This is a genomic window from Arthrobacter sp. PAMC 25486 (genome assembly GCF_000785535.1).
GTDB lineage: Bacteria > Actinomycetota > Actinomycetes > Actinomycetales > Micrococcaceae > Specibacter.
Genome location: NZ_CP007595.1, coordinates 4,431,069 through 4,593,579, shown reverse-complemented (window position 1 = coordinate 4,593,579; position 162,511 = coordinate 4,431,069). Strand labels below are relative to the sequence as shown.

The 162,511-nt window shown below is 63.7% G+C and carries 151 protein-coding genes, 1 tRNA gene, 2 rRNA genes and 2 pseudogenes (1 of these 156 running past the window's edge); 41 read left to right on the top strand and 115 right to left on the bottom strand.

Translation table 11 applies throughout. The annotated features are described in order from the left end of the window. The 5 genes from art_RS00005 to art_RS20605 form a co-directional block, all read right to left on the bottom strand. Nucleotides 1-2,969, bottom strand: a 23S ribosomal RNA gene (locus art_RS00005). Nucleotides 2,970-3,543: 574 nt separating this feature from the next. Further along, a 16S ribosomal RNA gene (locus art_RS20620) occupies nucleotides 3,544-5,079 on the bottom strand. Together the 16S and 23S rRNA genes form the textbook arrangement of a ribosomal RNA operon. Before the next feature lie 527 nt (nucleotides 5,080-5,606). Then, on the bottom strand, nucleotides 5,607-6,917 hold the full coding sequence (gene tyrS / locus art_RS20615; protein ID WP_038467976.1) for a tyrosine--tRNA ligase: 1,311 nt from the start codon (nucleotides 6,915-6,917) through the stop codon (nucleotides 5,607-5,609). Between the two features lie 97 nt (nucleotides 6,918-7,014). Beyond that, complete coding sequence (locus art_RS20610; RefSeq protein WP_038467974.1) at nucleotides 7,015-9,255, bottom strand: UvrD-helicase domain-containing protein; 2,241 nt, start codon at nucleotides 9,253-9,255, stop codon at nucleotides 7,015-7,017. Between the two features lie 98 nt (nucleotides 9,256-9,353). Next, nucleotides 9,354-9,938, bottom strand: a complete 585-nt coding sequence (locus art_RS20605) for an adenine phosphoribosyltransferase (protein ID WP_267957877.1) — start codon at nucleotides 9,936-9,938, stop codon at nucleotides 9,354-9,356. On the opposite strand from art_RS20605, the gene art_RS20600 reads away from it, so the two are divergent. After that, the gene (locus art_RS20600) at nucleotides 9,908-10,684 is read left to right on the top strand and encodes a GNAT family N-acetyltransferase (protein ID WP_082000483.1); all 777 of its coding nucleotides are present in this window, start codon (nucleotides 9,908-9,910) and stop codon (nucleotides 10,682-10,684) included. The genes art_RS20605 and art_RS20600 overlap by 31 nt on opposite strands. Here the strand turns inward: art_RS20600 and art_RS21945 are convergent. Next, a complete protein-coding gene (locus tag art_RS21945; RefSeq protein WP_038467970.1) occupies nucleotides 10,623-11,288 on the bottom strand; it encodes a DNA-3-methyladenine glycosylase in 666 nt (221 codons plus the stop codon). The two genes, art_RS20600 and art_RS21945, sit on opposite strands and share 62 nt — an antisense overlap. Nucleotides 11,289-11,367: 79 nt before the next feature. Here art_RS21945 and art_RS20590 point away from each other — a divergent pair, with 79 nt between their 5' ends. The 3 genes from art_RS20590 (at nucleotide 11,368) to art_RS20580 (ending at nucleotide 13,911) form a co-directional block, all read left to right on the top strand. Then, nucleotides 11,368-12,381: an NADPH:quinone reductase gene (locus tag art_RS20590; RefSeq protein WP_216699567.1), complete on the top strand. Its 1,014-nt coding sequence runs from the start codon at nucleotides 11,368-11,370 to the stop codon at nucleotides 12,379-12,381. A gap of 63 nt (nucleotides 12,382-12,444) precedes the next feature. Next, complete coding sequence (locus art_RS20585; RefSeq protein WP_052136845.1) at nucleotides 12,445-13,320, top strand: DNA-3-methyladenine glycosylase; 876 nt, start codon at nucleotides 12,445-12,447, stop codon at nucleotides 13,318-13,320. Between the two features lie 207 nt (nucleotides 13,321-13,527). Then, on the top strand, nucleotides 13,528-13,911 hold the full coding sequence (locus art_RS20580; RefSeq protein WP_038467964.1) for a hypothetical protein: 384 nt from the start codon (nucleotides 13,528-13,530) through the stop codon (nucleotides 13,909-13,911). 20 nt (nucleotides 13,912-13,931) lie between these two features. On the opposite strand, the pseudogene art_RS20575 reads toward art_RS20580, so the two are convergent. From art_RS20575 to art_RS20555, 5 genes and pseudogenes are all read right to left on the bottom strand, one after another. Beyond that, nucleotides 13,932-14,435, bottom strand: a pseudogene (locus art_RS20575) (ABC transporter ATP-binding protein); the annotation flags it as partial. A gap of 333 nt (nucleotides 14,436-14,768) precedes the next feature. Continuing rightward, nucleotides 14,769-17,201, bottom strand: coding sequence for an HNH endonuclease signature motif containing protein (locus tag art_RS21375; protein ID WP_052136844.1), 2,433 nt, complete (start codon nucleotides 17,199-17,201; stop codon nucleotides 14,769-14,771). A gap of 204 nt (nucleotides 17,202-17,405) precedes the next feature. After that, nucleotides 17,406-18,140, bottom strand: a complete 735-nt coding sequence (locus tag art_RS20565; RefSeq protein WP_038467961.1) for a maleylpyruvate isomerase family mycothiol-dependent enzyme — start codon at nucleotides 18,138-18,140, stop codon at nucleotides 17,406-17,408. A gap of 263 nt (nucleotides 18,141-18,403) precedes the next feature. Next, nucleotides 18,404-19,819: an argininosuccinate lyase gene (gene argH, locus art_RS20560; RefSeq protein ID WP_038467958.1), complete on the bottom strand. Its 1,416-nt coding sequence runs from the start codon at nucleotides 19,817-19,819 to the stop codon at nucleotides 18,404-18,406. 2 nt (nucleotides 19,820-19,821) lie between these two features. Further along, on the bottom strand, nucleotides 19,822-21,027 hold the full coding sequence (locus tag art_RS20555; RefSeq protein WP_038467955.1) for an argininosuccinate synthase: 1,206 nt from the start codon (nucleotides 21,025-21,027) through the stop codon (nucleotides 19,822-19,824). A gap of 272 nt (nucleotides 21,028-21,299) precedes the next feature. On the opposite strand from art_RS20555, the gene art_RS20550 reads away from it, so the two are divergent. Next, on the top strand, nucleotides 21,300-22,766 hold the full coding sequence (locus tag art_RS20550) for an aminopeptidase P family protein (RefSeq protein ID WP_052136843.1): 1,467 nt from the start codon (nucleotides 21,300-21,302) through the stop codon (nucleotides 22,764-22,766). Between the two features lie 346 nt (nucleotides 22,767-23,112). Here art_RS20550 and art_RS20545 read toward each other — a convergent pair whose 3' ends face one another. From art_RS20545 to argC, 6 genes are all read right to left on the bottom strand, one after another. Further along, nucleotides 23,113-23,646 carry an arginine repressor gene (locus tag art_RS20545; RefSeq protein WP_038467953.1) on the bottom strand — a complete coding sequence of 178 codons (534 nt, stop codon included), beginning with the start codon at nucleotides 23,644-23,646 and terminating at the stop codon, nucleotides 23,113-23,115. Between the two features lie 2 nt (nucleotides 23,647-23,648). Then, a complete protein-coding gene (gene argF / locus art_RS20540) occupies nucleotides 23,649-24,689 on the bottom strand; it encodes an ornithine carbamoyltransferase (protein ID WP_082000481.1) in 1,041 nt (346 codons plus the stop codon). Next, nucleotides 24,690-26,009 (bottom strand): acetylornithine transaminase, encoded by a 1,320-nt coding sequence (locus art_RS20535; protein ID WP_082000480.1) that lies wholly within the window; start codon nucleotides 26,007-26,009, stop codon nucleotides 24,690-24,692. It lies immediately after the preceding gene. Further along, nucleotides 26,009-26,905 (bottom strand): acetylglutamate kinase, encoded by an 897-nt coding sequence (gene argB, locus art_RS20530; protein ID WP_038467951.1) that lies wholly within the window; start codon nucleotides 26,903-26,905, stop codon nucleotides 26,009-26,011. Before argB ends, art_RS20535 begins: the two co-directional genes overlap by 1 nt. A gap of 218 nt (nucleotides 26,906-27,123) precedes the next feature. Then, nucleotides 27,124-28,293 carry a bifunctional glutamate N-acetyltransferase/amino-acid acetyltransferase ArgJ gene (gene argJ / locus art_RS20525; RefSeq protein WP_038467948.1) on the bottom strand — a complete coding sequence of 390 codons (1,170 nt, stop codon included), beginning with the start codon at nucleotides 28,291-28,293 and terminating at the stop codon, nucleotides 27,124-27,126. Continuing rightward, nucleotides 28,290-29,336, bottom strand: a complete 1,047-nt coding sequence (gene argC, locus art_RS20520; RefSeq protein ID WP_038467946.1) for an N-acetyl-gamma-glutamyl-phosphate reductase — start codon at nucleotides 29,334-29,336, stop codon at nucleotides 28,290-28,292. Before argC ends, argJ begins: the two co-directional genes overlap by 4 nt. A 138-nt stretch (nucleotides 29,337-29,474) precedes the next feature. On the opposite strand from argC, the gene art_RS20515 reads away from it, so the two are divergent. The 6 genes from art_RS20515 to art_RS20485 all read left to right on the top strand — a co-directional run bounded on the left by art_RS20515 (nucleotide 29,475) and on the right by art_RS20485 (nucleotide 34,938). Further along, nucleotides 29,475-30,449 (top strand): quinone oxidoreductase, encoded by a 975-nt coding sequence (locus art_RS20515; RefSeq protein WP_038471239.1) that lies wholly within the window; start codon nucleotides 29,475-29,477, stop codon nucleotides 30,447-30,449. A gap of 116 nt (nucleotides 30,450-30,565) precedes the next feature. Then, entirely contained in the window at nucleotides 30,566-31,786 is a 1,221-nt protein-coding gene (locus tag art_RS20510; RefSeq protein ID WP_082000479.1) for a YihY/virulence factor BrkB family protein, read from the top strand. Nucleotides 31,787-31,899: 113 nt separating this feature from the next. After that, complete coding sequence (locus tag art_RS20505; protein WP_038467944.1) at nucleotides 31,900-32,697, top strand: hypothetical protein; 798 nt, start codon at nucleotides 31,900-31,902, stop codon at nucleotides 32,695-32,697. Nucleotides 32,698-32,712: 15 nt separating this feature from the next. After that, nucleotides 32,713-33,453: a class F sortase gene (locus tag art_RS21940; RefSeq protein WP_038467942.1), complete on the top strand. Its 741-nt coding sequence runs from the start codon at nucleotides 32,713-32,715 to the stop codon at nucleotides 33,451-33,453. A gap of 51 nt (nucleotides 33,454-33,504) precedes the next feature. Next, complete coding sequence (locus art_RS21365) at nucleotides 33,505-34,359, top strand: cupredoxin domain-containing protein (protein WP_052136841.1); 855 nt, start codon at nucleotides 33,505-33,507, stop codon at nucleotides 34,357-34,359. 324 nt (nucleotides 34,360-34,683) lie between these two features. Continuing rightward, nucleotides 34,684-34,938 carry a hypothetical protein gene (locus tag art_RS20485; protein ID WP_162182081.1) on the top strand — a complete coding sequence of 85 codons (255 nt, stop codon included), beginning with the start codon at nucleotides 34,684-34,686 and terminating at the stop codon, nucleotides 34,936-34,938. Here art_RS20485 and art_RS20480 read toward each other — a convergent pair. The 7 genes from art_RS20480 to pheS all read right to left on the bottom strand — a co-directional run bounded on the left by art_RS20480 (nucleotide 34,935) and on the right by pheS (nucleotide 42,686). Further along, the gene (locus art_RS20480) at nucleotides 34,935-35,882 is read right to left on the bottom strand and encodes an alpha/beta fold hydrolase (protein WP_038467938.1); all 948 of its coding nucleotides are present in this window, start codon (nucleotides 35,880-35,882) and stop codon (nucleotides 34,935-34,937) included. The two genes, art_RS20485 and art_RS20480, sit on opposite strands and share 4 nt — an antisense overlap. Nucleotides 35,883-36,022: 140 nt before the next feature. Continuing rightward, the gene (locus art_RS20475; RefSeq protein WP_038467936.1) at nucleotides 36,023-37,027 is read right to left on the bottom strand and encodes a hypothetical protein; all 1,005 of its coding nucleotides are present in this window, start codon (nucleotides 37,025-37,027) and stop codon (nucleotides 36,023-36,025) included. Next, nucleotides 37,024-37,380 carry a GntR family transcriptional regulator gene (locus tag art_RS20470; RefSeq protein WP_038467934.1) on the bottom strand — a complete coding sequence of 119 codons (357 nt, stop codon included), beginning with the start codon at nucleotides 37,378-37,380 and terminating at the stop codon, nucleotides 37,024-37,026. Before art_RS20470 ends, art_RS20475 begins: the two co-directional genes overlap by 4 nt. 200 nt (nucleotides 37,381-37,580) lie before the next feature. Then, nucleotides 37,581-38,117, bottom strand: coding sequence for a CGNR zinc finger domain-containing protein (locus art_RS20465; protein ID WP_038467932.1), 537 nt, complete (start codon nucleotides 38,115-38,117; stop codon nucleotides 37,581-37,583). Nucleotides 38,118-38,445: 328 nt separating this feature from the next. After that, nucleotides 38,446-38,886 (bottom strand): hypothetical protein, encoded by a 441-nt coding sequence (locus tag art_RS20460; RefSeq protein WP_038467930.1) that lies wholly within the window; start codon nucleotides 38,884-38,886, stop codon nucleotides 38,446-38,448. A gap of 166 nt (nucleotides 38,887-39,052) precedes the next feature. Beyond that, entirely contained in the window at nucleotides 39,053-41,596 is a 2,544-nt protein-coding gene (pheT, locus tag art_RS20455) for a phenylalanine--tRNA ligase subunit beta (protein WP_038467928.1), read from the bottom strand. A 4-nt stretch (nucleotides 41,597-41,600) separates the two neighbouring features. Continuing rightward, on the bottom strand, nucleotides 41,601-42,686 hold the full coding sequence (pheS, locus tag art_RS20450; protein ID WP_225437408.1) for a phenylalanine--tRNA ligase subunit alpha: 1,086 nt from the start codon (nucleotides 42,684-42,686) through the stop codon (nucleotides 41,601-41,603). A gap of 160 nt (nucleotides 42,687-42,846) precedes the next feature. Here pheS and art_RS20445 point away from each other — a divergent pair, with 160 nt between their 5' ends. The 5 genes from art_RS20445 to art_RS20430 all read left to right on the top strand — a co-directional run bounded on the left by art_RS20445 (nucleotide 42,847) and on the right by art_RS20430 (nucleotide 45,685). Next, on the top strand, nucleotides 42,847-43,455 hold the full coding sequence (locus tag art_RS20445) for a hypothetical protein (protein WP_038467926.1): 609 nt from the start codon (nucleotides 42,847-42,849) through the stop codon (nucleotides 43,453-43,455). A 411-nt stretch (nucleotides 43,456-43,866) separates the two neighbouring features. Then, entirely contained in the window at nucleotides 43,867-44,040 is a 174-nt protein-coding gene (locus tag art_RS22450) for a hypothetical protein (RefSeq protein ID WP_157875388.1), read from the top strand. Continuing rightward, nucleotides 44,037-44,552, top strand: coding sequence for a hypothetical protein (locus art_RS20440; protein ID WP_038467924.1), 516 nt, complete (start codon nucleotides 44,037-44,039; stop codon nucleotides 44,550-44,552). Before art_RS22450 ends, art_RS20440 begins: the two co-directional genes overlap by 4 nt. Next, on the top strand, nucleotides 44,549-45,043 hold the full coding sequence (locus art_RS20435) for a hypothetical protein (protein WP_325169867.1): 495 nt from the start codon (nucleotides 44,549-44,551) through the stop codon (nucleotides 45,041-45,043). Before art_RS20440 ends, art_RS20435 begins: the two co-directional genes overlap by 4 nt. 3 nt (nucleotides 45,044-45,046) lie before the next feature. Continuing rightward, nucleotides 45,047-45,685 carry an SIMPL domain-containing protein gene (locus art_RS20430; RefSeq protein ID WP_038467922.1) on the top strand — a complete coding sequence of 213 codons (639 nt, stop codon included), beginning with the start codon at nucleotides 45,047-45,049 and terminating at the stop codon, nucleotides 45,683-45,685. Nucleotides 45,686-45,930: 245 nt separating this feature from the next. On the opposite strand, the gene art_RS20425 is transcribed toward art_RS20430, so the two are convergent. Beyond that, the gene (locus art_RS20425) at nucleotides 45,931-47,430 is read right to left on the bottom strand and encodes a long-chain fatty acid--CoA ligase (RefSeq protein WP_038467920.1); all 1,500 of its coding nucleotides are present in this window, start codon (nucleotides 47,428-47,430) and stop codon (nucleotides 45,931-45,933) included. 154 nt (nucleotides 47,431-47,584) lie between these two features. Here art_RS20425 and art_RS20420 point away from each other — a divergent pair, with 154 nt between their 5' ends. After that, complete coding sequence (locus tag art_RS20420; protein ID WP_052136840.1) at nucleotides 47,585-48,715, top strand: Rv2578c family radical SAM protein; 1,131 nt, start codon at nucleotides 47,585-47,587, stop codon at nucleotides 48,713-48,715. 18 nt (nucleotides 48,716-48,733) lie between these two features. On the opposite strand, the gene art_RS20415 is transcribed toward art_RS20420, so the two are convergent. Continuing rightward, entirely contained in the window at nucleotides 48,734-48,925 is a 192-nt protein-coding gene (locus tag art_RS20415) for a DUF5302 domain-containing protein (RefSeq protein ID WP_038467918.1), read from the bottom strand. Nucleotides 48,926-48,998: 73 nt separating this feature from the next. Then, on the bottom strand, nucleotides 48,999-49,442 hold the full coding sequence (locus art_RS20410) for a (deoxy)nucleoside triphosphate pyrophosphohydrolase (RefSeq protein ID WP_038467916.1): 444 nt from the start codon (nucleotides 49,440-49,442) through the stop codon (nucleotides 48,999-49,001). A gap of 177 nt (nucleotides 49,443-49,619) precedes the next feature. Between art_RS20410 and art_RS20405 the strand changes: the two genes are divergently transcribed. Then, nucleotides 49,620-50,828, top strand: a complete 1,209-nt coding sequence (locus art_RS20405; protein WP_038467914.1) for an MFS transporter — start codon at nucleotides 49,620-49,622, stop codon at nucleotides 50,826-50,828. A 570-nt stretch (nucleotides 50,829-51,398) separates the two neighbouring features. On the opposite strand, the gene art_RS20400 is transcribed toward art_RS20405, so the two are convergent. The 5 genes from art_RS20400 to infC form a co-directional block, all read right to left on the bottom strand. After that, nucleotides 51,399-52,385 carry a cation diffusion facilitator family transporter gene (locus tag art_RS20400; RefSeq protein WP_038467912.1) on the bottom strand — a complete coding sequence of 329 codons (987 nt, stop codon included), beginning with the start codon at nucleotides 52,383-52,385 and terminating at the stop codon, nucleotides 51,399-51,401. A gap of 200 nt (nucleotides 52,386-52,585) precedes the next feature. Continuing rightward, nucleotides 52,586-53,497, bottom strand: coding sequence for an RNA methyltransferase (locus tag art_RS20395; RefSeq protein ID WP_038467910.1), 912 nt, complete (start codon nucleotides 53,495-53,497; stop codon nucleotides 52,586-52,588). Nucleotides 53,498-53,563: 66 nt separating this feature from the next. Further along, nucleotides 53,564-53,947: a 50S ribosomal protein L20 gene (rplT, locus tag art_RS20390; RefSeq protein ID WP_038467908.1), complete on the bottom strand. Its 384-nt coding sequence runs from the start codon at nucleotides 53,945-53,947 to the stop codon at nucleotides 53,564-53,566. Nucleotides 53,948-54,054: 107 nt separating this feature from the next. After that, entirely contained in the window at nucleotides 54,055-54,249 is a 195-nt protein-coding gene (gene rpmI, locus art_RS20385) for a 50S ribosomal protein L35 (RefSeq protein WP_038467906.1), read from the bottom strand. A gap of 103 nt (nucleotides 54,250-54,352) precedes the next feature. Next, nucleotides 54,353-55,486 (bottom strand): translation initiation factor IF-3, encoded by a 1,134-nt coding sequence (gene infC / locus art_RS20380; RefSeq protein WP_082000478.1) that lies wholly within the window; start codon nucleotides 55,484-55,486, stop codon nucleotides 54,353-54,355. Nucleotides 55,487-55,761: 275 nt separating this feature from the next. On the opposite strand from infC, the gene art_RS20375 reads away from it, so the two are divergent. Next, nucleotides 55,762-56,169, top strand: coding sequence for a DUF1844 domain-containing protein (locus art_RS20375; RefSeq protein ID WP_052136839.1), 408 nt, complete (start codon nucleotides 55,762-55,764; stop codon nucleotides 56,167-56,169). 124 nt (nucleotides 56,170-56,293) lie between these two features. Here the strand turns inward: art_RS20375 and art_RS20370 are convergent, their stop codons facing one another. The 8 genes from art_RS20370 to art_RS20340 all read right to left on the bottom strand — a co-directional run bounded on the left by art_RS20370 (nucleotide 56,294) and on the right by art_RS20340 (nucleotide 62,684). Continuing rightward, nucleotides 56,294-57,670 (bottom strand): MFS transporter, encoded by a 1,377-nt coding sequence (locus tag art_RS20370; protein WP_082000477.1) that lies wholly within the window; start codon nucleotides 57,668-57,670, stop codon nucleotides 56,294-56,296. Nucleotides 57,671-57,731: 61 nt separating this feature from the next. After that, nucleotides 57,732-58,616, bottom strand: a complete 885-nt coding sequence (locus tag art_RS20365) for an SseB family protein (protein WP_038467901.1) — start codon at nucleotides 58,614-58,616, stop codon at nucleotides 57,732-57,734. Nucleotides 58,617-58,619: 3 nt separating this feature from the next. Continuing rightward, complete coding sequence (gene priA, locus art_RS20360) at nucleotides 58,620-59,354, bottom strand: bifunctional 1-(5-phosphoribosyl)-5-((5-phosphoribosylamino)methylideneamino)imidazole-4-carboxamide isomerase/phosphoribosylanthranilate isomerase PriA (protein WP_038467900.1); 735 nt, start codon at nucleotides 59,352-59,354, stop codon at nucleotides 58,620-58,622. Nucleotides 59,355-59,418: 64 nt separating this feature from the next. Then, a complete protein-coding gene (locus tag art_RS22630) occupies nucleotides 59,419-59,568 on the bottom strand; it encodes a hypothetical protein (RefSeq protein ID WP_167133800.1) in 150 nt (49 codons plus the stop codon). Beyond that, complete coding sequence (hisH, locus tag art_RS20355) at nucleotides 59,568-60,239, bottom strand: imidazole glycerol phosphate synthase subunit HisH (RefSeq protein ID WP_038467899.1); 672 nt, start codon at nucleotides 60,237-60,239, stop codon at nucleotides 59,568-59,570. The genes art_RS22630 and hisH overlap by 1 nt, the downstream gene beginning before the upstream one ends. Further along, nucleotides 60,236-60,856, bottom strand: coding sequence for an imidazoleglycerol-phosphate dehydratase HisB (gene hisB / locus art_RS20350; protein ID WP_038467898.1), 621 nt, complete (start codon nucleotides 60,854-60,856; stop codon nucleotides 60,236-60,238). Before hisB ends, hisH begins: the two co-directional genes overlap by 4 nt. 170 nt (nucleotides 60,857-61,026) lie before the next feature. After that, complete coding sequence (locus tag art_RS20345; protein ID WP_038467896.1) at nucleotides 61,027-62,124, bottom strand: histidinol-phosphate transaminase; 1,098 nt, start codon at nucleotides 62,122-62,124, stop codon at nucleotides 61,027-61,029. 131 nt (nucleotides 62,125-62,255) lie between these two features. Continuing rightward, nucleotides 62,256-62,684: a LysM peptidoglycan-binding domain-containing protein gene (locus art_RS20340; RefSeq protein ID WP_225437400.1), complete on the bottom strand. Its 429-nt coding sequence runs from the start codon at nucleotides 62,682-62,684 to the stop codon at nucleotides 62,256-62,258. A gap of 331 nt (nucleotides 62,685-63,015) precedes the next feature. Between art_RS20340 and lexA the strand changes: the two genes are divergently transcribed. Continuing rightward, nucleotides 63,016-63,705, top strand: coding sequence for a transcriptional repressor LexA (gene lexA, locus art_RS20335; protein WP_157875466.1), 690 nt, complete (start codon nucleotides 63,016-63,018; stop codon nucleotides 63,703-63,705). 128 nt (nucleotides 63,706-63,833) lie between these two features. Here the strand turns inward: lexA and art_RS20330 are convergent, their stop codons facing one another. From art_RS20330 to hflX, 3 genes are read right to left on the bottom strand one after another with little or no spacing between them, the layout of a single operon-like run. After that, nucleotides 63,834-64,061 carry a DUF2283 domain-containing protein gene (locus tag art_RS20330; protein ID WP_038467894.1) on the bottom strand — a complete coding sequence of 76 codons (228 nt, stop codon included), beginning with the start codon at nucleotides 64,059-64,061 and terminating at the stop codon, nucleotides 63,834-63,836. A 10-nt stretch (nucleotides 64,062-64,071) separates the two neighbouring features. Beyond that, on the bottom strand, nucleotides 64,072-66,099 hold the full coding sequence (locus art_RS20325) for an ATP-dependent DNA helicase (RefSeq protein WP_038467893.1): 2,028 nt from the start codon (nucleotides 66,097-66,099) through the stop codon (nucleotides 64,072-64,074). Beyond that, nucleotides 66,092-67,747: a GTPase HflX gene (gene hflX / locus art_RS20320; protein ID WP_082000476.1), complete on the bottom strand. Its 1,656-nt coding sequence runs from the start codon at nucleotides 67,745-67,747 to the stop codon at nucleotides 66,092-66,094. Before hflX ends, art_RS20325 begins: the two co-directional genes overlap by 8 nt. Nucleotides 67,748-67,944: 197 nt before the next feature. On the opposite strand from hflX, the gene art_RS20315 reads away from it, so the two are divergent. Then, complete coding sequence (locus art_RS20315) at nucleotides 67,945-68,532, top strand: class I SAM-dependent methyltransferase (RefSeq protein WP_325169866.1); 588 nt, start codon at nucleotides 67,945-67,947, stop codon at nucleotides 68,530-68,532. Here art_RS20315 and dapF read toward each other — a convergent pair. The 7 genes from dapF to art_RS20280 form a co-directional block, all read right to left on the bottom strand. Then, nucleotides 68,529-69,464 carry a diaminopimelate epimerase gene (gene dapF, locus art_RS20310; RefSeq protein WP_038467889.1) on the bottom strand — a complete coding sequence of 312 codons (936 nt, stop codon included), beginning with the start codon at nucleotides 69,462-69,464 and terminating at the stop codon, nucleotides 68,529-68,531. The genes art_RS20315 and dapF overlap by 4 nt on opposite strands. 9 nt (nucleotides 69,465-69,473) lie before the next feature. Continuing rightward, entirely contained in the window at nucleotides 69,474-70,415 is a 942-nt protein-coding gene (gene miaA / locus art_RS20305; protein WP_052136838.1) for a tRNA (adenosine(37)-N6)-dimethylallyltransferase MiaA, read from the bottom strand. Next, complete coding sequence (gene miaB, locus art_RS20300) at nucleotides 70,412-71,959, bottom strand: tRNA (N6-isopentenyl adenosine(37)-C2)-methylthiotransferase MiaB (protein WP_052137041.1); 1,548 nt, start codon at nucleotides 71,957-71,959, stop codon at nucleotides 70,412-70,414. Before miaB ends, miaA begins: the two co-directional genes overlap by 4 nt. Nucleotides 71,960-72,185: 226 nt before the next feature. Further along, complete coding sequence (locus art_RS20295; protein WP_162182080.1) at nucleotides 72,186-73,541, bottom strand: lytic transglycosylase domain-containing protein; 1,356 nt, start codon at nucleotides 73,539-73,541, stop codon at nucleotides 72,186-72,188. Beyond that, nucleotides 73,534-74,061, bottom strand: coding sequence for a regulatory protein RecX (locus art_RS20290; RefSeq protein WP_038467883.1), 528 nt, complete (start codon nucleotides 74,059-74,061; stop codon nucleotides 73,534-73,536). Before art_RS20290 ends, art_RS20295 begins: the two co-directional genes overlap by 8 nt. A 9-nt stretch (nucleotides 74,062-74,070) precedes the next feature. Beyond that, complete coding sequence (recA, locus tag art_RS20285; protein ID WP_038467881.1) at nucleotides 74,071-75,123, bottom strand: recombinase RecA; 1,053 nt, start codon at nucleotides 75,121-75,123, stop codon at nucleotides 74,071-74,073. 338 nt (nucleotides 75,124-75,461) lie between these two features. Then, complete coding sequence (locus art_RS20280; protein WP_038467879.1) at nucleotides 75,462-75,683, bottom strand: DUF3046 domain-containing protein; 222 nt, start codon at nucleotides 75,681-75,683, stop codon at nucleotides 75,462-75,464. 70 nt (nucleotides 75,684-75,753) lie between these two features. Here art_RS20280 and art_RS20275 point away from each other — a divergent pair, with 70 nt between their 5' ends. Beyond that, nucleotides 75,754-76,227: a MarR family winged helix-turn-helix transcriptional regulator gene (locus art_RS20275; RefSeq protein WP_038467877.1), complete on the top strand. Its 474-nt coding sequence runs from the start codon at nucleotides 75,754-75,756 to the stop codon at nucleotides 76,225-76,227. Nucleotides 76,228-76,407: 180 nt separating this feature from the next. Here art_RS20275 and art_RS20270 read toward each other — a convergent pair whose 3' ends face one another. The 13 genes and pseudogenes from art_RS20270 to glp all read right to left on the bottom strand — a co-directional run bounded on the left by art_RS20270 (nucleotide 76,408) and on the right by glp (nucleotide 89,223). Next, nucleotides 76,408-76,848 carry a helix-turn-helix domain-containing protein gene (locus tag art_RS20270; protein ID WP_038467875.1) on the bottom strand — a complete coding sequence of 147 codons (441 nt, stop codon included), beginning with the start codon at nucleotides 76,846-76,848 and terminating at the stop codon, nucleotides 76,408-76,410. Between the two features lie 146 nt (nucleotides 76,849-76,994). After that, a complete protein-coding gene (locus art_RS20265; protein WP_325169865.1) occupies nucleotides 76,995-77,483 on the bottom strand; it encodes a CinA family protein in 489 nt (162 codons plus the stop codon). Nucleotides 77,484-77,486: 3 nt separating this feature from the next. Continuing rightward, nucleotides 77,487-78,077, bottom strand: a complete 591-nt coding sequence (gene pgsA / locus art_RS20260) for a CDP-diacylglycerol--glycerol-3-phosphate 3-phosphatidyltransferase (protein WP_038467873.1) — start codon at nucleotides 78,075-78,077, stop codon at nucleotides 77,487-77,489. Between the two features lie 55 nt (nucleotides 78,078-78,132). Continuing rightward, nucleotides 78,133-81,030, bottom strand: coding sequence for a DNA translocase FtsK (locus art_RS20255; RefSeq protein WP_038467871.1), 2,898 nt, complete (start codon nucleotides 81,028-81,030; stop codon nucleotides 78,133-78,135). Nucleotides 81,031-81,246: 216 nt separating this feature from the next. Beyond that, nucleotides 81,247-82,938 carry a ribonuclease J gene (locus tag art_RS20250; protein WP_038467869.1) on the bottom strand — a complete coding sequence of 564 codons (1,692 nt, stop codon included), beginning with the start codon at nucleotides 82,936-82,938 and terminating at the stop codon, nucleotides 81,247-81,249. A gap of 2 nt (nucleotides 82,939-82,940) precedes the next feature. Then, nucleotides 82,941-83,846, bottom strand: coding sequence for a 4-hydroxy-tetrahydrodipicolinate synthase (gene dapA / locus art_RS20245; RefSeq protein WP_038467868.1), 906 nt, complete (start codon nucleotides 83,844-83,846; stop codon nucleotides 82,941-82,943). A gap of 305 nt (nucleotides 83,847-84,151) precedes the next feature. Beyond that, nucleotides 84,152-84,958: an alpha/beta fold hydrolase gene (locus art_RS20240; protein WP_038467866.1), complete on the bottom strand. Its 807-nt coding sequence runs from the start codon at nucleotides 84,956-84,958 to the stop codon at nucleotides 84,152-84,154. Between the two features lie 105 nt (nucleotides 84,959-85,063). Next, the gene (locus tag art_RS20235; RefSeq protein WP_038471209.1) at nucleotides 85,064-85,516 is read right to left on the bottom strand and encodes a hypothetical protein; all 453 of its coding nucleotides are present in this window, start codon (nucleotides 85,514-85,516) and stop codon (nucleotides 85,064-85,066) included. 43 nt (nucleotides 85,517-85,559) lie between these two features. Then, nucleotides 85,560-86,318 (bottom strand): 4-hydroxy-tetrahydrodipicolinate reductase, encoded by a 759-nt coding sequence (gene dapB, locus art_RS20230; protein ID WP_038467863.1) that lies wholly within the window; start codon nucleotides 86,316-86,318, stop codon nucleotides 85,560-85,562. Nucleotides 86,319-86,419: 101 nt separating this feature from the next. Then, a pseudogene (locus tag art_RS20225) lies at nucleotides 86,420-86,863 on the bottom strand (molybdenum cofactor biosynthesis protein MoaE); the annotation flags it as partial. After that, nucleotides 86,853-87,353, bottom strand: a complete 501-nt coding sequence (locus art_RS20220; protein ID WP_038467860.1) for a molybdenum cofactor biosynthesis protein B — start codon at nucleotides 87,351-87,353, stop codon at nucleotides 86,853-86,855. The pseudogene art_RS20225 and the gene art_RS20220, both read right to left, overlap by 11 nt. Next, nucleotides 87,350-87,892, bottom strand: coding sequence for a cyclic pyranopterin monophosphate synthase MoaC (gene moaC / locus art_RS20215; protein ID WP_052136836.1), 543 nt, complete (start codon nucleotides 87,890-87,892; stop codon nucleotides 87,350-87,352). Before moaC ends, art_RS20220 begins: the two co-directional genes overlap by 4 nt. Then, nucleotides 87,880-89,223 (bottom strand): gephyrin-like molybdotransferase Glp, encoded by a 1,344-nt coding sequence (gene glp, locus art_RS20210; RefSeq protein WP_038471203.1) that lies wholly within the window; start codon nucleotides 89,221-89,223, stop codon nucleotides 87,880-87,882. Before glp ends, moaC begins: the two co-directional genes overlap by 13 nt. 134 nt (nucleotides 89,224-89,357) lie before the next feature. Between glp and art_RS20205 the strand changes: the two genes are divergently transcribed. The 3 genes from art_RS20205 (at nucleotide 89,358) to art_RS20195 (ending at nucleotide 91,433) form a co-directional block, all read left to right on the top strand. After that, the gene (locus art_RS20205; RefSeq protein ID WP_038467857.1) at nucleotides 89,358-89,888 is read left to right on the top strand and encodes a hypothetical protein; all 531 of its coding nucleotides are present in this window, start codon (nucleotides 89,358-89,360) and stop codon (nucleotides 89,886-89,888) included. Nucleotides 89,889-90,060: 172 nt separating this feature from the next. Continuing rightward, nucleotides 90,061-91,149, top strand: a complete 1,089-nt coding sequence (gene moaA, locus art_RS20200; protein ID WP_225437406.1) for a GTP 3',8-cyclase MoaA — start codon at nucleotides 90,061-90,063, stop codon at nucleotides 91,147-91,149. A gap of 2 nt (nucleotides 91,150-91,151) precedes the next feature. Continuing rightward, the gene (locus tag art_RS20195; protein ID WP_038467852.1) at nucleotides 91,152-91,433 is read left to right on the top strand and encodes a MoaD/ThiS family protein; all 282 of its coding nucleotides are present in this window, start codon (nucleotides 91,152-91,154) and stop codon (nucleotides 91,431-91,433) included. A gap of 17 nt (nucleotides 91,434-91,450) precedes the next feature. Here art_RS20195 and art_RS20190 read toward each other — a convergent pair whose 3' ends face one another. Continuing rightward, entirely contained in the window at nucleotides 91,451-92,539 is a 1,089-nt protein-coding gene (locus tag art_RS20190; protein ID WP_038467850.1) for a LuxR C-terminal-related transcriptional regulator, read from the bottom strand. A 120-nt stretch (nucleotides 92,540-92,659) separates the two neighbouring features. On the opposite strand from art_RS20190, the gene art_RS20185 reads away from it, so the two are divergent. Next, nucleotides 92,660-92,971 carry a hypothetical protein gene (locus art_RS20185; RefSeq protein WP_038467846.1) on the top strand — a complete coding sequence of 104 codons (312 nt, stop codon included), beginning with the start codon at nucleotides 92,660-92,662 and terminating at the stop codon, nucleotides 92,969-92,971. A gap of 165 nt (nucleotides 92,972-93,136) precedes the next feature. Here art_RS20185 and art_RS20180 read toward each other — a convergent pair whose 3' ends face one another. From art_RS20180 to truB, 8 genes are all read right to left on the bottom strand, one after another. Further along, nucleotides 93,137-94,495 carry a pitrilysin family protein gene (locus art_RS20180; RefSeq protein ID WP_082000474.1) on the bottom strand — a complete coding sequence of 453 codons (1,359 nt, stop codon included), beginning with the start codon at nucleotides 94,493-94,495 and terminating at the stop codon, nucleotides 93,137-93,139. 3 nt (nucleotides 94,496-94,498) lie between these two features. Beyond that, a complete protein-coding gene (locus tag art_RS20175; protein WP_038467844.1) occupies nucleotides 94,499-96,739 on the bottom strand; it encodes a polyribonucleotide nucleotidyltransferase in 2,241 nt (746 codons plus the stop codon). Nucleotides 96,740-97,101: 362 nt separating this feature from the next. Then, complete coding sequence (rpsO, locus tag art_RS20170; protein ID WP_038467841.1) at nucleotides 97,102-97,371, bottom strand: 30S ribosomal protein S15; 270 nt, start codon at nucleotides 97,369-97,371, stop codon at nucleotides 97,102-97,104. 195 nt (nucleotides 97,372-97,566) lie between these two features. Further along, nucleotides 97,567-98,508, bottom strand: a complete 942-nt coding sequence (locus tag art_RS20165) for a bifunctional riboflavin kinase/FAD synthetase (protein WP_038467838.1) — start codon at nucleotides 98,506-98,508, stop codon at nucleotides 97,567-97,569. Nucleotides 98,509-98,590: 82 nt separating this feature from the next. Beyond that, nucleotides 98,591-99,787 (bottom strand): GNAT family N-acetyltransferase, encoded by a 1,197-nt coding sequence (locus art_RS21935; protein ID WP_082000473.1) that lies wholly within the window; start codon nucleotides 99,785-99,787, stop codon nucleotides 98,591-98,593. Continuing rightward, nucleotides 99,784-100,227 (bottom strand): hypothetical protein, encoded by a 444-nt coding sequence (locus art_RS20155; RefSeq protein ID WP_052136834.1) that lies wholly within the window; start codon nucleotides 100,225-100,227, stop codon nucleotides 99,784-99,786. The genes art_RS21935 and art_RS20155 overlap by 4 nt, the downstream gene beginning before the upstream one ends. Then, on the bottom strand, nucleotides 100,224-100,628 hold the full coding sequence (locus art_RS20150; RefSeq protein ID WP_038467835.1) for a hypothetical protein: 405 nt from the start codon (nucleotides 100,626-100,628) through the stop codon (nucleotides 100,224-100,226). Before art_RS20150 ends, art_RS20155 begins: the two co-directional genes overlap by 4 nt. Beyond that, nucleotides 100,625-101,593: a tRNA pseudouridine(55) synthase TruB gene (gene truB / locus art_RS20145; RefSeq protein WP_038467832.1), complete on the bottom strand. Its 969-nt coding sequence runs from the start codon at nucleotides 101,591-101,593 to the stop codon at nucleotides 100,625-100,627. The genes art_RS20150 and truB overlap by 4 nt, the downstream gene beginning before the upstream one ends. A 343-nt stretch (nucleotides 101,594-101,936) precedes the next feature. On the opposite strand from truB, the gene art_RS20140 reads away from it, so the two are divergent. Beyond that, nucleotides 101,937-103,094 (top strand): ScyD/ScyE family protein, encoded by a 1,158-nt coding sequence (locus art_RS20140; RefSeq protein WP_038467829.1) that lies wholly within the window; start codon nucleotides 101,937-101,939, stop codon nucleotides 103,092-103,094. 168 nt (nucleotides 103,095-103,262) lie between these two features. On the opposite strand, the gene art_RS20135 is transcribed toward art_RS20140, so the two are convergent. From art_RS20135 to rimP, 6 genes are all read right to left on the bottom strand, one after another. Further along, a complete protein-coding gene (locus art_RS20135; RefSeq protein WP_052136833.1) occupies nucleotides 103,263-104,420 on the bottom strand; it encodes an acyl-CoA dehydrogenase family protein in 1,158 nt (385 codons plus the stop codon). Nucleotides 104,421-104,628: 208 nt separating this feature from the next. Then, on the bottom strand, nucleotides 104,629-105,066 hold the full coding sequence (gene rbfA / locus art_RS20130; protein ID WP_038467826.1) for a 30S ribosome-binding factor RbfA: 438 nt from the start codon (nucleotides 105,064-105,066) through the stop codon (nucleotides 104,629-104,631). A gap of 114 nt (nucleotides 105,067-105,180) precedes the next feature. Continuing rightward, nucleotides 105,181-108,129 carry a translation initiation factor IF-2 gene (infB, locus tag art_RS20125; protein WP_038467823.1) on the bottom strand — a complete coding sequence of 983 codons (2,949 nt, stop codon included), beginning with the start codon at nucleotides 108,127-108,129 and terminating at the stop codon, nucleotides 105,181-105,183. Between the two features lie 190 nt (nucleotides 108,130-108,319). Further along, complete coding sequence (locus tag art_RS20120) at nucleotides 108,320-108,637, bottom strand: YlxR family protein (protein ID WP_052136832.1); 318 nt, start codon at nucleotides 108,635-108,637, stop codon at nucleotides 108,320-108,322. Nucleotides 108,638-108,735: 98 nt separating this feature from the next. Continuing rightward, a complete protein-coding gene (gene nusA / locus art_RS20115) occupies nucleotides 108,736-109,707 on the bottom strand; it encodes a transcription termination factor NusA (protein WP_038467820.1) in 972 nt (323 codons plus the stop codon). Nucleotides 109,708-109,709: 2 nt separating this feature from the next. Then, entirely contained in the window at nucleotides 109,710-110,282 is a 573-nt protein-coding gene (gene rimP, locus art_RS20110; RefSeq protein ID WP_225437399.1) for a ribosome maturation factor RimP, read from the bottom strand. Nucleotides 110,283-110,497: 215 nt separating this feature from the next. Here rimP and art_RS20105 point away from each other — a divergent pair, with 215 nt between their 5' ends. From art_RS20105 to art_RS20095, 3 genes are all read left to right on the top strand, one after another. Next, nucleotides 110,498-112,570, top strand: a complete 2,073-nt coding sequence (locus art_RS20105) for a DUF4439 domain-containing protein (protein WP_038467817.1) — start codon at nucleotides 110,498-110,500, stop codon at nucleotides 112,568-112,570. Nucleotides 112,571-112,671: 101 nt separating this feature from the next. After that, the gene (locus art_RS20100; protein ID WP_052136830.1) at nucleotides 112,672-113,403 is read left to right on the top strand and encodes a VIT family protein; all 732 of its coding nucleotides are present in this window, start codon (nucleotides 112,672-112,674) and stop codon (nucleotides 113,401-113,403) included. A 10-nt stretch (nucleotides 113,404-113,413) separates the two neighbouring features. After that, nucleotides 113,414-114,493, top strand: a complete 1,080-nt coding sequence (locus art_RS20095; RefSeq protein ID WP_225437398.1) for an aminoglycoside phosphotransferase family protein — start codon at nucleotides 113,414-113,416, stop codon at nucleotides 114,491-114,493. A gap of 27 nt (nucleotides 114,494-114,520) precedes the next feature. On the opposite strand, the gene art_RS20090 is transcribed toward art_RS20095, so the two are convergent. Further along, entirely contained in the window at nucleotides 114,521-115,324 is an 804-nt protein-coding gene (locus art_RS20090) for a TSUP family transporter (RefSeq protein WP_038467814.1), read from the bottom strand. Between the two features lie 179 nt (nucleotides 115,325-115,503). After that, nucleotides 115,504-117,297: a proline--tRNA ligase gene (locus tag art_RS20085; protein ID WP_038471188.1), complete on the bottom strand. Its 1,794-nt coding sequence runs from the start codon at nucleotides 117,295-117,297 to the stop codon at nucleotides 115,504-115,506. A 303-nt stretch (nucleotides 117,298-117,600) separates the two neighbouring features. Between art_RS20085 and art_RS20080 the strand changes: the two genes are divergently transcribed. Next, nucleotides 117,601-118,311: an ABC transporter ATP-binding protein gene (locus art_RS20080; protein WP_225437405.1), complete on the top strand. Its 711-nt coding sequence runs from the start codon at nucleotides 117,601-117,603 to the stop codon at nucleotides 118,309-118,311. After that, nucleotides 118,308-119,063, top strand: coding sequence for an ABC transporter permease (locus art_RS20075; protein WP_167133798.1), 756 nt, complete (start codon nucleotides 118,308-118,310; stop codon nucleotides 119,061-119,063). The genes art_RS20080 and art_RS20075 overlap by 4 nt, the downstream gene beginning before the upstream one ends. 9 nt (nucleotides 119,064-119,072) lie before the next feature. Here the strand turns inward: art_RS20075 and art_RS20070 are convergent, their stop codons facing one another. The 10 genes from art_RS20070 to art_RS20025 all read right to left on the bottom strand — a co-directional run bounded on the left by art_RS20070 (nucleotide 119,073) and on the right by art_RS20025 (nucleotide 129,196). Next, on the bottom strand, nucleotides 119,073-119,651 hold the full coding sequence (locus art_RS20070) for a PadR family transcriptional regulator (protein WP_038467808.1): 579 nt from the start codon (nucleotides 119,649-119,651) through the stop codon (nucleotides 119,073-119,075). Next, nucleotides 119,652-121,679, bottom strand: coding sequence for an FAD-dependent oxidoreductase (locus art_RS20065; RefSeq protein WP_038467805.1), 2,028 nt, complete (start codon nucleotides 121,677-121,679; stop codon nucleotides 119,652-119,654). It abuts the gene before it with no gap. 456 nt (nucleotides 121,680-122,135) lie between these two features. Next, entirely contained in the window at nucleotides 122,136-123,029 is an 894-nt protein-coding gene (locus art_RS20060) for a DUF4081 domain-containing GNAT family N-acetyltransferase (protein WP_038467802.1), read from the bottom strand. Next, nucleotides 122,986-124,152 (bottom strand): flavodoxin-dependent (E)-4-hydroxy-3-methylbut-2-enyl-diphosphate synthase, encoded by a 1,167-nt coding sequence (gene ispG, locus art_RS20055; protein ID WP_038467799.1) that lies wholly within the window; start codon nucleotides 124,150-124,152, stop codon nucleotides 122,986-122,988. Before ispG ends, art_RS20060 begins: the two co-directional genes overlap by 44 nt. A gap of 130 nt (nucleotides 124,153-124,282) precedes the next feature. Beyond that, nucleotides 124,283-124,576: a YciI family protein gene (locus art_RS20050; RefSeq protein WP_038467796.1), complete on the bottom strand. Its 294-nt coding sequence runs from the start codon at nucleotides 124,574-124,576 to the stop codon at nucleotides 124,283-124,285. Between the two features lie 9 nt (nucleotides 124,577-124,585). After that, entirely contained in the window at nucleotides 124,586-125,188 is a 603-nt protein-coding gene (locus art_RS20045; RefSeq protein ID WP_038467793.1) for a hypothetical protein, read from the bottom strand. A 136-nt stretch (nucleotides 125,189-125,324) separates the two neighbouring features. Beyond that, nucleotides 125,325-125,945 carry a MarR family transcriptional regulator gene (locus art_RS20040; protein WP_038467790.1) on the bottom strand — a complete coding sequence of 207 codons (621 nt, stop codon included), beginning with the start codon at nucleotides 125,943-125,945 and terminating at the stop codon, nucleotides 125,325-125,327. Between the two features lie 70 nt (nucleotides 125,946-126,015). Then, a complete protein-coding gene (locus art_RS20035; RefSeq protein ID WP_038467787.1) occupies nucleotides 126,016-127,347 on the bottom strand; it encodes an RIP metalloprotease in 1,332 nt (443 codons plus the stop codon). Nucleotides 127,348-127,384: 37 nt separating this feature from the next. Beyond that, nucleotides 127,385-128,599, bottom strand: a complete 1,215-nt coding sequence (dxr, locus tag art_RS20030) for a 1-deoxy-D-xylulose-5-phosphate reductoisomerase (protein WP_038467784.1) — start codon at nucleotides 128,597-128,599, stop codon at nucleotides 127,385-127,387. Nucleotides 128,600-128,632: 33 nt separating this feature from the next. After that, nucleotides 128,633-129,196: a MarR family winged helix-turn-helix transcriptional regulator gene (locus tag art_RS20025; protein WP_082000470.1), complete on the bottom strand. Its 564-nt coding sequence runs from the start codon at nucleotides 129,194-129,196 to the stop codon at nucleotides 128,633-128,635. A gap of 129 nt (nucleotides 129,197-129,325) precedes the next feature. Here art_RS20025 and art_RS20020 point away from each other — a divergent pair, with 129 nt between their 5' ends. Further along, nucleotides 129,326-129,901 carry an NADPH-dependent FMN reductase gene (locus tag art_RS20020; protein WP_038467781.1) on the top strand — a complete coding sequence of 192 codons (576 nt, stop codon included), beginning with the start codon at nucleotides 129,326-129,328 and terminating at the stop codon, nucleotides 129,899-129,901. 194 nt (nucleotides 129,902-130,095) lie between these two features. Here art_RS20020 and art_RS20015 read toward each other — a convergent pair whose 3' ends face one another. The 8 genes from art_RS20015 to art_RS19980 all read right to left on the bottom strand — a co-directional run bounded on the left by art_RS20015 (nucleotide 130,096) and on the right by art_RS19980 (nucleotide 138,628). Then, the gene (locus art_RS20015) at nucleotides 130,096-130,479 is read right to left on the bottom strand and encodes a hypothetical protein (protein WP_157875387.1); all 384 of its coding nucleotides are present in this window, start codon (nucleotides 130,477-130,479) and stop codon (nucleotides 130,096-130,098) included. A gap of 228 nt (nucleotides 130,480-130,707) precedes the next feature. Then, on the bottom strand, nucleotides 130,708-131,568 hold the full coding sequence (locus art_RS20010) for a CoA ester lyase (protein ID WP_052136828.1): 861 nt from the start codon (nucleotides 131,566-131,568) through the stop codon (nucleotides 130,708-130,710). A 48-nt stretch (nucleotides 131,569-131,616) separates the two neighbouring features. Further along, entirely contained in the window at nucleotides 131,617-132,162 is a 546-nt protein-coding gene (locus art_RS20005; RefSeq protein ID WP_082000469.1) for a MaoC family dehydratase, read from the bottom strand. Next, nucleotides 132,159-132,812: a CoA transferase subunit B gene (locus art_RS20000; RefSeq protein ID WP_038471178.1), complete on the bottom strand. Its 654-nt coding sequence runs from the start codon at nucleotides 132,810-132,812 to the stop codon at nucleotides 132,159-132,161. The genes art_RS20005 and art_RS20000 overlap by 4 nt, the downstream gene beginning before the upstream one ends. Nucleotides 132,813-132,814: 2 nt before the next feature. Beyond that, complete coding sequence (locus art_RS19995; RefSeq protein WP_038467775.1) at nucleotides 132,815-133,657, bottom strand: CoA transferase subunit A; 843 nt, start codon at nucleotides 133,655-133,657, stop codon at nucleotides 132,815-132,817. A gap of 20 nt (nucleotides 133,658-133,677) precedes the next feature. Then, a complete protein-coding gene (locus art_RS19990) occupies nucleotides 133,678-134,841 on the bottom strand; it encodes an acyl-CoA dehydrogenase family protein (protein ID WP_157875386.1) in 1,164 nt (387 codons plus the stop codon). A 2-nt stretch (nucleotides 134,842-134,843) separates the two neighbouring features. After that, entirely contained in the window at nucleotides 134,844-137,012 is a 2,169-nt protein-coding gene (locus tag art_RS19985; RefSeq protein WP_038467769.1) for a biotin carboxylase N-terminal domain-containing protein, read from the bottom strand. Nucleotides 137,013-137,020: 8 nt separating this feature from the next. Beyond that, nucleotides 137,021-138,628 (bottom strand): carboxyl transferase domain-containing protein, encoded by a 1,608-nt coding sequence (locus art_RS19980; RefSeq protein ID WP_038467766.1) that lies wholly within the window; start codon nucleotides 138,626-138,628, stop codon nucleotides 137,021-137,023. 121 nt (nucleotides 138,629-138,749) lie between these two features. On the opposite strand from art_RS19980, the gene art_RS19975 reads away from it, so the two are divergent. Continuing rightward, the gene (locus tag art_RS19975; RefSeq protein ID WP_038467763.1) at nucleotides 138,750-139,367 is read left to right on the top strand and encodes a TetR/AcrR family transcriptional regulator; all 618 of its coding nucleotides are present in this window, start codon (nucleotides 138,750-138,752) and stop codon (nucleotides 139,365-139,367) included. A 126-nt stretch (nucleotides 139,368-139,493) separates the two neighbouring features. Then, nucleotides 139,494-139,982 (top strand): GNAT family N-acetyltransferase, encoded by a 489-nt coding sequence (locus art_RS19970; protein ID WP_038467760.1) that lies wholly within the window; start codon nucleotides 139,494-139,496, stop codon nucleotides 139,980-139,982. Nucleotides 139,983-140,323: 341 nt separating this feature from the next. Here art_RS19970 and art_RS19965 read toward each other — a convergent pair whose 3' ends face one another. From art_RS19965 to pdhA, 4 genes are all read right to left on the bottom strand, one after another. Next, nucleotides 140,324-140,692, bottom strand: coding sequence for an SPW repeat protein (locus art_RS19965; RefSeq protein ID WP_038467757.1), 369 nt, complete (start codon nucleotides 140,690-140,692; stop codon nucleotides 140,324-140,326). A gap of 118 nt (nucleotides 140,693-140,810) precedes the next feature. Continuing rightward, on the bottom strand, nucleotides 140,811-142,166 hold the full coding sequence (locus tag art_RS19960; protein ID WP_038467754.1) for a dihydrolipoamide acetyltransferase family protein: 1,356 nt from the start codon (nucleotides 142,164-142,166) through the stop codon (nucleotides 140,811-140,813). 1 nt (nucleotide 142,167) lies between these two features. Then, on the bottom strand, nucleotides 142,168-143,178 hold the full coding sequence (locus art_RS19955; protein WP_038467751.1) for an alpha-ketoacid dehydrogenase subunit beta: 1,011 nt from the start codon (nucleotides 143,176-143,178) through the stop codon (nucleotides 142,168-142,170). Next, nucleotides 143,175-144,317: a pyruvate dehydrogenase (acetyl-transferring) E1 component subunit alpha gene (pdhA, locus tag art_RS19950; protein ID WP_052136827.1), complete on the bottom strand. Its 1,143-nt coding sequence runs from the start codon at nucleotides 144,315-144,317 to the stop codon at nucleotides 143,175-143,177. The genes art_RS19955 and pdhA overlap by 4 nt, the downstream gene beginning before the upstream one ends. A gap of 143 nt (nucleotides 144,318-144,460) precedes the next feature. Here pdhA and art_RS19945 point away from each other — a divergent pair, with 143 nt between their 5' ends. Further along, nucleotides 144,461-144,931, top strand: a complete 471-nt coding sequence (locus art_RS19945) for an Lrp/AsnC family transcriptional regulator (RefSeq protein WP_038467748.1) — start codon at nucleotides 144,461-144,463, stop codon at nucleotides 144,929-144,931. Nucleotides 144,932-145,139: 208 nt separating this feature from the next. On the opposite strand, the gene art_RS19940 is transcribed toward art_RS19945, so the two are convergent. Continuing rightward, a complete protein-coding gene (locus art_RS19940) occupies nucleotides 145,140-146,756 on the bottom strand; it encodes a cation acetate symporter (protein ID WP_038471174.1) in 1,617 nt (538 codons plus the stop codon). Nucleotides 146,757-146,795: 39 nt separating this feature from the next. After that, nucleotides 146,796-147,164, bottom strand: a complete 369-nt coding sequence (locus art_RS19935; protein WP_038471172.1) for a DUF485 domain-containing protein — start codon at nucleotides 147,162-147,164, stop codon at nucleotides 146,796-146,798. A 160-nt stretch (nucleotides 147,165-147,324) separates the two neighbouring features. Between art_RS19935 and art_RS19930 the strand changes: the two genes are divergently transcribed. The 4 genes from art_RS19930 to art_RS19915 all read left to right on the top strand — a co-directional run bounded on the left by art_RS19930 (nucleotide 147,325) and on the right by art_RS19915 (nucleotide 151,228). After that, complete coding sequence (locus tag art_RS19930) at nucleotides 147,325-148,557, top strand: sensor histidine kinase (RefSeq protein WP_157875385.1); 1,233 nt, start codon at nucleotides 147,325-147,327, stop codon at nucleotides 148,555-148,557. Nucleotides 148,558-148,620: 63 nt separating this feature from the next. Next, nucleotides 148,621-149,346, top strand: a complete 726-nt coding sequence (locus art_RS19925; RefSeq protein WP_038467745.1) for a LytTR family DNA-binding domain-containing protein — start codon at nucleotides 148,621-148,623, stop codon at nucleotides 149,344-149,346. Next, complete coding sequence (locus art_RS19920; protein WP_052136826.1) at nucleotides 149,343-149,735, top strand: hypothetical protein; 393 nt, start codon at nucleotides 149,343-149,345, stop codon at nucleotides 149,733-149,735. Before art_RS19925 ends, art_RS19920 begins: the two co-directional genes overlap by 4 nt. After that, nucleotides 149,732-151,228 (top strand): cation acetate symporter, encoded by a 1,497-nt coding sequence (locus art_RS19915; RefSeq protein ID WP_038467742.1) that lies wholly within the window; start codon nucleotides 149,732-149,734, stop codon nucleotides 151,226-151,228. Before art_RS19920 ends, art_RS19915 begins: the two co-directional genes overlap by 4 nt. A gap of 454 nt (nucleotides 151,229-151,682) precedes the next feature. Here the strand turns inward: art_RS19915 and art_RS19910 are convergent, their stop codons facing one another. From art_RS19910 to rpsB, 6 genes are all read right to left on the bottom strand, one after another. Next, the gene (locus art_RS19910) at nucleotides 151,683-152,276 is read right to left on the bottom strand and encodes a DivIVA domain-containing protein (protein WP_157875463.1); all 594 of its coding nucleotides are present in this window, start codon (nucleotides 152,274-152,276) and stop codon (nucleotides 151,683-151,685) included. 63 nt (nucleotides 152,277-152,339) lie between these two features. Continuing rightward, on the bottom strand, nucleotides 152,340-153,239 hold the full coding sequence (locus art_RS19905; protein WP_038471165.1) for a phosphatidate cytidylyltransferase: 900 nt from the start codon (nucleotides 153,237-153,239) through the stop codon (nucleotides 152,340-152,342). A gap of 731 nt (nucleotides 153,240-153,970) precedes the next feature. Further along, nucleotides 153,971-154,528 (bottom strand): ribosome recycling factor, encoded by a 558-nt coding sequence (frr, locus tag art_RS19900; RefSeq protein ID WP_038467735.1) that lies wholly within the window; start codon nucleotides 154,526-154,528, stop codon nucleotides 153,971-153,973. Between the two features lie 114 nt (nucleotides 154,529-154,642). After that, a complete protein-coding gene (gene pyrH / locus art_RS19895) occupies nucleotides 154,643-155,422 on the bottom strand; it encodes a UMP kinase (protein WP_038467732.1) in 780 nt (259 codons plus the stop codon). A 195-nt stretch (nucleotides 155,423-155,617) separates the two neighbouring features. Beyond that, the gene (gene tsf / locus art_RS19890; RefSeq protein ID WP_038467728.1) at nucleotides 155,618-156,445 is read right to left on the bottom strand and encodes a translation elongation factor Ts; all 828 of its coding nucleotides are present in this window, start codon (nucleotides 156,443-156,445) and stop codon (nucleotides 155,618-155,620) included. A 167-nt stretch (nucleotides 156,446-156,612) separates the two neighbouring features. Next, nucleotides 156,613-157,539, bottom strand: coding sequence for a 30S ribosomal protein S2 (gene rpsB / locus art_RS19885; protein ID WP_038467725.1), 927 nt, complete (start codon nucleotides 157,537-157,539; stop codon nucleotides 156,613-156,615). A 348-nt stretch (nucleotides 157,540-157,887) separates the two neighbouring features. Here rpsB and art_RS19880 point away from each other — a divergent pair, with 348 nt between their 5' ends. Beyond that, nucleotides 157,888-158,427, top strand: coding sequence for a peptidoglycan DD-metalloendopeptidase family protein (locus art_RS19880; RefSeq protein ID WP_225437396.1), 540 nt, complete (start codon nucleotides 157,888-157,890; stop codon nucleotides 158,425-158,427). On the opposite strand, the gene art_RS19875 is transcribed toward art_RS19880, so the two are convergent. The 5 genes from art_RS19875 to art_RS19855 form a co-directional block, all read right to left on the bottom strand. Beyond that, nucleotides 158,428-159,624, bottom strand: a complete 1,197-nt coding sequence (locus art_RS19875; protein WP_225437404.1) for an acyl-CoA dehydrogenase family protein — start codon at nucleotides 159,622-159,624, stop codon at nucleotides 158,428-158,430. It lies immediately after the preceding gene. 423 nt (nucleotides 159,625-160,047) lie between these two features. Then, nucleotides 160,048-160,121: transfer RNA gene (locus art_RS19870), tRNA-Ile, on the bottom strand. A gap of 71 nt (nucleotides 160,122-160,192) precedes the next feature. Next, nucleotides 160,193-161,398, bottom strand: a complete 1,206-nt coding sequence (locus art_RS19865; protein WP_038467719.1) for a glycosyltransferase — start codon at nucleotides 161,396-161,398, stop codon at nucleotides 160,193-160,195. A 41-nt stretch (nucleotides 161,399-161,439) separates the two neighbouring features. Next, a complete protein-coding gene (locus art_RS19860) occupies nucleotides 161,440-162,342 on the bottom strand; it encodes a DMT family transporter (RefSeq protein WP_038467716.1) in 903 nt (300 codons plus the stop codon). Beyond that, on the bottom strand, nucleotides 162,339-162,511 hold the 3' portion of the coding sequence (locus art_RS19855) for a CDP-alcohol phosphatidyltransferase family protein (protein WP_038467713.1). It continues 439 nt past the right edge of the window; the window shows 173 of its 612 coding nt (coding positions 440-612); its start codon lies off the right edge, out of view — the gene reads right to left on this strand; it ends in the stop codon at nucleotides 162,339-162,341. The genes art_RS19860 and art_RS19855 overlap by 4 nt, the downstream gene beginning before the upstream one ends.

Genomic DNA, 162,511 nt, shown 5'->3' with positions numbered 1-162,511 from the left:
TTGGCAGTACAACTGACACACCAGAGGTTCGTCCGTCCCGGTCCTCTCGTACTAAGGACAGCCCTTCTCAAATTTCCTGCGCGCGCAGCGGATAGGGACCGAACTGTCTCACGACGTTCTAAACCCAGCTCGCGTACCGCTTTAATGGGCGAACAGCCCAACCCTTGGGACCTACTCCAGCCCCAGGATGCGACGAGCCGACATCGAGGTGCCAAACCATGCCGTCGATATGGACTCTTGGGCAAGATCAGCCTGTTATCCCCGAGGTACCTTTTATCCGTTGAGCGACGGCCATTCCACAATGTGCCGCCGGATCACTAGTCCCGACTTTCGTCCCTGCTCGAGGTGTCCCTCTCACAGTCAAGCTCCCTTGTGCACTTACACTCGAAACCTGATTGCCAACCAGGCTGAGGGAACCTTTGGGCGCCTCCGTTACTTTTTAGGAGGCAACCGCCCCAGTTAAACTACCCATCAGGCACTGTCCCTGACCCGGATTACGGGCCGAAGTTAGATGTCCAAAGTGACCAGAGTGGTATTTCAACGATGACTCCACCACAACTAGCGTTGCGGTTTCACAGTCTCCCACCTATCCTACACAAGCCACTCCGAACACCAATACCAAACTATAGTAAAGGTCTCGGGGTCTTTCCGTCCTGCTGCGCGTAACGAGCATCTTTACTCGTACTGCAATTTCGCCGAGTTTATGGTTGAGACAGCGGGGAAGTCGTTACTCCATTCGTGCAGGTCGGAACTTACCCGACAAGGAATTTCGCTACCTTAGGATGGTTATAGTTACCACCGCCGTTTACTGGGGCTTAAATTCTCAGCTTCGCACACAAGTGTGCTAACCGGTCCTCTTAACCTTCCAGCACCGGGCAGGAGTCAGTCCGTATACATCGTCTTGCGACTTCGCACGGACCTGTGTTTTTAGTAAACAGTCGCTTCCCCCTGGTCTCTGCGGCCCACACCCGCTCACGGAACGCTAGGTTCCTTCACGGGGCAGGCCCCCCTTCTCCCGAAGTTACGGGGGCATTTTGCCGAGTTCCTTAACCATAATTCTCTCGATCGCCTTAGTATTCTCTACCTGATCACCTGTGTCGGTTTGGGGTACGGGCGGTTGGAACCTCACGTCGATGCTTTTCTAGGCAGCATAGGATCACCGAATTCCCCCGTACGGGGGTCCCATCAGATCTCAGAATCGTCATCAAAGACAACACAACGGATTTGCCTATCGTGTTTCCTACATCCTTAGACCGGGACTACCATCGCCCGGCTCGGCTACCTTCCTGCGTCACACCTGTTAATACGTTTACCTCCCCGGTTCAGGTCCCACGCTCCCCACACACCCTGGTCCCGAAGGACACGCAGTGGTGGTTTGGGTGGTTAGTATCACCGGTTCAATAGGGGCGGTTCTTCACCGGTACGGGAATATCAACCCGTTGTCCATCGACTACGCCTGTCGGCCTCGCCTTAGGTCCCGACTTACCCAGGGCAGATTAGCTTGACCCTGGAACCCTTGATCATTCGGCGGACGGGTTTCTCACCCGTCTTTCGCTACTCATGCCTGCATTCTCACTCGTGTGGGCTCCACTGCTAGTTCACACTGCAGCTTCAATGCCCACACGACGCTCCCCTACCACTCCAAACCCCTGAACCAAAGCAAGCTTTGGCTAGGGCAATGTTTGAAATCCACAACTTCGGCGGTGTACTTGAGCCCCGCTACATTGTCGGCGCGGAATCACTTGACCAGTGAGCTATTACGCACTCTTTTAAGGATGGCTGCTTCTAAGCCAACCTCCTGGTTGTCTAAGCAATCCCACATCCTTTCCCACTTAGCACACGCTTAGGGGCCTTAGTTGGTGGTCTGGGCTGTTTCCCTCTCGACTATGAAGCTTATCCCCCACAGTCTCACTGCTACGCTCTGACTTACCGGCATTCGGAGTTTGGCTGACGTCAGTAACCTTGTAGGGCCCATTAGCCATCCAGTAGCTCTACCTCCAGTAAGAAACACGCAACGCTGCACCTAAATGCATTTCGGGGAGAACCAGCTATCACGAAGTTTGATTGGCCTTTCACCCCTACCCACAGCTCATCCCCTCCATTTTCAACTGAAGTGGGTTCGGTCCTCCACGCGCTCTTACACGCGCTTCAACCTGGCCATGGGTAGATCACTTCGCTTCGGGTCTAGATCACGCCACTACACTCGCCCTATTCAGACTCGCTTTCGCTACGGCTTCCCCACACGGGTTAACCTCGCGACGTAACACTAACTCGCAGGCTCATTCTTCAAAAGGCACGCCATCACAAGAACAACTACACCCCAAAGGATGCACGCTTGCTCTGACGGATTGTAAGCACACGGTTTCAGGTACTATTTCACTCCCCTCCCGGGGTACTTTTCACCTTTCCCTCACGGTACTTGTCCGCTATCGGTCATTAGGTAGTATTTAGGCTTATCAGGTGGTCCTGACAGATTCACACGGGATTTCTCGGGCCCCGTGCTACTTGGGATACTCACCAGGGAGTGCACTGCATTTCAGTTACGGGACTCTCACCCTCTACGGTCGGCCATTCAAAACCGTTCACCTATACATGCACCATTCCCCTTCCTAGTCCGGCAGAACTAGATCGGTAAGTCCCACAACCCCGCACCATGCAACGCCCGCCGGCTATCACACATGACACGGTTTAGCCTGATCCGCGTTCGCTCGCCACTACTAACGGAATCACTATTGTTTTCTCTTCCTGTGGGTACTGAGATGTTTCACTTCCCCACGTTCCCTCCACACATCCTATATATTCAGATGCGGGTCACCACCTGGTCTTGCAACCGGTGGCGGGGTTCCCCCATTCGGACACCCTCGGATCAAAGTTTGGTTATCAACTCCCCGAGGCTTATCGCAGATTCCTACGTCCTTCTTCGGCTCCTAATGCCAAGGCATCCACCGTGCGCCCTTAAAAACTTGACCACACACATGCAGTCAAACACAACACACCACACCAAAGCGGGTGCATCATGATTTTTGATTATCGAGAAAACCATGGAAACCAGCACCACCCCAAAAGGTGGTGTCAGATCCAGGTTTTATTTCATATTCTCAAAGAAATTGCTTTCTTATAAAAGATGCTCGCGTTCACTATGTAGTTCTCAAACAACAACCCCTTCACACACGTTCCCCAACCACCAGACACACAAAAATGTGTGTCACCCAGTGACCGGTTCAGTTATGTGAGGGAAACCAGAAATCAACAACGATCGACGATCCCCACGAAGGAAATCGATGACCCGTTGTTGTTTCAGGACCCAACAGTGTGCCAAACACCACCCACCAGAACACACCAATCCTTGATGAACTTTTCCCCACAACCCCAAAAGGTTGTTGTACTCGATTCAGATTGGCCCGTGCCGGCAGGCACCTATTTTATTGATATTCCACCCTTGAGCAGCACGCCGGGAAACTTTCGTTCCCGCTACGTACTATTCTCCTACCACGCAACGCTCAACACCCATGCGGGGTTGTGTTGGTGATTGGTGCTCCTTAGAAAGGAGGTGATCCAGCCGCACCTTCCGGTACGGCTACCTTGTTACGACTTAGTCCCAATCGCCAGTCCCACCTTCGACAGCTCCCTCCCCACAAGGGGGTTAGGCCACCGGCTTCGGGTGTTACCAACTTTCGTGACTTGACGGGCGGTGTGTACAAGGCCCGGGAACGTATTCACCGCAGCGTTGCTGATCTGCGATTACTAGCGACTCCGACTTCATGGGGTCGAGTTGCAGACCCCAATCCGAACTGAGACCGGCTTTTTGGGATTAGCTCCACCTCACAGTATCGCAACCCATTGTACCGGCCATTGTAGCATGCGTGAAGCCCAAGACATAAGGGGCATGATGATTTGACGTCGTCCTCACCTTCCTCCGAGTTGACCCCGGCAGTCTCCTATGAGTCCCCACCATCACGTGCTGGCAACATAGAACGAGGGTTGCGCTCGTTGCGGGACTTAACCCAACATCTCACGACACGAGCTGACGACAACCATGCACCACCTGTAAACCGACCGCAAGCGGGGCACCTGTTTCCAGGTATTTCCGGTTCATGTCAAGCCTTGGTAAGGTTCTTCGCGTTGCATCGAATTAATCCGCATGCTCCGCCGCTTGTGCGGGCCCCCGTCAATTCCTTTGAGTTTTAGCCTTGCGGCCGTACTCCCCAGGCGGGGCACTTAATGCGTTAGCTACGGCGCGGAAAACGTGGAATGTCCCCCACACCTAGTGCCCAACGTTTACGGCATGGACTACCAGGGTATCTAATCCTGTTCGCTCCCCATGCTTTCGCTCCTCAGCGTCAGTTAATGCCCAGAGACCTGCCTTCGCCATCGGTGTTCCTCCTGATATCTGCGCATTTCACCGCTACACCAGGAATTCCAGTCTCCCCTACATCACTCTAGTCTGCCCGTACCCACCGCAGATCCGGGGTTGAGCCCCGGACTTTCACGGCAGACGCGACAAACCGCCTACGAGCTCTTTACGCCCAATAATTCCGGATAACGCTTGCGCCCTACGTATTACCGCGGCTGCTGGCACGTAGTTAGCCGGCGCTTCTTCTGCAAGTACCCTCAACCAGACAACGTCTGGCCTTGTTCCCTACTGAAAGAGGTTTACAACCCGAAGGCCGTCATCCCTCACGCGGCGTCGCTGCATCAGGCTTTCGCCCATTGTGCAATATTCCCCACTGCTGCCTCCCGTAGGAGTCTGGGCCGTGTCTCAGTCCCAGTGTGGCCGGTCACCCTCTCAGGCCGGCTACCCGTCGTCGCCTTGGTGAGCCATTACCTCACCAACAAGCTGATAGGCCGCGAGTCCATCCAAAACCAATAAATCTTTCAACCAATCCCCATGCGAGGAAAAGTCAATATCCAGTATTAGACCCCGTTTCCAAGGCTTATCCCAGAGTTAAGGGCAGGTTACTCACGTGTTACTCACCCGTTCGCCACTAATCCCCCCGCAAGCGGGGTTCATCGTTCGACTTGCATGTGTTAAGCACGCCGCCAGCGTTCATCCTGAGCCAGGATCAAACTCTCCGTTAATAACTAAACAGACACACACGAAACCACCGGAAAATGGTGAGCAACGCATGCACTAAATTCGAAACCAGCTAAACGATCATGCATCACCACAGGGGCGGCAACACACAACCAAATAACCAATTCAATATAAATAAATTGGTATCAATAAAACTTGGCACACTATTGAGTTCTCAAACAACAACTGCATTCGAGTAATTGCTAATCAGTAATTCATAATTAGTTTTCGTCGTTGCGATGATCTAACTGTATTTCATTGGAATTCATTTTGTCCAATCCGCAGCATGTGCGGCTCGTCACTCCATGTTTTCCATAAACCCTTATTTCATTTCAATATATTCGAATCGAAGAGACGATTATATTCGGTGAAATATTTGTAAGGTTTAGTTTGGTTTCTTGCGAGGTGGTGAGCGCTGCTTCCGATTTCTCGGTAGTGGCCCAGCGTTGCGCAAGCAACAGATAGAACAATACACAGCTGCCCGCCCCCAATGCAAATCGGGGGCGGGCAGCTGTGAAACTTCAGGTAAACGCTAGGCGGACAGTTCCACCATGGCCAAGGTGCGCTTGCCTCGACGTACCAGCAAGTACTTGCCGTGCAGCGCCTCGGAAGCACCCAGAACAGCATCAAGATCGGTGATCTTTGCGTTGTTCACGTAGGCACCGCCCTCCCCCACTGTGCGGCGTGCATCGGAATTGCTCTTGGACAGTCCGGCAGCAACAAGAAGTTCCACAATGCCCAGGCCGGCAGCCGGGGCGGTTGCACGCGGCAGTTCGCGGGTGGCCGACTCCAGGGTCGCCACATCCAGTGCCGCCAAATCACCCTGGCCGAACAATGCGCCAGATGCGGCGATGACCTTCAGTGCCGCATCCACACCATGCACTAGGGATGTCACCTGGAAGGCGAGGGTGCGTTGGCCTTCGCGCGCCTGCGGGTTTTGCGCAACGGCGGCCTCAACGGCAGCGATCTCTTCCCGGGACAGGAAGGTGAACACCTTGAGGCGGTCAACCACATCGGCGTCCGAGGTGTTGAGCCAGAACTGGTACATGTCAAAGGGGCTGCACATGGTGGGATCGAGCCAGATGGCGTTGCCCTCGCTCTTGCCGAACTTGGTACCGTCGGAGTTGGTGATCAGCGGCGTGCCCAGTGCATGGACGGAGGCGCCCTCCACCTTGCGGATCAAATCGGTGCCGCTGGTCAGGTTGCCCCACTGGTCGGATCCGCCCTGCTGCAACACGCAGCCGTACTGGCGGAACAGCTCCAGGTAGTCCATGCCCTGCAGGATCTGGTAGCTGAATTCGGCGTAGCTGATGCCCTCGTCGGAGTTCAGGCGGGAGGCAACAATGTCCTTCTTGACCATGGTGCCAACCCGGAAGTGCTTGCCAATGTCGCGCAGGAAATCCAGGACGGACATGGGCTCGGTCCAGTCAAGGTTGTTGACCATGCGCGCGGCGTTCTCGCCCTCGAAGGACAGGAAACGCTGCACCTGGCCCTGCAGGTAGCCAACCCACTCGGTGACCGTTTCCTTCGAGTTCATGGTGCGCTCGGCGGTGGGGCGCGGGTCCCCCACCAGGCCGGTCGACCCGCCCACCAGGCCCAGCGGCTTGTGGCCGGCAAGCTGCATGCGGCGCATGGTCAGCAACTGGACCAGGTTGCCAAGGTGCAGGCTGGGCGCTGTGGGGTCAAAGCCGCAATAGTACGTGATCGGCTCGCCGGCGAGCAGCTCTTCAAGGGCCGCCTCGTCGGTGGAGACCTTGACCAGGCCTCGCCACTTGAGCTCCTGCCAAACATTGGCGAAGCTGGGATCGTTCTCGGGGACGCGGAGTTTAGTTTGCAAAGACACACCCCAAAAATACCAGAACGACGGCGTTTCTTCGGCATTCCTGCCCCGCACCGCCACCCGCCGCGGCCGACAATGTGAGGGCTGCGGCGACGGGACTTTACTTGGCTATGCCGGCAGGCAGCGGTTCCGAGGTGATCAGGCGCAACCTCTGGGTGGGACGGGTCATCGACACATACAGGTCGCCAACCCGGCCATGGGCGCCGGCCAGCAGGGCAGCCGGCTCGACGATGATGACCCCGTCAAATTCCAGGCCCTTTGCCTCGTGCGGGTCAATGACCACAATGTCCTGCTCCAGCGAGCCGGCGCCATGCCCAATCCGTGCGCCATAGACGGAACGCAAGGCGGCTGCGGTTTCCGCAACCATGGCTGGGGGTGCAATAACAGCCACCAGCCCACCACCCACGGCGGCAGTCTCCTCGGCCATGACGGCGACAACCTGCCTGATGACCTGCTCAACGGCAACGTGGTCAACCAACGGTTCCCATTCGCCGTCGCGCACGGCCTTGGGGGCCGAAACAACCTGCCCGGCCGCATTGGCCATGCGCACCGCGGCCTCCGCAATCTGCGAGGGCGTACGGTAATTGACGGTTAATTCTTCAATGGTCCAGCGCTCCCCCATGACCGGCATGAGCGCCTTCTGCCACGACATGGCACCGGCGGCAGAGCTTGTCTGGGCGATGTCGCCGACAATCGTGAACGACTTCACTGGGCAGCGGCGCACCAGCAGGCGCCACTGCATGGGCGAAAGTTCCTGGGCTTCGTCAACCACCACGTGGCCGTAAGCCCAGGTCCGGTCGGTGAGGGCCCGCTCGGCACTTGTCTGAGATTCGGCTTCGACAATGTTGTAATCAGCCAGCTGCTCAGCCGTCAACATGCCGTCGACGCCGGAATCTTCCAGTTGCTGGTTCACATTGGAGATGGCCTTCTCGGCGTTGACTAAATCACGCTTGCGCTGGGATTCCACAGTGGCCTGGGCACGGCCGCCTGTCGCATCCATGTCGCCCAACAGTTCAGCTGCTTCATCCAGCAGCGGCACATCGGACTCGCTCCAGGGGGTTCCGGGGCTGCGCAGGAGAAGCTCGCGTTCCACCTGGCTGAAGCCTGGAGTCACCGCGGCCAGGATTTCCGGCTTGCTGAACATGTCATCCACGAGCTTCTGCGCCGTCATGGGCATCCAGCAAAGGTTGAGCATGACACGCACATCCCTGGCCGAGCGAACATCCTCCGCCAGATATGACCTGTCGGCGTTGTTGCCGGCACCCGCGGATTCGATGTGTTCGCGCAGCTGCTCGGTGAGTTCACGCAGCAACGTCTTAACAAAGGTGATGCGTGCTTCATTGTGCGGCAGACCCGTGGCGCGCGCCTTGTCCCTGGCACGGCGCACCTGACGGACGGTAAGAATCAGACGGGTGCCCTCGACATCGAGCCTGACGTCTTCCCGCGGCAACCGCTGCCGGTTCGCGACCGCGTTGGCCACCACCTGCGCCATGCTTATGCGCCCCTTGAGTTCCGCAGTTTCGGCAGATTCAGGGGCTGTGGCCCACACGCCAGGGAACAAGTTTCCCACGCTTGCCATGACCACGCCGGTCTCTCCCAGCGAGGGCAGCACCCGCTCAATGTATTTCATGAACGCGTTGGATGGGCCCACAAGGAGCACTCCGGCGGACTGCAGCCGCTCCCGGTGCGTGTACAACAGGTAGGCGGCGCGGTGCAGGGCCACGGCGGTTTTTCCGGTGCCCGGACCGCCCTGGACCACGAGCGCACCACTCAGGGGTGAGCGGATAATGCGGTCCTGCTCCGCCTGGATGGTGCCGACAATGTCATTCATGCGGCCCGTGCGCTTGGAGTTCAAGGCAGCCAGCAGCGCGCCTTCGCCCTGCAGGTGTTCGCCCTCTACCAGCATGGTGTGGTCAAGGACGTCGTCCTCAATGGCCTTGACGGTGCGTCCCTGCAGCAGCAAATGACGACGACGGCGCACGCCCATGCGTTCAAAGGCTGTGGCCTGGTAGAAGGTCCCGGCCTCGGGCGCGCGCCAGTCGACCATGAGTTGGCGCTGGTCCTCCGAGGACAGTCCGATGCGGCCAATGTAGCGGTCCTGGCCGTTGTCAAGATCCAGCCTGCCAAAAACGAGCTTGTCGTCAACGGCGTTGAGCTGAGCCAAACGGTTCTCGTAGAGTGTGGCAAAGGCGTCACGCTCCGAGCGATTCTGGTGCGTCCCCATGGACTTTTCGCGGCGCACCCCGCCGAGCTGCTCCACCTTTTCAGCGCGCAGCTCATCTAGGCGTGAATAAAGACCGTCAACATAAGTGCGTTCTTTGGCCAACTCGTCGTCATACATGCAAGGCTCCTGATACGTAAGGCTTCCACCAAAAGGCGGACCGTCTATTCTATCCCTCTTGCGGGTCGGGCAATTGCCGCCTTAAACGTGCAGCAGTTTTAAACGTGCAGCAGCGAGACCACGTCGCGGCCAGCCAGGTTGTCCCGGCCCGGCAGCGCATCAATTTCAAGTACGACGCCGATGCCTGCCACCACTGCCCCGGTGCGTTCCAGCAGGGTTGCGGCAGCGCCGAGCGTGCCGCCGGTGGCGAGCACATCGTCGAGAATTAGCACACGCGTACCAACTGGGACGTCATCCTGGTGCAGTTCCAGGGTTGCCTCGCCGTATTCCAGCGCATAGCTTTCCGCATACACGTCACGGGGCAGTTTTCCTGCCTTACGGATGGTGATTACGCCGGTTCCGGTGGCGTATGCAGCGGCCGCAGCCAAGAGGAAGCCGCGGGCTTCAACTCCGGCAACGGCGTCGAACTTTCCGGCAAAATTGCTGACGATGGAATCCACCACCAGTTTCAGGGCGGCGCCATCGGCAAAAACGGGGGTTAAATCTTTGAAAACAATGCCCGGGGACGGGTAGTCCGGGACGGTGGCGCACAACTGCTCAATAACCGCGGAAACATGCCGAACATTGGCAGTTTCGGGATTGCGGGCGAAGGGTGTTTCGGGGGCAATTAAGGTCTCATTCACCCCTCCACGGTACAGGGTCTCAAAATGGGGCTTTTCCGTTGCCCAAAAAGGTGCTCATATATTCTCCGTGCAACACACCATTTCACTCCCCGGACAGAGTGTTTGCGCTTCGCGCAACCTCCCGGCCTGTGCCACTACGGCGTCGTCACGCGGCAGATTTGTGCCCCTACATCGATGTGGACAGGTGGTCCGGGATGGCCACGGAACGGACCACGTCCAAACGTGCCCTGGAACGGATTTTTGCCGCCCGGATTGGCGATCCCCCCGTCATGGTCTTCGCCGTGATGGATGAGGAGACCGGAACCGTGGCCGGCACCACCAGCCTCTACGACCTGGTCCCGGAGCGGTCACGGGTTGAAGTGGGCATGACGTTTTTTGGCCGGAATTACTGGGGGCGCAACGTCAATGCCACCTCAAAACTGGCCTTGCTGACCTTTGCCTTCGAGGAACATGCCGTGCAGCGCGTCACGCTGCGCTGCGATGTGCGCAACACCCGCAGCGCCGCCGCCATCGTAAAACTGGGCGCCACCCTGGAAGGCGTGCTGCGCAGCTACCGGCGCGGCCACGATGGAACCCGCGTGGACAGCTGCGTCTACTCGCTGCTGGAGTACGGGTGGCCGGCATCCCGTGCGTGCCTGGTGCAGCGACTCACACCAGTGGACCTGCTGCCCGAGGTCACCGAGCTTATTGGGTTTTCCGAGCAGTTGGTCCGGGCCGACGCGGAGCACGCACCGCTCCCGGCTTAAATTTGGAGACCGTCGGTTCGCCGGGGAGCCAGAACCGCCATGGGTATTCCGCTGTGCCTCCGGGCCCGCTGATGCCCACGCGCGGGCCCATCATGACGTTCGAGGCGGGCGTGTCCGGCAGCGTCACCGTGACTTCCCCGACCAACGCAGCGATCCCGTTGTGCGCCAGAGTCAATCCCATGGCCTTGGTCAGTCTGGCCGGCCCCCGGGCCAGCTCATAATCATGCTTGGCGGTGGGCCGTCGCAGTCGCGCCAAGTCCACGCCCTCCACGATCTCTCCTGCCCGCATCAGGCAGCCCGACGACAACCCCTCCGGCCGGCAGACCAGGTTCGCGCAGTAGTGCATGCCATAAGTGAAATAGACATAGAGGTGCCCGGGGTCCCCAAACATGACCGAATTGCGGTTCGTCTTTCCCCGGTAGCTGTGCGCTCCGGGGTCCGGATGTTCAGAATCCCTAGGGCCCAGGTAGGCTTCCACCTCCGTCAAACGTACGACGACGGGTCCTTCAGGACTCTCATGCCTCACCAATGCGCCCAGTAAGTACGGTGCCACCTCCGTGGCGGGCTTTTGCAGCAGCTCAAGGATGTCGATCGAGGCGGTCATATTCTCAACTTAGCAGGGCACACGTTCCGTCCTCCTTCGCATCTGTCCTGCGTGCTTCCTTGGGGAATAGACTCCACCCATGGAGCCAGCAGTCATGAAGGCCGCGTATTTCACCGGAAGGGGCGGCCTCGACGTCATCGAATACGGCAACGTGCCGCTGCCCCGGCCAGCGCCCGGCACCATTCTGGTGCGGGTGGCCGCCTCCGCTGTGGACAACGTGGACACCTTTGTCCGCAGCGGCGCCTATGCCACGGAACTTGTTTTTCCACAGGTGCTGGGCCGGGACCTGGTGGGCACGGTCGAACGGCTCGGATCTGGCACGCCGGAGGAGTACGCCGGCTTCGCACCAGGGGATCCGGTATGGTCCAATTCGATGGGATTTGCAGGCCGGCCAGGGGCGGCCGCCGAGTTCGCGGCCGTTCCCGTCGAGCGGCTGTACCGGCTGCATGCCGGGACGAACCCGGTGGCGGCGGCAGCTGTGCTCCACTCCGGCGCCACCGCCTATTTGGCGCTGCACCGGCATGGCCAAGTGCAGCCGGGGGAAACCGTGTTCATCGGCGGTGCGGGCGGGGGCGTCGGTTCTGCCGCCCTCAGCCAGGCAGTCAGTGCCGGTGCCATGGTCGTCGCCTCCTCCAGCGCAGCCGACCTCGAGTACTGCCGCGGGCTGGGCGCCGGCGCCGTGCTTGACTACCGGTCCCCGGACTTCGCCGATGAACTGCGCGACACCGTGGACCGGGTCTCCGGCGGTCGTGGGGTGGATGTGCATCTGGAGACGTCCGGACGGCACCAGCTTGATCTTGCCCTGGACGTGTTGGGGCTGCGTGGACGCATCGTGCTCATGTCGGGCATGTCAGCGAAGGCCACCATCCCGCTGGGCAGGCTGTACCCGCACGACATAAGCATCCGTGGATTTGCGATTAGCAACGCAACGGAAACCGACCTTGCGGAGGCTTCGACAACAGTGAACAAGCTCCTGGCTGGCGGGGCACTTGCGGCACGCAGCATCACCACACTGCCGCTGCAGGATGCGGCCCGCGCGCACTCCGCGATGGAGGCGGGCACCGTCCACGGCAAAATCGTGTTGCTGCCCTGACTCGGGTGCTGCCAGTTTCCGGCTGCGGCCCTCACCCGTGGCTCCGCGTGGCAGAATGCAGGCATGGCAGTTTACCTTGATTTCCATCCCCCTTTTGAGCCCGGCATCTTTGATTTTCTGGCGGCTCGCGCGGTGCCCGGCGTTGAGGAGGCGACGGCCACTAGCTATGCCCGAACGCTGCAACTCTCCGGCGGGCATGCGTGGTTCCACCTCGGGTGGGATGGTATTACCCTCCGGCTGGAACATGACGTCGAGGACCCTGCAGACACTGGCGAACTCATCACCACGGTGCGCCATCTATTCAATCTAGACCACGATCCCAGCCAGGCTGATGCCGCACTGGGCGCCCTGCCGATGCTGTCAGCGCGTGTTGCAAGGCTGCCGGGCATCCGTCTGCCGGGCTGTGTTGATCCTGCGGAAATTCTCATACGCGCCATGGTTGGCCAGCAAATCACCGTGGCTGCTGCCCGCACGGCGCTGACCCAACTGCTGGCGCTGGCCACCCCCACCCGGCTGCCGTACGGTTCCATGACGCATTTCTTCCCGCAGCCGGCTGAGATCGCGGTCGGCGGCCGGGACATCCTTCGCGGACCCCAACGACGCATCGATTCCATAGTTTCTGTCGCCGCCATGCTGGCCGGCGGATCCCTGCAAATAGGGCCCGCCGACAGCCACGACACCCTTGCCTCCAAGCTGTTGCCCATCCCCGGCATCGGTCCCTGGACAGTGGGCTACGTAGCCATGCGCGTGCTGGGCGACAATGACATTTTTCTGCCCGGCGATGCTGCCGTCCGCAATGGCTACGGCCTCCTGCGCGGCGACTCGTTGGCCCAGGCCCGCACCATCAAGGCGCCCGAACTGAGCCACATGGCAGAGACCCTGCGGCCTTGGCGCTCGTATGCCACGCTGCATCTGTGGCGGGTTACAGGGGAGAAATAGCTGTTGGCCCTTGTTGGCCACCATGTCGCGAGGCGCGGATTGCCAGCTACTGCCAGTTGCCACCCCTTCGAGGGACAAAACAGGACCTGTGGCCAGAATCTTGGCAACAGGCACCGGATGGCGCTTATTGTTCAACTGTCCGGGTGTCAAGTGTCCGGGTCCAACACGTATTCCTGACAAAACGCATGACCGAGCATGGGGAGGGCCATGAATGACGCACCAGCACGCGACCCCGATGCCCTGGCCGCAGAACCGGATCTGTTCCGACTCGCCACCCGGTGCATCGAAGCTGCGGGCCCCGGATACGAGGCGGATCCAGTCAGCGTCGAAGCCGGTCTGCTCAACATGGCGGGCACCCAGGTGCGCAACTGGTTTCTGGAACTGCAGCGACCGGTGGAAGCCTCCGGCGTTGCCCGCATGATGCTTGGAAAGGATTTCACGGGCCCCATGCTGTGGACACTGCTCCCAGTCGACGCCGACGGGAGTGCCGTCCGCCACAGGCTCGCCCGGCTGCTCAACTCCGAGTTGGTCGAGCAAATTGTCGTTGGATCCATTCGTCAGGGCTTCCACACGCCTCCATCAGCCACCTGATCCATCGTAGCCTTGCCCTGCTCGTCCAGGAAGAGCAGAGGCGGTTGCGCAATAGGACTCGCGGCCAGGTCGAGCCGGCGGCGCATGCCCCCGGAGAAGTTCTTAAGCGGTCGTTTGGCCGCCTCGGTCAGGCCAAACTCTTCCAGTAGCTCGGCCATCTTCCGTTTGGGAGCCGATCCGCGCAGGCCCAGCAGCTTGGAGAACAAGACAAGATTTTCGGTGGCGCTGAGGTTTTCATCAACTGAGGCGTACTGGCCGGTGACGCCAATGAGCTGGCGGACGATCTGTGCCTCGGTACGGACGTCGAAGCCGAAGATCTTGGCTTCCCCCGCATCAGGGCGCAGCAGCGTGGCCAACATGGAGATGGTGGTGGTCTTGCCGGCGCCGTTGGGGCCCAGAACGCCGTAGACGGTGCCGGTTTGGACAGCGAGGTCCACGCCGTCGACGGCACGATTGCTGCCAAAGAGTTTGACCAAGCCGTGGGCCTCAATGGCCAGATCGGTGGGTCGGGATGCAGATACCATGATCGGTTCCTTTTGCTTTACAAGGTTTCCGTGCTTCGTGATATCAAGTTTTCACTCCGCCGCTTACCGCCGGCTTACCCGCGCTTCACAGGCATACCCACGGGTTCTCGTTTACGGGTAAGAAGCAGTGTTACGGGTGCCGCCGGAGGTATTGGATGATGCGCTCCCCAATGGGCGGCCGGGGCCTTACCTTATGGTTGATAGCTGCGGCATCCACTTCGTATTGGGAACCGAGCCGGAGCGCTTCTAGTGGGCGGGATCCTGCCGGAGTCGTTCGGTTCGGAGCGGCCCGGGTCGGCGTGCTTGTGGCCGTGGGCCCATGGTAAGGGACGGCTATGCTGCGAGTCCTAGCCAAGGGTGGCTGAGTGCGTGTTCGATGGCGAGCCTGGTCAGGATTTCGTTGTCCTCTGCGTCGTACGGTGATGCCTCGGGCGGCTCCGGCAGGTTGTTGAAGTCCCAGATCTCCTCGTCGACAGGATCCCGGGCCGTATCCTGGGCCAAGGCTTCCAGTGCCTCCGTATCGGTGGGAGACAGGCCGGTGGGGTTCGCATCGGTGGGAGCCGGGGTGGTGGGGTTCGCATCGGCGGGAGCCGGGGCGGTGGGGTTCGCATCGGCGGGAGCCGGGGTGGTGCAATCCTGGTCTGTGGGAGCCGAGTCGGCACGGCAGGCACTGCTGCCTTGTTCCGTGTGGGCCCGGCTGATGAGTTTCTTCAACCATTTCGGGTAGGCCGGTGCCTGTGGCTCCTCAAGGTCGGGCGGGCAGTACCTGCCTGACGGTGATGTCCAGGAGATCCGTCCGCCATCTTCGATGCGCGGCGTCCAGCCCCTGAGGTGCAGTCCTTGCCGTTCAGGCTCGTCGATGCACCTGAGTTTGCCGTGCCTGTCCTTGTCGTCCTTGAAGTGTTTGACGAGGTGGTGGTGTGCGCACAGGTGTTCAAGGTTGTTGTAAATGGACCGCCCGCCGCTTTCGAAGCTCTTGACATGGTCGACCTCGCAGTTGACGGCCTTGGTGTTGCAGCCGGGGAACTGGCAGTATTCGTCCCTGATGCGCAGCTGCGTTCGCATGGCCTCGCTGATCCGGTAACGGTCCGGGGCGATGTCAAGGGGTTGGTTGCTGATGGGATCTACCAGCAACCGAAGCATGCTGCCGGCCTGGGAAGCCAGGCGCTGGGCAACTTCCATGCTGATGGGACCTGCCCCTTCCAGCCACGCGGGTTCGTTCGTCACCCCGAGCATCGACAGCACGGGAATCAACACCACCGGCGTAACCTGCGGCAGTGGCGGCCACTGCTCGCTACCACCAGGACTGGGCACAGTTCTCCCCCGGGGACCGTCCGCGACTGCCCTCGTTGGGTCACCCCCGGTGCCGTTCACCATTTCGGGGCCGCCTGTTCCCGCAGGAGTCAACACGGGCAGTTGCGCCGTGGAGTGCCACTGCGGGGAGTTGCGGGGATCCGGTTCCCTAAAGGCCGGGTCGGTGTAGTCAGGATCGTCAAATCGCGGGACCTGCCACGGGTAGAAGACACCGCCGTACCGGTTCGGGTCAGGAAATGCGCCTTCACCGCAGGGGTCCGGTTCGGACTGCAGGCACCAGGGCCAAGACTCAGTGGTGCCCGACTCGGCGGCCCCGGTAAAGTACGTGCCCACTGGGCCTGAGGGAGAGTTTAGACCGCAGTGGCCGTCGGGCCCAAGGTCGGAGGTGAAGGTGCTGTTGTTCATATCAGTGCCGGGTCCGTTGTGCAGGGAGCTGCCCGCGCTGGTGCCGGAGGCATTGCCCTGGGCGCTGCCCTCGCTGGTGCCGTTGCGGCCCCACCCGGCAGCGTCATCCGATAGTCGAACGTCTTGGAGGGCTGGGCTGTGGATGCTGTTTTCGTCCATGCTCTGGCGTAATAACAGGGCGGCCGCGATGTCTGCCCGCAGTTGGGTCATGGTGCGGTCCTCGTGGGAGCCCTGGGCGGCTTGGGCTGTGTAGGTGCACTGGTCCCAGATGGCCTCGATGGTGGGCGACGGGGCATAGAGGCTTAGCCAGGACATGCCGTCAAAGCCGCGGCTGACCCGCAGGTTCCTGTCGGCATAGGCGCGGCGGGTGCGTGCTGTGATGGTTTCCGGGTACTGGCGTTCGCGCAGCCGCCGCGCGGTGGAGCGGAAGCTGGGTAGTGTCTTGTTGGCCGCGTGCCCCAACAGGCACTGCTCGAAGGCGTCGATGGTCTCTTGGGCAATGCCGGCCGCCCGCAGCAGGGAGGTCTCCTCGGCAATGACCACCGCATGGTCCCAGCCCAGCTCCCCCACTGTCAGCTGTTCCATGGACGCCGGCAGCGTGCGCACCAACGTGAGCGACTGTTCTATCAACCGCCCCGCCACACCTTCAGAGACGTGGAGAATGGTGGCCAGCTCCGCGCAGATCTGGTCAAGGGAGCAACCCTTCTGCCACCAGTCGAGCGAGAGCAGGCCACCTTCAAGCACGGCGGTGGATTCCAGGCGTTCCACCATGACGGCCACGAGCGCGGCACACCGGTTTTGCTGCCTTCTCAGCGCGGCAATGGCCTCCCCGCACCCGTCCATCAACGCCCTCACACCATCGAGCTGGGACAAGGAGGCAGGGCCGGATTCTCCGGGCACCGGCAGGGGCGGGCGTTCTGAGAGGGCACCCATGTCGGTGGCGAGTGGTTCAATGACAGGAAAGGCGAGAGCATCGATCAGCTCCGCCACACTTACTGTGGTGGATGCCTCTTCCCGATCCGTCGGGAATTCCAGTGAATCGCCCATACCACAATTATAGATCCCATTAACCCGTAAAGCAATGGATTCGTCGATCTTCCCAAACAAATATTCTAGACATCCGCGGCAGCGCCCCTGGGTACCCCGGCGGCAGCTGGGGAACAGGGAAAAGGCGAGTCCCGCCGTCGTACATCAACGAAGTACGACGGCGAAACCCGCCTTCCAGAGGCAGCGGCGGCTACCAGCGGTAGGCTACTTCGCGGCGAACGCCGACGGCCACGGCAGCAACGTGGGCAGCTCCACGGAATCGGCGGCGGCCTCGGCCCGCAGGGAGCCCATGGTGGGCGTGCGGCCGGACAGCCACGCGGTGATGTCGGTCAGCATGCCGGAGACCGAAACCGTGGTCTCCCCCGCACCCACCGTCATGGGCGGCAACGCCAGCGGCAACAGCTTCAACTGCAGGTCCCCGGGCACGCGCGCCGTGAGAAATTCGATCAGGTAGAGGCAGAATTCCTTGGACCAGGTCTCCGGTCCGCGTCCCAACTGCAGATCGGCCAGGTGAATGACGAGCTCACGCCAATACGCCAACGACACATCCCGCACATCACCGCTGCGATAGCTGACAGGCAACCCCCATTGTTCCTCAGACAGCCCGCCCAAAACAGCCAGGGCCCGGGTGAACGCCGCTGAAATATACTCTCGGTGCTCCTGCGCCGAATGACCGGCATTCATCTCGATTGCTTGCGTGCGCCCACCCGGCCCGCCGTCGTAAAACTCAATCAGCTCCCCGCGCAGGGCGTATTCGACCTGCCGCGCCACGGCGTTCGAAACGTGCGCAATATGCGCCAAAACGTGTCCCCGCGTCCAGCCGGGCAGATCGGTGAGGACCAGGACATCGGCGTCGCTGAGGCCCCCCAATTTTGCGCTCACATTGTCCGCAGCAGCCGTGAGCCGCTCCATCAGCTGCGCATTAGAAATATCAGTCATGCACCCCAGCCTAGCGGTCGAGGGACCCGGCGCGAGCGTGCGAGCAGTGGGAGACCGATAGGCGCTAGCGGTCGAGGGACCCGGCGCGAGCGTGCGAGCAGTGGGAGACCGATAGGCGCTAGCGGTCGAGGGGCCCGGCGCGAGCGTGCGAGCAGTGGGAGACCGATAGTTACTGGAGCAGGAAGTCGGCATAGCGCAGGAAATGCCCGCACCCATGTCGGATGCGGGCATTTGCCGTTGTTGCGAGAGAAGTACGACGCCGGTCAGGCCAGGAAGGCGCGAACCTCACCCAGCTGCCCCTCAAGGGCAGCCAGCTGCGCCAGCACTGCCGACGGAGCGGTGCCGCCCTGTGCGTTGCGGCTACTGAGCGAGCCTTCCGTGCTTAGAACCGTGCGAACCTCGGGCGTGAGGTGCGCCGAAATGCCGGCGTACTCCTCGTCCGTGAGGTCCCACAGCTCCACGCCGCGACCCTCGGCGACCTTGACGGCGGCACCTGAGAGCTCGTGCGCGTCGCGGAACGGCACGCCCTGGCGGACCAGCCATTCTGCAATGTCGGTGGCCAGTGCGAAGCCCTGCGGTGCCAGAGATTCCATGCGTTCGGTGTTGAACACCAACGTGGCCATCATGCCGGAGACGGCCGGGAGCAGCAGTTCAAGGGTGTCGGCCGCATCAAAGACGGGCTCCTTGTCCTCCTGCAGGTCCCTGTTGTACGCCAGCGGCAGGCCTTTCAGGGTGGCCAGCAGCCCGGTCAGGTCGCCGATGAGGCGCCCGGCCTTGCCGCGGGCCAGTTCCGCCACGTCGGGATTCTTCTTCTGCGGCATGATCGAGGATCCCGTGGAGTAGGAATCGTGCAGGGTGATGAAGGAGAATTCCTTCGTGGCCCACAGGATGACTTCCTCGGAGATCCTTGACAGGTCCACGCCGATCATGGCGCACACCCAGGCGAACTCGGCGAAAACATCACGGGAAGCGGTGCCATCGATCGAGTTCCAGGCGGCCGAATCGAAGCCAAGGTCCGCCGCGACGGCGTTGGGGTCCAGGCCCAGCGAGGATCCGGCAAGCGCACCGGAGCCGTAGGGCGACACCGCTGCGCGCTTGTCCCAGTCGACCAGGCGCTGCACATCGCGCAACAGTGCCCAGGCGTGGGCCAGCAGGTGGTGGCTGAGCAGGATCGGCTGGGCGTGCTGGAGGTGCGTGCGGCCGGGCATGGCCACACCGTGGTGCGCCTTGGCCTGCGCCACGAGCGCATCAACGACGGAGAGGACTCCTGCGGCGATGATCTTTGCGTGGTCGCGCAGGTACATGCGCCCGAGCGTGGCGATCTGGTCGTTGCGTGAGCGCCCGGCGCGGAGCTTGCCACCCAGGGCCGTACCGGCACGCTCGATGAGGCCGCGCTCCAGGGAGCCGTGCACGTCCTCATCGGACTCGGACGGGCCGTAGGCCCCGGACTTCACATCGGCTTCCAGCTCGTCAAGGGCCCTCAGCATCCCTGCAAGTTCGACGGCGTCGAGCAGGCCGGCCGTGTTCAGGACACGGGCGTGCGCCTTGGAGCCGGCGATGTCATACAGCGCCAGCCGCCAGTCAAAGTGCGTTGACTTGCTCAGTGCCGCCAGGGCATCTGCGGGGCCGCCCTGAAAGCGGCCACCCCACAGCGCACCCTCATTAGTACCGTGAGCCATGGTTACAGTCCCTGGACGCGCTGGTCGCGCTGCGAGGCAACCTTGGAGGACATGCCCCACAGCTCGATGAAGCCCTTGGCCTGCGACTGGTCGAACGTGTCGCCGGTGTCGTAGGTGGCCAGGTCGAAGTCGTAGAGCGAGGTCTCGGAGCGGCGGCCGTTCACGATGGCCTGGCCACCGTGCAGGGTCATGCGAATGTCGCCGTTGACGTGCTGCTGAGTGTCCTCAATGAACGCGTCCAGTGAGCGCTTCAGCGGGGAGAACCACTGGCCGTCGTAGACCAGCTCGGCCCAGCGCTGGCTGACTGTCGCCTTGAAGCGGGCCTGCTCGCGTTCGATCGTGATGTCTTCGAGGTGCTTGTGCGCGGTCATCAGGGCCATGGCGCCGGGTGCTTCGTAGATTTCGCGGCTCTTAATGCCAACGAGACGGTCTTCCACGACGTCGATGCGGCCAACACCCTGGGCGCCTGCGCGGCGGTTCAGTTCCTGGATGGCCTGCAGCGGGGAAACCTTAACCCCGTCAATCGCGACGGGTACGCCCTTGCTGAAGGAGATGACGACCTCGTCCGGTGCCGGCGGGAATTCCGGGGTGGCCGTGTAGTCGTAGATGTCCTTGGTGGGGGCGTTCCAGATGTCTTCGAGGTAGCCGGTTTCGACGGCGCGTCCCCAGACGTTCTGGTCGATCGAGTACGGGTTCTTCTTCGTGGTCTCGATCGGCAGGTTGTGGGACTCGGCGTAGACGATCGCCTTGTCGCGGGTCAGGGCCAGGTCACGGACCGGTGCAATGCACTTCAGGTCCGGGCCAAGGGTCTGGATGCCGACTTCAAAGCGGACCTGGTCATTGCCCTTGCCGGTGCAGCCGTGCGCAACGGTGGTGGCGCCGAATTCGCGGGCGGCCTTGACCAGGTGCTTGACGATCACGGGGCGGGAGATGGCGGACACCAGCGGGTAGTGGCCCTGGTACAGCGCGTTGGCCTTCAGGGTGGGCATGGCGTATTCGTTGGCGAATTCGTCGCGGGCGTCGGCAACGTAGGCCTCGACAGCGCCGCAGCCAAGGGCACGCTGGCGGATGTCCTCAAGGGACTCACCGCCCTGTCCTACGTCGACCGCTACGGCGATAACTTCCGCGCCGGTGGCTTCGCCGATCCAGCCGATGGCAACCGAGGTGTCAAGGCCGCCGGAGTAGGCCAATACAATGCGTTCAGTCACGTTCGTGTCTCCCTATGTTCAGATCTTGTTGGTGTGTGTATCCACGTTACTTCACAGCATAATGCATGATTATGCATTCACGCTAAAAGATATTCAGCCATCCTCAGTGTGTCGCCGGGAACCTGTCCTGCGGCCCGCCCCGTGCCCTGTCTTCCGCCGGCCCCGGAGTTGGCCTTGCCTTGCACCGGTGGGGAACAATGGGAGGAACGAAGGGGGCGCTGCAAGGCCGCAGCCAACCCCGGCCAGGCCTCGAAGACGAAGGATGTTCCACCATGCCCGCCAGTGAAACAGTGACCAACCCGCCCACGCCTGCCTTGACAACGGGCGGCAGGCGCCTGCCGCGGCTGGCCGACGTGCCCGCATTCAGCGAGTACATGGCGCAGAGGTGGGGCACGCCGGACCGGACCCCGCCTGTGGTTGCCGGTGCTGCCGGCGCCGCCAGCCGCCACCGCGCCCGCCTCTCCGCTGAGTTTCCCGGCCAGACGCTGATCATTGGCGCCGGCACCGCCCCGGTGCGCAGCAACGACACGTACTACGATTTCCGCCCCGACTCGGATTTCTACTGGCTCACGGGTGCTTCCATCGAAGCCGCCGTGCTGGTCATGGCGCCCTCCGGCACCAGCCATGACGCCACCTTGTACATCCCGGCACCTTTCTACGCCGGGGATCCGCAGTTCTTCGCCAATGCCGCGCACGGTGAGATGTGGGTTGGCTCTGCCCCCGACTTTTCAGACTGGTCCCAGGCGCTGTCCCTGCAGGTCTTGCCCTTGACCGAGCTCGACGCCGGAATCGCTGCGGCCATGCGGGCCGGCGTAGGCACGCTCGGGACAGGGAAGATTGCCGCTGACCTGAGCAGCCGCTTTGGGCTTCCTGCCGGCGGCGAGCTGGGCCGCGTCATGGCGACCCTGCGGATGGTCAAGGACGACTGGGAAATCGCCCAGTTGCGCGAAGCCGTCGGCCACACGATTGACGGCTTTGCCGCCGTCGTGCGTGAAATCCCGCAAGCCGTGCGCGGCGGCGGGGAACGGTGGCTGCAGGGAACGTTTGACCGGCACGCCCGAACCTACGGCAACGGGGTTGGCTATGCCACGATTGTTGGCAGCGGCAAGCATGCACCCACCCTGCACTGGGTGCGCAGCGACGGGCCTGTCCTGGAGGACAGGGTGCTGCTGCTGGACATGGGCGTGGAAGCCAACAGCTTCTACACGGCCGATGTGACGCGTTCGTTCCCTGGCGGCGGCACATTCAGCCCCATCCAGCGCCAGGTCCACGACCTCGTGGAGAAATCACACCGGGCCGGCCTGGCCGCCGTGGGGCCCGGCCGGCCGTGGACGGACTTCCACCATGCCTCCATGGAGGTCATTGCCAACGGCCTGTTCGACTGGGGCCTGCTGCCGGTGTCGGTGGACGAGGCGCTGTCCCCCGCCGGCCAGCACCACCGACGCTACCTGGTGTGCGGGGTGGGCCACCACCTGGGCCTGGACGTGCACGACTGCGGACAGTCAAGCCACGAGGACTATCAGGCGGCCACCATGGCGCCCGGCATGGTGCTTGCCGTGGAGCCCGGGCTGTACTTCCACGAACACGATCTGACGCTGCCGCCGGAACTGCGCGGCATCGGCGTCCGGCTCGAGGACAACGTGCTCATCACGGACACTGGTTCGGAGGTCATCTCGGATGCGCTGCCGATTACGGCCACGGGGATTGAAGACTGGGTGGCGCAGGTCCAACAGGGCTAATATTCTGGCAGTTTCCGGCTGCGTTGTGGGTCGCCCGGCTTCCACAGCGGAGTTGCTGCGACGAAATGAGTGGACTTGGGTGCGTGAGCGGCGACGACGTGGCCGGCGTTCGGCGGCACTGGGCGGGGTCACAGCGACGATGCGCCCATTCCGGGCGGCAGTTGTACCCATTCCGGGCGGCAGTTTTGCCGAAAATGGGTCCACTCCGTGACATGCCGCCAAAGTTGCACCCACGTCGCGAGTCGCAACCATTTTCGAGGATGGCGGCACGCTGCGGTACGGTTTGGGGCATTCTCGACGCGCGTTGCGGCCGCTGAAATGGCGGCGAAACCCACCGCCGCCCCGGCTACGCCCCGGCGCTGGACTCGGCGGCAAATTGCAGGAACCGTTCGGCCACGTCCGCCCCACCCAAGGGCTCACGGGTGATCACCATGACGGTGTCGTCCCCAGCGATGGTGCCCAAGATGGCGGGCATGACGGAATGGTCGATCGCCAGGGCCAGGAAGTTGGCAGCTCCTGGCGGGGTGCGCAGCACGGCAATGTTGGCCGACCCCTCTGCCGTGACCAGCAACTCCCCACACAGCCGGATCAGCCGGGTGTCGAGCAGTTCCTGGGACGAGGCGGCGTGCACGCTGCGGTCCCCGCCTTCGCGGGGCAGCGCATAGATCAGCCCGCCGTCGTTGCCACGGACCCGTACTGCCCGCAATTCCACCAGGTCACGTGAGAGCGTCGCCTGCCCCACCATCAGGCCGTCGTCGGCCAGCAATGAGGCCAGCTCGGCCTGGGAGCGCACGGCCCGGCTGTTCAGCAGGGCCTGCACCCGGGCCTGCCGTGCCGTTTTGGTGGCCGGCATGCCGGCCGGAATGGTGGGCTTGCCCATGGCTAGGCTCCGGCCAGTCGGCCCGTGGCGGAGGCACCGGCACCTGAGGCACCGGCAGCTGAGGCACCGGCAGCGGAAGCCGCGGCAGCACCGGCGTCGGACTTCTGCGCAGAGTTCTCCACGAGCCAGACCATGAGCGCCTTCTGGGCGTGCAGGCGGTTCTCGGCCTCGTCCCACACCACCGACTGCGGGCCGTCAATGACGGAGGCGGAGATCTCGTAGCCGCGGTAGGCGGGCAGGCAGTGCAGCACGATGGCGTTGGGTGCGGCCTGGGCGAGTGCGGCGTCGTCGAGCGCGTATTCGGTGAAGAGCTCCAGGCGCGCAGCCTTTTCCTCTTCCTGGCCCATGGAGACCCAGGTGTCGGTGACGAGGACGTCAGCCCCGGCAACGGCTTCGGCGACGTCGGTGGTGATGAGGACGGAGCCGCCGGTCTGGGCTGCGCGTTCCTGCGCGGCGGCCACGACGGCGTCAGCCGGCAGATGTCCGGCGGGTCCGGTGATGCGCACGTGCATGCCGGCCGTGACGCCGGCGAGCAGGTAGGAGTTGGCCATGTTGTTGGCCGAATCCCCCATGTACGTCATGGTCAGCCCGGCCAGCTCACCCTTGTGCTCCTTGATGGTGAGCAGGTCCGCAAGCAGCTGGCAGGGGTGGTAGTCATCGGAGAGTGCGTTGATGACAGGCACCTTGGAGTTGGCGGCCATCTCCTGAAGCCCGGCCTGGCTGTAGGTGCGCCACACAATGGTGGAGACCATGCGTTCGAGCACCTTGGCGGTGTCGGCCACGGATTCCTTGTGGCCGATCTGGGCCTCGCCCGGGTTGATGATCAGCGGGTTGCCACCCAGCGCCGCCACGCCTGCTGCAAAGGAAACGCGGGTCCGGGTGGAAGTCTTGTCAAAGATCACCGCCACGGTCTGGGCGCCCGAGCCGTCGCCCGCGAAAGTGTTCTTGGAGTAGGGCGCCTTTTTGAGCTCGGCGGCAAGGTCCAGGACCTCCGCCTGCTCGGCCGGGCTGAGGTCGGTGTCTACGAGAAAGTGGCGTGTCATCTAGGAGCTCTTTTCCAACTGGTGGGCGGCCGTGGCCGTGGCGATCAAGGCGGGCAATGCTGCAAGGAACGATTGGGCCTGCTCCACTGTGAGGTTCAGTGGCGGTGCGAGCCGGATGGTGTTGGGGCGCGGCGCATTGACGATGAAGCCTGCGTCGAGGGCGGCACTCACAACTCCGGCGGCGATGTCTTCGGCGAGGTCAAAGCCGATCAGGAGGCCGAAGGCGCGAACGTCACTCACACCGTCGACCCTGGCCAGGCCGTCGGCAAAGATGTCACTGACGGCTTTGACGTTGGCCAGCACATGCTGGGATTCCAGCACATGCAGGGTGGCCAGTGCCGCGGCCGTGGCGACGGGGTTGCCGCCGAACGTGGTGCCGTGTTGGCCAGCGCTGAGCAGCAGGGAAGGTTCCTCGCCGAAGGTGATGATGGCGCCGATGGGGAAGCCGCCGCCGAGACCCTTGGCCAGGGTCATGGCGTCGGGGGTGATGCCTGCCTCGATGCCGGCGAACCAGGTGCCGGTGCGGCCGATGCCGGTCTGGACCTCGTCCAGGATCAGGAGGGCTCCGTACTCGCGGGTCAACTCGCGGGCGGCCGCCAGGTATTCGGTGGAGAGCGGGCGCACGCCGGCCTCGCCCTGGATGGGCTCGATGACCAGGGCCGCAACGGAGCTGTCCATGGCGGCGCGCAGGGCGTCAATGTCGTTGAAGGGAATGTGGCGCACGCCGGCCGGCATGGGTTCAAACGGTTCACGGTAGGCGGCCTTGGCCGTCATGGCCAGGGCGCCCATGGTGCGGCCGTGAAAGCCGCCTTCCAGGGCCAGGATAGTGGGGCGTTCCTTGCCGCCGTGGGCGCGGGCCAGCTTGAACGCGACCTCGTTGGCCTCGGTGCCGGAGTTGGCGAAGAACACCTTGGAGCCCTGGGGTGCTTCGGCCAGTTCCAGCAGTTTCTCGGCCAGGGCAATCTGTGTGGGGCTCGTGAAGAAGTTGGAGACGTGGCCCAGGGTGGAGAGCTGGCTGGCGATCACGGAGGTGACGAAGGGGTGGGCATGGCCCAGCGCGTTCACGGCGATCCCACCCAGCAGGTCCAGGTATTCCTTGCCGTCTGCATCCCAGACCAGGGCGCCGGCCCCGCGGACCAGGACGCGCTGCGGGCTGCCGAAGACACCCATGAGGGAATCCTTGTAGCGGGCCAGCCATTGTTCGCCCGTTCCGGTGCCGGTGACGGCTGCGGCGTTGGCGTTGGTCAGGTCTGCTTGGGAACCTGCGTTGGACGGCTCGGCGCCCGGGGTTGTGTTGGCGCCTGGGGCTTGCTCAGTCATTACTTCTCATCCTCATCCGGGAAAATTTGGGTTCCATTGCCCTCAAAAGTCATCAATTCCAGCAGCACCGAGTGCGCACTTCGCCCATCCACGACGGCGGCACGGGCCACACCGCCGTCGACCGCTGCCAGGCAGGCACCCATCTTGGGGATCATGCCCGCTTCCAGGCGCGGCAGCATCTCGCGCAGGGCGCCGGCACCGAGCTCGCTCAGCAGGGAGGACTTGTCCGGCCAGTTGGCGTAGAGGCCCTCGACGTCGGTCAGGATCACCAGGCGCGACGCCTCCAAGGCCACGGCCAGGGCCGCAGCGGCGGTGTCGGCGTTCACGTTCAGCACGGTGGAGGCGTCGCCGACCTCGGGTGCCACGGTGGAGATGACGGGGATCCGGCCGGCCTCGAGCAGGTCGAGGATGGCGCCGGGGTTCACGCCCACCACTTCGCCCACAAGACCCAGGTCCACGGGCAGCCCGTCCACGATGGTGCCGGTGCGCTCGGCCTGCAGCAGGGCGCCGTCCTCACCGGAAAGTCCGACGGCGTACGGCCCGTGTTCGTTGATCAGACCCACCAGTTCGCGGCCTACCTGGCCGGTCAGGACCATGCGGACAACATCCATGGCTTCCGGCGTGGTCACGCGCAGCCCACCCTTGAACTCGCTCTTGATGTCCAGGCGCTTGAGCATCGCATTGATCTGCGGCCCGCCGCCGTGCACCACGACGGGCTTGATGCCCACATGGTGCATGAACACGATGTCCTCGGCGAAGGCGCGTCGAAGTTCGTCATTGATCATGGCGTTGCCGCCGTACTTGACCACCACCACCGTGCCCGCAAACTGCTGAATCCACGGCAGCGCCTCAATCAGCGTGCCGGCCTTGTCCTGCGCGGTTTCCACCGAAGTCATCATGTTTTCCTTAGTCCTGTTAAGTACTGCCTATGCCGCCGCCTCCCGACGACGGCGCAGCCGGTCACCGGTCCCGGAGCGGGGATGGCGTGATTTCCTTCCCTCGCTTCGCAAGCTCAGCGGGGAACCCTCGGAAATCTCTTCGCAAGCGAGGAACGAGCCGGAAAATCTTATTGCCCGCGAGGGATCGGGGACCGGCGGAGCCGACCCCCGCTCACTTACGACGAGTAGGCGCTGTTTTCTTCGACGTACGCGTGCGTCAAGTCGTTCGTCCAGATCGTCGCGGAGGCGTCGCCGGCGGACAGGTCGATTTCGACGGTGACTTCGCGCGGCTTCAGGTCCACGAGGTCGCGGGAGTCGCCAATGCCGCCGTTGCGGCAGATCTGGACGCCGTTGATGCGCACGTTGATCTTGTCGGGGTCGAAGACGGCGTCGGTGGTGCCGACGGAGGCCAGGACGCGCCCCCAGTTGGGGTCGTTGCCGAAGATGGCGGCCTTGAACAGGTTGGAGCGCGCCACGGAGCGGGAGACCACTTCGGCGTCACGTTCGCTGTCTGCGTTCTTCGTGGTGATGGCGATGTCGTGGCTGGCGCCTTCGGCGTCGGCAATCAGGGCACGGGCCAGCTTGGCGCACACCTCGGTGAGTCCGGCGGTGAATTCCAGCATGTTCGGGAAGGCGGTGGAGGCGCCGGATGACATCAGCAGGACGGTGTCGTTGGTGGACATGCAACCGTCGGAGTCGGCCCGGTTGAAGGTGACGCGGACGGCGTCGCGCAGTGCGGCGTCGAGCCCCTCGGGCTCCACGACGGCGTCGGTGGTGATGACCACGAGCATGGTGGCCAGTCCGGGCGCCAGCATGCCGGCACCCTTGGCCATGCCGCCGATGCTGTAGCTGAAGCCGTCGGCGTTGGGGGCCGAGGTCCAAGAGACTTCCTTGGGGACGGTGTCGGTGGTCATGATCGCGGTGGCGGCGGCAGCTCCGCCGTCGTCCGCCAGGGCAGCGGCAGCGGCCTCAACACCGGGCAGGATCTTGTCCATGGGCAGCTGTTCGCCGATCAGGCCGGTGGAGCAGACGGCGATGTCGGTGGCGGAGAGGCCAAGGACGGCGGCAACTTTTTCGGCGGTGGTGTGCGTGTTTTGGAAACCCTCGGGACCGGTGCAGGCGTTGGCGCCGCCGGAGTTGAGCACGACGGCGTCGACCCGGCCGTCGCCCAGGACCTGCCGGGACCAGTGGATGGGCGCCGCGGCCACACGGTTGGTGGTGAAAACGGCGGCGGCGGCGTGCTCGGGGCCATCGTTGATGACGAGGGCCAGGTCGGGGTTGCCGGATGTTTTCAGGCCCGCGGTAACGCCTGAGGCACGGAAGCCTTGTGGGGTGGTGACGCTCATGGTGCTACTCCTTGGAAGGAAAGGCCTGTTGTTTCGGGCAGGCCGAGGGCTAAGTTCATTGACTGTACCGCTCCGCCGGCGGTGCCCTTGGTGAGGTTGTCGATGGCGGCGCAGACGATCACGCGGTTGACGTGGGCGTCGTAGGCGATTTGGATGGCTGCATAGTTGGAGCCCTGCACGGATTTGGTGGAGGGCCATTGGCCTTCCGGGAGCACATGCACGAAGGGTTCCTCCGCGTAGGCGTCCACCCAGATCTCGCGCAGCGCGGCTTCCGGGTTGTCCATGACGGCAAATTCGGCGGAGACCTTGGCGGTGGCCGTGGTGAGGATGCCGCGGCTCATGGGTGCCAAGGTGGGTGTGAAGGAAACCTTGACGTCCAGGCCGGAGGCGTTGGAGAGGCCCTGCTCAATTTCGGGGGTGTGGCGGTGGCCGCCACCCACACCGTACGGGCTCATGGAGCCCATGACCTCGGAGCCGATCAGGTTGACCTTGGCTGCCTTGCCCGCACCGGAGGTGCCGGAGGCTGCAACGATGACGACGTCGTCCGGCAGCAGTGCGTTGGCGGCGAAGCCGGGCATCAAGGCGAGCAGGGAACTGGTGGGGTAACAGCCGGGGACGGCGATCCGCTTGGCACCCTTCAGGCGTTCGCGATGCCCTGGCAGCTCGGGCAGTCCGTAGGGCCAGGTGCCTGCGTGCTCGGAGCCGTAGAACTTTTCCCACGCGGCGGAATCTTCCAGGCGGTGGTCCGCCCCGGCGTCGATGACCAGGGTTTCCGGCGGCAGCGCGGCGGCGATGGCCGCGGATGCGCCGTGCGGCAGCGCCAGGAAAACGACGTCGTGCCCTGAAAGGTTTTCCACGGTGGTCTCAACCAGGACGCGGTCCGCAAAGGCATGCAGGTGCGGGGCGAGCGAACCCAGTCGCTCTCCGGCGTTGCTGTGGGCGGTGATGGCACCGACGCTCACGTCCGGGTGGCTGGCCAGGAGGCGCAGCACCTCTCCCCCGGCATATCCGCTGGCACCTGAGACGGCTACTGAAATTGTCATAAGTCGACTATACAGCAAAATTATTCATTGACACCGATATTTATGCATTCGAACGAATTTTATGCGGCGCTCCGTCCTATGATGATCTTGGGGCTTGTCCCTGATCTTCTTTACCAGCGAAGCGATTTGGAGTTCACCATGACCGAGCAGTGCAATGCAATTGTCGCCGTTACCAAAGGCGGTCCCGAGGTTTTACAGCTGGCGCAGGTGCCCATGCCCGTTGCCGGCCCCGGTGAATTGCTGGTCGAGATTGCCGCCGTGGGTGTGAATTTCATCGAGAGTTACCAGCGCGAGGGCATCTATCCCGTGCAATTTCCCTTCACGCCCGGCGCGGAGGCTGCCGGCAAGGTGGTTGCCGTGGGCCCCGGTGTGATCTCCTTTGCGGTGGGCGACCGCGTTGCCACCGCCGAGGGCATCGGCTGCTATGCCGAGTACGCAATTTTCCCGGTCGACAAGGCATTTCCGGTGCCTTCCAGCGTGCCGCTCGATGTTGCCGCAGCGCTCCCCCTGCAGGGCATGACGGCGCATTACCTGATGAATTCCACGTACCACGTTGAGCCCGGCCAGACGGTGTTGCTGCATGCCGGCGCCGGAGGCGTGGGCCTGCTGCTGACGCAGATGCTGAAGGAGCGCGGCGCCCGCGTCATCACCACGGTTTCCACGGAGGAGAAGGAAGAGCTCTCCCGTGTTGCCGGTGCCGACGAGGTGCTGCGCTATGAAGGTTTTGCTGCTGCCGTGCGTGAGCTCACCGATGGCGTGGGTGTGGATGTAGTGTACGACGGCGTTGGCAAGGACACCTTCGACGGTTCCCTTGCGTCGCTGCGCACCCGGGGGACACTTGTCTTGTTTGGCGGTGCTTCGGGCCAGGTGCCGCCCTTCGACATACAGCGCCTGAATGCGGGCGGCTCGCTGACGCTTGTCCGCCCCAAACTGGGCGATTACCTGCTCAATGCCAAAGAACGGCTGTGGCGTTCCACGGAGGTGTTTAATGCGGCCTCTCACGGCCAGCTGTCAGCCCGGATCGGTGCCCGTTTCCCGTTGGCAGAGGCTGGCGCCGCCCACACCGCTTTGCAGGGCAGGGTCACCACGGGCAAGGTTGTCCTGGAACCTTAGGCATCCGCCGTGTGGGCCTAGCGAACCCGCGGGCCAAGTTCGCCAGCAGCGTCGCAAGCCACCGGCCAACCCAACAATGTGTTCTTCGAGGGGTGCAACACGGTAGTGTCGCTCGCATGGGCACAGCAAAGCACTCGGCCACATCCTCCTCCTCCACAGCGGTTGAGCTGGTGAATGCACCAGCCCCGGACGATGGAGGTAAACCGCAGGTACTTTCTGAGCTAAAACCTGCCTCCTGGAAGTACGTGGCCAAAAGGTCCGTCGCCAAGTTCAGCGCCGACGGCGGCACCGACATGGCGGCATCGTTAACGTATTACGGCGTTTTGTCGCTGTTTCCCGCGGTTCTGGCACTGGTTTCCATACTGGGGCTGGTGGGGCAGGCGGAACAAACCACCGCGGTCATGCTGGATTTGGTGCGACAGCTGGCCGGCGACGACGTGGCGGACGCGCTCAGCGGACCCGTGGCGCAGTTGGCCAGCTCCCGCGCGGCCGGTTGGACCTTTGCCTTTGGCCTGGTCACGGCACTGTGGTCGGCATCAGGATATGTTGGCGCCTTCAGCCGGAGCCTCAACAAAATCTATGGCACCGATGAAGGGCGCCCCGTCTGGAAACTCCGTCCGGCGCTGCTACTGGTGACGCTCGTTGCGGTGCTCGTCGTGGCCGTCATCGCCCTGATGCTGGTCATCTCGGGCCCCATTGCCAGAGTGCTCGGAGACGCGATCGGCCTGGGTGGGGCCACTGTGACTGTGTGGGATACGGCAAAGTGGCCGGTGGTGGGCATCCTTGCCACCCTACTCATAGCTGGTTTGTATTACTTCACCCCCAACGTCCAGCAGCCCAAATTCCGCTGGGTCAGCGTGGGCGCCGCCGTGGCACTGCTGGCTGCCGTGCTGGCCTCGGCCGGGTTCGGGCTCTATTTGGCAAACTTTTCAAAATACGAAAAGACGTACGGCACCATTGCCGGGGTCATCGTGTTGCTGTTGTGGCTGTGGATCATCAATTTGGCGCTGCTTTTCGGCGCCCAAGTCGATGCGGAGCTGGAACGCGGGCGCCAGCTCCAGTCCGGGATCAAGGCCGAGGACCGGCTTCAGCTGCCACCGCGTGATGTTGCCGCCAGCTTGAAGAAGCAACAGAAGCAGAACTTGCTGGTCTCCGAAGGCAAGGACATCCGGGAGAGATTCGCCCCCGAATCCGCTCCCGAGGCGTCCACCCGTCCCGAAAAGACGGTCCTGCTGTGGCTTGCCGGGGCCGGGGCTGCGGCAGCCGCCGTCGTGTCACTGCGCAGGCGCCGCCGTGCGGCCAAAGCCGCAGGCAAGCCACACCATAAGCGGGATTGAGCCGACGCAGCACAGAATTTTCAACGTCATCCAATCCAGAATCCGCCGTGCTCCGAATCACATAGTGGATGCGTCCAACGATGGACCATCCACCGTGTATGAGGAGGATTCCAATGAACAAGAAGTCTGCATTACTGATCGCACCAGTGCTCGCACTGGCTGCTTTGTCCATGTCCGGAGGAGCCGCCATGGCCGCCGATGGAGACACCACCACCTACGAAGCCAATCTCGGAGCCATCAACGGCAGCAATGCAACAGGTTCGGTGTGGATCACCCTCACAGGTGATCAGGCCACGGTGACCGAGAACGTCAGCGGCCTGGCGGCCACCTTCGATGGCAACCCCTACCCGCACGTACAGCACATCCACATCGAGGGTGCAGGCGTTTGCCCGGCCCCCGCAGCCGACACCAACGGCGACGGTGTCATCAGCACCACCGAAGGCGGCCCGTCGTACGGCAAGATCGGCACCACCCTTTCCACCAGCGGCGACACCAGTGACAAGGCCGCCTTGGACTTGGCCGTTGGTGGCATGGGGGCCAGCTACAAGTACGAGCGGACTTTCACCATGAACGCCGCGACCGTCTCGGCGTTGCAGGCTGGCACCGGCGTTGTGGTGGTCCACGGCTTGGATCCGGCCACCTTGTCCGCTGCGGGGCAGGCCGCCAAGAGTGACCTGGTTCCGACCCTGCCTTTGGCTGCCACGTCGCCGGCTTTGTGCGGCACGTTGGCCGTGTCCCAGATGGCCGCCATGCCTGGCGGTGCACCCGGGACCGGCGTGAGTACACAGGCAGCCCCGGCCAACGCGGCAACCTCACCTGAGGTTGCCTGGTTTGCCGGCGGCGGCGCCGTGGTGCTGGCGGCCGGTGCAGTTCTGGCCATGAACCGCAAAAAGACGCTCGCAGCAAAGTAGCGGCGGACGAGTCCCATGGCAAACACCAGCAGCCGTCGCGGACGCCTCAGGGCATCCGCGACGGCGGCGGTGCTCCTGACATCCCTCACCTTTGGTGTGGCCGGATGCGGGACGGCAACCGCCCCCAGTCCTGAAAGCACGACGCCGGCAGCACAGTCCGCAACCATCCCACCAACCGCGCCTTCCGCACCCGCTGCGCCTTCCGCACCAACGCAAGCCCCGCCGTCGAGCATTCCCTCAACCCCCATACCGGCGGCACCATCGGCACCACAGGTCCAAGGTGAAATCCTTCCGTCCTCGGCACCGGTGACGCTGTCCATCCCGGACATTGGTGTCACCACCACCTTGCTGACCCTGGCCAGGGACGATAAGGGCGAGGCCGAGGTTCCGCCGGGCGAAGCCGGCTCCCCGGCCGGCTGGTACAAGTTTTCGCCCACTCCCGGCGAGTTGGGGCCCTCGGTCATTTTAGGGCATGTGAACACCACCACCATTGCCGAAGGCGTGTTTTATCGCCTCCATGAGCTCAAGGAGGGCGAACAGTTTTCCGTCACACGCGCGGATGGGACGGTGGCCGTCTTTGCCGTGGACCGGACTGAGGTATTCAAAAAGGCTGAGTTCCCCACGCTCGCTGTCTATGGCAACACCGACCGAGCCGAGATCCGGCTCATCACCTGCGGCGGCTATGAGCCGAGCACGGGCGACTTCGTCGAAAACACTGTGGTCTACGGGCACCTTCTGTCCAGCCACACCGGTTAGCCGCCCCGGCGACCCCGCAATGGACTTGTCAAACTTTCGGAATGGACCATCATGAACAAGAACTTCAGCCTCGTCGGAGCCCTGGCCGTTGCTGCCGTGCTCGCCCTGTCAGGGTGCGGCATGGGAGACCCGGCACAGACCCCCAATGCAGGATCAGAACCTTCTGCGAGTTCGACGGCGTCGGGGATGGATCCGGGGATGGACATGCCCGGTGCCGGATCGATGGAGTCGATGATTCATATCCAGGATGGAAAATTCATTGACCCCAAGCCTTTGGCGGCAGGCACCACAGTGACGGTCATGAACATGGATGCCACCGCCGTGACAGTCGCCTCGGATGATGCCACGAGTTTCACGGTCAACATTGCAGCCGGTGGCATGGCAACCTTTCAGGCGCCCAAGGAGCCCGGGAGCTATCCGTTCCACAGCGGCACAGGCAACATGCATGGTGTCTTGACCGTGCAGGCAGGTGCACCTTCGGCGGCGGCCACCATGGTGTGTGCCGATGAGGCACAGCAAACCGTCCAAAAGCTCCTGGCCCTGCCTGCCCTCCCCAAGACCACGGAGAAGTGGGACGGGAGCACATATTCCTGCAGCTACCCGCTCGATGGTGGTGACTTTGTGATGAGCGTGACTGAATCAGCCAACGACGCCGACGCGGCAGCCCTGGCAACACAATTGGCCGGCTCACTCAAGGCACCTGCCATTGAGGGCTTGGCAAATCTGGGCCTGCCCGGGTACCAATCCACTGACGGGGACGTCATTTTTGCCAAGGACAACATGACCCTGCACGTTGATGCAACGGCGCTCCCTGCAACGGTCGGCCCGGACAAGGTCACCGCGGGCAAGTTCGCCTACGAAATGGCCACCACCATTCTGGGCTGTTGGACCGCACATCACAGCTGATGACAACCACCCGCACTAGCGGCTGAAAATGATCGCCTTTTCACGGTTTTGGGCCACTATTGCGGGGCAGGTTTTTTGTTACGGGTGGTCTCGTTCCATGACCGCCCTTGAGCCGATGCCAGAATTTGTGCCTGAACCCGGCGCCCTTGCAGCTTTGGCCAAACTGTTGGCGGCGTGCGTATGACCGGAATCTGATGAGCGGCGTGCAGGGCTGTTTCGCGCATTGGGGTATGAGTCCGGGGCCGAGTTTGAGCCCGACCGCAAGGATTTAAACACGAAGCACTTTGCTTGCTCCACGGGCCAGCCCGGGCACATGTTCGCATCGTGGAGCCGGCCTCCCCGATCGCGCGCCGCGGCCACGATGAGATCCAGCGCCAGCTCACGGCCCTTTACGGCGAGCCCGCCCGGCCGTGGGATGACGAGGACATTCCGCCCAGCAGCTGGAAGGCCAATGGCCGCGACCTCATGATGCACTTTTCCACCTGCGGGACAGCAGCGTCATGCTCAGCATCGACGACTCGGAATTGGCAGCCGCCGCCGAAGGGCGAGGCAGCCGCCCGGGAAGACAAAAAATCCTAGAGCCCGGCCCTAATCTCCTGAACAGCGGCGGCCAGGGCCTGTAAAGACGTGGACCCGACGTGCCCTTCATCCTCGACGATGGTGAGCTTGCTGCCGCGCCACCGTTGGTGCACCTTCCATGGCGTGATGGCGGGTCCGCTGACGTCGCGACGGCCATGGATGAGGTGGCCGGGTATGCCGTCCAGTTCGTGGATGCGGGACAGAATTTCCTGCCCGCCGGCGAGGAACCCGTCGTTGGACCAGTAGTGGGCCACCAGCAGGGCGAACGTCATGCGGCGCCTCTCATCGGCGATGTATGCGCCCCGCAGTTCCGGGGAAAAGAGCGAGACGTGCCACGATTCCCAGCGGTCCCACGCCTCGGCCGCCAGCCGGGCATCTTCCCTGTCAGCACCCGCCAGCCGGCGGGCATAGGCCTCCACTGGCCGCTCCCTGGCGGTGGCGCCGGACGCTACCGAGAATTCGTGCCACGCTTCGGGGAAGATGCGCTCCATGCCCTCGGTGATCCAGTCAACCTCGTCGCGGCTGGTTGTAGTCACAGCAACCACGGCGATCCCCAAAACCCTGTGCGGATGGGCCAGTGCGTACGCCAGCGCGAGGGTGCTCCCCCACGAAATACCCGTCACGATCCAGTGCGCAATGCCAAGACGTTCACGGACGGCTTCAATGTCCCGAATCAACGCCGGCGTGGTGTTCGCCGCCAAATGTTCCAAATCGTCTTGGGCGGTGGGCGTGCTTTTGCCGCATCCGCGCTGATCCAGGCCGATGGTCCAAAACCTGTCGCCGCCATGCCAGCCGCGGTAGCCGCCCCCGCCCAGGGAACCGCCCGGTCCGCCATGCAGATACAGGACGGGAATTCCCCGGGGATTGCCGCTTGCTTCCCAGTAGATTTTCGCGTGGGGAACGTCCACCCATCCGCTCTCAAAATCCAAGGCTTCCTCCGTCATGCCCCAACACTACGATGAACAATCCGCCGCCCTGTAAAGCAAGTACGACGGCGGCCCCCGTCGCCCACGCGATCGGCACCTTGGGTGCCGAGACAGTGGGAGCCGGGACGCGCCGTCGTCCGAGGTTGGGAGCGGGTGAGTTACACGGTCTGTTCGGTGGCGCTCGGGTGGGATCCGCCGTCGTGCTTCCTATCCCGCAACGCGAGCAAAAGGCTGGCCGCGGTGCCGGGATCGGCGACGGTGACGGCAAATTGCTTCTCGGCCGTGGTGGTGATGACGAGGCCGGGGCCGGCGCCCATGACGACGGCAGAACGGCCGGGCATGACCCGGTAACCCCAGCCGCCCCATTCGGCGGGACGGATCTCGGTAACCTCGACGGCGACGATGTCCTCGAGGCGGATGCGCTTGAGCGGGATGCGGCCCAGGGTGGAGACGATGCGCAGGCCGCGCCAGTCGACGGTCACCTGCAGGTGGGCGAGGAGTGAGACGACGATGACGCTGGCGAGCATCGTGCCAAGGCCAATCCACGACGCACCGCTGCCGTCCAGGACCGCCGGGAGGTACAGTGCGGCGGTCAATGCGAGGAGCGCAACCGGCATCCAGAGCAGCATTTTTGAGGTGATGGTCCGGGACCAGGCCCCGGATTCCTGCTCGCCCAGCGGGAGCCGGGTTTCGTGCCGCGTCGTGGTGAACTGTGGCTTCGGAGCCGTGAAATAAGGGATGGCGCCGAACAGGAACGAGGCAATGAGTGCGGCGAGCCACCAGCCGAGGACCGCGTTTTCGGCGCTTCCGGCCTGTAACGTCAGGCCTGCGGAGATCAGCCAGGTACCGGCGCCCATGCCGGAGATCATGCCGGCGAACCCGAGGATGCCGCGTAACAGGGCGGGGCGCAGGGTGCTCATGCAGGCTGAGACCAGGGCGATGGCGCCCGGGATTCCCGTCAGGGCCAGGCCGAGGCCCAGCGCAGTTCCGGTGGTCATGAAATCGTCGGGCGCCCCGGTGTCGGACCAGTGCGAGGCCAGTTCGGCGGGCAGTTTGTCCTGCCACATCAGCCACGTCACCGCGACTGCAGACAACGGCAACAGTCCGAGAATGCCGGCGGCGATGCGCCGGGTGGCGCTGGTCCTTTGTTGTACCTCAGTCATGCTTGTGCAACTCCCCCAATCAAACGCGCGAGATCCTGCTGGGACATTCCCAGTTTGCGCGCTTCTTCCAATAGTTGTTCTGCCAATTCGGTGATCCTTACGAGACCGGGGCCGGCGTCTTGGCGCACAAATGCCCCACGCCCCTGGCGCATCTCGATGATGCCCTCGTCGCGCAGCTGCTTATAGGCCCGCAGCACGGTGTGCATGTTGACCTGCAGCGCCGTGGCGAGGTCCCGCGCGGGCGGCAGGCGCTCCCCCGGCGCCAGGCTTCCGTCAACAACTCCCGCACGCACCTGGACAGCAATCTGGTCCGCAAGCGACTGCGTCGATGCAGCATCAACACGAAATAACATGTTTGTAATACTATGCGAACAATGCGCTCACCGCAATGTTGGGGACGATCCGTGAACATGCCTTGTTGCTCGAGCGTGAACGGCGGAGGCCGGGCATCAGGCCATTCATGTTGCCCGACGGCGCGACCCGTCTTCCGGGGCACCGGCAGGGCAGATGCCGATATCGCAGCAGACGGGACGCGCCGTCGTGCGCCGCCTGGTCAGCCGGATTGCCGGGCACGGTGGCGCCGCACCGCAGAACGATTGGCGCATCGTACCGAGCAGTACTGCTGGCGGCCATTGCGGGTAACGTCAACAATGACGGCGGCGCAGGGATCACCCGGCGCTTTTCCTGCGGCGCAGCGGCCAAGCCGCCCCATGCCCCGGGTGGTCAGGTGCAGGGCGGTGCCAACGCTGATGACCGCGCGCAGTACGTGCGGCAAGGTTTGATCGTCGTCGCGGTAGTGCAGGTGCCAACCTTCGCCGTCATGGTCCACCAGGCGGGGGTAGGTGGCCTCGGCGGCCATCTGCGCGTTCAGCAGGGCGGCCCGCTCAGGCTGGTCCTTTGCGTCGACGACCGCCAGCCAATCGTCAATGACCTGGCGGACCCCGGCATGGTCCTGCGGGCCCGGGATGAAGTCCATGGTCATGCCAAAGTCACGCGCCCTGGCAATGATGCCGATTCGATCAGGCGGAAACTCGTTTGCCAGGGACTCAGCAAGGAGGACCGCATATTCACCGTAAGGGTTGAGTTGCATAAGACCATTACAGCATAGTGGGGGTATGACTTTCCACGACACTTGCGAGAAGATTCACGACACAGCCTCGGCGGTTGCCACTGACCATGTTTGGGAGCCCGAATCCACCCACGCAACATCCTTGGGGCAGGTGACATATATGAGATGCGCTGCCGGGTGCGGCGCCTGGCGGGTCGACACCCTAAGCCCCTCCGACGGCACGCACGTGATACTGAGCAGGGAGGTCAAGCGCAGTTCTTGATCGCGGGCGCCGCGGGCTCCAGCCCCCAAGGCCATAGGCAAGCTCACGGGCTCCAGCGTACTCCGCCGTCCGTGCAATAAGTGTTGCTCAGGTTGTTGCTGTCCAATTGTTGCTGTCCAAGCAGCGGGCATCGAGCAGTTCCCGGTTTCCCACGGGCTCCTGGAGTTCCACCGTGATGGGAACAAGGTCGTTGCTTTGGCACGTGTAGGCACCCTCGGGCAACGGGGCGACGTCGGTCTGGATGATGATCCGGCCACCCTCGAATGTCACCTGCGGTTTTAACACTTCCCCTGTTGCCCCTCCGGCGCAGCCCACCCGGGAGACACCCAGCTGCAGGGTGATGGCCTCAGGCGTAACCTCGCTTGGGTCAAGGAGTTGCCATTGACCGGGATCCCCTGACCCTGCCGACGGCTGGCTGCCGGCCGGTGGCGCGGGGCCTCCGCACGCGGTCAGTGCCACCACCACTGCCACACAAGTTGCAAGGGCAGCCGCGAACTTCCAACGGTGCACCACCGGATTAATGTCCATGCCTCAGTATGCGTGGGCAGCAGGAAAGGCCCCGAGGGTGGCGGTCAAACACTACTGGAAAAATGCGCCCGCTCCCCATAAATGCGCCCGTTGGACGGGGCGCATTTATGGGGAGCGGGCGCATTTATCAATCAGGCTGCAGGGCCGGACCGGTTGGCACCAGAGGTCAGCGCTGGGTGGCGCCGAACCTTTCGGCAGCAAGTTCGACGGCGGATGCCCGGGCTGCCGATGCCTCATCGGCCGTCAGGGTCCTGTCGGCGGCACGGAAGCGCAGGCCGAAGGCCAGCGACTTACGTCCCTCGGGAATGCCAGCGCCCTGGTACTCGTCAAACAAGGCCACGTCTTCGAGCAGCTCGCCGGCTCCTTCGCGCAGGGTTTCCAGCACGTCATGTGCCGGAATCTCTGCGGGAACCACCAAGGCAACGTCCTGGGTTGCCACCGGGAACGTGGAGATCGGCTTGGCCACAATGACGTCGGCCGCAGCGGCGAAGACCTTGTCCGCATTGATCTCCATGGCCACGGAGCGGGCCGGCATGTGCAGCTCGGCCAGCAGCTTCGGGTGCAGTTCGCCAGCGTAGCCGACAACCTCGCCGTTGCGCAGCGTCAGCTCGGCGGCACGTCCCGGGTGGAACGCCTGGTGTGAGCCCTGCGACACCACAAGTTCCACACCCACCACATCGGCCACCAGGCGGGCAGCGTCAATCGCATCGGCCCAGTCCCAGGCACGCGGTGCATGTGCGGGTGCAGCCGGGGAATCCTTGCCCGTGAACACGGCGGCAATGGTGAGCGGCTGGTACGGGATGCCAGCGTACAAAGCATCCAAGACATCGTCGGACGGCTTGACACCCAACGGCGGGATGGACGCGGTGCCCATGGAATCCGACGGCAGGAACACCAGACCGGATTCGAAGAGCCCCAGGTCGTGGAAGCCGCGCGAGTGGTTGCGCTTGGCAATCTCGATCAGGCCCGGCAGCACGGAGGTCCGCAGGAAGCCGAACTCCTCGCTGAGCGGGTTTGCCAGCTTCACGGCGGAGCGCGCGGCACCGACCTCGGCCACACCAAAGGTGTCGTTGGAAACCTTCGACACGAACGGGTACGCCAGGATCTCGGTCAGGCCGGAGTCCGCGAGGGCCTGGACCACGCGGCGGCGCTGCTGCTGCACCCGTGAGTAGCCGCGGCCCGGAGGTGCCGTGGGCAGCGTGGACGGGATGAGGTCGTAGCCGACAAGGCGGGCGACCTCTTCCGTCAGGTCCTCCTTGGTGACCAAATCGTGGCGCCAGCTCGGGGCTGTGACGGAATATCCGCCGTCGACCTTCTCGACGTCCGCACCCAAATCCGTCAGCGAGCCCATGATCTGGGACTGCGTGAATTCGATGCCGATCCGGGCCGAGGTGAAGCCGGAAGGCAGGAACACAGGCGCTGCAACCGCAGGCGTGCCAACGTCGGTGGACGCCGCAGACTCGGTGCCGCCGGCCAGCTCAACCAGCAGGTTCACGGCGCGCTGGGCGGCAATGTCGGCCACCATCGGGTCAACGCCGCGCTCGAAACGCTTGGACGCCTCGGAGGGCAGCTTGTGGCGGCGGCGCGAACGGGCAATCGAGATTTCCTCAAAGTGCGCGGCCTCAACCAGGACGTTCGCGGTGTCGGAGGTGACCTCGGTGGAGGCCCCGCCCATGACTCCGGCAATGCCAATCGGACCCGAGGAATCGGTGATGAGCAGGTCCTCGGCGTCGAGCTTGCGGACCTTCCCGTCAAGGGTGGCCAGCGTTTCACCGGCGGCGGCGCGGCGCACCACAATCGTGCCGGAAAGCTTGTCGGCGTCGTAGAAGTGCAGCGGCGCACCGAGCTCCAGCATGACGTAGTTGGAGATGTCCACGGGCAGGGAGATGGAGCGGATCCCGGCCAGGCGCAGGCGCGAGGACATCCACGGCGGGGTTGGCACGCTTGCGTTAATTCCGGTCACGGTGCGGGCCACAAAGCGGTCGCAGCCGGGCTTGCCGTAGATCGGCGCCCCGTCGGCAAGCTCGACGGCGTGTCCCCCACCTTCAGGGGCGGTCACGGTCACCAGCGAGGCCGGGTCCGTGAACACGCTGTCCGTGGCGTGCGCATATTCGCGGGCCACGCCGCGGATGCTGAACGCGTAGCCACGGTCGGGGGTGACGTTGATTTCGGCGGCTTCGTCGTCAAGGCCCAGCAGGGCCAGGGCATCGGTGCCTAGTTCCGGGTCAAGGCCCAGGGTGGAGAGCACCAGGATGCCGTCGTGGTCCTCGCCGATGCCGAGCTCGCGCACGGAGGCGATCATGCCGGCGGAGACGTGGCCGTAGGTCTTGCGCGGGGTGATGCGGAAGTCCCCGGGCAGCACGGCGCCGGGCAGGGTCACAACCACCTTGTCCCCCACCTCGAAGTTGTGCGCACCGCAGACAATTCCCTGCACACCGGAGGGGTCGATGCCCTCAATGGAAAGGGTCTGCTCGGCACCCTCGGGAACCACCCGGACAGTGCACCAGTTGATGGTCTTGCCGTTGGACTGTGCCTCGGGCTCCTTGGACAGGACCTGGCCCACCACAATGGGGCCGCTGATCTCATCGAGCGGACGGTGCACGTCCTCTTCTTCAAAGCCAACCTTGACCAGGTCGGTCATTACATCTTCGGCTGTTGCGCCAGCCGGTACCTGCGCGTACTCGCGCAGCCAAGTCAGTGGAATACGCACGTACTTAGATCTCCATCCCAAAGTGTTCGCTGAATCGTACGTCGCCCTCGATCATGTCGTGCATGTCGGACACTTCGTTGCGGAACATCAGCGCCCGCTCGATGCCCATGCCGAAGGCAAATCCTGAGTATTCGTCCGGGTCGATGCCGGCGGCGCGGAGTACGTTCGGGTTGACCATGCCGCAGCCGCCCCACTCGATCCAGCGCGGGCCGCCCTTGGCGCCCGGGTGCCAGATGTCCATCTCGGCGGACGGCTCGGTGAAGGGGAAGAAGTTCGGACGCATCCGCACGATGGCTTCCGCACCGAACATCTGCTGGACAAAGTGCTCCAGCGTGCCGCGCAGATCCGCCATGGACAGCTTCTTGTCGATGGCCAGGCCCTCGAACTGGTGGAACACGGGCGTGTGCGTGGCGTCGAGCTCGTCGGTGCGGAACACCTTGCCGGGGCACAGCACGTAGATCGGCAGCTCGCGTTCCAGCATGGAGCGGACCTGCACCGGTGAGGTGTGCGTGCGCAGCAGCAGGTGCGCTTCGGGCGGCTCCACGAAGAAGGTGTCCTGCATTTCGCGGGCCGGGTGGTCCGGCGCAAAGTTCAGTGCGTCAAAGTTGAACCACTCGGATTCCAGCTCCGGGCCCTCGGCGATTTCCCAGCCCATGCCCACGAAGATGTCGCAGACGCGGTCCTGCAGCGTGGACAGCGGGTGGCGGGCACCGGCGCGGCGGCGGCGCGGGGCAGCGGTCACGTCAACGGTTTCCTCGACGAGGATGCGTGCGGCGTCCTCGGCCTCGAGCACCTCGGTGCGGGCTGCGAGCGCCTTGGCGACCCGGCCGCGCGAGGCGCCCATGATCTTGCCGGCGGCGGCCTTGAATTCCTTGGCGAGCCCGCCGATTTCGCGGTTGGCCAGGCTCAGCGGCGACTTTTCACCGGTGTGCGCCAGCCGCGCGGTCTTCAGCTCGTCCAGGGTGGCTGCGGCGGCAATGGCTGCGAGCGCGTGCTCGACGGCGGCACCGATGGCGGCTTCGTCAAGGGGATCCGGGACCGTTGCGGGTTCGGTGGTTGGTTCGGGCATCTCTGCCGTCTTTTGGGGCATTTCAGACATCTACAGTTTTTACCTAAGCTCGTGTGCGAGTAAGCGGCGGGGTAGCTCCTCCCGCCTCAACCAGTCTAGTTGACGGCGCCTGCCCCAATTGAACCCAACTCTTTACCGCTTCGCGACCCATTTCCGTGCCCGCCTTGTTACGCTAACGCTCATGGTCACTCCTTGCTTTAAGCGTACGACGCCGGCCTTCCGCCTGCCGCTGTTGGCCTGCCTTGCGCTGGTCCCGTCTGCGGCGCTGGGCGGTTGCACCGCTGCAGAGCCTGCACCTTCCCCCACCTTGGAAGCGCCAACCATCACCGCGTTTGTGCCGGTACCGGCCACGCTGCAGAAGGGCATTGAGTGCCCGGTGTCTTTGGACGATTTCCCCAGCAACTCGGACATCAGCTATCCTGCCAAGCCCCGGGGAAGCGTTCCAGCGGATTTTGTGGTGGAAAAGGTGTTCCTCTGCCGCTCTGACATGGCTGAGGTGGACGGCACTACCAAGCAGGTTGTCCAGCAGCAGGAGCTGCACGGTGACTTCGCCCCGCTGCTGGCCGCCCTCGCCGTGCCCAGCGACCGTGCCGATGGCGAACAAGTGGCTTGTAGGGCGGTTCTAGAAACCATCCCTGTCCTTTGGCTCGTCAACGCCGACGGGGAGGCCCTCGATGCTGCCTGGCCCACCACTGAATGCCGGCAGGCCAGCGGCAAGCCGGACACGCAAAAAGCCATCGATGCCTTGACAGTGGTTGACACCAAGGTTGTGCCGGGGTCCGGGCAGTAGCCATGGCCGCCCTCTCCCCTGCGAAGCGTCGCCCACGTGCAAGCGTGTTGCTGGCATGCCTCGCACTGTTCTCATCGGCGGCGTTGTCAGGGTGCACCATCTTCACCGGCAAGGTGAGCCAGTATTATCTGGAACCTGCCGTGGTGCAGCAAAAAGTTGACTGCCTGCTGTCCGTAAACGACAGCTGGCCCAACGGCCCCGAAACTCCCCCGGCGCCGTCACCGCTGATGGGATCGGTACCGAAGGGATTTGTGCCTGAGAAGATATTTGTCTGCCGGCCAGGTCCGGCCGGTGAGAATGGCGGGCAGACCATTTCGCAAGAAGAGCTCAATAGCGACTTCACAGCCTTGCTTGCAGCTTTGGACCAACCCAGCGAAAAGGGGGGAAGCGAATACCGTTTGCCCAGCCATTATGGAGTTGCGGTTGGGCCTGTGGCTGGTCAATGCCGCAGGGGACGCAGTGCAGGTGGAGTGGCCCACCGATACCTGCGGCATGACGTTCGGCAAACCGGACACGCAGGAAGCTATCGACGCGCTGAGGGTCGTGGACACCCAGGTGCTGCCAAATCCGGGACCGGGCACATGACACGCCGTCGGGTAGCAGCCCTGGTCCTGGCAGCGGGTGCGCTGCTGCTCACGTCCTGTACCTCCCCCGATGTCTCCCCCGAGCAATACCTGCCGGAACCTGCTGCGCTGCAGCCCGCCGTCGACTGTTCCACGGCAACCGGCTGGGAGGCCACCTCCACCGGGCCTGCCGCGCTGCTCAAGGGCCGGGTGCCGGATGGTTTTGTCACGGCTGAGGTGGTCCGCTGCATGCTGGAGTCCATGAACAACAAGTTGAGTGAAGACCACCTGACCGGCGACTACGCCCCGCTTCTGGCGGCACTCGCCGAGTCCAGCGAGCGCGGCCCGGCAAGCTGTCTGGACTACGGTGAGATCCTGCCCAGCATCTGGCTCATCAATGCTGCGGGGCAGGCAATCAACATCCAGTGGCCCTTGGACTCCTGCGACCATTCCAAACCAGGCACAGCGGCGGCGTTGGTAACACTCACAGTGACCCGGACGGAACCCGTGCCGGCCAAGGACGCCGCTCCGTGAAAGCGCCCTTGACCAGGGCGGAGCGCTTCCGGGCCGTCGCCAATGCCCTCAATCTGTCCACCGCGGCCGGCTTGCTGCTTGCGGCGCTGACACGCACCCCGGTTCAGAAGGGACCTCGAGGGCTGCTGCTAGGCACCGACTACCAGCCGAAACTACCACTGGCCGGCGCCTTCACCGTGGGCAATGTGGTGTTCTACCGCGCCGAGCGAGCCTTCATCGACTCCCGTCCGGACCTGCTGGCCCACGAGGCCGGGCACGCCACGCAATACGCGTGGTGCCTGGGCCTGCCATTCCTGCCGCTGTACTTTGCCTGCGCCGCCTACTCGTGGTGGCGGACCGGGGATCCCGGCAGCCGGAACTTCTTTGAACGCAACGCAGGACTTGCACTGGGTGGCTATCGCGAGCTGCCCGCGATCGCCCGGCTGCAATTTTTCAAGCCCCAAACCTCAGCAACGCCAACGAAGCACCCAACATCACAGACAAGGAACTGATCAATGAGTGAATCAGCCCGCTCCATTACCGTCACAGGACAAGGCACCGCCCAGGCAGCCCCCGACCACTTCAACATCAACATCGGCATCGAGGCCTCCCAGCCCACGGTGCGAGACGCCTACTCCAAGGCCAGCGTGGCAGTCAACGCCGTCACCGCCACCCTGCTCTCCAAGGGTGTTGAGCAGCACTCCATCAGTTCAACGTCACTGGATGTGCGCGTCGACACCCGCTGGCAGGAAGGGAGCGGCACCATCGTCACCGGTTACACCGTCTCCAGCACGCTGACCGTCCCACTAGGCTACGGGAAGGACACCGAGGAGATCATCGGCGCCATAGTGGACACCGGAAACAACAACGTCCGACTGAACGGGCTCACCCCGGTGGTCAGCGACCCATCACAAGCGCAGGATGCGGCACGTATAGCCGCCTGGGCCGACGCCCTCCGGGCCGCCGAGCTGTACGCCAGCCTGGCCGGATGCTCCCTTGGTGAGGTGTCCGGCGTCGTCGAAGTCAATGCACCCCAGGGCGGACCTCGCCCCATGATGGCCCGCGCCGCCATGTCCGTCGACAGTGCCATGGAGATCGCGCCCGGCCAAAGCGATGTCACGATTGCCGTCCAGGCCACCTGGCTGCTGAGCTAACCCCACCCCCGCCCCTTCCCGCCGAGGTGTGACATCACGCCCTGCGCTTCTGCCGAGGTGTGACATCACGCCCTGCGCTTCTGCCGAGGTGTGACATCACGCCCTACCGCGAGCACCTCCATACCGCCTGAATTACGACGGCGGGAGGTGTCCTAGGCGACCAAGGTGCCTCACGCCGTCGCATTTGGGAGAGGGCGCGAACTCACACCTCGGCAGGGGGGTGTATGGCCGCTTGCCTGCGAGCGCTACGGAACCGTGATTTCTCGCTTGAGGATCTTGCCGGTGGGCCCCTTGGGCAGCTCGTCCATGATGATGATCTGGCGCGGATACTTGTACGCCGCAACCCGGGCCTTGACGAACTCCTGGATGTCAGCGATGAGCGCGGACGGATCGTCGGCACCTGCCACACCGTCCTTGAGCGCAACCGCAGCACAGATCTCTTCGCCGTGGACGTCGTCGGGCTTCCCAAGAACGGCGGCCTCAGCCACGGCAGGGTGCTCGTACAGGACTTCCTCAATCTCGCGCGGGTAGATGTTGTAGCCGCCGCGCAGGATCATGTCCTTCTTGCGGTCCACGATGAAGAACACACCATCCTCGTCCTGGCGGCCCAGGTCTCCCGTGCGAAACCAGCCGTCGGGGATGGCAGCGGCCGTCGCCTCGGGATTGTTCCAGTAGCCCTTCATGACATAGGGTCCGGCAACGGCGATCTCACCCACGGCACCGGGTTCGACGTCGGCCCCCGCATCATCGACCACCCTCATCTGAGACCCGGCCACCATAGTGCCCACGGAACCGGCCTTGCGAATCCCGTCCACCTGGTTGAAGGAAATCACCGGGGACGTTTCGGACAGGCCGTAGCCTTCCAGCAGGGTGGCGTCGAAGGTGGTCTCAAACTCGTGCAGGATCTCCACCGGCAGCGCAGACCCGCCGGATGCGGCAAGGCGCAGCGTGCTCAGGTCATAGTTTTCCCGGCCGGGCGCGCGCAGCAGTGCAATGTACATGCTGGGCACCCCTTCAAAGATGGTGACCTTGTCACGCTGGATGATCTCCAGCGCCTTGACCGGGTCAAAACGTGGCAGCAGCGTCACGGCGGCACCGGCCATTACTGCCGAGTTCAGGGCGCAGGTTTGGCCAAAGATGTGGAAGAACGGCAGCCCACCAAAGATCACGTCCCCGGGCTGGCTGCTGAACAGGCTGACAGACACTTCGGCGTTGCTGCGCAGGTTCTCGTGCGTCAGCTCCGCACCCTTGGGCTTGCCCGTGGTGCCTGAGGTATAGAGAATGACGGCAGTGTCGTCCTTTTCGGCCGGCGACACGGCGGAGAGCGGCTCCAGCGGTGCCAGCAGGGCCATGAATCCGGCATCGATGGGAATGATGTCCGTCCCGGTCTCCGCAGCACCAGCCGCGACTTCGCCCATGACCCCTTCCCAGGCAAAGGCCAGCACGGCGCCGGAGTCCCGCAGGTGGTACTCCACCTCCCTCGCCTTCAACAGCGGATTCAGGGGCACCACAATGGCCCCGTAGCGCAGGATTCCGTAGTAGATCGGCGGCATCTGGGGAAGGTTGGGCGAGATCAGGGCGACCCTGTCTCCCTGCTTGACACCGCGTTCGGCCAGCAGGGCAGCGACCTTGGCGCTGAGCACCTCCAAGGCTCCAAAGGAAATCTCAATGTCATCCAATTTAATGGCGACTCCCGAGGGGTCCCGTTGTGCCGAGGCACCAACGATGCTGGCCAGGTTTGTCATGTCTGCTCCTTGCGTCTCGAATTTCAGGGCCTCATCACCCCACACCCCAGCCTAGCCTTTCGGATAGTGATCTGCGCCACATTGCTACCGACGGGTAATGAAAAACTTCTCATAAGCCCTTGGAAGTAATTAGAAGATATGTTCTAATTACTGCATGCGGTGGACAAATCAGCAACTAAACCAACCACTATTTCCAAGCCCCGACGACGCAGGACCTGCTCCCTTACTACCCTTGGCCGGGCTGGTGCAGAGTGTGCAAACACCGGAATTTGCCGGCATCACCTTTCACGAGGTGCTCTCAAAGTCGGCGTTGAACAAGGTGCCACCCAGTTCCACCATGCCTTTTGAGTGGACGGTGAACCCCTACCGGGGCTGTTCCCACGCCTGCGTCTACTGCTTTGCGCGCAAAAGCCACACATATTTGAACTTTGACTCCGGCGTTGATTTCGACTCCCAGGTGGTGGTGAAGGTCAATGTTGCTCAGGTGCTGCGCAGGGAACTGAACAAGCCGTCGTGGGGACACGACCACGTCGCGCTGGGCACCAACACGGACCCGTACCAGCGGGCCGAGGGTCGGTACCAGCTCATGCCAGGAATCATCAATGCCTTGGCCGACTCCGGAACACCCTTTTCCATCCTGACGAAAGGCACTCTGCTGGCGAGGGACATTCCGTTGCTGCGCGCCGCCGGGGAGCAGGTCAGCGTTGGCATGGGTATTTCACTGGCGTTGCTTGATGACGATCTGGCCCACGCCATTGAACCCGGGACGCCGTCGCCCAAAGCCCGGTTGGCCTTGATCGGCAAATTGCGTGACGCCGGCCTGCCGTGCGGTGTCATGGCCATGCCCATCCTGCCGTGGCTTACGGATTCAGAGGAGGCCCTCGATGCACTCTTTGCTGCACTGGCAGCGGCGGGTGCCACCGGCGTGAGCGCGGGCGCGTTGTATTTGCGGCAGGGAACCCGCGAATGGTTCATGCAGTGGCTGGCCAGAGAGCATCCCGCACTCGTGGGACGCTACCAGCGCCTCTACGGATCGGGTGCGTACGCGTCCAAGGAATACCGTCAATGGCTGGCCTCCGCAGTGAACGGGGCCAAGTCCCGCCACGGCTTTGGCCCCCAAAATTTCATCCATGACCCGCGGGCCGAAGAGGCTGTGTACCCCGCCGGAATCATGCCACAGCAGGGCGCCGGCCCGGCTGGATTCCGTCACACCCCGGGTAGCAATAAGGCGGGAACCCCGTTGAGGGTCCCCGCCTTGGCCAACGCGGCCCCCACCTTGTTCTAGGCCGGGGCAGCGAGGGTCTTATCCGCTCTTGCGGCGGAATTCACGCTTGTGGCTGGCCGCACCGTGCGTTGCGTTGATCTTCGCGCCGCCGCTTGCTTCCACACTGCCGTGCTGCTTGTTCTTCTTGTTTTCCAGGGCCTGGCGAAACTTCTCTTTTGTTTCTTCGCTGGCGCCAGAGGGGGCTTGTTCGTCGTGATTGCTGTTCGTCATGGCACAACCTCCTTGGGGTCTTCAGAACCCAGTCTGGCACAGCGGGGCATCTTTTCAACACCCAGCCCGGCATTTATTCCGTGGCGGATTCCCCGCCAGTGGTCAACGCCACCAATGCGTGCACAATAGGGCGGTCCGCCGGAATCCAGTCAAGTTCCAGGATGGCAGGGCCACCCAACTCCACCCACCGCAAGAGGTCATGGTCTTCAAGCGGTTCCGGAGTGCCTTCGTTCACCTCAGCCAGCCACACGCGCATGGCGGCCCTGGCATTCAAGGGCCAGCCGTCCGACGTCGGACATTGCAGTTCAGCGCCCAAGCCCACCTTGACGCCCAGCTCCTCAGCCAATTCCCGGTGCAGGGCCTGCTCGTGGCTTTCGCCGGGCTCAACCTTGCCGCCGGGAAATTCCCACATGCCGGCAAATTCCGGCGGGGCAGTGCGCCGGGCTGCCAACAGTTTTTCCGGGAGTGCAAGGGAATCCAGCAGGGCCGCGCCTACGATTTGTTTCATGGAAGTCACCTCGCCAGTCTAGATCGAACCAGCACCCAACAGCCTCCCACGACTCACCAACTCGCGCTGGGCCCTCGGCCGCTAGACTTAGTCACGGCATCGTTATGCCCCAGCCGCTGCGCACCGTGGCGCCGGCACCTCCCGCCCGCGGCGGAACCGGAAACCCACCTTGCGAAAGTAAAGTCCATGTCCTTGCTTAAAATCCGGCGCGACACCGTGCCTGCCTCCTCGAACGTCATTGCGTGGGCCATATTCTCGCTGGCCATTGGCGGCTTCGGCATCGGCACCACCGAATTTGCCATGATGGGCCTGCTGCCCAATGTTGCCGAGGGTGTGGGCGTCAGCGTCCCCACAGCCGGGCACGTCATCTCCGCTTACGCGCTGGGCGTGGTGATTGGTGCACCCCTGCTCGTGGCCATTAGCGCCAAGATGCCGCGCAAGACCCTCGCATTGGGCCTCATGGCACTCTTCACTGTGGGCAACCTGCTCTCCGTCCTGGCCCAGGACTATGCCACGCTCCTGGTCACCCGCTTTATTGCGGGGCTGCCCCATGGCGCATTCTTTGGTGTTGCAGCCGTCCTGGCCGCATCCATGGTCGCCCCGGGCAAGCGTGGACGCGCAATTTCGATGGTCATGATGGGCCTGTCGGTGGCCAACGTCCTGGGCGTTCCGCTCGCCACCTTCGTAGGCCAGCAATATGGCTGGCGCTGGCTGTTCATCCTGGTCGGCATCATCGGTGTCATCACCATGGCGTGCATTTACGCCTTCGTCCCCGCCCAGAAGGCGCAGCCGGATGCCAGCCTGCGCAAGGAGCTCAGCGCCCTGCGCCGCGGCCAGGTTTGGATCACGTTACTGGTTGGCGTGGTCGGCTTTGGTGGCTTCTTCGCCGTGTACACCTACGTTGCCAACACCATGACCGACGTGGCCGGCTTCGCATCGGACTTCCTGCCGATCATCGTAGGACTGTACGGCCTGGGCATGGTGGCCGGCAGCTATGTGGGTGGGCGGATGGCCGACTGGTCCGTCATGGGCAGCATCTACCTCATGATGGGCTTCATCGCAGTGACCCTGGTCATCTACGCCGCGAGCGTTCACATCCAGTGGATGGCGCTGCTCATGATCTTCGTGATCGGAGCCTCGGGGTCCATGCTTGTTCCGTCGTTGCAGACCCGCCTGCTCGACGTCTCCCCCGGCGCACCGACCCTCGCTTCCTCCCTGAACCACTCGGCCCTGAACATGGCCAACGCGCTGGGCGCCTTTGTCGGCGGACTCGTCATCACCTGGGGATGGGGCTACACGGCGCCGGCACTCGTGGGCGCGGCGCTGGCCGTACTGGGCCTGGGCATCGCCCTGTTCAGCGGCTTGTTGGACAAGATCCGCGCCGCCAAGGCCTGACCCGGCCAGATTTCGCCGGTTTCACGTCCACTTCTGGGGTTACTTCTTTGAACCGGAGGGGCCCCGCGCACAAAGGACCTGCGGAGCTCTCGAGGCGCGAGCTTGCGAGGTGCGGGAGGCGCGGAAGGTAAAGAGGGGACGTGTTCTTCCACTCTGCGTTCCGACTCGCTTGGCGCCTCGCACTTCCCTGAGTTCTTGACATACACGCCGGGGCTATGGCCGCGCACGTGCATAGTCCAGTTCGACTTATTTTATACGCCGGGGCTGCTGCCACGCATGCGCCTAGTCCAGTTCAGCTTTATGCATGCGCAGCGAGGACGCCTTCACTGGCGCAGCCAAGCGAGCTGCGCAAACCCAGCCCCCGTCCAAGGCGCACAACCAAAGCCTGTTTACGCATGCGCTGCCAGACGGCTCAGGACGGCGCATAGCCTTCTCCCCGCAGGCGGACCCAAAGCAGCCCCTGCGGTGGAGAGGGAACACGTCAGGTGCGGGCCGGCGTCGTTCATTCCCATCGTGACCAGCACCAGGGGTTGGCGCACTCGGCCAATCCCACCCCCGCGTTCGAAGGGGTTAGTGGGCTTCGGACTCAGGTGCGGCGGCATCCTGCACCGCGTTGAGCTCGTCGGATTCTGCAGCAGCGGCCGCAGCCGAGTAGATGTCCGGCTCGAGGTAGATGACGGTGGCGATGGGGACGGCCGCCCTGACGCGGCGCTCGGCCTCGTTGATGATGCTGGCGATGTGGGCGCCGGTGTCGAACTCGTCGATGGCGATCTTTGCGGCGACCAGCAGCTCCTCGGGGCCAAGGTGCATGGTCTTGAGGTGGATGATCTTGCTGACACCGGGGCCCACCAGGGCCGCTTCGACGGCGCGGACATCTTCAACCGTCGCCGATTCACCGAGCAGCAGGGACTTTGTTTCAAGGGCCAGGATGATGGCCACGCACACCAGGAGCACACCGATCAGGCCGGTTCCGATGGCGTCCCAGATCCCGTTTCCGGTGAGCAGGGTCATGGACACGCCGAAGAGCGCAAACACCAGACCCAGCAGGGCCGCCACGTCTTCCAGCAGAATGACAGGCAGTTCCGGGGCCTTGGACGTCTTGATGAACTGGATCCAGCTGCGCTTGCCGCGGGCCACATTGGATTCCTGGATGGCCACGTACAGTGACCGTGATTCCAGTCCGATGGCTCCGATCAGCACCGCCAGCGGCACCCACCACCATTGGCCTTCAATGCCGTGGGGATGCTGCCATTTCTGGAACGCCTCGTACAGGGCAAACAGGCCACCGACGCTAAAGAGGACGATGGAGACGATGAACGCGTAAACATATCGTTCGCGTCCGTAGCCGAAGGGGTGCTCAGGACTTGCCTGCCGCTTGGCCTTCTTCCCGCCCAACAGGAGCAGCAGCTGGTTCCCTGAGTCAGCCAGGGAGTGGATGCCTTCCGCCAGCATCGAAGACGACAGTGTCAGAAAGTACGCCAGGAACTTCATGACGGCTATGGACAAGTTTGCTATCAGCGCGGCGATAATCGCCTTGCTGCCACCCGATTGTGACACAGTGGAATCCCCTCAATCGTGGGCGGACCAGCGGGCCGGGCCGCGTGGACCCTGCGTCCACGAAAAAAGTTTACCCTGCAGCCTGCTGGCAGCCGTGCAAGCGGCCGCGCAACCCACCGCGGAAAAGCACCCCACAGGGAGGCGACCCTCACCTACCAAGCAACCAACCGCCGTCGGGCATCACAGCCCGCTGCCAAACGTCAGTGCGTGCGGCGCTGTGCCCGGGCGCTGGCATAAAGGCACACGGTGGCCGCGGTGCCCAGGTTCAACGATTCTGCCGCACCATAGACGGGAACGGCCACGCGGTGATCGGCCAGCGCTTTCTCTTCCCCGGCAAGGCCCTGGGCCTCGTTGCCAAAGAGCCACATGGTGGGCTCGGCCAGGTCATAGGTGGCGTCGGGAATTTCCTGGTCAAAGGACCGTGCAGCGCTTTCGTCCTGGAGCAGGTCGAGATTCAGCTGGCCGTAGCCGTCGGCGGCGAGAATGCCAATACCGGCCGCAGAGGCTGCTGCCACCACTTCGGCCAGGTCTGCACCAAGCACAACAGGCAGGTGGAAAATGGAGCCGGCGGTGGAGCGCACGGCCTTCGGGTTGTAGATGTCCACGCTGGACTGGGAGAAGATCACGGCGTCGGCACCGGCGGCATCGGCTGCCCGCAGCACGGTGCCCGCATTGCCCGGGTCCTGGACCCTGCACAACATGGCGATCAGTTTGGGTTTGGAGGCAATGACTTCCTCCAAGGGCACGTCCACGAAGTTACACACGGCAACCACGCCTTGGGGCGAGACGGTGTCCGTCATGGCGGCCAGGACCAACTCACTGGCGATCCGCACCTGCAGGCGCGACCCCGGTGCGGACGCGGATTCCAACAGTTCCGGAAACTTCTTCAGGCACTCGACCGTGGCGTACAGGGCTTCAACGACGGGAGTGCCGCCGGCGGCCAGACAATCGTGGTGGGCTCGCAGCGCCTCACGGACGGCCTGCGGCCCCTCAGCCAGGAACTGGCGGCGCTTTAAACGGCCCGAGCGCCCTACCAGCTTGGCAACCTCCCTCACCCGATCTGCTCGAGGATTGGTCATTGCTTCTGCTGGCGGGCGCCCGGGTTCATTCATGCTTAGGACTTTAGCAGTCACTGCTCATGAACAAGGAACTGGACGTTCCTTTAGAAAAACTAAACGCTACTTTGCAACCGGTGCTGAGGTGTCAGCAGGCAGTGCAGCCTTGGCCAAGGCCACCAGTGCGGTGAAGGCACCGGCGTCGTTGACGGCCAGGTCGGCCAGCATGCGACGGTCAACCTCAATCTCAGCAGCCTTCAGGCCCTGGATCAAGCGGTTGTAGGTCAGGCCGTTGGCGCGTGATGCAGCATTGATACGCTGGATCCACAGGCGACGGAAGTCACCCTTGCGCTTGCGGCGGTCGCCGTAGCTGTACACAAACGAGTGCAGCAGCTGCTCTTTGGCCTTGCGGTAAAGGCGTGACCGCTGACCGCGGTAACCCTTTGCCCGCTCAAGAACAACCCGACGCTTCTTATGGGCGTTTACAGCCCTCTTCACACGTGCCACGTGCGTACTCCTTCAAGTTTAAAGATCCCAAGCCAATCATGCCGGGGAAGGCTTTGATGAATGGTGATCATCCCGGAACTGGGAATCTCACCGATTGACTTGCGAAATTAGATGCCGAGCATCTTCTTGATGTTGCGCACATCAGCCTTGGCGACCAGGAGGTCGCCCTTCAGGCGGCGCTTCAAGCTGGAAGGCTTGTGCTCCAGGTAGTGGCGGCGGTTGGCCTGCTGGCGGCGCAGCTTGCCGGAGCCAGTCAGCTTGAATCGCTTCTTGGCACCACTATGTGTCTTCATTTTAGGCATGAGGACCTGTCTCCTTACGTATCCACCGGCGCTGCCTGTGGTTCTCTTGCAGCGACTGGTTGGGTCACTGTGTGGGTGTATTCACCGCTGAAAAGGATGAACCTTATTCAGCTGAGCTGGGGGTTTCGGCTGCCGGTGCGCTCTTTGCAGAGGCAGGCTTGACAGCCGGTTTTGCTGCAGCCTTGGCGGCAGGCTTCGCAGCAGGCTTTACAGCTGCGGGCTTGGCCATGGGCTTCGGCATGGGGATGGGCTTTGCAGCCACGGGCTTCGGGGCGGCGACCGGCTTGGCTGCTGCTGCAACAGCGGGCTTGGCTGCGGGGGCCTTGGCCACCGGTGCCTTCGCTGCGGCAGGTGCCTTTGCCGGCGCTGCCTTGACAGGTGCCTTGGCAGGTACGACGGCGGGAGCCGGCTTTTCTGCCGGCGCCTCCTTGGCCGGGGCTGCTTCGGGAGCAGGAGCTTCCGATACAGCGGCCGTCTCAGCTGCGGCCTCGGCCGGAGCCGGGACGTCCTGGACGGTTTCGGCGGCGGGAGCCGGAGCGTCCTCGTTCAGGTGCAGCCCGTCGGGCAGCAGGTCAGCCAATGACTGCGTCATGGGCGCCTTGTTGTCGCGGTCCACGTCCACGCGGGCCGTGCCGTTGGCGACTGCCTCGTTGTGGGCCTTGGCGTCTGCACGCTGCTGGTTGCGGCGGGCCTCAGCCTTGGCCTCAGCCTTGTTCTTCAGCGGACCGATGACCATGACCATGTTGCGCCCGTCAATGCGAGGGCTCGACTCGATGATGCCGACCTCGGCCACGCCTTCGGCGAACTTCTGCAGGAGACGGATGCCCATTTCGGGGCGCTGCTGCTCACGGCCGCGGAACTGGATCATGGCCTTGACCTTGTCACCGGCACCGAGGAACTTCAGCGCATGGCCGCGTTTGGTCTCGTAGTCATGCTTGTCGATTTTGAGGCGGAAACGAATTTCCTTCAAAACGGTGTTGGTCTGGTTCTTGCGGGCTTCACGAGCCTTGACAGCGGCTTCGTACTTGTACTTGCCGAAGTCCATCAGTTTGCACACCGGCGGCTTGGCCGTCGGCGCAACCTCTACCAGATCCAAGTCAGACTCAGCTGCTAAACGAAGGGCGTCCTCAATGCGGACAACCCCAACCTGTTCGCCTGCCGGCCCAACCAACCGCACCTCGGGGACGCGGATACGATCATTGATGCGTGGCTCGCTAATGTGTAGCTCCTGTTGCATAAGAAAAGTGGAGTGCCACCAGCAAAATGAAGAAGGCCCCCATTTGCTGATGCAATGGAGGCCTCGAAGATTGGGCGTGGGCATCCCTGAGGGAATGCACCGGCTTCCCGGAGGAAAACGCCAACCTAAACCAGACAACGCCATGGAATGGGTCGAAAGGTGGGAGAGGACTCCACTTGCAAACTCTTCGCCGCAACTATTTGGGTCCTGTGACTTTCGTCTTTCGGACACGAATAAATAACAGCATCGAGTCGGTCTATGACAAGCTTAGCAGTATGAGTAGCTCAGATAATAATTCGGACACCCGCAACACCTTTGAGTCATCCCCTGAAGAGGGTTTGACCGACACCCAGGCCGCTTCGGTGGTGCGTGACATCGCTGAAGTTCCGGCCATTGAAGTCATTACGACGGCGGCCGTGCACCTCATGAGTGCAGCGGCAGTCAAGTGCGGCCTGGCTGCCGGACCGGACGCCGAAGCGCTGAAGGACCTGGACGAGGCCCGCAAGCTCATCACCGCCCTGGCCGGCTTTGTCACCGCGGCCGCCCCCGAAATTGGCAGCCAGCACGCCGGACCGTTGCGCGACGGCCTGCGTTCACTCCAGCTCGCATTCCGCGAAGCCTCCGAGTTCCCGGACGCCCCCGGCAAGGGTCCGGGCGAGAAGTTCACCGGAGCGGTCAACTAATCCCCACCCCCTTAAAATCTGTGTGGCAGTTGTTACATCAAATTGCATCAAATTGACCGACTTTGGGTGTTTTTGATGCTGTTATTGATGCAACAACTGCCACACAGAATTGTTTAAAAGCCAGTTAGACCGGATCCGGCTCTCCGAGCAGTTCATCGAGGTCGTCGCCGCAGGTGGTGGCGTCGAGGTTGTCGCCGACGGTGGCGCCCGGTACATGTCCGCCACCTTGCGCCATCGTGTTGCCGTGCCGGCGCCACATGGCCATGGCTACCAGGCCGATGATGGCCAGTACACCACAGATGAGGCCGATGATGGCGAATCCCGCCCATGGCCCGATGCCGTCGATCATGGCCCCGGCGAAGGGTGAGCCCATGGCGCTGCCGATGGTCATGGATGATCCGTACCAGCCCATGGCCTCACCGCGGCGGCGTTCGGAAACCAGGTCGGCAATGTGTTCGGCGCTTGAGGTCAGAACCGGTGCGCACACCAGTCCGGGCAGGATGGAGAGCAGCCCCAAGGTCCAGGCGTTCGTTGCGAATCCCATGGGGATGATCAGGATGGCCATGGCCATGAGCAGCCACAACGGGTTGATGGAGCGCTTGAGCGCGCCGTAGATGACGCCGCCGACGATCGAGGCGCCGCACCAGAAGATGAACACAATGCCCAGGTCGCCCACCAGGTCATTTTCACGCATGACGGCGACCATGCCCACGTTGGTGCCGGCCAGGACCAGGCCAGCGCCCAGCGAGGTTCCCAGGATGGCCAGGACGGCGATGTTGACCCATCGCAGGTTATGCCGGGTGCCGCCCCAGATGCGGGCAAAGATGTTCCTGCCCTTGAGATTGGGGGCGGGCCGGTTCTCAATGGCATCCTCCGGTTGCACCTCGGGTGCTTCCATGGATACAAAGGAGCCCTTCTGCCCGGTTCGGGTGGGCGGGTTGAACCACATGAGGAACACGCCGGCCATGGAGGCGGTGACACCAATGATGACCAGGCCAACCACTGTGTGGGTGGTGGTGGCGAGCATGACACCAGCTGCCGGGCCGATCATGAAGGTGATCTCTCCGCCCATGGAGTCCAGGGCGTAGGCCGTGCGGCGTTGTTCAGTGGGCACCATGACGCTCAGCGCCTGCCGCACCACGGAGAAGATGGGCACGGCAAAGAGCCCGCCAATGAAGGCTGCCACCACCAGGAATTGAAAGTTCAGGAACGGTGCAATGCCCCACACGGTTACTTCGGCCACTACCGAGGGGACCAGGGCCCGCCGCAATCCGTAGATGTCGACAAGGCGGCCGCGCCACGGCGCACCAATGGCCATGCCGATCGTGATGGCTGCGGCAATGCCGCCGGCAGCGGCGTAGCTGAGATTCATGGTCTCCACCACGTGCAAGGTCAGCAGCACGCCGGCAGCGGCATGGGGAATGCGGGCAAACATGGCAACTATAAGCAGCCTGCGCACGGGCGCGAGGGCAAGGATTTCGCGGTAGGCGGCGAAATTCACAGTGGGAACCGGTCTCTCTTATGAACCATCACAAGAGAGCGTCGGCGCTTTTTGTGACGGGCTAGGTCTGTTGGTGTCGAAGCCGAAGCTGGACGGAATCGACTGCGTGGGCAAAGACTTCATTGCCTGCCCAGAAGTTTTGTAAATGCTCGAGCACACCATTGACCGCGGACTGATCAAGTCCGGGTAAAAGGGTGAGGGTGACGCACAGTTCCGGTCCGGTTCCGCCGCCCGATACCAACCGTCCAGACGGTTCAGTGTCGGTGTCCCAATGGGATTGTATGCCCTGTCCTGCACTGGCGGAAATGGCGACCACGGCAGGGTGGCCTAAATCGTCCACTGACCGCTCCAGTACCTCGGCAACGGCCGGGTCGGCGTAGCTGGGCAGCCAGTCGTTTTGCTGGGCAAGGGCCCACAAAGCGGGGCGGCGGAGCACAAACGGACGCTGTGAGCCAGGGTCCACAACCATCAGCTGGGCTTCCTCGGCAACGGCCGACAACGCCGCCCGGGCTGCATAGACAGCCACCGGCCGCGCCTCGGGATGCCACCGTGTCAGGGCGTCAGCATGGGAGAAGGCAGGAAGGGCCCGCCGCCCGTCCGGGCCCTGCAAAGTCACGAGCGCCATGTCCGACTCCTTGTCGGAGACGAGCCCGTTCTCCCCCACTGTTTGCTCGGCCAGCTGGGCCACAATGGGGATAAAAACGCGTGCGTGGGCCAGCGAGGCAACGACCGCCGCCTCCGTGCCGTTGCCTGCGGCGAGCTCCGCCACGGCGGCGGCAAACGCTGAGTCCATGGCGCCGTCGTCCGCGTCAAAGTTATGGTACATTTCCTGCGCCGGCAGGTCACGGCCCGCCCAGGCCTGCCCGGCGGAGTCGGTGGTGCCACCGGCTCCGGCCAGGGCTGCGGCGATATGTCCGGGCAGCGCCTTCTTGGGCAGTTCAGTCATGATTTAGCGGCGGCCTGCAACGTCGAGGGCTTCCGGCAGGGTGAACTGGCCGGAGTAGAGCGCCTTGCCGATGATGGCACCCTCAACACCTTCGCCTACGAGTTCGCGCAGCACACGGAGGTCTTCCAGGCTGGAAATGCCTCCGGAGGCGACCACCGGCTTGGACGTGCGCGTGCACATTTCACGCAACAGTTCCACGTTGGGACCGCGCAGGGTGCCGTCCTTGGTGACGTCGGTGACCACGTAGCGGGCGCAGCCGGCATCCTCGAGGCGGGCCAGGACTTCCCAGATGTCCCCGCCTTCCTTGGTCCAGCCACGGCCGGCCAGGGTGGTGCCGCGAACATCAAGTCCGACGGCGATCTTCTCACCAAAGCGGTCGATCACCTTGGCCGTCCACTCGGGGTTCTCCAATGCGGCGGTGCCCAGGTTCACGCGGCCCACGCCCAGTTCGAGCGCAGCTTCCAGGGACGCGTCGTCGCGGATGCCACCGGAGAGCTCAACCTTGACGGTGAGGCTTTGCACCATTTCACGCAGCAGCTCCACGTTGGAGCCGCGGCCGAACGCAGCATCCAGGTCAACGAGGTGGACCCATTCGGCGCCATCGTTTTGCCAGTTCAGCGCTGCTTCCAGGGGTGAGCCATAGCTGGTTTCCGAGCCGGCCTCGCCTTGAACCAGGCGCACTGCCTGGCCGTCAGCGACATCCACGGCGGGCAACAATTCCAAAATGGGGGTGGTCATGGGATCCTCAACGTCGTTTGTACTGTGAATTTTCACTGCGAAGGGGAAGCGGCGGTGCCGGTTCCTACTGGGTAAAGAGGTATGCGGCCACCAGCGCCATGACGGCGAGGGCGGCAAAGCTGATGGGGATCCATCGGGCTGCTTTTTGCTGATAAAACGTGTACGCCCCGCCAATGAGCAGGCCGGCCAGGCCCATCAGGAGCAACGACCACATTAGCGCACCGCCTTGCTCAGTGACGTGACCCAGTTGCGCAGCAGCCGGGCTCCGGCGTCGCCGGATTTTTCCGGGTGGAACTGTGTTGCGCACAGCGGCCCGTTTTCGACGGCGGCGATGAAGGGCGCCCCGTGTTCGGACCAGGTCACCATGGGCGGGCGCATCTTGGGCTGGAGTACCTCAAAGTCCCACTTTTGCACACCGTAGGAGTGCACAAAGTAGAAGCGCTCCTCCTCCACACCGTCAAACAGCAGGGAACCCTCCGGCGCCCTGACGGTGTTCCAACCCATGTGCGGAACGACGTCGGCCGGCAACAGTTCAACCGTCCCCGGCCACTCCCCCATGCCTTCACGGTGCACGCCATGCTCCACGCCGGCATCAAAAAGGACCTGCATGCCAACGCAAATGCCCAGTACGGCACGCCCGCCGGCCACGCGGCGGCCGATCATGCGCAGGGCGTCAACGTTTTTCAGCTCATCCATGACGGAACCGAAGGCGCCCACGCCGGGGACCACCAGTCCGTCGGCGTTGAGCACGTCGTCGGCCTTGGCGCTGAGCGTGACGGTTGCACCGGCGCGTTCCAGGGCGCGCACGGCCGAACGGACGTTCCCGGAACCGTAGTCAAGGACGGTGACGGTGGGCTTTACGGCTGTTGTTGCTTCAGAGCTCACAAAAGGCCCTTCGTGGACGGGATGCCGGTAACGCGGGGGTCGGCTTCAACGGCCGAGCGCAGTGCACGGGCAAAGGCCTTGAACTGGGCTTCGACGATGTGGTGCGGGTCGCGGCCTGCGATGAGGGTCATGTGCAGGCAGATCTGGGCGTGCAACGTGATGGCTTCAAAGACGTGCCGGGTCAGGGAGCCGGTGAAGTGGCCGCCGATCAGGTGGTATTCCTGGCCTGCAGGCTCGCCGCTGTGCACCAGGTACGGGCGGCCGGACAGGTCAACCACGGCGTTTGCCAGCGCCTCGTCCAGCGGCACGGTGGCCTCGCCAAAGCGACGGATGCCGGCCTTGTTGCCCAACGCGACCTTCAAGACCTCGCCGAGGGAGATGGCTACATCTTCAACCGTGTGGTGGGCGTCGATGTGGGTGTCGCCGGTGGCTTTGATGTTCATGTCGATCAGGGAGTGCTTGGACAGCGCCGTGAGCATGTGATCGTAGAACGGCACGGAGGTGTCAATGCTCGACACCCCTGTCCCGTCAAGGTTGATCTCAACCATGACGCTTGACTCGCTCGTGGCCCTCTCCAAACGGGCGCTCCGTCCCTGGCCGGGCATGGTCTCAGTCATTGCAGCAGTCCTTAGATTCATGTGCGCCACCGGCCAAGCGGTGCAGGGCAGCAGCAGGCGCACAAACGTCGTTGTGTTTAACACCAGTTTAGGAGAGAGGGGCAGCTATTGCCCAACCAGTCCATCCGATGGTCGCTTTTCAGCCTCCGACGCCGGAACCCACCTGGGCGCTAGCCGGCAAGGATGGCGCGGAGCCCGGAGAGGAACGCGGTTGTTTCGGCTTCGGTTCCTGCGGTTACGCGCAGGTGCCCCGGGATGCCGACGTCGCGAATCAGGACACCGTCGGCCAGCAGCGCCTCCCACACCTCGTGGGGGTTTTCCAGCCCGCCAAAGAACACAAAGTTTGAGTCGGACGGCGCGGGGGTCAGCCCGAGTTCGGTCAGTTCCGCCACGATCCGGTCGCGCTGGACCTTGATCGACTCAACATTGGCCAGCAGTGAGGTGGAGTTGCGCAGCGCGGCCACTGCAGTTGCCTGGGTAATGGCGGAGAGGTGGTAGGGCAGGCGCACAAGCCGCAGTGCGTCGGTGACTTCCGGCGTTGCCGCCAGGTAGCCGAGCCGGGCGCCGGCCAGGGCGAAGGCCTTGCTCATGGTGCGGGAGACTACCAGCCGGGGGCGGCCCGGAAGAAGTCCCAGGGCGCTTTCGGTGCCGGTGTGGGAGAACTCGGCATAAGCCTCATCGACAATGATGATGGCCTGCGACGCTTCGCCCGCCTCGTAAACCGCCTTCACCACATCCAGGCCCAGGGCAGTTCCCGTGGGGTTGTTGGGTGAGCAGAGGAAGACAACGTTGGGCGCCTGCTCACGCACCTGCGCAGCGGCGGACTCTGCCGAGAGGCTGTAGTCGGGTGCACGCACACCGGCAACATAGCCGGTTCCGGTGCCACTGGCGAGCAGCGGGTACATGGAATATGTGGGCGGGAAACCCATGGCACTCCGGCCCGGACCACCAAAGGCCTGCAGAATCTGTTGGAGCACCTCGTTGGAACCGTTGGCGGCCCAGAGGTTATCTTCGCTGAGCCCATGGCCCAGGTAGGCTGCCAGCTCCTGGCGCAGGACGGTGAATTCACGGTCGGGGTAGCGGTTGAGGTTGTCCAGCTCCGTCGCAACCGCGTTCAGAATTGCCTTCTTGGCATCATCCGGGACGCCAAAGGTGTTTTCGTTGACGTTCAGTAGAATCGGCACATCAATCTGTGGCGCACCATAAGGGTGCTGGCCGCGAAGATCGTCACGGAGGGGCAATTGCGCTAAGAGTTCGAACTGATCCATGACTTCAGCTTAATTGCTGTGCCGGTGAAAGTTCGAAACGGTGACACCAGGCGGACATCTTCAGCTCGCCCTGAGGCGGCCTTGGGCTACCTGGATTCCGTGCGGGGGCTATCTGTATTGCGTCCCGGGGGCTACTTGGGTAGCGGGACGAACAACTGCTGGCCGGCCTGCAGCACGCCCGCACCGAGATCATTCAAGGCCACAATTTCCTGGACAACCTCCCGAATATTGCGGGCGGGGTTGCTTTCGCCAGCGATGCTCCAGAGACTGTCCCCTTGCAGGACAGTCACCGTAGTGGCGTAGTCGGCCATGTCAGTCACAGGGAATTGAGCCGATGCGTGCGCCGGGCTGGCAATGGAGCCAACGAAGACGCCCAGGGAAATGAACAGCAGTGCGGCGGCCATGACGAGCGCCGGGATGCCGAAGAACACGAGCCGGCCGCGCCGGGTGAGCTGCAGTCGGCGCCCCCCGGCAATGGACGGGCGGCTGTTCGGCCGGACGAGGTGTCCGTTGCCTCGTCCGCCGTTGAATGATGTTGCCGTGATAACCATTGCATTCATGATGTCTGCTCCTTTCGCTGTGGAACTGCGCCCAGGGCCACCAACACCTCTAGGATCAAAATTCCATGCTTCATATCTTCGATAGAACGTATGTTCTATTTGGCTACTAGTACAGTTTTAGCACCTATGGACGACACTTGCCAAGACCTGATCGAACAAATGTTTGAAATTGGCACCTATGTGGCTTAAACTTGTGGAACAAGGATTGGCCGCTAGATGCAGTCCACCAGCAGGCACTGACATTGTTCAGCGCAGCCACGAAAGGACCTACGGAATCATGGAGCTTCCAGACCCACCGCACCGCATCCCCCAGGCACCCAGCCGCGCCGGCATGAAGGGGCTCACCGTTCGGCAAAAGAAGATCCTTGAGTGCATCCAGCGCTCCATTGCAGACAAGGGCTATCCGCCCTCCATGCGTGAGATCGGCGACTCCGTTGGGCTTGCCAGCCTGTCGAGTGTCACGCACCAGCTGACCCAGCTCGAACGCCACGGCTACTTGCGCCGCGATCCCAAGCGGCCCCGTGCCATGGAAGTGCTCATCCCCCTCGTCCTGGACGACGGCAACGTTGAGATTCAGGGCGTCAGCTCCCCCAAGGCGTTGCGCAGTTCCAACGGCCTGAACTTTGCCGAACTCAGCAGTTCCTCGGACACCGCCTTTGTGCCGCTTGTCGGGCGCATAGCGGCCGGCGGACCCATCCTGGCCGATCAGGCGGTGGATGACATCATGCCGCTGCCACGCCAAATCGTGGGCAGCGGTGAGCTGTTCATGCTCAAGGTGCAGGGGGATTCCATGATCGATGCCGCCATCTGCGACGGTGACTGGGTGGTGATACGGCAGCAGAAAACGGCAAACAATGGCGACATCGTGGCCGCGCTTCTCGAAGACGAAGCCACGGTGAAGACGTTCCGCCAGCGCGACGGCCACATCTGGCTGCTGCCGCAAAACACCCGCTATGAGCCCATCCTTGGCGACCATGCCACCATCATGGGCAAAGTGGTCTCGGTGCTCCGCAGCCTCTAACCGCTCGGCTTTCCAGCTTGGTGGCAGCAATGTAGAGGGCACCCCGCCGCCCGGCGGGGTGCCCTCTACATTGCTGCCACCATTGCTGCCATTTTTTCAGCGGAGAACGGCACCCCTTGAGCTGCTATTTAGTCCAGTGCTGTCGCAGCCGCCAGCACTTCCGGGGAGAGCACAGCCGAGGCAGACAGCACCTCAACTCCAAGCAGGTGGCCGGCGTCATCAAAATCCAACGTGATTTCGCCTCGACCTCCCGGAGTTTGAATTGAGTGAAGTTGCTGGCTTGCCTGCCCGGGCGTGAGGGGCCCGCCAAGCCGGATATAAGCTGCGTCTGCCGGCGCGTCGTAGCTGATCTGCATGTCCGTGCCGCTATTTGCCGGATAGCCGCTGCAGTGCCGACAGGGCAACTGTGCGGTCCTTGGTGGACCAGAATGGTGGCAGGGCAGCCCGCAGAAATCCCCCATAGCTGGCGTTTGCAAGGCGTGAGTCGAGTACTGCCACCACGCCGCGGTCCTCGCTTGAGCGGATCAGGCGGCCCACGCCCTGTGCCAGCCGCACGGCGGCATGTGTTGCGGAGATAGCGATGAAGCCGTCCCCGCCGCTTTGCGCCACAGCGCGGGCGCGGGCGGTGACCAGCGGGTCATCTGGGCGAGGGAACGGGATTCTATCAATCACCACGAGCCGGCACGAGGCTCCCTGCACGTCAACGCCTTGCCACAACGACATGGTGCCGAACAGGCAGGTGTCCGGTTCGTCGGCAAATTCCTTGATCAGCCCGGACATGGATGAATCTCCCTGGCACAGGATCTTCACCTTCAGTTTCTTGCGCAGTTTCTCTGCCGCATCCTCCGCTGCCCGCCGGGAGGAGAACAAGGCCAGGGTGCCGCCGCCGGCGGCCGTGATCAGCGCAGCCAGTTCATCCAATTGCTCAGGCGAGGTGCCAAAGCCTGGTTTTTGCAGGTGCGCCGCCACATACAGCATGCCTTGCTTGGGGTAGTCGAAGGGAGATCCGACGTCGGCCCCGCTCCAGCTGGGTGCGCTGGGACCGAGCAGGCCCAGTCCCCCGGCCGTGGCTTGGAAGGAGTCGCCGATGGCCAGAGTGGCGGAAGTCAGCACCACGGTGCGCTCGGCAAAAAGGCCCTCACGCAGCTTCATGGCAACACTGAGCGGGGCGATGTTGATGACGGCGGGTTCGCTGGCATCCGCCTTTTGGTAGCCCTTGCCCGGGGCGAAGGTGCCGGGGCGCGATGCCCACACCACTTCACGGGCATCCGCTGCCGCCAAAAGGCGTTCGCACAAGTCAAAGATCAGGTTCAGCCGTGACCTGGCGATGGAACGCCCGCCGTCGACGGACGCGTTGCCGTCGGGTTTCGAATCCGACAACGCCGCACGGACGGCATCACGGACCTGCTCAATGGCCTGGCTCTGTGCTTCGTTGAGGCCGTTGGGCATGAGCCCTTCGGCGACACCGGCGAGGACAAAGTCCAGTGCCGTGGCGCTGGCGTGCAGCGCATCAACGGAAACGCCCGTGTGCTTGCGCGTGCTGGAGGCTGCGGCCTGCACCATCTGGACAGAGAGCTGTCCCGTAACGGCCCCCGTGACCCGGTCCTGCAGCTCGTGGGCTTCGTCGACAACCACAACATCATATTCGGGCAGAACGGCAATGCCCTCGAAGGCGCTGATGGCCAGCATGGCATGGTTGGTCACCACAATGTCCGCGTCGGCCCCGCGAGCCCTGGCCAGTTCGGAGAAGCACTCGGTGGCCAGGGGGCATTTCGCCGCGCCCAGGCATTCCATGGACGTGACGGAGACCTGCCGCCAGGCCTTGTCCGTGACGCCGGGGACAAGTTCGTCGCGGTCTCCGGTGTCCGTGTCCTGCGCCCATTCACGCAGCCGCACCACTTCCCTGCCCAGCGCCGAGGTGGGGCCCGTTCCGGCCGCCGGCAGGTGGGCAACGCTGGTGTCCTCGCCCAAGCTGAACAGGGCACCCTCCCCCGTGTCCTCGGTGGGGAAGCCGCCGCCCAACTTCTGCTTGCAGACATAGTTGCTGCGCCCCTTGACCAGGGCCACGTCGATGGGTCGCGGCAGCACCGGATCCAAGGCGGCCAGCAGGCGAGGCACGTCACGCCCGACAATCTGGGCCTGCAGGGCAAGCGTGGCCGTGGCCACCACTGAGGGTTTGTCGCTTGTCAAGGCATGGACGATGAGCGGAATCAGGTATGCGAGGGATTTTCCGGTGCCGGTTCCCGCCTGGACCAACAGGTGTTCGCCGTTCTCAATGGCGGCGACGACCTTGCGCACCATTTCATGCTGGCCGTCGCGGCGTTGGCCACCCATGGTGGCCACTGCGCGGTCCAAAAGCTCCAGGGCCTGCTGTGACAATTCGCTCTCAGGCATGGTGGACAAACGGTTCAACTTCAGCAGCCAGGTCCTCACGGACCCGAACGCTGGCAAGCGTGCCGTGCTCGCCATGTTCCAGGCTGACAATTTCAGCGTCGCTGCGATGCAGCTTGTTCAAAACATCGCCGCGGTCGTAGGGAATCATCAGTGTCAACAAGACGCTGGGGTGCGGAATGCCTTCGCTGATCGCGTCAAGGAGCTCCTGGATGCCCTGTCCCGTGCGTGCCGAGACCACCACGGTGCGGGGTTCTCGCTGGCGCAGCCGTTCAACGACGAAGGGATCGGCAATGTCAGCCTTGTTCAGGATGATGATCTCGGGGATCTGCAGTGCACCAACCTCGGCAAACACCGATCGCACGGCTGAGATCTGCCCTTCGGGATCAGGGTGTGAGGCGTCCACAATGTGCAGGATCAGGTCTGCATCGGCCACTTCTTCCAGTGTTGAGCGGAAGGCCTCAACGAGCTGAGTGGGCAGGGCGCGGACAAAGCCCACGGTGTCCACCAAGGTGTACCCGAGGCCATCGGCAGTCTCGGTTTTCCGGACCGTGGGGTCAAGGGTGGCGAACAACGCGTTTTCAACGAGCACACCAGCGTCCGTCAGGCGGTTCAGCAGCGATGACTTACCCGCGTTGGTGTAGCCGGCAATGGCAACTGAAGGAACACTGTTGCGCTTGCGGTTGGCGCGCTTGGTTTCCCTGGCGGGCGCCATGGCAGCAATTTCACGGCGCAGCTTGGCCATGCGGTTGCGGATCTTGCGCCGGTCAAGCTCCATTTTGGTTTCACCTGGACCGCGCGAGCCGATGCCGCCACCAGCGGCGCCAACCCGGCCGCCGGCCTGGCGGGACATGGACTCACCCCAGCCGCGAAGCCTCGGCAGCAGGTATTCCATCTGCGCCAGTTCAACCTGGGCACGGCCTTCACGTGACTGGGCATGCTGGGCAAAGATGTCAAGGATCAAGGCGGTGCGGTCAATAACCTTGACCTTGACGACTTCTTCCAGCGTGCGCCGCTGCGACGGGGAGAGATCCCCGTCAATAATCACTGTGTCAGCGCCCGTGGCATGAACGATTTCCTTGAGCTCCTGCGCCTTTCCCTGTCCAAGGAAAGTGGCCGGGTCGGGTTTGGCACGGCGCTGCACCAACCCGTCCAGAACCTCAGAACCGGCCGTTTCAGCCAGGGCGGCCAGCTCCCGCAGGGAGTTCTCGGCGTCCGCCATGGTCCCGCCGGACCACAGCCCGGCCAAGACCACCCGTTCCAGCCTCAGCTGGCGGTATTCAACTTCGGAAACGTCTTCAAGTTCGGTGGACAAACTCGCCTGGCGGCGCAGGGCCTTGCGGTCTGCCAGTTCACTTTGGTCACCGTCAAAGCGGCTGTGCTGAAAATCAAGTGAGGAAACGGCCTGTGCCGAACCAGCCAAGGGCCGGGCTGTCGGTGTTCCCTCATAGGGGTCCTGCTCCTCAAGCTCGGACTCTGCACGCACAGCATGGCCAGCCGCCGCATCCTTGGCCAGGATCCGGTCAATGACCGCCTCAATCTCGGCGGCAGAGAGTTCCTGCGCGGATTCGTCGGGACCGTGCGGTGTTGTTCCGCCGCTTTTGGGCTGTGATTTATCGTCGGAACCATGGTGTGCAGATGCGTTGGACATATTCTCCTTATAGGCGCTTACCCTCAATCGTAGTCCGGCCCGCCCACACGCACACCTTCGCAACCACATTCCTGTGGATAAACGGTGCTGCGGTTAGGTGCGCCTAGATACACAAACACGGATTTGGGCACTAATCTGGCATGACTATGGGTACTCAGGGTGCAGAGCACTATTTCAGTTCACAACCGGCGACGCCGATGAAACGTCGACCCCTCAGCGTGGTCCTGGCCGGGGAAAAACGCCAGCTCCAAACGGCGGGTGGCATCTTCAGCCCCGACGGCGTGGACAAGGGAACCATCATCCTGCTCAACGAGGCGCCGCCGCCAGCCACAGAAGGCAATCTGCTCGACATTGGCTGCGGCTGGGGCCCCATCGCCCTGACCTTGGCCCTGCGGTCCCCGGACACAACCGTTTACGCCGTGGACGTCAACGAGCGCTCCATCGAACTGACCCAGGACAACGCCAAGGCGCTCGGGCTGGATAATGTGAAGGCGTCAACGCCCGACGCCGTCGACCCGGACCTGCGCTTCAACACCATCTGGTCCAATCCGCCGATCCGGGTAGGCAAGTCCGAGCTGCACTCGATCCTGCTCATGTGGCTGCCCCGGCTGGCGCAGCACGGCAACGCCTACCTGGTGGTACAAAAGAACCTTGGCTCGGATTCCTTGCAGCGTTGGCTCGCAGCCGAATTGGCCGACCACTTCCCGGAGGCCGGTTTCACCGTCAGCCGTGACTCCACGCACAAGGCGTTCCGCATTCTCCGGGTAACCCGCAGCAACACCTAAGGCAGCAGCCCTTCGGCAAGCACGCCTTCGGCCACCATGACGGCAGGACCACTGAGTTCCACGTGCTCACGCCCCCCGGGCCCCTGGAAAAACCGCACACCCACCACGCCGCCGGGCACCGCGACCAGCCATGAGTCCGGCGCCTGGCTTCCGGCCCAGAACCGGGTGGCGGCAGCCGCGGCACAGGCACCCGTACCGCAGGACAGCGTCTCCCCCACGCCACGTTCGTGGACGCGCATACTGATGTGTCCGACGTCGTCCATCACCAACGGCTCGGCCGGCACCGCAAACTCCACGTTCGTTCCGTGCGGGGGAAGCGGTGCCACGGCGGGCGCGGTGGTGAGGTTCACGGCCGCCAGTTCGGCAAGGTCAGCCAGCGCCACCACCGTGTGGGGGTTGCCCATGGTTATGGACAAGGCGGGGCGCTGCACCGGCAGACCGGCCGCCTCCACCAGGGAATCAGTGCCGCGCACGGCGGCGTCCTCGGGGTGGATGAAATCCCAGGGCCCCATGTCCACGCGGTAGCCGTCAGCAGTCCGGGTCACCACCTTGACACCGGCACGCGTGCCAATGGCCAGCTCGTCGCCGGCTCCCAGCTCCACGAGGCCCTGCGCAAGCAGAAAGTGCACGAAGACGCGCACCCCGTTGCCGCACATTTCAGAGCGTGAGCCGTCGGCGTTGTAATAATCCATGAACCACTCAGCATCCGGCTGGGCTGCCAACAACGCGGCACCTTCGGGCACGTGCCGGGAGCGAACGGCCCGGATCAGCCCGTCGCCGCCGAGTCCGCGGTGGCGGTCGCACAGCCTGGCGATCTGCTCCGGCGACAGCCCACGGGTGCCGTCCGGGTCGGCCAACAGCACAAAGTCGTTGCCGGTGCCATGGCCTTTGGAAAAGCGCATGCCTGTCAGGGAGGTTTCGGGTGAAGTCATGTTTTAAGACTAAAGCACGCCAGACACGAGGGCTGCGGCGGCCGTGCCAAGATCCGGCGCGGACCAGTCAAGCCAGTGCACGCGGGGGTCGCCACGGAACCAGGTGAGCTGGCGGCGGGCAAATTGGCGGGTGGCGATAATGGTCTCCTCACTGGCTTCCGCCACTGTGGATTCGCCGTCAAGGACGCGCAGAAATTGCTGGTAGCCCAGCGCCTTGTGGGCGGTGCGGCCCTCGCGCAAACCTTCGGGAATGAGCGCTGCAACCTCATCGAGCAGTCCCTGTTCCACCATTCGATGCACGCGCCCGGCCAGGCGTTGGTGAAGATCGCCCCTGTCGCCGTTCAGTCCAATCTGCACCGTGGGGCACACGTACTGGCGCTGTGGCATGAAGGAGCTGAAGGCCCTGCCGGTCAGCTGGTGGACTTCAAGGGCCCGCACCACGCGCTTGCCGTCGTTGATGCGGGCTGCGGACACCGGGTCCACCACAGTCAGGCGGGCCAGCATCGCGGGCAGCCCGTACCGTTCCAGCTCCGCCTCAAGGGCTGCCCTGAGCTGCGGATCGGTGCCCGGAAATTCCAGGACGTCAATGGCGGCCCTGTTGTAGAGCCCCGAGCCGCCCACCAGGATGGGCAGCTTGCCGCGGGAGCGGATGTCTGCGATGGCCGTGCGGGCCAATTGCTGGAACGCGGCCACCGTGGTGTCCTCGCGGACGCTGAGGAAGTCCATCAGGTGGTGCGGGACGCCGCGCCGTTCCGCGAACGCCAGCTTGGCCGTGCCGATGTCCATGCCTCGGTAAAACTGCATGGAGTCTGCGTTGACGGCTTCACCGTCAAAATGTTCTGCCAGCGCCAGGGCCAGTTCCGACTTGCCGGAGCCGGTGGGGCCCACAATCGCCACCAAGGGAAGGGCTGCCGGTCTGCTCCCCTGGGGAGCTGCGTACTGTTGGCTCACGCTGTCCGGACCGGAAGCGAAGGCATGCCCAGGCTGACTTTCGGCCGGGCGCCGTCGGACGTTCCGGTGGTGGGCGTGCCGCAGGAATCAGCCTGGGCGAGATCCCAGGCGTCTCCTGCACGCGAGCGGCGCAGCTTGTAGTCAGCCACGGTGGGGTCAGCGACGAGGTGGAAGGCCGCAGCCTCCGTAATGGTGAGCGTGACAAGATCGCCGGGGCGCGGTGTTTCAGCACCGTCGGGGACACTGAAGTGGACGAGGCGCTGGTCCTGGGCACGGCCGGACAGCCGGTTTGTTTCAGCCGCCTTGCGCCCGGATTGTGCCGTGACCATGACCTCGACCTGGCGGCCGAGCTGCTTGGCGTTTTCCTCGGCAGCGATCCGATCCTGCAGCGCGGTCAGGCGCAGGAAGCGTTCCTGGACCACGTCCTTGGGCAGCTGATCCGGGAGATCGGCGGCGGGTGTGCCGGGGCGCTTGGAGTATTGGAAGGTGAAGGCGGTGGCAAAGCGTGACTTTTCAACGACGTCGAGCGTGGCTTGGAAGTCCTCCTCGGTCTCGCCAGGGAAGCCGACGATGATGTCGGTGGAAATGGCGGCGTGCGGCATCTGTTCGCGCACCTTGTCCAGGATGCCCAGGAATTTCGCGGAGCGGTAGGAGCGGCGCATGTCCTTGAGTACCTTGTCGGAGCCGGACTGCAGCGGCATGTGCAGCTGGGGCATGACGTTGGGGGTCTCGGCCATGGCGGCGATGACGTCGTCGGTGAAGGCTGCCGGGTGCGGGCTGGTGAAACGCACCCGCTCCAGGCCCTCGATCTGCCCGCAGGCGCGCAGCAGCTTGCCGAAGGCGAGGCGGTCACCGAACTCGACGCCGTAGGAGTTCACGTTTTGGCCCAGCAGCGTGACCTCGATGGCGCCGTCGTCCACCAGGGCCTGGATTTCGGCCAGGATCTCACCGGGCCGGCGGTCGCGCTCCTTGCCGCGCAGGGAGGGCACGATGCAGAAGGTGCAGGTGTTGTTGCAGCCCACGGAGATGGAGACCCAGCCGGAGTAGACCGCATCACGTTTAGTGGGCAGCGTGGAGGGGAAGACGTCGAGGGATTCCAGAATTTCCATCTGCGCGTCGGTGTTGTGGCGGGCGCGTTCCAGCAGGACCGGCAGGGCGCCTACGTTGTGCGTGCCAAAGACAACATCCACCCAGGGGGCGCGTTTTTGGATGGTGTCCCTGTCCTTTTGCGCCAGGCAGCCGCCCACGGCGATCTGCATGCCTGGATTGCTTTCCTTGACATGGGCCAGCATGCCCAGGTTGCCGTAGAGCTTGTTGTCGGCGTTCTCGCGGACGGCGCAGGTGTTGAATACGACGACGTCCGCGCTGGGGCCCACGGGCTGGCCGTGCCCGTCAAGTTCACCTGTGGCATTTGAATCATCGAAGGCGACCATGCCCGCCGTTTCCAGCAACCCGGCCATGCGCTCGGAGTCATGGACGTTCATTTGGCAGCCGTAGGTGCGCACCTGGTACGTGCGGGGCTGGCTGGCAGGGGTTGCTGCGATTGCTACGGTTGCGGAAGAATCAACGCTGTCTTGGATCAGGCTCACCGTACAAGCTTAAGACCTGTCACCGCGTATAGGCTAAACCGCCCGAGCGGTGGGCAGGCTGCGTGGGTGGGCTGAGTGGGCGGGCTCGGCCCACCGCACCGAGGGACCGTTGAACCGAGGGACCCGTTGGACGGGCCGCTGGCGAGCCGCTGGCGAGCCAGTCAACCTAATCAGCTGGGAATCAGTACCAGCCGATGGTTTGGGAATGGTCCCATGCGCCGCAGGGCGAACCGTACCGGCCCTGGATATAGCCAAGGCCCCAGGTGACTTGTGTCCGATAGTTGGTGAGCCAGTCATTGCCGACATCGCCGTACCTGCTGGGCTGCAGCGCCTGGGCGATTCCATAGGCCCCGCTAGAGGGGTTGGTGGCATTGGTGCGCCAATTGGATTCCCGTTCCCACAGATTATCGAGGCACTGGAATTGGTCCTGCCCCCATCCAAAGGAGCCCAGCGAGCCGGCAGCGTAAGCCTTGGCGCCTGCGGGGTCGTTGACTGCCCCACCGGGGAGGTTGGGTTCCAGGGCTCCCGATCCGCCGGGTGGGGTTACCACAGGCGGCTCCGGCACGATGGGTTCGGGCGCTGGCTGCGGGGCTGCTTCAGGCACAGGTTTCGGTGCTGGAACCGGTTTCGGGGAGGGTGCTGGCACTGGGTCGGGAAACGGTTTGGACTCCGGCAGCGACTGATGCTTTGGGGTGTTGTTTTCCGCCTCGACGGCGCGCCGGGCGGCATCATCCGCTTTGCGTTTGGCGTCCTGGACTTGTTCGTAATGTGCCAGCGCAGTTTGGCCCTGGCGGTATTCGCGTTCCTGCGCATCGGAGGTGCCCTTCAAGAACGCCAGTTGAGCGACAAGGGTGCTGCTTTGTTCTTGTTGGGTTTCGATCTGCCGGTTCAGGGCAGATTGCGCGGCCACTGCAGCGTCCCGGGCAGTCACTGCTTGGGCGGTCAATTCCTTGTGGACTACCAGTGCGGATTCCCGCGTCTTTTGCAATTCGGTAGCCGCTGCTTGCGATTCGCTGGCGCGGGCTGCCTTGATGGCCGACCGTTCACCGATTTTCTGCAGCAAGTCCACCCCGTTGAGATTCTTTGCCGATTCCAGGTCCGCGATGGTAGCAATGACCCCGAAGTTCGCCCCGCCGTTCTTGTAGCTTTGCACCGCTACGGCGACTGCTTCTCGCGTGTACTGCTGGGCTTGCTCGTCGGCCCTTTGCGCTTGGGCGTTCAGGATGGTGACTTGCGCGGTCACCGCATCAAGTGTTTGTTGGGTCGTAGCGTAGTCGGCCCCTGCCTGGACGGCGGCATCCCCCAGAACGCCGGCCTCGTTGTCCAGCATGTCCAGCAGTTGTGAAATATTGCCGACCTGTGCGGCAGCGGCCGCCGCGTCATTCTTGGTTTTCTCCACGTCGGACCAGCTGGGAAATCCAGAGGGCGGACCGTCCTCGGCCTGCGCCGGTACGGCGAAGAAGGAGCAGGCAGCAACAACCCCTGCCGCAGCACAGGCGACAAGGATTCGTTGCAAAAATGCATGCCTGTTAGTCATCTTGCAGGCTCGCTTCAATGACGTCGGAAACCATGCCAAATGCCAGGGACGGGTTGAATCCCTTGCGCGCCAGCATACCCACCCAGCGGCGCGTGTACTTCTCACGCTCCAGCCGGTCATTCAGATCGATCGAACCCCGCAGCTTGCGGCGTACGAGCTCCTTGCCCTGCTCGAGTTCGGTGTCATCATCGATCTGGGCCAGGGCTGCTCCGGCCAGTTCCGGCGCAATGCCCTTGTCAGCCAATTCCCGCTTCAAGGCGCCCCGAGCCAGTGACTTGTGCTGGGACCTGCTGCGCACCCACATCTGCGCAAAGTCGCCATCATCGATGAGCTTGACCGCTTCAAATCGGTCGAGCACGGCTTCGGCCACATCTTCGGGAATGTTACGTTCGGCAAGCTTTTGGCTCAATTGGTGCCTGCTCTTGGCGGAATTCGCCAACTGTCGCAGCACAATGGACCGGGCCACCGACGCGGGATTCGCGTCGGGGTCCAGTTCCGGTGCCGGGCGGGCGCTATTCACTCAAGTTTCCTAGAAGCCGTCAACTGCTTTGAGTTTGGGGGCTGCTTCTTCTTCAGTCTCGGCAATGACGCCCACTCCCAGCTTTGCCTTGATGAGACGCTCCAGTTCATCTGCCAGCTCCGGGTTGTCCTTCAAAAAGCGCCGTGAGTTCTCCATGCCCTGTCCCAGCTGGTCGCCGTCATAGGTGTACCAGGAACCTGATTTGCGGATGATGCCGTGTTCGACACCCATGTCGATGATTCCGCCTTCACGCGAAATGCCTACACCATAGATGATGTCGAACTCGGCGATCTTGAACGGTGGGGCCATTTTGTTCTTGACGACCTTGACCTTGGTGCGGTTGCCAACGGCGTCGGCACCCTCTTTCAAGGTCTGGATGCGCCGAATGTCAAGGCGGATTGACGCATAGAACTTCAGCGCCTTGCCACCGGTGGTCGTTTCGGGGCTGCCGAAGAACACACCGATTTTCTCCCGCAGCTGGTTGATGAAGATGGCGGTCGTCTTGGTCTGGCTCAGGCGCCCGGTGATCTTACGTAGAGCCTGGCTCATGAGGCGGGCCTGCAGGCCAACGTGGCTGTCACCCATGTCGCCTTCAATTTCGGCACGGGGCACAAGGGCCGCCACGGAGTCAATGACGATGACGTCCAGGGAGCCCGAACCGATGAGCATGTCCATGATTTCCAAGGCCTGCTCACCCGTATCCGGCTGCGACACCAGGAGCGCGTCAGTGTCTACGCCGAGTTTGGCTGCGTATTCCGGGTCAAGCGCGTGCTCGGCATCAATGAAGGCTGCAATGCCACCAAGCTTCTGGGCACTGGCCACAGCGTGCAGGGCCAACGTGGTCTTTCCGGAAGACTCCGGCCCGTAGATCTCCACGACGCGTCCGCGTGGCAACCCGCCTATGCCTAGAGCGACATCCAGGGCAATGGACCCCGTGGGGATTACTTCAATGGGTGCCCGAACATCGTCACCCAGGCGCATGACTGAACCCTTGCCGTATTGCTTGTCAATCTGGGCAAGTGCTGCTGCCAGCGCTTTTTCACGGTCTGCGGGAGCGGCCATGATTCACCTCGGTCTTTCCTGTGCGCCGTTTCCGGCTCCAAGCAACTGCGCGATTGGCGCAACGCCCGGTTAGTGGTCTGATGCAAACTCAAATGGTCCCGTACTGCCAGACGGCTGCCCGGCATGCTGCTGATGGAACCTGACAGCAGCTAATTAACTTGTTAGCTAAAACGCTAGTTCAAGGGTCTGACATTGTCTGCGGTCTGCAAGCTCAAACGCCTAAATTGTGGACAACTATTTAACTTGCCCACAGCTGGACACACAGTAACTATAGTTTCCATCGAATAGATATTCGAAGATTTGCCCGTGGCGTGTCGCGGAGTCGTTGTTTGCTTCCGTTAGTCCTTGGCAACAATGTCACGGCCCAGCCAGCGCGACTCCGGGACATCCTGGACCTTGCACACTTCAAGCCAGATTTTCCTCGGCTCATAGCCGGCACGCAGGGCTTCGCTGGCGGTATTGCCGCCAACACCGCTCAAGACCAGGTCCCGTGCCACAACACGGGAATAGGAGGGGCTAAATTCCTCATCCATCAATCGCCAAAATTCACTTACTCGCACCCGACTATTCTTGCATGCCTGCGCCGTTTAATGGGGCGCGGGATCCCACACCGGCGCATAGACTTGTGCCATGACTAGTAGCGACCCACACCAGGCGTCCGGGAACCCCGGCAAGGTTGCGGCCATGGAAGACCTTGATCTCCAGTTAAGTTTGTTGTGGCGGCGCGCCCGGGCCATCAACTACCAGCTCACTCGCAGCGTTCATTCTGATTTGGAGCCCGCCGCCTACGGACTGCTGTCAGTGCTGTTGCACCAGGGCCAGATGCGCCTGACAGATCTTGCCAAACACATCGGCGTGGGCAAACCGTCGATCAGCAGGCAGATCGCCTTGTTGCTGAATATCGGGCTGGTGCAGAAGGAAGATGATCCGGTCGATGGCAGGGCCCAGCTCATTGAGCTGACCGACGCCGGTAGGGAAAAGATGAGCCTGATCCAGACCGGCCGGCAAAATGCGTTCCATGCCCGGCTCAAGAATTGGGACGAGGCCGAGCTGGCCACACTGGCCACACTGCTGGCCAAACTCAACACCGAATACACGCGCTGACTCCCAACTGAGCGAGCGAGCGTTCCTCAAAAGACCCCCACAACTGAGCGAGCGTCGCCAGAAATCCAGCCATATGTGAGCGAGCGTCTGTGAGCGAGCGTCGTCTTTAAAGCACTTGGCCCCTCCAGCACGGAGGGGCCAAGTAACGTTAGTGGCTGCCCGACACCGCGGGCAGCTGGATTAGAAGGAGTTGGACACGAGGCCCTTGTTCAGTTCTTCGGAGAGTTCCTCGTTCAGGTCCCTGCCGTAGCGGGCGGAGAATTCCTGGGGAACGGTGTCCGGGACGGCCACGCCTTCGGCAATGGCCAGACGGTCGCTGACTTCACGCAACATCAGTGACAGCGGTACGTCAAGGGCGGAACAGATAGAGGACAGCAGCTCTGAGGATGCTTCCTTCTGCCCACGTTCCACCTCACTGAGGTAGCCCAACGAGACACGTGCATTGTGTGAGACTTCACGGAGTGTGCGGCCTTGACGTTGACGCACATCCCGGAGGACGTCACCAATTTCGTGGCGTAATACCACCATCTTGCGCTCCTTCTGCTGATGCGGTTTTGCGTCTGCCAAACCCACATCCCGCCAGCGCACTACGCCGTTTACGGATACGGGTTGTTTCACCATTGGTATCGCCTTGCTCCTTGTTCGATCACTGCAGTCCATTTCGCTTGCGCCATCCGGGAGGATCCCGAATAGACGCTTTGTCCGCTTGGTGTTCCCATACTAGAGCGAATGGCCACCATTTGCGTTCACTATGACTAACTATCTGGTCACAACTTTTGTTCCCCGGCAGCTTTAACAACCTGTTCAAGCAGCGAAATGGCTTCCTGTGTGGCCGCCACCCTGATCGTTTCCCGGTCGCCGGCAAAGTGGTATTCATAGGACTGCACCTCCCCGTCGAAGGCCACTCCTATATATACGTGCCCGACGTCCTTGCCCTGGTGCGGTTCCGGTCCGGCCACGCCAGTTGTTGAGATGCCGACCCTGGCCCCGGCAGCCGCGCACACACCCAACGCCATGGCGCAGGCAACGTCAGGATCCACCGCTCCCTTGTCCCGTAACAATTCGGACGACACGCCCAACAGCCGTTCCTTGAGCTCATTTTGGTAGGCGATGACACCGCCCTGCAACATGGCCGAGGAGCCGGGCACCTGGACAATCGTTGCCGCGACCATACCGCCGGTCAGCGACTCGGCAGTTGCCACGGTGATGTTGGCAGCGACCGCTGCGGTGACAAGTTCAGCAAGGCCCGTCAGCACCGCTTACCTCCGCGCCCGGCCGGCAGTGCGCAATTGCCAGGCCTTCACGAGGTAATCCCCACCCGTCACAACCGTGACGGCCAGGGCAATGAGCATGATGACCAGCGCCACGACCGAGAGCCATGAAATAGCTGGGGTGACGGGCAGCAGATAGACAAAGATCGCCAGCGTCTGCAGCACCGTCTTCAGCTTGCCGCCCTTGGACGCCGCCATGACGCCGTAGCGGATGACGACAAATCGCAGCAGGGTGATCCCCACTTCACGCACGAGCATGACGATGGTGACCCACCACCACAGCTCCCCCACCGCCGAGAGCATGATCAAGGCGGAGCCGATCAGCAGCTTGTCGGCGATCGGGTCGGCAATCTTGCCAAAACTGGTGATGAGGCCGCGCGCGCGGGCGATGTCACCGTCGAGCTTGTCAGTATAAATGGCCACGACAAAGAGGACCACGGCCAGCCAGCGCAGCGCACCGTAAGCGCCGTCGTCGGCCACGAAGGCCCAGACGAAGAACGGCACCAGCACAATCCGCAAAAGCGTCAGTGCGTTGGGCAGGTTCCAGTTTGAAGGGCGTGGCGCCACCGGTTCAGTCACAGTGCAAGGCTATCGGCAAAATGGCTGGCGGCGGCATTGCGTGCCGGCCCGCCCACTATCGTCCCGTCAACGACCATGCGTCCTCGCCACCCTCATCGTCGTCGTCGCCGTCGTTGTACTCCACTGCCTGCGGACGGTTGGCCAGGTCATCGGCCACCAGGTCCCCGCCCCAACCGTGGTTGGCGTTGGCGTTCTCGGCCAGCGCCGCTGTCATGGGGTCAACGGCAGGTGCCGGTGTAACGGATGAAGGTTCGACGCCGGATCCCCCACCCACAGGTCCGTCACCGCGGATGGCGGCGAGGGTTTCGGCGAGGTCGTCAGGCTTGACCATGACGTCGCGGGCCTTGGATCCTTCAGAGGGTCCCACGACGCCGCGGGATTCCAGCAGGTCCATGAGCCGGCCCGCCTTGGCGAAGCCCACGCGCAGCTTGCGCTGGAGCATGGAGGTGGAACCGAACTGTGTGGTCACGACGAGCTCGGTGGCCTGCAGCAGCAGGTCCATGTCGTCTCCGATGTCGTCCTCGATGACCTTCTTGGGCGCCTCGACGGCAACGTCGTCTCGGTAGGTGGCCTTGAGCTGTCCCTTGACATGGTCGACGACGGCCTTGATTTCAGCCTCCGTTACCCAGGCGCCCTGGACACGGACCGGCTTGGACTTGCCCATGGGCAGGAACAAGGCGTCACCCTGGCCCAGGAGCTTCTCGGCGCCGGGCTGGTCGAGTACCACGCGGGAGTCGGTCACGGAGGAGGTGGCGAAGGCCATGCGGGAGGGCACGTTGGCCTTGATCAGGCCCGTGACCACGTCCACGGACGGACGCTGGGTGGCCAGGACCAGGTGGATGCCGGCGGCGCGGGCCAGCTGGGTGATGCGCACGATGGAATCTTCCACGTCGCGCGGGGCCACCATCATGAGGTCGGCGAGTTCGTCCACAATCACCAGAAGGTACGGGTACGGCCGCATGATGCGCTTGGAGCCGGCCGGCGGGTGCACGCTGCCGGCCTTGACGGCCTTGTTGAACTCGTCGATGTGCTTGAAGCCAAAGTTGGCGAGGTCGTCGTAGCGGGTGTCCATTTCCCGCACCACCCATTGCAGTGCCTCGGCGGCCTTCTTCGGGTTGGTGATGATGGGGGTGATCAGGTGCGGCACGCCCTCGTAGGCGGTCAATTCCACCCGCTTCGGGTCAACCATGACCATGCGCACCTCATCCGGTGTGGCACGCATGAGGATCGAGACGATCATGGAGTTCACGAAGGACGACTTGCCGGCACCGGTGGCACCGGCCACAAGCAGGTGGGGCATCTTTGCCAGGTTGGCGACGACGAACCCGCCCTCAACGTCTTTGCCCACGCCCATGACCATGGGGTGTTCGGTGCGGCGGGCGTTGGCGGAGCGCAGCACGTCGCCGAGCACCACGATTTCCTTGTCGGCATTGGGGATCTCGATGCCAATGGCGCTCTTGCCGGGGATGGGGCTCAGGATGCGCACATCCGAGGAGGCCACGGCGTAGGAGATGTTCTTGCTCAGCGCGGTGACGCGCTCCACCTTGGTGCCCGGGGACAGTTCAATTTCGTAGCGTGTCACGGTGGGGCCGCGGCTGAATCCTGTCACCTGGGCGTCGACGTTGAACTGCTGCATGGTGTCGGTGAGGGCCGCAACCACCGAGTCATTGGCTTCCGTCGCGTCCTTGCCGGGAGGTCCTGCCGGCAGGAACTCGGAATCGGGCAGCGTGTAGGTGACATCGCCGGAGAGCTGGAGTTGTTCCGAGCGGGCCGGGATGGGTGTGGGCGGCATGGCCGGCGGGGCCGGGAGTGCCTGGGTTGCGGCGGAGTCCGCAGTGAACACGCTGGAGGGGTGCGCGGCGGCGACCACGCCGATCGCCTCGGTGACGGGTTCGCCGTCGGGCGCCTGGAGATCGTAAACGTCGCTGGCGGTGGGCAGTCCCTGCCGGGCCTTGATCTTGTCCGCGGCCAACTCGTCGCGGGTGGGCCGGCGCACTCCGGGCCGCACGGAAGGCGAGTTCGACGCCGGATCCTGGGTGCCGCCGTCGTCCTCGCCAATGAGGGGGGTGGCGAAGGCTTCGGTGATGGCCAGCCCCGCATCCTCAGCGTCCGCCTCGCGGGCCGCTTTCGCCCGGGCACGCAGGCTGCGCGGCTTCTTGGGCGCGTCCTCATGGTCGTAGAGGTAGCTCTGGTCGTGGCCGTCGGCGGTGTTCCCCTGGGCGGGCTCGGTGCCCATGAGCAGCTCGTAAATGCCGCGCAGGCGTCCGGGGATGTGGCGCACGGGGGTGTTGCTCAGGACCAGCAGACTGGCGAAGGCGACTATTGAGTACAAGATGATGGCGAAGAGCGGGCTCAGGCTGGCGACGCTGCCGCCTGCCACCACCCCCACCATGCCGCCCGCGGCGCTGATGCCGTCGAAGCCGTCGGCGATGTTGGGGTTGCCGCCTGCCACATGGGCGATGGCGCAGCCGGCGAGGGTCGCGATGGAGAAGCCCAGGGCCACGCGGTTGTTCGTGGACATGTTGCTTGGCTGCCTGAACACGAGGACGGAGAAAATCAGGAACATCGGCGGGAGCATGGCGGCAAACCAGCCGAAGGTGCCCTGGAAAACGGATTGGACGACAGTGGCGACGGGCCCGCCCAGGCCCCACCATTCAAAGGTGGCGATGCCGACGGCCAGGATGATGAACAGCAGTCCCGCGCCGTCGCGGCGTTCCTCGTGCGGCATGTCCGATTTGTCGGTGCCCATGCGGCGGATGGCGCCACCAATCAGGTGGCCCAAACCCTGCCATAATCCGACGACCAGGCGCAGCGGCCACACCAAGTGGGCCTCCGGTGGGGTTGCGGAAGATTTGCTGCGGGGCGCCGGTGTCTTCGTGGTCTTGGGGGTGCGCGACGAAGCGCCACCCTTTTGACCGGCGGAGGAACGGGCGGGGGAAGAACGAGTCGCCATGGTTCTACGGTACCTTCCTGCGCCAAACATATGCCGAATTTGGGCCCTGAACGGCACGTGGTGGAGGGCACAGGGTGAGCTGGGCGCGCTGTTGCGAAACCGCTGCACAAATGCCGCACTTTGCCGGAATTGCCATAGTTTGATCCATGGCAATTCCGGCAAAATGCGGCATTTTTCACAAAGTGCGGCATTTTTCGAGTGCGTCGGGCTCCGGGACTACGCTTCCAGGACCACCGGGATGATCATGGGGCGGCGGCGCAGCTTGCGGTTGACCCAGGTGCCGATCACACGGCGCACCACCTGCTGGAGCTGATGCACGGTGTGGTCGGTGCTGGCCATGACGGCTTCCTCAAGGGCTGCGGCGATCTTGGGCTTGATCTCATCAAAGACGGAATCATCCTCGGCAACACCGCGGGCGTGGATGTCGGGGCCGGAAACGATCTTGCCGGTGGCCCGGTTCACCACCGTGATGATGGAGATGAAACCCTCGTCGCCCAGGACACGGCGGTCCTTCAGGTCGGCGTCGGTGATCTCGCCAACGCTGTGTCCGTCCACATAAACGAAGCCACATTCAACCTGGCCAACAATGGACGCCACGCCGTCCACCAAGTCGATGACGGAGCCGTCGTCGGTGAGCAGCACGTTTTCCGCCGGCACGCCGGAGGAGATGGCAATGTTCGCGTTGGCGATCAGGTGGCGGGTCTCGCCGTGGACGGGCATGACGTTCTTTGGCGTCAGGATGTTGTAGCAGTACAGCAGCTCGCCGGCGGCGGCATGGCCCGAGACGTGCACCTTGGCGGTGCCCTTGTGGATGACGTCGGCGCCGAGCTTCAGCAGTCCGTTGATGATCCGGAAAACGGCGTTTTCGTTGCCGGGGATCAGGGAGGAGGCCAGGATGACGGTGTCGCCCGTGCCCACGGTGATCTTGTGGTCGCCGTTGGCCATGCGGGACAGCGCGGCCATGGGCTCGCCCTGGGACCCGGTGGACATGAGGACAATCTTGTCATCCGGCAGGTTCTCAACGTTTCTCAGGTCAACGAGCACGTCGGCGGGCACATGGAGGTAGCCCAGCTTCTCGGCAATACCCATGTTGCGGACCATGGAGCGGCCCACAAAGGCGACCTTGCGGTCATGCGCGACGGCGGCATTGAGCACCTGCTGGACACGGTGCACGTGCGAGGAGAAGCTGGCCACGATGATGCGCTTGTCAGCCTTGCCAAACAACGCTTCAAGGGTGGGCCCGATCTCGGCCTCGCTCGTGGTGAAGCCGGGGACGTCTGCATTGGTGGAGTCGACCAGGAACAGGTCAACGCCTTCCTCGCCCAGGCGGGCAAAGTGGCGCAGGTCGGTGATGCGCCCGTCCAGCGGGAGCTGGTCCATTTTGAAGTCGCCGGTGTGCAGCACGGAGCCGCCAGCGGTGCGGATGAACACGGCCAGCGCATCGGGGATCGAGTGGTTGACGGCAATGAATTCGCACTGGAACGGGCCCAGCGCCTCAACTTGCTCTTCCTTGACCGTGAGCGTGTAGGGCTTGATGCGGTGCTCCATCAGCTTCGCCTCAATCAAGGCAAGCGTCAGCTGGGACCCGATCAGGGGGATGTCGTTGCGCAGGCGCAGCAGGTACGGCACGGCGCCGATATGGTCCTCGTGGCCGTGCGTGAGTACGACACCCACTACGTCGTCGAGACGGTCTTTGATGTAGGAGAAGTCGGGCAGAATCACGTCCACGCCGGGCTGGTCTTCCTCGGGGAACAGGACACCACAGTCAACGATGAGCAGCTTGCCGTCCATTTCAAAGACGGTCATGTTGCGGCCAATTTCACCAATGCCACCCAGGGGGACGATCCGCAGGGTGCCCTTGGCGAGCGGCGGCGGGGTCCTTAGCCCTGGTTCAGTCATTTGGGTCATGGTTACACTTCCATTCCAGCTTCCGCAAGGTCAGCTTTGATCAGCGCGATCTCGGCCTCGCCGGGCTCCACGAGAGGCAGCCGGACAACCGAGTTGGACAGGATTCCCTGCCACTTGAGAATTTGTTTGACGGCCACGGCGCCCTGCACGTGTCCCATGGTGGCCCGGATGACAGGGTCCAGCTCAAAGTGGATGCGGCGGGCCGTGGTGAAGTCCCCCGCTGCGGCGGCGTCAATGAGCGCGCGGAACTGTTTTGCCGCCACATGGGCGCTCACACTGACCAGTCCGACGGCGCCCGCGGCCATCAGCGGCAGCGTCAATCCGTCGTCGCCCGAGTAAACATCGAGGTCGGTGTTGGCCAGGACACGGGTGGTTTCGCTGAAATCGGCCTTGGCGTCCTTCAGCGCGGTGATGCGCGGGTGGTCCGCCAGCTTGATGATGGTTTCGGTGGTGATGGGGACACCGGCACGGCCGGGAATGTCATAGATCATCACGGGCAGCTCGGTGGCGCCGGCGATGGCCTCAAAGTGGGCCTGGATGCCGGCCTGGCTGGGCTTGTTGTAATACGGGGTGACGATGAGCAGGCCGTCGATGGCCAGCTTCGCCGCACGCTGGGACAGGCTGATGGAGTGGCGGGTGTCATTGGTTCCGGTGCCGGCGATCACGCAGGCGCGGCCGCCCACAGCATCGATGACAGCCTGGAACATGCCCAGGTTCTCCTCGTCCGTCAGGGTGGAGGTTTCGCCCGTGGTGCCGGTGACAAGGATGCCGTCGCAACCGTCGTCGACCAGCTTGTTGGCCAGTTCCCCGGCAGCCTTGTAGTCCACTTCACCGCTGGCGGTGAAGGGGGTGACCATAGCGGGCACCAAGGTTCCGAAGGGGCGGGGGGAGATTTCAATGGCAGACATGGGTAAAACGTTACCCGCTACTGGGGGTTTTCTTACAACGTGTCCATAGCCGGGCCGTGGAAGGTTCAGTCGCTGCACCCGGGCAGTGACCCACCCCCTGCCAACGCTCTCTCACCGGCTTCCGGCAAAATGGCTCCGATCCCGCTTTCGCAAGCCCGGGATCCTGGGCTTCCGAAAGCGGGATCGGTGTCGAAAACCAAGACGGGTGGGCGGGTCGGCCAGGAGCACCCCGTTGGGTGAGCGAGCGTTCGCCAAAACACCCCGATAGGTGAGGGCGGGTTCGTGGCTTAGATGGGGTTGGTCACTTAGAGGGAGTTGGCGGCCTGGATGGAGTGCAGGAACGGCAGCCAGTGGTCCAGCACTGGCCCGGACGGGAACAGGGTTGAGCCGTGGTTGCGGCCGGGCAATTCGATGAAACGGGCCTGGGGCATGAGTGCTGCTGCATGCCGGGAATCCTCACAGCGGGAAACGTCCTCCGTGCCTGCCATGAGCAGGGACGGCGTACTGATGCCGGCCAGGGCTTCCTCGGAGACGGGCGCGTCGGCCTGGGTTTGGGTGAAGTAGGCGCGCAGTGCCGCACCGTCATTGGCCAGGAAGGCGGCCCGGGTCTGCGCATCAAGGGGCCGGCCCAGCTGCGCTTCCCAGCCGGCGACAAAGGCGGGCATGCCGCCTTTGCCGAGGGCGCCGTCGTACTCGGGAAAGAACAGCCGGCCAATGCTGCCCGGGGCAATCCGATAACTGCCGCCCAGCGAGGTGAAGGAGAGCAGGCGCTCCGGGGCGGCCACGGCGAGGGAGAAGCCCATGCGGGCGCCGACGGAATAGCCGCCGTAGTGCGCGGCGGGGGCGTCTGCGGCATTCAGCACGGCGAGGGCGTCCGCCACCAGGGTGTCCATGGCGTAGTCCGAGGGCGCGGTGGGCTTGGCGCTGCGGCCGTGCCCGCGCAGGTCCATGGTGATGACCCGGAACTGCTCCCGGAATGCCTTCGTGTAGCCAAATCCGCGCCAGATGGCCTTGCTCAGGGCGCTGCCGTGGACCAGGAGCAGCGGCACACCCTCCCCCACCGAGTCCCAGGCTAGTTCGACGCCGTCACCCGGGTTGTGTGCGATGGGCATGATTCCTCAACTCTCCAAAATTCGAGTACGCAGTTGTTGGACGAAAAACGCTAGGAAAGCGCTTGCACCGTCCAACAACTGCGTACTCGATGGTAGTGGGGTGGCTTAGGGGGTGGTGCGGAAGAGGGCGATCGCGTCGCGCATGGCCTTGCGGGCACGCTTGCGGTCCCCGGCGGCGTCGTAGGCGCAGGAGAGCCGGAACCAGGACCGCCAATCATCCGGAGCAGCTTCGGCTTCGACCTTGTATTTTTCAAATTCCGCGTCCGCGGCCGCGCGGACGATACGTCCGCCCGGCGTGCGTGGCAGGTTATCCTCGGGCAGTCCGCCTTCGGCGTCAAGGACCTTCGCCATCGACTCGGTGCGGGCACCAAACAAGATCTCGCTGACAAGCGCCCAAGCGGCGACAAACGGGATGACCAGGTACGCGACACCCATGAGCTTGGCGATCCAATCGGAGTCGCCCACCAGCAACACGGCGCGCTGGAGCATGACCACCAGGTAAAACACAAGCAGCAGGGCGATCAGCCCCACCCAAACCTTTGTCTTGGTGATTTTCATTCGTGCAGCTTTCGTAGCGGTTTCCGCCTGATTGGCCACGTCCCTAGCCTTCCAGGTCAAGGTAGCCGTCGAGCCCAAGGGTGAGCCCGGGACGGGTGCCAACGGTGCGCACGCCCAGCAGGACCCCGGGCATGAAGGATTCGTGGTTGAAGGAGTCGTGGCGGATGGTCAGCGCCTCACCGTGGCTGCCGAACAGCACTTCCTGGTGGGCCACGAGCCCGGCCAGGCGCACGCTGTGGACGGGGACCCCGTCGATGGCGGCGCCGCGGGCGCCGTCGATCTCGGTTTCGGTGGCATCGGGGGCTGCGGGAACGCCTGCCTCGCGGCGGGCCGCGGCAACGAGTTGCGCCGTGCGCAGGGCCGTGCCCGAGGGGGCGTCAACCTTGCGGGGGTGGTGCAATTCAATGATTTCCACCGAGTCAAAGTACTTGGCGGCCTTCGCGGCAAAGTGCGTGGCAAGCACCGATCCCAGGGCGAAGTTCGGGGCGATGAGCACGCCCGTCTGCGGGTGTGCCGCCAGGAGCTCCTCCAGTCCGGCCAGGCGGGAGGCATCCCAACCGGTGGTGCCGACCACTGCGTGGATGCCGTGCTCAACGGCAAAGTGGACGTTGGTCTGTGTGGAATCGGGGACGGTCAAGTCGACGACGACGTCGACGCCGCGGTCAACCAGGATGTCCAGGGAATCGTTGCGGCCCAGGGCTGCCACCAATTCCAGATCCGGCGCTGCGTCGATGGCCGCAACGGCGGCCGTTCCCATTCGTCCCTTGGCGCCGAGCACGGCCACCTTCAGCAATTCACTCATGGGTTTAAGCCTACTGGGTTTTGCCGGGGCCCTGATCCGGTGCCGGGGCCCTGATCCGGTGCCGGTGGTGCGGCCGGTGGGGCGTCCAGCCCCGGCAGGTTGCCTGCCCCCACCCATTCCACGGAGCCGTCGGAGAAGAACTGTTCCTTCCAGATCGGCACCTCGGCCTTGATCCGTTCGACGAGGGACGAGCACAGCTCAAACGCCTCGGCCCGGTGGGAGGAGGCGACGGCGCAGACCAGCGCAGGTTCACCAACTTCCAGGGGTCCCACACGGTGTGCCACCCAGATCCGCACCGGGTGCCCGTCGGGGTCCTGGACGCTGTCGCGCAGGGAGGCAACCACCTCGCGCAGCACCTTTTCGGCGAGTGGATGCGCACTGTAGGCCAACCGTTCGACGGGAGCTCCGCCGTCGTGGTTGCGCACCACGCCGCTGAAGCTGACCACGGCCCCGGCGGTGTCGGATGCCACGGCGGCAATGGCGGCGTCGACCGAGATCGGCTCGGCGCTGAGCCGTGCCGCAACAATTTCGACGTTAGTGCCCATGGGAGCCCGCCACCTGTTCGCAAAGATGAATGATGATGGGGTCCAGCACGGCCAGCCCATCCATGACGCCGGACGGTGAGCCGGGCAAATTCACAATGACGGTTGACCCGGCCAGCCCGGCATGGCCGCGACTGAGCGCCGCCATGGGTGTTTTGGCCAGCCCGGCAGCGCGGATCGCCTCCATGATGCCCGGGATGCTCCGGTCCAGCAGGGGCAGGGTCATCTCGGGTGTTTCGTCGGTGGGGCTGAGCCCTGTTCCGCCGCTGGTAATGACGACGGCGGGATGTTGCGTGAGCACGGCCCGCAGCGCCGCTCCCACCGGGGCACCGTCGGGGACCACCACCGGTGCCATGGCGTCAAAGCCGTGCTCGTTGAGCCAGTCAACGATGATGGGCCCGGTTTTATCCTCGTAAACGCCGATTGCCGCACGGGTGGAGGCGATGACGACGGCGGCCGTGCCGAGTCCGGTTCCGGGTTCGCAGGCGCTCATGGCGTGGTGGTTTCTTGGCTTTGGCCGGCTTCCACAGCCCAGTCCCCGCTCTTGCCGCCGCTCTTGGCCAGGACCTGAATGCCGGAGATGACGGCGTGTTTGTCGACGGCCTTGATCATGTCGTAGACGCTCAGTGCGGCGACGGAAACGGCTGTCAGAGCCTCCATTTCAACACCTGTCACCCCGCGGGTTTTCACCGTGGCGAGGATGGTGACGGCGGTGTCGCCCAGTTCAAAGTCAACACTCACCTTGGAGATGGGCAGGGGGTGGCACAGCGGAATGAGTTCGGGTGTTTTCTTGGCACCCATGATGCCTGCCACACGGGCCACGGCCAGGGCGTCACCCTTGGGCAGGCCGCCGGAGCCAAGGAGCGCCATGACGGACGGGGTGGTGGTCACGGTGCCGGTGGCGGTGGCCTCGCGGGTGGTCACGACCTTGGCTGACACGTCCACCATGGCGGCGGTGCCGTCCTGGCGCAGGTGGGTCAGTGCGGGCGCCTCTGGGAGTGCGGGTGTCTCTGAAGTAGTCACAACAGCCATACTTCCACTTTTGCGCCGGCCTGCAATGCGGTGACACCCGCCGGGACCTGGATCAAGGCGTTGGCCCGGCCCAGTGAGCCCAGCAAATGGGAGGATGTCCCGCCCACCTCATGGACTGACGGGGCCGATTCAAATTCGGGCCCCGAATAGACGCCGCGCCGGATCTGGTGCTTGCCCAGCGGGGACGTCAGGGGGTGTTCCAGGGCGGCCACCACGCGGTGCCGGGGCGTGGGGGCGCCGAGCAGCGCCGACAGGGCCGGGCGCAGGAACAATTCCAGGGATACATAGGAACTGACGGGGTTTCCGGGGAAGGCCAGGAACGGCACGCCCCGGAAGGTGCCCAGTCCCTGCGGGCCGCCGGGCTGCAGGGCCACGTGCAGGAACTCCATCTCGGCGTGTTTTCCGGCACTGCCCAGTGCCTGGCGCACCACCTCAAAGGCGCCGGCACTGATACCGCCCACTGAGACCACCAGGTCGCAGGTTGGTTCCGGGGCGCCGCTGTGGGCAGGGGCATGACCCACCCGGGATTCCAGCAGCCGCAGCAGGGCCGAGGGCTCATCCCTGACCATGTGGCTGTGGAGCACCTCGACGCCGGATTCCTCCAGGGCCGCACGCAGCAGCGCCCCGTTGGCATCAAAGATCATGCCGGGCGGCAGCCCGTTGGCCGCGGCGGGGTCCCCGGGAGCCAGCACCTCGTCACCGGTGGTCAGCAGCAGCACGCGGACCCGGCGCCGGACCACGAGTTCGGTGCAGCCCAGAGCCGCGGCCAGCCCCAGGTGTGCCGCGTTCAGGATCGTTCCGGCGGCAATGACGGTGCTCCCGCGTTGCACGTCGCTTCCCTGGGCCCGGACGAAGGCGTCCGGGGCGGTGGCCGGCAGTTCGACCGTGGCGCCCGCCTCGGCGAATAGTGCGGGCACGGCCCGTTCGACCGGCACCACGGCGTTTGCCCGTGCCGGGAGCATGGCGCCGGTCATGATGGGGGCGGCGGTGCCGGGCGGCAGTTCTCTTGGAACGGCCCCTGCGGCGATGGTCTCCCCCACCACGTAACTGGTTGATTTCCCCGAATCAACGGATTCCGATTGTGCGGGACGGGCCCGTTCGGAGCCGGCCAGTGCAGGATCCACCCACATGGCGTAGCCGTCCATCTGCGAATTGGTGAAGGGTGGCAGGTCCATGCCCGCCACAAGATCCTGGGCGAGCACCCTCCCGCGGGCCAGAGACAGCGGGACGGGTGTGCCGCCGTCGTCCATCACCGGGGAAGGGAACCCGGCCCAGCTCCGGCGCAGCAGCTCCGTAACGGCCTCCTGGTGTTCGGCAACAGATCTGTGCATGGTTCCCTTCCCGCAGGCGCCGCCCGGCACCCTTTTGATCCATCCTAGGTGAGCAGCAGCAGAGCGGGGCCGCGCCCGCTTTGCTACTGTGAATTTTCCCTGCCGGGCAGGAATCCACGAACCGTGAAGGACCCATGAAACTGCCGTCAACCATGAGCTGGCTGCTGGACGACGCAGTCCTGGTCGGCATTCCACTCATGCCCGCGGTGGTGGCCGCGCTGCTGTATCCCGCATGGCTGGCTCTGCGCGGCGACTGGCGGTCATGGACTGTGGCCCCGCCCGTCGTGACGCTGCGCAGGCAGCTGCCCATCAACCACTATCCTTTTTCCCTACTGTGCGCCGGTCTCATCGTTGCCGCGGTCATGCCGTCCCTGCTGTTTGAGGCGCTGCACTGGGAGGAGGCGCGCAAATTCATGTGGGCGGTGCCGTTTTGGATTCCGGCGGTCCCCCTGATGGTGTCCGTCTACTGGTGGCCGCCCTTCCTCGGGCCGCAATGGTACCGGCGCTGGCGGGCCGCAGGCGGCGCCCGCAGCGTCCTGCCCTGGACCGCCGAAGAGCTGGCAGCAGCCGGGGCGCTCCCCGAAGGGCGGCGCAAGGCCCGGATCCTGCGCAACATCGACGTCTCCAAAACCTTTGTGGAGCGGGCGCTGGCGCAGGGCGTCTGAGCCGTTGGCCGCCGTCGTGCATGGCCCGGCCGCCGGCCCTGCGACCGCTCCGGCAACCGGGACGGCAGCCGGCCGGCAACCGGGACGGCAGGACAGCGGGCCCTCACCCCATCCGAAAAGCCAAAAGTGGCGTAGCGTTGAGGCTATGGAAACTGCACGCGTGACACTGGGCATGCCGGAGGTGCGCCCCGGCACTGACGAGCCGGGTGCCCCGCGTCCCGGCGGAACCGAAACCGGCCTGCGGGACCAGTTTGGGCGGGTCGCCACCGACATGCGCCTGTCGCTGACCGACAAGTGCAATCTGCGCTGCCAATACTGCATGCCGGAGGCCGGGCTGGACTGGCTGAAGAAGGACAAACTGCTGACAGCCGAGGAGATCGTGCGGCTGGTGGGGCTGGGCGTGGACCGTCTCGGTGTGCGCGAGCTGCGCCTCACGGGTGGGGAACCGCTGGTGCGTGCGGACCTTGTCGACATCATCGCAGCGCTGCGGGCCAACCACCCGGAACTGCCCATCTCGCTGACCACCAACGGTGTGGGCTTGGCCAAAAAGGCCCAGGCACTGGCCGACGCCGGGCTGACGCGACTGAACGTCTCCATGGACACGCTGCACCACGACGCCTTCCTGCAACTGACCCGCCGCCCGTTCCTTGACCAGGTCCTGGCCGGGATAGAGGCCGCTGCCGCCGCCGGCCTGGCCCCCATCAAGATCAACGCCGTCCTGCTGCGCGGCATCAACGACGCCCATGCGCCCGAGCTGCTGCAATGGTGCCTGGACCGCGGTTACGAACTGCGCTTCATTGAGCAAATGCCGCTGGACGCCGACCATGGCTGGACCCGCGAGGGCATGATCACCGCCGAGGAAATCCGCGCCATCCTCGCCACCGCCTTTGAGCTCTCCCCCGATCCGCGGGCACGCGACGGCGCCCCGGCCGAACGCTTCGAGGCCAGGCACCCCGGTTCGGCAACACTGCTGGGCACCGTGGGCATCATCGCCTCGGTGACGGAGCCGTTCTGCGCCGACTGCCGCCGCACCCGCATCACAGCCGAGGGCAAGGTTATGAGCTGCCTGTTCTCCCGCACCGAGGTGGACCTGCTGCCGCTGCTGCGCGCCGGTTCTGCCACGCACGACGACGACGCCGTCGCCTCGCGCTGGCAGGACGCCATGTGGGCGAAGCCGCGAGCCCACGGCATGGGCCACCCAGGCTTGGGGGATGCAGATTTTGTGCAGCCCGACCGCAGCATGAGTGCCATTGGAGGATAAGCATGTTCGTACGATTCTTTGCCGCAGCAGCCGCTGCCACGGGCGTTGAGGAGCAGCGGGTGGACCTCGCCGCACTGGCCGGATCCCAGCCGTTCACATTGGCGGACCTGTCCGACTTTCTCGTAGCGAGTTTCCCGGCGTCGGCGTCCGGCCACACTCCCCCGCTGGCCGAGATCCTGACCCGCTGCAGCTTCCTGCTCAACGAGGTCTCGACGCGGGACCTCAGCTTGGCGCTCTCCCCCGGCGACGTCGTGGACGTGCTGCCGCCCTTCGCCGGGGGGTAGCCCCCGCACCGAACCGCTCAAGAACGCCCTCGTGCCAGCGGCCCCAGTGGCAGTGCCAGGAGTGCGCCCCTGCTCTGCACACCGCATTTGCCGAAGAGCGACTTGAAAACATCCTGAATCGTGTACCGGCTGAGCCCCATTCTTCGGGCGAGGGCGGCCGTATCCAGGCCCGCTGCACAAAACTCCAACAACTGGGATTCCCGTTGGCTCAGGGCAAAGCTGCGCTCGAATACCTCGATCCGTTCCGAGGGCAGGGCGTCCTGGATGGTGACGGCAATCGGCGCCGTGGCACCGGCAAGGCCCGTCGTCATCCTGGCCGCCGACATGGACGCCCACACCCCGCCTCCCACAGGGACACGCGAACGGGCCGGATGAGAGTCAACGCCGCACTCCACCGCCAAAAGTTGTGCAGCCACATTCAACACCTCAGCCGGCACGCCTTGGTGCGGGCGGGGTGCCCGCTGCAACAATTCCAGCCACAGGCCCGCTGATGCGGTCTGGCTCACGATGGACAGGTCGTCGGCAAGCACCAATACGGCCTGGCGGTGGCCGGACGAGGAACCGTCAACGGCGCCGGCTTGAAATTCCCGGGCGGAGCATTTCCGCAGGCCTGTGGCAATAGCCGCCGCCATGGTTTGCAGGCTCTGCGCCTCGTCGCTGGAGAAGTCGGCCTGGCCCTGTCCCCGCCACAGCTCGAGCCAGCCCCACAGCCCCCAGCGGTCGGCAAAGGCAACAGACAAGACGTCTACCACCCCGTAGCGGGACAAAAGCGGCCACAAGGCACTGAGCCCGGGCTCACCCCCCGTTGCCTGCTTCAGGGACACCGCCCGCGACGGATTGATGGGCAGAGCGGTCCACCTGTTGACCCGTGTCCGGTACCTCAGGGAGATCAGTGCCGGCAACTCCCCCGCGAACGGACCCTGGGCCATCGGCGCAACACCAACGCTCGTGACCGGGTCCGCCAGCGGCCAGACCCAGGCATCATGTCCGACGACAGTGTGCAGCTCACCCAGCACGCCGGAACGGTAGGCGTGGCTGTTGAGGCGGGCATCCCCCAGTGCCTGAACCCGATCCAGGCAGCGGCGCAGGGCCCATTCGCTGATCATGCCTTCAGTATGCGCGCATTGTCCGCCCTGCACTGGGCTACGTTTCCCAGATTTATGGGATGGTGCGTCGCGGCTCACAGACCTAAAGTCAAGGCATCAGTTTCCACGAAAGGACAGGCAATGCATACCTTGCAGATTGAACACGGCATCAAGGACTTTGGCATGTGGCTGGGGGCCTACACGTCCGATCCGCTGGGGCGTGCGGCCTCAGGGGTGGTGGCCGAACGCGTGTACCGCCCCGTGGGGGACGAACACTACGTTGTCCTGGACCTGGACTTCGCCACGGCCGGCGCGGCGGAGCAATTCCTGCGGCGCCTGCAGTCCCAGGTGTGGTCAACACCGGCAGCGTCCCCGGCACTGGCAGGCGGGCCCAAGACACGCATCGTCGAACAGCTCGGCATCCCGGTGGCCCAGCCGGGCCACGCCGGGTAGCGGCCAGTTCCGGGCGGCAGGCACCGCCGTCGCGTGTCGATGAAAACGAGTAGCCCCGAGCCCCGAGCCAAAAATGCCGCCGTTTGACGCAAATGCCACAGTTCAATCTCTGGCATTTGTGTCAAACGGCGGCATTTTTGCGCAGACGTGCGCAGAGGTAAAAAGTTAGAGGCCGAAGGTTTCGGTTTCCTCGAACGGGCCAACCACGGTGATGGTGCGCGGTGAGGCGGCCAGTTCGCGGGCCAGCTCCTGCACCTCGGCGGCGGTGACCTTGCGGATGCGGTCCAGCGATTCGTCAATGTCAAGGAATTCGCCGGTGACAATTTCGGCCCGGCCCAGGCGTGACATGCGGGATCCGCTGTCCTCCAGTGCCAGCACGATGCCGCCGGACAGCTGTCCCAGCGCCTTGTTCAGCTCTTCCTCGGAGACGCCGTGTTCGGCAAGCTTTTCCAGCTCGGCCGTCAACAGCCCGATGACCTGGCCAACCTTGGCCGGGGCGCAGCCCGCGTACATGCCAAAGTAGCCTGCGTCTGCGTAGGAGGAGGCGAAGGAGTACGTGGAATACACGAGTCCGCGCTTCTCCCGGATCTCCTGGAACAGGCGCGAGGACATGCCGCCGCCAAGAACGGAGTTCAACACGCTCATGACGTAGCGGCGCGAATCGGTGGCGCGCAGGGACGGGCAGCCCAGGATGATGTTGGCCTGCTCCACCTGGCGGTTCACCACATGCAGTCCGGCTGTTCCGGTGATGGCGACCGGATCGCTGGAACGGCGCGGCGCCGGAATGGCGCCCTCGTCCAGGGACCAGCCGGCCGTTTGCAGGGCGTCCTGCACCAGGGCGCACACGGTGTCATGGTCAAGGCCGCCGGCAGCCGTGATGACCAGCGTGTCGGGGCGGTAGTGCTTTTGGTAGTGCGCCCAGACGGATTCGCGGGGCACTGCCATGATTGCTTCGGGGGTGCCGCCGATGGGGCGGCCCAGTGCGTGCTCGCCGAGCACGGCGGCCACAAACTTTTCGTGTGCAACATCGGTTGGGTCGTCGCCGTCCATGGCGATTTCCTCCAGGATGACATCGCGTTCCTGCTCCAGCTCCGCCGGGTCAATCACGGCGGAGGTGACCATGTCGGCGATGACGTCAATGGCCATGGGCAGGTCGGTGTCCAGCACACGTGCGTAGTAGCAGGTGCTTTCCTTGGCCGTGGCGGCGTTGGATTCGCCTCCCACCTCGTCAAAGGCGGAGGCAATCTCCAGCGCTGTCCGGCGCTGGGTGCCCTTGAACAGCAGGTGTTCAAGGAAATGGGTTGAGCCGTGTTGGCCCTCGGATTCATCCCGAGAGCCAACACCAACCCAAAACCCGATTGTCGCACTGCGCTGCCCGGGCATGGCTTCTGTCAGGACCCGCACACCCCCAGGCAGGACCGAGCGGCGCACAACGGCGCCGCCGACCTGGCCGGAGATTACTGTGGAGTCGCGCCCGCCATGTCCGTCAGCAGCACTTATCAGCGGCAAAAGGGTGATCGCCATGAATTATTCAGCAGCACCTTCGGTAGCTGCTTCTTCACTGGCGTTCTCTTCGCCGGCAACAACCGGTGAGAGTGAGAGCTTGCCGCGGTCATCGATCTTGGTGATTTCAACCTGGATCTTCTGGCCGACGGAAACAATGTCATCAACGTTGTCCACGCGCTTGCCATCGGCCAGCTTGCGGAGCTCGGAGATGTGCAACAGACCATCCTTGCCCGGTGTGAGCGAGATGAACGCACCGAACGTGGTGGTCTTAACAACGGTGCCCAGGTAACGCTCGCCAATTTCAGGAATCTGGGGGTTGGCGATGGCGTTGATCGCTGAACGAGCGGCGTCAGCTGACGGACCGTTCGTTGCACCGATGTAAACCGTGCCGTCATCTTCAATGGAGATGTCAGCGCCGGTGTCTTCCTGGATCTGGTTGATCATCTTGCCCTTCGGCCCAATGACCTCACCGATCTTGTCAACGGGGATCTTGACCGCAATGACGCGGGGCGCGAACTCGGAGAGCTCGTCCGGGACGTCGATGGCGCTGGTCAGGACGGACAGGATGTGCAGGCGTGCTTCGCGCGCCTGCTTCAGTGCGGCAGCCAAAACGGACGCCGGGATGCCGTCAAGCTTGGTGTCCAGCTGGATGGCCGTGACAAACTCTGCGGTTCCGGCAACCTTGAAGTCCATGTCGCCGAAGGCATCTTCGGCGCCGAGGATGTCGGTTAGGGCTGCGTAGCGGGTCTGGCCGTCAACCTGGTCGGAAACCAGGCCCATGGCGATGCCCGCAACGGGAGCCTTCAACGGCACACCGGCGTTGAGCAGCGACAGGGTCGATGCACATACCGAGCCCATGGAGGTTGAGCCGTTGGAGCTCAATGCCTCGGAGACCTGGCGAATGGCGTAGGGGAATTCCTCGCGCGTTGGCAGAACGGGCATGATGGCACGCTCGGCCAGGGCGCCGTGGCCGATTTCGCGACGCTTGGGCGAGCCCACGCGGCCGGTTTCACCGGTGGAGTACGGCGGGAAGTTGTAGTTGTGCATGTAGCGCTTGCGCGTTACCGGGCTCAACGAGTCAATCTGCTGTTCCATCTTCAGCATGTTCAACGTGGTGACACCCAGGATCTGGGTTTCGCCGCGCTCGAAGATGGCTGAACCGTGCACGCGGGGCAGGACTTCAACTTCAGCGGTGAGCTGGCGGATGTCCGTCAGGCCACGGCCGTCGATGCGGACCTGTTCGGTGAGGATGCGCTGGCGGATGACGTGCTTGGTGAGGGCGCGGAACGCTGCGGAGATTTCCTTGTCGCGGCCTTCGAATTTGCCGGCCAGTGCGGCTACGGTCTCGTCCTTCAACGCGTCGGAGGCGTTGTCGCGCTCCTGCTTGTCGGCGATGGAGAACACAGCTGCCAGCTTGGTCGCCGAAGCGGACTCAACGGCGTTGTAAACGTCATCCTGGAAGTCGAGGAAGACGGGGAATTCAACAGTGGGCTTGGCTGCGCGTGCGGCCAGGTCTGCCTGTGCTTCACACAGTGCCTTGATGAACGGTTTGGCAGCTTCGAGGCCCTGTGAAACGATCTCTTCGGTGGGGGCCTGGTGGCCCTGTTCCTTGATGAGCTTCCAGGAGTTGTCGGTTGCTTCGGCTTCCACCATCATGATGGCGACGTCGTCACCGGCAATCTTGCCGGCAACAACCATGTTGAACACGGCGTTTTCCAGCTCGGAGTGCTTCGGGAACGCAACCCACTGCGGGCCCTGGCCGTCGTCGATCAGTGCAACACGGACGCCACCGATGGGGCCGGAGAACGGCAGACCGGAGAGCTGTGTTGACATGGACGAGGCGTTGATGGCGACCACGTCGTACAGGACGTCGGGGTTGATGGCCAGAACGGTAACAACGATTTGAACTTCGTTGCGCAGGCCCTTGACGAATGCCGGGCGCAGCGGGCGGTCCATCAAACGGCAGGCCAGGATGGCTTCCGTTGAGGGGCGGCCTTCGCGGCGGAAGAAGCTGCCCGGGATGCGGCCGGCGGCGTACATGCGCTCTTCCACATCAACTGTCAGCGGGAAGAAGTCAAAGCCTTCACGCGGGTGCTTGCCGGCAGTGGTGGCTGAGAGCAAAACGGTGTCTTCGTCAATGTAGACCATGGCAGCACCTGCTGCCTGCTGGGCAAGGCGTCCGGTTTCAAAGCGGATGACGCGCTTGCCGTAGCGGCCGTTGTCAATGACGGCCTCTGAATACTGAATCTCGGGACCCTCCATGAGAGAGTCACCTCCATTTCGTGGTAGATGTTCTTCTTGTGAACCCCGCTGCCAAACCGGCGCCGCATTCTTCCCAGGACACCACCGGATCATGCTGTGGTTCTCTGTACAACACCCGGTCTTCGATCGAGGCCCACGGGCGGGAAACTGGTGTAAGTTTCTTCCCGGAAGCCACTACCGAGGACCGCGAGTGCGTGAATGCATTGCGTGTCTGTCGAGGCGAAGTGGTGGTGCGGGTGCGCAGGCGCAAGGCGCTGGCACACTGTTTCACAGCATAGCTTTGCCACACTGTGAAAGGCGGCCTTCCCACGGCCACAACACGAATGTCATGGCATGGGAAGGCCGCCTTTCAAAACACGTGACTAGCGGCGCAGGCCGAGGCGCTCGATGAGCGTACGGTAGCGGGCGATGTCGGTGTCCTTGAGGTACGCAAGCAGGCGACGACGGCGACCAACCAGGCCCATGAGGCCGCGGCGGGTGTGGTGGTCGTGCTTGTGCATCTTCAAGTGCTCGGTCAGGTCGGTGATGCGACGTGAGAGCATTGCAACCTGAACCTCAGGCGAACCGGTGTCGCCTTCGACGGTTGCAAAAGCCTGCATGATTTCTTGCTTTACAGCGGCGTCTAATGCCACAAGTAACTCCTTGAATGTGCCGTGAACATGTAGCCTGCGCCCAACACAATTGCTTGGACAAACACAGCCGAATCCAGCCACCACGGACTGCAGCCGGATTCCACCTTTCAGTTTAGTGCAGAAAGGGCGCAGATGTCGAAGCGTGTGAGCCACCCCTCACGGCGCACCTTGCGCGCCGGCGCCACGCCGGGCGGCTCAAACCAGAATTGCGCGGGCCTGGTCCACATCAACGTGCATCTGCTCAATCAGCGCTGCGGGCCCCGTGTAGGCAACCATGCCGCGCAGCCGCTGCACAAATTCCACCACCACGTGCTGGCCGTACAGGTCGAAAGCCTCGATGGGTTCTTCGGGCCGGTCAAGCACATATGCCTCCACCTGGCGGCTGACTCCGACGAAGGTGGGGTTGGAGCCCACGGAGATCGCAGCCGGCCAGCGGTGCCCGTGCGTGTCCGTCAGCCAGCCCGCATAGACGCCGTCCGCCGGGATGATCCCGCACGCATCGGGTGAGAGGTTCGCCGTCGGGAATCCCAGTTCACGCCCGCGGGCGGCGCCGTGCACCACTTCCCCGCTCATTGTGTGGGTGCGGCCCAGCACCGCAGCGGCCGTGTCAACCTCACCTTTGCGCAGCGCCTCGCGCACCCAGGTCGAGGACCAGCGCCGGTCATGACCCTCATCATTGACAACCACGACGTCGAACCCCAGGTCCGCGCCGAGACTCACCATGGTGGATAAGTCACCGGAGTTTCCCTGCCCGAAGCGGACATCCTGGCCCACCACCACGGTGCAGGCGCCCAACGTTTCAACAAAGACGCTGCGCACAAACTGTTCAGGGGTTTGGGCGGCAAATTCCAGGGTGTAGGGAAGAACAAGGACCCCGTCCAAGCCCAACGCCGCCATGGCGGCCAGTTTGTCAGCCAGGCCCATGATTTGTTCGGGCGCAGTATCGGGACGGTGAATGAGGGCGGGATGCGGATCGAAGGTCAGTGCCACCGCGGCGGCACCCCGTGACAGCGCCTCGGCACGGACCTGGGCAAGGACTTCCTGGTGGCCTCGGTGCAGCCCGTCAAAGTTACCCAAGGTGACCACGCAGGGGCCAAAGTCCTGGGGAACTTCAGCCAGGGAGTTCCAAATCTGCACTACTATTCCTCATCCAGTCAGTTGCTCGCCGGGTGGATTGTGCCGGCGAAATGTGTGGGAAGCTGCGCTGCCCTGTCCAAGATTACCTGTTGCGCGGCGCCGGACCGGTCCATGGTTCCTGGGGTGTCCGTTCGTCCCCTGCAGCAAGTGAGAGAATCCAACGGTCCGACGGTGTGCCGCGGTCGTTGTAGTCGCCGCGGATGTGCCCGTCAAAGTGGAAGCCCAGTTTCCAGGCCAGCTTCCTGCTGCCCCAGTTGGGCACCAGCGCCGTCCAGTGCACCCAGCTGAGGTTGAGCTGGTTGAACGCATAGTCAAGGAGCAGCCGCACGGCAGCTTCCGCGGCACCGGTGCCGCGGGCGTGGGCACCAAAGTTGATGCCGATGGCGGCAGCGCCCGGGTTCTTGCACTGCAAGTCAACTGTTCCCAACAGTTCATCCGTTGCGGGGTGGGCGACAGCGAACGAAAGCGTCTCCCCCGTGCGCCAGCCGTCCGGGGTGATGGTGTTGATGAAGTACTCGGCGTGCTCCATCGTGTAGCCCAGTGGCACAGTTGTCCATCGAACGGCTTCCGGGTTCACACAGTTTTCCACCAGGACCGGGGCATCGGCCATGGACAGGGCCCGCAACACCACCGCGTCGTTGCGCAGCACCGGCACGACCGCCGTCATGTCCAACGGCACTGGTTCCGGTGCCGGATGGGTGCTGGAGGCGAACTGTTCACGGCTTTGGGTGAACATCAGCCCGTCGGCCACCTGTTCGGCGACATGGCCGTAACCCGGAATCTGAGCCGCCAGGACAAAGCCGCAACGCTTGGCCAGCTCGGCACTTGCCGTGTTGCCGTCGGTGGTGCGCCAGTGCAGGATTTCCAGGCCAAGGTTTCCGAAGGCGTAACCGCACAGCAGTTCAATGGCCCGCTGGGCGGTGCCCGTGCCGCGGCCGGCCGGCAACATCTTGATGCCGACGCTGGCCGAACCGCCGTCGAGCGTTGAAAAAATGTCCTGCACACTGAGCGTGCCCACAACCTCGGGGACGCCGTCGAACTTCTCGCAGATGGCAAAGCGCAGGTAGCGCCCGTCCTCCCAGCCGGCGGCGATGGAGCCGTCGATCAGCTCGCCTGCCGCCCGCACGGTCATGGCCGCGTCGGAGGCGGTCCACTTGATGTTCAGCGGATCACCGTGGATCGCGGCGAAGGCGTCCGCGTCGGCTGTGGTGAAGCGGCGCAGGGTGGTGCGGCCGTCGCCAAGGACTGGGTTGGTGTGTGAGGGGGCCAGGGTGTTCATTTCACTTCCCGGTGGCGGTACAGCCAGATCAAGCCGATGATGGGCAGCAGCAGCGGAATGAAGCCGTACCCCTTGCCGAAGGCGCTCCACACGGTGGCGTGCGGGAAGGCTGCGGCATCAAACATGCTCAGGGCGCCGATGACCAGCACGCCGGCCAGTTCAATGCAGATGGCGATGGTGGCGGTCAGCGCCCATTTTGCGCCCGGGTTGGCCAGGGCCACGGTTGCCACAATGTAGACCATGGCGGCGAAGGCTGAGAGCAGGTACGCCACGGGTGCATCGGCAAAGTGTGTGGCGATCTGGAAGCCGGCGCGGGCCGTGGCTGAGATGGCAAAGACTGCGTAAACAGTAATCAGGAGACGGCCGGCTCCCGAGGTCCGCCCGTGCGGGGCGGTGTCTGAGCCGGTGTCGCCGGTTGTCGCTATCCTGTTGGATTTCATAGTCCAATTCCTTGTTGCAATGCTGCTGCGGGTATCGTCATGCCGTACCAAATCTGTGCCATGCGGGCCAGCATGACCGCCACTGTGACGCCCACGGCCCCCATGACGTAGTTGGACCAGTGCGTGCGCTCCATCATGGCCCAGTAGAAGCCGGCCACGGGCAGCATGGCCGCGGTGAACATGTAGCCCCAGAATTCCCAGGCCTCGCCGGCGAGCGATTCACCGCTGAACAGCCGCACTGCCGAGGCGATGGCGTAGACAATAATGAAAAGTTCGACGGCGGCCAGGGCCAGTATGGTGACATCGTTGGGTTTCTTTTTCATCACCCCGGCAACGACGCACACGGCGGTGGAAGCCACTCCCACCGAGGCACCGATGATGAACCAGGCGTCAAGTGTCACTTGGCCGGCTCCCCTGCGGCTGGCGTGGCGTTGTGCGTGGCGCTGGGTGCAGTGCTTGGCGCGGGTGCCGGGTCCGGCGGGAACACGAGGATGGGTTTCGCGTACTTGCCGGCGTCGGCCAGCAGCGCAACAAGTGTGCCGTCGGGGGCAAAAGCCGCGGCCGGGTCTTCGCTGGTGTGGGTACCCTCCACACTGGCGGGGATGCGCCGGCCAAAAGACAGCTCAATGGCTTCGGCGGCCGAGAGTTCACGCACCGACATCAAGGCCCTGGCGGCGTCGGCGATGTCAAGGATGTTCAGCTCGTCGGCCAGCTGCTCCAACGTGCGGGCCTGTTCCAAGGTGTAGGGGCCAACGCTGCTGCGGCGCAGCGCCGTCAGGTGACCACCCACGCCAAGGTCGGCGCCGAGATCCCTGGCGAGTGCGCGAATGTATGTTCCTGAGGAACAGCGCACGGAGGCATCCACGTCAACGTACGCAACGCCGTCGTGCGTGCCGCGGCGAATGTCCAAGACGTCAAAGGAGTGGATGGTGACGGGGCGGGCGGCCAGCTTCACGTCTTCCCCGGACCGGACCCGGGCATAGGCCCGCTCGCCGTTGACCTTGATGGCGCTGACACTGCTGGGCACCTGTTCGATGGGCCCGCGCAGCTTCGCGATGCCAGCCTCGACGGCCTCGTCCGTGACACCGTCGGCAGAGGTGGTCGCCGTGGTCTCGCCTTCGGCGTCGTCGGTGACGGTGGTGGAGCCGAGCCTGATGGTGGCCTCATAGGTTTTTGAGGTGCCAACGATGTAGGTCAGCAGGCGGGTGGCCTTGTTGATGCCCACCACCAACACGCCGGTTGCCATGGGGTCAAGGGTGCCGGCATGCCCAACTTTTCGGGTCCCTGCCAGCCTTCGCATCCGGCCGACCACATCGTGGCTGGTCCATCCCTGCGGTTTGTCTACGATTACCAGTCCAGAAAGCACGCTTCGAAGTATATCCGCACCGGCGCCTTCCTTGCTGGTCCGGCGCCAGTTGCGGGCTCGGCGGGAGAGCAACATCACCACGGGCCGCTTCCCAGCACACGGGCCAATGGCGCCGGCGGCAACCGCCAAAAAGTTTTTGACCCCGCCGCCCCCGCGGATTTACGCTTGTCCCACGTGCTGCGCCGTCATCCGGAGCGGCACAACTGACGGACTGATGCAGCTGGGGGACAACGATCCGCTTCACCTCGAGTTGAGGTAGGCAGTCTGGATGTGGCCTGCAACCACAGCCAGCATCAAAAGTCCATCGGCCCGTCATCACCGGGCCCCTCCCCTAGGGGAAATTATGAAGTCAAGAATTGCGGCCCTGGCGGCTGCCTGCACATTTGCCATGATTCTCAGCGCAGGGCCTGCCTTGGCCCATTCGGGAAACAGCTCGGGAAACGGCTACAACAACTCAGGACACAACAACAACGCCGGCTACAACGGGGGCCACGGCAATCACCAGCCTTCCCCTGTCACCGAAGTTGCTTCGCAGCTGATCAGCCCCTTGAAAGTTGCTTTTGGGCCGAAGGGCAGCTTCCTTGTGGCGGAATCCTTTGCCGGGACGCTCAGCAGCATTTCAGCGAAGGGTGTCAAGACCACTGTGGCGAGTGCCCCCGGGCAGGAATTCGCAGGTGTCTCCTACCTGGACGGCAAGACGTACTACTTCAACAATGACCAGGGCACCGGTCCCGAACCGGGAGGCGTCCTGCTCCCGGCCAGGCTCATGCAGATCGACCAACGCGGCAACAGCCGCCAGATCACTGACCTGGCCGATTTTGAGGCAGCCAACGACCCCGACGGCAACACCATGTACGGTGTCCGTGACGCCGCACCCGAATGCCTGGCCCAGGCACCCTACATGCAGTCAATGGGCGAGGTGTTCTCGCACCCGTATTCCTCGGCACCAGCCAATAACGGCGTGTATGTTGGCGATGCCGGCGCCAACGCCATCCTGTTCGTGAACAAGCACGGCAACGTCAAGCTCATCAAGGCACTGCCCGCCGAGGCCATCACCATTGACGCCGCAGTGGTCGCCGTTGCCGCCGAGGCGGACATGGCGGTTCCGGAGTGCATGGTGGGACTGAAGTACTACGCCCAGCCCGTCCCCACCGACATTGAGGTCAGCGGGCAGTGGTTGTACTACACGGTGCTTCCCGGCGTTCCCGGAGAGTCCCTCGGCGTGGGCAAGGCCTACCGGATGAATCTGCACAGCGGCAAGACCCAGTTGCTCGCGCAGAACCTCTCCGCACCGACAGGCATCGCCGTTGACCGCAACAACAACGTCTACGTGGCCCAGCTCATGGGCGACGGCATCAGCCAAATCAAGAACGGCAAGGTCAGCAGCGTGTTCCCTGCCATGATGGCCTCCGACGTTGAAGTCAGCGGCAAAACCCTGGCGATGCTCACCAACGCCTTGGCCGACACCGGCGGCAGCCTCATCACGAAGGGGATCCGCTAACCCGGTGGCGGTACGACGGCGGGAGCCCACCTTCCAGTGGCAGGGGGGCTCCCGCCGTCGTGCTTTGCGCGGAACGCCAGGGCCACCCCGGAAAATGACACCGATCCCGCCACATGACACCGGGATCGGTGTCATTTCGAGGGGCGGGTGCCCAACGAGGGGCGTGGCTTAGCCGAAGGCGTTCTCGCCCGTGAGCTTGTGGCCCAGGATCAGTGTGTGGACCTCGTCGGTGCCCTCATAGGTGCGCACCGACTCCAGGTTGTTTGCGTGGCGCATGGGCGAGTATTCCAGGGTGATGCCGTTGCCACCCAGGATGGTGCGGGCCTCGCGGCAGATCTCGATGGCCTCGCGGCAGTTGTTCAGCTTGCCCACACTGATCTGGTGGGGTGCCAGTGCCCCGGCATCTTTGAGCCGGCCCAGGTGGAGCGCCAGCAGGAATCCCTTGTTGATTTCCAGGGCCATGTTCACGAGTTTTTGCTGTGTCAGCTGGTAGCCGGCCAGCGGTTTGCCGAATTGCAGGCGCTGCTTGGAGTAGGCCAGGGCGTCCTCGAAGGCGTCGCGGGCGGCGCCCATGGCACCCCACACGATGCCGTAACGCGCCTCATTCAAGCACATCAGCGGCCCCTTCAAACCCACCGCGCCCGGCAGGATCGCGTCGGCCGGCAGCCGCACCTCGTCAAGGATGATGTCACATTGGATGGAGGCCCGCATCGACAGCTTGTGGCCGATGGCTGAAGCCGTGAACCCCGGCGTATCCGTGGGGACGAGGAAGCCGCGCACGCCGGCATCGGTCTGCGCCCAGATCACGGCCAGCTGGGCCACGGAGGCCAGCCCGATCCAGCGTTTGCGCCCGTTGAGCACCCAGTCGCTGCCGTCCCGCCGGGCAAAAGTTGTCATGGCTCCCGGATCCGAACCGGCCGTGGGCTCGGTCAGGCCGAAGCAGCCGATGGCCTCCCCCGCCGCCAGCTGCGGCAGCCACTGCTGCTTGTGTTCTTCCGAGCCATGTTGGTGAATGGCCGACATCGTCAACGAGCCCTGCACCGAAACAAAGGTGCGGATGCCTGAATCCCCTGCCTCCAGCTCAGCCGCAGCCAGACCGTATGCAACCGCGCTGGCACCTGCACAGCCGTAACCGTCCAGGTGCATGCCCAGCACACCCAGTTTAGCCAGTTCGGGCACTATCTCCAGCGGAAACTGTGCCTGCTCAAACCAGCCGGCAATGTGCGGCTTGATCTCCTCCTGCACAAAGCTGCGCACCTTGTCGCGCAGCGCGAGCTCATCGGCGTTCAGCAGCGAGTCGAAGGAGATGAGGTCCGAGGCGTCCATGGGTGCGGGCTCCAGTTCTGGTCTTTCACAACGGTGTGCAGGGTCTATGGGCCATTCAACACCACTGACCACCAGAGTCCCAAGAGAGCTGGCGACGGCCCGCTGCGAGCCGGCGAGCAGGGGCGCCGCGAACGACGACGGCGGCAGCCCGCCTTCCGCTGGAAGGTGGGCTGCCGCCGTCGTGCTCGGGACAAGGCGTCAGAGGAGATTAAGCCTCTTCGGACTCGTCCTCAGGCTTCTTGTACGGGTCTGCCTCACCAGCGAACTCGGCGTTGGCGGAGATCTCGGCCAGCTTGGCGTCGCGCTCCTTGGCCACACGCAGCAACGCTTCAAGGTTGGAGGCGTTCTCGGGGATCTCGTCCGCGATGAACTCCAGCGTGGGGGTCAGGCGAACGGTGATGTTCTTGCCCACCTCCGCACGCAGGACGCCTTTGGCGCGCTCCAGGCCGATCTTGGCCTCGGAACTGGCGGTCTCGTCACCGAACACCGTGTAGTAGATGGTGGCGTGCTGCAGATCGTTGGTCACGCGCGCGTCGGTGACGGTGATGCCTTCCACGCGGGGATCCTTGACCCTCGAGCGGAGGCCTTCAGCCACCACAACCTTGATGCGCTGTGCCAGCTTGGACGCGCGGGCTGAATCAGCCATGATGATCTCCTTAATTCGGCAAAGACGTTGACGGTTTGGAACCATCTAAAGGGAATACAAAGCCGGCTGGGTGCCCAGGTGGGCGCCCAGCCGGCTCAGTAATGGGCGAAGCTGTTACACGCGGGGCTTCTCGCGCATTTCGAACGTCTGGATGATGTCCTCGGCCTGCAGGTCGTTGAACGATCCCAAACCGATACCACACTCGAAGTCGGTGCGGACTTCGGTTGCGTCATCCTTGAAGCGCTTGAGCGAGTCAACGGTGAGGTTGTCGCCAATGATCTTCCCGGCACGAAGCACGCGAGCCTTCGTGTTACGGCGGATGATGCCGGAACGGACGATGGAACCAGCGATGTTGCCATGCTTGGAAGAGCGGAATACCTCGCGGATTTCGGCGGTACCGAGTTCGGCTTCCTCGTACTCAGGCTTGAGCATGCCCTTGAGAGCCAGCTCAATATCATCAATGGCGCCATAGATGACCGAGTAGAAGCGCATGTCGACGCCTTCACGGTCAGCCAGTTCGGCAACGCGCTCGGCCGGCTTGACGTTGAAGCCGATGATGATGGCGTTGTCCACGGTGGCCAGGTTGACGTCGTTCTGCGTGATGGCACCGACACCGCGGTGGATGACGCGCAGCTGCACGCCTTCGCCAACATCGATCTTGAGCAACGAGTCTTCCAGTGCTTCAACAGCACCGGACACGTCACCCTTGAGGATGAGGTTAAGGGTGTCAACCTTACCGTCTGCAACGGCCTGATCGAAGTCTTCCAGGCTGATGCGCTTGCGGCGCTTGGCCAGTGCGGCGTTGCGGTCTGCTGCTTCACGCTTTTCAGCGATCTGGCGGGCCGTACGCTCATCCCCGGTAACGAAGAACGTGTCACCTGCACGGGGAACGTTGGACAGACCCAAAACCTGGACCGGACGTGAGGGTCCAGCCTCGGTGATGGCGTCACCGTTCTCATCGAACATCGCACGGACACGGCCGTGGGCGGTGCCGGCAACAATGGTGTCACCGACGTGCAAGGTACCGGACTGAACCAGAACAGTAGCCACGGAACCGCGCCCCTTGTCCAGGTTGGCTTCAATCGCGATGCCTCGGGCGTCCTTGTTCGGGTTGGCGCGCATGTCCAGGGCAGCGTCGGCTGTCAACAGCACAGCTTCGAGGAGTTCCTCGATGTTGATGCCATTGCGGGCTGACACGTCAATGAACATGGTGTCGCCACCGTATTCTTCAGGAACCAGGCCGTATTCGGTCAGCTGGCCACGGATCTTCTCCGGGTTGGCTGCTTCCTTGTCGATCTTGTTCACTGCGACCACAATCGGTACACCGGCGGCCTGGGCGTGGTTGAGCGCCTCAATGGTCTGCGGCATGACGCCGTCGTCCGCTGCGACAACCAGCACGGCGATGTCGGTGACCTTCGCCCCTCGGGCACGCATGGCGGTGAACGCCTCGTGGCCGGGGGTGTCAATGAAGGTGATCTTACGATCTGTACCTTCGTGCTCGTGCACGATCTGGTAGGCACCGATGTGCTGGGTGATGCCACCGTGCTCATCGGCAACAACGTCCGACTTGCGGATCGCGTCCAACAGGCGTGTCTTACCGTGGTCGACGTGACCCATGACGGTGACAACGGGGGGACGAACTTCAAGGTCTTCGTCGCCTTCAGCTTCAAGCTCCGCGTCGAAGTCGATGTCGAAGCTGCTGAGCAGTTCGCGCTCTTCATCCTCGGGGGACACGACCTGGACCTTGTAGCCCAGCTCGGTGCCCAACAGGGCGAAGGTGTCTTCGTCCAGTGACTGTGTCGCAGTTGCCATTTCACCGAGGTGGAACAGCACCGTCACCAGTGCTGCCGGGTTTGCCTCGATCTTGTCGGCAAAGTCCGAGATGGACGCGCCACGACGCAAACGGATAACGGTGGTGCCGTTACCGCGGGGTACCGATACGCCGCCCAGTGAAGGAGCACTCATCTGCTCCAGCTCTTGGCGCTTGGCACGCTTCGACTTGCGCTGCTTGCCACGGCCTGCGCCGCCCTTGCCGAAGGCACCCTGGGTGCCACCGCGACCGCGGCCACCCTTGCCAAAGCCACCACCGGCGGGAGCGCCGCCTGGTGCGCCACCCGGAGTGGCTCCGGGAGCACCCGGACGACCGCGGCCCGGAGCACCGGGACGGTCAGTTCCGCGACCGGGCGCAGCAGGGCGCTCGGTGCGGTTGGGCATCATGCCGGGAGTCGGACGGGCCGCACCACCGGGGCGCGGGGCACCCGGACGGGGACCACCGGCACCGGCTGCACCAGCCGGGCGGGGTGCACCTGGGCGGGGTGCACCTGCCGGAGGACGGGGACCACCGGGACGGGGACCAGCGGCACCGGCTTCGGCGCTGCGGGGAGCACCCGGACGGGGCATGCCCTGCGAGGGTGCAAAGGGGTTGTTGCCGGGGCGCGGAGCACCGGCCCCCGCAGGACGCGGTGCACGGTTTTCGCCGCCACGGTTGTCGGTGCGGTTGTCGCCGCCACGGTTGTCGGTGCGGTTGTCGCCGCCACGGTTGTCGGTGCGCTCGTTGCGGCTGCCGGAACGGGGCATGCCCTGTGACGTTGCGAAGGGGTTGTTGCCGGGGCGCGGGGCACCGGGTGTTGCAGCCTTCGGCGCAGCAGCCTGTGCAGCCGGGGCTTCCGCCACGGGAGCTGCAGGAGCAGCCGGCGCAGGAGCAACCGCCGCAGCGGGTGTTGCTGCGACAGGCGCGGCCGGCGCCGGTGCACTCTTGGCGCCCGGCTTCGCAGCCGGAGCCTTCGGGCCGGGCACAACTGCCGGGGCACCGTTCTTTGCAGCAGCCGCGGGGGCAGCTGCCTTGGTTTCAGCAGTTTTAGTCTGTGCTGCCGGCGCGGCCGGAGCAGAGTCGGCAGGCTTGGCTGCCGTGGGGAATGCGTCGCGAAGTTTCCTTACGACGGGGGCCTCAATGGTGGAAGACGCTGAGCGAACGAATTCGCCCATCTCGGTCAACTTGCCGAGTGCTTCTTTAGAGGTGATACCGAGCTCTTTTGCAAGCTCGTGGACGCGGGCCTTGGCCACATTTCTCCTGTCTAGGCCCGCACCGGACAGGTACGAACCTTAATTCTTACTGCGCCATTCCATGCCGGAATGGGCGGGGTGTGAGCACATCAGATTGCTCATTTTTGGGCACTCATCGCTGGGTACTCATCGGGTTTCCATCGGTTTTCTGACCCGCTTTCGCAAAAGGGACAATTTAGGGTTCGTATCTTCAGGCCTGCGTGGGCAGGCCCTCTTCGGCGAACAATTCAACTGCGTGCACATTGGTGACCCCCGGAAGGGCCCGGCCAATGGCTCGGCGTTTGATGGCCAGCCGCCAACATTCCAGACCGGGGTGCAGCCATGCTCCCCTGCCAGGCATACGGGCCTGCACATCAACCAATGCCACCGTTTCACCGGTGCCGTTCGTTGACCTGACCAGCCGTATGAGTTGGTCCCGGGCTGTGGCCTTCCTGCATCCAATGCATGTCCGGACAGCCGGATTGGGCAACGTAAGCTCGGCGTGCGCTGAAGAATCCTGCGCTGCCATTGCTTCCTTTGCCAATTCTGCTGTGCTTTCAGGTTTTGGGTGTCAGGGCGGTTTTAGGCCCGGTTCTTCTTATTCTACCGCGCCGCCGCGTCGCAGACCTAAACCGCTGCGGCGTCGGAGACGATGTCGATGCGCCAGCCCGTGAGCTTGGCGGCAAGGCGGGCGTTCTGACCCTCTTTGCCAATGGCCAAAGACAGCTGATAATCAGGGACAACGACCCGTGCAGAGCGTGCCGCCTCATCGATGATGGTGACTGAAATCACCTTCGACGGTGAGAGGGAATTGGCGATAAAGATGGCTGGATCCTCGTTGAAATCAACAATGTCGATCTTTTCATCGTTCAGCTCCGTCATGACTGCACGCACGCGTGAGCCCATTTCGCCGATACAGGAGCCCTTGGCATTGACGCCGGCTTTGTTGGCCTGGACTGCCATCTTGCTGCGGTGGCCTGCTTCGCGGGCCAATGCCACGATTTCCACCGTGTTGTCCGCAATCTCGGGAACTTCCATTTCAAAGAGCTTGCGGACCAGTCCGGGGTGCGAACGGGACAGCGTGATGGAGGGGCCCTTCAAACCGCGGTGGACCTCAACAACGAAGGTGCGGATGCGGTTGCCGTGGCGGTAGTCCTCACCGGGCACCTGCTCGTTGGGCGGCAGCACACCTTCAACAGCACCCAGGTCGATCTGGATCATGTTGGGGTTGTTGCCCTGCTGGATCTGGCCGGAGACCAGCTCGCCTTCCTTGCCGCGGAACTCGCCGACAACGGCGTCGTCTTCAGCGTCGCGCAGGCGTTGGAGAATGATCTGGCGGGCTGTGCTGGCAGCGATGCGGCCAAACCCCTTGGGAGTGTCCTCAAATTCGCCGATGCGGGCGCCGTCGTCGTCAATCTCGGCCGCCCAGATGGTCACGTGGCCACTCTTGCGGTCAAGCTCTGCACGGGCTTCCTCGTGGGCACCCGGAGACTTGTAGTACGCCATCAGCAGGGCCTGCTCGATGGTGGGGATGAGCAGATCCAGGGGAATTTCCCTCTGACGCTCCAATTCACGCAGTGCGCTCATATCAATGTCCATGGTCAGCTTCCCTCTCCAGCAACCGCGTCGCCGTCGGTTGGTTCAAATTCCAAATCAAGCTCAGCCTCGTCGAGGCGGGCGAATTCCAGTTCCACAACACCACGGCGGATCGCCGTGAACAAGAGCTTTTCGGGCTCACCCTGCTTGGGCCTCATACCCTTCTTCACGGCAATCTCGGGCTTGAACACCACGCCGTCCTCCTCCACAGCCAGGATGCGGCCCATGAAGTTTTCCCGATCGGAGGCGTTGACCTTGGCCATGCGTCCCAATGCCCGGCGCCAGTGGCGTGGTTCAGTGAGCGGCCGGGTGGCCCCAGGGGAGGAAATTTCCAGGTCGTAGACGCTGCCGTCATCGTTGGGGTCGGTGTCCATGACCTCGGAGAGCTGCCGGGAGATGGCGGAGATGGCGTCAAGGCCCACGCCGCCCATTTCATCCTCGGGAAGGTCAACAACCACTGAAACTGTGCGGTGGTTGCCGGCAAAGTGAACTTTCACTTCTTCCAGAAACAAATCCGCCGCCGCCACTGTGGGCGTCAGGAGTGCGTGAATCCGCTGCGCCTCGACTGTGGGGTCCACGGCAGAGGGCGAATTCCCTGAGCGTGCGGCCTTATTTGGCCTGTCTGGCTTCGTCATAAAAACGCACGCCTCCCTATTGATGTTGTTGTAGGTATATAGACTACCGAGTTTCCACCAGTGCCGCAGGACGATTTGAGTGTGAGTATCAACGCATCCGTCCCGCAAGGCCCCGGTGGTGTGCGCCGCCGCGGGCTCCCATGAGATGATCAACAGTTGTGACCAATCCACTGCCTGAGACCGGGCCCGATGCTTCCCTCCCCGCCACCACCGACGGCGCAGCGACGGAGCAGCCCGTCAACCCCCGGCGCAAGGCCCCCCGCCGCGCCACTGCCCCCGCAGGCGCCCCGGCTAAAACTGCTACCCCGGCCGTGTTGGTGGTGGATGCTGCGGGAATGATTGTGCCATCCACCCTTCCCGCGCACGACGCCGGAGACACACCCCTGCCTCCGACGGCACCTGCCGCTGAGGTGGAGTCGGGCAACGAAACGCCGACGGCGCCCGCCGAGGCTGAGGCTGAGAAGGCGGCCGATGCTGAGGTGCAGACCCATACCGAGGCTGAGACTCAGGTTGAGCCGGAAGCTGAGGTTACTGCAGAGGCTGACGTTGAACCCGATACCGGGGTGACGGCTAAGTCCGTTTCTCCTGCTGAGGCCCGGATTGAGACCGAGGCTGCGGTTGCGGTTGAGCCGGCGGCTGACGCTGCAGCCACTGCCGAAACTGACGTTGAGAATGCTGCCAGGGTCGCCGGTGGCGTCGAGACACAGACTGACGAAGCTGCCGAGGCTGAGGTGGACGCTGAGTCTGGGGCCCAGGCAAGGGCCGAGGTGGAGGTTCAGGAACCCACTGCCGCCCAGGGGCTCGAGGTTGACGACCCCGCGGGTGCCGCACCGGAGGTTGCTGCCGAGGCGGACTCGGCCGCAGTGGATGAGCCGGAAACAGCGGACGCCCCGGCAGTTGAGCCTGAGGCCGGTCCCGACGTTGATCCTGACGTTGCTGCCGGCATCGTTGCACCGGCCGAGCTTGCGGAAACTACGCCGGCGGCCGCTGAGGTGGGCGAGGACGGGAAGCCGGGAGAAGAGCCACTCCCCCAGTCCCGACGCGAAAGGCGACTGGCGGAACAACAGCTGGGCTCCGCCGTCGTGCCACCAAAAACCGAGACCTCGGCAGCTGCCACAAAGCCAACCGAAAAAACTGTGGACGCGGCATCCGCAGCACCTGCCAAACCTGCCAGGAAGCGTGGCCGACTGACAGGCGCCTTGCGCGGACTGTTGTTCCTGCTGGTCATCTCGGCCGTGATCCTGGGTTTGGGCACGGTCCTCTCCAGCACGGCCGACAACCATGCCGGACCGTCGCACACCGAGGTGGACCGGCAGGCCGCCTGGGAAGCCACGAACTCCTTGCTTGAGCAGGCCGCCGAGCTTGGCACAGCCGGAAACAAGCAGGAAGTCCAGGAACTGCTGGCCCAAACGGCAACAGATTTGGCCGCCCAGGGCGCTGCGTTGAGCGACGGTCTGCCACCGGGAACGGCAACTGCCACGGCCGCGGCAACCGCTCTTGCCCCAGCCACCGTGGAGGCTTTGGTGCTTGGATTGCGCACCAACGGCGAGGCCCTGCTGCAGGACGCCGTGGGTGCCGACCATGCCATGGGGCGGGTCTTTGCCGCCGTGGGAACCAGCCAATTGCTGCGCAGCCAGGCGGTGGCGGCCGCCGCAGACCTGACCCCGGTCGACTCCCCGGCTCTGCCGGCATCCGTGAATTTTCCGGTACCTGATGCCCCGGAGTGCAGCTCCACATTGGATCCGCGTCCCGGGGCAAGTGTTGATGCTGCCCTGCTCGCCGCGGCAGAAGGTGAGCAAAAGGCGATTTACGCCTACCAAGTGGCCACGCCGCACCTCAGTGAAGCCCAGCTCAAGCGGGGCACGGCATTGTTGGCCCGGCATGAGGCGAAACTGACGTCGCTGAATGCCGAGCTTGAGGTGCGCTGCCTGCCAGGCACCTCGCTGGTGCCTGGTTTTACCCTCGCTGCAGACTTCACAACGCATCCTGCAGCGGCACTGGCTTCCTTGGAGGGCGAACTCGCTGCAGTCTTTGCCGACCTGGCAGCGGTGAGCACGGCCCCCTCCACTGCAACGGCAACAACGGGTACGCCAGCCACCGCCGGCGTTCCTTCCGCCAACACCACACAGCTGCGCGAGATGGCCGTGGCCTGGCTGGTGGATTCCGCTGATGCCCAGGCTGGGTGGGGCGGCAGCGTTGGAGCCCTGGCGGGCATGGGTTCCGGCACCTAGAACACTTGCCAAAAAGTCGCTCTGATTGAGGATAGCCATGCCTTCGCGAGGGCATCCTTTCCTTGCTGGCGGCATTGTGGACGCAGTGATTTGCTTGAATCATGAAGCAATCACAACAGCTGTCCCCGCCGCGGGCGCTGTCAAAAACAGGGGAAATTGCCCAGCGGCTGAACTGGCTGCGGGCAGGAGTTTTGGGCGCCAATGACGGAATCGTCTCCGTTGCCGCCGTCGTGGTCGGTGTTGCCGGGGCGACCGGTGGAACCGGCCCCATCATCACCGCCGGACTGGCCGCCCTCGTGGGTGGCGCGATCTCCATGGCCCTGGGTGAGTACGTCTCGGTCAGCAGCCAGCGCGACAGCCAAAAGGCCATGATCGCAGCCACACAAGATGAACTTAATCGTGCGCCTGCGGAAAGTCTGGCCAGGCTGGCCCACAGCTACCAGGAGAAGGGCCTCTCTTCGGCCACCGCTGCCCAGGTTGCCGCAGAATTGAGCGTCCATGACGTCTTGGGCGCGCACCTGCAGGCCGAGCTCAACCTTGATGAAGACGAGGTGGTCAGCCCCTGGCATGCCGCCTTCGCTTCGGCGATCGCCTTCACCATCGGCGCCGTCCTGCCAATGCTGGCCATCCTGCTGCCGCCAGAAGGTTTGCGCGTGCCGGTCACCTTCGTTGCGGTGCTGCTGGCACTGGGAATCACAGGCTGGATCGGAGCCATGATCGGCGGGGGTTCACGCGTCAAGGCCGCCGCCCGTGTGGTGCTGGGCGGGGCGTTGGCCCTGGGCGCCACCTTTGCGATCGGCAGCCTGCTCGGCTCCAGCGGTTGGCTTGGCTAAGCTCATTACTGTGTCCATCAGATTTGAGATCCCCGAAGCGCTGCGCCGCCGCCACCGCCAAACCGCCCGAGGGCGCCTGTGGCTGGGCGACGTCCGCGGTTTCATTGAACAGGCGCTGGAACAATGGCAACTGGAGTTGGCCCTGCCACCCCATGGTCTGCCTTGGCACGGGCACACCGGTGTGGTGGTTCCGGTGGTCACCGCCCAAGGCGTGCAGGCGGCCTTGAAAGTGGTTTTCCCCCACGAGGAAGCCCTGCTGGAACCCCTGGCCCTGACACTGTGGAACGGCTCAGGGTCGGTGCGCCTGCTTGCTAACGATGATTCGCTGGGTGCCATGCTGCTGGAACGCCTCGATGAGCAACGCTCCCTCATGGAATTGCCCATGGAGGAGGCCATCCCGCTCTGGGGCGGAGTCGTCCAGGAATTGAGCATCCACCCCGATGACCGCCCCGAATGGCGGCTGCTGCCACACATCGCTGCCACCGCCGAGAGGTATAGCGACGAACTGCCCCAGGCCTGGACCGACCTTGGGGAGCCCTTCCCGCGCTGGCTGCTGGAAGCGGCTCTGGAGGTCTGCCACACGCGCGGCGCCGTGGGCCGGCGCAGCAGCAACGATGTCCTGGTCCACACCGATCTGCACTACCAAAACATTCTGGCCAGACCGGGATCGGGACAACCGGGATCGGGACAACCGGGATCAGGACAACCGGGATCAGGACAACCGGGATCAGGACAACCGGGATCGGGACAACCGCGTTCCGGACAGTATCTGGCCATCGACCCCCAAGTTCAGGTGGGTGATGGCGAATTCGCTGTGGCACCTTGTCTGTGGAACCGGCTCGAGGATTTGCCGGCGCTCAACGCAGCAGCCGGGCTCCGCCGTCGTGCTGCAGCGTTGGCACAGGCTGCCGGTCTTGATGAGGAACTGTGCGCCCAGTGGGCTGTGCTGCGCGAGGTGGAAAATGCGCTGAGCTACTTTGCGGATTCGTTGCCCGACGACGCGAAACGTTCGCTGTGGGTTGCCAGCACCATGGCGGGACGGACGCTCCCGGGACTGCCGGACGCGCACGCACTCCACCGGCTGTATTAGCCCACAGGCCGTGTTAGCTGCCCGCCGCTATGAGGCCCCTACGATGTTTTCCAGCCACACGTCGATGCCGAGTTTGATGATCAGCACGCCCACAACCACCAGGAAAACCGCCCGGATGAACTTGCTGCCCTGCTTCACGGCCGTGCGCGCCCCGAGATAGCCGCCGGCCATGTTGGCCCCGCCCAGGATCAGGCCCACACCCCACAGCAGTGAACCGTGGGGGAGGAAGAACATCAAGGCGCCGGCGTTGGTGGCCAGGTTGACGATTTTTGCCTTGGCACTGGCCTCCAGAAATGCATAACCCATGAGGCTGACCATGGCGATGATCAGGAACGAGCCCGTGCCCGGACCGATCAGGCCGTCGTAAAAGCCGATGATCCCGCCGATGCAGGCCGCCACCACATAGTGCGTGCGTCCTGAATGGCGCAACGCCGTGAATTCACCGAGGCTGGGCTTGAACGCCGTGAACAACAGGACAGCCACGAGGGCGATGACGATGATGGGTTTGAACACGGAACCTGGCAGGCTCGCCGCCACCACTGCCCCGCCCACACTCCCCAGCAACGCCACACCGGCCATGGGCAGGGCGGTGCGCATGTCTGGTTTCACGCGCCGGTAATACGTGATGGAGCTCGTGGCTGTACCAAAAATGGAGCCCATTTTGTTGGTGGCCAGCGCCTGCACGGGCGTGATTCCCGGGATCATCAACATCACGGGCAGCTGAATGAGGCCGCCGCCACCCACGACGGCGTCGATCCAGCCCGCGGCGAAGCCCGCCACGATGACCAACAGGATCGTGGCCGTGGTGATGTCTTCAAGTCCGGAAACCATTGCTTGTTGCCCTTCTGCGGACGTCGAAGGACCCGGCGCACACGAGAGCCTGCAGCCCCGGAGCGGGGATGGATTTCCACGCACGGGCACCGGCTGAGGAACGAAGTCGGTAAACGTGCGAGAAATCTTACGGCCCGCGAGGGGCGGCTGGCGGAAGTGCGCGCCGGGTCCTGAGCGAATTACCGCTGGTCGAGAATGTACGCCACGGCGTCGGCCACTGCCACGTTCTCGGCAACGCCGGTGGCACGGTTCTTGATCTCCACAACGCCGTCCACGAGTCCCCGGCCCACGGCCAGGATGGTGGGGACGCCGATGAGCTCGGCGTCGCCGAACTTCACGCCGGGGGAAACCTTGGGCCTGTCGTCGTATATGACGTCCAGCCCAGCGGTTTCAAGGTCGGCGGTGAGCTGTTCGGCGGCTGCGTAGATTTCCTCGCCGCGGCCGACAGCCACGACATGGACGTCGGCGGGTGCCACCTGGGAGGGCCAGATCAGGCCCTTGTCGTCGTGGTTGGATTCGGCCAGGGCTGCAACGGCGCGGGTGACACCGACACCGTAGGAGCCCATGGTGACAACTACCAGCTTGCCGTTCTTATCCAAAACCTTCAGGTCCAAAGCTTCGGCGTACTTGCGTCCCAGCGCGAAGATGTGGCCCATTTCGATGCCGCGGGCGGCTTCCAGCGGACCGGAACCGTCGGGTGCCGGATCGCCTTCGCGAACCTGGGCGGCCTCAACAGTGCCGTCCCAGGTGAAGTCGCGGCCGGCAACCAGGCCGAACACGTGCTTGTTTTCTTCGTTGGCGCCGGTGATCCAGCTGGTCCCGGAGACAACGCGGGGGTCAACGAGGTACAGGATTTTGGTGGCTGATTCGGCACCGAGGACGGCTGCGTCGAGTGCCAGGCCGGGCCCCATGTAGCCCTTGATGAGGCCCGGGTGCTTTTTCAGGTCGGCTTCGCCGGCCGCTTCGACAGCAACTTCGCCGCCGATTTCCAGATGCCCACCAATGTTGGCTTCGATGCGCTTCAGGTCGACATCGCGGTCGCCGGGCAGGCCGACAACCACGATCTGGCGTTCGCCTGTGGGCAGGTCCACAGCCAGCACAACGTTCTTCAACGTGTCGGCGGCACTCCATTCGCCTGCTGCACGCGGTGCCAGTTCGTTGGCTGCGGCCACCAGCGTGTCGATCGTGGGGGTGTCCGGGGTGTCACGCACCACGGCTGCGGGGGCGTTGCTGAAGTCGATCTCGGCCGGCACGACCGTGGTGACCGCTTCAACGTTGGCTGCGTAGCCGCCGGGTGAACGCACAAAGGTGTCTTCACCAACGTCCATGGGGTGCAGGAACTCTTCGCTCTTGGAACCGCCCATGGCGCCGGCGGTGGCCGCCACGGGGATGACTGCCAGGCCGAGGCGCTCAAAGATACGCAAGTAAGCACCACGGTGAGCCATGTAGCTGGCGTCCAGTCCGGCGTCGTCAATGTCAAAGGAGTAGGAATCCTTCATGACAAACTCGCGGCCACGGAGCAGGCCGGCGCGGGGGCGGGCCTCGTCGCGGTACTTGTTCTGGATCTGGTACAGGCTCAGCGGCAGGTCCTTGTAGGAGGAGTACAGGTCCTTGACCAGCAGCGTGAACATTTCCTCATGCGTGGGGGCCAGCAGAAGGTCGACGCCCTTGCGGTCCTGGAGGCGGAAGAGGTTGTCTCCGTATTCCTGCCAGCGGTTCGTGGTCTCGTACGGTTCGCGGGGCAGCAGGGCGGGGAAATGGACTTCCTGGGCGCCAATGGCATCCATCTCTTCACGCACAATGGCTTCAACCTTGCGCAGTACGCGCAGGCCCAGCGGAAGCCAGGTGTAAATGCCCGGTGCCGCGCGGCGGATGTAGCCGGCTCGCAGCAGCAGCTTGTGGCTGTCCACTTCGGCGTCGACGGGATCTTCACGCAGGGTGCGGAGAAAGAGGGTGGAAAGGCGAAGGGCCACGGGCGAATTTTCCTTTTTCTTGACGTTGGTAGCTGCCGCCATGGCATGGACGGCCAAGTACCAATCTACCGGTTCGAGGCTGACTCTGGCACACCCGTCCCGGCGGCGCCAACAACGCATGCGCCATGGACCGTCGGCGCTGGACAGTCTCCTGCCCCGGGTCTAGTTTGAAGTCAGAGCATCCGCACCGGCAGTCCAGGAGGCACCGTGTCCCACCGAGCAGCCGCACCACCCTTTGCCCCGGTCCCGGCGGACCCCTCCGGCACCCACGGACCCATCAGTGTCAGCGTCGAGGGTTTACGGGTGCGCCGCGGGAAAAATACTGTGCTGGCTAACATTTCCGCCAATATCCCCGCGGGGCGCATCACCGGCTTGTTGGGCCCGTCCGGCAGCGGCAAGACCACCTTGCTGCGGGCCTTGGTCGGGGTGCAAAAGATCACCGCCGGCACCGTCACGGTCCTGGGCCGCCCCGCCGGGGATCCTCGCAACAGGCACGACGTCGGCTACGTCACCCAGGCACCCAGCGTCTACCGGGACCTGAGCGTACTGGACAACGTCCGCTACTTTGGTGCCGTGCATGGCGCAAACCGGGCGGACGCGCAGGCGGTGCTGGCCGCCGTCGGGCTTTCCGAACTGGCCAAACGCAAGGCCGCTGATCTGTCAGGCGGGCAGTTCAGCCGGGTGTCGCTGGCCTGCGCACTCGTGGGCAAGCCACGCCTGCTGGTGCTGGATGAGCCCACGGTGGGCCTTGATCCGGTGCTGCGCGCGGATTTGTGGCAGCAGTTTGCGGCCATGGCGGAGGAAGGGACCACCTTGCTTATTTCCAGCCATGTCATGGAGGAGGCCGGACACTGCGATTCACTGTTGTTGCTGCGCGAGGGACTGCTTTTGGAGCAGCTGACACCGGCACAATTGCGTATACAGGGCGAGACGGACGATTTGGAGCTGGCCTTCCTGCGGCTGATCCAGGCCTCCCAAGCCGCGGCCGCCAACACCGGGAAGGCGGCCTCATGAATCCCGCGATGCTCTGGGCTACCTGCACCCGGGTGCTGCAACAGCTCAAGGGCGACCCCCGCAGCATCGGTTTGATCCTGGTGGTCCCGGCGGTCTTGTTGGCCCTGGTGTATTGGCTGTATCAAAACGAAGCCCTCGCCCCGGGACAGCCACGCACCTTCGACCGTGTGGGCCTGATGATGCTGGGCATTTTTCCGTTTGTGGTGATGTTCCTCGTCACCTCGATCACGATGCTGCGTGAGCGAACCTCAGGCACCTTGGAACGGTTGCTGACAACACCCCTCCACAGGGCAGACCTGCTGTTTGGCTATGCCCTGGCTTTCTCCATCATGGCGGCCCTGCAGGCGCTTGTGGCAACGGCCACGGCGTACTGGATTTTTGGTTTGAAGATCGCCGGCAACGCCGGATGGGTGGTGTTGATTTCGGTGCTCACGGCGGTGCTTGGTGTGGCCCTGGGCCTGCTGTGCTCGGCCTTTGCCACCACAGAATTCCAGGCTGTGCAGTTCATGCCCGTTGTGGTGATTCCGCAGATCCTGCTCTGCGGGCTGTTTGTGGCCAGGGACCAGATGAACGGGGTGTTGGAGGCCATTTCAAATGTGCTGCCGCTGAGTTACGCCGTGGACGGCTTGCAGGAAGTGGCTGCTCATTCCAACCCCACCTCGGCACTGCTGGTGGACCTGGTGGTGATTGCGGCGTTTGTGGTGGCGGGCTTGCTCTTCTCCTCCCTGACCCTGCGGCGTCAAACGGCCTGACCGCCAGCGTCACAGCTCCTGACTGTCGGCGCCCTGGCCGTCCGTGCCCTGACTGTCGGTGCCGGCCAGGTCCGCCAGCGCCTGGTCACACCATTCCAGCCAGGACCGCTCATACGCGATGCCTGCCCGCAGCACCGCCAGCTGCAATTCACCGGCATTAGTCCGTGGCGTATCTTGGGGAAAGTCCTGCCCTGCGATGTCGAGATAGCGTTGCAGCGTTGCTGAGTGCAGGCCGTGGTGTCGGCGCATTTGCGCCATGACGTCCACGGTCCCCAACACGGCGGCGGCACGCAGCCGCACCAGCAGTTCGTCCCTGATGGGCCGTGGTTCCGATTGTTGGGCGCACCAAAGCAGCAGCTCGTTCCGGCCCTCCCCACGCACCTGGAACTGGCGTTGCTGGCCGCGGGCCGTGGGCAATTCTTGCGCTTCGATAAGCCCGGCGCCCTCCATTTTGCCTAGTTCCCGGTAGATCTGCTGGTGGGTTGCCTGCCAAAAATGCCCCAGTGACTTATCGAACCGCCTGGCCAATTCGGCCCCCGTGCACGGCTTTTCCAGCAGCGAGGTCAGGAGGGCGTGTGTCAGCGACATTTAGATCCGTGCCGCCAGCCGCGTGCCCTGGTCGATGGCACGCTTGGCATCGAGCTCGGCCGCCACATCCGCTCCCCCAATGAGATGCACGACGGCGCCTCCGGCTTCCAGCCCCGCCTGCAGTTCGCGCCGGGGTTCCTGCCCGGTACACAGGATGACGGTGTCCACGGCGAGGACGGTGTCGGTGCCGTTGAGTGCACAGTGCAGTCCGGCGTCGTCAATCTTGTGGTACTCCACCCCGGGAACCATGGTGACGCCCTTGGCTTTCAGGGCTGTGCGGTGAATCCAGCCGGTGGTCTTGCCCAGACCTGCGCCGACCTTGGTCTCCTTGCGCTGGAACAGGCTCACGCGCCGGTCCGGGCGCTCGGGCGCAGGTGTGGTGATGCCGCCGGCGTTCTGGTACTCGGTGTCGATGCCCCACTCGCGGTAAAACTTTTCCGGGACCAGTGTGGCGCTGGTGCCGTGGGAGGTGATGTATTCGGCCACGTCGAAGCCGATGCCTCCGGCGCCGAGGATGGCCACCTTGGCACCCACTTCCTTCTTGTCCCGGAGTACGTCAATGTAGCTGAGCACGCTGGGATGGTCGACGCCGTCCAGCTCCGGTATCCGCGGGATGACACCCGTGGCCAGGACAATTTCGTCAAAGTTTCCTGCCAGCAGGCGCTCCTCGCTGGCGCGCGTGTTCAGTTCCAGTGTGATGCCAAGGAGCTGGATCTGGCGGTGGAAGTATCTGATGGTCTCGTTGAATTCCTCCTTGCCCGGGATCTGCTTGGCGATGTTGAACTGGCCGCCGATCTCCTTGGCAGCCTCGATCAGGGTGACATGGTGGCCGCGCTGGGCGGCAGTCACGGCGAACGCCAGCCCGGCCGGGCCGGCACCCACCACGGCGAGCTTTTTCGCCTTGCTTGCCGTTTCAAGGATGATTTCGGTTTCGTGGCAGGCTCGTGGGTTGACGAGGCAGGAGGAGGTTTTTCCCACAAAGGTGTGATCGAGGCAGGCCTGGTTGCAGCCGATGCAGCTGTTGATTTCATCGCTGCGCCCGTCCCTGGCCTTGCGCATGAAGAAGGCGTCGGCGAGGAACGGCCGGGCCATGGAGACCATGGTCGCGGTGCCGTCGGCGAGCAGCGCCTCGGCCACCTCGGGGGTGTTGATGCGGTTGGTGGCCACCAGCGGGATGCTTACGGAGCCCATCAGCTTCTTCGTGACCCAAGCGTAGCCGGCCCGCGGCACGGAGGTGACGATGGTGGGGATGCGGGCCTCGTGCCAGCCGATGCCGGTGTTGATGATGGTGGCGCCGGCCTTTTCAACGGCCTGGGCTAGTTGGATGACCTCTTCCAGGGTGGAGCCGTCCTCCACAAGGTCCAGCATGGAAAGCCTGTAGATGATGATGAAGTTCGCGCCGACGCGTTCCCGGGTGCGGCGGACGATCTCCACGGGAAAACGCATCCGGTGCTCATAGGATCCGCCCCATTCATCGCTACGGTGGTTGGTGCGCCGGGCAATGAACTCGTTGATCAGGTAGCCCTCGGAGCCCATGATTTCCACGCCGTCGTAGCCTGCCGTTTGGGCTAGCTGTGCCGCGGTGGCGAAGTCCTCAATGGTTTGTTCCACCTCCTCAGCGCTCATCGGGTGTGGGGTGAGCGGACTGATCGGGGCCTGGACGGCGCTGGGTGCAACGAGGTTCCTGTGGGAGGCGTAGCGGCCAAAGTGCAGGAGTTGCAACGCGATCTTGCCGCCTTCGGCATGGACAGCTGCCGTCACGACCCTGTGCTGCTGCGCCTCTTCATCGGTGCTGAGCTTGGCGCCGCCCTTCATGGGCCGGCCCGCCTCATTGGGCGAGATGCCGCCGGTGACCATGAGCGCCACCCCTCCCCTGGCGCGTTCAGCATAAAACGCGGCCATGCGTTCAAAGCCGCCGGGGAGTTCTTCCAGGCCCACGTGCATGGAGCCCATCAGCACCCGGTTGGGCAACGTGGTGAACCCCAAATCCAGCGGGGCGAACAGGTGGGGAAACTGGCCAGCATTCATACATGCACTCCTTTGCGCAACAAGTTGCATAATCGTAGCGCACAAGTGGTGACGCGGGTTACATTGCAGGAGCCGGGCGGCGCGGGTCGGTGGTGGCGGGCCGGAGATCCGCACCTTCGGGTCCGGCGTCGCGCGCCATGCGCCAGAGCGGGGTCCGACGTTGCGCATGGCTTCCGGAGCGTCCTCCGCAGCGCCGGGCCGCAGGATGCCTGCGCCGCTGCAGTGGCTTCACGTGCGCATGCGCCAAGTCGCTTTTCCACATGCGCAGCACCAACGGCGAGCTTGGCGCCGCTGCGACGGCTGCGCACCACTGGCACCCGCCCTTGAGCATGCGCCAGCTCGCCTTTGCGGCTGCGCAACACTGGCACCCAAGGTTGCGCATGCGCCAGCGGGGAGGCGCGGAGCCACGGTGGCGGACGTGGCACCCGGGCCAGCGGGTCCGGCGTCGTGCATCCTTCAGAACAGGACGGTGGCGAAGGTGCCCACTTGTTCAAAGCCCACCCGTTCATAGAGGGCTCGGGCCGTGGTGTTGTAGTCGTTGACGTACAGGCTCGTGACGGGCGCGTGGCGCTGCGCCAAGGTCACGACGCCGGCCATGTAGGAGGCGCTGAGCCCCAGGCCGCGGTAGCGCGGGTTCATCCAGACGCCCTGCACCTGCGTGGCGTACTGCGTGACGGCGCCAAGGTCTGCTTTAAAGATCACTTCGCCCAGCGGTTCGGCGTGGCTGAACGAATAGCCGTTGCTGATCAGCCAGGCCACCCGGCGCCGGTAGTTTGCCTCGCCGCCCAGGAATGGTGAGTAGCCCACTTCTTCCTCAAACATCGCAGCAGCAGCCACAAGAATTTCACCAAATTGCTCGCTGTCGCTGACGGCCAGCGCCGGATGGGGCGCAACCATGGGTTCGCCGGAAATCGTCAACAATGGCTGGTTTGTTCGGATTTCTTGGGCTTTAATGCCGGTGGATTGCAACTCGGTCATGATGGCCAAGGTGGCGTCGGCTGGACCAAAGATGGAGGCGTGCGGCTGCCAGTGAGCCACCATCCAGCGGGCAAAGTAGCCGGCATGCTCGGGGGTGGCCTCGATCGGTACCACGTTGGAACCCACCCAGCAGGCGGCGGCTAGCCTCACGCCGTCGTCCATAAAATAGCCGAGCATGTACGCGCCGGGAGCCACAGGCACGGCACTGCGGTGCTGGTTGACGAGCGAGTCAACGAATACATTGGCTACGCGGTCACGCGCGATAAGGGCCCGGAGCGCGTCCGTGTCGCTGTGGACAAGGACGCGCACCGGGTCGTGCCGGGCGTCCCTAGGAGACGCTAACCACGGGGCCACCCGTGAGAGTCGGCTCATCCTCGTCGGACTCCATCTCTTCCGCAAGCCTCATGGCTTCTTCAATGAGTGTCTCAACAATCTGATCTTCAGGAACAGTCTTGATGACTTTTCCCTTCACAAAGATCTGGCCCTTGCCATTGCCGGAGGCAACACCCAGGTCTGCCTCGCGGGCTTCACCGGGACCGTTGACAACACAGCCCATGACGGCGACGCGCAACGGCACTTCCATGCCTTCAAGACCGGCGGTGACTTCCTCCGCCAACTTGTACACGTCAACCTGGGCGCGACCGCAGGACGGGCAGGAAACAATTTCCAGCTTCCGCGGGCGCAGGTTCAGCGACTGCAGGATCTGGTTGCCGACCTTGATTTCTTCCACCGGCGGGGCGGAGAGTGAAACACGGATGGTGTCGCCGATGCCCTTGGACAGCAGCGCGCCAAATGCGGTGGCGGACTTGATGGTGCCCTGGAAGGCTGGTCCGGCCTCGGTCACGCCAAGGTGCAGGGGCCAGTCGCCTTGTTCGGCCAGCATTTCATAGGCGGCAACCATGATGACAGGGTCATTGTGCTTGACGGAGATCTTGAAGTCGTGGAATCCGTGTTCTTCAAACAGGGAGGCTTCCCAGACAGCGGATTCCACCAGGGCTTCAGGGGTTGCCTTGCCGTACTTTTTCATGATGCCCGGCTCCAGGGAACCGGCGTTCACGCCGATGCGGATGGAGGTTCCGTGGTCCCTGGCAGCCTTCGCGATTTCCTTGATCTGGTCATCAAACTTGCGAATGTTTCCGGGGTTCACGCGCACAGCGGCACAGCCAGCTTCGATGGCCGCGAAAACGTACTTCGGCTGAAAGTGAATGTCCGCGATGACAGGGATCTGCGACTTGCGGGCAATGATCGGCAGCGCATCGGCATCGTCCTGCGACGGACAGGCCACGCGAACAATGTCGCAGCCCGACGCCGTGAGCTCAGCAATCTGCTGCAGCGTTCCGTTGATGTCCGTGGTGGGGGTGGTTGTCATGGATTGCACGCTGATGGGCGAATCCGAGCCCACACCCACCGGGCCGACCTTAATTTGCCGGGTTTTGCGCCTGGGCGCAAGCACGGGCGGTGGCAATGGCGGCATGCCAAGACTGACGGAGGTCAAAATATGCTCCTAGGAGTTCAATAAACTAATACTGCAGGAGGTGAACAGGTTTGTGGCACCACCATAGGATTCTCGCACTAACTACCTTTGATTGTAGGCTCGATCGGCCCCGTGCGAGGACTAGTGAGGCTTATCCCACGTACTTGCTCAGCTGCCCGATGACCGGGTCCCAGCCTGAAATCTTCAGCCCCGTAACACCGCCACCGACGGTCATGGGGTCCTGGGAGATGAGCTCCTGCACGGCAGCTTCATCGGCTGCGTTGATAATCAGCAAGGCACCGGCACCGTCGGCGTAGGGCCCTGATGCCAGGACAACCTCCGCCTCGGCCAGGGCGGCCAGCCACTCCCTGTGTTTGGGGCGGTGCTCCACCCGTGCTTCTTCGGCTTCGGGACCATAGACATATTCAACGGCGAAAATAGACATGCTTTCACCTTATAGCAGGAGCACTTTAGTCAGCACACCCACGCTGGCAGCCCACAACATCGAGGCCAGGGTGCCGATGATGAAGCGCTCACTGGCGCCAGGAGTTTCCTTCAACTCCGGATACCTGCCCAGGCCCTTGATGGCGACAACGTAGGCGATGGCCACCGGTTGGCCGGAAAAAATGGCTACCGCCACGGCTCCCCGCTCCAAAAACCCAATGAGCAACCCGCCGCGCAGCACTTCGCCGCCGGGACGTGCTGGTGCCGCCCGGGCTGGCGCGTCGCGGCCTCCATCGGCGCGACTTCCTTCGCCACCGCTGCCCACATCCGGGCCTGCGGGCGTGGTTGCGTCGGTATCCGGGCCTGCGGGCGTGCCTGCGTCGGTATCCGGGCCGGCGGGCGTGGCTGCGTCGGCAGCCAAGGGAATGCCCGAGGGCGACTCCTCCACAGTGGCCGGTTCGCCTTCGGTGGGCTCCACCACCGCCTCCCCCGACTCAGCGGCGTCCACGGCACGGATGGTTTGAGACTTGGCAAGTTTAAGGATGCCTGCCGTGACCGGCCAGCCGCCCACAACGGCAAGGACCATCGCCAGGGTAATCCACAGTGCATCCATGCGCTCTCCTTCGCTCAGTAGGTCATCCACCCAGCAGCACGCGACCCGGTTCCCCATGGTCCAGGGCCTTGTGGTTCAAGGCCCGTGCTTCAGGTTCCCTGTGGTTCAGGCCGCCCCGCCGACTGTGCTGTTCACACTAGCGCCCGGCACTGACAAGTTGGGAGAGCAGCAGCACGGCGGCCTTCCTGCCGTTGAGTTCTTCGAGGCGCCCTGACCGCACGATCGCCTTGCTGACGGCCTGTGGAGTGATCCCCAGCTGCGCCGCAATGTCCTTCTGCGCCACGCCGGGCGCCGCATCCAGTGCGTCAAGCACGCGCCATTCCGCGGCCGACCTGCCCCGCACAACATCACCGACCAGGACCAGCACCGCCTCGGCGGCTGCCGCCCAGGCACCATCGGTCCGGTCACCATCCGCGCCGCTCTGCACACGCACCGGCACCCGGTCGCCGAGCTTTTTCGCCGATTCAACAGCCTCCCTGGCGGCGACGAAGGCAGCGCCCGAGGCCTCACGCGCGCTGGCAGGAAGAGGCAGGTCGACACTGCCAACACCCAGCCCCACATACCATTCCTGCAGGCGCAGCACCCGCATTGCAGCTTCCACCACGGCGCCTGGTTCCCCCAGCAGCCCCTGGATTTCATCGCCTACGGAGCGTTCGAAGGGCAGGATGACGTCAATATCGTCTAGGGCTGCCAGCAGCGCAGGCACTTTGTCGCCGTGGGTCCGGCTGCCACGTTGGTCAATTGTCAGTACATACATAACTAAACCATAATTGGTTGATTTGAATTAATCAACCAATTAAGAGTGACTAGACCGGGGACCAAGGGGCCTAGCCGAAAAGATTGACTGGTTTAACAATGTCGGCGTAGATCAGCAGGGCACCCATCACCATGAGCACCACGGCCGCCACATAAGTCAGCGGCAGCAGCTTGGCGATGTCAAAGGGGCCCGGATCCTTGCGCTTGAACACCTTGGCGACCCTGCGCCGGGCGCCCTCATACAGCGCTCCCGCCACGTGGCCACCGTCGAGCGGCAGCAGCGGAATCAGGTTGAACACGAACAGGGCAAGGTTCACGCTGGCCAGCAGCCCGATGAGCGTTGCCGCCCGGGAGCTCAGGGGAATCGCCTCCATGGCGGCCACTTCCCCGGCCACCCGGCCCACACCGACCACGGAGATGGGGCCGTTAGGGTCGCGCGGTTCGGAGCTGAACGCGGCCTGCGCCACGCCCACAAGTTTCTGCGGGAGCTGAAGGACCACCCCGCCGATTTGAACGACACTATTGCCAACGGCGGGCAGGACGGCCGACGCCGGTTCCCTCACCAGGGCGGTGGTTGGCCCCACCCCAAGGAAGCCCGCCTGCACCGTAACTGTGGTTCCGGAGCCGTCAACTTCGGCCATGCCGTTGGCTCCGATAACAGGCCTGGCCGTCAAAACCGGGGTGATGGTGGTGGAGACGGTCTTCCCGGCACGCTCATAGACCAGCGGAACGTTCTTTCCTGCCGAGGCGCGGACCCTCTCGGTGAAGGCCGCCCACTCGGTGACGGGCACGCCGTCGAACGATGTAAGCGTGTCACCGGGCTGCAGGCCGGCGGCCGCGGCGGGCGTGGGTGTGCAGTTGCTGAGGTCGGTGGGCACTGGCTCGCCGTACGCGACTTGGCAGGCGTTGACCTCGGACAGGGTGGTGGTGGCCTGGGCGGTGCCGAAGCCCATGAGCAGGACGGCCATGAGCACCACACCAATGAGCAGGTTCATGGCGGGCCCGCCCAGCATGATGATGATCTTTTTCCACACGGGCAGTTTGTAGAACACCCGGTTGGCGTCCTCGGGGCCGACTTCCTCATGGGCTGCGCTGCGGGCCTCGGTGGCGAGGGTCTGGAACATGCCGGTACTGGAGGGGCGGACGCTGCCGTCGGTGGGGTTCGGCGGGTACATGCCCACCATGGCCACGTAGCCGCCGGCCGGAATGGCCTTGATGCCGTACTCGGTGTCGCCCTTTTTCTTGGACCACAGGGTGGGGCCGAAGCCGATCATGAACCGGGTGACGCGGACCTTGAACAGCTTGGCGGGCAGCAGGTGGCCCACCTCGTGCAAGGCGATGGAGAGGGCGATGCCGATGGCGACAAAGAGCACGCCACCAATGAAAAGCAATACAGTCACAATTTACTTCCTGCGTTTTACTACCTGCGTTGAAAAGTGCTCAGCCCTTGGTGGCCAGCAACTCGTTGGTCCGTGCGCGTGCCCATACTTCAGCATCCAACACGCTTTGGAGCGTGAGCTGCGATTCCGGTGTGTGTTCGCTGAGAACCTGCGCAATGGTGTCCACAATATCCAGGAACGCGATCCTTCCGGCATGAAAGGCATGGACGGCTTCCTCGTTGGCCGCGTTGTAGACGGCAGGGCAGGTACTCCCCCGGCGTGCAGCCTCCTTGGCAAGCTCGACGGCGGGAAAGGCCACGTTGTCGAGTGGCTCAAATGTCCAGGTGGCCGCCTTCGTCCAGTCACAGGGTGTCGCCGCGCCGGGGACCCGCTCGGGCCAGCCGAGCCCCAGGGCGATGGGCAGGCGCATGTCCGGCGGGGAGGCCTGGGCGATGGTTGAACCGTCGGTGAACTGCACCATCGAGTGAACAATGGATTGCGGGTGCACCACGGCCTCGATCCGGTCCAGCGGGACGTCGAAGAGCAGGTGCGCCTCGATGACCTCCAGGCCCTTGTTGACCAGCGTGGCGGAGTTGGTGGTGACCATGGGGCCCATGTCCCAGGTGGGGTGCTTGAGCGCCTGTTCCGGAGTGACATCGGCCAACTCTTCGCGGCTGCGGCCGCGGAACGGCCCGCCCGAGGCCGTGACAATCAGTTTCTCAACTTCACCCGCAGTGCCGGAGCGCAGCGCCTGGGCCAGGGCCGAGTGCTCGGAATCCACGGGCACCAGCTGGCCGGGCGAGGCGGCGGCCTTGACGAGTTCCCCGCCTACGATGAGGGATTCCTTGTTGGCCAGGGCCAGGATGGCGGTGGTGCCGAGTGCGGCCAGGGTCGGGGCCAGGCCGATGGAGCCGGTGATGCCATTAAGCACGACGTCGGCCGCGTCAGTCGTGCCCGCGCCCCACGCGGCGATGACGGTCGAGGCGTCCGGGCCGGTGAGGATTTCCGGGGCGAAGCCTGCCAAGCCGACAGCGGCGGCACGTGAGTCAATCAGGGAACGCAGGGTCCCGGCGTCGTTCGTGGAAATGCCAACAGCCAACACCCGCAGCGCAACAGCCTGCCCGGCCAGCAATTCGAGGTTGCCGCCGCCGGCACTCAGGGCAGTGACGCTGAAGCGCGGGCTGCCGTCGGGAAGGGTTGCCTGCTCGACGACGTCAATCGCCTGGGTGCCGATGGAACCTGTTGAGCCGAGGATGATCACTTTACGATGCGCCATGGTTACAAGTATTCCGCACTTACGCGGCGGGCGTCACCACAGGCCGCGTTCCTCGGCGGCGCGGCGGATGCTGGTGAGTGCCGCAAAAAGCTGTGTCTGCTGTTCGGGCGTCAGGGGATCGAAGATGGTTTCGCGCACCATGGTGACGTGGCCGGGGGCGGCGCCACGCACCTTATCCCAGCCGGCCTCGGTCAGGGCGATGTCCTGGCCGCGACCGTCGGCACTCGCGGCGCAGCGATGGATGAGCCCGCGGGCTTCCATGCGGCGCAGCAGGTGGGACACCCGAGAGCGGTCCCACCCCAGCTTGGCGGCAAGATCACCGGAACGAACCACCTTGCCTGGCGATTCCGACACGACAGCCAGGACGGAGTACTCCACACCGGAGACGTCGGAGTCTTGGAGGAGCTGGCGGTCGATGGCGCGCGGGAGGCCGCTGGCGAATTCGCGCAACTCCAGCCAGAGGGCCTGCTCCTGGGTGCTGAGCCAGTGCGTCTCCTCGGGAGGGAGCTGCTCGGGCGGGCGCTGCGGCGTTTGCCCCGGAGTTTGCCCTGGCGTTCGCCCCGGCACGACCGGGGCCGCGGAATCATTGCGGGTCATTGCCTTCCTCACATTCCTTAGCATTAGTTGACACATCAAGTATGTCTGCTTCATGATGGAAACAGCAAGTTTTAGTTGACACGTCATTTACTTACGGTGGCGCGTTGCTCATTTTCAAGGAGAAAACACATGACCAAGATCGCCATCGTCACCGGTTCCACCCGCCCCGGCCGCATTAACACCGGCGTTGCAGAATGGGTCCTGGCTCAGGCTCAGCTGCGCGGGGATGCAAACTACGAAATCGTTGACATCGCGGACTTCAACCTGCCCGTCCTGGACGAGGCCTACCCGGCCGGCTACCAGAACTATCAGAACGACCACACCAAGGTCTGGGCAGCGAAGATGAACGAGTTTGACGGCTACATCTTCATCACCGGCGAGTACAACCACTCGGTCCAGCCGGCCCTGGCCAACGCCATCTCCTACCTGAATGTCGAGTTCAACAACAAGGCCGCCGGCATGGTCGGCTACGGCTCGGCCTTCGGCGTCCGCGCCATGGAGCACCTGCGCGGCATCCTCTCCGAACTGCAGGTCGCCCACGTGCAGAAGACCGGCATGTTCTCCCTGTTCACCGACTTCGAGAACTTCTCCACCTTCAAGCCCACCGAGATCCAGGCAGCCTCGGTCGCGCCCATGCTCGACCAGCTCATCACCTGGACTCGCGCCATGAAGACGGTCCGCGAAGGCGCCCTCGTCAACGCCTAGCCCACCCCACTCCTGAACGCTCGATCACATATGGGGCGCTTTTCCCAGACGCTCGCTCACATATGGGGCGCTTTCCCGAAACGCTAGCGCAGCAATGGCTGGATTTCCTGGTTCGCTGTCGCACCCGCGGCCGGTTGAAGCACGGCGGCGGCCGGTGACCTTTCACAGAAGAGGTCACCGGCCGCCGCCGTTCCTTAATGTCCCTGGCGGGGCCACTGATACGCGGCCAGGCCCGAAAGTGCCAGAAGTCCCACACCGCCCACCAGCCAGAGGAACGTCCCGCCAATGTCGGCGACCGCACCGTCGGCTGAGCCATAGGACAGCATGACGGCCTCCGCAAAGGCAAGCACCACGGCGAGCAGTGAAAGGCCGGCGGTGAGGGCCGCCCGCTGTGATTTATTCTGCGTACCCGCACCACGGCTGAGCCACCCATAGCTCACGGGTACGGCCAGCGCGGCAACGAGCGCAAGGGAATGTCCGGCCAGGTACAAGCCCGCATTGGGTCCGACGATGCTGCACAGCATGGCCAGGACCGCCAGCACGAATGGAACAAGACGGACCCGCTGCTTGATATTCATGTCGGCAAGTGTCACCTGGCCCGGATCCGGCCAGCCCGCTTGTTTGTTCCCCGGAAGTTCTTTCCCCACGATGACACCCCACAACTGATCGAGCGTTGTCGAAAACCGCCCCGCTACTGCAGGAGCGTTTCGAATTGGACCCATCATAGGGGAATCACACTGACGGGACTGGCCATTGCTGCGCGAGCGTTTGGGAAAAACGCCCCGTAACTGCGCGAGCGTTTGGGATTAATGCCCCATATGTGAGCGAGCGTCTGGGCTGTCAGGGGTGGCCCGGCGCAGGGTTTGCTGTGCGTGGAGGAGGATGGGGCCGTCGACCATCTGGCCCTGGAACGCGAACACGCCGGTGCCCGCAGCATCGGCGGCGGCCAGCAGTTCACGGGCGGCAGCAACATCGTCGTCAGAGGGCCGGTAGGCAGCCCGGATGACGGCAACCTGCGAGGGGTGGATGCATGCCTTCGCACCGAAGCCGCTGGCCATGGCGTCCTCTGACTCTTCGGCGAGGCCCTCGAGGTCGGCAAAGTCGGCGTAGATGGAGTCGATCGCGACCTTCCCGAAAGCACCGGCCGCCAGCAGCAGCTGCGAGCGCGCCAGCATAGCCACGTCACGGTAGCTTCCGGCCCGCAGCCCGGCGGTGAAACGGCTGGACGTTCCACCCAATGAGGCCACGAGGTCCTCGGCGCCCCACATCAACGCCACCACATTGGGCAGCTGCGCCAGGGCGGAGGCAGCCAGGATCCCGGCCGCACTTTCGCACAGCACCACCACGTTGAAGTCCGCGAGCGCCGCGACGCCTGCCGGGTCGGAGGCCTTGGCCACCATGATGGTCCGGTAGGGGCTGCGCGCCACCGCCGCCAGGTCCAGGGCGGCATCGGGCGTGTCGAGGGCGTTGATGCGCACCATGGTTTTCGTCGGGTCCAGTGTGCTGGCCACCATGTTTTCCCGGGCCTGCGCCTTGGCAACCGGCGCGACCGCGTCTTCCAGGTCAATGATGACGGCGTCGGCGCGTTCGGCCGCCTTGGCGAAGCGCTCGGGCCGGTCTGCCGGGGCAAACAGGAGGGTGGGGCCCATGGTGAATGCGTGGCTCACGGAAATGACGTGCTCCTAAGTTTTGATGGCACAGGGGTGGTCGGTTGATTAGTTTTGTTCGGTTGGCAGAAGCCAAAATAGTGAGGTCCGGCTGGCATGTCCAACCACGACGCCGGATTGGTTGCGTCCGGTGTGTTCCATCACCACTATCCCCTGTCCCGGCCGTGATGCCGAGAGCCGCTTATCCGTCACGACGGTCTCCGTATATAAGGTATCGCCGTGGAACAGCGGGTGCGGGAAGGAAATGTCGTTCATGCCCAGCTGGGCCACGATGGTTCCCTGAGTCAGCTGCGCCACGGACTGGCCCACCATGGTGGCGAGCGTGAACATCGAGTTCATGAGGCGCTGACCAAACGGCTGCCCCTCGCTCCATGCCGCATCCAGGTGCAGGGCCTGGGTGTTCATGGTCATGGTGGTAAACAGGACGTTGTCCGTTTCCGTCATGGTGCGTCCGGGGCGGTGTTGGTACAGCACACCGATTTCCAGTTCCTCAAAATACAGCCCGCGCTGGGTGACTGTCCGGGCCTGGGTCCCCTTGGCCTCGACAGGCACGACCGGAGGAGACGCAGGCTCGACCGGCGGTTTCTCACTCATACAGTGTCCAGATCGTGCATCTCGAGGTTCAGCGGCGCACCGGTGGCGGCCACGATCTGTTCAACTGTGACATCCGGGGCAAGCTCCTTGAGCACCAGTCCGTCCGGGGTGACCTCGATGACTGCCATGTCGGTGATGATCAGGTCCACGCAGCGTTTGCCGGTCAGTGGCAGGGTGCAGTCGGCCAGGATCTTGGGCTGGCCGTACTTGTCCACGTGCTCCATCATGACAATGACCTTCTTGGCGCCAAACACCAGGTCCATGGCGCCGCCCATGCCCTTGACCATCTTGCCGGGGATCATCCAGTTGGCCAGGTCGCCGTTGGCGGCAACCTGCATGGCACCCAGCACGGCCACATCAATGTGTCCCCCGCGCACCATGCCGAAAGACATGGCCGAGTCGAAGAAGGCCGCACCCTTGTTGACGGTGACGGTTTCTTTGCCGGCGTTGATCAGGTCCGGATCCACCTCGGCCTCCAGCGGGTAGGGGCCGATGCCCAGCAACCCGTTCTCCGAGTGCAGCACCACCTCCACGCCGTCAGGAATGTAGTTAGGGATCAGGGTGGGCATGCCGATGCCCAGGTTCACGTACTGCCCATTGTGCAGTTCTCGCGCCACCCGCGCTGCCAGTTCGTAACGCGAAAGTGCCATGGTCATGCCTCCTGTAGGGTTGCGGCGTGGGGCCCCGGGCGCGAGGGGTCCCCTGCCGAGCTTGCGAGATCGGGGACCGTTTGGGGTTCCGTCACCGTCCGCTTCTCGATGCGTTTCTCGCTGCCCGGTGTGCCGGCAGGAACGTGGACCACGCGCTGGACAAAGATGCCCGGCACGTGGACGGTTGCGGGGTCCAACTCCCCCGGTTCCACGAGTTCCTCCACCTCGGCGATGGTGACCTTTCCTGCCATGGCGCACAAGGGGTTGAAGTTCATGGCCGTGGCGTGGAAGACCAGGTTGCCGTGGCGGTCACCCTTCCAGGCATGGACGAGCGCAAAGTCGGGCGTCAGCGATTCCTCCAGCACAAACTCGGCCGTCCCAAAAGTGCGCACCTCCTTGGGCGGCGAGGCAATCTCAACTCCCCCTGCGCCGTCGTACTTGCGGGGCAGGCCGCCCTCGGATACCTGCGTGCCCACACCGGCCGAGGTGTAGAAGGCGGGGATGCCCGCACCGCCGGCCCGCAGCTTCTCGGCGAGGGTGCCCTGCGGGGTCAGCTCCACCTCGAGCTCGCCGGCGAGGAACTGGCGCGCAAATTCGCGGTTCTCCCCCACATAGGAGGAGATGGTGCGGCGGATGCGGCCGTCAGCGAGGAGGATACCCAGGCCCCAGTCATCCACGCCGCAGTTGTTGGAGATGGTCTCCAGCTGGGACGTTTCGGCGTCGTGCAGGGCCTGAATGAGTGCCACAGGGATCCCGCACAGCCCGAAACCGCCGACGGCGAGCGAGGCGCCGTCGTGGATGTCATGGACGGCGGCGGCGGGCGAGGCAACTACTTTGTTGATCATGGCGGTGCCTTTCTGGTGGGCTACAAACCCAGTTCGCGGGCGATGAGCATCAGCTGGACTTCGGTGGTGCCTTCGCCAATCTCCAGGATCTTGGAATCGCGGTAGTGGCGGGCCACGGAGAACTCGTTGATGAAACCGTAGCCGCCGAAGACCTGCGTGGCATCCCGGGCATTGTCCATGGCTGCCTCGCTTGCGACCATCTTAGCGATGGCCGCCTCGGTCTTGAAGGGCTTGCCGGCCAGCATGCGGGAGGCGGCGTCATAGTAGGCCAGGCGGGCCACATGCGCACGGGTCTGCATGCGGGCGATCTTGAAGGAGATGCCCTGGTAGTGGCCAATGTTGTGGCCGAAGGCGCTGCGTTCCTTGGCGTAGCGGACGGCCTCGTCGACGCAGCCCTGTGCCGCACCCGTGGCGAGGGCCGCGATGGCGATGCGCCCCTCGTCGAGGATGGACAGGAAGTTCGCGTAGCCACGGCCGCGCACACCGAGCAGGTTTTCCTCCGGCACACGGGCGCCCGCAAAGGTCAGCGGGTGGGTGTCGGAGGCGTTCCAGCCCACCTTGTTGTACGCCTTTTCCACCGTGAAACCGGGCGTGCCGTTGGGCACGATGATGGTGGAAATTTCCTTCTTCACGCTTCCATCTGCCCGCTCCGAGGTGCCGGTGACGGCCGTGACGGTGACGAACTTCGTGATGGACGTGCCGGAGTTGGTGATGAACTGCTTGGAGCCGTCGATGACCCATTCCCCGTTATCCACCCGCGCCTTGGTGGCGGTGCCCCCGGCGTCCGATCCGGCGTCGGGCTCGGTCAGGCCAAAGCCTGCGAGCGCCTCGCCGCTGGTCAGCTCCGGCAGCCACGCCTCCTTCTGCGCCTGGGTGCCGAAGCGGTGCACGGGCATGGCCCCGAGGGAGACCCCGGCCTCGAGCGTGATGGCAACCGACTGGTCCACCCTGCCCAGCTGCTCCAGGGCCAGCGAGAGCGCGAAGTAGTCCCCGCCCATGCCGCCGAACTCCTCCGGGAACGGCAGCCCGAACAAGCCCAGCTCCCCCATCTGCGCCGTAATCTCGTACGGGAAACTGTGTTCCTCGTCGTGCTTGGCGGACACCGGGGCCACCACGTTGTCGGCAAAGTCCCGGACCATGTCGCTGAGAGCCTGGTACTCGTCATTGAGTTCAAAGTTTGGCACTGTCATTCCCCTTCAGGGCTGGTTGTAGTTAATTCTTCCGGCGTCACCGTGGCCACGATCTGGTCCGCCTTGACCAGCGCACCCACGGCCACGCCAATGTGCACGGTGCCGGCCATCGGGGCCACAATCTGGTGTTCCATTTTCATGGCCTCGACCGCCAGCAGCACCGCCCCGGCCTCCACCCTGTCCCCCGTGGTTGCGTTGACGACGGTGACGGTGCCGGGCATGGGGCTGCGCAGCTGTGGATCGGCCGCGGCGTCCTCGCGTTCCATCCCAGCCAGCATACGTGCGGTGGCCGCGTCGCGGTCGAGCCGTTCCAGTGCAACACTCCACCCGCCGCTGCCCAGGAACACGGTGTCGCCGCTCATCGCCACTTGATAGCGGCGTGGCTCGCCGTCCCACATGATCTCGGCGAACTCACTGAAGGCCACCCCGGTCCGGCTTTCCTGCGCCGCACCGATCCCGCTGACACGCACGACGCCGGGACCTTCCGTGCCGCTGTTGTCTTCCGTGCCGCTGACCGTCACCACGCCGGTGCGCCCGGGTGCCGCCCAGCTGCTGCGCCAGGGTGCGCTGTCGCCGATGCGCCAGCCGTCTGTTTGGGACCACGGGGATGCCGGCGCAGCCTCCCCGAGGCCGGAGGCCCGCGCGACATCTCCTGCCCGGGCGACGAGTGCGCCTGCAGCATAGTCTCCGGCACCGACGTGGCGGAACACCATGTCGGGCAGTTTGCGCTCGATCAGGTTCGTGTCGAGGCGCCCGGCCTGGACGTCGGGGTCGTTGATCAGCAGGCGCAAGTATTCCACGTTCGTGGGCACGCCTAGAACCACGTAGCCTGCCAGTGCGGTGTCGAGCCGGCAGAGCGCCTCCTGCCGGTCGCTGCCCCAGGCGATGACCTTGGCCAGCATGGGGTCGTAGTTCGCGGTGATTTCCAGCCGCCGCGCCAGCGAGCTGTCCACGCGCACGCCGGGCCGTGCCGCGACGGATTCATCGAACGAAACGATGGTTCCGGTGGCCGGCAGGAATCCGTCGGCGGGGCTTTCCGCGTATACGCGGGCCTCGACGGCGTGGCCCGCGAGGGTGACATCGGCCTGGGTGAAGTCGAGTTTCTCCCCGGCGGCGATGCGCAGCTGCCACTGCACCAGGTCCAGGGTTTCCCCGTTGACGCGGGCCACCATTTCGGTGACGGGGTGCTCCACCTGCAGTCGGGTGTTCATCTCCATGAAGAAGAACTCGTCCGGGCGGTCGTCCGAGACGAGGAACTCCACCGTCCCGGCGCCCGTGTAGTTGACGCTGGCTGCGGCGGCACACGCGGCGGCGCCGATGCGCTCGCGGGTGGCTCCGCCGTCGTCCATTCCGGACAGCAGCGGCGAGGGCGCCTCCTCGATGACCTTTTGGTGGCGGCGCTGCAGGGAGCATTCACGCTCGCCCAGATGGACGACGTTGCCGAAGTTGTCGCCCAGAATCTGAACCTCGATGTGGCGCGGGTTGGCCACGAGGCGTTCCAGGAACAGTGTGTCGTCTCCAAAGGAGGCGGCAGCCACACGCCGGGCGGTGGCCAGGGTGGCCGGCAGCTCCCCGGCGGTGAACACGCTGTGCATGCCCTTGCCGCCACCGCCAGCGGAGGGCTTGATGAGCAGCGGGTAGCCGATGTCCGCGGCCGCCGTGATCAAGTCAGCGTCCGTGAGGCCGGGTTCGGAGATGCCCGGTACAACGGGGACGCCGGCGGCGGCCACATGGTTCTTGGAGCGAATCTTGTCGCCCATGACGTTCAGGGCCTCGATGTTGGGGCCGATGAACGTGATGCCGGCAGCGTCCAAAGCCTTGGCGAACTCAAGGTTTTCGGACAGGAAGCCGTAGCCGGGGTGGACGGCCTGCGCCCCGGATGCGCGGGCGGCCTCGATGACGGCCGCAATGCTCAGGTAGCTCTCGGCTGCCGGGGCGGGTCCGATGCACAGCGCCAGGTCGGCTTCGCGCACGTGGCGGGCTCCGGCGTCGGCCTCGGAATACACGGCAACCGAGCGGATGCCCTGCGCCTTCAGGGTGCGGATGACGCGGCAGGCGATCTCGCCGCGGTTGGCCACGAGCACGGTAGCAAAAGGTACAGCACCAAAAGGGGCAGTGTCAACGGCAGGGGCGTCAAGGGGAGGGGTGTTGGGAAGTTCAGTCATTTCGCAGCTCACATCCTAAAGAGACCGAAGGAGGTCTCGGGCAGCGGGGTCCTGGCGCACACGTCCAGGGCAAGCCCCAAAACTGTGCGGGTGTCCATGGGGTCGATCACGCCGTCGTCCCACAACCGGGCGGTGGAATAGTAGGGGCTCCCCTGGTGCTCGTATTGGGCCAGGATGGGTGCCTTGAAATCGGTTTCCGCCTCGGCGGACCAGTCGTGCCCGGCCCGTTCATGCGCATCCCGTTTGACGGTGGCCAGCACGGAGGAGGCCTGGTTGCCGCCCATGACGGAGATCCGCGCGGCCGGCCACATCCACAGGAAGCGGGGGCTGTAGGCGCGCCCGCACATAGAGTAGTTGCCGGCGCCGAAGGACCCGCCCACAATGACCGTCAATTTCGGCACCCGCGCCGTGGCGACGGCCGTGACCATCTTGGCACCGTGCTTGGCGATGCCGCCGTGCTCGTAGTCCTTGCCCACCATGAAGCCGTTGAGGTTTTGCAGGAAGAGCAGCGGGATGCCGCGCTGGTCGCACAGCTCGATGAAGTGCGCACCCTTCAACGCGGATTCGCTGAACAGCACGCCGTTGTTGGCCACGATCCCCACCGGATGCCCGTGCAGCGTGGCAAATCCGGTGACGAGCGTGGTGCCGTAGTGCTTCTTGAATTCGTGGAACTTGCTGCCGTCCACGAGCCGGGCAATGATCTCGCGGATGTCATAGGCCGTGTTGAGGTCAGTGGGGACGGCACCGTAAAGCTCCTCCGGGTCCGCTGCCGGCACTTGCGGGGCCGTGAGCGCCCAGGCTGGTGCCGGGTTGGGCGGCAGCGTGGCCACAATGTCACGGATGATGGCGAGCGCGTGTTCGTCGTTCTCCGCCAGGTGGTCGACGACGCCGGAAATGCTCGCGTGCACGTCCCCGCCGCCGAGCTCCTCCGCCGTGACGATCTCGCCGATGGCGGCCTTCACCAGAGGTGGTCCGCCGAGGAAGATGGTGCCCTGGTTGCGCACGATGACGGTCTCATCGCTCATGGCCGGCATATACGCGCCGCCAGCGGTGCAGGAGCCCATGACGGCTGCTATCTGCGGAATCTTCCGGGCGGACATTTGCGCCTGGTTGAAGAAGATCCGGCCAAAGTGCTCCTTGTCGGGGAACACCTCGTCCTGTTTGGGCAGGAACGCGCCGCCGGAATCCACCAGGTAAATGCACGGCAGCCTGTTCTCCAGCGCGATCTCCTGCGCCCGCAGGTGCTTCTTCACCGTCAGCGGGTAGTACGTGCCGCCCTTGACCGTGGCGTCGTTGCACACGATCATGACGTGGCGCCCCTCAACCACGCCGATGCCGGCGATGACACCGGCACCGGGGGACGCGCCGTCGTACATGTCGTGGGCGGCGAGGGGGGAAATCTCCAGGAAGGGGCTGCCGTCATCGAGCAGGTGGTTGACCCGGTCCCGCGGGAGCAGCTTGCCGCGGGAAACGTGGCGCTCCCGGGATTTTTCCGGCCCGCCCAGCGCCGTGGCGCGCAAATGCCCGTGCAGCTCCTCCACCAGGGCGCGCTGCGCGGCGTCATTGCGTGCGAAGGCCTCCCCCGATGCTTCCACCCGGCTCTGCAAGATCTCCATCGATTCCTCGTTTTCCCACTGCAACTGAGCTAAGTTAATAAGTACTAACTGAATTTCAGGTTAGTCTGTCAGTTCTGTGATGTCCAGCACAAGCCCGGCGCAAATCCAACGGAAGGGATAAATGAGTACGCAACCAGCCAATGCACGCACCCTGGCCAAGGCCGAGCGGCGCACTGTGCTGCTGCATTCCGCCGCGTCGCTGTTCGCCCAGCGGGGTTTCAACGGCGTCTCCATCGAGGATCTTGGGTCGGCGGCGGGGGTGAGCGGTCCTGCTGTATATAGGCATTTCGAGGGCAAGCAGGCGTTGCTCGGCGCGTTGCTGGTTGGGGTCAGTGAGGACCTTTTGGCCGGCGGGCGGGCCGTGCTTGCCATCGAGCCCGACGCCGTTTCCTCCCTGCGAGCGCTCGTGGCCTTCCACGTTGACTTTGCCTTGGGGAAGCCGGATGTGATCCGCGTGCAGGACAGGGATTTTGACAGTTTGGGCACCGCCGACAGCTCCGCCGTCAGGTCATTGCAGCGCGCCTACGTGGAGCTTTGGGTTGATGTGTTGGGCCGACTGTATCCCGACCGTGCGGCTTCGGTCCGGCGGCTGCAGGCCCATGCGGTTTTTGGCCTGATCAACTCCACCCCGCACAGCGTTCAACTGCACGGACTACCTGTGGGACGCGCCGATGTCCCGGACGGCACGGCCCGGTCGGTGCTGGAGTCGATGGCCTGGGCGGGCCTGACGGGGATTTAGCCGACAGCCCTGCAGCGACCCGTGCGGCTGCGCCCCGACCCGTTGCGCAGCTGGGCTCGCGGCCCCGTGCGGGATCCGGATTGGGTGCCTGGAGCGCCAATTATGGCACCAGTTACACTAGCTCCCATGGAGATCAGACCGTGCACCGACGAAGACTGGCCCAGCATTTTCGACTTCTACCGTGTCACGATGGCGGAGGGGCGAACATATGCATTCTCGGACAACCAGACGCTCGAAGAGGCCCGGCCATGGTGGATGGAACAGCCACCCGGCCAGACGGTCGTCGCCACCGAGGGAGTCGGCATCATCGGATCCGCGAAGATGGGCCCCAACCGGCCAGGACGCGGTCAACACATCGCCACTGCCTCATTTTTGGTTGACCCAAGCCATCGGGGCCAAGGCGTTGGGCGGGCCCTGGGTGAGTACGTCATCGACTGGGCGCAACGTGAAGGCTATCGGGGCATCCAGTTCAATGCCGTCGTGCAAACGAATCATCCTGCGGTCCACCTGTGGCAGTCGCTCGGGTTCGAGATCATCGGCACCGTTCCGGAGGCCTTTGACCATCCCGAGGAGGGTCTGGTTGGCCTGCACTTGATGTATCAAGACCTGCAGTGACCCATTATTGACGCTCGGCCACAGTGCGCCGCGGACGACGGCGTTTCCGGCCCTGCCCACCAGCTCCTTGACGTGCCCGTTCGAATGCCCACGGCTACGGGCGCATTCATGGTGGACGGCAACGGTGCCTGACACATTTGCCCACTGGGCGCGAAAAGCCGCTGATACGCCGGCGGCGGCAGCCGGCCCAGCGGCGTACAGCACTATTGGTGGCGCGCTTCGATGGTTCGCGGCACGAACGGCGTCAGACACCGGGATCGGCGTCAGACACCCAACCTGCAGGAAACCACGATGGCGGGCGCCGGGGTTCCCCCGCGCCCGCCACATGAAACGGCATGGGTTTAGTGTGCCGCCACACCTCCCTGATGACCGTCCGTGCGTTCGTGCATGCTTGGCTGCAATGCCAGAACACCTGCGATCAGTGCCACGCCTCCAGCGATCCATGAAGTCCAGGTTGCTCCGGTGTGTGCTGTGTAACCAGCAATCCACGGGGAGACAAACAAAAGGGCGCCAAGGACCATAAGGGCCCATTCAGCCGCCGTCTGCCCGGGGCTCATCAGGTTCCAGAGACCGGCTGCCACCAGCAGCACGCCGCAGCCAATCATCATGACCATTGAACTGCCTTGCTGCGTCGTCCACATCGTTGAAAGCGCGGCATAAAGGCCTGCGATCACGGCAACATAATCTTGCCAGCGATTCCACCTCTTCATTGATACCAACCTCCTTAACAAGTTGGCTCCCAAAGTGGGGGTCACTACAAATATACGTCCGCCGGCCGCCAGTGGCCAGAGCCGAATCGTTGCGTTCCGGCCGCACTTTCCCGCCTGTTTAGCCCAGCGCCAACGCCATGGCGGGATCGGCCACCACGGCAGCCACATCGGCCAGGAAACGGGAGCCGCGTGCGCCGTCGACCAGCCTGTGGTCGAACGACAAACTCAACGTCATCACCTGCCGCAGCGCCACCTGCCCCTGATATTCCCACGGCAGCTTCCGCACGGCACCGAGGGCCAGAATTCCAGCCTCCCCCGGGTTCAGGATGGGTGTGCCGCCATCGATGCCGAACACGCCAATGTTGGTGATGGAGAAGGTGCCGCCGGCCAGGTCCGCGGGCGGCGTCTTCCCCGCCCGGGCCGTCTCGGCCAGCCCGCCCAGCGCCCCGGCGAGCTCGCGCAGCCCCATCGCCTGGACGTCCTTGATGTTGGGCACCAGCAGCCCCCGGGGCGTGTCCGCGGCAATGCCCAGGTTCAGGTAATTGAAGCTGACCACCTCCTGCGCGGCCTCATCCCAGTGCGAATTCAGCTCCGGATGCCGCGCCACCGCCAGGCTGACGGCCTTGGCAGCCAGCGTGAGTGGCGTGACCTTGACCCCGGCAAATTCCTTCCGCAGACGCAGTTTCGCCAAAAATTCCATGCCGGCGGTGACATCGACGGTCAAAAATTCCGTGACGTGCGGTGCCGTGAAGGCGCTTTGCACCATGGCCTGGGCCATGAACTTCTGCACCCCCTTGATAGGTGTGCGCACCTCCCGCTGACCCGTGTGCCCCAATTCCATGGACGACGGCGCACCCGCCACCGCGGTTCCGGCACCTTGGGTGTGGTCCCCGGCAAAGGTGACGACGTCGGAGCGGGTGATCAGCCCCCGCTCCCCCGTACCGGCCAGCAGGTCCAGTTCGATGCCGAGGTCGCGGGCCAGCTTCCGGACCGGGGGTGTGGACCGCGGCCGGTCCAACTGAACCGGCCCGGCAGGGGCTGCGGCGGGTGCGGCAGCCCCTGCTTCGACCTCCAGAGCAGGTGCCCCAACAGTTGCAAACGCGCGCTGCCTGCGGACCGGAACGGCCGACGTCTCGGGGTCAGCCCCGTACCCAACGAGAGTGGGAATCCGCTTCGGCGCTTCCTCCGCAGGCGCCGACGAGGTCCCCTTGCCGGACGGAGCTTGACCACCAGCGTCAGGAACGTCGAAGGCAATGATCACTTCGCCGACCTCCACCATGGTGCCGGGGTCGTGGGTGATGGCAGTAACGGTCCCCGCATAGGGCGAGGGCAGTTCCACGACGGCCTTGGCGGTTTCAACTTCGCCGAGGACCTGGTTGAGCGCCACGGTGTCGCCAACGGCGACGGCCCAGCTGACGATTTCTGATTCGGTGAGGCCCTCACCAAGGTCGGGCAGCTTGAATTCGGCAATCATGTCAGTCCTCCATGCCTGTCTGGGAGTTGGTCCGGCCCAAGGCGCGGTCGACGCCGTCGAGCATCCGGTCAAGGTCGGGCAGATGGTGCTTCTCCAACTTTGACGGCGGGTACGGGATGTCGAAGCCGGTGATGCGTACGGGGGCGCTTTCCAGATAGTTGAAGCAGCGTTCGGTGATGGTGGCCGCGATTTCCGCGCCGAGGCCCAGGGTCTTTCCGGCCTCGTGGGCGATGACGAGGCGGCCGGTGCGGCGCACCGATTCCATAATGGGCGCATAGTCAACAGGCGACAGTGAGCGCAGGTCGATGACCTCCACGGAGACGCCGTCGGCGGTCGCTGCGGTTGCGGCATCAAGGGCCGTGCGCACCAGCGGCCCGTAACTGACGAGCGTGACGTCGGTGCCTGGCGCCACCACACGTGCGGCGCCCATGAGAGGGGCCGCAGAAAGTGCCGCGTCCAGATCCACCTCACCCTTGGTGTGGTAGCGGCGCTTGGGCTCAAAGTAGAGGACAGGGTCGTCGCTCGCGATGGCCTGACGCAGCATGGTGTAGGCGTCCTGCGGGTTGGAGGGGCTGATGACGCGAAGCCCCGAGGTGTGTACAAAGTAGGCTTCCGGGGATTCCGAGTGGTGTTCGGGAGAGCCGATTCCGCCGCCGAAGGGCACCCTGATGGTCAACGGCATCCGCACCTTGCCGTGGGTGCGCGCGTGCAGCTTTGCCACCTGGGAGACGATCTGGTCGAACCCCGGGTAGATGAAGCCGTCAAACTGGATCTCGCATACCGGCCGGAAGCCACGGTAGGCAAGGCCCACGGCTGTGCCTATGATGGCCGATTCGGCCAGCGGCGTGTCGATGACGCGGTGGGAGCCGAAGTCCTTCATCAGCCCGTCGGTGACGCGAAAGACCCCGCCCAGGGTGCCGATGTCTTCGCCCATCAGCACCACTTTCGGGTCCTCTTCCATGGCCCGCCGGAGGCCGGCGTTGATGGCCTGTGTCAGGCTCAACTTGCTCATGATGCACTCCCTTGCACTTGGTGACCTGCGCCCGGCTGGCCCGCAAACGAGGCCAGGTACCGCCGGTATTGTTCCCGTTCACGGTCAAGGACTGGATGGGCGTCAACGTAGATGTCCGCAAAGGCGCTCATGGGTTCGGGGTCGGGGATGTTGATGCAGGCATCCCGGAGCTCGGCGGCCACGGCGTCGGCGTCCGCTGCAATCGCGGCTTCACCTGCGGCGTCGAGCATTCCGGCGTTAAGCAAGTACGTGCGCAGCCGATCCAGGGGGTCCTTGGCGGCCCATTCCTCCAGTTCGGTGACGCCGCGGTAGCGGGTGGGGTCGTCGGCGGTGGTGTGCGGGCCCATCCGGTAGGTGACGGCCTCGATGAAGCTGGGGCCTCCTCCGCTGCGGGCCCGGCGGGCGGCCCAGCGTGTGGCGGCCAGAACTGCCAGGACATCGTTGCCGTCCACTTGCAGGCCGGGGATGCCGTAGCCGGGGGCGCGGCCGGCGATCGGGACGGCCGATTGCAGGCCGACTGGTTCGGAGATGGCCCAGTGGTTGTTTTGGCAAAAGAAGACCACGGGGGCCTGGAAGCTGGCGGCGAACACCATTGACTCGTGGACGTCGCCCTGGCTGGTGGCGCCGTCGCCGAGGTAGGCAATGGCCATGGCTTCCTTGCCCTCCATGGCAATGCCCATGGCGTAGCCGGTGGCGTGCAGCGTCTGGGCGCCGATGATGATTTGAGGTGTGGCCATGTTGACTTCATACGGGTCCCAGCCGGTGTTCATGTTGCCGCGCCAGGTGCCCATGATGCCGGGCAGCTTGGCGCCGCGGATGTAGGCCACACCGTTTTCACGGTAGGTGGGGAAGATGAAGTCATCCTTTTCCACGGCCCGGACCGAGCCGACCTGTGATGCTTCCTGGCCCAGCATGGGCGGCCAGAGGGCTACCTGGCCCTGGCGCTGAAGCGCGGTGGCCTCCACGTCGATCCGGCGGATGACCACCATGTCCCGGTACAGGGAGGTGAGTGTGTTCTCGTCAACGTCCTGGACAAATGGGTCCAACAGTTCATCGCCCACGCGGGTTCCGTCCGCGGTGATGAGCTGGTGCATTTTCATGGCGGCCTGGCCTGTGGGCTCGTGGCGCGTTTGAGTCATGATGTGTTCGCCTCCCTGCGTTTTGGTGGGATGGTTCCTATGCATGTGACCCTACTCACGCGGCGCATCCGGCACAATAACTTGGGAAAAAATTGAGCAGAACGCACTGTCCAGCTCCTCCAGACCGTGCTAGCCTGCGCATTATGCCTACTCTTGACGGTACCGACGCACGCATCCTCCTGGCCCTGATCCAGGATCCCCGACAGACCGTGGTTGCCATGGCCGAAAAGCTGGGACTGTCCCGCAATACTGTGCAGGCCAGAATGGCTGCGCTGGAACGGCACCACGCCTTCCTACCCTTTGACCACAGAATCAGCCCCAACGCTCTTGGCTACCCACTGACAGCCTTCATTTCGGTTCACGTTCAGCAGCAGCAGCTTCAGGCCCTGGCCACCTCGCTGGCGGCAATTCCCGAAGTGCTTGAGGCCCATGGGCTCAGCGGCCGCGCAGATCTGCTGGTGCGTGTGGCCTCCACCGGCGCCGAAGACTTGTTCCGCATCAACGGCAAGATCCTGGCGTGCGCCGGCGTAGAGCGTACCGAAACGTCCCTTGCCATGAACGAGCTGGTCCCCTTCCGGATGTCACCGCTACTCAGGCGCGTACTGAAGGCCTAGCAGGCATGTGGTGCGGGCCGGCGCCCCTACCCTGCAGGAATGCCGCCGTGTGGGACACCCCGAACAAACTGCGGCAGCTTTTCATCCTGTTGGCCCACTGGGCCGCAGACAAACGGGCCGGTCACGCAAAAGGCCCCGTCCGCCGTCGAAATTCAACGGGAACGGGACCTGCGCCGGCCCTTGCTTCAGGGCCGGGGAAAGGCTGCGGTTAGTGGTCCACGGCCTTCTCTGCACCGACACCGGTCAGGGAGCGAACTTCCATCTCGGCCTGGATGCGCGGATCCTCGGTGTTCTTGTCCATCACAGTGCCCAACCAGCCCAGGAAGAACGCCAGCGGGATCGAGACGATGCCGGGGTTGGCCAGCGGGAACCAGGAGAAGTCGGCACCCGGGATCATGGCCTTCTCGTTGCCGGAGACTACCGGGGAGAACGCGATCAAGATGATGGCTGCAGCCAGGCCACCGTACATGCTCCACAGTGCGCCCTGGGTGGTGAACTTCTTCCAGAACAGCGAGTAGATGATCGTGGGCAGGTTTGCCGAGGCTGCGATGGCGAAGGCCAGGGCAACGAGGAAGGCGATGTTCTGGCCGTTGGCCAGGATGCCGCCGCCGATGGCGACCACGCCGATCACGATGACCGTGCGGCGGGCCACCTTGACTTCCATCTCCGGCTTGGGTTCGCCCTTGACAATGACGTTGGAGTAGATGTCGTGGGCAAAGGATGCTGCCGCCGTGATGGTCAGGCCGGCCACGACCGCGAGGATGGTGGCGAAAGCGACGGCGGAGATGAAGCCCAGCAGAATCGGCCCGCCAACCACGAACGCCAACAGTGGGGCGGCCGCGTTGACGCCGCCGGGAGCAGCCAGGATGGCGTCCTTGCCGATCAAGGCACCTGCACCGTAGCCAAGGACCAGGGTGAAGACGTAGAAGCCGCCAATGAGCCAGATGGCCCAAACCACGGACTTGCGGGCTTCCTTGGCCGTGGGGACGGTGTAGAAGCGCATCAACACGTGCGGCAGGGCAGCCGTTCCAAGCACCAGCGCCAGCGCCAGTGAAACAAAGTCCAGCGGGGCCTTGCCGTACTGGGCGCCCGGGTTCAGCAGGGCTTCACCCACGCCACCCTCGTTGATGGAGGTCTGCACTGCGGCGTCCAACAGGGTTGAGAGGTTGAAGCCGTGCATTGCCAGCACAATGATGGTCATGATGGCTGCGCCGATGATGAGCAGGAACGCCTTGATGATCTGCACCCACGTGGTGCCCTTCATGCCGCCGATCAGTACGTAGATGATCATGAGCACGCCAACAACGGCGATGACAACGTTCTGGCCGGCCTTGTTCGAGTTGTCCAGGCCGAGCAGCAGCGACACGAGTCCTCCGGCGCCGGCCATCTGGGCCAGCAGGTAGAAGAAGCAGACAACCAGGGTGGTGGTGGCTGCTGCGATACGCACGGGGCGTTGCTTGAGACGGAAGGAGAGCACGTCTGCCATGGTGAACTTACCGGTGTTGCGCAGCAGCTCGGCGACGAGCAGCAAGGCAACCAGCCAGGCTACGAGGAAGCCGATGGAGTAGAGGAAGCCGTCGTAGCCGTTGACGGCGATGGCTCCGGTGATGCCCAGAAAGGAAGCTGCCGAAAGGTAGTCGCCGGCAATGGCTGTACCGTTCTGGCCGCCAGAGAAGGATCGGCCGGCCGCGTAGTAGTCGGCGGCAGTTTTATTGTTCCGGCTGGCCCGGAAAACCACGATCATGGTGATCGCAACGAATCCAACAAAGATCAAAATATTGATCCAGGAGTTTTCCTTGGTTTGCTCGGCGAGCGACTTTGCCAGCGGTGCAACATTGAGGAGTGCGGAGGACAGGCTCACGGGCTAAACCTCTTCCATGGTCTGGTCGGCAGCATCGATCTGGCTTTCCAGGCGGGTGCGAATGACGGCTGCCTGGGGATCGAGCTTGCGGTTGGCGTAGGTGACATACCAGGTGGTGATGCCGAAGGTGGTGACGAACTGGAGCAGGCCAAGGATCAGGCCAAGGTTGATGTTGCCCCAGACCTTGATGGACATGAAGTCGTGGGCATAGGCGGCCAACAGGACGTACGCGAAATACCAGACCAAAAAGCCGATGGCGACGGGGAAAACAAAATTCCTGTGGGACTTGCGAAGTTCCTGGAACTCTTCCGAGTTCTGTTCCGCTACAAAGTCCACCGGACCTTCATTGCTTGCGTGGGCAGAATTACCCATCATTCCTCCTTGAGTGATGTGATCCCTTTCACTATGAAGTGCGCCAGCTCACATTTCCGGGTCGTTGGGCCGGTGCCGCGGTGAACGGCATGGACGCTGCGCCGAACGGCACAATCCCCTGCAATCGGGGGGCCGGCGATCTCCCGCTAGTGTTTACTCCATGTCCTCTCCCGTGCTGAGCGATTCCACGCTCCTGCTCATCATCGCCATCGCTGCCGTGCTGGCCGCCGTCGCCATTGTGTCCCTGGTTGGTTTCCGGCTCTCACGCTCGTACCGGGATCTGGGCACGGAAGCCGAGCATGCCACCTTTGCCGCCCTGCACTCAGCCGCAGCCGCCGGAGAACAGTTGCGCAACGGGTTGGAGCCGGCGGGCGCCCTCAAAGCCAGCAAGCAGTTGCGCACGCTGCTGAACTGTGCCGCTTTTGCCATGACCGACGACGCCCGTCTCCTGGCCTGGGACGGCACCGGCGCCGCTGTCCGGGAACCCGAGTCCGACGTCGTCATGGCACTCGCTGCCAAGGCGCTGCGCAACGGCCGCACCCAGGTTGCAGCCCTCGACAAAACCCTGCGCCAGGAACTTGGGCTGCCGCTGGACGGGGAGCTGAAGGCCGCGGTGATCTGCCCGCTGAAGGTAGACTCCCGGGCCGTGGGCACCGTCATCATCCTGTCCAAGGCGCCGTCGGCGGGGCTGGTACGGGCCACGAATGAGGTGGCGGCCTGGGTGTCGGCGCAGTTGGAATTGGCCGAACTGAGCTCCTCACGGACCCTGCTGGCGGAGGCTGAGGTGCGGGCCCTGCGTGCCCAGATCAGTCCGCATTTCATCTATAACTCACTCAACGCGATCGCCTCTTTCATCAACACCGATCCACAGCGCGCCCGCGACCTGGTGGTGGAATTTGCCGACTTCACCCGGTACTCATTCCGCCGCCACGGGGATTTCACCACGCTTGCCGAGGAGTTGCGGTGCATCGACCGGTACCTGCTGTTGGAGAACGCCCGTTTTGGCGACCGGCTGCAGGTGAGCCTGCAAATTGCCCCCGAAGTCCTCAGCACCGTCATCCCCTTCCTCAGCCTGCAGCCGCTCGTGGAGAACGCTGTCCGCCACGGCCTCGAGGCGAAGGTTGGCAAGGGCCTGGTTCAGATTGTGGCCCGGGATTTGGGCGCCTACACGGAGGTCACAATAGAGGACGACGGCGTGGGGATGGACCCTGAGCAGCTGCGGCTGGTGCTGGCTGGTCACCAGGACGGCACCCATGTTGGTCTGCGCAATGTGGACTCCCGCCTGCGCCAGGTTTACGGCGACGACCACGGCCTGACCATCGACACCGGCGTGGGCCACGGCATGCTGATCACCATGACGGTGCCCAAGAACCAGCCCGGCCATGACGCCTGATGCAAGCGCTGCCCTAACTCGCTTCTCCCCACCCGGGGCCCCTCGGCCGTTAGGCTTAGCCACATGATTAATGTCCTGGTGGCCGACGACGAACTTCCCGCCGTGGCAGAACTTGCCTTCCTCTTGGGTCGGGATCCGCGCATTGGCACGATCCACCGGGCCATGAGCGGTGCCGAGGCTCTTGATTTGCTGGGCCGGCACACGGTCGAGGCGGTATTCCTGGACATCCATATGCCGGGCCTGTCGGGCCTGGAGCTGGCCGAGGTGATTGGCCTCGGCGTCAACCCTCCCGTGGTGGTGTTTGTGACGGCCGACGACGACCGGGCCCTTGAGGCGTTTGAGCTCGCCGCCGTCGACTACCTGCTCAAGCCGCTGCGGCCCGAACGGCTGACCAAGACAGTGGATCGGGTCATGGAGCTCGTGGCGCATCCGGCCGCCGTCGAAGAAGTCGAGATGATCACTGTTGACCAGGGCGGCACGAGCCGCATCATCCGACTCGACGAGGTGAAGTTTGTGCAGGCCCAGGGCGATTACGCCAGGCTGCACACGGCCGAGGCGAGCTACTTGATCCGGGTCCCCCTCGCCGACCTTGAACTGCGCTGGGCCGAGGCGGGCTTCCTCAGGATTCACCGCTCCTACCTGGTGTGCATGCAGTTCGTCACTGCCCTGAAACTCAGCGCGGCCAAACCCACAGTGTCGGTGGGCAGCAACGTCCTGCCCGTCAGCCGGAGGCATGTTCCGGTACTGCGGGAACACCTGCAAGCTACACGGGTACGGCCCATTTCATGACCATCGGCCCCAGCCGCCCGCCAGCTGAGGGACGTGTGCGGGTCGCTGCACCCCGGCGCCAGGCGCAACACATCTCGCACCGCACCAGCGTCTCGGACGAGGTGGCCGAACAGTCGGACGTGGGTGAGGTCATGGTGCGCTCCCTGATCCGCTCACAACTGCGCCTGGCCTTGGTTGTCACCGCTGGCTTCATGGCCTCGCTGTTGCTGTGTTGGGCGCTGGTGCGCTGGATTCCAACATTTAGCGATGCCCGCCTCCTCGGTATTCCCGTGCCGTGGCTGATTCTGGGAATCGGCATATATCCCGTCATCGGAGCGTGTGCCTGGCTCTATGTGCGGGCGGCAACGAAGAACGAGAACCAGTACCGTGACCTGGTGGATGAAAAATGAACCCGGTCATTGGCTACACGGCGCTGATCCTTGTCTCCATTGCCACGACGGTGATCGGTTTTTATGGCCTGCGGATTTCCCGGACCACCAGCGACTTCTATGTTGCCTCACGGACAGTGCGGCCGTGGTGGAACGCTTCGGCCATTGGCGGAGAATACCTCTCCGCCGCCAGTTTCCTGGGCATTGCCGGACTCATCGTCATCTCCGGCATTGATGCGCTTTGGTTCCCCATCGGTTACACCGCCGGCTACCTGATGCTGCTGTTCTTTGTGGCCGCGCCGCTGCGCCGTTCCGGTGCGTACACCATCCCCGACTTTGCGCAGGCGAGGCTGGATTCCACCACTGCCCGCTATGTCACGAGCGTCCTGGTCGTGGTGGTGGGCTGGTTTTACATTGTCCCGCAGCTGCACGGCGCGGCCCTGACCATCCGCATCACCACGGGCCTGCCGTCGTGGGTGGGTGCCGCCGTCGTCGTTGTCATCGTGTGCGTCACTGTCGTCACGGGAGGCATGCGCTCCATCACCTTTGTGCAGGCGTTCCAATATTGGCTCAAGCTCACCGCGCTGGCGGTCCCCGCGATATTCATCCTGCTCATGCTCTCCGGCAGCTCCGGCACCCCGCTTCCCGCCGACACCCAACTCTTCCCCCCGGCCAGTCCGCTCAGCGCGGATTCCACCTACCGCACCCTGTCACTGCTGGTGGCCCTGTTGTTTGGCACGCTGGGCCTCCCCCACGTCTTGGTGCGTTTTTATACCAACCCCGACGGCGCAGCCGCCCGCCGCACGACCCTGATAGTTTTGGGGCTGCTCTCCATCTTTTACCTGTTCCCTACCGTGTACGGCGTGCTGGGGAGGGCGTTTCTGCCGGATCTGGCAGCGAACGGCTACCCTGATGCGACGGTGTTGCTGCTGCCGGGCACCCTGGTGGGCGGACTGGGTGGGGACATCCTGTCGGCCTTGGTCGTGGCGGGCGCCTTTGCGGCATTCCTGTCAACCACCTCCGGGCTGGTGGTTTCCCTTGCCGGGGTGATCAGCCAAGACATGCTTGGGGGAAGCGTGCGGGGGTTTCGGATCGCAGCCATTTTGGCCGCCGTCGTGCCTCTCGGCGTGGCGCTGATGACCGACTCGCTGGCACTGGCCGGCAGCGTGGGCCTGGTGTTCGCCTTTACGGCATCCACCATCTGTCCCTTGCTGCTGCTGGGAATCTGGTGGCGCGGGCTCACGGATGTGGGGGCCGTGGCGGGCATGCTCACCGGCGGCATCCTGTGCGGCACGGCACTGCTGTGGGGTTCCCAGCTGGGCAGTGATTCGCCGTGGCGCGAGATTCTGACACAGCCGGCCGCGTGGACCGTGCCGGCGGCTTTCCTGGTCACGATTGTGGTGTCGAAGGCGAGCCAGCACCGGCGCAGTTCCACCACGTCCCGCTTCATGACGAAGCTGCATGTGCCGGAGCGTCCCCTGGCCGTGGACAACCCCCGCGGCCAGGCAGGCTGAAGCCCCGTTCAAGACCTGTGAAACAACAGTTTTATGCAGCCGAGGCCTCACATGACACCGAGCTGGCAGTTGTTGCTCTCCCAACGCGTTTTGACAGCAACAACTGCGAGTTGGTGGGCCGGATGCCCTGTCGATGTTTGAAACAGCAACCGATGCGTTCCAACCCCGGCTGGCAACTTTGAAACAGCAACTGCTGTCTCAAACCCCGTATCGTCGCGATGCCCGGCCTCGGGCACTCGTGCTGGCATATTCCGACCCTCGAAACGGGTCTGGAGCCGCATAATAGGTCTGGAGCCGCACCGTACATGGTTTTATCCATGCACTGTGCGGCTCCAGACCGTACTCGATTTCGCATGTGGCAAAACTGTGGCGCATGGGGCGTGGGGCCGCTCCATGAGACCCGGGGTCAGTTTGCGCAATTTTCTCCGGAGGGCCCAGTGTGGCAGCCCGGGTGTTACTTTGCGGCGAGCGGGTCGATGGCGGCCATCAGCTCAACGACCTTGTCGAGGAAGGCGTCCACCTGGCTTTCTTCATACCCTTGATCGCCCTTGACCGGGGCAAACACTGCACGGCGGACGACGTCAACACTCAATTCACCGTTGTCTTCGATGTACACCAGCAGTTCACGGCATAGCAGGTCCACGTCGCCAATGTTGTAGCTTTGCGCGTTGCGCTTGCTGGGCCGGCGGAAACGCTCCCCGTCGGGGCGGTGGAGCCTGGCGCGCAGCACGGATGCGGTCTTGCCGATCTTCATCATCCACGCCTTTTCGCCTTCGGCGGCGATCAGGAGGTCCTTTTCGCGCAGCACAAATTCGTCTTCGATCCTGTCCATGGCAGCGTCGACCGCCTGGGCACTGTAGCCACCCTTGGCCGGGTCGAAGGCAGCCGTGCGCACGTCATGGCTGGTGATGGACTTGCCCTGGGTGTCGGCGTTCAGGAAATAGGCGCGAGCCCGCTCCAAAAAGACGTCAACCTGCTTGACGTTGTAGCCCACTTCCTTGGGACCGACCAACTTGAACTTCGAGTTGGTGCGGGTCTTCTCTTCCATAGTCACAGTCATTCCTTGAACGTTTCTCTTCGGGTTCACCAGGGCAGCACAACTGTGCTGGCGCTAGAACCGGCCCAGTACGGTAAAGATGGCATATGCCACGGGTGCAGCGAACAAAATCGAATCGAGCCTGTCCATGACTCCGCCATGGCCGGGGAGCAGGTTGCTCATATCTTTCACTCCGAGTTCACGTTTGACCATGGACTCGGCAAAATCTCCGCCGGTGCCTGCAAAAACCATACCAACGGCAAGGGCAAAACCCACCCACCACGGCTGATCAAGCAGGAACACAGTGGCCAGGATGGCCACCAGCGTTGCTCCGCCGAGTGACCCGGCGAAACCCTCCCACGATTTCTTGGGACTGATTTTTGGTGCCATGGGGTGCTTGCCAAACAGCACACCCACCAGATAGCCAAAGGTGTCGTTGGCAACCACCAGCAGGAGCATGATGATCACCTGGACAACACCGGGGCTCATGTCTGCCAGATCAAGGGTCAGGCCCAGCGTGGGCCCTTCCTCCCCGCGCAGCATCAAGAAAACGAAGCTCAGCAGGAACGGGATCCACATGAGCGTGAACACCCCGGCCATGATGCTCTTGACGGAGCCGGGCCCGGAATCGAGGGAGCGCCACAGCACGGTGGCCCCGGCACCGGCGACCAGTGCAAACAGCAGGCCCTCGGCTCCTGCGAAGTAGGCCGACACCGGCATGGCCAGCGCCCCCACCATGACAGGAGTGAGCGGTGCGATGATCCCCTTGCCGGCGATGGCCCGGGTCACCTCCCACACGCCCACGCCAACAAAAATAGTGGCCAGGGCAACGAAGCCCAGCGGATAAAACAACAGCGTGGCAATGACCAGCACCAGCAACGTGATCCCGACGGCGATGGCTGCGGGCAGGTCGCGTCCAGCCTTGGGGGTGCGTGGCGCCTTCTTCACGGCAGCTTCGTCCGGCAGTGTCGCCATGGCCCCCGCCGCCGCTGGAACCACAGGAATGCCCGTCACCTGGGCCGCGGACACGGGGCTGGGCGCCTCGTTTTTGACCGCCGGCTGCGTTGTCTTGGTCTTCGCAATTTCAGGCACGACGGCGTCACCCGCCCCGGCGTCAACGGCCGGTTTGGTGTCGGCAGACTTGGCGTCGGCAGGCTCGGGAGGCTTGGTGCCGGCCAGCTTTGCGCCGGCAGCCTTGGCCTCAGACGCGGCACGTTTGGCGCCGGCAGACTTGGCGTCGGCAGGCTTGGCCGGTTTTGCGCCGCCAGCCTTGGCGTCAGGCTTGGCCTCGGCTGCCTTGGCCGGTTTCGCCCTGGCCAGCTTCGCCTTGGCGCGGGCTGTGCCGCCGGCAGACTTCGCGCCCGCAGATGTGGCCTGCTCGTCCTTAGCCTTGGCATTCTCAGCCCTGGCAGCCGTGCCCGGTTCGTCGGCTTGCGTGCCCGACGCAGCAGCTTTCACAACCGAAGCCGCATCCTTGCCCGAGCCGGCCACAGTGTCGGCGGGATCAGCGCCTTGACGAGGGCCGGCGTCGTTCTTCACCTTGGCATTGGGCACGATGATGGGAATCATGCCAGTCATCTCGGCATGGTGGCGGGCCTTGCGGGAGGGGAACTGGTAATCGGCGGGTGCCGGTATCAGACCTGGCTCTGGATTTAGCGCGGCCGGCTCCTTCTCGGAACCGGCCGGCGCACTCTTGGGGTCGTTCATTAGACCTCGAGAAGCTCGACTTCCTTGCGTTTGAGCAGCTCATCGATGTTCTCCGTGTGGGACTTGGTCAGCGCGTCCAATTCCTTCTCGGCACGCACACCCTCGTCCTCACCGGCGTCCCCATCCTTGACCAGCTTGTCCAGCTGCTCCTTGGCCTTGCGGCGGATGTTGCGCACGGAAATCTTGGCGTCTTCACCCTTGGTGCGCACAATCTTGACGTATTCCTTGCGACGTTCCTGGGTCAGTTCAGGCATCATGATGCGAATGACGTTGCCGTCATTGGAAGGGTTGGCACCAACCTCGGAAGAGCTCAGTGCACGCTCAATGTCGTGCATCGAGGTCTTGTCGAAGGGTGTGATGAGCAGGGTGCGGGCTTCCGGCACGGCAAAGGCGGCAAGCTGCTGCAACGGCGTCGGAGACCCGTAGTAGTCAACCATGACCTTGTGGAACATGGCGGGGTTGGCACGGCCTGTACGGACCGCGGAGAACTCCTCTTTGGCAACCTCGACGGCCTTGTCCATCTTTTCCTCGGCTTCGAGCAAGGTATCTTCGATCACGCGTCTCTCCCTCAATAAATGTCTACACAATCTTTCCGCGGCAAATGCCCACGGCAATTCTGAAACTATCCTACCGTGAGCGGGCCCCGGCTGTGCCCATGCTGCGAGGGTGGCTTACGGGGTGACCAGGGTGCCCAGCTCTTCGCCCAGAATGGCGCGGGCAACATTGCCTTCACCTTCCATGCCGAAGACGAGCATGGTCACGTTGTTGTCTTTGCACAGGCTGAACGCCGTCTGGTCCATGACGCGGATGTCGCGGGCCATGGCCTCATCGTAGCTGAGCGAATCAAGCTTGACGGCGGTGGGGTCCTTCTTGGGATCCGCCGTGTAGACGCCGTCAACGCCGTTTTTGGCCATCAGCACGACGTCGGCATGGACTTCCAGCGCACGCTGGGCTGCGACGGTGTCGGTGGAGAAGTAGGGCAGGCCTGCGCCGGCGCCGAAGATGACCACGCGGCTCTTTTCCATGTGGCGGATGGCGCGGCGGGGAATGTAGGCCTCGGCAACCTGGCCCATGGTGATGGCGCTCTGCACGCGGGTGTCCACGCCGGCTTGTTCCAGGAAGTCCTGCAGCGCCAGGCAGTTCATGACGGTGCCCAGCATGCCCATGTAGTCCGCGCGTGAGCGGTCCATGCCGGAGGCGGAGAGCTCTGCGCCGCGGAAGAAGTTCCCGCCGCCAACAACAATGGCAACCTCAACCTTGTCCACCGTGCTGGCGATCTGCTTGGCGATGTCGCGGATGGTGTCCGGATCCACGCCGAGCTTGCCTGCCCCGAAGACCTCGCCGGAGAGCTTCAACAACACACGACGGCGTTTGCCGGGTACCGCTGCAGCGTCATCCGCGGTGACGGCGCTGGGACAGGTCTCTTCGGTCTGCGTAATATTTGTGCTCATGTTGCCTTCCATGGGGCCGTGGCTGGGCGCGTTGCTTGCTGCCGCGCCGGCTGTCTGCGTGCCATTGTGCTGGGTGCCTCTAAAATCTTATCCGACGTTACATGCGAAGAAGGGGCAACCGCTGTTTGCGGTCACCCCTTCTTCGTCACATCAAGCCGGGGCGGCTAGCTGCCCCGAAGCTCTTGAAATGTGTAATTATGCTCCGACGCGGAAACGCGCGAAGGCGACAGGCTTGACGCCTGCGTCTGCCAAAACAGTGGCAACGCTCTTCTTGGCATCCTTGGCGAAAGCCTGGTCAACCAGGACGATCTCCTTGAAGAAGCCGGTCAAGCGGCCTTCAACGATCTTCGTCATGGCAGCTTCCGGCTTGCCCTCTGCCTGTGCGGTTTCGGTGGCGATGCGGCGTTCGCTGTCAACGACGTCCTGTGCAACTTCGTCGCGGGTCAGGAATGTCGGGGACATGGCAGCAATGTGCACGGCTACGTCGTGCGCCACTTCCTGGTTGTCACCGTCGACGGCGAAGAGCACGCCAACCTGTGCGGGAAGGTCCTTGGAGGTCTTGTGCAGGTAAGCGTCAACCGTGGCACCTTCGACGCGGGCCAGGCGGCGAATGGCAACCTTTTCGCCCAGCAGTGCGCCGGCTTCAATGACAACCTCGGACATGGGCTTGCCGTCAACGTCAACTGCCAGCAGTGTCTCAACATCGGCTGCGCCGGAAGAGATGGCCGTGGCCAGTACCTTGTTGGAGAATTCGATGAAGGGGGCAGCCTTGGCAACGAAGTCAGTCTCGCAGTTGACTTCAACCATGACACCAACACCGTTGTCAACGGCTGCGGCAACGAGGCCTTCAGCGGTTGAGCGGCCTTCGCGCTTGGTGGCACCCTTGAGGCCCTTGATGCGAATGAGCTCCATGGCCTTCTCGGCGTCGCCGTTGGCCTCGTCGAGAGCCTTCTTGACGTCCATCATGCCTGCGCCTGTGCGCTCGCGCAGAGCCTTAATATCAGCGGCGGTGTAGTTCGCCATATGAACCCCTCAGTGTAGATGTTTGAGTATGTAAATCTGGTTTAGGCCAGTTCTGGCAGGACCGCTGCGCCTTGTGGGCGGTGCGATCCTGCCAGCATCTGATTCCTTAAGTGTGGCCGAGATGGATTTCCTCAGGTGGAACCCATCAAGGGCCGAAGAAAAGTGTTTTACTTCTCGGTTGCAGCTTCAGCAGCAGCTTCTGCCGGTGCCTCAACAGCAACTTCAGCAGCAGCCTCGGCCGGTGCCTCAACAACAGCTTCAGCAGCAGCCTCGGCCGGTGCCTCAACAGCAACTTCAGCAGCAGCTTCTGCCGGTGCTTCAGCAGCCTTTTCGCCTTCGAGGAGTTCGCGCTCCCACTCAGCCAAGGGCTCAGCCGGTGCTTCTGCGTTGCCGGTTGCCTTGTTGTTGCGGGCGATCAGGCCTTCTGCAACAGCATCGGCAATGACGCGGGTCAACAGTGCAACGGAGCGGATGGCGTCGTCGTTGCCCGGGATCGGGAAATCAACTTCGTCAGGGTTGCAGTTGGAGTCCAGGATGGCAACAACGGGGATGTTCAGCTTGTGTGCCTCGTCGATGGCGAGGTGTTCCTTGGGTGTGTCAACAACCCAGATCACGGACGGTGCCTTGGTCAGGTTGCGGATACCACCGAGGTTGGTCTGCAGCTTGGTGAGTTCACGCTTGAGGAGCAGGAGCTCCTTCTTGGTGTGGTTTGAGCCGGCAACGTCGTCGAAGTCGATCTCTTCGAGTTCCTTCATGCGCGAGATGCGCTTGGAAACCGTCTGGAAGTTGGTGAGCATGCCACCCAACCAGCGCTGGTTCACGTAGGGCTGGCCAACACGTGTAGCCTGCTCGGCGATTGCTTCCTGAGCCTGCTTCTTGGTGCCGACGAAGAGTACGGTGCCGCCGTGTGCAACGGTGGCCTTCACGAACTCGTAGGCGCGGTCAATGAAAGACAGTGACTGCTGCAGGTCGATGATGTAGATGCCGTTGCGCTCGGTCAGGATGAATCGCTTCATCTTCGGGTTCCAACGGCGGGTCTGGTGTCCAAAGTGGACGCCGCTGTCAAGCAGCTGGCGCATTGTTACGACGGGCATGCCGACGCTCCTTCTTGTTAGTTTTACGGTTGTTCAGCCTTGGTCCCAAACCGGTTGCCCGACTAGGTTCCATTGCTCCTGACACCCATCGCGCATTCCATAAACCACCGTGAGGCGGACCGTATGGGCACAATCCATCAGCAGGATCCAAGATCATTCTCGAATACCTCATCAGGGTGGGGTGTGCGAAGTCAGTGCACAAACAGCACACTGCTCCCTCAATGTTACTACAGCGCGGCAATGCCCCCTGACCAGTTCATTCCCCCACACCCCACACAACCAGGGTCGTCGTCCACATTCCGGCACAGGGACCTATTTTTGCCCGGCTTCCGGGCGCACGATTGTCAGATGCGCACCCTGTCAGCCACCCGGAAAATGTCCATGTTGGGCGGAATCCTGCTGGTCTTGGCCTTCCTGCCCGGTCCCGCCGCATTAAGCACGACGGCGGCCACTCCCCTGCCAGCCTCCCTCGCCTGGCAGTGGCCGCTGGCAGGGACACCTGCGGTGGTGCACACCTTCGATCCGCCTGCCAAGCCGTGGCTGAGCGGACATCGCGGCGTGGACTTGGCTGCAGCCCAGGGCGCCGCGGTGGTGGCGCCAACCACTGGGGTGGTGAGTTTTTCCGGCGTCGTGGTTAACAGGGCGGTGCTGACCATCACAGTTGCCGGCGGTCTGCGGCTCAGTTTTGAACCCGTCACCTCCACGCTGCAGGCCGGCGATCCGGTGCTTGCGGCCCAGAGCGTTGGACTGGTGCAGGGGCCCACGCACTGCGACGCCGCCGGTGCCAGCTGCCTGCACTGGGGCGTGCGTCGAGGGGAGGAATACCTTGATCCACTGCAATTTGTCATGGACCTGCGCCCCTCGGTCCTGCTCCCCCTGAACCCGTAATTAGATGATGGCAGAGATGCCGGTGATGGCACGGCCCGTCACGAGGGTGTTGATCTCGTAGGTGCCTTCGTAGGAGTAGATGGCCTCGGCGTCGGCGAAGATCTTTGCCATTTCAAAGTCGGTGACAATGCCGTTGCCGCCCAGAAGGCTGCGGCCCATGGCCACGGTTTCACGCATCCGGGCAGTGGTGAACGCCTTGGCCAGCGCCGACTGCTCATCCTTCGCCTGGCCCAGGTCTTCGAGCTGCGACAGGCGCACCATCATGCCGGTGGAGGCGACGGTGTTGCCCAGCATTTTCACCAGCTGGTCCTGCACCAGCTGGAACGAGGCGATGGGCCGGCCGAACTGTTCGCGTTCCACGGCGTAGCGGCGGGCCACGTCAAAGGCGGCCATCTGCTGGCCCACAGCCTGCCAGGCAACGGCGAGGCGGGTGACCTTCAAGACCTTGTTGGTGTCACGGAAGCTGTTGCCGCCGGCCAGCTTGTATTCGTGCGGCACCACAACATTCTCAAGTGTGATGTCTGCGTTTTGGACGGTGCGCAGGGCCGTCTTGTTTTCAATTTTCGTGGCACCGTAACCGTCCAAGGTGGTGTCGACGAGGAACGCCTTGACCTGGTTGTCGGCTACGTCGCGGGCGAAGATGACAACCCAGTCGGAAAAGGTGGCGTTGCCAATCCAGCGTTTGGCGCCGTTCAGGATCCAGTTCTCGCCCTCGCGGACGGCGGTGGTGCGCGTGCCGCCGGCTACGTCCGAGCCGCCGAGGGGTTCGGTCAGGCCGAAGGCGCCGATCTTCTTCAGGGCGTAGATGTCCGGGAGCCAGGCCGCCTTTTGCTCGTTGGAGGCCAACGCCTCGATGGAGCCGGTGAACAGTCCGTCATGGACGCCCATGAATGTGGCGATGGAGGCGTCCGCGCGAGTGAATTCGGCGTGGGCAAGTCCGGCAAAGAGGCTGGAGTGCCCCTGCCGGTGGACGGGGCTCATGATGTCCAGCTCGGCGAGCTTCGGGATGATCTCCATGGGGAATTCGCCGCGGTTCCAGCAATCAATGGCAATGGGTTTGACTTCTTTGGCCAGGAAATCGCGAATTTCGTGCAGTCGTTCCCGTTCCGTCTCGGAGAGCAGCTGCTCAAATCCGTAGAAGTCGCCATCGGCGTACGGGAGGTTGTTGATATCTACTGCAGCCTTCGACACGGGCATTCCTTTGCTTGAACTCATCACTGAACAGCCAACTGTTCGGCCAACACCAAACATGTTACTGATGAGTAACTTACCGCACCGGACGTGATGGCCGCAACATTGCACATGGCTGACCGCCCGGCTGGACACGCGCCGGGACACGCGCCGGGGTAGTCGTTGCCAAATGCGGCCGGCACGGACGGATTCCGAAGCTGCGGGGGTAGCCGTTGCCAAATGCGGCCGGCACGGACGGATTCCGAAGCTGCGGGGGTAGCCGTTGCCAAATGCGGCCGGCACGGACGGATTCCGAAGCTGCGGGGGTAGTCGTTGCCAAATGCGGCCGGTCTGCCAGGGGCGGATGGCAACGACTACCCCCGGCATTGAAAAACAAAAAGCCGCAGGCCAGAATCCCTGAAAAGGGTCTCTGACCTGCGGCTATACACGTAGGGCCACTCGGACTTGAACCGAGGACCTTAGGATTATGAGTCCCGCGCTCTAACCAGCTGAGCTATGGCCCCGTGCAGGGTGCTTCGCCCCGTAAGAATACGCAACTGGGAAAAGCACTCCCACAATACTAATAGCTCAGCGCCTAAACTGCGTGATCCTCGTAGCTTCCGCCACGATATATGTCTTCGAAGGTGTCAAGTGTCTTGGCCAGGCCGTGGCGGGCCACCATGCTGTGGCTGGCCTCGCCCATGGCCGCCCTGTCCTCGGGTGAGAGTTGCATGATGGTGGTGATCTTCTGCGCCAGGTCTTCGCTGTCGTTGGGTGTGAACAGGTAGCCGTTCACACCTTCGTCGACCAGGTGGGGCAGGGCCATGGCGTTGGCCAGCACCACGGGGGTGGAGGCGCTCATGGCTTCAAGGGTGACCAATGACTGCAGTTCGGCGGTGCCGGGCATGACGAAGAGGTCGGCCTTGAGGTAAATCTCGCGCAGTTCCTCGTCGCTGATGAGTCCGGTGAAGCTGACCCTTGAGGACAGCCCCAACTTTTCACTTTGCACCTTGAGCGCGTTCTTGACCTCGCCGCCGCCAACAACAACCAACTGCAGGTTCAATTCCACCGGGGTCTTGGCGATCGCGTCGATCAGGACGTCAATGTGCTTTTCCTCAGCGAGACGGCCAACAAACGCCACGGTGGGGAATTCGTTGCGGGGAATGCTCTCACCCTCGGCCAGCTCATAGTTGCCGGATTCGATGCCGTTGGAGAGCGGCAGCACCTTGCGCAGGAAGGCGTGCTCATGCATGGCCTTTGCCGCCAGCGGCGTAGGCGTGGTGACGACATCGGCCCGACTCATCACCTTGCCCATGTCACGCCATGACACGCGGCCCACAATGTTCTTGAACCACTGCGGGAACGGCAGGAACGGGTTCAGGTTTTGCGGCATGAAGTGGTTGGTTGCAATGATCCGGATGCCGCGGCGTGCTGCCTCGTACACCACGTGCTCACCGATCATGTAGTGGCTTTGCACGTGCACCACATCCGGCTTGATCACATCAAATAGTGCGGCAATGTCCCTCTTGATTTCCCACGGCAGGCAGATCCTGAAGTATTCGTGCGTGGGCACCGGGCGGGAACGCAGGCGGTGGACGGTTGCTTCGGGGCGCTGCTCGGTGAACATGGGGCCGCCGTCTTCACGGCAGGCCATCACATGAACGTTGTGTCCTCTGGCTGTCATCCCCGTCGCCAGGCGGAGGCAGAACTGCGCGGCCCCGTTGATGTGCGGCGGGTAGGTGTCGGCCGCGATCAAGATGGTGAGCGGTTTTTGGGCGCTTTCACTCGGGGTGGATGTCACAGATAAAACTCCTGTTGGCTGGGTGCCTGGCTGTGGCCGGCTCATTGCTTACGTTGTTCCTTTTTTGCAGCTCGACGCCGTTTGACCACGTCCGGGTGGTGTCTGGACAACGCGATAACCCCAACGATAGCAAGGATCGCGGCACCTGCCATGGCAATTGCAACGACTGGCGGAACGTCGTCGCGCAACTCACCCAAAATGGCTATTCCAATGGCGATGCCCACTATGGGGTCGATCACAGTCAGGCCCGCAATGACTAAGTCCGGAGGCCCGTTGGCGTAAGCGCTTTGCACGAACCAGCTGCCCAGTCCGCCAGCAGCGGCGATGGCGATGACCGAGTACCACTGGACGTTCAGCAGATAAAGACCGTTCGGGTCAAAGATCTGTTTGGAGATGATGCGTGTCAGGACCGCCACGAAACCGAACAGCATGCCCGAGCCGATGATGTAGAAAAATGATTTGAGCCGCTGCTTAAACAAGACCAGGGCGCCGCCGAAGAAGATCACCACGATGGACAGCAGCAGTACCACCGTCAGCTCTTGCGTGACGGTGACGTGCGTGTTTTCACGGACAACATTCACCGCCATCAGCACAAACAGGGCGCTGCCTGCGACACATGCGGTGATGGAAACCACTGTTGCACGGTTGAGCCTGATCCCTTGGTCGCGGGAGTTGACGATGGTGGTGATCACCAGGGCGATGGCCCCGATGGGCTGCACCACCGTCAAGGTGCCAAGGGTCAGTGCCACAACATTCAGTGCGGTTCCCACACCGAGTAGGAGCAGTCCCAAAACCCAGCGCGGGTTGGACAGCAGCCGCACGAACCCCGAGCCGCCCAGGGCTAGTCCTCCGGTGTTGTTACTGACGGCGCTGCCCTGGCGTTGTGCGCCGAAGGCAAGGAAAAAGGCTCCTGCCACGGCACACACCACGGCAACCCACATCATGGGTGGCCCGCCCTGCCACCGTCCGGCAGGTGCAGCTCACGGTGCTTGGCAAGCACTAAAACCAGATATTGGGTAAACGCAATGACATGCATGACCATGCCGGCGCCGAGGAACACCCAGGCCAGTATGGCAGTGAAATCAGAATCGAGCGCCTTGGCCAGCAGCAGCA

Excerpts from the sequence above, each read along its gene's own strand:
- art_RS20610 (WP_038467974.1), bottom strand. The coding sequence starts at position 9,255 with ATGTATGACGACGAGTTGGCCAAAGAACGCACTTATGTTGACGGTCTT.
- art_RS21945 (WP_038467970.1), bottom strand. The coding sequence starts at position 11,288 with ATGACCGCCTCGATCGACATCCTTGAGCTGCTGCAAAAGCCCGCCACG.
- art_RS20590 (WP_216699567.1), top strand. The coding sequence starts at position 11,368 with ATGGAGCCAGCAGTCATGAAGGCCGCGTATTTCACCGGAAGGGGCGGC.
- art_RS20585 (WP_052136845.1), top strand. The coding sequence starts at position 12,445 with ATGGCAGTTTACCTTGATTTCCATCCCCCTTTTGAGCCCGGCATCTTT.
- art_RS20580 (WP_038467964.1), top strand. The coding sequence starts at position 13,528 with ATGAATGACGCACCAGCACGCGACCCCGATGCCCTGGCCGCAGAACCG.
- art_RS21375 (WP_052136844.1), bottom strand. The coding sequence starts at position 17,201 with ATGGGCGATTCACTGGAATTCCCGACGGATCGGGAAGAGGCATCCACC.
- art_RS20565 (WP_038467961.1), bottom strand. The coding sequence starts at position 18,140 with ATGACTGATATTTCTAATGCGCAGCTGATGGAGCGGCTCACGGCTGCT.
- argH (WP_038467958.1), bottom strand. The coding sequence starts at position 19,819 with ATGGCTCACGGTACTAATGAGGGTGCGCTGTGGGGTGGCCGCTTTCAG.
- art_RS20550 (WP_052136843.1), top strand. The coding sequence starts at position 21,300 with ATGCCCGCCAGTGAAACAGTGACCAACCCGCCCACGCCTGCCTTGACA.
- art_RS20545 (WP_038467953.1), bottom strand. The coding sequence starts at position 23,646 with ATGGGCAAGCCCACCATTCCGGCCGGCATGCCGGCCACCAAAACGGCA.
- argF (WP_082000481.1), bottom strand. The coding sequence starts at position 24,689 with ATGACACGCCACTTTCTCGTAGACACCGACCTCAGCCCGGCCGAGCAG.
- art_RS20535 (WP_082000480.1), bottom strand. The coding sequence starts at position 26,009 with ATGACTGAGCAAGCCCCAGGCGCCAACACAACCCCGGGCGCCGAGCCG.
- argB (WP_038467951.1), bottom strand. The coding sequence starts at position 26,905 with ATGACTTCGGTGGAAACCGCGCAGGACAAGGCCGGCACGCTGATTGAG.
- argJ (WP_038467948.1), bottom strand. The coding sequence starts at position 28,293 with ATGAGCGTCACCACCCCACAAGGCTTCCGTGCCTCAGGCGTTACCGCG.
- argC (WP_038467946.1), bottom strand. The coding sequence starts at position 29,336 with ATGACAATTTCAGTAGCCGTCTCAGGTGCCAGCGGATATGCCGGGGGA.
- art_RS20515 (WP_038471239.1), top strand. The coding sequence starts at position 29,475 with ATGACCGAGCAGTGCAATGCAATTGTCGCCGTTACCAAAGGCGGTCCC.
- art_RS20510 (WP_082000479.1), top strand. The coding sequence starts at position 30,566 with ATGGGCACAGCAAAGCACTCGGCCACATCCTCCTCCTCCACAGCGGTT.
- art_RS20505 (WP_038467944.1), top strand. The coding sequence starts at position 31,900 with ATGAACAAGAAGTCTGCATTACTGATCGCACCAGTGCTCGCACTGGCT.
- art_RS21940 (WP_038467942.1), top strand. The coding sequence starts at position 32,713 with ATGGCAAACACCAGCAGCCGTCGCGGACGCCTCAGGGCATCCGCGACG.
- art_RS21365 (WP_052136841.1), top strand. The coding sequence starts at position 33,505 with ATGAACAAGAACTTCAGCCTCGTCGGAGCCCTGGCCGTTGCTGCCGTG.
- art_RS20480 (WP_038467938.1), bottom strand. The coding sequence starts at position 35,882 with ATGACGGAGGAAGCCTTGGATTTTGAGAGCGGATGGGTGGACGTTCCC.
- art_RS20475 (WP_038467936.1), bottom strand. The coding sequence starts at position 37,027 with ATGACTGAGGTACAACAAAGGACCAGCGCCACCCGGCGCATCGCCGCC.
- art_RS20470 (WP_038467934.1), bottom strand. The coding sequence starts at position 37,380 with ATGTTATTTCGTGTTGATGCTGCATCGACGCAGTCGCTTGCGGACCAG.
- art_RS20465 (WP_038467932.1), bottom strand. The coding sequence starts at position 38,117 with ATGCAACTCAACCCTTACGGTGAATATGCGGTCCTCCTTGCTGAGTCC.
- art_RS20460 (WP_038467930.1), bottom strand. The coding sequence starts at position 38,886 with ATGGACATTAATCCGGTGGTGCACCGTTGGAAGTTCGCGGCTGCCCTT.
- pheS (WP_225437408.1), bottom strand. The coding sequence starts at position 42,686 with ATGCCCCAAAAGACGGCAGAGATGCCCGAACCAACCACCGAACCCGCA.
- art_RS20445 (WP_038467926.1), top strand. The coding sequence starts at position 42,847 with ATGGTCACTCCTTGCTTTAAGCGTACGACGCCGGCCTTCCGCCTGCCG.
- art_RS22450 (WP_157875388.1), top strand. The coding sequence starts at position 43,867 with ATGGAGTTGCGGTTGGGCCTGTGGCTGGTCAATGCCGCAGGGGACGCA.
- art_RS20440 (WP_038467924.1), top strand. The coding sequence starts at position 44,037 with ATGACACGCCGTCGGGTAGCAGCCCTGGTCCTGGCAGCGGGTGCGCTG.
- art_RS20430 (WP_038467922.1), top strand. The coding sequence starts at position 45,047 with ATGAGTGAATCAGCCCGCTCCATTACCGTCACAGGACAAGGCACCGCC.
- art_RS20425 (WP_038467920.1), bottom strand. The coding sequence starts at position 47,430 with ATGACAAACCTGGCCAGCATCGTTGGTGCCTCGGCACAACGGGACCCC.
- art_RS20420 (WP_052136840.1), top strand. The coding sequence starts at position 47,585 with ATGCGGTGGACAAATCAGCAACTAAACCAACCACTATTTCCAAGCCCC.
- art_RS20415 (WP_038467918.1), bottom strand. The coding sequence starts at position 48,925 with ATGACGAACAGCAATCACGACGAACAAGCCCCCTCTGGCGCCAGCGAA.
- art_RS20405 (WP_038467914.1), top strand. The coding sequence starts at position 49,620 with ATGTCCTTGCTTAAAATCCGGCGCGACACCGTGCCTGCCTCCTCGAAC.
- art_RS20395 (WP_038467910.1), bottom strand. The coding sequence starts at position 53,497 with ATGAATGAACCCGGGCGCCCGCCAGCAGAAGCAATGACCAATCCTCGA.
- rpmI (WP_038467906.1), bottom strand. The coding sequence starts at position 54,249 with ATGCCTAAAATGAAGACACATAGTGGTGCCAAGAAGCGATTCAAGCTG.
- infC (WP_082000478.1), bottom strand. The coding sequence starts at position 55,486 with ATGCAACAGGAGCTACACATTAGCGAGCCACGCATCAATGATCGTATC.
- art_RS20375 (WP_052136839.1), top strand. The coding sequence starts at position 55,762 with ATGAGTAGCTCAGATAATAATTCGGACACCCGCAACACCTTTGAGTCA.
- art_RS20365 (WP_038467901.1), bottom strand. The coding sequence starts at position 58,616 with ATGACTGAACTGCCCAAGAAGGCGCTGCCCGGACATATCGCCGCAGCC.
- priA (WP_038467900.1), bottom strand. The coding sequence starts at position 59,354 with ATGACCACCCCCATTTTGGAATTGTTGCCCGCCGTGGATGTCGCTGAC.
- art_RS22630 (WP_167133800.1), bottom strand. The coding sequence starts at position 59,568 with ATGTGGTCGTTGCTCCTGATGGGCCTGGCCGGCCTGCTCATTGGCGGG.
- hisB (WP_038467898.1), bottom strand. The coding sequence starts at position 60,856 with ATGACTGAGACCATGCCCGGCCAGGGACGGAGCGCCCGTTTGGAGAGG.
- art_RS20345 (WP_038467896.1), bottom strand. The coding sequence starts at position 62,124 with ATGGATCAGTTCGAACTCTTAGCGCAATTGCCCCTCCGTGACGATCTT.
- art_RS20340 (WP_225437400.1), bottom strand. The coding sequence starts at position 62,684 with ATGAATGCAATGGTTATCACGGCAACATCATTCAACGGCGGACGAGGC.
- lexA (WP_157875466.1), top strand. The coding sequence starts at position 63,016 with ATGAAGGGGCTCACCGTTCGGCAAAAGAAGATCCTTGAGTGCATCCAG.
- art_RS20330 (WP_038467894.1), bottom strand. The coding sequence starts at position 64,061 with ATGCAGATCAGCTACGACGCGCCGGCAGACGCAGCTTATATCCGGCTT.
- art_RS20325 (WP_038467893.1), bottom strand. The coding sequence starts at position 66,099 with ATGCCTGAGAGCGAATTGTCACAGCAGGCCCTGGAGCTTTTGGACCGC.
- hflX (WP_082000476.1), bottom strand. The coding sequence starts at position 67,747 with ATGTCCAACGCATCTGCACACCATGGTTCCGACGATAAATCACAGCCC.
- art_RS20315 (WP_325169866.1), top strand. The coding sequence starts at position 67,945 with ATGAAACGTCGACCCCTCAGCGTGGTCCTGGCCGGGGAAAAACGCCAG.
- dapF (WP_038467889.1), bottom strand. The coding sequence starts at position 69,464 with ATGACTTCACCCGAAACCTCCCTGACAGGCATGCGCTTTTCCAAAGGC.
- art_RS20295 (WP_162182080.1), bottom strand. The coding sequence starts at position 73,541 with ATGACTAACAGGCATGCATTTTTGCAACGAATCCTTGTCGCCTGTGCT.
- recA (WP_038467881.1), bottom strand. The coding sequence starts at position 75,123 with ATGGCCGCTCCCGCAGACCGTGAAAAAGCGCTGGCAGCAGCACTTGCC.
- art_RS20275 (WP_038467877.1), top strand. The coding sequence starts at position 75,754 with ATGACTAGTAGCGACCCACACCAGGCGTCCGGGAACCCCGGCAAGGTT.
- art_RS20270 (WP_038467875.1), bottom strand. The coding sequence starts at position 76,848 with ATGGTGAAACAACCCGTATCCGTAAACGGCGTAGTGCGCTGGCGGGAT.
- art_RS20255 (WP_038467871.1), bottom strand. The coding sequence starts at position 81,030 with ATGGCGACTCGTTCTTCCCCCGCCCGTTCCTCCGCCGGTCAAAAGGGT.
- art_RS20250 (WP_038467869.1), bottom strand. The coding sequence starts at position 82,938 with ATGACCCAAATGACTGAACCAGGGCTAAGGACCCCGCCGCCGCTCGCC.
- dapA (WP_038467868.1), bottom strand. The coding sequence starts at position 83,846 with ATGTCTGCCATTGAAATCTCCCCCCGCCCCTTCGGAACCTTGGTGCCC.
- art_RS20240 (WP_038467866.1), bottom strand. The coding sequence starts at position 84,958 with ATGCCCATCGCACACAACCCGGGTGACGGCGTCGAACTAGCCTGGGAC.
- art_RS20235 (WP_038471209.1), bottom strand. The coding sequence starts at position 85,516 with ATGAAAATCACCAAGACAAAGGTTTGGGTGGGGCTGATCGCCCTGCTG.
- dapB (WP_038467863.1), bottom strand. The coding sequence starts at position 86,318 with ATGAGTGAATTGCTGAAGGTGGCCGTGCTCGGCGCCAAGGGACGAATG.
- art_RS20220 (WP_038467860.1), bottom strand. The coding sequence starts at position 87,353 with ATGAGCGCCTGCGAACCCGGAACCGGACTCGGCACGGCCGCCGTCGTC.
- moaC (WP_052136836.1), bottom strand. The coding sequence starts at position 87,892 with ATGGCTGTTGTGACTACTTCAGAGACACCCGCACTCCCAGAGGCGCCC.
- glp (WP_038471203.1), bottom strand. The coding sequence starts at position 89,223 with ATGCACAGATCTGTTGCCGAACACCAGGAGGCCGTTACGGAGCTGCTG.
- art_RS20205 (WP_038467857.1), top strand. The coding sequence starts at position 89,358 with ATGAAACTGCCGTCAACCATGAGCTGGCTGCTGGACGACGCAGTCCTG.
- moaA (WP_225437406.1), top strand. The coding sequence starts at position 90,061 with ATGCCGGAGGTGCGCCCCGGCACTGACGAGCCGGGTGCCCCGCGTCCC.
- art_RS20195 (WP_038467852.1), top strand. The coding sequence starts at position 91,152 with ATGTTCGTACGATTCTTTGCCGCAGCAGCCGCTGCCACGGGCGTTGAG.
- art_RS20190 (WP_038467850.1), bottom strand. The coding sequence starts at position 92,539 with ATGATCAGCGAATGGGCCCTGCGCCGCTGCCTGGATCGGGTTCAGGCA.
- art_RS20185 (WP_038467846.1), top strand. The coding sequence starts at position 92,660 with ATGCATACCTTGCAGATTGAACACGGCATCAAGGACTTTGGCATGTGG.
- art_RS20180 (WP_082000474.1), bottom strand. The coding sequence starts at position 94,495 with ATGGCGATCACCCTTTTGCCGCTGATAAGTGCTGCTGACGGACATGGC.
- art_RS20175 (WP_038467844.1), bottom strand. The coding sequence starts at position 96,739 with ATGGAGGGTCCCGAGATTCAGTATTCAGAGGCCGTCATTGACAACGGC.
- art_RS21935 (WP_082000473.1), bottom strand. The coding sequence starts at position 99,787 with ATGAACACCCTGGCCCCCTCACACACCAACCCAGTCCTTGGCGACGGC.
- art_RS20155 (WP_052136834.1), bottom strand. The coding sequence starts at position 100,227 with ATGAAATCCAACAGGATAGCGACAACCGGCGACACCGGCTCAGACACC.
- art_RS20140 (WP_038467829.1), top strand. The coding sequence starts at position 101,937 with ATGAAGTCAAGAATTGCGGCCCTGGCGGCTGCCTGCACATTTGCCATG.
- art_RS20135 (WP_052136833.1), bottom strand. The coding sequence starts at position 104,420 with ATGGACGCCTCGGACCTCATCTCCTTCGACTCGCTGCTGAACGCCGAT.
- rbfA (WP_038467826.1), bottom strand. The coding sequence starts at position 105,066 with ATGGCTGATTCAGCCCGCGCGTCCAAGCTGGCACAGCGCATCAAGGTT.
- art_RS20120 (WP_052136832.1), bottom strand. The coding sequence starts at position 108,637 with ATGGCAGCGCAGGATTCTTCAGCGCACGCCGAGCTTACGTTGCCCAAT.
- nusA (WP_038467820.1), bottom strand. The coding sequence starts at position 109,707 with ATGGACATTGATATGAGCGCACTGCGTGAATTGGAGCGTCAGAGGGAA.
- art_RS20100 (WP_052136830.1), top strand. The coding sequence starts at position 112,672 with ATGAAGCAATCACAACAGCTGTCCCCGCCGCGGGCGCTGTCAAAAACA.
- art_RS20090 (WP_038467814.1), bottom strand. The coding sequence starts at position 115,324 with ATGGTTTCCGGACTTGAAGACATCACCACGGCCACGATCCTGTTGGTC.
- art_RS20075 (WP_167133798.1), top strand. The coding sequence starts at position 118,308 with ATGAATCCCGCGATGCTCTGGGCTACCTGCACCCGGGTGCTGCAACAG.
- art_RS20070 (WP_038467808.1), bottom strand. The coding sequence starts at position 119,651 with ATGTCGCTGACACACGCCCTCCTGACCTCGCTGCTGGAAAAGCCGTGC.
- art_RS20065 (WP_038467805.1), bottom strand. The coding sequence starts at position 121,679 with ATGAATGCTGGCCAGTTTCCCCACCTGTTCGCCCCGCTGGATTTGGGG.
- art_RS20060 (WP_038467802.1), bottom strand. The coding sequence starts at position 123,029 with ATGAGCCGACTCTCACGGGTGGCCCCGTGGTTAGCGTCTCCTAGGGAC.
- art_RS20050 (WP_038467796.1), bottom strand. The coding sequence starts at position 124,576 with ATGTCTATTTTCGCCGTTGAATATGTCTATGGTCCCGAAGCCGAAGAA.
- art_RS20045 (WP_038467793.1), bottom strand. The coding sequence starts at position 125,188 with ATGGATGCACTGTGGATTACCCTGGCGATGGTCCTTGCCGTTGTGGGC.
- art_RS20040 (WP_038467790.1), bottom strand. The coding sequence starts at position 125,945 with ATGTATGTACTGACAATTGACCAACGTGGCAGCCGGACCCACGGCGAC.
- dxr (WP_038467784.1), bottom strand. The coding sequence starts at position 128,599 with ATGGCGCATCGTAAAGTGATCATCCTCGGCTCAACAGGTTCCATCGGC.
- art_RS20025 (WP_082000470.1), bottom strand. The coding sequence starts at position 129,196 with ATGACCCGCAATGATTCCGCGGCCCCGGTCGTGCCGGGGCGAACGCCA.
- art_RS20020 (WP_038467781.1), top strand. The coding sequence starts at position 129,326 with ATGACCAAGATCGCCATCGTCACCGGTTCCACCCGCCCCGGCCGCATT.
- art_RS20015 (WP_157875387.1), bottom strand. The coding sequence starts at position 130,479 with ATGAATATCAAGCAGCGGGTCCGTCTTGTTCCATTCGTGCTGGCGGTC.
- art_RS20005 (WP_082000469.1), bottom strand. The coding sequence starts at position 132,162 with ATGAGTGAGAAACCGCCGGTCGAGCCTGCGTCTCCTCCGGTCGTGCCT.
- art_RS20000 (WP_038471178.1), bottom strand. The coding sequence starts at position 132,812 with ATGGCACTTTCGCGTTACGAACTGGCAGCGCGGGTGGCGCGAGAACTG.
- art_RS19995 (WP_038467775.1), bottom strand. The coding sequence starts at position 133,657 with ATGATCAACAAAGTAGTTGCCTCGCCCGCCGCCGCCGTCCATGACATC.
- art_RS19985 (WP_038467769.1), bottom strand. The coding sequence starts at position 137,012 with ATGACTGAACTTCCCAACACCCCTCCCCTTGACGCCCCTGCCGTTGAC.
- art_RS19980 (WP_038467766.1), bottom strand. The coding sequence starts at position 138,628 with ATGGAGATCTTGCAGAGCCGGGTGGAAGCATCGGGGGAGGCCTTCGCA.
- art_RS19975 (WP_038467763.1), top strand. The coding sequence starts at position 138,750 with ATGAGTACGCAACCAGCCAATGCACGCACCCTGGCCAAGGCCGAGCGG.
- art_RS19970 (WP_038467760.1), top strand. The coding sequence starts at position 139,494 with ATGGAGATCAGACCGTGCACCGACGAAGACTGGCCCAGCATTTTCGAC.
- art_RS19965 (WP_038467757.1), bottom strand. The coding sequence starts at position 140,692 with ATGAAGAGGTGGAATCGCTGGCAAGATTATGTTGCCGTGATCGCAGGC.
- art_RS19960 (WP_038467754.1), bottom strand. The coding sequence starts at position 142,166 with ATGATTGCCGAATTCAAGCTGCCCGACCTTGGTGAGGGCCTCACCGAA.
- art_RS19955 (WP_038467751.1), bottom strand. The coding sequence starts at position 143,178 with ATGAGCAAGTTGAGCCTGACACAGGCCATCAACGCCGGCCTCCGGCGG.
- pdhA (WP_052136827.1), bottom strand. The coding sequence starts at position 144,317 with ATGACTCAAACGCGCCACGAGCCCACAGGCCAGGCCGCCATGAAAATG.
- art_RS19945 (WP_038467748.1), top strand. The coding sequence starts at position 144,461 with ATGCCTACTCTTGACGGTACCGACGCACGCATCCTCCTGGCCCTGATC.
- art_RS19935 (WP_038471172.1), bottom strand. The coding sequence starts at position 147,164 with ATGGGTAATTCTGCCCACGCAAGCAATGAAGGTCCGGTGGACTTTGTA.
- art_RS19930 (WP_157875385.1), top strand. The coding sequence starts at position 147,325 with ATGTCCTCTCCCGTGCTGAGCGATTCCACGCTCCTGCTCATCATCGCC.
- art_RS19925 (WP_038467745.1), top strand. The coding sequence starts at position 148,621 with ATGATTAATGTCCTGGTGGCCGACGACGAACTTCCCGCCGTGGCAGAA.
- art_RS19920 (WP_052136826.1), top strand. The coding sequence starts at position 149,343 with ATGACCATCGGCCCCAGCCGCCCGCCAGCTGAGGGACGTGTGCGGGTC.
- art_RS19915 (WP_038467742.1), top strand. The coding sequence starts at position 149,732 with ATGAACCCGGTCATTGGCTACACGGCGCTGATCCTTGTCTCCATTGCC.
- art_RS19910 (WP_157875463.1), bottom strand. The coding sequence starts at position 152,276 with ATGGAAGAGAAGACCCGCACCAACTCGAAGTTCAAGTTGGTCGGTCCC.
- art_RS19905 (WP_038471165.1), bottom strand. The coding sequence starts at position 153,239 with ATGGCGACACTGCCGGACGAAGCTGCCGTGAAGAAGGCGCCACGCACC.
- pyrH (WP_038467732.1), bottom strand. The coding sequence starts at position 155,422 with ATGAGCACAAATATTACGCAGACCGAAGAGACCTGTCCCAGCGCCGTC.
- tsf (WP_038467728.1), bottom strand. The coding sequence starts at position 156,445 with ATGGCGAACTACACCGCCGCTGATATTAAGGCTCTGCGCGAGCGCACA.
- rpsB (WP_038467725.1), bottom strand. The coding sequence starts at position 157,539 with ATGCCCGTCGTAACAATGCGCCAGCTGCTTGACAGCGGCGTCCACTTT.
- art_RS19880 (WP_225437396.1), top strand. The coding sequence starts at position 157,888 with ATGCGCACCCTGTCAGCCACCCGGAAAATGTCCATGTTGGGCGGAATC.
- art_RS19875 (WP_225437404.1), bottom strand. The coding sequence starts at position 159,624 with ATGCCCGTGTCGAAGGCTGCAGTAGATATCAACAACCTCCCGTACGCC.
- art_RS19860 (WP_038467716.1), bottom strand. The coding sequence starts at position 162,342 with ATGATGTGGGTTGCCGTGGTGTGTGCCGTGGCAGGAGCCTTTTTCCTT.